Origin of the sequence: Corynebacterium kroppenstedtii, from assembly GCF_016894245.1 — a bacterium.
Taxonomy (GTDB): Bacteria; Actinomycetota; Actinomycetes; order Mycobacteriales; family Mycobacteriaceae; genus Corynebacterium.
Genome location: NZ_CP069792.1, coordinates 1,038,089 through 1,268,774, shown reverse-complemented (window position 1 = coordinate 1,268,774; position 230,686 = coordinate 1,038,089). Strand labels below are relative to the sequence as shown.

The following is a 230,686-nucleotide window of genomic DNA, read 5'->3' as shown; positions in this document are numbered from 1 at the left end:
TAGCCAAAACTGCCGACGAGCTGCATGTGACTGAAATCCCTGACAACGTGTACGAGGCGCTAAAGAAAAATAAGGCCACGGAAGTCCACATGTTTGGGCGTCGTGGGCCTGCGCAGGCAAAGTTCACGCCAATGGAGCTCAAGGAACTGGATAAGTCCCCCACCATCCAGGTCATTGTGGACCCCGAAGATATTCAATACGACGAGGCTTCCGAAGCTACTCGTCGGAGTTCCAAGATCCAGGACATGGTGTGCAGCATTCTGGAGCAGTACGCGATCCGTGAGATCGAAGACCGTCCCCATAAGCTGTATATCCATTTCTTCGAGTCGCCGGTTGAGATTTTGACTAAGGACGGCAAGGTCACCGGGTTGCGGACCGAGCGCACCGAACTCGATGGACATGGTGGAATCCGCGGCACCGGGAAATACAAGGATTGGGAGTTGGGGGCTGTCTATCACGCCGTCGGGTACCGGTCTGATCCCGCCAAGGAGATCCCCTTCGACGACAAGCACCACGTGATTCCCAACATCGCCGGACGCATTGTGCGTCAGGCCGGGTCGGAGGAAACACTCGACGGTTTGTACACCACGGGATGGGTTAAACGCGGACCTGTCGGCTTGATCGGAAACACCAAGGGCGACGCAAACGAAACCGTCGACTGCCTGCTGGAAGACCTTGATAATGGTTTGCTCACTGAACCAGAGACGGCGGATCCTGACGCCGTGCTGGAGTTGCTCCGCGATAAGGGTGTCGAGGTGACCTCCTGGGAGGGCTACCACGCGCTCGAGGCATATGAGCATGAGCTCGGCGAAAAAGAACACCGCGAGCGCAAGAAGGTTGTCGAGTGGGACGACATGGTGGTTCATTCACGCGTGAGCGCTAAATAATGACGGTGCCGGGGTGCGGATGAGGTGCAGGCCTCGGGGGCATACAACCCCGGTGACACACTACCCCGATGATGCACAACCCCGTTGACGCGCGATGCTATTAGCCACACCATTAGCCCCGAGCTTCGTCGACGATGAAGCGCCGGGGCACGTGGAGTTCGGGGGTTCTTTACACTGAACACGCCCGCTCTGCGATCATGGGTGCTAAATCGACGCCAAGGGGGGATCCGCATCGGAACCTGGCACCGGACAGGCCGAGTGTCGCATGAGAGTGACCCCGTGCCTGGGGAGTATCACCTCGGCTGTAGGTGACGCGCGTGTGTGGCCAATCTGGTCCCGGCGACTCAAATTTCCCCTGCCTATGGGCTATTTCTTTAGTCGCCATCGCCCACAGTTTTCCCGGTGCTACGAACAAGGGTTGAACGACGACCAGAGGATCGACGAATGATGCCCCCAGTTCAGTGACCGACCGATCTTTCTTTCGTGGCCCCTCGTCTGGGCCGCCGTGGTCAGTGCCGCCATGGTGGGGGTCTCCATTAATGGTCTCCCCGTGATGAGTAATGATGTGGTCAATAGCGGCGACGCCCTTCGGATGTTCCCCCGTTGCTGCAACAGAGGCGGCACCAATACTCGCAGCTAGACGGCTGACAGCATCATTAGCCACAGGATCAGAACTGCCCACAGAGTAAAGAACGCGAATCACCGGGGCGGGTGTGGTCGCTAACGAGTTCGCTTCCTCAGGGACCAGTTGGCTAAACCGCTGCTCCAACACGGCGGCCAGGTCGCCGCCCGTCCCCAAACCGCGCGCGATGGACATCGCCAGTCCGGATACATTCTGTGCCTCCTTCACCTGCGCGGGAACGTCGACACGCGAGTGGAAAGCGTCGGTAAAGAGAAGTGGCACGACAACAGCGCGGTCGTAACCCAGCTCGGCCAAACGTGCGCTCACCTGCACTAAATCGGGCTCGGCGTGATCCAAAAACGCCATGTGGACTCCGAAGCGTCCGGCAATGCGGGATTGGCGGGCGACGGCGTCGGTAATATCGCGAAGCGCATGCGTCACATGGTTATGCCGACTGCCGTGGGCTAACAAAATCAACGCAGAGCGCTGCGATCCCGGGCACTGCGATCCCGAGCGCTTCTGTCCCGGCCGCTTCGGTCCCGGGCGCTTCGATACAGAGTGCTTCACTGTGCGCCCTCCTTACTCACGATCGTGTCCGTCTAGCCCCGTTACCGCCACGTTCATGACCGTCACGCCTGTGATCTCTCCGTCTGCTCAGCTTTCGGCGGAAGGACCAAACCGGCGGCCACGGTGTCGCCCGTCTGATCGTCGATAAGAAGGAAAGACCCGATTTTGCCGCCAGGTTGGTAGGACTCGAATGGGATACGATCCCGCGTTTTGATCGTGACGCGGGCCAGTTCGTTGGATTCCAGCGTCGTCACGGGTTCATCATTGAATTCGGTAGGGCGCGTGGAGAGTAATTCGCCGGAATCGACGTCGATAATGCCTTGAATATCTGACAATTGGGCTTTCGTGGTGTGCGCACCGTAGCGCAACAATAACCGCCGACGGACAACGAGCGGCCGTTGGCTGGTGTGGACCACGGTGGCCTCGACGGTATTCGTGGTGTCTGGATGAGGTGTTCCTGCGATCAGCGCGCCACGTGACAAGTCGATATCGGTGTCCAGTTCGACGCTCACGGAACTGCCAGCAACCGCACGGGCCGGTTCTCCGACCGGATCACCAGCAATGCTGAGCGAAGTGATTCGAGCAGTGCGGCCGCCTGTTACCGTCACGTCATCACCGACGCCGACGGATCCTGCCGCGATTCGGCCGGCGAAGCCTCGGTATTCGGAGTCGTGATCGCGAATAACGTAGTCCACCGGCAGGCGAAGATCCTGGTCAGCCGTGTCTTCGACGCTGTTGATGTCGTCAATGTTTTCTAATATTTCGACGACGCTGGGGCCGGTGTACCACGGCGTTCGGGCGGACCGTTCCACCACATTGTCGCCCTTGAGCGAGGAGATCGGGACGACGCGGACATCGTTGAGGTGCGCGCGGTCGGCCAATGCTGCAACCTGGTCCTCGATGGTGCGGAAGGTGGCTTCGTCGTAGTCCACCAAATCGATTTTGTTGACGGCGACGACGACATGCGGGACGCCAAGGAGGCCCGCGACCGTCGCGTGTCGGTTAGTTTGACGGACTACTCCGTTGCGCACGTCGATAAGCAAAATGACAACATCTGCGGTGGACATTCCGGTGACAGTGTTGCGCGTGTACTGCTCGTGGCCGGGGCAGTCCGCCAAGATGAATTTACGCTGGTCCGTGGCGAAATAGCGGTAGGCGACGTCGATGGTGATGCCTTGCTCGCGCTCTGCGCGGAGACCGTCGACCAAAAGCGAGAGATCCGCCTCCGCTAGACCCCGGGCTTCTGACGAGCGTTGTACTGCTTCATACTGGTCGCTGAGGATCGATTTCGTGTCATGAAGCAGCCGGCCGACGAATGTGGATTTGCCATCATCGACGGAACCCGCGGTGCACAGCCGAACGGTGGGAAGCTCGTTGTTAGCCGTGGTGGGGGTCTCATTGGGGACGTTAGCCGTCTCGCGGGCGGCATCGAGTGCGGCGGTTGTGCTGTGAGACATTAGAAATACCCATCTTTCTTCCTGTCCTCCATAGAGGATTCGGATAATTTGTCATCTGCGCGGGTGGCACCGCGTTCGGTCGTGGTTGAGCGGCGGATTTCGTCGATAATGTCGGCATTGGTGCGGGCCTCGGACTCGACCGCTCCCGTACATGACATGTCACCGACGGTGCGGTACCGGACTGTCTTTGTGACAATTTTTTCGCCGTCGCGCGGGCCGCCCCACTCTCCGGGTGAGAGCCACATCCCGTTGCGTTTGAACACTTCGCGCTGGTGGGCGTAGTAGATGGGGGCGAGTTCGAGGTGCCGGGCGTCGATGTAGTCCCAGACGTCGGCTTCCGTCCAGTTAGAGATGGGGAAAACGCGAACATTCTCGCCGGGCTGCACTTTTGCGTTGTAGATGCCCCATAGTTCGGGGCGTTGCCGACGTGGATCCCACCCGCCGAATGAATCACGCACGGAAAACACGCGTTCCTTCGCGCGGGCTTTTTCTTCGTCGCGTCGTGCCCCGCCAAGGACGACGTTGTATCCCTGATTCTCAATAGTCTCGACGAGGGGGACGGTCTGCAACGGGTTGCGTGTGCCGTCGGGACGCTCGTGGAGTTCACCTCGGTCGATCCAGTCCTGAACCTTAGCGACGCGAAGGGTGACGCCGGGGCGGGCGGCAATCGCGTCACGAAACGCCAACACTTCCGGAAAATTATGCCCGGTATCGACGTGAAGGAGCTCAAAGGGTATCGACGCGGGAGCAAATGCGCGGCGTGCGAGTTCAAGGACGACAACAGAGTCCTTGCCGCCGGAGAACAAAATGGCACCGCGATCTGCTTGGCCAGCGGCTTGTCGGATAATATCGATGCCTTCTGCTTCGAGTAGCGCTAAATGTGCAGGTAAAGAGGATGCTACGCGCGTCGGAGCGGCTACGGTCATGGTTTTTCCTATCTTTAGGGTGGCGGTGGATAGCTAAAGGTGGGGGACGAACAGATGGTGGCGGGCGCCACTGGGGGTGACGCGCCGGCGCGGCCTACACGTGCAGACCGCACTCGGTTTTCTCCTTTCCTTGCCAGCGCCCGGAACGCGGGTCCTCCCCCGCTTGCACTCGCGCCGTGCACGTCGCGCATCCAATAGACGGGTATCCCTGCGTCGTTAGGGGGTGCCGGATCAACTCGTGCTCGACGATGTATTTTTCGACGTCGCCATCAGTCCAGGAAATGATGGGATTGATCTTCAGTCGCCCTGCCTTGTCGATTTCCAGGACAGGAGTGTGAGCGCGCGACGGGGCATCGACGCGCTTGAGCCCCGTCACCCACGCGGGATAGTCCGCCAGAGTTTCCTGAAGCGGTACGACTTTTCGCATGTGACAACAGAGTGTGGGATCAGTTGCGTAGAGGTCCTTGCCATAGCGTTGGTCCTGCTCATGGCGGGTGAGATGAGGGACAACACGAATAAGCTGGTTCGAATACCGCTTTTCCACGGCATCCGCGACATCAAGCGTTTCGGGAAAATGATAGCCGGTGTCTAAAAAGACAAGGTCGGCGGCGGGAGCATATTTCTCCGCGAGATCAGCTAAAACAGTGTCCTGCATAGATAACGTGACCGCCAGCCTCGGAATGTGGTCATTCGCCCATTGCATGATTTCTTCGGCGGTGGCGTTTTCCAGTTCTGCGGAATAATCAAGGGCCAAGTTCAGCATTTCAGCCCGATAATCATTGTCGACGCCACCGCCGCGATCCTAGTCGGCGCTCTCGTCATTGGCCTTTGTGTGGTTGACGCTGCCGCCGTTGACCTGTGAATCTCCGTCACATGCTTCGACGACAGGGTCTTCGATGCCACGAGTGTGCCGGACGATCGACGTCTGCGCGATGCTCTCTGGGCTCAGGGCGTCGGGCGCGGTGTCCGCTGCGCTGCGGGAATCAGGCGCATCCGTCGTCGATAAATGTTCGCCGTGATCCGTTGTCGGGGTAGACATGGAGAGTCACTCCTTAGTTTCACCGATATTCACTGTGGCGGGGCTCATGTCATTGGTGTGCTGATGAATTCCGCCGGTGAGTGGTGGTTACTGCTCGTTTTGTTTATTTACATTTCTGGGTAGGTATCCATGGAATTTCACGCTGAAAACATGGCAACATTCCCGACATTCCCAGGCGTATTCGGTTTGCGTATCAGGGAAGAGCAATTCCGAACCACAATAGGGACAGTTATTGACGACGGCCCGATTCGGATTCGAATGGCCTTTCTTTCCGGGAACATCACGATGAAGTTTCGGCGCCTTATCCTCCTCTGGAAAATCTGTGTGGGCAGTATAAGAATGCGTATTCGGTCCCATCTCAGAATGGTGGCGAACCTCGTTATTGATTGCTGCTGTGCTCATTGCAAGTCCTCGTCTGGAGCACGGAGTACCCATTCGCGAAACTGTTCACCTTTATTTCGATCGGCTTTATATTTGGTGACAAGCCTTTCGACGTAATCTGCGAGCCCTGCACTCGTCACTTTGTGGCCACGTAGTTTTCGTCCAAAATCAGGGTGAAATCCAAGGGCCCCTCCGAGGTGGACTTGGAACCCTTCAACGCGGTTGCCATCTTGGTCAGTCACAATTTGCCCTTTGAGGCCGATGTCCGCCAATTGCGTCCGGGCGCATGAGTTGGGGCAACCGTTAAGACTGATTTTTAGTGGAACGTCGAGATCACCTAAGCGCTCTTCAAGTTCGTCGGCTAACCGAATTGCGCGTTGTTTTGTCACAACGAGGGCAAGTTTGCAGAATTCCAAACCCGTGCATGAAATGATGTCGCGCCGGAAACTCGAAGGCTTCGCCGATAGGCCCTCGTTATCCAGGGCATGAAGTAGATGAGGTACGCGCCCCGGCTTGACGTCGAGAAACAGGAGTTCTTTATTCGGAGTAGTTCGAATTCGACCCGATCCGAATTTATCGGCGAGTTCAGCCAAGCGAATCAGCTGACGGCCCTCAGTGTGCCCCACCGTAGGTTTGACGCCAACGTACTTCAGCCCGTCCTGCTGGTCGTGAACACCGATATGATCCCGATAACCTGGGGCAACCGGCGGCTCCACACCGTCACGGAGCGGATGGCCTAAATAGTCGTTTTCCAGAACAGCACGTAGCTTTTCGACGCCCCAATCAGCGACCAGGAACTTCAAGCGCGCGCGGTTACGTAGCCGTCGATATCCGTAATCGCGGAAAATGGAGACAATCCCTTCCCACACGTCAGGAACCTCGTCGAGGGAAACGAAAACGCCGAGCCGCTGAGCGAGCATGGGGTTCGTCGACAAGCCTCCGCCTACCCAGACGTCGAAGCCGGGCCCGTGCTCAGGATGCTTAACCCCAATAAACGAAAGGTCTTGAATTTCGTGTGTAACATCTTGGCGAGAGTTTCCCGAAATTGCGGTTTTAAATTTCCTCGGGAGATTCGAATATTCCGGCTTAGGAAGGCGATTATTTTTAATTTCCTCAATCGCTGGTGTTGCATCAATAATTTCATCAGCAGCGACGCCGGCCACTGGCGATCCCAGAATGACGCGCGGGACATCGCCACACCCAAAATTCGTAGACAAACCCACACTGTTTAAGCGATCCCAAATCTCCGGAACATCTTCAATTCGAATCCAGTGCAGCTGCACATTCTGGCGATCCGTAAAATCGGCCGTCCCCCGGGCAAAGTCGCGAGAAATTTCGCCGATAACCGTTAGTTGTTCCGAATTAACAACGCCACCATCTAAACGGACTCTCATCATGAAGTAATGGTCCTGGAGCTCAGCATTGCTTTTGATGCTTGTTTGCTCTCCATCCATGTCCTGACGACGCTGAGTATAAAGGCCGATCCATTTAAAGCGTGGGGCAAGATCATTCGCCGGAATGGAATCGAATCCCTGAAGGGCGTAAATATCTCGGACGCGCTGGGCGACAGCGACACCGGCGTCTTCGGCCTTGATCTTTTCATCGTCATTGAGGGCTTCGTGGCCATCTACTGCCCACTGCCCTTGGGGCTTCGGCTTCCGGCGGGGCCGAGAGCGTCCACTAGCAGCGCGTCCGCCCGCGGTACGTCCGTCGGCAGTTTGTCCACCGGCAGCGCGTCCGCCGGCCCTCTGCCCCCGGGTAGCCCGCTCACCCGGTCTCTGGGCACGGGGTGAATCATTAACGCTGGTAACGGAAGAATCGTTCTGAGTTGTTTCATTACGGGTGGGAGTTGTCACTGGTTTGTCCTTCGTTGGGTTGTGGCGAGAAAGTGGATTAATTGGATTGCGTTAAGAATTCGGAATTTCACGTCGCGAGGGCTATCGGATCGAACACCGTTGGCTGTAGTCCTGGTTGGACAGCATTCTCGCTATCTGGCCATTACTACGTGATCTTCATACGGCAACAATTGTTAGGGACTCGCCGGCGACGGAGTGACGTGAGGCGTCAGCTACCCGTTGGTCGAGAAGGTGCGATTAGTAGTCCACCATCCCAAGCACGGTGATTGTTCTGGCTTCGCTACGGAAGGACCATCACAACGCTTCATTTGCGAAGCAGTTATTATGTGCCTCACCGGAGTCTGTTTCACCTGATAAACGGGGTTTAACGCAACCAGCGCACTGCATAACCTTCAAGTCCCAGTCGATCCCCTAGTGATAGACCAAGCTGTTTTTAATTGTGGCCAAATTCTAGACTGCTCTGTCTATTTCTTCAACTTTTTAAGGACATCGCGCCCCTGAAACTGCACTAGATGTCCGATCAGGTGTGACATCAGTTCCTGTCGTGATCACTTCTGCCCCATGTACATCCGTGTGCACGCCAGACTCGGGGTAACGCGAGGTAGATCCCCTACGTGAGCCAGCGCCATTATGGGTCGAAAACACTTCTGAACTGGACTTTTCCTCTCGAGATTGGGCGTATAGCCGGGCCCAGTTGCCTGCAATCATCCCAAAACCAGCAGCTAAGGCGACCGCCTCCCACTGAGACGCGTGGCCAACGCCGAAAGCATCAAATAAAACCTTGACATTCAGCCCGACAAGCAGCACACCGACCGCACCGCCGAGAACCGACGCATTGACTTTTCCAGCAAGCCACGCGGCGAACGGAGCGGTAACAATCCCGCCGATGAACAGGCCTAATGCCGGCGCGGCATGGTGCTCAACTTCTCTACTCAGCACGGGGATGAAGCCCAGCGTCGCCGCAGTTGCGACGAGGAATTGCGCGGCCAGGACCGTACCAACTATCCGCCTCGGCTCCCGTTTCCCGGCCGCCATCAGCGTCGACGTAGTCATCGTCCCCCAGCCACCGCCGCCCGTGGCATCCAGACCGCCGACCAGCAAACCAAGGACGCCGAGGCGTTTCGGTCCCCACACTGTCTTCGCTTGAATCGTGACGAGTCCGATGAATCGCAAAACGATGAACGTCCCCAAGGCGACGAGAATCGCGGCGGTCACCGGACGTGCTGCTGAGGCGCTTGCCTGGCCAAGGACACGTGCGCCAACAAATGCTCCGAACGCACCTGGTGCCCCCAGCGATAAGGCCAGTTTCCAGTCGACATTTCCCATTTTCCAATGGCTAAGCCCCAGCGCAAGGGTGGTGCCCACCTCAACGAGGTGAACAATTGCCGACGCCGTTGCCGCCTGCACACCGGTGAACACCAGCAGCGTTGTTGAGGTAACCCCATAAGCCATGCCCATGCTTCCCTTGACCAGCTGCGCACCGACGCCAATCAGGAGAAAAATAATGATTGCTTCCATGGGTTCGCCTTCGCACTACTTTGTCTGAGTTCCGTTCGCCTAAAGTAGACTGAGCGGTCTTTGTATTGACAGCAAACGTACCCCTCCCCATGAGTGTCGTCAACATTTCTGCGACACGGTGTCCCCGATTTGCTTACCTGGGCGCACAGAAGGATGGACCGAAGGACCTACCTGGGTGGGAGCATGACCTCACCCCTAGGTGGGAACGTGACCTCACCGTCGATTTTTAAACCGCCCGCGGTCATATTTCGCCGATGGACTCAAATTCGGATCGCGGACGCCTTCGACGTACTAAAACTGCGGGGGGAATATGCGGTTTTCTCGAGAAAAGCGGGGGTATATGCCTGGAAAATGGCCAAAAATCTGCAATATCCCCCCGCAGTTTTACCGCACCAGCCATATCCCCCCGCAAGATTGCTACACGAAGCGAAGCACCTAGGGGAACCTGACACCGGGCAGGAACTGTATCTCACGCATGATCACACGGAACACGACGTCGACAAATTTTCCCGGCACATCACACACGCCCACCACGCCGCTACCTGTGTACATCGGCAGGTTGCACAAACTCGGACGCGGCAAGGGCCACTACGCCACTACACCACTACGCCACATAACGGGCACGTCACTCCAGGTTAACAAGCGAAATTACCTAGTGACACCCCGCCATGGGCTTATATTTCGCCCACAACTTCCTCGTCGACACACAGGTCCACATAATCCCCGTGTTTTATTTCCGTTTCGTTACTCACACCTACTCCACCAGCAAAAATGCAAAGAAATATTAAATTATTGTTTCCGATACTAAGAATCATTCCGTAAAGGTCTAGCGTAACGAACAATTAATTGTTCAAGCGAAGGGAGACCGAGATGGCATCGCCTGAGGTCACACCAAAAATGGCGGGATTTGTTCGCAGCCGAACCACCGCCAAAGCAACGTCCGCACGAACACGCGGAAACCTAACCCACACCGGGACAGCCACGGACAGCACCACCAACCCACAAGCAGGCCATTCCTTGCACCGAGGGGTCGGCAGTATTGGCCTTTTGTTCGCTAGTGTTGGATCCATCATTGGTTCCGGATGGTTGTTTGGATCAATGGTGGCTGCTCAAGCGGCAGGTCCGTCGGCAATAATTTCTTGGGCACTCGGCGGGATCATGATCCTTTTTATTGCCCTGTGCTACGCAGAGCTCGGCACCATGTTTCCCCTTTCGGGAGGGGTTGTGCGCTACCCGCATGTCGTATTCGGTGGTTTCGCTTCATATATGACCGGCTGGATCAACTGGATTGCGGCGCTCGCACTTCCTCCGATCGAAGTCATGGGCGCGCTCACTTACGCCACGAAATACGGCCCGTTCACGCATGAGCATGTGGTCGGCGGGCAGACTGTGCACACGCTCACGCCGCTAGGAATCGTGCTTGCGATACTGCTCATGGCCGTATTCGTCGTCATCAATTACTTCGGAATCCGTTGGTTCAGTCGTATCAATAACGTATTAGTGTGGTGGACACTAGGGATTATCAGCCTGGTCATTGTTTCCTTTGTCGCACTCGGTTTTCACGGTGGCAATTTCACCGCGGGTGAGGGCTTTTTCTCCCACGGTTGGCACGGTGTTTTCACTGCCATTGCAACTTCCGGAATCGTCTTTTCTTTCTTGGGCTTTCGACAAGGCATCGAATTGGCCGGCGAAACGAGTAATCCGCGTCGAAACGTTCCTCTTGCTGTCGTCGGATCCGTTCTTATTTGCATTTTGATTTACGTTGGACTTCAGACAGCTTTTCTTGGTGTCCTTCCCCATCGTGTTATCGCTAATATGGGCGGACACTGGTCCAATCTCAACTTCAGCGACTCATTCGGCCCCCTCGCGGCAATTTCGACGATGCTAGGGGCGGGCTGGTTAGCCGTCCTCCTCTATATCGACGCCATCGTGTCACCTGCAGACACCGGACTGATCTACGTCACGACCACAGCCCGGATCTCACACGGCATGGCCCGCAACGGTAACGCCCCAGCTAAACTCGCCACAACGAACCGACACGGCACCCCCGTCTTCTCCATGGTCGTCGCTTTTGTCGTCGGACTTGTGCTCTTCCTGCCCTTCCCCTCATGGCAACAAATGGCCGGGTTTATCTCCTCAGCCACGGTCTTATCCTTTGCCTCAGGTCCACTAACAATGGCAGCGCTGCGCAGCCGACTACCCCACCATCAACGCACCTTCAAAGCACCGTTTGGACATCTCCTTCCCCTGCTGGGGTTCATGTCGTCGAACCTTCTGGTGTACTGGACAGGGTGGGCCACTGACCTCAAACTATTCATTGCTATGGGTCTGGGACTAGTTCTCCTGGGTGTCAACAAGGTGTTCAGCCATCACGAGGCAATGAACCGCTACAACATGGCTTTCCGCGCGGGCTTCTGGTACATCCCATGGCTCATCGGCCTAGCCGTTATTTCTTACCTAGGAGACTACGACGGCGGAATCGGCGTTCTTCGCTTCGACACTGCTGTGCCCGTCATCGTTATATTCTCACTGGCAATTTATTGGATGGCGATCCATTTTTCGTTCCCGGCCGAGCGAGTCGAATTCCTTGCCAACGCTATTACGCGCGAAGCCCGTGGCGAAACAACGACAAGGGTTTCGGCGGATACGGTGACGGATTCCGAAAAAGACACCGTGCTTGCGCCAATAGAAGCATAGTTTGCCTATGTGGCGAAGCACGGAAGTAAGGAGCTAATTACGCCTCCGAGGTTGGCGTGGTTAGGGCCTTATGGAGTGGGGGCCACGTGGGATGGGGGGTTTGGCGTGGTTGGGCGTTTGTGGAGTGGGGCGTGGTGCCAGAGAGCGTGAATTTTTAGGGAGGGTGGTGCCAAGCAGCTTGAGGCCAAGGGGCTAGCTACAACGGGGCCTAGCTAAAACTGCGGGGGCATACGTCGTTTCCGCGAGAAAAGCGGGGGTATTTGCAAGAAAAATCGCCGAAAATCTGCCATATCCCCCCGCAGTTTTTATCGCGGCGACATGTCCCCCCGCAAAACTGCAACAACGGGCGTTTTACCCGGCAAAATCGCACGATCACTGCACGAGAATCAATCCACTCCTTCGCACGGCTACAAATTAACTCGGGAAAACCTGCACACAGGATGCCAAGGGGCCACAGCATCCGGAAAAGTGACTAAACAAAGACTCACCCACATGACCATCGGGCCGCCCGCGTGACCGTTCCGCAGCCCACATACCCCTCGGGCAGCCAGCGTGACCATTAAACGGGAACGCTCTACTGTGATAGGTATGCATTCAACAAAACTTGTGGTGGTAGGCCTAGGCCATGTGGGGTCGTCCGTGGTCACATTCGCGATGGCGTCGGGTTTATATTCCGAGATCGCTGTTATTGATACGAAGGATGGGTTAGCTCTCGGCGAGGGGCTTGACCACTCTCAATCAACCGGCGTCCCCGGAACAACAAATACGTACATTCATGAAGGCACGTATGATGACGCCCGCGACGCTGACGTCATCATTTGTGCAGCGGGCGCGTCGATAATCCCGGATCCGGATCGGCCAGATTATGTGCCGCCACGTTCTCTTCTCGCGAAGGTCGGTGCTCAAGCGGCTCGCGACGTCATGAAAAATGTGTCCGAACGGACCAAGGAACCGGTCATCATTTTCATAACGAATCCGCTGGATGCTGTGGTGCATATTGCATCGACGGAATTTGATTACCCAGCGTCAAAAGTATTGGGAACTGGCACAATGCTGGATTCGGCTCGGTTGCGCTGGGCCGTTGCACAAGAGTTGGGGATTGATCCAAAGTCGGTCACTGGTTACATGATGGGGGAACACGGAACTACTGCTGTTCCGATTCTTTCTAACCTCAACGTGCAGGGCGTGTCGTGGTCTGAGCTTGAGCGTTGGAGTGGGAAGACTTTACCGTCTCGTGATGACATCAAGCAACGGGTTGTTGACTCCGCTTACGACGTTTTCTTCGCTAAGGGATGGACCGACGCGGGGGTCGCTCGTTCGGCTAATGTGCTGGCCAAATCCATTCTGCTTAATGAGCGCTCTGTCCATCCGGTCTGCTCACGCCTCGATGGCGAATATGGTTTGGGCGATATCTCCATGTCCGTCCCCGCGGTTCTGGGTGCCGAGGGTTTGATCCGCCGCCTTCCTCCGATTGTCGACGCGTGGGAGCAAGAGAAGTTAGAGGAATCGGCTGATTCAATTCGCGCTGTGTACGCTGAAGCGATCAAATGAGCGAGCAACCAAATAAGCGCGCCCGTAGGCGGCCGATCTACCACCTTCCCGGTGGCCGATCTACCACCCCCGGAGATCGAGCCATCCTGCAGATGACCAATCCGACACGTCATTGTGAATGATCACGACATGAACACGAAGGAGTCGACATGAGCGTCTACGTTACCGGTAAGCGCCTGATGGATATGACTGTCGCTCAGGTTCATGACCTATACAAATTGCGCGTTGATATCTTTGTTCATGAGCAAGAAAGCCCATATAAGGAAATCGACGACACCGATATTCACCCTGGTACACAACACTTATTGGCGTACGAGACCGACGGCGGGCTACGTCTCATCGGAACTGCTCGTGTCTACGGCAAGCCCGACGAAGGACAGCACATTGGGCGGGTGTGTGTGGCAGAAAACGCTCGTGGCCGTGGAATCGCCACGCAACTAGTGGAAAAGGCACTGGAGGTGTGCAAGGAGCGCGCGGCCGGCATCGATCCTCACAAAGGCGCGTTAGTTGAAGTCAATGCTCAATCACACCTGGTTGAGTGGTATGAACGCTTCGGCTTTGTCGTTGACGGTGAAGAGTTCGAAGAAGCCGGACGACCGCATAAACACATGAGCATGCGAATCTAAGTTGCCGTTAGACAACGGCTAATCGCATCGTCGTGTTGCCCTATCTAGGGTCAGCGTGTTTCTCCCCTCCCAGCACTCAGTAGCACTAAGCACTTTTACGCACTAGACAGTTTTGCTACCAGTGTTTGAGACGAGCGTTTGCGACAAGTGTTTGCTGGGGTATGTGCAACGAGTGGCGCGATGCACACACTCGGCTCCCACCCCACTTCGCCCTGTCCTGCAGCCACACCACGCCCCGTGTACAACGGAGGTATGGACGCTACAGAGATTTTCGTTGATTTTGCCTCCCGCCCCATCGATGCTGTTCACAACCTACCGGACCTCACCCCAGAGCAACTTAACGCCCACCCGGGTGGCCATGATAACTCCATCGCATGGCTGCTGTGGCATGCTGGCCGCGAGGTGGATATGCAATTGTCTCAGCTCAACGGCTCCGAGCAGTTGTGGACAGCGCAAGGGTTCAAAGACCGCTTCGCTCTAAGCCACGGCGATTCACTAGGCTACGGTCATTCCTCCGAGGAAGCGCGTTCCATCGTCGTTAATGACCAAAAGCTGCTGGTTGCTTATGTCACTGAAACGTTGACTTCCCTCATCGAGTACGCGAAATCGGGTCTTGACTGGGACGACGTTATTGACCGGAACTGGACACCGGCAGTGACTCGCGGTGTGCGTATGATTTCAATTGTCGACGACGCTGCCCAGCATGTCGGGCAGGCAGCATATATCGCTGGAATGCCTGAGCTCTAGGGCAAAAGATTCCGATCCCCCTCTTGCCTCCAGCGACCCACATACCTCAAAGCTCCGCATTACTCCGCCTGCACTCCCGTTCGTGGGAGCCCGGCCTTCCCACGCGCCGATCCGGGCGGATGCCCAGTCTTCCTGGGCAACCATTAAAGACAACCATCAGCGGCAACCATCAGCTATGACGCCTCAGCAACAATTGATCAGCCAGGATCAATCTGTTACGACGCCTCAACCACGACATTTGAGCGGGCCAGCTACCGCATTGCCCAAAAGTGATCTAGAGGCGCATTCCCTTTCACGTGGGCCGGCTGTGGCGTGCCACTAAGATCCCTATTTCGATGAAGACCAATGGCTAGATCAAGGTCATCCGCTGCAATCAGTGCCCGGCGCGTCCATGTTGCGGCATCCTGAACTGCACCTCGCCAATCACAATCCAGTGTGCCGCTACCTTTACCAGAAGCCACCACACCGTCCTTATTGGATTCATAGACTCGCAGGGCAGCGTACGTGGCTAAAGCCGAGCTGAATGTGCAACCAGTGCCATGCGTGTTAGTCGTGTCCACGCGATTATGACTTAGGAAAACCGTTTCGCCCTGTTCAGCTACGACCTCGGTGACCTTCGGCCCATTATCACCGAATCCGTTATCGGGACCACCCGTAACAACAATGACAGTTCCCAACGTCGCTGACAAAGCGGATGCCGCTTCTGCGATAGCAGATGATAGTGACGACGACTGATCAGCGGAGTCACCAGCGCCGCCCTCCGCTGCGGGCGTTTGGTTATCCTCCGCCGAGGCGTCCCCCACCGATGCTGCAAGGTGTTCTCTTAGCGTCGCAGGCACAGCAACTCCCACCATATCGCAGAGTCCTACAAGCTCTCGGCCATTGGGCGTTAAAGCGTCAGCACACCGGGCAAGTTTGATGAAACCATCCGTCGCTCCCGAATGTCCGTCCACTAACGAGCTTCCACTTGACGCCACCATAACGGGATCCCACACCACCGGTACCGGAAGCGATAACGCCTCCACCTTCCCGGCGATCGCGTCGGCAATCGAAGCGCTTCCCACCATGCCTATCTTGATCGCATCGATCGGATAGTCGTCGGCAACCGATTGGATTTGTTGGGCCACAAAGTCAGGTCTCATGTATTCGGCGCCATCGACACCCCGGGTGTTCTGGGCGGTAACAGCTGTAATGGCAACGCAGCCAAAGCCGCCGAGGGCATAAATCGTCTTTAGGTCTGCTTGTATCCCTGCACCACCGGACGAATCCGATCCAGCAATGGTCAAAACAACGGGGACGGGCGACAGCCGGTCAGATAGCGCACTGTCCGAGGAAGAAGGTGAAGAAGTCATGCCTACACAGTAAGCCTGATCACTGATGAAGAACAGGTTCCTTAAGGTCAATCGCGCCCGAGAACACCCGAGTCCGCGCCCATTTGCCAAGGGTGGAGGTACGCAGGTTTTGCCACGTCACTCCACGGTGAAAAGGCCGCTCCACATAGCCAAACCCTCGAATGCTCCCCGAAAAACAACGCTCAAAATCCTACGCCTGATAATTAGGTTGCCTAGGATAGTTACATAATCTCCGAAAAAGCCCACACTGCCAATTACTCCGCACGGCACCCTGAGCGGCGAGTACTTGTTACAGGGGCCACCGGATACGTCGGCGGCCGTGTCATCCCCGAACTACTACGCGCTGGTTCCACTGTTCGCGCATCGTCACGGAGCACAGACAGTCTACGTCGATTCGACTGGTTCGATGATATCGAGCCCGTCGAAGCTGACCTCATGAATCCCGACGATGTTCGGCACGCCATGGAAAACGTTGACGTCGTCCTCTACCTGGTACATTCCATGGGCAGCAGCGATCAAGACTTTGAGGAAGCAGAAAAACAAACTGCAACAGCTATCGCGTCCGCCGCCTCGGACGCGTCTGTTCGACAAATTATTTATCTCTCTGGCCTCCATCCCCGTGGGAAGAAACCACACGAACTGTCAAAGCATATGCGGTCGCGGGATAACGTTGCGACCATACTGCATGAATCCCCGGTGCCCACTCTCACGCTTCGCGCAGCCACTCTCATCGGATCAGGCTCCGCGTCTTTCGAAATCATCCGCCATCTAGTTGAGCGTCTTCCCATCATGGTGACTCCCAATTGGATCAATAACCGTATTGAGCCCTTAGCAATCCGGGACGCTTTGTATTACCTTGTCAGGGCGTCGGACTTGGACGACACAGTCAATGAAGGCTTTGACATCGGCAGTGGAGATGTCCTCCGCTTTAAAGATCTCATGAAAATCTACGCGCATGAGCGTGGCCTACGCAGGATAATTCTCCCGTCACCTCTATCGCTTCCCGTCGATCGGCTCTCCGGCATGTGGATTGGCTTCGTCACCCCTGTTCCCTCCTCTATCGCCAAGCCTCTGGCAGAATCCATGGCGGAAAACGCGGTTACCGACGAACATAACATCGCACATTACATTCCCGACCCCGACGAAGGCCTGACCTCATACACTGAGGCCGTGAGGTTAGCCATCACCCATGACCTCAACGGGGGCGTGCCAACGTCATGGGATTCTAGTTGGACTGTTCCCGACGAGGCCCAGCACACCACACCACCCCACTCTGCCACCACCGATAGCACTGCAGAAAACTCCGCAACAGGCGACGCTCTCCCCGCAGAGATCTCTCCGACGGATCCCTCGTGGGCAGGCAATAATGTCTATCAAGACGTCCGGTCTGTGGAATCAGACCTCTCACCCGAACAAATCTGGCCGGTTATTGAAGGCATTGGCGGAGATAACGGCTGGTACTCAGCGCCCTTATTGTGGCGAATTCGTGGAATCCTAGACAAACTTTTCGGTGGACCTGGGCTAGGTGGCCGTCGCGATCCAGTCGCTTTACGACGGGGTGACCGCGTGGACTGGTGGAGGGTTGAAAAAATTGTTCCCAACAGATGCTTAGGCCTTAAAGCTGAAATGAAGCTCCGCGGGGAGGCGTGGCTCGTACTAGAAGTCGAGCCTTGCAACGAAGGCACCACAAAGCCTCGCAGCCAATATCGTCAACGTGCAATTTACGAGCCCGATGGTTTGCTAGGGCGCTTGTACTGGTGGGGTGTCTATCCATTCCACGCTGTTATTTTCCCGGTCATGGCCAAAAATATTCTGAAGAGAGCACAAGAGGAAAGCGAGGGAACACGCTAAGAAGGGGCCTCACCACGGCCATAGAGCCCGCACGAGGATCACTATTCCACACCACGTCTCAAGCCACTAATACGCAACCGGGTTCCAAGAGCTGGATAATCCGCCCGAATCATGACAAATGGCACTGTTGCACGCCGCCGTCGTCGGTTGTACTTGATTTATGACCAGTTCAGCGGGCAATTCAACCATTGCCATCGATGTCCAGGAAGTCACTCATAAGTTTGGAAAACATACTGCGCTCGACGGTATCTCACTAGCAGTTGATACCGGCGAAGTTGTGGCTGTGCTCGGTCCCAACGGCGCAGGTAAGTCCACGCTTCTCGACGTCATCCTCGGGCTTTCCCCACCGAGCGCCGGCACGACCTCCGTGTGCGGTCTCACTCCTGCGAGTGCAGTGCACAGCGGGCTAATCGGAGCCGCACTCCAAGACGGTGGCCTGCCAAGAACGATGACCGTCGAGAGAATAGTACGAACCCTCACCTCCGTTCATCCCCAACGCCTTAGGCGTAGCACAGTCTTTAAAGATCCCACTCTCAACAGGCTGAAGAAACACAAAATCGGGGAACTTTCTGGAGGACAACGCCAACGACTTCGTCTCGCACTAGCCACCATGTCAAACCCTCATATCCTTGTTCTCGACGAGCCCAGTGCGGGATTAGATGTCACAACTCGTTCTGAACTGTGGAGCGCCATTCAGACCATGGCCGACGATGGCGTCACCGTACTTTTCGCCACGCATTACCTCACAGAAGCTGAGCGATATGCGGACCGGGTTATCGTCATGAATGCTGGGAGAATCGTCGCCAGCGGAACGCCCGAGCAGCTGACCTCGCGCTACCCCACAATCATCCGTGCTTCGCTGGCGACTCGCGACGGTTGGGGCTGCCAGAACAGTTTTGCGCCACAGTCCTCCCCCTTCACAGCCGAAGGGTCGGCGCCCGCCGGGGCACGCGAGTCCCCATCCAGCATGTCCCAGGACAGCGCTGCGTTAGACGTCGATGAGCGCATCAGAGCTTGTCTGTCTGCCAGCGACACATACGAGCGGTATGGCGACGACATCATCATCCACACGACCCAACCCGACCACGTGCTCCTCCACACCCTTCAGCACAAATTGCTTATTCACCCCACGGTGAATCGTGCTGCGCTCGAGGACGCGTTCAGCGAACTTACTCGGTGACGGCACAGCCCCTTCACTCGGCGTCGCCGCGGCCTCTCATATGCCAATCCCCCAGCCCTCGATACAGCCCACGGAGTTACAGATGAATTCCACGCACTCAATATCAGCCCCTCCCTTACAGAGCACGTGCGCTCACACAGACTCACCGCAGCACTGGCAGGACGCGACAGCACCCCGATCCCGATCAGGGTTCGCGTCGACAATGTCTTACAGTTGGCACTACTTTATGGGGCTCCTGAGCCGGCCAGAAACATTAATTTTCTGCCTGATCATTCCCGCGACCCTATATCTAATGTTCGGTGCGGCCACAACCAACTCAGACTCTGTGCTCAAAACAGGCAACGTGTCAGCTTTCCTCATGACAGGAATGGGACTCTACGGATCCTCCATCGCCATGACTTCAATTTCTGGTAGCGCCACACAGGCTCGACAGGAGGGGTGGAATCGGCAACTCCATCTCGCTGGGCTCACCACAACCCAATCTGTGATCGGGACAATTATCGCAATGGTTACATTCGCCGTCCTTCCCATCCTGGTGACGTTCACCGCGGCTGGTGCTACCGGTTCTCGGTTTGACCACGCATGGCAGTGGCTAGCAACAGCCGTTGTGAGCTGGGTTGTTACTCTCCCTTTCGCCGTTTACGGACTTGCTGCCACACTATGGCTTCGCACAGAAACCGCGACTGGTATCTCCTCCGGCTCGCTCGTCGTCTTGGCTTTTTTCGGTGGTGTATTTATGCCACTACAGGGAACTCTGTTCAACATTTCGCGTTTTACGCCGTTTTACGGTCCGATAACTATCGCGCACTGGCCACAAATGGAAGGCCAGAAGCTCGGCAGCAGCGGGAATGTCGTCATGAGCGAATCCCCGGTTTTTGCACTCGCCGTTACACTTTTGTGGACCGCAATCTTCGCCGCCTTGTGCATCGTAGGGGCGCGGCGCACCATCAAAAAATAACCGCCCAACATGTCACTTTGCCGCCATCAGCTTCATCACTTTATTAGCTACGGAGACAGCAATCATGGCCCAACCGCACACCCGCACCTGGAGGAATACAGAGCTCCTGTATCCGGCTGTATGGCTCCTGTACCTAGTTTTTCCGCTGGGGGCGTGCCTCACCGCAGACGCAAGCATATTCACTCGGGCCGTTACTTCTACACTCGTCATACTCTTCGGCGTGGTTTATCTCAGCGTTTATCCAAATGCACACGGCACCGAAAACAACATCGAGCTCAAGCTATGGGGTGTAACGGGAATACTCTTTGTCGCGGCTGCCGGAACATACCCCGTCACTGGCATATTTTCCGTCTGTTTTATTCCCTATTTCTGCGCCCTGTGGGTGTTCATCCGACGGGGACAACGGGGAACATTAATCGGAGTTTGCGTATCAACGGTTCTCGTCACCGGCGTCCTCCTCGCCTCACCGGAGCTTCGGCACCACGCAGGGCTTATCGTCCTCGCTGTCGGAAGTGGTATCGCAATCATTATTGGGTTAGGCGTCGCTACCACCGATACCGACCGACGAAGAGAACTCGAGCACCAGCTGGAGCGTGCACGCCAACGCGAAGCATATGCCACTGCAATGCATGATGTGCTGAGCCACAGTCTCACCGTCATCGCGGTCAAAGCGCAACTTGCTTCTCATCTGCTTGACTCCGACGGAGATCAAGCCTGTAGAGATAGAGCCCGTAGAGAAAACGATGATATTTACCGCCTTTCCCATTCCGCGCTCAACGACATGCGATCAGCACTCGACGAGTTATCCCCGCCGTCCTTGATGGAAACGGTCGAGGAAGCGCGAGCGGTGTGTACCTCTGCGGGGATTTCCCTCACCGTAAACGTGGACAACAACCTCCCGCCCGTCACCGACTCGCTCTACGCAGCACTAGTGAAAGAAGCAACAACCAACATTCTTCAGCATTCCGAGGCACAATCCGCCTCCATCACCGCGACGTCTACGAAACTCATCATTACCGACGACGGGCGCGGTTTCGCGCAGGAGAAACACAACAACATCTACGCTAACACTCTGGATCGACACAGCAACCAGGAGAAACCCCACCATGTCAATGGGGTCACCAGCGCAAAAGACAACGGCCGACAACACGGGCTGGACGGCATGAAACGCCGCGCGCACAATATCGGCGCGTCATTCTCTATTCACTCGACGCCGGGTGAGGGGACGACACTCACCGTCGAGACCACGCCAAAGAAGACAAAGACACGGTCGGCACTGTTACGGTCGCCAATGACTCAGAGGGGAAAGCCATGAGTACCCACCAGCCCGATGGAGATGTCATTCGGGTCTTCATTGTGGACGATCAATCACTCATTCTGAGTGCTCTCGAGTCACTTCTCACTCTGGAAGGCGACATCGACGTCGTAGGGACTGCAACGGACGCGCATGACCTCACACATCGCATTGCTGACAGCCAGGCCGACGTTGCGCTCATCGACATAGAAATGCCTGGTATCGACGGTATTCAAGCGACCGCGGACCTTACTGGGCACAGCCACTGCCATGTCATTATCGTCACGACCTTCGGCCGGCCCGGATACCTACAGCGGGCACTCGACGCGGGCGCGCGCGGTTTCGTCGTCAAGGACTCACCCGTCGAAACGCTAACCAGTGCGATCCGGGACGTTAATTCAGGAAAAACGGTCATTCCCCTACAGCTTCATGACAAGGCCCGCACTACAGGGGATAATCCGCTCACTGCACGCGAACGCGATGTGCTCCGCGAAGCGCTCACGGGAGCAACGATCGCGAGCATAGCGTCAACACTGTTCCTCTCCCCTGGCACCGTTCGCAATCACATATCCCGAGCCATCGCGAAAACTCGCACCACGACGCGCGCCGAAGCAGCTACCGTCGCTCGTGATGCTGGCTGGTTGTGATCGTCGAGAAGCACGCTCAGTTACCCCCGGTTGCAACATTTTGTCGCAAACGATCTGACTAGTCCATCCACCTGGCATACACTGAGCCACGACCCCACGGGAGCCCACGGCACGGGCTGAGAGGGAGCTGACGCCGCTCCGACCGTCCGAACCTGTCCGGATCATGCCGGCGAAGGAAGAGAGGACCTTAGGCATGTCTGCACCCACCGATTCATCACCACGCCCACACACCGTTCACGGCGAAAACCACCCCAAGCACCACGAAAAATTCGTGGAAAAAGATGGACTCCGCGTGCCCTACACCGAAGTCAGTCTCGACGATTCACCCACCGGCCCTAACGAACCGGCCCGCATCTACCGCACGATGGGACCCGAGGTCGACCCCACTCGTGGACTCCCCGACCTGCGAACACCCTGGATAACCGACCGAAACGACACCACCACCTACGAAGCACGCGGCAAGAAACTGGAGGATGACGGGCGCTCCGCCGTCAAACGTGGAGCATCGTCACAGGAATGGCACGGCACTACACGCCGGCCCGTTCGGGCGAAGAGCGGCCACCGCGTCACACAAATGCACTACGCCCGGCGCGGCATCATCACTCCCGAAATGAAGTACGTCGCGCTGCGCGAACAATGCTCCCCCGAGCTTGTTCGGGACGAGGTCGCAGCCGGACGTGCAATCATTCCCGCTAACGTCAACCACCCCGAGTCCGAGCCGATGATCATCGGGCGTCGGTTCCTCACCAAGGTCAACGCCAATATCGGGAACTCCGCGGTGACGTCGTCGATCAACGAAGAAGTCGAGAAGCTACGGTGGGCGACGAAGTGGGGCGCGGACACTGTCATGGACCTCTCAACTGGCGACGACATCCACACCACGCGCGAGTGGATTATCCGGAATTCGCCTGTGCCTATCGGTACCGTTCCTATTTATCAGGCGCTGGAGAAGGTCAATGGTGAAGCCAACGCTCTGACCTGGGAGATCTTCCGAGATACGGTGATTGAGCAGGCCGAGCAGGGCGTCGACTATATGACCATTCACGCCGGGGTACTGCTGCCCTATGTGCCACTCACGGCGGATCGCGTCACCGGCATCGTGTCCCGCGGCGGTTCCATCATGGCCGTGTGGTGCCTGGCACACCACAAGGAAAGTTTCCTCTACGAGCACTACGACGAGCTCTGCGAAATTTTCTCCCACTACGATGTTGCGTTTTCTCTTGGCGACGGGCTGCGTCCTGGGTCCATTGCCGACGCCAACGACAAGGCGCAGTTCGCTGAGCTGCGCACGCTCGCCGAGCTGACGCGGCGGGCCTGGGACTACGACGTTCAGGTCATGGTTGAGGGGCCGGGTCACATTCCGCTGAACCTCGTCGAGCAGAACATCCGCGTTGAGCAGGATTGGTGCCACGGGGCGCCGTTCTATACGTTGGGGCCACTGGTGACCGACATTGCCCCTGGGTATGACCACATCACGTCCGCTATCGGTGCGGCCACTATCGCGATGGGCGGGACGGCGATGCTGTGTTATGTCACGCCGAAAGAGCACCTGGGCTTGCCCAACCGTGACGACGTCAAAACGGGCGTGATTACGTATAAGATTGCGGCCCACTCGGCGGACGTGGCCAAGGGGCATCCGGGTGCGCAGGCATGGGACGATGCCATGAGTAAGGCACGGTTTGAGTTCCGGTGGAACGATCAGTTCGCGCTCTCGCTCGACCCCGATACCGCGCAGGCCTACCACGACGAAACATTGCCCGCCGAACCGGCGAAGACCGCCCATTTCTGTTCCATGTGCGGGCCGAAGTTCTGCTCCATGCGGATTAGCCAGGATATTCGCGACGCTTATGGCGAGACGATGCTCGGCATGCCTGAGGTTGGTGACCCGATGGGTGAGACGGCCGGTGACCGGGCGGATGTGGAAGCGGGCATGGCGAAAATGGCTGAAGAGTTCCGTGCCCACGGATCCGAGCTCTACATGCAAGAATCCAAAGCGAAAGACACCGCTGAGGACATCGACCATGATCTCGCGGACATGAGCGCACACCGCCAGTAGCATCGCGGATAGCAACCGCCCCGAAGCGTTGGCACCTTCGTCGGTCCACAGCACTGGCACACGACGAATAGGACGATAGGACACGAATGGCCTCCACTGACACGGATTTCCGCCTCTACCTGGTCACGTCTGGGACCGACCGGCACACTGTTGACACCGCGGCGAAGGTCGCGGCGGCTGGGGCCGGCGTCGTCCAAGTGCGCGCGAAGGACCTCTCCACGCGGGACTTGCTCAGTCTTGTGACGGAATGTGCCACCGCTGTTTACCGGGCAAATCCTCACACGAAAGTCGTCGTCGACGACCGAGCCGACGTGGCCTACGCTGCTCGACGCGCCGGGGTCCCTGTCAATGGCGTTCACCTGGGACAAAATGATCTTCCCCCGGATGCGGCCCGCGACATGCTCGGTCCGGATGCTCTCATTGGGTTAACGACCGGAACCCTGCCGCTTGTCGAGGCCGCGGAAGAGTTCCACAGCTCGCACCCAGGAGTTATTGACTACATCGGTGCGGGCCCTTTCCGGCCGACGCCAACGAAGGATTCGGGCCGCGCGCCCATCGGTGTTGACGGTTATCGGCCGCTCGTCGCGGCGACAACCTTGCCCATTGTCGCCATCGGGGACGTAACACCCGACGACGTTGCGGCGCTGAGCACTACCGGTATCGCCGGGTGCGCAATGGTGCGAGCGTTGATGCACTCTGATAACCCCGGCGAGTTAGCCCGACGTGCGTTGGACAGTTTCCGTAGCGAGTGAGCGCGGAAATGGGACGATTTAGCTGCTACCGAGGTGTTTTAGGCCCCTAGTTGCGCCCCTCGTCGGAACTGGTCATTGGCCGTCATTGTCCAGGCGTTGTTTCATCACATCTATTTGTGAAATGACTTCATTATCGGTGGGCCCGTTATTCGGGCGGAAAGCAGAAAGCACCTGATCAGTGTCAAAATTCGCTTGCTGCCCATTATGGGAAGCACTGCCCAAATAAATGTATGACAGCGACTGATTGATATCCCTGAATATTGTTTCCTTGTCAAGTGAACTAGGTGCTACTACATGACGTTGGTCCTGTAAGCCTACAGACAAAACATCATCGTGTTTCACATCGAACACCGAGTTCACCATTACAAATTTACGAGGAAGATCGTCCCGGTATGGCGTTTCTTGATATATATCATCCAGAGTTGCCGCCATGGGCTTGAGGTAACCGGAATTTGGTGCCGAACTGCACACTTTAATCGAGAATTTTTCGGATGTTGAACACGATGAGAAACCATATTCTTCATCCCAAGCACGATCGACGCTCGTGGAAGAGCCCACAGGAACTGATATAAAGAACACCACACCAAGGAATAAACACAGTGGTGCTATCCAGATGCCTCTGAACAGAGAGCCTAGAACGGTGCCAATCACGCACGACACCAGTAAGAACCCAACAATCATCAAGAAGGTCGGGGTCCCCGCCCAGAGTTGCCTGATAGTAACGCGATAAGAAACCCCGGATAGAATGGCTCCGACAAAAGAAATCGCTATTAACACTAATGCCAGAATGACGAGGGGGATAAACGTGCTTAACGCGGATATGCGAAAAGCGCTAACTAACCTCTCTATACGACTTCTGGGGGACGTATCCTCCCAATCAGCATTTCCACTCCGCCATCGTGACTGACTAGATATCACACTGGCGCATAGAGTCGCCGGAGAGAAAAAGAGTATTAAGACGGTCAGCGCTTGCACCATCAAGAGTTGTGGACTACCCAGCCATGACGATGCACTCGCCAGGGGAGCGACAACCGAAAAGATGATAAGAATCAGCGCAATCGGAATTGCGTATGACGCTCTCAGTTTTCCTTTCAGCACTATCGAGGAGTAATTCTTGGTGCTGCGGAAACCCGTTAGGGAACGAGATTCCTTGTCTTTTCGCCTCTTCGACCATCCTTGAACATAGATAACAGACCCCAGGGCCCATATCACGATAACAAGTAGCGCGCTGAGGTTCGGCTGTCCACCAGGCATAACAAAACTGCACGGTGCACGTAGAGCACCCCAGAGACCGTGCCCGATAGACGGCTCTAATGGCCAACTAAACGTGAGAGACCCAAGAACCGCGAATACTGGAAGTACCCAGATAAACGTCTTTTTCAGGACGTAGGTGGATACTAACCCCAGGCCAATAAGGCCGATGTCGTTCCTTATGACCGTAAGAGAGCCATAGTCTGAGAAATCTCCCCAAAAACACAGCAACCCTACTAGAGCAGCCCATACGGTTACTAGGGCCAGGAGTATTAGCCGTCTATTTCGAATGGGCCGCGGGGAGACACGATCAAAGTCATCCTCATGAGTGAATACAAAGAGGAGTGGAATCGATGTCAGAGCCGAAACCCACACAGTGTCGATATCGACAGAATTTCCGTTCTGCTCTAGCAATATCCACGTGGCAGTTTTTACAAGAAGCGAAAGTATAAGGGACGTCAGAAAGAAGTAATGAACTCTATTATGACGTAGCCACAGACCTGTTCCGGAATTCATGATTCCAGCAGATCTAGATACATCGTGTTGAGTTTGTTGATGTCTCTTCCTGCTCCGAATTTTTCCCATGGCCCCGAGTATTCTTTTACCCCGTTTTTCATAATCGTCAGGGTGTCTGCATTTTCAATGACATCTTCGACAATGTGTGTCGAAATAATTACCGTGGAGGATTTTGACGAATGATGAAGTATTCTCTTGCACGCTGCCCGCTGGGATAAATCGAGCCCTGCCGTTGGTTCGTCGAGCAGGATTACCGGTGGCGATGAAACGAGAGCGGATGATATTCCAACCCTTCGTCGCATACCACCAGACAAATGTTTGATGAGTGAATCGGCTTTATCCACCAGACCTGCGAGTTCTATCAGCCTATCGACCTCATGGGGGACCTTATGCTGTGGGACTTTCCTCAGCCAACACATGTATGCGAGGTGTTCCCACACGGTAAAGCGTGATTTTTCGAGATTGTCCTGAGGGAGGTAGCCGACCAAACCACTACGTGGATCATTAACCCGGCCATCTATATACACACTGCCACTGCTCGGCTGAGTAAGCCCGGCTATTGCCCTGAGCAGGGATGATTTCCCTGCACCATTGGGGCCGAGTAATGCATGAAATCCGGTATCGACATTTAAGCTGATGTGATCAACCGCGATATGCGAGCCGTATTTCACAGTTAATTGATCAGTTGACAGTTTCAACCAAATTTCCTCCTCAGCTTTTTAGCCAGGCTACCCTACAAAAGACGGTGACATTTAGCGTAGAGCTTTTTACTTCGCTTCGGAAGTCTAACCTCAGAGCCCGACTCCTACTGCTGCTCCCAATAGAAAACTTGCTCGTCATCGACGGTCACCACTGCACGATCCGGGGCCCGACTAATCATCGTCCGCAACGTCTGATTCTGCGGCGATGGGTTCTGCAGCTCTTGGCGCTCCGGCGTCTGGTCACCCTCCGGCTGCCCCGTCACAGCAAATGTGATCGTGTGATCTTCAACGTTTTCCACTTCAAGGTCGCCATGTGCAATCCACGGATGGTCCCGACGAATCCCAATTAACCGCTGATAAATCTCATGCAGCCATTCCCCCGTCGGCAATAAATCTGCTGGGGAAGCCGGCAGGGGCGGTCGAATGTCGGCGTCGGCATACAAGCCATCCTGCTTTTCACCCCGAAAGCCCTGCTCATCGCCGTAATAAATGCTTGGCATACCGGGCAGCGTCAACTGCGCGACGGCAGCGAGCACCGCGCCGTTATCCCCCACCACCGAAGCAATGCGCGATACATCGTGGTTGCCAATGAACGTCAACGGAAGGATCGGCCGCTTGTCGGGCTGATTATTAGCGACGGCTGCGCCCTGCTCCACAAAGGTCTGGTGGCGGCCGAGCGCGTGGTCCAGCTCCCACATGTTCGCGTTTTTAATGCTGCTCCAGATGGCCTGCCACACCTCATATTGTGTGATCGAGTCCATGTGGGACTGCGCAGCGAACTCGATGTACCCGCCCTGTTCCTCGCCGTGGATGATTTCACCGAGGAACACGGCATCGGGATAGTGGGCGCGCACGCGGTCGATAACGGTCCGCCAAAATTCGGTGGGCACGGAGTACGCGGCATCGAGCCGCCACCCGGTGATCCCGCGATCCAACCAATACTCCATGATCTCCACGACCATGTCGGCTACGCGCGAGTCCGAATGGTCCAGCTCAGCCAGGTCGAGGTTCCCCTCCCACGGGACCGACACGATCTCCCCGTCGTGCGTGTGCGTTTTCACCGGAGTCTGCTCGGCCCCCGCACGCGCGCGCTCAATCGACTCGGCCACCAGCGGATGCTGCGTCCCCACGTGGTTAAACACACCATCCAGCATCACCTTGAGGCCGCGCTTCGAGCACTCCCCCATCAGGTGATCAAAATCGTCCAGTGACCCTAACCGTGGGTCGATCCGCAGGTGATTCGTGGTGTCATATCCGTGCGCCGTCGACTCGAAAATAGGCCCGAGCAAGATCCCCGAACAGCCCAGCTCAATGGCATAATCCAGCCAGGCTTCCAGTCGCCGTAATTTTCCAGGCTTATCGACGTTGTGCTCGGAGTTGGCCGCGGATGGAGCGTGGTCGGGCGTCGGCGCGTCGGACCGTTCGTTGTCCGGTGTTTCTCCGTCGGATGGGTCGTCGGATTGGGGGCTGAACATGTCCGTTCCGCACGCTCCGAGGGGGTAGATCTGCCACCAAAGCGCGTAATCAAGCGTGTCCATCGAGCCCTGCCTGCCTATCCGACTGCATTACCAACGAGTGCGGACGGGGTGCCGACCCTACGTCCCACTACTCTTCGAGCTTACGTCAGATACCGGACATACTTCGGCGCTTATTGCTCACTTGTCGTCCCTTGGCTTATCACCACTTGTCATCCCCATCGACGACGATTGACGCAAGCTTTGACGACGATTGACGCGCGGTGTCGCAACCTATTTCGCTACCGCTTTCATTGCTGTGATACCTCCGGCCAGTGAGTACACCGGAATGCTCAGCGTTTTCCGCAGAATGTCGGCCGCTTGCTGACTTCGGGCTCCACGGGCGCAGTACACGGCCACCGCCGTCGCTGATTCGGGAATACGTACCGACGCTGCATCGGCTTTCACTACACCCAGGGGAACATGAATATCGCGTGGATTGGCATCAGCGGGCGCAGTACCACCCGATTCGACGTCGCCATCCAGCGTGATGCGCTCAATTAAACGCTCGTGGTCTTCGCGGACGTCCAGGAGCACGTGGGTGTCGTCGGCAAGAAAACCGGGGAGATCCGACGGTGCGATGTCCCCAGGGGCGTCGGGCTGATCCTGGGGTTGGTCACGACGGCTCCGACGCTCTCCTTCTACCGAGCCTTCTACCAAGGGATTTCGGGTTGCCACTTCACACGCCGCCCCTTGGTTAGATGACGCAGCCGAGCGACGAATCCTCGTCGCCGGTTCACGCGACGGATCACGACGCAACCGCAGCGTGCGCGTCGACGCTGACGTGGCGTTATACGTCAAAACTCTCCCCACGAGGGGCTCACCGATACCGCCCAGGACCTTCAGCGCCTCGGTGGCCATGAGGTTGCCGATTACGGCCGTCGTCGCACCCAAAACGCCTGCTTCCGCGCAGGTCAGAACCGGTTTCGTCGGCGGGCCGTCGAAAAGATCGCGAAGTCCGGGGCCGTGAGGAGCCCAGAACACCGAGACCTGCCCCTCGTAGCGCAGAACAGCACCCCAGACCAGCGGCGTTTCCGTCATTTCCGCCGCGTCGGCCGCCACGAACCGGGTGGCGAAGTTGTCGCTGCCGTCGATCAGAAGATCGTGCTCGCGGCACAACTGCTCCGCGTTACCGGGGCCGAACCGCCCTTCTGTACGAATGGTCATCGAGGGGTTGAGCGCGTGCATGCGTTCGCGGGCAACGTCGGCTTTCGGGCGTCCCACGTCGTCGACACCGAAAAGTGTTTGCCGCTGAAGGTTAGTGAGGTCAACGACGTCATCATCGCAGACGGTGATACGCCCATTCGTGCCGACACCCGCCGCGGCCAGCGCGTAGAGCAGCGGCGACCCCAATCCACCTGCGCCGATCACGCACACCCGCGCGGCGGCGAAGCGCTGCTGGACGGCTTCATCGAAGAGTGCCAGATGACGTGCGGTACGGACGCGTTCATTATGCGGGAGAGGCGTGAGTCGTTCGTCGGGAATTAGTCGGGGCAGCTCGGCACCGGAGCTAGACGGCCCATCGTGGGACGGACTGGAGCTAGCTGGGCCCGTACTAGATGACGACATCGGCCCATGCCCTCCCCTCCAGCGGCGAGGACGCCACAGCATGATGCCGCTTCGGAATCCTCCCCGCCTGATGCGCCCAATAACCAGCGCGAACACCACTGGCCATCGCCTTCGCCATCGCTTCCGGATCGTGGCTGCGCGTAACGGAACTGGCCACCAGCACGGCGGAGCATCCCAACTCCATGGCCAGCGCCGCCTCCGACGCCGTCCCCACACCCGCATCCAACACCACCGGGATATCGCCGGCTTCTTTCACAATCATTTCGATGTTGTGCGGGTTGAGAATCCCCAGGCCCGTACCAATCGGCGAGCCACCAGGCATCACGGCGTCCACCCCCGCGTTCACCAGCCGGCGCGCAACAATGGGGTCGTCGTTCGTGTACGACAGCACGTGGAATCCGTCGTTAACCAGCTGTTCTGCGGCGTCGACAAGTTCGACAGCATCAGGCAGAAGAGTGTCGTCATCGGCAACAACCTCGAGCTTGATCCAGTCCGTATCCAGCGCTTCCCGCGCCATTTTCGCGGTCAGCACGGCGTCTCGCGCCGTTTTGCAGCCGGCCGTGTTGGGCAGGATGTGGACATTGTGCCGGCGGAGCATCCCGAAAACGTCCGCTTTTCCTGCTTGGTGCCGACGCATCGCGACCGTCGCCACGTTGCTTTCCGACGCCACCAGCGCTTTTTCCATGATATCTAGCGACGTCATTCCGCCCGTGCCGAGGAACAGTCGCGAGGTGAGGTCCCGATCGGCCAGTGCCCAGTGATCGGGGTCGCCTACGTGGGCGTCGGGGGATGGGGCGTCGTCTACGTCCGTCGGTGTGATGTTCGTAGGATCATCGTCCCTGGTTGCGTTGTGTGTCATTGCCTAACCTCCTTGAACAGCGGTGAGAAGTTCGATGCGATCGCCGTCGCTAATGGTGACGGTCTGCCAAGTGGATTTCGGAACGATCTCGTCATTAATGGCGACGGCATAACCGTCGAAATCATCATCGCTAGCGGCGTCATTGCTGGTGGGCGAGTGCTTCGCGGTGTTGGCGAGAGCAGTGAGGTCGGCGTTATCGCCGTCCTGTGACACGGCTTTCACGAGCGACCGGACAGTGAGACCGCTTGTCGCCCGGTGCGATGTGCCGTTCAGTTCGATGGTGATCGTTGGACTGGAGGTGTTTGTCATTATTTCCTCTGGGGTTCCTCTGGTTTGTTCGACTTCGTTCATGACCTGTGGTGTCTGGTTGGCGGGCTGAGTTCACTGCGCTCAACGCTGGGTGACGTGCGCATTTTTCCTACGCATTGTTCCTACACATCACGGTGAATATCCGTAGCAGCAAGAATGTCGCTCAAGGTCAGTTCCGGAGTATCGTCATCATCCGCCCTGGTAAGGAGTTCGTCAGCGTCTGCTAAGCGCTTTTCTAAGGAGCCGTGTTCGTCCGTCATCGAATCCGCAGCTGCCACTAAGGCTTGCCCAACCACGGCACCGGACTCACTAGCAGCCGTTTCCCTGCCAGCAATAGCAAGCGCCGCCCCCACCCGGGCGCCCAGCGCAGTCAACAGAATGCCGTGGCGGAAATAGCCCGTGGAAACAACAGCGCCGGTACCGTCGTCGATGCCAATATAAGGCAGGTCATCCGGCGTGCCCGGCCGAGCACCCGCCGTGATCTCCTCGATCGTGCATTCGCGAATCCCCGGGCAGATAGTGTCAGCATCGCGCATGAGGTCCAGCGCGCCACCCACCAGCGGCTGACCGCGGCCGTCCTCCCGGCTCGTGGCCCCCAATACCAAACCGCCATCGATGCGCGGCACCACGTACACCGGACGATCCCGGACAAATCCCCGAATTACCGATGTGACCAGCGGGTCGAGTTCCGCCGGCACGCGCAAACGGAGAACGTCACCCCACACCGGACGCAGCTGCAGGTACGGGAAGAACTCGGACGCGCCGAGTCCATTGACGACGATGGTGACGTCGTCGGGATTCACGTCGAAAGGAGTGGCCGATCTCTTCACGATTTCCACGCCACGATTCTTCAGCGCGCCGATAATGAGGTCGCCGAAGACTCGGGGATCGATTTGGTGATCGCCCGGGATATGCACGGCACCGGACAGGTTCGGGCTGAGCGACGGCTCAGATTTCCGCAGCTGGCGAACCGTCACCTGGGTGGCCTTCATGCCGAACGATTCCTGGAAATCTCGCGTCTCGGCGAGGTGCACACGATCGGCAGAATCGGCGGCGACGACGTAGGTTCCGTCGCGGCGAAAACCAGTCATGTGAGGATCGTCGGGGTCGGAATGAGCTGCGAGGGCGACACGTCGGACGAGGCTCGGATACCACAGCGCGGATTGACGCATGAGGGGGACCAACGCATCCTGCTGATACTGCATCTCTGCGGCCGGGGCTAACATGCCCGCGGCGTGGTGGCTCGCCCCCGACAGCGGAGCAGGATCGAGAATCGATACCGAGCACTCCGGATCGAGTTCAGTCAGTTCAAACGCGGTGGCCAGCCCCACAAGACCAGCGCCGATAATAGTGATGTGCCGGGACATAGGCTCCTTCCCTCCGGCGGCATTATCCGCATCAGGTTTACGGTCGGCGGCGATGCCCGCCCTCTCAGCCCACATCACTGGGCTCCCGTAGGTCGACGATGTCGATGTTAAGTTTTCTATGGTTAGTGTCCATGTGTTTTCGGCGGATACTGCTTGAGCATCCACGTGACTCGATTATATTCCCCGGTGGGACATCGTGAGTTTGTAGATGAGAATCGCCGGTTCGGGGGTGGCGATCATAACCTGATTGGTGTTTTCCGGTCGGGAGTACATAACCTGCACAATGCTTATCAGAATAATGAAGCAAATCTGGGTAGTCTTGGATGTAGCCGAACCTACTCATTTCTTATCTTTCGATAACGCTCCGGTTTGATGGTGGAGCTTTTCGGCGGGGCTGAAGAAAACACGTCGCAATATCAGTCAACGTGAGCATGGTGATGAAATGATGTACGTAAAGGAACTTTCTTCGCGTCGACGTGGTGCAGTAACTTCTTTATTCATAGCTGTTGCCACTGCAACTATGCTCGCCGGATGCTCTTCGCCGTCAGATTCATCGAATACAGAGAATGCAGAAAGCGCTATTTCGACGACAGGCGCAGAGCAATCTTTGAGCGAAGAGTCACATTCCAATACCTCGAATTCGACGAAGCCCTCCACCGACCATTTCGTGAATAGTGATGGAACGTGCAACCCCGAAGTCATCGATATCAATCACGAGAAAAATACTGCGGAGACGCACTACCACGGCCTCCCCGGTGATCAGGTGGCGATGAAGTTTTACGACATTAATGGAAATAATATAAAACAGACTGAGAGTGGCTTTTCAACAGGAAAAACAGGTGAGGGGCCACTTTTCGTCACCGGAGTTGCCAATGCCGATATCAGCTATATCGGCATAAAAATTGAACACAAAGATGAGGAATCCCAGGAGTGCAAAATTCTGGTGGACTAACACGGGTGGGCTAGTCCTAGTGGGGCGAGAAGAGTTATCGTTACTCTCGATTTTTCTGGAAATAGCGAACTAGCGCACCCCCACCACGAATCACAAAGATAAGAGCCACAAAAACTAGCAATTGGAGAATAAAGCTCTTACCTTCCATGACTTTCGCCATGATTCCCACTGTAACCACTACACAAATGACAAGTGTAAAAAATACTCCTAAGCTAGGAACACCAAAGAACTGCCTAATTTTCTCTGCCACGAGTAATCTCTCCTTACTATTAGAGTTTGGCCCAGCTTATAGACATTGTTTTATCGCAGCAATAGGATCTGGAGTAGGAGAGCGCCGTACACACCACCTACACAACAACTGCGTAGCAACACGTCACGCCGACGAAGGAACACATCATGACATCCCCCTCATTCCCCAGCCGAACCAACCATCCCATCTCTGAGCAGGTCGTTTTGGTCACCGGCGGTGCCCGCGGACTCGGACGAGCAATTACCGAAGCATTCCTCCGCGAGGGTGCGCGCGTCGTCGTTAATTATTTTTCCAGCGAAACAGCTGCACATGGCATCAAAGCAGCTCATCCCCATCGCGCGCTAGCAGTACACGGCGATGTGCGTAAAAGAAGTGACATGGACAGCATTTTCACCGCAGCGCGCCAGACATTCGGAGAACCAATCACCACTGTGGTTAATAATGCGCTCACGAATTTTTCGTTCAATGGGGATGCCCGCCCACACGCCGACCATATTGATTACGAAGCATTCCAATCTCAATTTTCCAGTGCAGTTCAGGGAGCTCTCAACGCCATCCAAGCAGCGCTTCCCAGTTTCACAGAGGCCCGCTACGGGCGCGTCATCAACATAGGAACTAATCTATTTCAGGACCCCGTCGTGCCCTATCACGATTACACAGCCGCAAAGGCTGCTTTACTGTCACTCACTCGAACGTTCTCGACCGACCTCGGCCCCAAAGGCATCACGGTCAACATGGTTAGTGGCGGTCTTCTGAGAACCACCGACGCCAGCGCAGCCACCCCCGATGATGTCTTCGACGCTATCGCAGCAAACACCCCGCTACGCTCCGTCACCACACCCGAGGAACTTGCCGACGCCGTCCTCTTCTTCGCCTCACCGTGGGCGCGGGCCATCACGGGGCAAAACCTTGTCGTCGACGGCGGACTAGTCAAAAACTAGACCATCAATCGCGGGCATCTACGCCCAGCAGAGCCCTTTTACTCGATTGGTACTCGTTTACTCGATTGGCACTCGGACGCCGAACTCATCTTCGTGCCATCCGTCTCCCGTATCTGGAACGAAAGGATGCACCAAAGACGCCGCCTGCGTCGCCCGTGACCGTGCCGCTTCAATGTCCTCCGCCGTGGCTACAACAACCCCCATCCGACGATGAGGAAATGCCTCGGGCTTGCCAAAGAGGCGCAAATCAGTCTCCGGTACAGCCAGGGCCTCCTTCACACCCGAAAAGGCCACACCTTCACCCCTTACGCCACCATAAATCACGGCAGACGCCCCCGGCGATACCAGCGTCACATCCACAGGCAATCCCAAAATCGCCCGAGCATGCAGCTCGAACTCCGAAAGACGCTGAGTTCCCATCGTCACCATGCCCGTATCATGCGGACGCGGACTGACTTCGGAGAAATACACGTCATCGCCCTTGACAAACAGCTCAACGCCGAAAACGCCGCGTCCACCCAAGGCATTAGTCACACGCGCCGCTATTGATCGAGCATTTTCCGCCGCTGCGTCACTCATCGGCGCTGGCTGCCACGACTCCACATAATCACCCGAATGCTGACGATGCCCCACCGGCTCACAGAACCAGGTAGCGACCTTCCCTGTCGAAGGATCCACTGCGCGTACCGTCAACAACGTGATCTCATAATCGAAATCAACGAACTGCTCGACGATCACGCGAGCCTGGTTCACCCGGGCACCACTCATCGCGTAATCCCAGGCCTCGTCAAGGTCATCAGGCCCGTTGAGCACACTCTGCCCCTTGCCGGAGGAACTCATCACCGGCTTCACCACACACGGGAAACCCATGGCCTCCACAGCGTCATCGAATTCATCACGCGTCGACGCAAATGCATAACCACTCGTCGGCAAGCCGAGGTCTTCCCCAGCCACACGACGAACTTCCTCGCGATTCATCGTGACGCGTGTGGCCTCCGCGGTGGGAATCACCGTGTAATCCGACTCCAAATCACGCAACGCGCCGGTGGCGATAGCCTCAATCTCCGGCACAATAAAATCCGGCTGAACGTCGTCGACAAGGTTCTTAATCGCATCCGGATCCGTCATGTCAATGACATAATGAAACTGCGCCACGTGATGAGCAGGCGCCCCGTCATACCGATCGACCGCGTGAACTTCCACCCCCAAACGCTGGAAAGCTATTGCGACCTCTTTGCCCAGCTCCCCTGAACCAAGCAAAATAACCTTGGTTGCGCTAGGGGATAAGGGCGTTCCGATTGCATCTGGTGTGTACACGCTGGTCAGAGTACCAGCCGATAGTCCGAAAGCTCGGAATACGGCCCATTGTGGCACGTCCACACCACCGATTTGGGTTCGCCGAGCGTCTGCCCGCCGCGAGCATGGAGCAGATCATGGATTTCGCCGGCGACAAAACCTCGCATGATGCGCTCCACGGTGCGATACCCATAAACATCCAGGCCAACCGTGGGCTCGTCCAAGAAAAGGAACTCCGGGCCGCGAGCCAATGCGCAGGCCACCGACACAATCCTTCTTGCCGACGAGGCTACGTCTAAGGGGTGGACGCCCGAGACATCCTCCAGCCCGCAATACTCAATCAGCGCGTCCGCGTTGCGGAGAGTGGAGCCAATCGCGATCTCATCCCTCACCGTCTTCGCCGAAAACGACGTGTCCATTGACGTCGGGGCCCAACCGTAGCGGAGGGGTTGGATCGACCCAGCATCATCCGCCCCGATCACCTGCTGCGATCCGCCACTATGCTCAATCAAATCCGCCAAAGCAAGAAGGAGCGTGGTCTTTCCCGTGCCGTTCGGTCCCGCGATGTGGGTAATCCCCCGCGGAAAGCCCGCCGACAAAGGCCCCAACGTAAAAGCATGGCGTTCGACCACGAGGTCGTTGATCATCAGGGCAAGCGAGGAAGCAGGGAGAGCTTCGTCGTCGGAAGTTTGACCCAACTCGACCGGCGAGTCATAGTCCGCCCCCGCAACAGGATTCAGCCCAACGCCCTCGGGGTAACGCGATTCAACGTCGCACAGATCAGCTAAGTGGTTCCACGTCCGATCAAAAATCGTGACGTCGCCCGGAAAACTGTCCACGACCTGCACCAAAGCTCGCGTCGCATCCATGTCACACCCATCCAGCGGGCAGTCCAGCACCAGATTGTCAGGATTGCGTAGAAGGGCGGACGCGATCGCCACCCGGCGCGTCTGTCCCGTCGACAATTTCGACGGGTCGCGCTGAAGGAGCGTCGTCAAGCCCCATTGACCAGCAACATCCTGGATCCGCGCGCGCATGTCCGCCACGGGGACGCCCATCTGCTCCATGCCAAACGCAAGCTCTTGCTCCACCGTGCTCCGCAGCAACGTAATGTGGGCCGCCGCATCATTACCCACCCACGCGGCACCTGACTCCTCCGCGAGGGCCCACGCCTCTTCGCTCATTCCCGAACCGCTCGGGGCGCACACAAACTTCTTCATCTCTACCCTGCTCCCGCTCTACCCTGCTCTACCCCGCGACTCCCCACACACAGGCCGCGCACATCAACGCGACCATCCCGTAACGGACCACACGCTCCCACGCGCGATCTCGGACGGGGTACAGCACGGTCCTCTGCCCTGGCTGGGCAATTCCCGTTCGCGATAACGGCCGGGAGCGCTGCGCCGCATCCGTCACCAGGCCAACAACCAGCGGAATGACCAGCTTCCTCCGTTGCGGCTTCACGCCCCGCGAGCGCTGAATCTGTTGGATGGTTCTCATTCGCGACGTCGCCAACGGGATCAGCCGAACGACCGAGCCCACCACATACACGATCGGCGCCGGCAGCCACGTTTGCAGGGCGCGCATGAGCGCATCCGGATTGACTAGCGAACCGAACATCACGCCGCAGCCCACCACCGCGGCGAAGCGCAGGCTCAGCGCGGCGGCCGTCGACCATGAACCAAAAAGGCCGTACATCAGAGAAAATGACACACACGCTGGGATGATGATGGTTACGGCGGCTAAGGTCGCTGCCTTATTCCGAATAATTAGCGACGCCACCACGGCAACAGCTACGCCGATAGCCGACGCCCACGGCGCGTTGAGCACCGTGACGCTTACCATTAGGCACGCGGCAGTCACGAGCGGTGTGTACGGGTGGATGTTGGGCTCCTTAGGGTGTTGCGGTGATGGTCGGATTGGGGTTGACGTGGGGGTTTTGTTGGGCGCTGGGCCCCCTTTTCGCTGGCAAATGTTCGGGTGCTGGCCCCACGGCGTCGGCAATTACGAGGCTAGACGGCAACGCTAACCCGGGACCACCAAAACTGCGGGGGTATATGGGAGGCCAAAAAAATGCGCGGGTATATGGTCAAAAATTGGGCGAAAAAGCCCCATATTCCCCCGCAGTTTTGGTGGGAGGCGTCAATATACCCCGCAAAATTCCGGCACGAACCTCTGGCGCAGAATCGGCGCCCTGGCTCACTACCACACACGAGATTCACCAGGGCCTTTTCGCCGAGCTACCAAGCCAGGGTTTCCCGTCGGAGGGGCCACCAAACCCTACGACTTCTTAGTCGAAAATGAGCGAATGGTTCGAAGCGGAAGAGCCGCAATAATCGCCGCCACCAGCGTAAACACGATCACCTTGTCGATCGGATCCGACGTCAGTGACTGCAAATAAACTGCCGTCATCGGGCTGAAACCAAGCCCGCGATACGCCGTCACCAACAGGCCCGTGCCCGTGCCAGCCGTTCCGCCGAAAATGAACGACGCCACCGGCGCAGCCATAAATGCTGACAATAAACCAACGAACACACCAGCAATCGGCGGAACCCATCGTTTCGTCCACGGCACCAGCCCCGCGAGTAAACCGATCATGGCGTAATCCGCCGCGAATGGAACGACGGTCGGGTTGAACGTTCCCCAAATCAGGGCCGACAGCACCCCCGTCGCCATACCTGCCTGCGGACCGGCGAGAGCGGCGATCAGCACAGTCCCAATGGAATCCAGATATAGGGGAACCGGCAACGGCATCGTCCCGATCACCTGCCCGACCACAATGTTGATGACCAACGCCGCAGGCAGCAGGGCCAGCGACCGCGGCGGCAACTTGGGCACAATCCCGATCAGCGCGATCAGCGCACTCACACCGAAACCAGCCAGCGCGATGATCGACCCCTTACCATCAGCAAGCGACTCCCAGGGATCGTCCGGCTGCATCAGAACCAGCGTCAACCAGGTGCCCGCCATAATGAGAATCGCGATAGCGGTGCACACATTCGCGGAATTGACGATGCGTCGGTTGGGTGTATTCGACGCTGTTCGGTCTTTGTGGCCAGTGTGATCAGGTGATGTGGTGGGCTCGACGGGGCCGTTGGTGCTCATAGGTTCTCCGTATCCGGCACATTCTCGGACTGATTATGCACGTGCGGTACGCGACAACGCAGCGCAACTGTGCAGGCAAAACGCACTTCCATGTGTTAAGCACGTTTTCGGCAGTGTTCCACGCGTTTCCGCGCGATCTACTAATAAGACGCTCTATGTCACCTCGAGCTGTCAATACTCTAACCCATCGGAACGCCGACCCCGGAAGCCCGTGTTGACCTCGGGACTCGGCCATGGGCGACGAGTAGCCGACGGCCACACGCGGGGCGCACGATCATATCGCCCTGCGCCACCACCTACGGCACGTCATCCCACCGTTTACGATAGGTAATGCGATAAGTTTTCTGCCACGCGATTGGCCCGCCGGCCTTAGCCTTTGTCCTAGCCTTGGTCCTCTCGCGGAGCAGAAATACCAGGGAATCCGGTGAGAATCCGGAACTGTCCCGCAGCGGTATGTGAGAAAGCCAAACGACGCAATAATGCACTGGTGGCTCTCCCCCAACCCGGAGGAGCACTGGGAAGCAGTGTCAATCAGGTTTCGCCGCCGGATGATCACCCCCACGGTCATCCGGAACAGCGCACCAAATCACGCGCCAGCGGAGTGCTCACGAGTCCGAATACCTGCTTATCGTCGCGGAGCCCGCCGGGCCCGTGTGTCCACCACTGACGAGGATCAGAAATGACATTCACGACACTTGGCGTGCCACGTATCGGCCCACGCCGCGAACTCAAACGCGCTTGCGAAAAATACTGGAAATCAGGTTCTGCACCTAACGACCGCGGGGCCCAAGAACATGCTTCCCACCTAGCCCGTACCGCGTGGGAACTCACGACGACCTACACACAGAATCTCGCCTCAGCCGGCATGGAATCCGTCCCCACCCTGGGACGCAGCTACTACGACGCCGTGCTCGACATGAGCGCCTACCTCGGCGTCCTTCCTGCACGATTCAACACAATCCCGGATCACACAACCACCGACCACGAGCCAGCAACGTCAATACATGATCGACTACCACGCGATATCGATCGTCGCTTCGCCACCGCCCGCGGGACGTCGGATCTTGCTCCGTCGGCCATGACCAAGTGGTATGACACCAACTACCACTACATCGTCCCCGAGCTCACCGGCGACACACAGTTTGATCTGACTATCGACGACTTTCTTGCCGACATCACCGAACTACAGAGCATTGCAAATGTGCGGCCTGTATTAGTAGGTCCGTTCACTTACCTGACCTTGGCTGACCAAGCATCCGACGATGACCTCGATGACCTGTGGGAACCGCTGATCGATGCCTATGCAGAATTCATCACGCGCTTAGGTACCACCGGAGTGGAATGGGTGCAGCTGGACGAGCCTCAATTGACCTGCGACGTCACCGACACCGATATCAATCGCGTGCATTCCGCCTACACAAAGCTCGCCGAAGCAGCCGGAAAAGCCGACGTCAAACTACTAGCCGCCACGTACTTTGGCCCTGGCGATCATGCTCTTGCTGCACTGAACGGGACCGGCGTCAACGGCATCGCTGTCGACCTCATACCGAGTCAACAAACCACCACCCGAAGTGGCACCCACGGCACCACCCCCCACGACGACGTCGTTCCATCGTGGCTCGACGCATGGACGGGCGATGAGACACTCGTCGCGGGAATTGTCAACGGCCGCAACGTTTGGCGCACCGATATCGACCAATCATTGCGCGCGCTCAAAAAACTAGCCGAGCGTGGTCCGGTGGTGGCCTCAACATCGTGTTCCCTCCTCCATGTCCCGTATCGCTTGGGGCGCAACGCCGACGGCACCGACGACCACGAGGGCAGCTCCGAACCGGGACTGCCCGTCGATGTCCGCAATCGATTAGCGTTCGGCGAGGAGAAAATACAAGAACTAGCGGTCCTCCACCGCGCTCTAGCGTCGGCAAGTACCCCGGACGACGAGCACTACATTGCCGCCTCGAGCACAGCATTATCCGAGGGTCTGCCCACTAATGACAGTGTTCAACGGCGACTGAGCTCGATCACCGACGACGACCGACACCGCGTTCCGTTCAGCGACCGAACAGGCCCGTCGCTACCCATCCTTCCCACCACGACGATCGGCTCATTCCCGCAAACATCCACCATCCGGCGAGCGCGGAAAGATAAACGCGACGGCACCATTACCCAGGACGAATACACCGCACGGATGGAAGACGAAGTGCGGTCCACCATCAAGGCCCAGGAAGAACTCGGCCTCGATGTTCTCGTTCACGGCGAGCCTGAACGAAATGACATGGTGCAGTACTTCTCTGAACAACTGGAGGGCTACTGCTCCACGACGAATGGCTGGGTCCAGTCCTACGGATCGAGGTGCGTCCGCCCACCCATTGTGACCGGCGACGTGTCCCGGCCGTCACCACTAACGACGCATTGGTATCGCGTTGTCCAGGACGCCACCGACAAACCGGTGAAAGGCATGCTCACGGGGCCGGTAACGATGCTTGCGTGGTCGTTCGTTCGTGAAGATCAACCCATGTCGGTTACTGCCGACCAGGTGGCGTTAGCGCTGCGGGATGAGATCGATGATCTTATTCAGGCTGGAGCGCGCATTATTCAGGTCGACGAACCTGCCATTCGTGAACTCCTCCCCCTCCGCAAAGCTGACCATGAGGCCTATACGGCGTGGGCGACCCAGGCCTTCCGATTGGCTACGTCGAGTGCTGGCCCGGATATCCACATCCATACTCATATGTGTTACTCACAATTCAATGAGCTCATCGATACGATTATCGACTTGGATGCCGACGTCACCACCATCGAATCGGCCCGCAACGGCATGAAGGTACTCACAGCTCTCCGCGACGCCGGGTTCTCCCTCGGCATTGGCCCCGGCGTGTGGGATATTCACTCACCGCGGGTGCCGTCAGTCGAGGAAATCACGACACTTATTCGCGACGCTATCGATGCCGTCGGGGTCGAACCTTTGTGGGTCAATCCCGACTGTGGGCTGAAGACGCGGGCCTGGCCGGAGACGACTGCGTCGCTGCGCAACATGGTTGACGCTACCCGGAGTATTCGGGAGCAATTAGGTGACTGACCTGCAACTATGTAGCGATAAGTGCGTGATAAAGGTATAGTCCGACGGGTGCGCTATCAGGATCCGCTATCGAAAGCCACTAGCGCGATGGGGTGAGAATGGCGAACACGCGTTCCGTTTCGGCCCTCACGTCATCAGGATCGACGGAATCGAGAACGTGGACCATGGCGCACTTGTCCGGGGCCACATCTTCCCGAGTGGCCTGCCCCCGAGCATCACCGTCCGACCCCACCGTCGTTATCGCACCCCGGTCATCGGGCACGGCGACCAGCGCTTTATCAGCCGTCCCATAGTTGACCGCATCAAGGGCCACCATGACGGCGAGTAAGTCATGGACCTGGGCACAATAACCGATCCCCTCGTTGTCGTGGAACTCGAAGTAAAAACGCAGTGCATCCTTAACAAGCGTGCCCAACTCACCCGGCAGACCCCACCGCGCGACGTCGTCCGGCGTGACCATGATTGTTTCCGTCACACCCAAGTGACACAGCGTGACATCCCAACCGCGCTGCCGAGCTTCCCTCAACGTCATTGCCACCGCGTCGGGGTCAACCCAGAAATTCCACTCCGCCGTGGGGGTCGTATTTCCCCGATAATCGACGGCGCCGCCCATGATCGTCAGCGAATTAAACCGCGATACCAGCTCGGGATTCATCGCTACCGACGTCAGCGGACCCGTCGCGACGAGATCGGCTGAGCCGTCCTGAAGAGCGGCTTCCCACACGTCAGTCGTGCTCAAGATACGGGAGGTAGATCCGCCACCATCCACTGACAGCCGCTCGCTCACCTCACGAGGCGGACGGGCGTATCCGAGACCGTAGTCGCCGTGAGTTTCGGGAGTCGTGGTCAACGGGATCGAGACCGGCGCGGCTGGCCCCACCCCCACGGGAATGTCAGAGCATCCACACAGGTCAAGCACCCAACGCGTGTTCACCGCGACAGTATCGACAGTCGTGTTTCCCGCGACGGTGGTTACTCCCGCTAACTCAATTTCCCCCGCACGGTGCCGTGCCGCGAGGTAGATCAGAGCGAGCATGTCGTCGATACCCGTATCAACATCCGCTACAAGTCTGCGCATAATAACCCCTTTTTTAACTCACAACCCTTTTAGTCCGTGGCTAGAACCACCATGGCATATTCCGCTAAGCCCATGTCACCATGCGGGCCTACATACCTAGTTAAGCAACCAAAGAAAATGCCTATGCGCAGGGATGTCATAGCTCATTGCCCTCTTGCCATTTCGGAACCGCGTCCGCTACTTTTAACCGCAACAGTTCAGCCCGCCTTGTGAAGCTATCACGCTCACAGGAGTGGGCTGGATCTCTATTACAACGGGGGACATACGTAGGGCTACAAACACACTTTAAAGAGAGAATACGCACGCCATAGAGCGATAGAATGTGGCTAGGTTTTGCAATCCCAATCTTTTCATCAACCCAGTCTCTACACCTACGGAGTACCACCATGGCTCTCAAAGCTGCATTTATGTTCGTCGACACCGGCGCCGACCCGGACACAAACCGGTCGACCGTCACAACTCCGGGCGTCGAACTCCTCACGGTAGCGGTCAACGATTACACCCAAGCTGAGGACGTCGCATCGAAACTCGCCGACGAAGGGTACGTCGCTATCGAGTTATGTGGCGGATTCGGCATCGAAGGCGTCGCGCGCGTCAAGAAGGCCGTTCCCGACACGGTGGCCGTCGGGGTTGTACGCTTCGATCACCACCCCGGCCTCGGACACAAGAGCGGGGACGAGCTTTACTAACCTCGAAGCTCTAGAACTAGCTCTTTCCCTCGTACCATCTCCGGCTCTAGCTCCCGAGATAGCCCCCACTCTGCCCCTGTGATCACCTCATCATGTTCACAACGACCCTATGGCGCCTCACCAGCCACGATCCACTCCATAACCTCGCTTTCGAACGCTATCTGTTCAGCTCGCTAGGGAAGAAAGAAGCGGCCGTCGTCATATGGCGTAATAGTCCCGCCGTCATGGTCGGCCGGGCACAAAACCCCTGGTACGAAGCAAATACCGAGTTCCTTCACAGCCACCACATCCCACTATTCCGACGGATCAGTGGCGGCGGAACCGTCTACCACGACCTAGGAAACCTGAACTTCACGTTCATGGCATCCAAACCGTACTTCTCGCGGGACCTCCCCATCATGATCGCACGCGACGCCCTACGGTCACTGGGCTGCGATGTGTATGCCGATCCCCGTCGGTCACTTTTTCTCCGGCACAACGGCAGCGCGTACAAGATCACGGGATCCGCGATTCGTGAAACTCTCACCCACGGTCTTCTCCACGGGACAGTCCTTGTCCACGCTGACCTCGCCGTGCTTAATGAAGCCCTCCGGGCCCATGACCCGCATGTGCACGTCAATGGGATACCGTCGGTCCCCTCCCCCGTCACCAATCTGCCCAAGGTGACTATCGACGCCGTGCAGGCAACGGTTCACGAGCATTTTGCCGCACACATGAAGCGCGAGGGCGTTGTCATGTACCGAACCGCCCATGCTGACGATTACGCGCACCAACTACGCCCCCACCTTGACACGCAACGCAGCTGGGAATGGAATTACGGCCGAACACCGCATTTCAGCTACCGCGATGGCACCGTCAGCGCTGAAATTCGCCACGGAATAATCACGGACAGCAGCGTCGCCAGCATCGTCGGCAAGCGGTACAGTCCACGCCTCATGGCTGGCCCCTCCTAGCCCCCGATAAAAGGGCCAGCCATAACGCGACGTCTACAGCAGGACCCGATAGGGCTCCGCCAACACGTCGGCCAAGGTACTGAGGAATTCCGCACCGGTACGGCCGTCGACAGTTTGGTGGTCAATAGTCAAGCTCAAGGGCAACTCGACTACTTCCTCAATCTCACCCTCACTGTTTAAGGTCAGCCGTGTGCTCTGCGCGCCAACCCCCAGGATCGCGACCTCTGGGACGTTAAGCACCGGGGTGAAATACTCGATCCCGTCGGTCCCCAGGTTCGTAATGGTGAACGTTCCGGGGGCAAGGGTGTCAATATCGCCGTTCCGCGCGCGATCAACACGATCGTGAAACACGGTCTTCAACTGCGATAACGATTGGCCAATGACGTTGGGAACCGTCGGTACGGCCAAACCATCATCCAAAGCCACGGCCACACCGATGTTCACGTCGTCACACTGCTCGTACTCGTGGCCATCGTAGTGGGCATTCAGCGAAGGGTGCTCCTGCAAGGCGATAGCCACTGCCTTAATGAGCAGCACGTTCATGCTGAGTGCCTTGGCTTCATCGCCGGGGCCGAGGTTGCCCTTGATCTCAGACACCGTGGCAAGCAGATCGGTCACATTCACCTTCCGGTGCAATGTCAACTGCGCAGTGGAATGCAAACTATGCATCATATTCTGCGCAATAATCTTGCGCATACCGGTCAGGCCTTCACCAGCCGTCACCGGGGCAACTGCCTCACTTGCCGACGCAGCCGCCGAGGCGCCTGCTGAAGCCGCCCCATCGGAGGGTTCCTGCGAGTCCGCGTCGCCCGACGGGTGAGACTCTATATAGGCCTTCATATCACGCTTCGTGATCCGACCGTGACCACCCGTGCCCGTGACTTTCGAATAGTCAATGCCGTGCTTTTTGGCCATCTTTTCTGCGACTTTAGAGATAAAGATGCGCTTGCCATCGCCGCTCGTGTCGCGATTCGCCCGCCGAGCACCATCCTCAGAGTCATCCTCACCGGGGCTGTTAGCGTCACCAGCGCCAGAATCACCAGAATCACCAGAGGCGCGAGACCCTTCAACGCGATCGCCACGTTGAACATCTTCCGCACCAGCAGGGCCCGTCGCTGCTGCAGAAATGGTCTCATCAGCGGCGCCCACATAGGCAATAGGCGTTTTCACCGCTGTCGAATCCCCTGCCGCCACGACGATTTTCAGCAGCGTGCCGTCGTCGTCGGCTTCAACATCTCCAGACAGCTTCTCCGAGCTAATCGAGCACAGAGCTTCGCCCTTCTTGACGGCGTCACCTTCGTTTTTATACCACTCGTCAACTAGGCCTTCCGTCATGGTAAGGCCGAGCTTAGGCATCAATACTTCTGTTGCCATGATCGTTTCCTTACTTCTTGAGGTCGAAGATCAGCTCGTCGGCTTCCTCCATGATGCGCGCGGCATCGGGGATATAGAGCTGTTCCAAATTGGAGGCAAACGGCACCGGAGTATTGGGCGCGGTCACTCTCTTAACAGGACCATCCAAGTAGTCGTAGGCCTCGTCGGACACGACCGCAGCGATGTCAGTTGCCGTGTTGTTATGCGGATTCGCCTCATCGACGACGATCAACCGCCCAGTCTTCCGGACGGACTCCAGCACAGTTTCTTGGTCCCACGGTGCCACCGTCAGCAGGTCGATAAGCTCAACACTTATTCCCGACGACGCCAGCTGGTCGGCGACCTCGATGCCCTGGTACAGCATCTTCCCGATGGTGACAATGGTGAGGTCCTCGCCTTCGCGAACAATGTCGGCCTTGCCCAGCGGGATCGTGTAGTAGTCTTCCGGGACGTCGCCTTTCTGCGCATACAGCGTCTTGTCCTCGGAAAATACCACCACGTTGTCTTCCTCGATGCTCGACAGCAACAGCCCTTTGGCGTTGTACGGCGTCGACGGGACAACGACCTTGATACCGGGGATAGCGCCCAACAGGCCGTAGTACGAACCCGAGTGCTGAGCTGCGGCGGAGGCACCTGCACCATGCATCGTGCGCACCGTCAGTGGCAACTTTGCTTTGCCGCCGAACATGTATCGCATTTTCGACGCCTGCCCCAGCAGCGTGTCGAAGCAGAAGCCTAGGAAATCATTGAACATGAGCTCGGGGATGGGGCGAAGCCCTGTGGCCGCCGCACCGACCGCGATGCCCATATATCCCATCTCTGAGATAGGCGTATCCTTGACGCGTTTTTCACCGAACTCCTCAATGAGTCCTTTGGTGACGCCCATCACGCCACCCCACGCGCCATCACCATTCAAATGTTCCACACCGTGGCCACCTGCAAGGTCTTCGCCTAACAGCATCACACGATCGTCTGCGCGCATTGCCTGAGCGAGCGCTTCATTAATGGCCTTCATGAAGCTAATTTCACGTGCCATGACTATGTACTCCTCTCTTGATAATCCAGCTCTAGTGAGTTAGGCGAAGACGTTGCTTAACAGGTCTTCAGGGTCAGGAATGGGGCTCTTCTCTGCGAATTCGATCGCATCGTCGATGCGCTTTTCGCTGGCCTTTTCAATCTCGTCAGCCTTCTTCTTGCTGAGCCACCCCTTCTCAATCGCGTCCTCACGGAAGCGCGGGATCGGATCCAGATCGGCGAACTCCTTCTCAGCGCCTTCCGTGGCTTTATACGCTTGCTCGTCGCCTTCGAAGTGTCCGTACTTGCGGTAGGTGCGGCATTCGATCAGGCTAGGGCCGCCTCCCTTACGAGCGCGCTTGATAGCGTCCCCGACTTCGTCATAGACCTCGATGACGTTCTTACCGTCGACGACTTTGCCGGGCATGTCGTAGGCCGCCGCCCGCTGCGCAATCGTTTCACTAGCGCACGCGTAATTTTGCGGGGTGGCTTCGCCGAACATGTTGTTTTCACAGACGAAGACAACTGGAAGTTTCCATATTCCGGCCATATTCAACGCCTCGTGGAACACCCCTTCGTTTGATGCTCCGTCGCCGAAGAAGCACACGGCGACCGCGTCGGTACCCAGATATTGGTTCCGCAGGGCCGCGCCGGTGGCGAGTGCGAACCCACCACCGACCATGCCGTTCGCGCCGAGCATGCCGGTGTCGATGTCAGCGATGTGCATCGATCCGCCTTTGCCGCCGCATAGACCATCCTTGCGGCCGAAAATCTCGGCCATCATGCGGTTCAGGTCACACCCCTTGGCGACGCAATGCCCGTGTCCACGGTGCGTCGAGGTAATGGAATCCTCTTCCGTCAGGTGTGCGCACACACCCACCGCAACAGCTTCCTCACCTGCGTAAAGGTGAACAAAGCCAGGGATCTCCCCTTTTGCGAAAAGTCCGTGAACTCGATCCTCAAAATTGCGGATGTCGTTCATCTTGTTATAGATCCACTCTGCAGTCGATCTCTTCATTACGCCCTCCTCTAGGCCGGCCGGCATGATTCCTCACGCCACACCACGTAGTGCTCTGTATTGACTTATAACGACGTTCGTTTGTGGCGACGGTCGTGCGTGGTGACGTTGATATGGACGCCGCCTTACGACGACGCTGCTATGCATCGACGCTGCTCCGTGATGTCCTGTCTGAACGGTTCGGAACACCGCGTCGTAACAGTGATCGCTGCCGCACGGATCACACGTGATGACGTCGAAAAGCAGGCAACTTTCCTCGCTCCACGCGAAGAACACCAACTATGCGCTAGATCACATTCATAGGGTGAGTATGATCTATCTCTACGTGCGAGACTAGTGCGGATCGGCCCCCGTGCGCAGAAAAAATATTGGCTTCACTTCTGATAAAGGCACGTTTTGAACACTTTTCAACCCCTAAAGGGTGTGGTTTGTGGGCTGACTCATAATTAAAAGCTGAACAGTGTACGTCCATACCCCCGCACTTACACCACACACATAAACCACACTCAGCCAACCCACATTGCCCACGCACAGCCAACCCACCACGCAGGAAAACTGGAGCACGCGAAAGACGTCTGGCCCCACACGTACAAAAAGCGCCCGCGGAACAACATGGTCCACGGGCGCTTATCACCCCACGCAGCACGTCACCGCGCCACAACTCAGGGCACTAGCCGCCTTATTTCTCAGGCTTCAGAACGTCGTTAATAACGATGGTTTCGTCACGACCCGGGCCGACACCGATGTACGAGATTCGGCAGCCAGACAGTTCTTCCAACCGCTCTAAGTAATCCTGGGCCTTCTGCGGCAAATCAGACACTGACCGCGCACCACTGATGTCCTCTTCCCACGCGGGCATCGTTTCATAGATCGGGACGGCGTGGTGGAAGTCCGATTGCGTCAACGGCATTTCGTCGTGGCGGACACCGTCAACGTCGTAACCAACGCAGATCGGAATTTCGCCAATACCACCGAGAACATCCAACTTAGTAATGAACAAGTCCGTGAAGCCATTGACCCGAGCTGCATATCGCGCGACGACCGAGTCATACCACCCACACCGACGCGGACGGCCGGTGTTCACACCAAACTCGTGTCCCGTATCGCGCAGGTAATCGCCCCATTTATCGAACAGCTCCGTGGGGAAGGGGCCCGCACCGACGCGCGTCGTATAGGCCTTAGAAATTCCCAATACCGATGTAATTCTCGCCGGGCCAATACCCGATCCCACCGAAGCACCACCGGCCGTAGGGTTCGAACTGGTCACGAACGGATAGGTCCCGTGGTCAACGTCGAGCATCGTGGCCTGGCCACCCTCCATGAGGACCGATTTACCCTCATCGAGACCTTTATTCAGCACAGTCGCCGTGTCGATCAACATGGGCTTCAGCCGATCCGCGTACGACATGAAGTAATCGAAGACCTCGTCCGGATCAATCGCTTTCCGGTTGTAGATCTTGACCAGCACCTGGTTCTTAAAGTCCAAGGCGGACTCAATCTTTTGACGGAGGATCGACGGATCGAGAACATCCTGGGCGCGGATCCCCACTCGGGCAACCTTGTCGGAATAGGTAGGTCCAATACCGCGGCCCGTTGTGCCGATGGCTCGCTTGCCCAGGAACCGCTCGCCGACACGGTCAAGGGTTTGGTGATAAGGGGCAACGAGATGCGCGTTTGCCGAAATACGCAGACGCGACGCGTCAGCACCGCGGGCCTCAAGGCCGTCAATCTCAGAGAACAGTGCCTCCAGATTGATCACCACACCGTTGCCCAACACCGGAGTGGCGTTCGGGGACAGCACTCCCGCAGGGAGCAGCTTGAGTTCATATTTCTCGCCACCCACAACCACCGTGTGACCAGCGTTGTTACCACCATTGGGCTTGACGACGTAGTCAACTTTGCCGCCCAGAATGTCGGTAGCTTTACCTTTGCCTTCATCGCCCCACTGAGCACCCACGACAACGATCGCAGCAGCAGTCACGAAAACTCCCACGGTCCCATGGATTGCCGACGAGCCGGGACCACAAGCCTTACGTCGGAGTGCCAATCGGGGCACAAACCACGTCAAGTGTAACGGGTAAGAGTGCGCGCGCGTACAGAAGGGCCAAACAGCTAGGTAAATAAGCAAAACCCCGCGCACCGACGACGAAAACCCGCGCAGCTACGATGGGCTGTGACACCGTACACCGCTGGTTGGTGGCATAGGCTACCGGACTTTCGTTTAAGGTACGACGACGTGCCGCCACCAACTGCCGCCACCAGCGGTTTTTGCAGCGTTCATTGTCGAAGGATCACCGTACCTCATGCCCATTCACATCGTCCGTTGCGGTGATGCACCGCTTCCCCAGGACCTCCCCCTGCCCGTGCATACCGTCCCCACCTGCCCGGGCCGTAAGGATCTGCCCTTCATTGATGAGCTGGTGGCACGGTACCTTCCTCACGATCCGACGCCGAGCCTGGACGAGATCGCCGCACAGCCGGATGTTGACCATCTTGGGGCACCCGGCCCGGATCCGCGCACGCCCATCGACACCGTTCGGCTAGTTGTTGTCGGCACCGATGCCGATCTTGATGCTGTGGCCACGCGATTAATGCGCATCGACGCTACGTGGATGGAGCTCGCTTACGTCCCTGTTCTGGCCGGGGGTGGCGTTTTATCGAAAGCCTATGCTTCACCGGGCGAGTCGAGCGTCGAAGCGAAGTCGGTGATTGCGACAAGCTGGGGTGTGGCCGATAAACCCTGGTCAATAGCTTTGTCGGGATCGGTTCGTCCAGTGCCCCTTATCCGCGATGATTCCGGCAGGGTAACTCTGGGCGCCGCCGAAATTTGTTCAACGGATGGCTCGCCATTTGTCGGCGAAATCATTATCGACGACACCACCGTCGGAGCTCCTGAGGGGAGCGATTTTTATGGCACGCGGTTGGTATCCACCCTGGATGCGCCGGGAATTGCTGCCGTTGCCATGACTGGGCCGTCGGCCTACAGCGGTGACCGAACGAAATCCACACGATCCAATTCCACCAAACGGAGCGGATTTCTGGGGCGATTCTTCCACCATGGCCCTGAGGCCGGCGCTGTTGATAGCACAGTGCTCACCGGGCGTGCCGTTCAAGCTGGTGGGGAGCCCTTTATGGTGTATCGCGATGGTGCTGCTCACCCACGCGCGTTGACTCGTGTGACGTTCTACCGGCACTTGCGCGATATGCAGGTTGTTCGTCCTTAATTACGAATAACAAAACGGGGCCCACTCCGATAAGAGTGAGCCCCGTCGTTTCAGCTGTTATTTAGGACGCAGAGGTTGACGCAATGCACGATCGCGTTTCCGCGCACGCACCTAGCGACCACGCCTGGCCCGCGCGCTCGGCATCGACCTCACGCATGCTCGTCGCCACTTTTAGTGGTGGTGGTGATGGCCTTCTGCCTCAGGCTTTTCTTCCTCTGGCTTATCCACCACAGCGGTCTCGGTGGTCAGAACCATCCGCGCCACCGATGTGGCATTGTCCACAGCGGAGTGGGTGACCTTCACAGGGTCGATAATCCCCTGTTCGATCAGGTTGCCATACTCCAAGGTGTCAGCATTGAGGCCTTCACCGTTCGGCAGATCCTTGATCCGGTTAACCACAACAGCGCCATCAAGACCAGCGTTGTGAGCAATCCAGAACGCGGGCTTGGTCAACGCGTCAGCCATGGCCTTTACGCCGACTTTCTCGTCGCCCTCGAATTGGTCGGCAAATTCCTCGAGCTCCCGAGAAATCTGAACCAACACGGATCCGCCACCAGCAACAACGCCTTCTTGCGCGGCAGCACGGGCCGAGTTGATCGCGTCCTCAATGCGGAGCTTGCGCTCCGAGACCTCGGTCTCAGTGGCACCGCCGGCCTTCACCACGGCCACACCGCCGGAGAGCTTAGCCAAACGCTCTTCCAGCTTCTCACGATCCCACGTCGAATCCGTCTCATCAATCTGGCGACGGAGCAAGTCACGTCGGAACTGAAGATCTTCCTTGGTGCCGCCACCGTCGACAATGATGGTCTCATCCTTGGTCACGGTGATGCGGCGAGCGGAGCCGAAGTAGGACTCGTCGGCCTCGCTCAGGCTGAGCCCAACTTCCTTATCGATGACAGTTGCACCCGTCACCACAGCGAGGTCGTCCATGAAGGCCTTGCGACGGTCGCCGAAGTATGGCGACTTCACGGCGCACACGTTCAGGCTCTTGCGGATGGAGTTTACGACCAGCATCGAGAGCGGTTCGCCCTCAACATCTTCGGCAACGATCAGAACCTGCTTGCCGGAATTAGCGATTTTCTCCAACACCGGGAGGAAATCCGGCAGTGACGAGATCTTCTCACGAACCAACAGAACCAGGGCGTCATTCAGAACCGCTTCCCCGGTCTCCGTGTCGGTGACGAAGTACGGCGACAAGTAGCCCTTATCGAAGGACACGCCCTCGGTGACAGCCAACTCATCGTTGAGCGACTGCGATTCCTCAACGGACACAACGCCGTCCTTGCCGACCTTTTCCATAGCCGACGCAACCATCGCGCCAATTTCAGCGTCGCGGGAGGACACCGTACCGACGTTGGCGATCTCGTCGGTGCTGGATACCTCAGTGGCGCGGGCACGGAGCAGCTCGACGGCTTTCTCCGCTGCGGCCTTGATACCGACGTTGAGTGCGAGCGGGTTAGCGCCAGCGGCGACGTTGCGCAGGCCGGCGTCGACAAGAGCCTGAGCCAGCAACGTTGCTGTTGTGGTGCCGTCACCGGCGATATCGTTAGTTTTGACGGCGACGGACTTCACCAGCTGGGCGCCGAGGTTCTCGAAAGGATCCTCAACGTCGATATCGCGGGCGATCGTCACACCGTCGTTCGTGACGAGGGGGCTACCAAAAGCCTTGTCAAGCACCACATTGCGACCGCGTGGGCCGAGGGTGACTTTGACGGCGTCGGCAAGAGTGTCAACGCCTGATTGCAGGCCACGGCGGGCTTCCTCGTCGAATGCAATAAGCTTCGACATACTGTGCCTCTACCTCTCCTGAACGATTACTTTTCGACGACAGCGAGCACATCGCGCTGCGAGAGAATCAAGTATTCCTCACCAGCGTACTTAATCTCAGTTCCGCCGTACTTGGAGAAGATGACGACGTCGCCCTCGGCAACGTCCATGGGCACGCGCTTGCCGTTTTCATCGGTACGGCCGGGCCCAACAGCGACGACGGTAGCTTCCTGCGGCTTTTCTTTAGCGGTATCCGGGATAACCAGTCCGGATGCGGTGGTGGTCTCAGCTTCGACGATCTGAACGAGGAGCTTATCCTCAAGAGGCTTGATGTTGACCTTAGCCACGATTACTTCCTCCAGTGAATGGAAAGTGAATGGAAAATTGTGCTCTTGACAGGTTTTTCCACAGCCGTCGTCGCGGGTGAACAACTGTGATTCACAACCTGATTGGCACTCTACCCGTGTGAGTGCCAGCTCTCAACCACCGGGAGTGCTAAATATCCAAACGCGCTCGTGGAGGCCTATGTACGTGCACTTGGGCGAGGACTTTTGAGAACGCTCAGACGAGCATTAATGCACGCCCACACAGGTACTCATACGACTGCCTATACAACGGGAATAGCGACGTCAAGACCTGGATTTGTGGCAGCGCCGAGACCCGAGGGCCCCACACCACGTGCTATCGAATAGGCCGCGGCCGCGGCAATCATGAGGCCGTTGTCCGTGCACAACTTCATCTCTGGGACGCATAAGTTGATCCCCGCGCTCTGGCACCGCGCAGTGGCGAGGCGACGCAAACCAGAGTTCGCCGCGACCCCACCGCCGAGCAGTAGCGTCGTCGCTTCTGTATCGGTACAAGCCAACAACGCCTTCTTGGTCAGCACGTCCGCCACTGCTGCTTGGAACGAGGCACACACATCGGGCAACGACACCGTCTGGTGGTTCCGCTCGGCGGCCTCAATATAGCGGGCGACGGAGGTCTTTAGGCCAGAGAACGAAAAATCGTACCGGTGCGGGCCGCGGAGATCCTGCGGGCGCATCACGCCACGCGGGAAACGAATGGCCTTCGGGTGCCCCTCAGCAGCCAGCTTGTCGATAATCGGTCCACCCGGGTACCCCAACCCCAGGAGACGCGACACCTTGTCATAGGCCTCGCCGGCAGCGTCGTCAAGGGTTGATCCCAGTTCCTGCATGGGTTTGCCCAGGCCGTTCACCTTCAGGATCTGAGTGTGGCCGCCGGATACGAGTAGCGCGATGGCGTGGTCGAGGTCCAGGTCCGCGTCGGCCAGAGCCCCCACCGCGATGTGCCCGGCCAGGTGGTTCATCCCGTAGAACGGAACACCCCAGGCAGCGGCGTACGCCTTCGCCGCCGATGAACCGACGAGGAGCGCACCGGCCAAACCTGGGCCAACCGTCGCGGCCACATAATCTGGTTTATCGACGTCGGGACGCGTGGCTTTCAGGTCAGCGAGGGCTGCCCGCACGACCGGCCCCATGGCCTCCAAGTGGGCGCGGGAGGCGACCTCCGGGACGACGCCACCGAACCGGGCGTGCTGTTCCATCGAACTGGCGACGCGGTTGGCCAGGACGGTCACGGTGGGGTCGGCGTCGTCGTGCGTGGTGACTTCGACAATGCCCACGGCAGTTTCGTCACATGAACTCTCCACACCCATCACGATTGCGCGCATGGTGACAAGAGTAGACACCGGGGCGGGATGACTGAAAACACGTGGTGGAAGGGCTTGTGTGGGGCTAGTCCGGCCTGGGATCCCTTTTCATGATGAACGCGTCTGCACCCGACGGCTGGTAATAGTTCTTTCGAGTACCTAACACCGTAAAGCCTTCTGACTCGTACAACCCGATGGCTGGCTTATTGTCCGTACGCACTTCGAGGAATACCGGGCCGGGCCCGTGATCTGCCACATCGAGGATTGTCTTCAACAACATCCGTCCCAGGCCGTGACCACGCCATGCGGGATCTAGCCCGATGGTTCGGACTTCAAACTCTGGGTCATCCTCCGGGCCTAAGACTCCTAGTCCGGCATAGCCGACGAGGGCCATCGCGTCAGGTGATCCTTGCGTATTCCGACGCGAGTCCTCCCCTTGTTCATCGCTGTGCCCGGCGCGGGCAACTGCTGACGTGACAAGGCCGACGTACACCGATCTCGGGTCGCGGAGCTCTGCGAGGAATCCTTCGTAGGGCCATGGCGAGTCGTCCGGGAAAATTTCTGCTTCCAGTTCCGCGCAGGCAGCGGCGGCGGTGGCGTCTAGCTGGACGAGCCTCATTCCGTCAGGGAGATTCTCTGGCGGAGCACTAGCGTGCTGGCCGTCACTCATCGCGGCCTGCCGTCATCTGTTCACGGAGCTGACGCGCGCGAGTAATCGCTTCCTCGCTGATGGCGGGGCTCACCGGCTTTGCTTTCGGTGGCACGGCGTCGGGCCGTCGTAAATAAAGGGGGCGGAGGGGTTGAAGATCTGACTGTCGCGGGAAGAGCGCGTTGCGGTCATGATCAGATTCAGTGTCGTCAGAATCGTCGACGTTCGTCGCGCGGTCGAGATTCATGGGGTGGTCGAGGGCTGCGCGAACAAAGTTCACGATGTCCGGTTGCGCGTCCACCGACTGGTTAACACTGGTCACACTGGCCAGAAGAGCGTCGGCCACGGAATCGGACACCACCGCAAAACTCGGCTGCTGCGCAGGAACGTCTGCATCACCGGACACATGGACGTCCGTTGGACGCGTGACCTCGGGTTCCGTGACGCGCACGGGGTGCCCGTCGGATATGCGGTACGTAGCCCAATAAACTTCTCGACGGCGAGCATCCGTCGCAACGATAATCGTCTCACCCTCATGCTGTGGGGCGTCCGCGATGGCATTCCACGCCAGACCATCCAGCGAGCACACACCGATGACGGGAATATCTAACGCGTCCCCGAACGCCGCAGCAGTCGCCATACCGACACGCAAACCCGTAAACGGGCCGGGCCCCACGCCCACAACAACGGCGTCGAGGTCGCTCGGAGTGACTCCAACTTCGTCGCAGCACTCCATAATGAAGGGCGTCAACACCTCATTGTGCGCGCGGGAATCCCGAACACTCCTGTTAAACCGCGCGCGGATCGTGTCCCGCGAGGTGACGTCGACAAGCCCAGCGGTGACATACGGTGTCGCAGTATCAATAACCAGCACGAGCATGATGGATAGATTACCGCCGGACCCACGTCCACGAAATGACTCGTGGTTCGTCCTCATCGAAATCGACGGGATCTGCGGACGTGGACGGGTCGCCCCCAGCAGAGGCGTCGTTTCCAGGGGACGCATCGCTGCCACCCGTCGCGCGCTCAAGGCGGATCAACAGATAATCCTGCTCCAGCGCATCGGCCATATCGGCCGCCCATTCCGCCACGACGATGCTATCGGGAATGCGCGTATCCAAATCCAGCGAATCGAGGGCGCCGATCGGATCCGTCGTGGTATCGCCCAGAAGGCGATACGCGTCAACGTGGATGAGCGGCACCGGGCCGGGATGTTCGCGGGCGATAGTAAACGTCGGCGACGTTACACGGCCTGATACATGCAAACCTCTGGCCAGCCCCTGCGTAAACGTGGTTTTCCCCGCACCCAGTGGCCCGTCCAACACGACGACGTCTCCTGGCCGCAAAGCGTGAGCAATCGATTCTGCCAGAGTTTGCGTCGCCTCCGCATTACGGACGCGAACACGGCCGTCGACAAGACCGCGGCCAACATACCGTCGGTGGACGCGCGTATGCGGACTGGTCAGGATCTCGTAATGAATGGTGCCGAGGGTTTCGGCCAATTCCGTGGCCGTCGGCAATGAGGCAGGCTTGCCGTCTGAACCGGTACACTCGCCGGGTGGACCAAAAATAATTGCCTCGTCGCCCTGGTGAACTGCGCTGGCCTGCTCTGAGCCCGCTGGTCCCAGGGCGACAACAATCTGGTCCATGCACACGCGTCCGATTTGCGGATATCGACGGGAGTTGATCGCGACCTCCATACGGCCGGACAGCGCCCGTGGAATTCCGTCCGCATAACCAGCGGGAACAACGCCAGTCACTGTGTCGACGTCCGCTGTCCACGTCCCGCCATAACTCACCGATTCCCCAGCCTTGACCAACCGCTTCGCGACAATCGGCGCAGATAAAGTCATCGCCGGCTTGAGCTGTGAGACCAACGAAGAACCGGTGGACGCCGAGCGATCTGCCGGCTCCTCCAACGGATCCATCCCGTACAACGCAACGCCTGGGCGCACCATCTGATAAAACATATCCGGCCTGGTCACTGATGCCGGCGAATTACACATGTGGTTGATGCGAACGGGAATTCCGGCTGCCTGCAGCTCTTCAATCGCGGCGTCGAACTGAGCCTTTTGGCGATTGTTCGACGGGTTATCCGCGGCATCCGCGCTGGCCAGGTGGGTAAATGCGCCGGTGACGTCGATAATGGAATCACTACTTGCTGCGCTCAGTTCTCTCAGCGCTTCATCCCATTGATCGGGAGAGATCCCCGAACGGCTCAGACCCGAATCCACCATCACCGTCACGCGGGGAGGGACAAATTCCCAGTCTTCTTGGGATCGCTTGCGCTCGGTCGCTTCGTCGACAATGGCTCTGATATGCGCCAGCGTCGGAACGCCCAGGTCGATCCCGTAATCCAGGGCTGCTTTAACAGAGACGTGGCCGTCGGCGTTCCAAATCCAGGCCAGAATGGGTGCTGAAATCCCAGCACGGCGAAGCTCCACCCCCTCGGTAATCGTCGCCACACCCAGCTGAGTGGCGCCATTGGCCAAGAACACCCGAGCGGCTTCCACCGCCCCGTGGTTATACCCATTCGCTTTCACCACAGCCATCAACTCCGCTGGGTGGCCCGGATTCGCCAATTGCGCGTTTCGCGCCACGACCTGCACATTGTGCGCCAACGCGTCGCGGTCGATGGTCATGGTCAAAAGGCCGGGCAGGGCCGCGTCGCTACCGTCCGCGGATAAATGGTCACCAGATACAGCGTGGGATGAAGACTGGATGGGCATAGACATAATTGTGCCACCCACCTAGGACACGTCCGACGGAGATTCTCGAAAGGGTTTATAACCAGCGAAAACAGGGGTTTAGTGGCCTACATGTAGAGGCGCGCGCGTGCTCGCGGAATTGCCTCCGCAATAACCGACGCCGACGTCGGCGCATACCCGTCTTCGGTCTCTGCTGCGATATCAGCCGCCGATGCATGAATGACAGCAGCTCGGACAACAGTCTCCATGACGGCGGACAAAGGCAACTCAGCATCGGGACCGGCGTGACCAACGCCCTCTGCAACCAAAGCCCCAGCTAGGCCCGACAACACATCACCCGAGCCCGGCGTCGCCGCCCACGAGCAACCAGCGTCGACAACACACACTGTTACCTGCGACGATGCATCCGCCGAAGTGTCAGACGATGCATCTGCTGGGGCCGCGACCACCGTGGACCGACCTTTAAGCAACACCACACAATGCAACGCTCTCGCGACCGCCGATACCGCAGGGATACGCGGATAGTCGCTGTCTGGGTTGAGAACGTCCGTCAAGGCCTTGCGTTCCTCAGAGGACAATTCCACCAACGGTTCCGCCAGGACAGCCTTCACGACACGTCGGAATTCGCCCTGGTGAGGAGTCAAAATAACGGCACCGTCGTAGTTTTTTACCGCTCGGATCAGCGGAAACGCGTCGGACCCCGAGTCGTTTCCGTCCGATTGACACAGAGCGGTCAACCCGTCGGCGTCGATAAGAATGGGGCATCCCCGTGAGGTCTCTGAGCCACACAGGAGGTCGTGGAGGTCATCATAATTTCTCTCGACGCCACCGCCGGGGCCAACGACCCACGCCTGAACACGCCCTGACGAGGCAATATCGTCAGCCGCCACAATCTCAGGATGAGCGGCGACAACGGCGTCACGGCTCTTGCCAGCGAACCGAACCATCGCGCTCGTGGCGCGAACTGCAGCCGTCGTGCACAGCACGGCAGCGCCGGGGAACTCGAGGGATCCGGCCCGAATACCCACTACCCCACCGGTGTACTTGTCATCATGAGCCCCTGGTTCTAACGCCATCGCCGGCCACAGTGGTGACGACGCCATGTGAGGCTTCGCCACATCAGGCGCCAGCGTCACCATCCCATCGGGCAAAGCGATCTGCCGAATATCCGGCGGGGTCACCGCCCTCACGCCGGAGGCAACCAGCTCGCCATCCGCCTCGCGCTTCTCGCACTCGCTGCGGCAGGCATCGCGCAACCCACAATCCGCCTGAAGAACAACCCCACAATCGGAATTCATGGCATGGGCACGTCGAAACGCACCAAATGTCACGGTCGCTGCAGCCACTACATGCGGGGTGTGGGCAATCCCGGTATCCGCATCAATCCCGGACGGAATATCCACTGCCACCGCCGGAATCTCCGCGTCCGCGGCCGCAGCGATCCATCTGGCCGGCTCGTCGCGAAGAGGCCCATGTCCACCAATCCCCGTTACCCCGTCGATAAGAAAACACGAGGAAAAGCGGGCACGATACTGCGCCAAATCCTGAGGACCGAGATCAGCCTCCCGGGCCTCCCCGCTCTTTCCGACGACAACCCCACCCGACTTCTCGAACGCCCGGCACGCCCGTTCATGAACAGATGATCCCACGCACACAGCCACCGCGTGCCACCCACGCTGAACGAGCACAGCTCCAGCATAGAGCGCATCGCCCCCATTACCGCCGCTACCTGCGACAATAATCACCGCCGGGGAAGAAGGTTTCTCCTGGGGCAGCCCAGAAAGTCCATGTGCACCATTATCATCCGGACCCGCTGCCCGATCATTGCCGGGCACTCCCGGCACGGTCGAGAGCCACTGCACGGTATCTGCCACTGCCGTGGCCGCTTTCTGCATAGTTTCGTCGGGGAACGAATCGGACGCAATCACCCCCTCCTCCGCAGCTCGAATTGCTTCGACGGGGAGAAGGGGGTGGAACACGATGCACTCCTTATACGGCTTGCGCAGCCACTGGATCAACGGCGAATCAATCAATTATCAACGTCGTCCACCGTACTCCATATCCCGTGCTCACGGACGTATTTGGCCATCACTCACGCGCTCATCCGCGCTTCCGCCCGTCCACACCGTGCTTATTCGACGGTCACCGACTTCGCCAAGTTGCGGGGCTTGTCGATGTCCTCATTTCCGCACTCTCGGGCGATCTGGGCTGCCAAGAACTGCAGAGGAACCGTCGACAATAAAGGCTGCAAGAGTGTTGATGTCTGCGGAATCTCGATCAGGTAGTTCGCGAAAGGCTTGACAGCATCATCGCCTTCCTCCGCGATAACGATGGTTTTTGCGCCTCGCGCGCGGATCTCTTGAATGTTAGACACAATCTTCGAATGCAACACGGCCCTGCCGCGTGGGCTCGGCACTACCACTGTCACCGGAAGATTCTCTTCGATCAGCGCGATCGGCCCGTGTTTCAACTCCCCCGCGGGGAACCCTTCGGCATGAATATATGCCAGCTCCTTGAGCTTTAAGGCCCCCTCCAAAGAGACGGGGAAGCCAACATGCCGCCCTAAGAATAACATCGTCCGAATCGCACCCATCTCTCGGGCAATGTCCGTAATGTGTTCTTCTTGCTCTAAGACTTGCTGGATTTTCTCAGGAATTTGTTCCAACTCCTGGTAGATGGCGGTGACTTCATCGGGATACTTTGTCCCCCGAGCCTGTGCCAGGGCCAAGCCCACGATGTAGTTCGCCGCGATTTGCGCCAAGAAGGCCTTTGTCGACGCCACACCGATCTCGGGGCCGGCGTGGGTGTACAACACGGCGTCGGCTTCGCGCGGGATTTGCGCACCGTTGGTGTTACACACAGCCAACACCCGCGCATTCTGCATTTTCGCGTGGCGGACGGCCTCTAGGGTGTCCGCGGTTTCACCCGACTGGGATACCGCAACCACGAGCGTCCGAGAGTCGAGCACGGGGTCACGGTACCGGAACTCGCTAGCTACCTCGATCTCCACGGGGATGCGAACCCAGTGCTCAATGGCATATTTCGCCAACAATCCGGAGTGATAGGCGGACCCACAGGCGACGACGAACACTTTCTGCACTTCACGAAGCTCGTCTTCGGACAACCGCTGCTCGTCGAGGACAATTCGACCATCCTGCAGGTGCCCCGCGAGGGTGTCGCGGATAGCGGCGGGCTGCTCATTGATCTCCTTCTCCATGAAGGAGTCATAGCCACCCTTTTCCGCAGCAGCCAGATCCCAGTCAATGGTGAAGGGTTTGCCTTCTTGCTGATTACCATAAAAGTCCGTGAGCGTGTAGCCATCTTTCGTGATGGTCACTGCGGTGTCTTGGCCGATTTCTACCGCCTTGTTGGTGTGTTCAATAAAGGCGGCGACATCGGAACCCAAGAACATTTCGTCCTGGCCGATTCCGATAATCAACGGCGACGACCGTCGGGCGGCGATAATCCGGTCCGGGTAGTCAGCGTGTGTGAATAATAGGCTGAAAGCTCCCTCTAGCCGACGCAATACTGCCAGGACAGAGGCGTCGAAATCCCCCTTGTTTTGGCCTTGGTTGTACTCCAAGGCAACGAGGTGGGCTGCGACTTCCGAGTCGGTTTCGGACTTCAGTTCAATGCCGGTGTTTTCGACTTCTTCTCTGAGAGCGGCGAAGTTTTCAATGATGCCGTTGTGGACGATGGCCACTTTGCCGTCATAGGACAGGTGCGGGTGGGCATTAACATCGTTGGGCCGGCCGTGCGTTGCCCAGCGGGTGTGCCCAATTCCTGTGGTGCCGGTGAGGTGATCCGTACCGATGTGGTCGATAGCGTTTCGCAGGTTGCCCAGCTTTCCTGCTTTTTTCTCTATGTTGATGGTGCCCCGGCCGTCGAGGACGGCAATCCCTGCGGAGTCATACCCCCGGTATTCCATTCGCTCAAGAGCCGCGAGGGCGATGTTGAGGGCCTGCTTACGGCCAACGTAACCGACAATTCCACACATGGGCACGATGATACTAATTTTTGTCGATACCGGCTGCTTCATCCACCCCATTCCGGTCGATATGTGGTGTCATCTCGACGTTTACCCCGCTCGTCGGTTACTGTTTTTCTTGTGGCTGACAAACTTTCATCGCTCGTAGCTCATCTTGATAAACGTGGCCCACACCGGGTTCTCGTGGGAGACCTCGATTATGTCGGGATCCCTGGCAAGGTCTATCTTCCCGCGAACGGCAATAACGTTCCCGGTGTTGTCTTCGGTCACGACTGGATGACCGATATTTCCGCATACCACGGCACTCTTCGCCATTTGGCGAGTTGGGGCATCGCCGTCGCTGCACCGGATTCCGAAACTGGTTTCAAGCCGAACCCCGGTGCCTTTGCCAATGACCTAATGACCTGCATGTCTGTGATCTCGGGTGTCCAGATGGGACAAGGTTCTATTACTGTTCACCCGGAGAAACTTGTGCTGGCTGGGCATGGTTTCGGCGCTAGTGCGGCTGTTCTTGCCGCGGCCGGCGAATGGGGTTCCTCGGTGTCCTCGGATTCCGAGGTGTCCGCCCATTCGGTCTCGGTGGGGTCCGGATCTATTACTACATCTGATACTCCGGGGCCGAAGGGTTTAACCGGTGTAGCTGCCATTTTCCCGCGCAGTACGTCCCCGCGGGCGTCGGACGCTGCGGAGAACATCGAGGTCCCCGGCCTCATTTTGGCCCCTGGTCAAGATTCTATTCTTATTGGCGACGAGTCCCTCCGCATCGCTGCGAACTGGAAGGGCGATTCCTATTACCGACGCGTGAACAAGGCTTCGCAATCGGTGATGTCGGAAAAGGTTGTGAAGAATATGATGCTGGGGCTGGGTTCGCCCGGCTTTTCGCAGCGTGCTGCACTTCGCGGGCTGCTTGTCGCTTTCGTCCGTGCGACGGCGGAGGGCGACAAGAAGTACAGTGGCGTCTTGTCCGATGAGGACCTCAAGGGTACCGAGTTCTTGGAACGCGATGACATTGCGAATGAACTCCCTGAAAACGCTGATGTGATGGAGCGACTACGCGACGCACTGTAGCTGAGACACGCGGACCGGGCGATGCTAGCCGGGGGAAAGCGTCCTAATGCTGCGTCAGCCAGCGGCGATGTTAGCTACGTATTGCCCGAATACCTCCACCCCGAGGACTGCCCTGTGACCGTGGCGTATGAGAACCGCGGGGGTTCCCTGCCTGCGAGCCGCGAGAATTGTCAGCACTATCCTCGTTCGTCGTGGCACGCCCGAACGTGAAGGTCGAGTGGCCGTCAGACGCCTGATGACGGCCTTTGCGTGTGGTCGCAAACGTGGTTTCTTGGCCGATGGTGCTGCTGGCCCCTTCAGTCTTCTGGGCCTGCTGAATAATCTCTTCGAGTTTCTTGACTCGTTCACCGTATTGACGGTGAAATTCCGCGAGGTTCCTATCCATTTCTGCCCGGTGGGCGTCAACAATGGCTTGGTACGCCGCACGGTAATTATCAGTGTTACTCACCATGCCCCTGCTTTCTCTACGGTGATGCCTAAGTGTGATGTTGTGTCGTCTGCTGCGTGGATAGATATTGTTTCCTCTGGCCGATCCACGTGCGCTTCTTCCTCCACGACAGCTTCCAGTGGCTGTTGAACCGATACGTCCATTCGGATAGAAGAAGGGCCTCTCGTTTCTTCTAATGGGGCGGACTCTCCGCCACCCGAAAGGGCACACTCTTCAGGTGTTTTGTGAGTCCAGTCAGGTGCCCCTTGAGTGCTTTCAATCGTGAGACCACTAGCCATCTGCGTACACGTTCGTCCCGATGACGGTGGCGTCGATTTCCTTGGGGAGGACGGCGTCGCCGGTGAAGGACTATCACTCACCATTGGTGACGATTCGTTCCTCGCCACACCATCGCCGCCTCGCGACGTCACAGCATCACAATGCTGTAGCGCTATCGGTGGCTCTACCGGGCACGCTCCACACAGGCTGACCTGCTCTGTACAGTGTGTCGATAATGTCCCCAACGCCTCACCAATCGCACGATCACGCGCCTTCACCTGATTCAAGAGGAGCAATCCCGCTGCGTTTCCCACTTGTGTCAGAGCATGCATAGCTATCTTTTTCGCAGGTGGGGGCAAAGGCAGGATCAAGGGCAATCCCGTCTCCACCACCGTCGTGAATAAATCGACCACATCCTCCATTGCCGAATCGGTATGTTCCATCACGGATTGGAGCGCGTCCGCACACGCATCACTGGATTCGGCGGTGGCCGAGTGGCCGTCGGCAAGAGAAATGAGCCACTCGCCGACCTTGTCCACCGCCTCACTAATCAATCCCTCGGCTACGTCGACAAGCGAATCAGATGCCCGGCCGCCACTGCTACGCACCGCCATAAAATACGGGACCATGCGTCGTAACGTGTCGGCGCTTTCACGCAGCGGGTCCCACTCCACCCCCGAGGCGCGCATCACGTCAATCTTCAATTGATTCCCTGACACCACCGGGTGATACAGCACCCCTGAAAAAGCGGCACCCAGCATCAGAGCATGGCTTGCTGCCGAATACTCTGCCGCACTCTCAATTTGCTGGGACAGGGTGCTCATCGCTCCACCGCCGCTTCCACCGAGGGCTCCAAGTTCGCGAACGCAGCAGTATTGGCATCATCGGCACCGACAATCTGGGACACAACACTATCCGCTGACAGCCCCTGAGCAGCGGCAACCTCACACGCCCGACGGGACAACTCGTGGAGTGCGTCCAGCTCACCCGCAATAGCCAGCCCCTCCTGCACCCACGAAAAACCAGTATGCACGGGCATAAATGGCACTGGCGAGCCAACGATCACTGATTCGACATCCTGCCCCGCGCTCGCGTACAACGACGAACGCGCGGACGCCTCTGGTGCAGAGACAACAAGCTCCCCCATTACATCCCCCCTGAAATTCGTAGCGATTATCTCATGGCTGACGCCATGATCCCCACCGCAAAATTATGCCAGACTGCTACGACATCGCCCACCCCTCGCATCATCCGCACATAGTGCTATAGATCACACGTTCGCAGCTTGCGTACTAGTTACACACTCGCGACGACGGCAGCCAACCGACCGGCGATTTTCCGCGCCGTGGCACCGTCCCCAGCTTCCACCATCACGCGGAAAAGTTCCTCCGTGCCGGACGGACGCAAGAGCACGCGACCCGATTCGCCCAGTTCCTCTTCGGCCTCGGTGATCGCCGTCCGAACAGCCTCATCATTGGTAATGGCTGCTTTGTCAGTGACCGGCACGTTGATCAACGTCTGCGGGAGAACCCTCATCACCGACGCCAACTCGGATAGCGTCTTCCCCGTTTGAGCCATCCGGGCCATCACGCTCAGGCCGGTAAGCGTGCCGTCTCCCGTCGTCCCGTGCTCTGGGATAACGATGTGCCCGGACTGTTCGCCACCCAGGCTGTAATCACCAGCATTCAGGTCAGCCAGCACATAGCGGTCGCCGACCTTCGTCGTACGGACATCAATGCCCTGGTCTTTCATCGCAAGCTTCAGGCCGAGGTTCGACATCACCGTTGCGACGAGGGTCGACTTCTTCAGTTCCCCGCCCTCTTTCATTGCGATCGCGAGGATCGCCATGATCTGGTCACCGTCGACAACATTGCCCTCAGAATCGACGGCCAAGCAGCGGTCTGCGTCGCCGTCGTGCGCTAGGCCGAGGTCAGCGTGGTGTTCCAGCACAGCGCGTTGCAAAACATCGATATGCGTCGATCCACAGTTTTCGTTGATATTGAACGCGTTGGGTTTGTTAAAAATCGGGACGACATCGGCACCGGCAGCCTGATACGCCATGGGTGCGGCCGTCGAGGCAGCACCGTTAGCACAATCCACCACAACCCGAATTCCATCCAATGGCGTGGGCACAGCCCCTGCGAGGTGGAACAGATAGCGCTCCAGGGCGTCAGGGGATTCCTCGACAATACGACCAATTCCCGCACCCGTCGGGCCAGTCTCGGACAATTCCAACATGGTGGCTTCGATTTCCGCCTCGACCGCGTCGTCAAGTTTGAGGCCACCAGCCGCGAAGAACTTAATTCCATTATCGGGCATAGGGTTGTGGCTGGCGGAAATAACAACGCCCATGTCAGCGCCATAATCATCGGTCAAGAACGCCACAGCGGGGGTCGGAATGACGCCCACGCGAAGGACGTCGACACCCTGGCTAGCCATCCCTGCGGACAACGCGGCGGACAACATTTCCCCCGACACACGCGGGTCACGCCCCACAACAGCGACAGGCCGACGGCCACCCTTTCGGTTGGCGGTCAGCACCTTTGCCGCAGCAGACCCCAACTTCATTGCCAACGGCGCGGTTAACGTCTTATTCGCAAGACCACGAACACCATCAGTGCCGAAGTAACGTCGTCCCATCTGGTCTACCCTTTCCCACTGTCCAGCATTGGCTTTTCGGCGTGTGCACTTCACAAGCCTAGCTACCACAATCCGGCAGCCCGAGTCGAAGCGCTTACGCCCGGGATGCTTTATAACTGAGCCAACAGTCTAATAGGACGGGCCTCGTAACACCGCACTGCGCAGAAACAGACTGTGGATAAGTGATTGTGCAACGGTGGGCTGTGGATAAGTCGACTATTGATGAGCGGTGTGCCACACGCCCCATATCGATTCGGTGTCGATCTACTACCAATATGTAGCCGGTGACCCGATATACGTAACTAGATACGTAGCTAGTTCCCCGTTAGCACGCACCACGATATACGCTATGTCATCGGCGCCGCTGTACTGTTGCGGATCCGCCTTTGCTCCTGTTGTTCACTTCGACGTACCGGGAAGTTGTATGCCACGCCCCGTAGGAAAATCCACCTATCTCCCTGGATTAGACGGCCTCCGCGCCATCGCTGTCATCGCTGTTCTGCTCTACCACCTGTCAGTTCCTTACTCCGACGGCGGGCTACTCGGTGTCGGCGTCTTTTTCACCTTGTCGGGGTATCTGATCACGTCGATCCTGGTCAGGCAGTGGGACCGTGATGGTCACATCAAATTTGGCCAATTCTGGCTTCGACGTTTCCGCAGGCTACTCCCCGCGGTCATCACCGTTGTGATGACGGTAATGATGCTCACCGCCTTCCTCGACCACGGGAATTTAGCGAAGCGAGGTTGGGAAGCACTGTCCGCACTGTTCTATTACAACAACTGGTATGAAATCGCCGCCGGTGACTCGTACTTCGACATGTTTGGTGGGCCTCAACCACTGAGCCACATGTGGTCACTAGCGGTGGAAGAACAGTTCTACCTTGTGTGGCCTTTTGTGTTCACCGCAATCACATTCCTGTGGCAGCGTCGTAAACATTCGCACGGTTACGCTGCGATTACGTGCTTGATCCTCGCCGCCATATCGGGTGTGTGGATGGCATACTTGGTGGAGCCAGGCGTCGATCACACTCGCGTCTACGAAGGAACGGATACCCGCGCATTAGGGCTGCTCATCGGCGCGTCTCTGGCTTTCGTGTGGAAGCCCGGCGTCGCCCCCTCTAACGTCTCCGGATCCGCCAGCGGCACACAAGCTTCACGGTCCTGGCGTTCCAACGCTCTCGCCCGTCATCTTCTTGACCTCGTCGGGCTGGCCGGTTTGGCTGTCGTCATTTTCATGATGGTCCGTACCGACGATAACGCCATGTGGCTCTACCAGGGAGGATTCGCAGTTCTCGCCCTGGCCACCGCCGCGGCTCTGCTGCCCCTTGCCGACGAGCACTCGTGGATGACCCGCATCGTTGGCCTTCCGCCTTTGCGCTGGTTGGGCGAGCGCTCCTACGGCATCTACCTCTGGCACATGCCTGTGATTGCGTTCGCGCCCGATGGGTTCGTCGAGAATCACTTGATTATTGCAGGGCCTGTGCTGTCCGCGATATCTGTCATTCTGGCTGCCCTGTCCTGGACATTGATCGAGGACCCAGTCCGCCGGCATGGAGTTGTTGCACTGGCACGTAAGTGGTGGTCAGGCCACGTGTCGGAAAACGCGTCCGGCACCGCAGCGAGCCCAGCAGTCTCTCGCCGACGCGGGACGCCGCCGGTCCTCACCGGGGTTGCCTCGGTCATCCTTCTCGCGATTCTCGCCGCCGGATTGCCTAAAGCTCTTGCCGACGGGTCGAATGGCTCGTCGTCCAACGATCCGATGGCTGCAATCGGCGGCAGTGGAACCGACGGGGCGGTCAAAGTCGGTGGAGACAACGGTAACGGGCAGGGAAACGGTGCCGACAACCCCGACGCATCGTCGGCAAGCGGTAAGGATGGTAAAGCCACTGCTCAAGGGAGGAATGCTGGGATTGACTGCTCAACGGTGATCCATATTGGCGATTCCACCTCTATCGCGCTCAATTCACCCGACTACCTGCCGGATCCGGCGGACCGCGTGGGCGCGCAATACAAGCGTGTGGGCGCGAAGGATGTGTACCTGGACATCAAGGGAGCACGGGCCGTTATTGAGCGGTATAAAGATGATCCGAACGCTACGGAAGTCGTCACCAACATGGAGAGCCACCACTACAAAGACGCGTGCTGGGTGATGGCTATTGGAACCAACGACGCCGCTAATGTCACCGCTGGCAATCAGACGTCGGCGGAGGACCGTATCCGCACGATTATGGACATTGTCAAGGACGAGAAGCACGTGCTGTGGCCGACGGTGAAAACCGTGAATGCTGCCCAGTCCGCCTACGCTAACTCGGGTATGCAGCATTACGACGAGGCGCTGCGGAAGATGTACAAGGAGTACCCCAACCTGCGTCTTTACGATTGGGCCGGTGAAGTGCAAGATGGCTGGTTCATTGACGACGGGATCCATCCGAATACCGTGGGCGCCAAGGAAAAAGGTCGACGTTTTGCCGACGCGCTGACCCAGGCATTCCCGGCGGAAAAGAAGCCCGCCAGCCAGTGCACGGTCGGTAGCGGCGACTGAGAGGTGTGAAGGCGCTGGCTTCACACTGTCGCCGGCGCTGTCCCCTAGAAACCGAGCGGACTATTCACTCCGTTAGGCACATACACCGTCGGGTTCAGACGTCATATAGGAAAACCCCTTGCTCTGCCGAATTATATGGCAGGACAAGGGGGTTTTGCGCATATAACGCAGCCCGGCAAGCCGGGTAAAAGCGATATTTAACGCTTCGAGTACTGCGGAGCGCGACGAGCTTTGTGCAAACCAGCCTTCTTGCGCTCAACCTCGCGAGCATCGCGGGTGAGGAATCCGGCCTTCTTGAGGGCGCTGCGGTCAGCCGGGTTGTAGGCGTTCAGTGCCCTGGCGATCGCGAGGCGGAAAGCACCGGCCTGACCCGAAGGGCCGCCACCCTTGAGGTTCGCCTTGATATCGAACTGGCCTTCACGCTCAATGAGGGTGAGGGGAGCCTTAATGAGCTGCTGGTGCAGCTTGTTCGGGAAGTAATCTTCCAAGGCGCGGCCGTTACAGGTGAACTCGCCGGAGCCAGCGGTCATCACGACGCGAACAACGGCGCGCTTGCGACGGCCCACGGTCTGAATCGGGAAGTCGCGCTGCTCGGGCTCAGCAACAGCTTCTTCTTCGACCTCAGTGGCGACGGAATCGCCGATGGTGGAAACGAACTCTTCGCTCGCTGCCTGGGCGGCGATGAAGTCGGCCTCGTTAGCCTCGTCCTGAATCTGGTTTTCGGTGTTCTCGCTCACTACTGTGCCACCTGCTTGATCTCGTAGTTCTCGGGCTTCTGGGCAGCGTGACGGTGCTCGCTACCTGCGTACACGTGAAGCTTCTTGATAGATGCGCGGGAAAGCTTGTTGTGCGGCATCATACCGGCGATAGCTTCTTCGATGACGCGCTCCGGGTGCACCTCGAGCGAACGACCCAGGGTCATGGTGGTCAGACCACCCGGGTATCCGGAGTGACGGTAACGGAATTCACGCTCGCGCTTATTTGCGGAAACGCGAACCTTATCGGCGTTGATAATGATGACGTGATCGCCACAGTCAACGTTCGGTGCAAAAATCGGCTTACGCTTACCACGCAGCAGATCAGCAGCCTCAACGGCGAGGCGGCCGAGCACCACGTCGGTGGCGTCGATGACGTACCACTTACGGGTAATGTCACCGCTCTTCGGGTGGAAAGTAGACAACATGACTCCTTGAAAGTCTGTCTGAAACTGCCAGCCACAAAATTGAACAGGCTAACTACCGTCAGTCTGCTGCCGCGGCGGCCGGTGGAGACCCGCGACTCATGTCACATTGCCGATGTGGCGTTGTATCAGCATCACATCACTACTCACGCCGTGCCCCTTGGAGCGCCTCCGTCACCGCGGTTTTTCACGGTGATGTACGTTCTTGATGGAGGGCGTGAGGGGCGCGGAACGCGTAGTTTCTACCACAGCTTCAACGCTGCATCGACAACTCGACACACAGATAGTTGACAGTACCGGAATGGGTGCGAGCAGTTCAAGTAAGCGCGCGTTATCAGTGCCGGAGCATTACACAGAGGTCGGCGGCCACTCATCATCCACGGTCCCTACTCTCCTCTTCCCTACCGTTAACGCAGAGCATCCTGCAGAACTGTGGCAAACCGTTCCATCCCCGTCTTCATCACGGGAATGCTATTTCCCGCGAAGGAAAACCGTATGGAGAGCTGCCCTTTCAGCTTTGTGTCTGCGTTGATTGTCGTGCTGTTCTTTCTTTCGACGTTCCGATAGACCGAGGTTGGTTGAGAGTCATGCGGGAAAAATTCCGTGCCCGGAACGAAAGCGATTTCGTGGTCAATTGCTTCATCGATGAGCGACAGCGTATTCACCTGTGGACGTAGTTCGTCCGGGAAATCTATCCATACAAACATGCCGCCTTCGGGGTCGGTGATGTGAGTCCCGTCGGGAACGATGTCGAGTAATTCTGTACGCAGTGCATTGCATCGGGCCCGGTACGTTGATCGCATTGTTTCTAGGGCGCGGTCACGGGAGGAGACGCCGTCGGGTTCTACTCTGTTGAGCCACAGTGCAGCAGCACGCTGGTCGATCACGGATCCGTGGAGTGTCGATACTTGTTTGGCAACCACCATTGGTTGGAGTAGCCAATCTGGTAATAAGGCTGCCCCGATGCGGAACGCCGGTGACAAGAATTTCGACAGACTGGCCAGGTAGACTGCACCGGATTCGGACTCGTAGGTGTGACAGAGAGGTTCACGCACGTTCCCGTCGAAGGCTAAAGGTGAATATGCGTCGTCCTCAACTAATAAACTGCGGTGGCCTGCGAGAACACGCCGCACGGCATCTTTCCGACAATCGGTCATTGAGTGGCCGGTGGGGTTTTGGAAGACCGGGATGAGGTAGGTGATGACGGGGTCGTAGTCCCGTAGTGCGCGCTCGAGTTCCGAGGGGATGATGCCATTATCGTCGCACGGCACGGGGATGACCCGCGCTCCAGCCATGGTGAAGGCTTGAATCGCCGCGGGATAGGTGGGGGCTTCAACCAGAACGGTGTCCCCTGGATTAATGATGACGCGGGCGAGCAAAAACAGTATTTCCTGGCTGCCTGTGGAGATAAGGATGTTGTCCGCGCGGGCGGGCAGGTGCCGGCGTCGCATTTCCTGAGCCATAGCTTGCCGTAGTTCGGGTTCGCCTTCTGTCACGGAGTATTGGAAGATGTCGGGCCCGCCGTTGTCTAACACTGTTCGGACGCATTCTGCGATGCCCGATGTGTCCAGGAGCGTTGGGTCTGGGGCTCCACCGGCGAAGCTGATGAAGTCGTCGTGGCTGATGTATCCCAGGAGGTCTCGAGTCATAGAGCGGGCGACGTGGGAGAATTCGCGGTTGAGCGGTAGCAATGGGCTTCCTCAGTGTCGGTCGGTGTGTCGTCAAAAAGTGTCAGGAGGACACGCGCGGGTTTATTTGGGCTTCGGGGATTTCTGATCCTTTGTTGGCCCACGCTTCCATGATTGTTTTCATGGTGCCGTTATCAATGAGCTCTTGTGTGGCAGCTCGAATGGCTTCTGCCAGGGGCTGGTTGTTTTGAGCGACGATCGCTGACTTAGGAGCCCGGTTCACGATGGTCCCGACGGTGTCAAGGCGCCCCTGGGATTGATTGACTGCGTAAGAGACCACTGGCGAGTCTGCCACCATGACGTCGGCTTTTCTCCCCACGACTGCTGTGGACGCGTCGGTTTGGTTTTTATAGCTTTGGAGGGTCAGTTTTTCGTCGCTATCGCAGTGGGACGCTTCGTCGGTCATGACCTCTTCATGTAGTGATCCTGTTTGCACTGCTACTGACTGCCCGCACAGGTGCTGCGGGTCGACGTTTTTGGGGTTTCCTTTGGCGACGCCGAATGCTCGCCCAGAATCATACAAGCTAACCATATTGACTTGTTTCATTCGCTCTTCATTAATGGTGAATGCGGAGATTCCGACGTCGAATTTAGTGCCGACGGACGGGATGATGCTGTCGAACGTCGAGTTGCGAATGTCTGCTTGAAGTCCCATTACACGCGCTAGTGCCCGCGTGAGGTCTATTTCGAACCCTTCGAGGGTTTTACCGTCGGAGCCAACGAATTCTGCTGGTGCATAGTCGGCCGAGGTTCCAACAATGAGCGTTCTGCGGGGCTTGATTGGCTCAGGCACTGCCTTCGCGATGTCATCGTTGGTGGTGAGGGCATCGATGGTGGACGCTATTGCGTTATTTCCTGTTGGACTTTCCTCGGATTTATATGTGCAACCGGATAGCCCTCCTGTGAGGGCAAGCGCGAGTACTGCAACTAATGTGGCGCGGTGGCTAGCGTAGCGGCTCATAATCGCACGCGGGCGCGCGCTTCGACTGGCGCGATGAGGTTTATGCGTCATCATCTGGCTTGGGATTGAGCTGCGATTCGGAGATAAAGGAATCTTCGGTTCCCCATTTGGCCAGGATTTTCTTCATCGTTCCATCGTCGATGAGTTTTTGGATGGCGGCGTGGATAGCGTCGGCGAGTTGGGTGTCTTTCTTCGCGACGATGGCGGCTTTGGGGGTGGAGTCGACGACTTTGCCGATCGGCTGAACGCGCCCTTCGGATTGCTTCTCTGCATAGTCAACGACGGGTGAGTCAGAGAACCAGAGGTCGGCTTTACCTCCGGCGACAGCGGTGGCGACATCTGCAGAGTTTTTGTACGACTGGGTCGTGACTCCCTTTTTGCCGTTGTGCTTGCACTCGTCGTTCTTATCGTTGGCCATTTCTTCATAAACGGAGCCGGTCAGGACGGCGACGGAGTCGCCACAAATGTCGCTGGGGTCTATATTCCGTGGGTTGTCTTTGAGGACGGAGTATTTGGTCCCCGATGTATACAGCGTGACCATGTTGGTGTGTTCGAGCCGTTCGGGTTTGACATCGAACGATGAGAATCCTGCGTCATATTTGGTTCCGACGGATGCTACGAGACTGTCGAAGCTTGCGTTGGTGAATTGCGTGGTGAGCCCGAAGAGGTCTCCGACGGCTTTGGCCATGTCTATTTCGGCGCCTTCGATAGTTTTTCCATCGTTTCCGATAAATTCGAGTGGGGCGAAGTCCGCCGATGTTCCAACTGTGAAGGTGCCTTTTTGTTTCAGCGCTGCGGGTATGGAGTTGGCGATGGTGTCGTCTTTAGGAACTGAGATCGTTTCAGTGGGGTCGTCGGATTCTCCTGCTCCTTCAGAGTTGTAGGTGCATCCGGCAAGGCTGACGCCGACGAGAGTTGCGCACGTTCCTAGTGTGGCGACAGTGCGGGCCAGCGTGTGGGGCTGTTGTGCGCCCGTGGCTGTGTGCGCCCGTGACGTTGACCGATGGTGGGTCGCTGTGCGCGGGAAGATGGGCCGCACTGAACGCAGAAAATTCATTCCTTGAATTTTATTTACCGTTTTCGTGCAGTTCAACTGCGCAGATGAATAGTCACTGCATGAATCAGTGAATTTCTCCATTGGTGGCTTCCCCATTGCCCAGCGTTAACCCACCTGAGCGTACTTGGGATTTACGCTAACTCCAGGATGCCGCAGCCGAGCGGTTGATGTCACTCATGGAATCATTGCTGTCTGCCACTGCCCGCGCGATGGTGGCGAGGACTTGGTTGAGGTCGGCTGCGGCGGTGTCCCATTGTTGCTGGGCTGCCTGGTACGCGGAGGCAGATTCACCGGTCCAGGTGCTGACCATGGGCGCTAGTTGGCTTTTGAGCTCATCGAGTAAGGCATTGATACGTGCTGATGTTTGGGTGATATCTCCGCTGGCTGCCGCGATGTCACCAAAGCTGTAGTGGATCATGTCGGTGCTCATAGTGCTGTTCTCTTTCTTCCTTATGTTTTTGATGTTTATGGCAGTTGATCAGGGTGACGTCTCGAGGTTTTACAGAGACAAGCCGCCTAGCTGGGTGAATGATGCGGCGTTCTGTTCTTCGGTGGTGGCAAATGCCGAGGCGTTCGCGCGAATGTTGTCTGATATGGAGCTCAGCGCTTCACGGAGACGGAGCGCGGCGTCGTTCCATTGGGCCATGAGTTCTCCGAAGGCGACGCTGGCGTTTCCTTTCCACGCTCCCGCTACGCCGTCGACGGTGCCTTGTAGGCGTTGAAGTTCTGCTTGGACTTGGTCATTGACGGCATCCACTTTCCCAGCCGTCGTGGTCATCAGTTCGTGTTCGGTAGCAAAAAGCCCGCTCATTGGTTTTCCCGTCTTAGTGAAATGTGTTGATATCGAATCCCGCCCCACCACGGCCTCGTTACAATCCCGAGATTTTCCGTGGTGTTGTGGCGGTGTATGAGAACAGACTCGTGAGTCGTCAATCGGTTCCCGCCTATTTAATATTTTTTCTAGCGGGTGCCTATCCGCACTCACGATTGGTTGTCATAAACCCCTATGCTGGATATTTGCGCCTACCGTCATGGTTTTCCGCATCATGAGGGCATGACTTCTGCACTGCGCGCGGCGGTCGAGCATGCCGCTGTACGTTTCGCAGTGAGCTCCCCTTTCCACTGGCATCCGACGCTGACTTGTTTTCCTTCTTGCAAAAAGGTCGTCCACTGAACCACCGATCCGCCTTCTGGGCGTTCTTCGTAGCTCACGGCACCTTGCCGCCACGCCGATTCGGGCGCGTAGTTGGAAAACTCGGCTCGAGTTTGGACCATTGATTCCACGTGTTCACGGAGGTGTGCATCGGTCACGTCTGGTTGAACGGGATGACCTGAGACCAGGATCCGTATGTCTTCATCCGCAGGATCTTCCAAAATGAGGCGCTCCGGCGTCGACGAATGCGACCGTATCCATCCAGAGGTCAAGGCTGCCCGGACAATTCCGTTATCGACGATTCCGCCTGGCTGATCATGGTGGTCGCTACTTGCTGGTGCGGCGGATAGTGCTGCTTGTTCCCCGGTTGCGTCGCCCCCCTCTGCCCGGTCGTTGCCATCAGTGCGTTCAGGGTTGGCTTCTGCTTGATTCGTTTGCTCATGATTTCCCGCGCTGCGCAGCGTGACGGCGAGAGCTGTCCCGATGAGGACAAGGGTGCACATGGTGACCGCGAGCGCATTGCGGTGGCGGAGTAGGAATCCTCCACGACGATAATCGCGGCGCGGCGGACGAAGGTCGGTTTTCTTCCGTTTCGGGGGGTTTAGTGAAGCATCCTTATCCGTCCGCATCCTGTTGTGTGGATTCTGTTGGGTTCGTCCAGGCCGGGGCGGCGTGGCGTCCTCCCCACCGCGATGTGTTTCGTTCCCAGCGCGGTGCGCCTCGCTACTCATAGGGCGAATATCGTGCTGCGAATCGCGCGAGAGAACTCCGGCCATACGTGCCGAAATCTCTATCTCTTCGATGCCCACTCGCATGGCCGGGATGGATGCCTCATTCAGCTTTTTCAGGGCATATTCAACAAGTTCAGCACCTCGACCAGGCTTATTTGTAGTCTTGTCTGTAGCGACGACGAGAACTTCGACGCCCTCGGGCCCGATCAGGTCTCGTTCACGGGAACTCGGAACTCGGCCAGTCTCCACGGCAGATTCAATTTCTGCGCTCACGACGGCGATCAGGGGGTCCATGAAGGACTTTCCGTCACCGATGGGGACGAGGTCGGTCATTGCTTCGTCGGCAGGAAGGGTCAGTGCTGTCAACCCCGCGTATTGCCCTGCGATGTGGAGAACGAACGAAATAGGCCGAAGAGCAGGCTCAATGCGGCAGAGCGCGTCGGACATCGGAAGGATGGTGGGGGCGTTCTCTGTTAACGCTGAGCGCGCGAAGGAAGGATCAGTATCCGGGTGTTGATATCGCTGTGCATCATCGTCGATGTAGTTATCAGCCCACCGCTTCCGGCGGAGTAGCCCCCACCATGACGGGCACAAAATAATGCGTTGTTCAGTTCGGGTGTTACGCCCGATGGATACAACGTCCGGGACGCTCTGTGTCCGGCTGGACTCGGTATGTCTTTTTATACGGGCCTGATGATTGTCAGGAGGCATCGTCGGCGTCAAGCGTGGTGGCGCGTAGTTCGTTGTCGTCGTACTCACAGTCACGTAGTTCCCCCTTGTGTCTCAACCCCGTTTAGTTTTTCGGTGCTATTTCTGTTCGGTGCTATTTCTGTCTGCCGTGGTGCCATCGACTACGTCCGTGCCAACCGTGGTTGTGCCATCCGCGTCATTGCCAATGGGACTGTATTTTTTGTCCTCATCCTCGGTACTGTCCTCGGGTGAAAGCTGCGCACGCGCGAGATGAATTTCGCTGGTCGCTCCGTTGACAACGATGTGCGCACGGCCTGGAAGAGCTGGCCGCAATGGCACCCCGAATAATGGGCCATCGTCTTTATCCGCGGATAGCAGCGCGACCACCCCGTTGATGGCACGCATTCCTGCGAGCAGAGGATCGTGAGCTGCGCGCATCATTCCTGATGCTCGTCGCGCCACGACGATATGCACCCCGATGTCGCGGGCATGTGGAAGCACACTGATAAATCCACTCATGACGGACGGCGAGATCGTAAGAAGGTCGTAATCGTCGATAAGAAGAAAAATCTCTGGGCCGGACCACCAGGATCTGTCCTTCAGCTCCTGCGGGGTGATGGAATCACCAGGTAAGCGCATGTTCATGGTGGTGGTCAGCTGAGCAATCACAGTGTCTGCGGCGGAGGGTGTCGAGGCATATCCGGCGTCATACTCGCTCGGGACTTCTGCCAGCAGGGTCCGTCGTGGATCAATGACGACGATGGCCGCGGTAGGCGCATCAGCTGTACTTGTTGTATCAGCAGCGGTTGTTACATCAGCAGCGGTTGTGGCATCGGCTGTAGAGCCCTCGCCCTCCGCATCCTTATCCTCAGCCGGTTTCTTTCCGAAATTCTTGGGTTTATACGCGCTTGTAATGCCGTGAATGAGTGAGCGAAGCGTCGTTGTTCGTCCACTCTCCCCTTTGCCGACGATGAGCATGGCCGGGTTTGCCACCGTTGACCACGACCACGTTGATAGACGCACGCTCTCGCGGCCCATCGCGATCGCTGGAGGAAGAACGGGGTCGAGTTCCTCACGTGTGAGGACGTCGGGAAGAACCCGCAGCGGGGGAACTCGAGTGTCCCCTCGTTGCGCCGCTATGCGCGTCACCTCGGCAATATCTTGGTTGGTTGAGTGGACAACCAAAGCATGAAGGCTGGTCCCTTTCCATTTCACTATTGCCCGGCCTGGGCGGCTGGGTATCCGTTCAGATAGTTTCCTGTCAATCAACGATTCCAGGGGATCTCCCAGCGATAATTCAATTTTCGTTCCCAGTAAGTCACGGACCTGGGGCCGCACCGCGGACCATCTATTAGCCGTAATAATGACATGAATCCCTACCGAGAGACCATCCGCAATAAGGAGCGAGAGCGCATCGGCCACGTCGGGGAAATCTGTCGTTATGACGTGCCACCCGTCGATGACCACGAAGATGTCACTGAGCCCATGGCCGCGGGCAACATCAACACTGGCCCACCCCTGCCGGAGCCATTCCTCCCGACGGTCCTCGGCTAACACAGCGACTTCATTGACCAGACGAAGGATGCGGTCATGTTCATGACGATGAACCACGGCAACCGTGTGCGGCAATCGTTCCAGAGTTCCTAGGCCGGATCCGCCCATGTCCAGGACATAAAACTGCGCCTGATCACTGGTACGGGACAACGTCAACGTCGTGACCACACTTCGTGCCACGGTTGTTGTTCCTGACTGCGGTCCGCCAATAATGCCGACATGCCCGGCTGATCCCCGCAGGTCAATAGTCCATGGGATTTGACGTTGGGTCCGTGGTGCGTCGATCAGGCCGATCGTTATCTGAAGACCTTCGTTGGAACAGGTGTGGTCGCGTGTGAGACGACGAGTCCGAGTATTCAATTCGGACATGGTTAAGACGTCAGGTAAGGGCGGCAGCCATATCGTTCGGGCAGGTACAAAGCGTGCCACCTCCGATGCGCAGGGTCCGTCGATACTCAAACGGTCAATGGCAATGCGCAAAATTGTTGATGGTTGTGGCGACGCTGCCAACCCGGCGGAGGAACCAGCAGCCTCCGATGCAACCGAACCATTCCAGCGTCGGGAGACATAGGTTGCACGAAATGCGGTGATGGAATCCCCACCCACTCGCGCGAGGCCATAACCGGGTTCTTTGGGAAGAGTGTGAGCGTCGTTGACGCCAAGAACAATCCTCGACTCCCCTGCAGAAAATGTGCGAAGCCCGATGCGGTAACTCAGATGGGCATCGAGGCCCCGCAATCGTCCTTCTTCCAGGCGCTGCGTCGCTAAAAGAAGGTGGATCCCTAGAGAGCGACCCAACCGTCCAATCGCTACGAAGGTGTCAATAAACCCAGGATGTGCACTCAATAATTCCGAGAACTCATCAATAATGATGACGAGCGCCGGCAGAGGCAGATAATCACTGTCATTACCAGCGCCATGGGCAGGTTGTTGACGTCGCATCTCGGCGTATTCCACCGATGACGACACGCCGTGGGAACGAAGGAATTCTTGACGCCGAGTGAGCTCCCCTTGAAGAGCATCCTCCATACGATCAACGAGTGCGGATTCATCGTCCAAGTTCGTAATCACCGCTGCAACATGAGGCAGCTGTTCCATGCCTATGAAGGTTGCGCCACCTTTGAAATCAACAAGAACGAGATTGAGCTGTTCAGGTGAGTGCGACGCGACAAGCGAGAGCACCAAGGTTCGCAACAATTCACTCTTGCCTGAGCCGGTTGCACCGACGCATAAACCGTGCGGCCCCGATCCGCCCTCCGCGGATTCTTTGATATCCAAGCAGAAGGGGTCACCGTCATTGGTCACGCCCAAAGGGATGCGAAGACGCTCCGCTCCCCGCTTTTCAGTCCATGCAGACGACGGTGACACCAGAAGAGGCGTCGCTACACCTAGCACAAGTTCTACTTCGTCGATCCCGGCCGATGACTGCTCAGCACGCACGTCGGCCGTCGGCCGCGTGTACCGTGCCATCGAACGAGCAAGAACATCAAGTTCCTGCTCAAAAAGCGTATCAGCGTGGGCAAAAGTATCCAGACCCGACGTCGTTAATGCGGAAATCATTCCATGATCAGCCCGAAGCGCGATGCCTACTTCCGCCGCGTGAGCCTCCCACTCATCCATCACATACCGACGCTGCTGGCCCTGAATTTCCGACACCACATCCTCATCGGCAGTGCCGACGACAATCACGCTGGCCACCGCCGGATGATGGGCGACGGTGAGCGGCGCAGAACCGTCGATAATGAGAACAAGTTGAGGCCCGGAGTCATCACGAGAAATAAAGGCCCCAGACATATCTGACCAATAGTCATCCAAGACCGTCACCACTGCCTCAGAATCGGGAAACGCCTCCTGGCCATCCGAATGTGGAATCCATGGCAGCCACGGCCACGATCGCGGATGGCCACACACGATAATCCGAATAGCCTCCGGACCATGCAGCGTGATTAATTGGGCCAGCAGCGAACGAACAACTTTCCGCCCATCGGACCCACCGATGTACACCGTCGAAAAGTCACCCAGTGCCAGGCACACTGGGACATCCGAGAGAACCAATGATTCTCTGAGCGCGCGACGCAAGGCCAGGGCACAAATCGGATCAATATCCTCCACCGCATTGATTTCCCCAATACTCACATGGGTTCGCGCACGTTGGGACGCTGTTCCGATGCGCACATGGGCAAAATCGTCGTCGTACCGACCCCGCTCCCACATGCGGTCACTTCCCACAAAGAGCGTCAAGGTGTGGGGATCGGGATCCACAAACTCCATCATGGAGCGCTGCTGTTCAGCGTCTTCCCTGGATTCCCGCCGACATCGGTCAATGTGCCTCAGATACACACGGCGTCGTTCGTCGACAGACTGGGCCTGATTCCCCGTCACCATCCCCACCATGGACGCAACCATGATCAGCGGAAAAAGGTAGGTCATAGGGTTGGCAGCGTTTCCGGAAACAACCATGATAGCGACCATCCCGAGCACCGCGACCACCATCACTAAAGGCAAGAGCCGACGAAATAGCGGCTGCTGAGGGGAACGCGGAGCCTCTGGCGACTGATCAACAGGAATCTCACGAGGTTCTGGAAGCTCCGGGCACCACCTGTCGGCATAAGGAACGACTGTCTGCATCGACATCACCGTGGAAGATTCATCATTCCCGTCGGCACGCTCAGGTGAACGACGCACCACCGACTGCGCGGATGAACTACCCACTGATTGCCCCCTAGCCACCTGCGGCTGATAACGATAAACACAGCATGGATCCCCTCAGGCTATGCAATGTGAGTAGTATATGCGAAACTTGTGATCCGGCATAGCATTCGGGGGAAATGGGGGATACATGCCACACACGAACACACGCGATTTTCGCAGTTCAACCACATATCAGGTGGAGAAAGATGAAGAATTCACAACGAGCCCGCGACTAGATCTATCGAGAACACGAATACGTATCATTCTTGAACTGCCCGATGACTCATTCACCAGTTTGGGCTTCCAGCAGAACGAAAACGTTGAAAGAAATGAATCGGCAAGCAATGATCACCATGAATTATCTGTTTACCCTACCGACTTTTCTGCACATAACTCATTATTTAGTTATCTTTTATTCGACGACGATATCCAGGAACCCCTTTACCGGCAATGTCTCGATGTCACGGTACTCACCCACCAGCCGGCAACAGAATTGATTTGCGACCTCGTAGATTCTCTTCGCGAACGCCGTGTTCTTGACACCGCTGCACCACCATCACCGTGGCGGCTCATAACCAGTAGCGGCCGCACTATCCGGTACGACGCATCGTTGGCAGATTATGGTGTTCAACCTGGCGATATGCTCTTACTGACTACACGTCCGTGGTCCGGACACGATATTCACATCACCACAGCGGAAGCTCTATCCCAATCCCGCGATAATCGTTTTTTCGGCCACATTATTAACCGCGGAATCTTACCCATCACGATTATGACGTTGGTGGCATTGTCACTTATTCCCCAATTGGTCAATGTTATTTCTAAGAATTGGGGACTCTGGGACGAAATCACGTCGATCACCCGACATAATCCAGCCGTGGGCTCCCAGGATGGACATGGGTACTTCTTATCCCTCTTTGCTTATTCGTCACTATTTCCGTGGTGGTGCCTCGTCGCTGTTGCTTTACTCTCCTCTTCTTTCTGCGTATTTCTTGCTTATATTAAGACTCACCACATAATAAAGCCCGCGGATATCAATGGTAGCGGAGAAAAGGATACAAACTATCCATCACAACCGGATACGCACTACGCATCCCTGTGGAGTCGCAATTTTCCCCCTCATAGCTCCTATATCCTCGAATCGACAGCATTGTGGTGGGCTGCTGCATGGGTGCTGGGAACCCTGAGCTGGTCATCTCCCTGGATGGCAGTATCCCTCGGCTGTCTCTGTACAGCATTGGTATGCGGAGCAGTAGCTTTCTTTTATCTCACCGTTTTTAAGAAAAATTTCGCAATAGTTGCGAAAAATTCAGTTGCGAGAATTCCCGGCGCGATAAATAAATCATCGGACATCATTCCCGCCATCGCCCTCCTCATGTTTTCCGGGATCATGGTCCTCCCGTTGGAGTTAACTTTCTTCTCCTTCGTAACCCCTCAAGTTGTGTTTTGCGTCTGGCTGCTGCTCGCACTTTTCATCCATTCGTGGACCGGGATGCTCGCACTCCGTTGCGCTGGAGTTCATCCGGACCCTGTCCCGTCGACAGGGAGTGAACTTGACGAAGCCGACAGTCCGCCTCTGCCCGATCGTCCTCAACGCGTCCGCCTGGCGCATGACATTCATACGGGCATGTCCACGGGCTGCGCGGCCGTCATCATTCTTGCTGCTCTATGCCTCGCGTGGTCATCGCCATCGGCCGGAACGGCGTCGCTGATCCTGGTCATTGCCATCGCCGAGGGGCTTCGCGCACGCCTGCAAGCTCGGTATTCTGTTCAAGCGTTGGCCCGGGCAACGGCGCTCGCGTGCCTCGCTATCACGTCGCTGACTCTATTTCTGGCTGATTATCCCGTCGGGACAATGCATACGGTGGCTCTAGCAGCTGGAACGTCTGTTTTTGCCTTGCTGCTGATTATTCCTGTCCTTCCCCAGTGGAAGGTGTCGGACCCCACGATTCAGAAGGCGATTGAGATTACGGAAGCCATCATGACGGCGTCGGCGATCCCCCTCGCGTTGTGGGTGGCTGGGGTTTTCACTGTTATTCGGGGGCTGGGGTGACCAGCATGCCACACTCTTTGAAGGCCCCTACCGGGGCCCATTTCCCACATGTTTACTATCCATCGATCAGCCAGAAAGCTGGCTTTTCTCCACGACGTGCCCTCGCGTCTATATGCGTCACGATCGGGGTTTTATCGTCAACGATCATCGATTCTCCCTGGTCATACGGACCTCCCCGGTCATATGCTGCCGACGTCGACACTCGTGAAAACCAATGTTCACGCGGTTTGACGGAAATCGAGTTAGCCCGCCGCGGTTTCGCCACCGATATGCTCACTCCCGTGGATTCCTTACCTTCATTGGCCGAAGCTCAGCGTTTAGCAACGGGCCGGGGGATTACGGTGGCGGTCATTGATACTGGGGTGAATCGCCATGTTGATCTCCCGACGCTGGTCGGTGGAGGGGATCTCTTGGGCGACACCGATGGCACTGAGGATTGCGATCTGCACGGAACGATCGTCGGCACGATTATCGCTGGTCACGGGCATGCGCGTGGGGTAGCTCCAAACGTTGATTTGTTGTCGATACGACAAACGAGTGCACACGCCCAGCCACGTCCGCGCTCTAGCGATGATGGGAGCGGGCAGCCTGCGTCTCCTTCAACGGGGTCCCCGAAAATGGGCACTTTAACTGGTGTTGCGGACGCTATTAATAGGAGTGTCGACGCGCACGCACGCGTGATCAATATTTCGGTCGCTGCCTGCACAGATCCACGAATGGAGCCCGAGGGGATCGACCATCTTCGCGGGGCGCTGGATCGTGCCGAGAGCACCGGGGTGACGGTGGTCGCGGCGGCGGGGAATTCCACTGGTCCGTGTCATGACGGGATGAATGCCTACCCTGCCCATGAGCCAACAGTGATTTCGGTGGGGGCGGTGGGTGGCGATCGTCATCGTCGGGCGGATTATGCCCTCGCCGGCGGTGATATTACGGCCCCGGGTGGTCCTGTGATGGGCCCTCAGCTGGGGTCATCACCAATTATGGCGGCCACTGATCCTGCGGAAATTCAGCGGAATCCTGCCATGGCGGAGGAACCAACCCCTCAGCCCTTCGTCGGGACGAGTTTTTCCGCCCCGCTCGTGTCAGGCACAGTGGCCTTGATGTTGGAGGTTGCTCCGCATTTGAGTCCGTCTGATGTTCGCCAGATCCTTGCGGCGACGGCAACGCCAGGGGCTGGGTCTCAGGCGGGGATGGTCCATCCTGCTCGAGCGGTGGGAATGGCGCGTCGCCACGCGGAGGCTGGCGGTGTGATCCCCACGGAGTCTAGGGAAGCGTCCGATCCTGACATCACCGTGCCCACTGCGGCTACTCACCATTCCCCCCGTCGTATGGCGATGACCGTGATTTCCGTCCCGTTCACAATTTTGTGTGCGGTCGGGGTCGCGGTCATGGTTGCTCGGCGGCGACAATAATTTTTGATGCGCGATCGCGGGATAGGCTTTCTCCCTCAGCGAGATGCCGAACTACCGACCACGGTGCCACTGTAGGAGTACGAAATCCCAGGATCTGCAGTGTTTCCAACGAATCCACCGCGAAGCGTCGGCCGTCCGAGCTCACGATGGCGTACTCCGAGCCGGTGTCGACGGCCACCGCGTGAGCCGGCCCGGAATAATAATCGGCAGTTCGAGGGATGAGCCGTTCTTCCTCTCTCTTGCCAACGGCCACCGCGTGCTCTGTCTGAACAACAGGCACTGCCCCATGCGGGAAGCTTGTCGCTTCCGACCACGTCAGGATATCGGCGTCACCGGCCTCTGAAGGTTCAGCATCGGCGGTGGCGGTTCGCTGCTTCTTACGAGGGCTTGCTACAGTCCCCGCACAGAGTCGCCCATCGCGTGGTGCCCACTCCGGTTTCTCCCCCGGGATGGTTCCCCAGTTCAGTTCGTCGGCCGTCGGTATGTCTGATATATCTGCGGGGCTCACCCGCTCCACCACCACGCCTGGTCGTGAAAGCAGCAACCGTGCATGCACGGGAGCTAAAGGAGCAAGTCCGTGGTCACGCACGACGTAGACGTCACCCTCGTCAGCGGCTGCGTCGTCGCGTGCGGTTGCCCCGAATTCATGGGATGGGCGATTATCGACGGTCTGTCGGTGTGTCGATGGAGAGTCCGTCGAGCGCCCCACAGACGAACCGTGCTGGTCGGCGATGATGACAATACCTATCGTGTTGAACGGCTTTCGTAAGCCAGAATCTCCACCGGCCGGCATGGATGATCGAATAGTCCGAACGTCATCGACGCGGGGGATCGCTTCGACGAAGGAGTCCGGAACATCCCGAATAGTGGATGAAGAAATGCCTAGTGCCCGCGATACTGCCGGCTCAGGGATGGAACCGCGCTTGGCGAGAAGTGAGCGCCGATACGGGTGCCCGTCGGACGAATCCGGGCTGATCAACCACATCCCACTTTCTGCGCGGAGGATAGCCGAGCGAGCATCCCGTGGCATGGACTCGGCCACTGCAACCGATAACGTGCCGCGACTATTCTGACCAGGTTCTACGTCGTTCTCGACGTCGTCGACCCCCTCATCATCAGCACTTTCACCCTCGTTGTGGGTCGCTTTCGTCACCAATGACGATGCGCCAGGAGCTCGCGACGGCATCTTCTGCCCCCGAGAATTATCGCCGGACCGAAGGCCATCCTCCGACCGAGATTTATTCGATGACCGTGGGTTATCCGGCGAATGGCACACTACCCACGATCTCTCCGTCGATTCCGCATTGCCCTGCGGCGGCAAATCCGATGGCCCCCGGAGCCCGATAAACTCCCCGCGCGACAGAGACGCTAAATTTTTGCTCGAGACTCGGTGGGCTTCTTCTGCCTTGCCCACCACTAACCGCGCCGATGCCAGGTCCGTCACCGGGTGGAGTGTGTCGTTGACACGCACGAACATTTGCCCAGTATCTGTAGCAATGAGGATCGTGTGGTCTCCAATCGCGGGGTCGGGCCGCATCATCGCCATAATCCCAGCACCTGCGATACCGAGAACGCTCAGCACAACACCGATCGCCAAGGCTCGGCGTCGGCTCCCGGGAACGTCGTGGACCATGCGGGTATCCGCACAAACCAAGGCTTGTTCCAGCTGCTTACGAACAAATCGATATCCGGCTAACTGTGCACTGGACGTCGGCTGCTGATAGTCCTTACCGCCACCGGCAGATGCACGTACCCGCTGGTGGTCGTCGTGAGCCGACCCGTCGTGGTTCGAACTTGCCATGATTCCCCCGTAACCCCCATATTCTGCAGATCCTGCGTAGTCGGCAGGTTTCGCTGCGCACTCCATAACCTACATCATTGCCAGGACAGAACTTCATCTTCAGCTAATGTGGCTGGCATGGAGAATCTACCGGATAACGACACCGCTTCCGATACCCCTACCCCATCACCTCATGCACCCCATGTCGCACCGCTCGCCGATGATCCGACGTCGTGTGCTATGGCTTTTCGTAACCTCTACAAAGCTTTCCGTGGAAAACCAGCTGTTAATCAATTGAATTTGGACATTCCTCGCGGGAGTTTTTATGGCCTCGTCGGCCCCAATGGTGCGGGAAAGACGACGGCGATCACGATGTCCACCGGTCTCCTCCGCCCGGACCAGGGTTCCGTATGGGTTAATGGAATCAATGTGTGGGATAAACCCGCAGCGGCAAAAGCGACGTTCGGGCTCTTGGCTGATGGGTTACCCACTTTTGATCGTTTGTCAGGAAAAGAACTTCTCCAATTTTCTGGTGCCCTACGCGGTATGGATGAGGGAATCGTCGAAAAACGCGCTAATGAATTACTCGACGTTCTCGATCTCAAAGAATCCGCAAATAAAATTGTCGCTGATTATTCTGCCGGCATGACAAAGAAGATTCTTCTAGCTCAAGCCCTTATTCACCGCCCTGAACTTCTTATTCTCGACGAGCCACTAGAAGCTGTTGATCCCGTGTCGGCTCAAATTATCCGGTCAATTTTGACGACGTATGTCAAAGCCGGGGGAACTGTCATTATGAGTTCGCATGTAATGGAAGTTGTTGAGGGGCTCTGCGACCACGTAGCCATTATGCAAAATGGCAGGGTTTTGGCTAGCGGAACCACCGATGAGGTGCGAAATGGATCAAGTTTGACCGATACATTCCTCAACCTCGTCGGTGGCGGGCGACTCGCTGAGGGAAGTTTGGGGTGGTTAGCATCATGAGCCAGCCGATTAATCAGCCGAGCGATTCGAATCACTCTGATTCTCACGGTTCTCAGGGTCCCTCCGACGCAGCCCAATCGGTCATTTCGCCTAGTAACTCGGCGAATAGTGCGGAGTCCGTATCGGGTTCTCCCACGACACGTGCTCAATCCACGTTGCCGTCTCAACCATTTCACGCTAGCGATAAGGAAATCCGTTCTGCGGTTTTCCGCTTGCATATGCGCTTATGGAAAAAGTCCTGGTATGAGGGCGCTAGCCAATGGATTCTTGTCATTATGACGACGCTGTACGCGATAGGGGGAGTCGCGTTTACGGCTAGCTCTTGCGTCGATATTGCCCGTAAAACGGGCCGTTTTTCAGCGGCTGCGGTCGGTGCACACCCGGCGGGCGATATGAGTGGACCTATTGCCGACAATCCATGGACCGCTTTCGCAGCACTCGGAGCCACGACACTGCTTGTGTTGGCTTTCATATGGCCAGCTGGGGAAAATACGGTTCAGCCAGCTAAGTTAGCGCAATTCCCTCTTAAACCGTCGTCGCTGGTGAGAGCGTTACTGCCCACCATCGTTGTTCAAAGTCGTGCGATTATTGCTATCGGTGTCACTATAGTCACCATGGTCGCGGTCATTATGTCGGGTAATGCGACAGGACAATGGTTCACCGCGTCGGTCGGAATCGTCGGGTTGATTTTGGGAATTTCGTGTCTCCTCATTATTAATCAAGCACTGATTGTGACGTCGAGTTCTAGTGGAGGCAACCGTTCACGCCGAAACTGGCTGTATTTCATTGGCACATTTCTGTTCTTCTTTGTTTTCATTGTTATTCAGGTTTTCGCTTCTGGCTTCGCCTCCTCAATCACTGACACTATTCTGAAGTGGGTCATTCGTATTGCAGGATGGACACCTCTCGCATCAGGCCCTGCGATGATAGACGACGCCGCCCAGCATGCATGGATTAGCCTCGTTATCCGCGCCGTCATCACAGTTGTTTTCATTATTGCAGGCCTATATCTGTGGTCGCGGTCAGTTGATCGTGATTTCGCGTCCGCCGCCAATACGTCGGGAGAATCTGAAGATGTTTCGGCTCGAGACTCTTTTTACCTCCGTGGCGTTCCGCATACTGTCGTCGGCGCATTATTTTCACGTCAGTTGAAATATTGGGTAAGAGATATCCGATTCAAATATGCCATATTGAGTTTTCCGATCATGGCACTTATATTCTTGATTATGGGGATTGCCACCGGAAACAATAGTTTAATTATCGGTGCTCTCTATATTGCAATTATCGGTAGCTCTAACTTCGCGTCGAATGATTTCGGTATGGATGGGCCAGCTAACTGGGTTCATATGGCAGCTGGAACACGGGGTAAAGACATCGTTACGGCTCGCGCTATTGCGGTCATTATCTTCAATGTTCTGTTGCTGGTTCCCTGCCTGATCATCATGGTGCTTTTCGCGGACTTCACCACTAACCAAAAAGCGATTATGGCGGGCGCGTGCCTCGGTGGGGTTTTTGCTGGTCCAGCGGTCGGATTATTCCTCTCCGCCTATAACCCCTTTCCCGCTGTCAAACCCGGCGTTAACACAATGAGGAACAACGGACGACAATCCGGCCCAGCCTTCGTGGCCATGCTTATTGCCCTGGTCGCATTCACCATTATTCTTGGACCGGCCGTTGCTATTCCACTTATCGGCCTCACCGGTGCTTGGTTCGCCGCCGTGTACTCCCTGATTGTGGGCATGGCGATGCTAGCAGGGTCTTTTATTCTATCCTCAAAGCGAATCGATTCGCACTATCCCGAGATTTTCGCGAAAGTCCGAAAGTTCTTATAGTCTTTCCGCTTTCCACAATCTCTTATAAGATTGCTGTGGTCGCCCAGCGGCGGCCACCTTTCTTATTTTTAAGGGGTATCTATGGGGGATTTTTTCGTCGTCATCGCCTGCGTCGGCCCGATATTTATCGGATTGCTTTGGCGATGGCCATGGGGCTCAACCACCGGTTCAACGCGTGCAAGAGAAGGCACATCTAACACTCTCAGCCAGCGCTCAACGATCGTCGAGCTCTATCCCCTCACTCATGCGTATCCCGCTCCCATGATGCTCGCAGTCCTCCACCGTGTTATGCGGTGCCCGATCATGCTGACATCGACGGCCCATACTGGCGCCGACGTTATCGCTAGCTGGGACAATCACTCCTCCGCTAAGCCAACCATCACCACCAGGCGACTGTTTGTGGAGCTATCCACCGCAGATCCGTCCCAGGCCATCTCATATATTCGCAGTTGTGGATGGCAAGCCTGGGTTTCTCCCGACGCTGGTCAGGAACCTGGATGGGATGGCTACCTTCGTGACGTCCACTCACAAGCTGAGGATGGCTGGACCAGTCCAGACGACCAGCCTCTACAAAATCCGGCTAGGGTAGCGACTGGTTCTGTGGCCCTCCCGGATTCGTCGGGACGAATTGCCATCATCTCCAGCAGTGTCGAAGAGACTAATGATCGTTCGCTACAGTGTAGGGCTGCGCGGCGTTTGGCCGACTGCGTTCGAACAGCTGGCCGTCGCGTCACTGTCATCACTGATTCACCCGGCGAGTGGGTATCAACCGCATTCACGATCGTCGTTCCTCCTGAAGGTGAAGCAACGTCCGATAGTAACGATGGGAAACGTGGTCTCAATTCGATTGCCGACGCCACACAGCGTCAATCGTCGGCAGGAATGAGCGTTCTTAAATCACCAGGTGACGCTGACCTGGAGATTTGGGATTGCAGTGATGCCTCTATCACGTGGGCGATCACCCACGGTTCGGCGGAGACGATTATTGATATTGTTCGACGACGCGATTCGCGACGGTGGCGGGAAGCCCACACCGTTATGGACGCGTCCGACCTCCTGCGGTTAATCGAGCGATCGGATACCCCGAGTCTGCTCCGCACGGGCGGCTAACTCACCGTCGGCAGGGTAATCGACGCCCGTTAATGTCAGTCCGTGCGCCGGAGCGACAGGAACCATAGGGTGTCGCGAATCGTGGTTCAGCATGTCCTCCATGAATCCATCCGGCCGTTTCCCCTCCCCCACGGCTAACGACGCTCCGACGATAGAGCGCACCATGTTCCAGCAAAACGCGTCGGCCGTCACGTGTGCCTCATAGACATCCGGTTCAGCTGCCGTGGACACTTCATGCCATGAGAAATGCTGCAGGTCACGGATGGTTGTGGCATGGGGACGTGCACGGCAAAACGCAGCGAAATCGTGAAGGCCAACGAGGACCTCAGCCGCGTTGTTCATCGCATCTATATCCACTGGTCTGCCCCACACGGCGGTGTCACGGGCTCGCGTCGGCAAGGCCCCGGCGCGATTCGTCGTCACGCGATACACGTAGTGACGTCGGAGCGCGGAAAACCGCGCGTCAAATCCAACGGGCGCGAAAAAACACGCGCGGATGCGGACGTCCGGGCGCAGCAGTCGGGCGAAGCGTGAAACCAATGTCGACGGATCATTATGGATACTCCGTGTGTTCAGGATGTCGCGCGGAACATCGACATGTGCCACCTGGCCCGAGGCGTGAACCCCCGCATCGGTTCTACCAGCGACAACGAGCTGGACTGGCTGGCGCACCACCGTCTGGAAAGCCTGCTCAATGTCCCCCTGAACCGAGCGAACATCATTTTGACGGGCCCAACCATGAAAATCGGTGCCGTCATAGGCGATGTCGAGGCGTAAACGAACCAGGGCGTTCGTGGTGCCCTGGGGATGCTCCGGTCCCGGTTGTGCTGGGGCGTTGTCATTCGGAATCACGCTGACACTGTAGCTGTTAAAGGCTGCAATCTGTTAGATGCTTCATAAAGCAGCGCGGATGAGCCTTGACGATGAGTCTTCGTGCCCGAACTCATATCTTCTATTCCTTCACGTCTACTCACTAAGTGCGTCAAGATAAAACTATGAAGTTCCCCTCGTTGCTCCCCGAATCATTGCTTCCCACTCAACAAAAGTTCGGCATGCGTAAACAGGTCGCCACGCTCTGTTTGGGCGCTGCCCTGGGCACGGTACTCGTCGGCTGTAACTCGAATGGTGACGATAATAACAGCTCATCAACAACGTCGACAACCACGTCGACAAAGACAACTTCTGCTCCATCGAGTACCCGCAGCAGCGCCACTAGCAATTCGATGTCCCCAACTGCTGACAATTCTGGGAACAATCAGCCCAATCCCGATGTTGATAGCTCAGACGCTGACTCACAGGCAGAAGAAAACAAAGCGAACACTGAGAATGAAGCGGCCGTTGATGTCCCTTCATGGGTAGTTGGTCACTGGGAGGGACACCGACGACTCCTGGAAATAAATCCGGATGGCTCTGGAAAACTAGTAGCCGATCCCCCCACGGGAGTGGGAGCTACTAAGGAAACTCTTCAACTCATCGATTCCTCCGGAGATGGTGGAAAAGGGACCATAACTGTGAAGGTGGTTAGTAGCCAAAATGCCGGCGGGGATACTACCGGAAAGATCTACTCCTTCGAAGTAGAAAACGGTATAGCGAGTGAGCGAGGATCGGAGCCCTTCTGCAACTCGGAACTACCTGAATATAGGGCAGCGTACGGGACAGTGCCCGAGTGTGGTGCTTAACGGTCGAATTACCAGTGCACAAGGTGCGCTGTGGGTGGGCACTACACCACTCGACCCCTCCCCTGCTCCCCATTTGTGATCGGATTGTGACCTCGACAAAGCCCCCACGATGCCATAATTAACAGAACATAGTATTCAACGTGCCATGGACATCACCCAAACTAAACCAATGGCCGAGGCTATGTGGCTGTGTGGTGTCTTGTCCCATCTCTGCTAGGTCTTCCAAGGAGGACACAGGTTCATGCTCACCACTCGTCGCCACGTAACGGGGTTCAAACGTTTCGCCGTTATCGGCGTCATCGCTGCCGCTGGTTTTAGCCTGGCAGCATGTTCAGATGACGATTCTTCATCCACTGACTCCAGCTCTGTCTCATCATCGTCGAGTAGCTCGTCATCATCATCCTCATCGAGTTCGTCATCCAGCACTTCGTCGGCATCAACGACGGCGACGTCGACAAGTGCCGAACCCACTCCCGACGACCGGGCGAACAATCCACAGGCACAGCAACCTCCTGCTGCGAATGAGGCAGAAGGTGACGCTGGTGGAGCCGCTGCCGCTACTGGCGAAGGGATCGGATGGGCTGTTGGCAGTTGGGTTGGGCATGGTCGCAGCCTAAAGATTCAGCCGGATGGGACTGGCCGATTTATCGGTCGCGACGGGGCTGTCGCGAAGGATTTCGACGCAACAGTGACTGTGAATTCGGCGACAGGTGATCCGTCGAACGGCACCATCACTGCCACAGTGGATAGCAGTGAACCCCAAGGAACCCGATACGATGACATGCTCAAGCCGGGGACGCCGATCACGTTCACCGTGAAGGACGGCGTTGCGACAGACTCAGTCATCCAGACGACAGTCTGCAACTACGACTCACCCGCATACGCGTCGACACACAGTGATCAAAGTGAATGCGGAGTATAGACGAACGTACTTCTGACGACTGATGCGTGCGTTAACTCATGCGCCCGGCCCCGCCCCTGAGTTGATTGCACCCAAGCTCATTATGATTAATTGTGACCCTGTGGTCCCCTCCACGATGCCATAATTAACGCGGGCAGTACTGAACTCCAATGGAATCACCAAAAGGCTAGCCCGAAAGCCCTAGCTATCATGCCTATGTGATGCCGTGACCCATCACTGCTATTTTTCCAAGGGGGACACATCTTCATGCACAATACTCATCGCCGTTTTTCAGGTTTCACGCGTTGTGCCACAATCGGCGTCATCGCTGCCGCTAGTTTGAGCCTGGCAGCATGTTCGAGTGACGAGTCTTCGGCCGCTGACTCTAATTCAGCAACATCATCATCGACGACGTCGACCAGTGCCGAACCCACTTCCAACGACAAAGCCGCAACTCCGAGCGCACAGGATTCCCAGGCTGCGAAAGACGAAGGAGCCGGGGCGGCCGGCGGACCCGCCGGATGGGCTGTTGGCAGTTGGGTTGGGCATGGTCGCAGCCTAAAGATTCAGCCGGATGGGACTGGGAACTTCGTCGGCTACTATGGCGCGATGGGGAAGGATTACGATGCGACCGTCACAGTGGATTCGGCAACAGGCGACGCGTCAAACGGAACCATCACGGCGACTATTAAAGACGTCGAGCCCCAAGGGAATAAATACGATGACATGTTAAAGCCCGGGACGCCAATAACATTCACTGTGAAGGACGGCGTTGCGACAGATTCAGTAATCCAGACGACGGTTTGTGACTACAACTCACCCGCGTATACGTCGACGCACAGTGACCAAAATGAATGTGGAGCATAAACACGCGTAATTCCGCAGACCATAAATAAGGCGACCCTGGATCGCTGTAATAGTAGGTCATCAGTAAAGAATATAAAGGATAGGAGAATAAAACTCGCCGTTAAAAATCGACGACTGATGTGCGGAAATCCAGCACCGCCCGGAGTAAGGAGACTGGACAATGCCCCGGTATGTTCCAACAGAATCGATGTCCCGCGCGTCAACTCATACGAGGCATGTGTCTCGCGGGGCAAATCATGTGTCTCGCGGGGCAAATATTGATCACAGGGCGAACCAACAACACTCGGGACAGCCACGCCGTCCTCCACGCCATTCCAACTATGACTGGAAAACCGGGGCTCCACCTCACCGCCATCATTCACTTCAACGCGACCGGGGTCCGACAGTCGCGGCGTGGGCGTTTTGCTTGGTCACAGTACTGTGGCGGACTTTTATTAGGCCATTCAATACTCCCGACCGAGTGGACGACTTCTCTAACCTCCACCGAGCCTTAGTCAATTTCGTTCACGGTCACCCGGTTTTTATTGAAGATTTATCAACACGGGATCCTCATTATTTATATTCCCCCGGTGCCACAGTTCTTCTTTCGCCCGTGGGATGGATATCTAGTGATGTGGAAACCTCTCGATGGTGGTTTATCTTAGTAAATTCCATCGCCATCATCATCGGAATAGCTCTTCTATTCCGCGTCGCGGGGCACTCATTGGGTGGTTTTCTTTTTCCAGCAACAGTTACTGTTGCATACTTCACCGAAAACGTCACTAATACACTGACCTTTTCCAACGTTAACGGAATTTGTTTCTTTCTCCTCGCGGTAGCGATAAACGGCCTTATTAAACGTCAGTCAATTCGCACGGGAGCTGCTATCGGCTTCCTTGGGTTAATTAAACCATTTTTCTTTGTCCTCGTTCTACTTATTGGTATTCGACGAATGTGGAAGTCCCTCGGACTAGCGGCTGGGGTGCCTATTGTCTTCAATCTCCTAGGCTATCTCCTTGTCAAAGATGCTGACACATACCGCACAACATTGGTTCCGTACATAAGGACGCCCCGGGACTATGCGAACTTATCCATAGTCGGGGTGGGTTTAGCTCAGCACTGGCCAGGGTTCGTGGTCTTTGTGCTCCGGGTGATCGTTGTGGCCACCGCACTCCTGGCTGTTTTTCTAGCGTGGAAGTATTACGCTGCTAAGCCACAGGTCTTTATACCAACGGCGTCAACCGCGCTTTTACTCGCTGCAATCTTGGCAGGAAGTTTAGGGCAGCAGTACTACACGTTATTTTTTATTCCTGTTCTAACTACGATCAAATATTGGGGTAGGGCCGACGGAGTGGTTCTGGGCGCGGGATTCGCGTCTATTCTCCCAATGAATCCTTTTATTTTTTCACCTAATCACGTGCTGGGAGTAATTTTATTCTCCTGGACCATGTTGTCGTGGGTTATGTTGCTTATCGGCACCCTGTTAATTGGTGGGAAAAATTATTGGTCATCGACGCGTGACGGAAAAGATCGAGCGAGGCCCGCCCACGTTAGTAGACACGTGAGATCGAGACCACTCCGCAGGAATGAAAATAATTGGACGAGACCAACCCGCAAGAATGATCGAGAAAACTGACATAGTGTAGATATAACAAAGTGACCTGCGTGGAGTCGCATCCATGCAGGTCACTGCTGTATTAGGCGCTGTATCAGACTCACCGCGAAGACGCCACGGCAAGCCCTTGGCGTGTTTTACTCCGCCTCAGAAGCTGCGTCTTCTTCAGCTTTCTTGGAAGCTGCTGCGCGGGTGGCGCGGCTGGCTTCGCTGGAGACGAGTTCCTCAGTCACCAGGGAGATCTGCGACATGGGGGCGTTATCGCCCTTGCGGTTCTCCAGCTTGATGATGCGGGTGTAGCCACCATTGCGGTCGGCCACCTTCGGAGCGATGTCGTCGAAAAGCACGGAAATGATCTCTTTGTTCGGGATCAACTTCGCGACGTTGCGACGATCAGCGAGGGTGCCGGACTTCGCCTTCGTGATGAGTTTCTCGGCGTAGGGCCGCAGCAACTTAGCTTTGGCGTCTGTCGTGCGGATAGCGCCGTGTTCGAAAAGTTGGGCTGCCAGGTTAGAGAGGATCTTCCGCTGGTGGGATGGGGATCCTCCGAGCCGGGCTCCCTTCTTAGGGGTAGGCATGGAATATTCTCCTCGTGACGATAAATTGTGAGCGACTTTTCTACTCGTCCGCCTCAGGCATAAGCGCTACTCCAGGACGAACCCGGAACAACCGTTTGCCGACGCTGCGGAGGTCAGAGTAGGCGATACCGCTAGTTACTCGGCGATGTCTTCGCCTTCGGTGTCTATCCACTCGCCTGTTTCGGCGTCATAGCCTTCGATTTCCGATACATCGTAGCCTTCGGGCGCATCCTTCAACGCGAGCCCCAGGCCAGCAAGTTTGACCTTGACTTCATTGATGGATTTCTGTCCGAAGTTGCGGATGTCCAGAAGATCGGACTCGGTACGCGATGCCAATTCACCGACCGTGTGGATTTCTTCGCGCTTCAAGCAGTTGTAGCTGCGCACGGAGAAGTTCAAATCCTCAATAGGCATGCCGTAGGCCTGGATGTGCTCACTCTCCTGCGGGGAGGGGCCAATCTCGATACCTTCGGCGGCGGTGTTCAGTTCGCGGGCGAGTCCGAAAAGCTCGACCAGGGTTCCGCCAGCGGATGCCATCGCATCGCGGGCGGTGATGGAGTTCTTGGTCTCGACGTCGATGACCAGGCGGTCGAAGTCCGTACGCTGTTCAACACGCGTTGCTTCAACCTTGTAGCTCACCTTGAGAACAGGTGAGTAAATCTGGTCGACGGGAATACGCCCGATCTCACCGGTCGCCTGGGCAGCGGGAACGTATCCGCGCCCACGCTCAACGACGAGCTCGATGTCGAGTTTGCCCTGCTCATTCAGCGTGGCGATGTGCATGTCCGGGTTGTGGATTTCCACACCGGCCGGAGGCATGATGTCACCCGCGGTGACCTCGCCCGGTCCTTCTTTGCGAATGTACATGGTTACCGGGTCGTCGGAATCCGACGAGAGGACCAAACCTTTGATGTTCAGGATGATGTCGGAGACATCTTCAGTCACGCCGGGAACCGTCGTGAATTCGTGAAGGACGCCCTCGATGCGGACACTAGTGACCGCTGCACCCGGGATGGATGACAGCAGCGTACGACGCAACGAGTTGCCAAGGGTGTAACCAAAACCTGGCTCGAGCGGCTCGATGACGAACCGTGAGCGCGAGGAGTCAATGTATTCCTCGGTCAACTGTGGACGCTGTGAAATGAGCATGGATGTAATTCCTCCTGGTGGCGACCGCTATATGACGCCTGGAAGGGACAAGTGGAATAAACCGTGGCGACGATGAACGCTGTAACCGATAAAGGCCACAGCGACATGGCCGACAGCGGCGATGCTGTTACTTCGAGTAGAACTCGACGATCAGCTGTTCCTGGATCGGAACCTCGATCTGAGCGCGCTCGGGCAGCTGGTGCACGAGGATGCGCAAGGTTGACGGAACAACCTGAAGCCATGCGGGCACAACGGCGTCGGCAAGAGCTTCTTGTGCTTCGTCGAACCAGACCATCTTCCGAGACTTCTCACGCACGTCGATGATGTCGTACTGGGAAACCTGGAAGGACGGAACGTTGACCTTCTTACCATTGACGGTGAAGTGACCATGGGAAACCAACTGGCGTGCCTGGCGACGCGTGCGGGCAAGACCAGCACGGTACACGACGTTGTCCAGACGGGACTCCAGAAGGACCATCAGGTTGTCACCGGTTTTGCCGGGGCGACGGTGCGCTTCGGCGTAGTACCGGCGGAACTGCTTTTCCATGATGCCGTAGGTGAAGCGTGCCTTCTGCTTCTCCTGCAGCTGGAGCAGGTATTCGGATTCTTTAATCCGGGCGCGGCCAGCCTGTCCCGGAGGGTAGGGGCGGCGCTCAAAGTTGGCGTCTCCACCGACAAGATCGACGCGGAGACGGCGGGATTTACGTGTTGCGGGACCGGTATAACGGGCCATTGTTTATCTCTCCTCTTCCCTTAAACGCGGCGACGCTTCGGCGGACGGCAGCCATTGTGTGGCTGTGGCGTGACGTCGGAGATGGAATTGACTTCCAAGCCGGCTGCTTGCAGGGAACGGATGGCGGTCTCGCGACCTGACCCCGGGCCCTTGACGAAAACTTCAACCTTCTTCAGGCCATGCTCCTGAGCCTTACGAGCTGCGGATTCTGCGGCCATCTGTGCGGCGAAGGGGGTGGACTTACGGGATCCCTTGAACCCGACGTGTCCGGAGGAAGCCCAAGAGATAACAGCACCGTTGGGGTCCGTGATGGACACGATGGTGTTGTTGAAAGTGGACTTGATGTAGGCGTGGCCGTTGGCCACATTCTTCTTGACGACGCGACGGCCAGAACGGCGTGCGCCGGAACGAGTCTTCGGAGGCATATATTACTTCTTCTTTCCTGCGATCGTCTTCTTCGGGCCTTTACGGGTACGAGCGTTCGTCTTGGTGCGCTGACCACGGACGGGCAGGCCACGACGGTGGCGGAGACCCTGGTAGCTGCCGATTTCAATCTTCCGACGAATGTCGGCTTGAACCTGGCGGCGGAGGTCACCTTCGACGGTGTACTCGGCCTCGATAGCGTCACGAAGCTTCGCGACCTGATCGTCGGTCAGAGCGTCGGTACGCAGGTCAGGAGAGATTTCTGTCTTCTCAAGAAGCTGCTTAGCACTGGTTGGTCCAATGCCATAGATGTAAGTAAGAGCGACTTCCATGCGCTTGTTGCGCGGGAGGTCAACTCCTGCAAGGCGTGCCATATGGCAAAATCCTTCCGGTTGTCACGGTGGTTTTCTCCCCATTCGTCCTTGACGATTGGTCATCAATGGTGCTCGGTCGGCGCCGAGTAGCGCAATGAAGCTTGTGACAAGGCTCCGGCCACCGTGGCCAGAGGCTGTTTCGTGGGGCGGAAACAAGCCTGGTCAATCAAACTGTTAACCAGACAATTGTCTTTCAAACTGTGCGATGGCCGCTAAATGGTGGGCCATGGAAGCTCTACCGCCCTACGGAGATGAGGAGGCTGATAGGTCTAAATCTGCTTACTTGTAGCGGTAGACGATACGTCCACGGGACAGGTCATAGGGAGAGAGCTCCACCACGACACGGTCCTCGGGAAGAATACGGATGTAGTGTTGCCGCATTTTGCCGGAAATATGAGCGAGCACCTTGTGCCCGTTATCCAGCTCTACACGGAACATCGCGTTGGGCAAAGGCTCGACAATACGACCTTCGACCTCGATGGCGCCTTCCTTCTTGGCCATATCCTCCACGTTTCCCGATGCTTCGGCAAGCATCTGGTTGACTACGTTTATGCAGGTAAAACTGCCTTGTCTGGCCTTTTCTCACCGGCCGACGAGGCAGATTTCAATGTCTCTCATGTCGTTGAAAGACACCGTTCAGAAATAATACACATCACCTGCGAAAACGTCTAGTTCAACGACGCTCATGACGATGTCATCCCCAAGCCCACCGAATACCCTCCTTTTATCGGTTCCTTCGCGGCTCAGCTCATCGGTTCCGGAACGGCAATCGTGATTGCGTTCATCACCAGCTGGTTCCTTGTTCCTTACGCGGAGAAGAAAACCGATCAGGCCATCGCAATCCCAGGACATGAATCACAGTCGCCCGCCCAGGGATCTACTACGCACGCAGGTCACGAAGATAAGCGCGAAATAAAGCCGACGGAACACACAGGCTCCGAGACGTCTCCCATAGCTCCCGCGGAGTCCCCCACCACCGGCCGTGCAGCGTCGGCAATAGTGGTGTCTCCCATCGAAGGAACTGTCATAGACCTCAAGGATGTTCCGGACACAGTATTCGCCTCGGGCGCGATTGGAACGGGCGTTGGCATTAAGCCGTCTTCCGGCGTCATCACTTCTCCCGTGGAAGGCACCGTGATTGCGGCTCCGCGTTCAGGTCACGCGTACGGAATCCGGTCAGCATCGGGCGTCGAGGTTCTTATTCATGTCGGCGTCGATACGGTAAAAATGAACGGTGAAGCTTTCACAACATTTGTGTCAAGGGGGGACCATGTGACAACCGGGCAGCCTTTGGGAACGGCAGACCTTGGGGCCATCACTCAAGCCGGCTACGACGACAGGACTGTGGTTGTAGTCACCAATTCACGGAAGCTTGCCAATGTTTCACCGAACGTCTCTGCTGGTCGTTCCGTCAGCCATGACGTGTTATTTACCGTCACTCCATAAGCTAACGGCGGAACTGCCTCAGCTGTACAAACAGCTATACAACCAGCTGTCCAACCAGCTGTCCAAGCGGCAGTAAAAACAGCTTACCCACACCATTGGGACACACCATCGAAAGGAAAACACATGTCTCTATCCCACGAAAACCAATCCGCTTTTCCCAAAGGTTTCCTATGGGGAGGGGCCACAGCGGCTAACCAGATTGAAGGAGCGTATAACGAGGGTGGCAAGGGGCTTTCTATCCAAGATGTGCTCCCTCAGGGGCTGATGGCACCTCCCACCGAGGAACCCACCGACGATAATCTCAAACTCCACGCGATCGATTTTTATCATCGCTATGCCGACGATATTGCTCTGTTGGCTGAAATGGGATTTAAAGTATTCCGTTTCTCTATCGCGTGGTCTCGTATTTTCCCCAACGGCGATGACAATGCGCCAAACGAAGAAGGGCTTGCTTTCTATGACAAGGTTCTGGACGAATTAGAAAAGCACGGCATCGAGCCTTTAATCACTCTTTCCCATTACGAAACGCCCCTCAATCTGGCGCGCTCCTATGGTGGGTGGAAGAACCGCCAACTCATTGATTTCTACGAAAAATATGCGCGGACTATTTTTAACCGATACAAGGGTCGCGTGAAGTACTGGCTCACCTTCAATGAGGTCAATTCCATCCTGCACCAACCATTCATTGGTGGAGCCATCGAGGCCTCCCGTGAGGATGTCTCCGATACCGACATCTACCAGGCCGTTCACAACATTTTGGTCGCCTCCGCGCGAGCTACGAAAGTCGGACACGAGATCGATCCAAATAACCAAATCGGCTGCATGGTACTCAGCATTCCCCGCTATCCGCTGACACCCAAACCTGCCGACGCCTTACGAGCCCAATACGAAACACAACTCGACGCCTGCTTTGGCGATATCCATGTCTTCGGCGAATACCCACACACACTCAAACGGCTGTTCAGGGAAAACAACATCACGCTGACCACCACCGACGACGACTTCGACGTCATGAAGAACAACACGGTCGATTTCGTGTCCTTCTCTTATTACATGTCGGTGGCGGAAAGCGCTGATCCAGAAGCTGAGCGCGGCGAAGGCAACATCATGGGGGGCGTCGTCAATCCCGAGCTCGACGTCAGCGAGTGGGGCTGGGCTATCGATCCCGAAGGCCTGCGTTATGCCCTGAACTCAATGTGGGACCGGTGGCACAAACCGCTGTTCATCGTGGAAAACGGACTCGGTGCCGTCGATAAACTCGTCGACGACGCTTCCGCTCCTGAGGGTAAAGCGGTTCATGATCAATACCGTATTGACTACATGAACGACCATCTCGTGCAAGTCGAAGAAGCAATTAAAGATGATATCCCCGTCATGGGATACACATCATGGGGCTGTATTGACCTGATTTCTGCCTCCACTGCCGAAATTCGTAAACGGTATGGGTTTATTTACGTCGATCTCAATTCGGATGGCTCGGGTTCGTTACAGCGGTACCGCAAAGATTCCTTTGACTGGTACAAGAACGTCATCGCAACGAATGGTGAGAGCCTCAAACGATAAAACAACAGAGGCGCTAAGGAGATAAGGCCACTGAGGAAATAAAGCACGCCAGGTACAGGAGCTACCGTGAAAATCGTAAGGGTACTGAACAACAATGTCGTGCTGGCCACGCGCGACGATGGCGGGGAGGTTGTTCTCACCGGGGGGGGCGTGGGGTTCGGCATGAAAGCCGGGCAGCGCGTCGGCACCAGCCTCCACTCCCCCATGCCGAGGCCACAGCAATAACCCTGCATGTGGTTAACGCGGCTTTCCATACCGATGACCTCAGTGATACGTACACTATGACTGGGTTGTTCTCTCAGCTTTTCAACATCGTGGACTCCTCGCTGGGGATAGCGATGGATAGGACGTCCGTTAACGCCGCCCGGTTTATTACCCACATGCGATATTTCTTCGTCCGCGTGCGCAATGGCAATCAGCTGAACGAAGGAATGTCACTTCTTCGCGAAAGCCTTGAACAGTCACACCCCGACGCAGTATTGTGCGCTGACCGGCTGGCTAGTGTCCTGGAATTGCGGCTGGACACAGAGCTTACCGACGATGAACGAGCGTACCTCGCGCTCCACGTCACTCGGCTTAGTGCGGAAATTGGCCCCATTAACCCCTGAATTCTCCGTTACAGCGGAGCAACACTCAGCCGAATCCCCAGCTACACTGGCCTCCACTAGTGTGGAGCAGCTCCATTAGAAGCACCGCATGCTTAAATACACCATGCATGTAAGCAACCGTGCATCTCAGCACCAGAATCCGCGCACAACGACGAGGTGAGGACACGTGACTGCAAGCAACCATGACAAGATGATTGCCGGGCAGAACTATGACGCCAGCGACCCTGAACTCGTCCAGGCCCACCTGGACTGTTTGGGCACACTCGCCGAAATAAATGACCAAAGTCTTCTCGACATCACGCAGCGCCATGGCCTCTACAGCAACCTTTTTAAAAGCTTCGGAAAGTCCTTTATCCAACACCCGTTTTGGTGCGATTACGGTTTCAACATCACCATCGGCGACGGGTGCTTCATCAACTTTGACGCCATATTTCTTGACCCCGCCCCCATCACGCTGGGCGATCACGTTCAAATCGGGCCACGCTGCCAGTTACTCACCCCGCTTCACCCCATGGAGGATCACGACGCGCGGAAGGCCGGCGTCGAAAGTGCTGGGCCCATCACAATAGGGAATAACGTGTGGCTCGGCGGCGGCGTTATCATCTGCCCCAATGTCACGATCGGCGACAATGCTGTTATCGGCGCAGGTTCCGTCGTCACGCGAGACATCCCCTCGCACACGTTCGCCGCGGGGAATCCGGCTCGCATCAAACGCGAAATCTAAAAGTATCCGGGAACCCTCGCTAAGGCCTTCCCCGGCTAGGGCCTTAGTACTCCACGGGGTCGCGCAGAATCGGACACGTCATGCAATGTCCTCCGCCTCGCCCCCTACCAAGCTCCGCGGAATTGATGGTCAACACTTCCACGCCGGCTTCCCGCAGAAGCGCGTTGGTGTGCACGTTCCTGTCGTATCCCATAACAACACCCGGCTCCAGGGCCACCACGTTATTGCCGTCGTCCCACTGTTCGCGCTCGGCGGCGAAAGCCTCGCCACCCGTTGGCACGATGCGGAGCTCATCCAGCCCCAAAGCGCTGGTCACGGTGTCAATAAATGACCGCTCCTCGCGGTAAATCTGGAAGCCACGGGGCTTATCCGACGGCAGCAGGGTGAATGGCCGAATCGCCTCCACCACATTCATAAATGCTGTCGCGACGTCTCGGTCGCAAAACGTAAAGACTGTATCCAAGTGCATGCTGGCGCGGGCGGGAGCCATCTCCGCTACGATAATCCGCTTTGCGGCACCCTGGAGGAATAAACTGCGCGCGAGCTGCGAAATCGCTTGCCACGACGACCGCTCCCCCATGCCAATGAGAACTATGCCCGACCCTAGCGGCATAATGTCGCCACCTTCCAGGGTGGCCAATGCGTTTTTCTCGTCCGGATCGCCGTACCACACGGTGAAATCTCGTGACACGAAACGTGGATGGAAGCGATAAATTGCGGTCAATAGGATTGTTTCACGCTCGCGGACCGCCCAATGCATCGGGTTGATAGACACACCGCCGTATATCCATGCCGTGGTATCCCGTGTGAACTGGGTATTCGGCAGCGGTGGCAGAATAAATTCCAGCTCCCCACGATGCCCAAACAGCGCACTAGTCACTGACCGGTTAAATTCCTTCGGCAAGTCCGTGAACGCAAGCCCGCCAATTAATAGAGTGGCTAGCCTCTCTGCGGGGAGCGACGAAAACCACCCGCGTAGTTCTTCGGCCAGCCCCAGACCCACCGAGTTCGGTGTCAACCATCGCTCCAGAATCCACTCCCTGGCCTCATTGATCTCCACGGTTTCACGCAGCAAATCATGAAGCTCTAAGACGGTGACGCCACGGTCGCGCATTTGCTCCACAAAGTCGTGGTGGTCGTGGCGGGCACGATCTACCCACAGCATCTCGTCGAAAAGGAGGTCGTGGCAATTTCGTGGTGTCAGCCGTTGATGAGCAAGGCCGGGTGCGCATACGAGTACCTCACGGAGAGTACCGACCTCTGACCATGCACCGATTGTTGGTTTTCCGTCCGACGGGTCCTCTGCTGCGGGGATGCCCTTAGTCGTGGTTGCGGCCGTTCCGAGGGCATGATGAACGCTGCGGTTGGGCCCTTCACGGTTGGACTCTTCAGATGATGATAAATGCGAGGACATTAAGTTTTCCTCCTCCGCGGGCACGGACTATGTGAGGACAAAGGCTTTGTCAGGGGTGATCGGCCTTCGATTCTCTATCAGTGTGCCCACTTGTATGGGTGCGCCACGATCACTTCCGGGCGTTCTATTCCGGGTGCTCTACTCCGGCCGTGGTGTCAAGATCCGTGGTCCGCCCGCCGTGGCTGCCACTGTGTGTTCCCAGTGTGAGGACCATGTTCCGTCGGTGGTGATCACTGTCCAATCGTCGTCAAGGACGGCAGTGTCATAGGTCCCTAGTGTCAGCATCGGCTCGATCGCCAATACGGATCCCTCTTGGATTAGTGGGCCGCGGCCTGCTGGGCCCTCGTTCGCGAGATAAGGATCTTCATGCATTTCGTGGCCGATTCCGTGCCCGCCATAGCCATCGACAATCCCCAGTGAGACGCCGTATTTCTTTTCAGCCTCGCGTGTGGCCTTTTCCAGGGCGTGAGATACGTCTGTGAGATGGGCTCCCGGCACCATGGCGCGTATGCCGGCAGCAAGTACGTCCTGGGTGGCTTTATCCAAGGAGCGTAGCGAGCCACCGGCAGCGGATTCGGGGTCGTCCGGCAACTCGTCGCCCTGCAACGCACCATTTTCGCCGATACCGAATGACCAGGCACTGTCGCCGACCCAGCCGTTGAGGGTGGCGCCACAGTCGATAGAGATGTAATCCCCTGCTTCCACTATTTCCTCGGAAGTGGGGATTCCGTGGACAACGACGTCGTTGCGCGACGCGCAAATAGACGCGGGGAAGCCCCCGTATCCTAAGAAGGTGGGTGTGGCTCCTGCATTCCTGATAACCCGTTCGGCCACCGCATTAAGCTCGAGCAAGCTGACTCCCGGTTTAGCCGCCTCTTTCACGGCAACGAGAGCATTGCCGACGATCGCGCCGGCGCGTTCCATCTGGTCGAGTTCTTCCGGTGTTTTTGCAGCGATTTTCTTCTTCCGGCGACGAAAAGCCATGGTGATGCCTTTACGATGTGGGGACAGATATAACAAAACTCCCCGTGGTGTACTGCTCCAGGCAGTTAAACCGACGGGGAGGGAAGCAAATTAGGAATCCAAAGCCTTGAGGGCTTCCATGGTCCGCTGATTAATGTCTTCGACGGATCCTTCGGCCACGATGCGGATAATGGAGTCCTTGTAGTACTCCAGCAGCGGCGCGGTTTCATCGCGGTACACCTTGAGGCGCGTGCGAATCACTTCTTCGGTGTCATCTGCGCGTCCACGGGCCAACATGCGTTCCACAACGACGTCTTCGGAAACGTCGAACTGGACAACCGCATCTAGCTTGGTTCCAAGGCCGTCGAGGATGCCCTTGAGTTCATCGCCCTGTTCCACTGTTCGCGGAAATCCGTCGAGGAGGAATCCGTCGGCAGCGTCGTCCTGGCTGAGCCTGTCCTTGACCATTTTGACGGTGACAGACGTGGGCACAAGCTTACCTGCGTCGATGTAGCTTTTTGCTTCCTGGCCTAATTCGGTGTTGTTACCGATATTTTCCCGGAACAAGTCACCGGTGGACACGTGGGGAACGCCGAGCTTGTCGGAAAGAATGGCTGCCTGGGTGCCTTTACCAGCACCGGGAGGGCCAAGTAGAACGAGGCGCATATTACTTCAAGAACCCTTCGTAGTTGCTCTGCATCAATTGTGATTCGATCTGCTGAACTGTTGTCAGGCCCACGCTCACGAGAATCAGAATCGCAGTACCACCGAATGGGAGCGAACCGTGGGTTCCTCCTGACGAGGAAATACCCATATCGATCAAGATATTCGGCAACACAGCGATGACACCGAGGTAAAGCGAACCGACGAACAGCAGACGATTCATTACGTAACCAAGATACTCCGCTGTCGGCCGGCCCGGGCGAACGCCAGGAATGAAGCCACCATATTTCTTCATGTTGTCCGCTTGCTCATACGGGTCATACTGGATGGACACGTAGAAGAAGCTGAAGAAGATGATGAGGGCGAAATACAAGATGATGTACTGCCAGCTGGCCGGGTTCTGCAGATACTGAATGACATCTCGCTGCCACCAGTTGTTCTTGACGTTCGTCTGCGAAGAGTTGACGATCTGCGTAATCAACACCGGCACGTAGATCAGTGACGAAGCGAAGATGACCGGAATAACACCCGCCTGGTTTACCTTCAGCGGCAAATACGTAGATGTCTCTCCGTATTGACGACGCCCCACCATGCGCTTGGCGTACTGAACAGGGATACGCCGCTGCCCTTGCTCGATGAAGATAACCCCGATGACCAGGATGAGGACCCCGACGACAACGAGGGCGAAAGCCAGCCCGCCCGAGCCACGGAGGATGGCGGCACCGTCGGCAGGAAGCCTGGTGGCGATACCAGCGAAAATAAGCAGCGACATGCCGTTGCCGATGCCTTTGTCCGTGATGAGTTCGCCGAGCCACATGACGAGGACCGCACCCGCTGTCATAACGAGAACCATCATGGTGACACCGAAGGTGCCAACGTCGGAATCCAAAACTTGGACGCCTTCACCCAAGAGTTGCTGGCGATCGGCCAGTGCAACGATGCCCGCCGACTGGAGGAGGGCTAAGCCTACCGTCAGGTAACGGGTGTATTCGGTCATCTTGGCCTGGCCGGATTGGCCTTCCTTCTTCAACTGCTCAAATTTTGGAATGACCACTGTGAGCAGCTGAACGATAATCGAGGCCGTAATGTACGGCATGATGCCGATGGCGAAAATGGATAGTTGAAGGAGCGCCCCACCCGAGAACAGGTTGATCATCGAGTACACGGAGCTTTGATCTTGGTTCAGATCATGTAAGCGATCAGTAATACTCGAATAATCGACTCCTGGTGTGGGAATTTGGGAACCGATCCGGTACAAGATGATCATTGTTACGGTGAACAAGATCTTCTTGCGAAGGTCAGGGTCCCGGAATACCGAGAGGAAAGCGGACACATATCCTCCTGAGACAGTAAGGCATAAATTTTTAGGCGCAGGCCAACGACTAACACACTCTAGCAGCACCGGCGGTTGAAGACCTATCCGTTCAGACTAGGAAAAGGCCTGTTCGAGCAAAAAGGGGCGACCCTTTCACCTACTTAGGTGAAGGCCGCCCTCTTTTCCTATCAGTTCAGACTTGCCCGACCACGTTGGCTGTGATTTCCATTACGACGCTGCGTAAAGAGTCTCACGAACAGCCACGGGGTCGGGGCCCAGCGATGATGATCGCTTGATTACTTGGTTTCGGTGACGGATCCACCGGCAGCCTCGATCTTCTGCTTTGCAGAGGCCGAGAACTTTGTTGCGGTCACGTTGACCGACGCGGTGATCTCACCGTCGCCGAGAACCTTGACCGGCTGCTTTGCGCGGACCAGGCCGGCAGAGGCGAGGTCGGCGATGGTGACGTCGCCACCGTTTTCGAAGTGCTTCTGGAGGTCCGCAACGTTGACCACCTGGTAGGTGACCTTGTTGGGGTTCTTAAAGCCCTTCAACTTAGGCAGACGCATGTGGATCGGCATCTGGCCACCTTCGAACGCAGCAGAGACCTGCTTGCGTGCCTTGGTGCCCTTGGTACCGCGACCAGCGGTCTTACCTTTCGATGCCTCACCGCGGCCTACGCGGGTCTTGGGCTTGTTCGCGCCCTTCGCTGGGCGCAGGTCATGAAGCTTGATGGGTTCGCTCATATTTTCCTACTCCCCCGCCACTTCTTCGACCGTGACCAAGTGGCGAACCACGTTGATCATCCCGCGCACCTGAGGGGTGTCGGGCTGGACGACTGAGTGACGAATGCGCTTGAGGCCGAGGGACCGAAGATTGTCCTTCTGCTTCTTCCTGGTACCGACGGTGCCTTTAACCTGTGTGATTTTCAGTGCCATGGTTTACGCCCCCTGCCCTGCGCGAGCGCGCAGCATACGAGTCGGGGTGACCTCTTCGACAGACTTGCCACGACGGGCGGCGACCTCTTCGGGGCGCACGAGCTGCTTGAGGGCATCCACGGTTGCATGGACAACGTTGATGGCGTTGTCGGAGCCGAGGGACTTCGACAGAACGTCCTGGATTCCCGCGCATTCGAGAACCGGACGGGTGGCGCCACCAGCGATCACACCGGTACCGGGGGCAGCTGGGCGGAGCATCACGATGCCCGCGGCAGCCTCGCCCTGGACCGGGTGGGTGATGGTTCCGGCAATCATGGGCACGCGGAAGAAGTTCTTGCGAGCCTCTTCGGCACCCTTCTGGATTGCGGCGGGAACTTCTTTTGCTTTGCCGTAGCCGACGCCAACCATGCCCTGTCCGTCACCGACGATGACGAGGGCGGTGAAGCTGAAGCGACGACCACCTTTCACAACCTTGGAGACGCGGTTAATGGTGACGACGCGCTCGATGTACTGGTTGCGGTCGTCGTCACGGCCGCGTCCGCGGCGGTTGTTGCGATCATTGCGGCCGCGGTCGTTGCGGCCCTTGTTGTTGTCGTTCTTGTCGGCGGAGCGTCCGCCGTCACGCCGTTCACGTCCCGGCATTACGCGATCCTTCCGTTGTTGAGTGCGGTGCTATGCGTGGCCATTAGAATTTCAGACCACCTTCACGTGCGGCGTCGGCCAGTGCGGCGACGCGACCGTGGTACTTGTAGCCACCGCGGTCAAACTTGACAGTCTCAATGCCCTTCGCCTTGGCGCGCTCGGCGATCAACTCGCCAACCTTTGCACCACGAGCTTTCTTGTCGCCTTCCATGGCGCGGACTTCAGGCTCGATGGACGACGCAGCGGCCAGGGTGTGGCCAATGGTGTCGTCGATAACCTGGACGTGCATGTGCCGTGAGGTCCGGTGCACGACGAGGCGCGGGGTCTCAGCGGTGCCACGGAGGTTCTTGCGAATGCGGAAGTGGCGAGCCTTACGAGCCACGCGACGGCGAGTGGCAATGTCTTTACCGATAGGGAGACGCTTGTTGTCGTTGCTCATTACTTACCCGTCTTTCCGACCTTGCGGCGGATCTGCTCACCTTCGTAGCGGATACCCTTGCCCTTGTAGGGGTCGTCCTTGCGCAGACGACGGATATTCGCGGCGAGCTGCCCCACCTGCTGTTTGTCGATACCACTGATAGAGAACTTGGTCTGTCCGTCCACGGCGAAGGTGATGCCTTCCGGTGCCTTAATCAGGATCGGGTGGCTGTAGCCGAGGGAGAACTCCAAGTCGCTGCCCTTAGCCAGCACACGGTAGCCAACACCAAAGATTTCCATCTTGATGGTGTAGCCCTCAGTCACGCCGACAACCATGTTGTTGATCAGCGAGCGCGACAAGCCGTGCAGAGAGCGGCTCTTGCGGTGATCGTCGGGGCGGGAGACGACGATTTCGTCGCCTTCCTGAGCAATGGAGATGGGCTCCGGAACGTCGATAGCCAGGGTGCCCTTCGGACCCTTGACCTCAACGTTCTGCCCATTGATGGTGACGGTGACGTTGGATGGAACCGCCACTGGTGAGTTACCAATACGCGACATGTGTGTTCACTCCTCCCCTACCAGACGTAGGCGAGAACTTCTCCGCCTACGCCCTTCTCAGAAGCCTGACGGTCAGTGAGCAGACCCTGGGACGTGGAAATGATAGCCACGCCCAGGCCACCCAGGACCTGAGGCAGGTTGGTGGACTTTGCATAGACGCGCAGACCAGGGCTGGACACGCGGCGCACACCGGACAGCGAACGCTGGCGGGTGGAGCCGTACTTCAGCTCGATGGTCAGGGTCTTACCGACTTTGGCGTCCTCAACGGTGAAGTCAGCAATGTAGCCTTCTTGCTTCAAGATCTCTGCGATGTGGACCTTGAGGTTTGACGAAGGCATCGAGACAGTGTCGTGGTACGCATTACTTGCGTTGCGCACGCGCGACAGCATGTCGGCGATAGGATCTGTCATGGTCATGGATGTGACCTAGTGCCTTTCTCGCTGCGGTTCCCTTCCACCACGCGTTATCCCCGTTTCGGGCAAGCGACTGATGGGTTCCCGGTGCTGACCATAATGACTATGACCGCAGAAAATCCCCCGGCAATGTCACTATCGCTGTCTGCGCATTAGGTGCTACACGATTCCGCGCACGCAACTAATCCATCTAGCTGGGGTTTTATCCTTCTCCAGTTAGCCAGAGTGACAGGATTATTGCCGAGGGTTCAGGTGAACCACTCAGGGGCGCCGTACCAGCTCAGTAACTGATCGGCTCGCTGCTTGTCTTCGAGGGACGCTGTGAGGCGGGTGGGCCTACAACAAAGTAGATGTACAAAGACTCAAGCAGTCTAACAACCAGGGTATTTCTTTCAAAATCGCTTGCCGACGCCGGTGAATGCGATGAATCTTTCCGCGCAACGCGCTGTACTTATGCACCCCAAAGGGGGCTACACCCCGCGCACGCTCGGGGTTACGATGAGGTCACCAGATCATCCATCAGATATCGCAATCCGATATAGCCCGATATAGAAGGAAGAGCCACGCCATGCCCTTCGCACCGCATGCTCCATTTGTTCTCAATATTATTGACGAGGCCCCGGCCGCCAAGGAGGGCGATTTCCCCGCCGCGCAGCGCTTAGCCACAGCAGACGGGGCGACTATCGTCGCATTCCACTTTGCTCCAGGTCAGCGGCTTGATTCGCATCATGCCCCACATCCGATCTCCGTTCAGGTGATCGACGGCGAAGTCGAATTCGCTGTCGCTAGGAAAGCTTCCGATCCGTCAGACGTCGATGATAAGGAGTTCACAACGACCACGTTGACGCCGGGGATGGTGCACTATGTTCCAGCTTTTGTCGTTCACCATGTGACATCGAAGAATGGGGCGATCATGCAGCTCACACTGCACACTGGTGATCACGAGGGGTACCAAGGACACTCGGGGAGAGCCGAGAAACTTCCCTTCGAAAAGTAGCTCGGCCCCACTTCTCCGCTAAATAGCCTTGTCAAACTGCTTAATCGCCCACGGAATGGTCAGCGGGTTGGGAAGGCTCATGGCCGTTGCGGTGTCCTGAGAAATCTCCCGCATTTTCCCTTCTTTAACAGCTTTAACGTTCTGGAACAGTGGGTTTTTCTTCGCTTCCTCATTGCTCCCGGCGTAATCAAGCAGGAAGAGGTAGTCGAGTTCGTCGAGCTGTGAGAGGTTTTCGGCCGAGAGATATTTATAGAACTGGCCGTTATCTCCCTTATTAAGTTCGTCCGGAATGACGAATCCCAGGTCCTTAATAAACTGTCCGCGTCCATCGCCACTGATATACACAGCAAATTGACCTTGCATGGCAATAACTGTGGCGGCTTTCTTACCTTTTAGATCCGGGTGTGACGATGAGAAATCGTCAAATTTTTTCTTCGTGTCGCTGACGAGCTTGTCGCCGTCGGATTTCTTTCCTACGGCCTTGGCGATTTCTTTGACTTGAGCATCCCACGGCACCTGGTAGTCAGCGTACTGATCGGAATGAACAGTCGTCGGCGCAATATCGTTGAGCCGCTTCTTTTCATCATCTTTCAGCCCGGAATTAACGGCGATAATTTTCGACGGCTTTGCGGCGGCAATTTTTTCCAATACGTCGTTGCCAATTTCCTGGGAAGTCGCCGCCATGATAGTGATATCTTTCCCCTGGACTTTGTCGCTTGCCCAGGGGCCAACACCATTGTCTTTCTTCTCATCCATCCCCATAGGGGTCAAGATGAAGGTCGGCGTGATGTTCATCGCTAGGAGCGTGCAGTAATCCCCCCATCCGATAGCGGCGATGCGGTCGTTGTCGTTTGAATTATCGCTACTCTTATCATCATCGTCGTTGCTACATGCACTGACGACGCCGGCTGTGGTGGCCAATGCAGCAATAGCGAGGGAAGATTTCAAAAAGTTACGACGACTGGTTGGCACGAATACCCCTTTCACTGTGGGATGAGGCGATCGAAATCCCACGTGGGCCTCATTCACGCGATATGTTGACCGCATACGTAGGTCTCGGTCACGGAACACATATCACTTTAGCTAAGCCTTACAGTGGGAGTCTAGGGATATCGGCCTGTGGTTACACACACTCGTTATTTCATAACCTAGGCGTCAGTATGTACGCCGGGCTTACCTTTAAATGCCGTACATTTTCGAGCAGACATAAACGGAGTTTGCGGCGAGAGAACATTATCGACGTGCCACCACTCGCACGCCACAGCGTCGGGAGACACGCTAACTGCCATATATCCGTGATGAATAAAATCTATCCACTTGAACCATGCGTTGGTCTGACGTAATACGTCGGCGGTTGTGGTAGAGACCTGCCGCGCTGGCTGGTCCAATGCTCGCGATTTCGCAACGGTCTCAAAGAGCCCGTTGGCTGTGATGGATGGCGTCACAAACTCCGTGGCGACAACGTCCTTAGATGCTCCGGTACGATACTTTTGAATGTCTCGCGGAATGTCGTTGGCCCATGAAGAATGAATATCGCCAGTCAGGAACACAACGTTTTTCTTAGTGTCGGCGATGAGGTCAATAATCTTTTGCCGTTCGGCCATGTAGCCATCCCACTGGTCAGTGTTGAGGGGGATACCCTGGTCCGGCAGCCCAATTTGTGTGACTAACCAATCATGGGTGCGCTGGTCAAGGCCGTCGGGAAGAGTCATGGGCGCGAACATCACTTCATTGGCAACTATCTGCCACGTGGTCGGAGAACTGGACAGTACGTTCCCGAACCACTCAAACTGGGTCTGCCCCATCATGGAGCGATCATCCTTGCCGGCGGCGCGGATGAAATCCGGATCCGTCTTAAGGAACATCTTTTTATTGGTATAAACCAATTCATAATCGCGGTACGTGCGCAAATCCGGGATGATGAATTCCATCAGGTTTCCGTATTGCAGCTTCCGGTACAGATGTGAGCCTTGGTTCCCCGCGCTCACTCGCACTGGTAGCCATTCAAAATAGGCCTGCATCGCGGCGGCTTTAATGGCTTGATAGTTGTCATCGGGTTCAGCTGAGTTTCCCGCGGCCCCCTCACGCCAGTTGTTGTCGGCAAATTCGTGATCATCCCAAATGCAGATGAAGGGCTTGGCTGCATGGCAATCGGCCAGGTCAGGGTCTTCGTGGTAACAGCCCTGGCGGATGCGATAATCCTGCAAGGTTGTGGTGCGCTCCGGCGGTTGCACGACGCGAACTTGCGAATCGTAGGCACCGTTGTACCCGCCTGTTTCATATTCGTAGGTGTAGTCACCCAGGTGCAGAACGAATTCGAGGTCGTCACGTCCAGCGATGTCGCGGTAGGACCGAAAGTATCCGGCTTCGTAATTACTGCATGAGACCACACCGAAATGAACAGTTCGCTCCCCACCTCTACCGAGTGCGGTTCGGGTCCGGCCGACGCGGGAAAAGTGCGGCCTGCCGTCGCGCTCAACAGCAAAACGATAAAAGTATTGGGTGTCGGGCTGCAGGTCTTTGACATCGACTTTGATCGTGTGATCTTTCCTTGCCGAAGAGGTTTCGTAGCCACTTCGAACGATTTTTGTAAAATCTGGCGACGTAGATACCTCCCAGCTGACCCGGGTGTCGGCACCTTTTTCCGATCCCGGTGTGGCCTCAGGCGAGGGGGTCACACGTGTCCAGATGATGACGCTGTCCGGTTGTGGATCTCCCGACGCGACGGAGTGGCGGAAGAGATCAGTGTCGACGGATTCTTCCTGCGGGGCGGTATTTGGTCCCGGCGCGTCACCTGCGTAGGCACGAGGGTACCGTCCGGCGAGGGCACTACCAGCAGCGATGGTTCCGCCCGCTGCTAACGACGATCGCAAGAAACTGCGGCGCGTGTACGAGTGCCGGCCAGCGGGCCGTTCGGCTTCACGATAAGGGCCCTCCGGCTTCGTCGATTCGGACGACGTGGTTACTTGTCGCTGTGTGTTCTTACGTTCCTTGTTCGTCATAACAGTCCTCTCCTCTACCGTGCTTTTTCTGTTCTTCGGCCGTTGTGTTCTTCGGCCGTTTCATGAGGTGGTCATCCTCACTGGGCAACCAGGGGCACGCAGACTTAATTCACATGAACGCTGCCGTCGTCTTTGACGGTCACGTCGGCTTTCATGGCCGCCGCAAGGTTGATTCGCTCCCAGGATCCGCGTGGCGATTGGTCATCCAACGGCATTCCCGCAGGACCAGCGGTTTGTTGGATCACTTGGGCGCGCTGCTCATAGGTAAGGTTGGGGAAGGCGTTGGCCAAGAGGTCGGGAGCAGCCTGGGGCACGATCATGGCAGCATTAGGGTCGCTGACCGGTGCGAAGTCGTAATTCATCCGGTAGGCGTAGTTGTCGAGCGCGTTGTCGTCGTATTTACTGTCGGCAGCCACACAATTGGCCAAGGTGTCGCCGCATCGCCACTCCAGTTCAGCGCGGATTTCCTGCGCTGCCGCCATGAGGTTATTCCTCATGCGTGGGTCATTCCATCGGTCCGCCGCCGCGGCCAACCCTGTCATCCGGCCACCCATCACATCGAGGGGATAGTGAACACCGAGGACCACGCGGTTGTACCCGGCTTCTGATCCGCGGGCGAGTAGCTGATCTGAGAGTTCGGGAAGCATGGCCGCCAGCAGCGTCGTCGTCCATGTTGCTTGGTTCGTGTGACCGGACGGGAATGCTTTGGAATGCCCATACAGGTCTTCACCGGGGACTTCGTACTTGTTGATCTGGTCCGGGTGCTCGTCATAAGGGCGGGTCTCGTTAAATCCGATCTTTTCGACGATGGTGCTGCTCGCGAGGCCACCCGCCCGCGCGGTAATTCCGCCGAAGAGCATTACTGTCTTGGGGAGGCGATTCTCGTTGAGAGCCTGGCGGAATTCTTCGCCTAACCGGCCACCGAATGCATCGGAGAACAGCTGGAGGACGCCCTCTTTGTCGGCGCGTGCATCGTTTTGTGCCCGCGAGATCGCGGTCGGATTCGTCGCGGCGTCGTGATTAATGCGGGTGAGCGTCGCAAGGTTCGTGTCTTGAACCTCGGGATGGTGGGCTTTGAGGTCCGGGTACGAACCGATGACATCCGCGTAGATACCGAAGGGGTGAGAGCTGAGGTCAGAGAGGTACCAGTTGTATTCCTCGGGTGGGAATGCCTGGGGTGTGGGGGCTCCCTCGTGCTGAACAGGTGGGTGAAGGTACGGGATGGTGGCGGTGATGTCCGTGGCGGCTGCGGCCTGGGGAACTGTGTTCGACGGCGTAATTCCACCGGTGGAGACGGTGGCTCCGAGAACAAGCGAGGCGACGGCGACACGTGAGAATCGTCGCGCGGTTATTCCGCGGTCGCGTGGGGGTTTCTGCGGGGAGCGAACCGATTGTGGGCGGGAGGAAAACAATTCAGGCTGGGGCATCCAGGCGTACCTTTCAAAACGTGTGGTAAGAGCTCGCTGGTCCAATGACGCGGGTAGAGGTCACTGGTAGCTCCATTTATCGTGTGTGACCATAGCGACGTGGTGTCGACACTCAGGTGTCGCCCGCACCAACACTGTGTGAACTTTGGGTGAACGGACCCGCCACAGAAGCCCTGTCGTGGACACATCACAAGCCCGCAACCAGCACGTAATACGATGGAGTGCATTGTTGTCACACAGAAAGGTCACCCTGTAGGTACATCGAGTGAGCACTGATCCGAACTCATCATCCTCGAATCCTCCGTCATCCTCGTCCCCTGACCGGGGGCGTTCGTCGTCAGTGGGCAAGGTCGAACGTGTCGACGTCCACTCGGCGGATCCCAACGCCGCGTCCGCTACATCCTCTGCCACGGGTACGTCTTCCACCACGGTGCCGAAGAAAAACCAGCTCACCGCTGCGGTTCTCACGTCGCTCGCGCTACTTTCCGCGGCGGGGCCGCTGGGCACCGACATGTATTTGCCCACGTTTATCGACATCGCGAAGGATCTGTCAACGACGGCCTCGTCGGTGCAGCTCACGCTATCTGCGTTCATGATCGGCTTAGCCGTGGGCCAGTTGTTCGCGGGTCCTATTTCTGACGGGGTGGGGCGGCGTCGGCCCCTGGTGATCGGCTCGTTATTGTTCTTCGTTTTCTCCGCCGGGTGTGCCCTCACCCCGTCGATCGGTTTACTGATTGCCTTCCGATTGCTTCAAGGTATAGCGGGCGGGACTACCGTCGTCGTCGCTCGTTCCGTCATTCCTGACGTCGCGCATGGCAGGGCTGCGGCGTCTGCGTTCTCCGCGCTGATGGCGATCCAGGGGCTCGCGCCGGCGATTGCTCCGCTGCTGGGTGGTTTTCTTTCTCCTCTCATCGGGTGGCGTGGCATTTTCTGGGTGCTCGCCGCGTTTAACGTGATTATGGTCGTGGTGTCCCGCTTCGTGGTGCCCGAAAGCCTGCCGGCTGACCGTCGCACTCCGGGCGCCATCCGCAACCTCTTGCCCACCATTTTCCGTTGTTTCGGCCGCCCGGCTTTCATCGGCTACTGCTTCGCTTTCGCGGTCGGGTTCGGCACGTTCTTTTCCTACATCTCGGCCTCACCGTTTGTTCTCCAAGACCAACTTGGATTACCGACGCATGTCTACTCGATTACCTTCGCTATCAACTCGCTCGCGATCGCGGGAATGTCGGCCCTCAATGGCACACTCGTCGGACGGTTTGAGGTGCGCTCTGTACTGGTCTTTGGGCTCATCCTCTACGTCGCGACCTCCGCAATTTTGCTTATCGACGCTCTGCTGGGCCCGTGGCTCTGGCCGACGCTCATTTGTCTCTTTGTCATGACGTCAGCGACGGGGCTGTTGCTGGGTAATGCGACTGCCTTGGGTGTTGAGGCCGTCCGCGATATCGGCGCGGGTGCGGGCTCTGGTGCGATGGGTGCTCTGCAGTTTCTGGCGGCCGGGATTGTGTCTCCTCTCGTGGGGATCGGCTCTGACCCGTCGCTGTCCATGGCGTTGTGCATGCTGGTGTGTTCGATTATCGCCATCGTGGGGTGTGTCACGCTCACGCGCTCGTCGGATAGGGCTTAGCTCGGTCTACCATCCCGACGAAACCCAGGCTCACCAAAAACTCACGAAAGCACGGTTAGCTTTGTGTGGTTATACTTTTCAATATGCACGCGGGCGACCGCGATCTATATGATTCGGTCGGCCGACAAGGCCCACGACCTTTAGGCCCTTCGGTCGGCCCCGAGATCCAAAAAGGCCACAAGCCTTCCTTTGAGCGAGTATTGGAGTAAAACACGAGTGCTTTCTTCGAAGCGCACACCCCATCGCGCTACCACCGCCACACCGTCCAACGAATCACGACCCACATCGCGTGCCAGGGAAAACACACTTCCTCGGTCGCGACGGCTTGGCACGTGGGTTGCAATCACTATGTCCGGCGTCGTCTTCTTACAGGGCTGCACGATTTCTCATCATGATGAGAAGGAGTCGGAGTCCGAGAAGCAAATGTCAGAGTTCAAGGAGCGCAATGCCAAGTATTCTGCGCATAACAATGACGGCTCCGGGCCCAATGATTCGATTCGGTGGGTAGACCGCACAAAGACTTCTCCCCTAATCCTCGTGGCCCCGCACGCGACGAATCACCACCGCAGGGGTCAACCTAAGGTTGCTGATTTATACACCGGCGGGATCACTGAGATGGTGGCCGATAAACTCAACGTATCTGCGCTCACCACAACGGGGAAAGTGTCAGACTGGCACGATAATTGGAAAACGCGCGATGACAAGTTCACGCGCGTCCTCAAGGGTCTCCCAGACAACGCCATCGTCGTCGAGCTGCATGGTATGGATGATTCCTCATCCGAAGAGCCTGTTTCCGTCGGAACGGGTGATCGTCCATCGCCTATGACCGACGATATTGTCCGGCGTTTATCGGAAACTCTCCACGGACAGGTGGATATTGATGCGGGATTTAATGCCCAGGCTTCCTACACGGTGACCGATTTTATGCAGAAGCGGGGGCATTCCGCGATGCAGATTGAGATGAATCACGCGATTCGGGATCCTAAACAGGGGCAGACTCCGACCACCATTGCCCGATTATCAACGGCTTTCCGTGAGGCATTGACTGATTTGCCGACGTTGGATACGAAGCCGACTCGTGAACAGGACGCACCGGCGCCGAATATTGACAAGGTTCGTGAGTCCGAGAAGGAAAAGCCGTCGAGTAAGAAGAATTCGACGAGCCTGGAGCCTGAGCCAGAGAGCTCGTCGTCTCAGCGGTCGACGTCGAAGTCGTCACAACGATCGTCAACGTCGACGAAGAAGAAGTCTAAGAGTTCACGCGCGTCGAACCACGCGGACTCTGATCGGGAGCCTTCGCGGCGCTCATCCGATGAGGACTAGAGCGGGACTCTGAAGGGCCCACGCCTTACACGGCGGAGCCCCTCACGGTCGCCTCTGGCTAGGCGGCTCTTCTACAGGAAAGCCACGAGGGGTGCTGCCACCAGGCTAGTGCCGATAAGAGAAATCCCCATTCCTCCACCGGTACGTTTGAACCCGTACTGGATGAGGTCATTGGCGATAATCGCGGGGAGGACGCAGAGAACGATATTCTGTGGCCCCGCGAGTTTCGCGCCTTCAACCAGCGAGAATATGTATTCAATCATGATCGTGACCGCGAAGGACGTGAAGATCAACACCACGAACCGGTCTTTGCCGAAGAGTGGCACACGCGCTTCGTACGCGTGATAGATCAGGTACACGGCCGCCACGGACAAGCCGAGGATCAGGAGATACCAGGTGTTCGCCACTGCCGCCGCCCACAGGAAGCCGACGGTCACGTACCCGCCAGTGCGGAGTTTGAACGTACGAACAGTTTGTTCCTGAATGATCAGCGCCATCAGCACAGAGGTGGCCGATAGGGCGAACACGAGGGGAAGACGTTCGATGGACGCGTCGAAAAGCTGATCAGAAATCGAGATGTTTAGCCACTTGACGGTCACGTACGTCAGCGCCCACCCGACAGCGCCTGCGAGGGGCACCATCCACAGCATGGGCAAGAGGGTCTTCTTGAGCCCTTGTTTATTCAGCGAGTTGGTGATCATACCGGGGACGATCACGCCGACGAGGGCCAGGCCGTACTGTTCCTTGGTCCTGTAAAACAGGAACTCGGAAAGCCCCAGCCAGGCCAATCCGCAGATCACACCGATACCGAGACCGATGGCGAAAATTTGTCGCGGGCGGGGAAGGAAGATTTTGAGGACGACGAACCTGATGAGCACGAAGGCGAACATGGACACAAGGACTGTGACCAGGGAGTTCAATGGCGCATAAAGGGATGCTGCCAAATACCCAACGGCCAGCGTTCCGCCGATCGATACGCGATACGCGCGGAAGTACAGATAGCTGACCATCACCCCAATGAGGAAGGTGAGGTGAATGTAGTCGCAGAGGAAACTATATCCCTGAGATTCCAGCAGGTTCACTACGCCATGACCTCTACATGCTCGTCTTTACGTGATACTGCGCCGATTTCGTTATCGATATCGGCGTCTTTGTCATGCGCAGCTGCGTCCGAACCTTCAGCGATATCGGTATCCCCCGAAGCGCCCTCTGCGTCGTCAGCAGCCACGTCTTTGCCTCGCGCAGCCACGTCCGTGTTGGTGGTTGTCACGGCCTCTTCAGGGGCGGTAGCTTCCACCGAACCTGTCAGTTCCTCCATGGGAGCAAGCGCGTTCTCGGACTTCAACGTGGAGATGTACTTTTCCATGGACTGGACGTGCTGTGTGTGGATGTTGACCATCCCGTAGACGGCAACCTCGGCGTCATTGTCGAAGGACTCGCGGGCACGGGCCACCAGCGCTTTGCCGTCGGTTTCCTCGATGTCTGTCGTGGTCAAAATGTTGCTTTCGGGCACGCCGCCAGCAACCAGCTTCTGATACACGGCGTCTTGGATATCTCCGTAGAGCACGATCTTGTCGAACTGCCCTTTGAGGTCCTTTGTGATGACATCGACGAACATGGATGCGCGGTCGGTGCGGTCAGCGCGGTTGTTCATCGCGATGACATGCTTAGTTCCCTCTGGGAGGCGGCCATCGTGTACAGAGTTGTAGACCTTGGTGGTGGATTCCCAGTCGTTGACGGCGAACATGGGGACCCAGAAGAGGGAATTGTTTTCTTCCTCGACCTTGATGACCTTGGTTGTGCCCGGGTCAGGTTCGGCCTTGAGCATTCCTCGGACAGCGACGTCGGTGTCGATATCGAGAGCCTCAGCCAGGGTCAACACCACAGCGACATTTTCTTCGAACTGCTGGTACGCGAACTTGTCGACGAGGCTCCGGGAAAGCTCGCTCTCTTCGGCGACAATCAACCTGGAGTTCCGGGCCTCACAGTTCTTTCGGATAACGTTAAGAACGCTTTCGTTGCGCTCACCGGTGATAACCAGCCCGTGTTCGGGGACAGTGTTACACAGGGAGTCGGCGATTTCCTCGACCGTGTCCCCCATTTCTTCCTGGTGGTCCAGTCGGACGTTGGTGATCACGGAGATGGGGGAACGAAGGATGACGTTTTGGCACAGATTCTGGTATTTCGGCTTGACCGCCATGCATTCGACGACGAGGCCGTTGACGGAGCCGTCGAGCTATTCTTTCAAGAAATCGTACTGCTCGTTGATATTCGCCGGGCCGGTGCGCTGAATGGGGTGTTCGCCCGCTTGGGGGTCGATGACGCACGCGTAGGTACCCGTGGTTTTTGACACGGTGGATACCCCGGCTTCGCGGAGGACACTACCCAGCATGCGGGTGATGGTGGATTTACCGCGGATACCGTTGACATGGATGTTGTAATCAAGTTTTGACATGCGCGAACGGTGCGCATTTTCTTTACGACGGAACGCGTACATTCCGGCGATCCCAGCCGTTCCTGCGAGCGCGGCGAAGGTAATCATGAAAAAATCACTCCTGGCAGAGCGTGATGAGAGATGAAGGCACTGTTACGACACGTGAAAAGCGGCCCTAACCCAATAACACCCCCTCAACCGTGACAAACGGACACCGTTGACGCCATAAACCGACCACATACGAAGTGGGCACATGTATGTGATGGAGGGCCATCAGCGTTCCCCGGGCATTAACTTCGGGCACATCACCGGGAATGGCATGAAAACAACGTGTTACCGCTACGTTTGCATGTGCTATTCACGGGGGAAGTAGGAACCCAGCACGGGGGTGTGCTTGTTGCTAGAACTCGCAGTTCCAATGTCAAAATAACCAGTGGTGAAGCTTACAGAGAACTCTAAACTCTGGCTAATGGAAATCACACAATTATCAAACACATAGGGCTTCATTTGTGCGTTTTTATGGGTAGATGGCGAGTATTTTTGTTTCCATGTCCGCTTAGTACCCCCCGATGAACGCCATCACTCGCACACTGGAAACGCATCATCTTCACTGGACAACGAACTAGTTATGAGATCGCAAATGGATGTCAGACCAGCTCATTATTACCCTCTTGAGACATAAAGTTAAAAATTCCGTAATAATTAAGGTGATATCGATCACATTTATATCTGGGTAGTTGAATATGCCAGCAGGTATAAGAAAGTGCGGGTGCTTACACACCCGCACTTTCATCTCTCATCACACCGCGTCAAGTGGCCACGGAGCTGTGCCCTAGCTCGCCTTGCCGACTCCGCACGTTGTGACACCTATGTAATCGTTGGATAGCGACAAAGCGTTACACCATCAACGCCTACATCTTATATTTACTCAAAAACTAATAATGCGGAGGCTATACAGAATAATCGGGGAAGGACCGCGTGGTCGTTACCGCCGTGGTGTCGTTATCGTCTTGAAGAGCAGCCTGAATATCAGTGGCCTGAGGGGCTGTCGGCTGCTGATAATCCGATATTGCATGCATTAAGTCTCCAGGACACCCATGCTTTAGCCCCACCAGGTGGCCAAATTCATGAGCGATCGTTCCCTGGCGAGCACTTTGTGACATTCCATCCAAATAATCAGCATTCAGTAACACGCGGTACGGATCGTGTCGTGTCCAACCCACCCACGTAGCGTCATCACGCTTGACATCAAAAACGCGAACCGAATTCGTCGTTTCCTTATCCACGACGTCAAACGTGATTGCCCCATTTGTAGCTTTGGTCCACGAACTGGCTGCGGCCTTAATTTCATCCGAATACCGAGCACTATCGTCGAAAATAACGACTTTCCCATCGTGCACGGCCCCGTGGCCTTTACGGAAAAGCTCCAACTTCGGAAGGGGCCGGCCCTGTTCAACTGCCTGATGAGCTTCCTCGCATTGTTCGGCCGAATTATCCTGCCCATTCTGTTCATTAGCGTGAGCGGATGGGCTAGTACCAGGAGCAACAAGCAGAGCTGCCGACACCGCCATAGACATCACGGCCGTCGCAAATCGTCGATGGTTACGATGCAGGTCTGTTCGAGTCCCCGATACTTGAGTGTGCTGAGATACGTGGTCGTGAGGCATAAAGCGCATGATGGATCACTTTCTGTGGTCGAGTTTCACGTGGGCACGTGCACTTCATGCTCACCACGCACTACGCGGTGCGAGGGTGTGTGGTTGTCCTTTCACATAGTGACGTGCCCCGGGCACTGTGATAACTTGCACAGTTTTGTACATCAGTATAAAAGCACCCCGGCATACGATGACGGAAATCCACCAGATGTCGGGGTGATTGGATGGAATTGAAATTTTGCTCCACACTGCGAAGTTGTCCACGGATAGGCCAGTAGCCTTTCTCCGGCGATAACTCAACTGTCTAAAGCCGATTCCAACTCCTGTATTTGTCTAGCGCTAAAGCTGCTTAGCAATTAGCGCGACAGTACCATTCTTGAGGTCAAGAATGACTCCACTATTGAAGTCGCTCGACTGGTCCTTCAAATTTTGGGCGGTTAGAACCTTCTTATCCTTAACACCTTTAGCAACCTGGTCGGCGAACTTATCAATGCCAGGGATTGCTTTCACAATCTCTTTCTTGACGTCATCGCCCTTACCGAGATCGCTGATCAAGTTGGCTAGCTTCTCTGCATCGCAGCTACTGAGATAAACGAATTGCTGCACGTTGCGCTTATTCGAAATAGTTATCTCTTTACCATCGGCCGTGAAAATGCGATCGAGAGGCTCGGCCATCGAGGTCAACGCAGTTTGACCTTCACACGAAGGCTTTGCACTTGCTGCTGGCGCAACACCTGCCGATACAGTTGCTAAACCACACGCGATAGCTCCGCTAAGCGCTAGGGCACCAATTTTTTTGGTGAGTCCCATTGATTTGTCTCCTATTGGTAATGGCCATATGGGGAACGGTGACATTCACGCGACCTCATAGCACACTCTTTACTGTGTGCCACCAGGCTCGCGCGACGTTCACCACCCCTCGGAGCCTTCAAAGAAATGCTGTCGCTCACAAATGAGGACGAGGAAAAGGGTTCCCGACCACACGAAATTTGCTGAGAGCTTGGTCTCATAGCCCAGCTCTAGGCCATTTTTACGTCACTATGACGCCACGTCACTGTGACGCCGAATCACCGCCCTCGTGTTCCACATAGGGAACCATTGAGGACGAAAATTCGCGTTGGTGGTCAGGAAAGTCTGAGGGTTAGGTGTTCTGGGTTTGGACCTAGAACCGCGGGCTACGATGGCCCCCTAAAGGGGCCGACCGCTCATACCGCGTAATGCCTATCCTTCCTGGGAGCGGCGACGGTTCCAGAGAACAACGCCTGCGCCCGTGGCTATCAAGACCATAGCCAGCAGTGCCAACCAGATCACGTTTGCACCGGTGGAAGCTAGCGCTCCACCTACTCCGTGGCTGGAGCCGCTGCCAGATCCATTACCGGAACCATTGTCGGACCCGTTACCGGAGCCGTTATCGGAACCGCTGCCAGATCCGTTATCAGAGCCGTGGCCAGCACCATTGGAGCCATTATCTGATCCGTTTGAGCCGTTACCGGAACCATTGTCGGAACCTTCAGAGTCGCCAGGCTTGCCATTGTCCGTAGACGGGGCGGGGGACTCAGATGAGGTGGTACCGCTCTGACCAGGCTTGCCCGGGGTTTCACTCGAGTTGTCCGAACCAGGCTTACCGGGGGTCGGGTGGGTTCCGGATTCACCAGGCTGGCGAGAGTCAGACGGAACCGGCTTACCTTCTGGCGACGTTACGAACGTCTGCGCAGAGTCATTGGCGTCTTCGTGCTTGACGGTCTCGCGATCATCCTTGCTCGGATTCTTCGGCGTCCCATCATCCTTGACCGTCGGCTTTCCGTTGTCATCAACAGGAATAGCCTTCTCGACAACGACGTACTTGGTACCCGGCTTCATGCGGGTCAAGGTACCGAAATCGACGGTTGCTGTGCCCTTACCACTGCCATCAACGTTCTCAAGGACAGAAGCAGGTTCAACGCCAGAGACCGGGGTGGCCTTTCCGTTCTCCACCTTCATGAGCGTACCGGTGAAGCGGTACGTGGTGTTCGGCTCCAGGCCTTGGTAATCAATGTGATCCTTCACAGTGATGCCCTTAAGAGCCTTAGCGGAGTCAACCTGAACCGGGTTTCCTTCGGACGCGCGCTCCCCGTCAACATCCACTGTTGTCGAGATCTTCGGCGTGCCGTTTGGAGTTTCATCCGGCTTATCCGCCGACGTCGACGGCTTAGTCGGCTCGACTGGCGCAACCGGCTTCGGAGCCGAGGTCGACGACGGCGACGGCGTACTCGACGCATCCTCATCATCCGGCTCAGTCACAAACGTCTGCGCCATATCGTTAGAATCCTCGTGCTTGACGGTCTCGCGATCATCCTTGCTCGGATTCTTAGGCGTCCCATCATCCTTGACAGTCGGCTTTCCGTTGTCATCAACAGGAATAGCCTTCTCAAAGACAACGTACTGCGTATCAGCCTTCATGTTGGTCAACGTACCGAAGTCAACAACCGCAGTGCCCTTACCGCTATCACCAATGGTCTCAACAACCGAAGCAGGCTTCACGTTAGACACAGGAGCCGGCTGGCCATCCTCAATCTTCATCAAGGTACCAACGAACTTGTACTTCGTACCCGGCTTCATGCCCTGGTAGTCAATATTGTCCTTGACCGAGATACCATCCTTAGCCTTCTGAGCATCAACCATCAACGGATCAACATCATTCGACTTCTTACCGTCAACCTCAACCGTGGTCGAAATCTTCGGTTTGTCGTTTGGAGCTTCGGACGGCGACGTCGTGGATGTCGCGCTGTCCGGAACCCACGGCTGAACTGGCTTCGGCGTGGTCGACGACGTCGGTGACGAGGTTGACGGCTGCGGAGCAGTGCTCGAGGAGGTCGAGGTCACCGAAGAGGAAGTAGAGGAGGTAGAGGATTCTTCACCAGCAACGAAGGTCTGGGAATCATCATCCGCATCCTCGTGAGTCACGGTCTCCCGGTTGTCCTCATCGGGGTTCTTCGGGGTTCCGTCATCCTTGACTGTCGGGTTTTCGCTCTTGTCAACCGGGACAGCCTTCTCAAAGACGACGTACTGCATATCCGGCTTCAAGTCAGTAATCGTGCCGAAGTCAACGGTGGCAGTGCCCTTACCGCTGTCATCAACAGACTCGACGACTGAGGCAGGCTTGACACCGGAAACCGGCTTGGCCTTGCCATTTTCAACCTTCATCAAGGTACCGGTGAACTCGTACTTCGTTTTCGGAGCAAGGCCCTCGTAGTCGATGTGGTCCTTAACGTTAATGCCCTCATGGAGCTTGGACGCATCAACCTTGACCGGGTTACCCTCGGCAGATTTCTTGCCGTCAACATCGACAGTGGTCGAAATCTTCGGGTTGTGGTTCTCCGGGACCTTAGCGGTCGACGATGCCGACGTGCTCGACTCAGACGCCGAGGTGCTTGACGACGGCTTATCGCTCGAGGTCGACGAGCTAGTCGACGTTACACGTGAAGACGACGTCGTGGAGGACTCTGAACCAGACGAAGTCGGAACGACCGGCTTCGGAGCCGAGGTACTAGCAGAAGTCGAGGACGAAGCGGACGACGAAGAGGAAGAGGACGAAGACGACGGGGTCTCCTTATCCCACTTCACGTTAATGCCAGCAGTAGCGTTCGACGGAACGTCCTTGCTGGGCTTCAGAGTGATGATCCACTGGGAATCGTCATTTCCAACTGGTTTGAGCAAAGTACCTGCCGGGAGCTTTGACGTCTTCGTGGTAGTAGCGAAGACCTTAGCCTGGCCAGGGTCAGTTCCGCTCGGAACCGTCAGCTTCAGCTCAGACGGAACGGCGACTTCATCACCGTTATTCACGGTCTTGCCGTTAGCGTCAGTGAGCTTCGCTCCTGAGGGAAGACCGTCAACCTTGATGGCCGCCTTGTCGTTGTCAGAGTTACCAGATACCGAAATCGGGATAACAGTTCCGTCACCGTTTTCAGTACGGTTGCCCTGAGAGATCTTCACAGTTGCCGGCTCAGCTTCGTCTGAAGAAGCGGAGTAGTTTTCCGCTTGAGAGACCATTGCATGAGCGATCTTGCGAACTTTTTCAGTTCTGTCCTTATCGACGCCGTGGGCGCGAGCGTTGGCCAGGTGTCCACGGACCACCTGACGATCAATAGGACGTCCTTGCAGGCTCCATACCGCCATAGATGCAGCTAACTGGGCATTCGTAGCATTTGCATCCGAAACGCCAGACTGGCTAGCGATTGTTTGCCAGTCTTGGGAGCTAATAGCCTCGCCCCACTTTGCAGCAAACTTCCGAGCAAGATCGGTGTCTACAGTAAACGTCCGTCCGTCACGCTGGTGCGAAGGTGTCGTGTTACTATCCGCCACTACATAGGCGCTGGCATGTCTGGAATCATCGCCGGCAAGGCCTACACAGACCGCGGGAGTGTCCCCCGCCACGGCGAACGTCCCGTACACATTTTCGTCGACGTAATCGTCGGGGGAAGTTTCGGGAAGCTCGTCGGCTACGTAATACTGATAGAGCCCATTAACGATAGCGCTCTATTAGAGCCTCCGGGAGCAGCTAACTCGCCTGCTTCCTCGGGGTCGATCTTGCCAGTCGCACTTGCACTGGGATCGCCAATATCGGACGCTCCGTAAGCGGTTGGTGTCATGTCGGATGGTGCAAACCGTGCGACTCCCAACAGCAGGGCCATTGCGCCGATGATGGCGTAGACCACGCGTGCGCGCGACTCACCTCCCTGGCTATTACGGCGCTTGCGCGCCTGTGGTTATGCATCTCAAAACTCCATAGAGGTAAAACAACAGTACCTATGGCCCCTATGTTGCAGAGCAGCAATAACGTATCCACTGTCACCGAGCACCAATCAAAGTTTCCTGAAAATACAGGGACTTCTACAACGTAAGTGACATGGTCACAGGAAATAGTGGCTACTGGTCCGTAAACCAAATGCTGCACGCTGTACAAAATTGCCTCCGTATGAGGTATTAAATCAGGACTGCAGTCTTTTACGCTTGATCGCTACCACATCGAGCTACCCCCATTATCGAAGGTCAGACATCCTAGAATATGGCGCATACGCTGCACATGAAGTTTTCAGCTTACGTTAACGCCGCTTTATAGCTGTTTTTAAAAATACGAACCGCCCACCCCCAATTGGTTCTCAGTGTTAACGGATTGTTATACAAATAATTTTTATAGGGCACACGAAAAGGGGCGAGCAATGGTTATCAACCACTACTCGCCCCTATGCAGAGACAATAAGAGGTACTACTTAGAGTCCTCTATTTCTTGAATGGGAAGCCCAGCTCGCGCAGCAGCACGCGGCCCTCTTCGTTATTTGTTGCGGACGTCACCACAGTGATATTCATACCGCGGGGACGGTCAATCTTGTCTACGTCCAGCTCGTAGAACATGGACTGCTCGGCCAGACCGAAGGTGTAGTTACCGTGTCCATCGAACTGCTTATCCGACAGACCACGGAAGTCACGAATACGCGGGAGAGCAACCGTCAGAAGACGGTCGAGGAATTCCCACATACGGTCGCCACGTAGGGTGACGCGAGCACCAATCGGCATGCCCTCGCGCAGCTTGAAGTTAGCAATAGCCTTCTTCGCGCGGCGGATCTGTGGCTTCTGACCCGTGATCAAAGTGAGGTCGTTCAGTGCGCCGTTGATCAACTTGGAGTCACGAGCGGCGTCGCCAACACCCATGTTGACAACGACCTTGGTGATACCCGGGATCTGCATGACATTCTCGTACTCGAACTCTTTGTTCAGAGTCTCGCGAATCTCGCTGCGGTACCGAGTCTTCAAACGGGGGGTGTAGTTCTCGCTCATGGTTAAATGTCCTTCCCGGTACGTCGGGAGATACGGACCTTCTTGCCGTTCTCGTCGAAACGGTACCCAACACGCGTCGGGTTACCGTCAGCATCGATGATCATCACGTTAGAGACGTGGATGGGAGCTTCCTGGGTGACAATTCCACCCGACTCCGCGCCACGCTCCGGTGCTGAATTAGCGACATGCTTCTTGATGCGGTTAACACCCTCAACCAGGACTTTCTCACGCTTCGGATAAGCCTCAATGACCTTACCCTTCGCACCTTTGTCCGGGCCAGAGATGACGATGACGGTATCGCCCTTATGGATCTTCATTTAGAGCACCTCCGGGGCGAGCGAGACAATCTTCATGAACTTCTTGTCGCGCAACTCGCGGGCAACAGGCCCGAAAATACGCGTACCACGTGGCTCATTGTCGTTACGGATAAGAACGGCAGCGTTCTCGTCGAAACGAATGTACGAGCCATCCGGGCGGCGGGTTTCCTTCTTCGCGCGGACGATAACAGCCTTGACGATGTCGCCGGCCTTAACATTTCCGCCGGGGGTTGCTTCCTTCACGGTGGCAACGATGACATCACCAATACCAGCGAAGCGGCGTGTGGAACCACCGAGCACACGGATGCACAGGATTTCCCGCGCACCCGTGTTATCGGCGACTCGCAAACGCGATTCCTGCTGAATCACTAGAGTCTCCTAGACCTGGGGTTGTTGCTTCGTGCGCCGGATTTCCGACCCGAACGCACCTGGTCTTGTCTGTTTTGAGATGGTTAGCCCGATCCTTCAGCACTCATCCTCACCCAAAACCAGGGCGACATGAGCACTGAACAGCTGGTGGTAACTGCACCCTGCCACACGCAATTAACCCTGCCACACGCAATTAGTGCGCTGACCAGGTGAGAATCACGCCTTCCGCTTGCTATATCGCAGAAAAGGATAGCGACGTTACCACATTCGGGCAGGTTAACCACTTGCCTCAGACAACCCGGACAGTATTGCATACATCAGGGCAATCATCCAACCCTGCGAGCAACAAAACGGATAGGCCCCCATCCCACCGGCTGCCGGCTCTCCACTTCAAAGCCAGCATCGCGTAACGCAACCCGAACGTCCCGCTCAGTCGGAATCGACGCCCCCGAGACAAGCATGCGTTGGATGTCCGCCTCGTAGTCTTCTTCATCACCGGAGCCGTCGTCGGCCAGAACCTGGGTAACAATGACGATTAACGACACAGTGTCTGAAAGATGAGCTATAACACCAGCACCGCTGACTGAACCATCGGAACTGGAATCGGGACTTCCCGAACCCATATTCGAGTCCATTCCGGCCACGGCACCGCCCCACGGATCATGAACGACGGCAACATCGGCCCGAGGGATATCGAACTGATCCGACGGGACAGACGCAGGATCCGACGCGTGGACATGGGAGACCCGAGAGCGTCGAGAATCATTGACTTCCGCCATGTTGAGCTCTTCATGCTCCGGACGATCCACAATCGTAACCGACAAGGACGGATTGGTGCGGGTGAGCTCATCGGCGAGAACAGCGGCACCAGGGCCCAGCGTCAGCGCCGAGGAGGCACCACCTAGGTCCAAGCCCGCCACCACAGCGGGCGCAACCCAACTCATGCGGAGGTTCGCACCCACCGCCATATGGCTATCCAGCTCCGGCTTCGCGTCCTGCCACTCGGACATTGTGCGACCGGATGTGCCTAGCTGGACGGGATTCCCGGTACGCAAACCGCGGCCCACGTGGATAAAGGACATGGCGGGCATGGAACCGAAGCCCGATAGGTAGCCACCCGCTGGAGAGGTCGGGTCCGCCAACTCCATACCCACCGGAGTGAGCCCATACGTCACCGCGCCGTCAGAAGGCTGATCTGAGGACGGGCTTTCTTCATGCTCGATAGTCACCAGCTCCAAGGCGGCTAGATACCGCATAAACCTCACCAAGCGATCAGAGGCAATACCAGTCTTCTCGGCCAGGGGCTCCGGGGTGGTCAAGCCGGCGTCGATGGCTGCGAATATGCCGGCCTCGGCGCCAGCTCGGACGGCGAAGGCCGGGGCAATATCTGCCATCTCCGCCAAGCGGTTGTAGGCGGCGATGGTGCTGGTGGCCTTGCTGGTGGAGGCGTTGCCGTCACGCCAATAGCCCACGATCTGGGTGTTCTCCGGCTTCACGCCGCGTTCCTTAACCAGCTTGCGAATGCCGCGGAGCTGGCCGGCCTCCCCAGCGCACCAGACGTACGGCGTGCCCTCGGGCCAGTCCAGGGATTCGAGCGCGCTGCCAAGAGACTGACCCTGGGACCTCACCACCCAATGCAGTTCCACGTCGGGGGATGAAATATTCAACTTCTGAATACGGTCCGGCGTGGTGACCTCAATGACCGCGACCGCTTTTAATGAGGGGTAGCTCTCCACGCACCGGCCGATGGCCGGCAACGCGGTCTCGTCCCCCGCCAGGAGCAAACAATCCACCCCCTCGGGAAGAGCGCCACAATTCTTCGGACCGGCCATATAAATACTGTCACCAGGAGCCGCGGACTCCGACCACGATTCGGCCAAGCCAGACCCATGACGGGCGAAATCAATATCCACTTCACCGGTCCCGGCATCCCATCGGCGCACTGTGTACGTGCGGAACAACTCGTTGATTTCCGCAGTCCACTCCAAACGACCATCACCCAACGCCCTGGGGGCCGGCCGCTCCCCTGTCTCCGGGTGGGGGAAAATCAAACGCACGTCGTCGTCAAAACCTGTGCTTATCATCTCGGGGACCTGCACGTCGCCCTGTTGGTGGGCGTCAAATTCGTCACTGGTGAACGTAATGCGTCGCATTCCCGGGGTGATGTCTACAACACGACTCACCGTAATCTCGCGCAGAGAAATCGGGAAAATGTCGTGGTGACGGCTATTGCGTTTCATATGCTCAATCCTTTAAATATTTGGGTTTAACGTTCCACGGGCACCCATCCCGCCCGTACGGTACAAGAAAACCCGGGCATGCCACACAGCACACCCGGGAAACCATCATCCGATACGCCACCCCACAGCTACAGAGCAGCGTCGGCAATGAAGTAAGTAAACAGCCTTACTTATCGGAGTCATCCTTCGAATCAGACTTGTTATCCGACACCTTCTTCAACTCCGGCTTGATTTCCTTCAAAGCCCACTCACGGGACAATGAGGACGGAACATACAGCGCCGAGGACACAGCCTTATTATCCTCAACCGTGGCACCGCTCTTGACCTGCTTCAGATCGTTGTAACCCGGAACAGCGCGAACCGCGTCCATCCCGTCGGCAGCGAAAAGAACCATGAAGTCCGCAGTCAACTTGTCAATGTTCTCCGGAGAAATCATGGCCCGGCCCTGCTGAGTCGGAATCGAACCATCCGTGTACCCGGCAGGCAGCTTCATCCCCAGGTCGGTGAAGAACTGGTTGGCCGGGTTGGCCTCATCGGTAATCACACCGAAGTTCCCGCTGCGGTGCTGAACCACCAACGCCGACTTACCTTCCAGCCCCTTCAAGTCCTTCTTCGCGTTCTCGAAGGCTTCCGAGTCCTTCTTCTCGACGTCCTTGACCTTGTCCTCATCCTGGTAAATCTTGCCCAAGGCCTCCAGCTGTGGCTTCCAGCCGATCAGCTGCGGATCCTGGCCCATACCCGGAAGGGTCGGCGCAACGTCCTTCAGCTTGTTGTAAGCATCCTCATTAATGCGGTAGAAGTCACCAACGATAAAGTCGGGCTTCTCGGCCGCGATCTTCTCTACCGGCAGTTCGCGAGGATCGGCGTCAATCTTCTTGACGTCTTTCAGCTTGTCGTTCTTCCACGTGGCGTTTTGGGCATCATCCGGGCTCTGAACAACAACATCGGGGGTAATGCCCAAGGCAAGGAGGTTATCAACCGACGTACCCATCGCCACAACCTTCTTCGGCTTCACCGGGTACGTATCTTCACCCCACGCGTGCTTAATCGTGACTTCCTTGGCATCCGACGAATCCTTCGCACCCTCAGACGCGCTCTGGCTGGTTGAATCTGCGGCAGTGGAATCGCTGGAACTGTCGTCATCATTCGAGCACGCACCCAGAACCAACGAACCGGCTAACGTCAGAGCGATCAAGGGCATTGGGCGAACAAGTGAACGCTTCACGGAAACTCCAATACATAAGTATGAACAATGCAGGCCACGAGGCTGTGGCAGAGGCTGACAATCATCTGGTTGGGGGCCAGGATGACCACCAACCCGCGATCCGTCTACCATTCAGTATGGCTTGCCTAATTTACTGACACGATAGCGTGCGGAACTTCCCTAGACAACACCTATAAGGGAACGTCCCCCACAATTCACCCCCAAGGAGAACTTACCAGTGGCAATCCCACCCATCGCGCCGTACACCATCCCCACCCTCTCGGCGAAACCCGCTGTCAACTGGGCACTTCATGCCGATCGCGCGGCTCTCTTGGTTCACGACATGCAGAACTACTTCATCTCTGCGTATACCCCCGACAAAGAGCCAGCGTCCGCGATGGTGGCCAACATTCAACAACTCGTTGCTCGTGCCGACAAGGCCAACATCCCCGTCTTCTACACGGCCCAACCGCCGGAACAGAAGAAATACCGCCGAGGGCTGCTCCGCGAATTGTGGGGGCAAGGTATTCAAACCGACGCGGACGCGGACATTATCCCGGAGTTGACACCGCAGAAGCACCACCATGTGATCACCAAGTGGAGGTACTCGGCGTTCGCCCGAACAGACCTTCGAGAATCCTTAGCGTTTGCAAAGCGCGACCAACTGATCATCACCGGGGTTTACGGCCACATGGGATGCGGGGTGAGTGCGGTGGACGCATTCATGAACGACATCCAGCCGTTCCTTGTTCGCGATGCCATTGCCGACTTCACCCGCGACGACCACGCCGCGACCATTGATTGGGTGGCGCGACGGTGCGGACGCGTGGTTGATGCTGAGGAGGTGGTGGACGTGCTGGAGGGGTGAGGGGTGTTTGAGCTGGTCGAGCCCCCGGGCTAGCGCCCCGCAACCCCGGACGCGACAGGAGCGGGTTGCCCTATCGGTCGTTACATTTGTGGCGCTTCGGTGAGTGGCAGAACCAAGCTATCGACAGTAGGCAGGCCCTCTGGAGCAGGAATAGAACACTCCATCTTTAGGGGTCCTCTCTCGAGAACAAAGGCGACACACTGCCCGGGGCCGACATGCTGAGGTGACCGTTTGTCGCAACTTAATCTAGAGGGAGTCAGAATTTCCGGCTGATACGACATAAGGCGGTGTGGACGGAATCCTGGAGGATTTGATCCCGTGGCTAACCGTAAATACACCCCGGAAGAGAAAAAGGGCTGCTTTAAAGAAGTTTGACCAGATCCAGTCGGCGACGAAACGGTACGCACCCTCGGCTATCCCGGTAGCTGGACATTGCACACGTGGCTTCGGGAGCGGCACACCACAGAGCCGACACCGTTTCGCCATGAGAAGCTGACCGCTACCCGTTTTCCGCCAAGTTGGCTGCGGCAAAGATATATAAGGAAGGCTACAGCCCGCAATTCATTGCGGAGAAGTTCGGCCTGCGTCCGAAGGTGAGTGTTTGATCGTTGGGGCCCAGACCTACCGCGACAAACCAGAGTGGGCCTCAACGTGTAAACGCGAACGAGAGACCCGAGCCGGTTTCCCCACCCGGGCAAGCCTGGAAGTATCCTTTCCTGATGATGTCGACAAGCTTAAACGACAACTAGCCAAGCTCACCGTTGAGAAAGCTCTCGTCGGCAAGGAGCTGAAACTAGTAAAAAAGACGACAGCCTCACCCCCGGCGAGCTGAGTCATCGGCATACAACGCGAGACACCCGACGCGTTACGCACACAGTTACCACTAGCGATGCTGCTGGACGTCGCGGGTCTGGCGCCGTCGAGTTTCTACTATCAACTCCAGGCATCCCGCAGGCCGGATAAATATGCCGGGCTACGCCGGACTGTGGCTGAGCACGCCCTTACCTACGAGTACCGCAGGTTGAAGTACTCACTGGCCCGCGACGGTGTCGTCGTTAGCGAGAAAGTCATCCGCCGCATCACTAAAGAAGACGGCATCCTCGTGCGATACAAACGAACCAAGGCCCGCTACTCAAGCTACAAAGGAGAGATCGCACCGGCAGCCCACGACCTGGTTAAACGGATTTTTCACGCGGACTATCCGGGCCGATTGTGGCTAACGGATGTCACCGACATGGCTGCTGACGATGGGAAAGTCTATTTGTCGGCCCTGATTGACTGCTTTGATTCCTCAGTGGTGGGCTGGGCAGTCGGCTTCAACCCGAACCAGCAACTCGTGGATGCCAGCCTTCGACATGCGCTGACTACGAACCCGCCCGATGATCCCTCGCAACTGGTGATCCACTCTGATCCGGGCTGCCAATACCGCAGTCGGAACTGGTGTAACGCTGCCACCACAGTCGGTTTCCACAAGCCCATGTCACGGCGGGGGTGCAGCCCGGATAATGCTGCATGTGAAGCCTTTTTCGGCCGGATGACAGTTGAGATGTTCCACGACTACCACTGGCATCGTAAGACCGAGTTAGCGGCCACGGTCGAAGACTATCTGAAGTTCTACAACACCGAACACATCACCAACACGCTAGGCGGACTGACTACCGAAGAACACCACCGTATGATGACGGCATAACCTGTCCAAAAAAGAGTCCACACCGCCTAAAGTGTGTCCCAGACCGGTGATTTCTGACCCTTGATCTGGGAAAAGACGGAAAATATATGCTCGGCGGGCATATATCTGCCTCTTTAACTGGAAATACACGGTGTTGCACCTTACCTGTGGTATGGGGCAATGATCTCGTGGCCCCATGCCCAAAAACCGACCACGCTGTCACTGCAACGCCACCATGAAACGCAACGGGACCACCAAGGCAGGCACCACACGATGGCGATGCACCACCTGCGGAGCCTCCACAACCAACCGCCGCCCCGATATCACCAACGTTCAAGCATTTACCGCGTTTATTGAGCATGTCACCACCGAAGCCACACTGACCACACTCGCCGACCAGATGGGGTGCTCACCACGCACTCTGCAACGCCGGTTCACCCCCTTTTGGCTCATCGACATCCCGGAGCCCACCACCGGTCACACCGCGAGGGTCTCCGACCAAATCTTCCTTGACGGCACCTACACCGCCGGCGGGTGTTTAATCATCGCCGCCAGCATCGACCACGTCATCGCCTGGCGGTGGTGCACACGCGAAACCACCAACGACTACCGGCGACTGATCGAACCTATCCCCGCCCCGATAATTGCCGTCATCGACGGCGGACGAGGGGCCACCGCCGCGATCACAACGTGCTGGCCAGAAACAAAAATCCAGCGCTGCCTCGTCCACCCCCAACGGGTGGTCTGCCGCTACACCACCACCCGGCCCCGCACCGATGCCGGGCGTATCCTCTACCGGCTGGCGTTGACACTCACCCGGATAACCACCCTTGATCAGGCCGCCGACTGGGGTGTGAGGCTGCATGAATTCTCCACCGCCTAACCACGACTGGCTAGACGAAAAAACCTTTATCAAAGACCCCACAACCGGCAGCTGGACTCGCACATGGACACACGCGGCCATCCGCAAGGCCTACAACAGTCTGAACTACCTGTGGCGCCATGACCTGCTGTTTGTCTACCTGCCCCAGCCCGAAGGTGTGCTTGACCCTGAGCGGATTAAATCCGCAACCAACAGTCTGGAAGGAGGGATCAACTCCCAACTCAAACACTTAGCCCGCGCCCACCGCGGCCGATCGGTGAACACCAGCGCCACATGCTCAACTGGTGGTTGTATCTGAATACGCATCTGCCTGACGACCCTATACAGATCGCCAGGCATTGCAATTTCGGCCAGGATCAACTCACCAAAGTATCCGCCCGGACCTGCAACGAGAACCACGCCGACTACCACACAGGACGACCAGCCCTCTACGACAAGGGTATCGACATCGAGTACACCCACTCAATCGGCATCCAAAAAGGACAAATTTAACCCCCGGGGCGACACGCCGAGGAAACACACTTTTGTCGTATAACCCCGCTTTTGACCAAAGAAGCACCACGTCGTATAGGCCTAAAAGAAGAAGCCGCGCGGAGATGCACAGCTTCTTGTTTTGTTGTAGTGAGTGATCACTCGAAAAGCTGAGTCATGTAGAAAGAGTGGTTTTGCTCGCTGTAAGCAACGCCAACACCGATCTTAGTCTTGCCAGAGTCAAGAATGTTGGCACGGTGACCCGGGGAGTTCATCCATGACTGTTCTGCCTCAGCGATGGCCTCCTTAGAGTTGCTTGTGTAAATGTTTTCGGCATATGGCATATCAGAGTGGTTAAAATCTTGGTTATCCGCCATATGTTGGGACCATTCCTGCGCCTTCTGCGTCAGCGTTGCATCTTTCTCAAAGGCTGGAAGACCATTGGCTTCACGATCTTTATTCGCCTGGTCAATGATGTAGTCTGGCCCCTGGTCCATAGGAATCGTCGAAGCGTCGGCCGAAGGGGCGCTACCTTGGACAACTACAGGCTCCGGATTACCGGAGTTAAGAATGCTACCGAGGAAGTCGAATCCACTTGCCGGTTGAACAGCAACGCTATCTGAAGTGACTTCGTCAGCGTGGGCCTGCGTCTGTGTCGAGGATAGGAAAAGTCCCGCCCCCAACAACGCCGGTAGCGAAGAGTGTATAAGTGGTGAATCGTTGTAGCCCTGTGCGCAAGGATATGTCCTTTCTTACTAAAACTTAATGCTCCTACGGTAGGAAACCTGGCCAACGAAGTGTTTATCCAACCAGCTACCTCATGAGCATCCCATTCCGACAGTATAGCAATCAAAAAGAGAGCACAAGGATTGCTTTAAGAAGTGATGCATTTCACACATGTAGCGTCATTTAACGCGTTCTATAGATAGGCAACACCGAACACACAATTTGCCTATACCTTAGCACGCACCTCGCGGTTCTTTTCTACTCAATCGTTGGTTTTACTCAATCGCTGAGATTATCCCTCTAGTCAAAGTAATCCACACCAAGGCATCACACACCTGGCCATATGATCGCCGTGGCGTTCCGTATTTGGGCCTGCCCGAGATAGACGCACCCCTGTCTCATTATGGATATGAGCAGGTGAACACAACGTGAGCATGCATAGCATTTTAAAGCTGCACCACGGTAGAAGAGAAAGAATTAGTGATGGTGGCGAGGGCCCAAATAGCCGATGCGAATAGATCCGCGAAGCCGCAGGGTTGACTTTTAAATTTACTCTCCACCATCCTAGATTTTCACCACATTCCCGAAAATGATGCAGAGGATGGTAATCCCAGTTTCCTGGTTCACAATATTTGGAGGAAGTGTCAACCTGGTTTCTCGAGCGTTATCCCGATTGAACACTTACGACTAAAAAAGACGGAACAAACCTCACGGCTGGAACTACTTAGACTTATCTCCGTGGGATGTTTCCAGCTGGTGGGATCGGGGATCTTTGCCACCGAAATTATAACCAGCCCGCCCGCCCCTTCCTGTCTTGAGCAGGTTTGGTGTCCACCATTTCCGAGAGGCCGACAGTGGACTAACTTTTTTATGCCTAAAGGGATATTCAGTCAAACATGGCAGCCTGAAAGCTTCGCTTTCGGCATAAATACTATCATCCCAAATTGCCCCACGCCGACACGGGTTTTATATTAACGAACGCGCTAATGAGTTTTCGACCGATGCTAGGATTAGGGTTCTTTCTACTCTTGAAGGCAAACCACTGCAAAATAGATTGTCGAGTTCCCCCTCCAGCGTGAACTGGCCCCTGAAAGTTGGACTGGTTTAATTCTACGTGATGGGGGCTGCAAGGGCCTGACTCCTGTATTGCGTGGGGCCAGGCCCGCAATCCGCTCTTGGACTCGGTCGTTGTTGTACCAGGCGATGTACCTGTCAATAGCTAGGGAAAACTCGTCGAGGCTGGCGAAATGCTCGCCATAATACATTTCTGCTTTCAAGTGCCCGAAGAAATTCTCCATCACAGCATTGTCATAACAGTTGCCTTTACGCGACATGGACTGGACAGCACCAGACTGTTCGATGAGCCTGCGCCAGCTGAAATGGTGGTACTGGACTCCTCGATCGGTGTGCACCATCAGCCCTCGTCCCGGCTGGTGCCCCTCCAGGGCGGTACGCAGCGACGTCGCCGTCAACATCGTTGACGGCGACGTCGATAGTTCATAGGCCAGGATGGAGCGGTCATACAGATCCATCACCGGTGATAAATAGACCTTGCGGCCGGCTACACGGAATTCGGCCACATCGCTGACCCACACAGCGTTGGGGTGATCTGGCGCGAAGTGGCGATCCAGTATGTTGTCAGCGCTATGGGTGATGGCCCGTGTGTAGGACGTGTACTTCGTGCGCCGTCTGACCTTGGATTTTAGTCCCATCTGATCCATAAGTGTGAACACCAGCTTATGGTTGACCATCCAGCCCTGGTTGCGTAACACCGCGAGCATACGGCGGTAGCCGTAGCGCTGCTGGTTGGCCGTGAATATAGCCTGTATCGCCGCTTTAAGGTCGGCGTGTTTATCCGGGCGGTTCAGGCGTTGCAGGTGGTAGAAGTAGGTGGAGCGGGCAAGGCCGGCGGCTTTCAGGAGGTCGGCCAGGCGGTGGTCTGACTTGAGAATGGCGATGATCTGGGTTTTTATCCTCGCCGCCCGCTTCTCAAGTCCCGCAGTTTTTAGGTACGCGTTTTCCGCTTCCGACTGTTCAATCCTGCGGCGCAGCTGGGCTTCGGGGTCGTCGGGCCGTGTGGTCGGCCCGTCGTTTGGGGCGCAGGGCCGCATCTCCGCCGGTGCGCCATGCTCTCACCCAGGTTTTGACTGTTTGGTCGGAGGATAGACCGAATTCTTCGGCCAGTTCCATCTTGGACTGGCCTGCGTTGAACCGTGTGACGACTTCCTTTTTGAGCTCGAAGGAATAATGCTGCTTGGCGGGTGGTTCCATGAGGCATAGTCTGCCATGAAGGATGAACCGCCGCTGAAGTGTTTTTGCTGCGTTCAGGCCAACACCCAGGCGTCGTGCCGCTGCTGTGTAGCCTAGGCCGTGTTCAAATAGTTTAACAAGCTGCTCACGCTGGTCTTCACTTAAGGAACTTTGTCGTCTCATAGGGCTGCTCCCTGCTAGTCGGTGTCTCATTTCTCAGTCCAACTAACGGGGAGCAATTCAGCGAGTGTACCTATCGTTCGTTACATTTGCGGCGCTTCGGTGAGTGATGGAACCAAGCTATCGACAGTAGGCAAGCCCTCTGGAGCAGGAATGAAACATTCCATCTTCAGAGGCCCTCCCTCAAGGGCGGAAGCGACCAAGCTTTGAACCGAGGGCAGCAGCGTCATCCCAAGGTGAGGCACAACGTCATTGGGGCACAAATCCTGGGTGATGACGTTCTGATAATCACCAGGTCCATTTATGAGGTTGATCTGGTACGGCGCAGCATCATACTCCTGCCGCGTTGTGATGTTGACATAGCGGATACCCGGCAAAGCCTCAGTTGGCGTATTCAAGCGAGTAACTTCTTCCCCACCCTCAGCCATTTCGAGAGAGCATCGGTCGGATTCTTCTTAAACCCAGGTGGAACTAGCGCATCTGCACTAGCTGGCGGACACTGTCCCTTTTCCAAAGCCTGCGTCTGATACGGCGATCCCTTTATCAAAACAGACAAGGACACGACAGTGCGCACGTCTTTTGCGCCATCAAAGTCCTTCAGCCAATACCGAGTGACGAGGCCACCCTGCGAATAGGTGACTACGTCGACATTGTCTGAACCGGTCTCTTTCTTTACCTTCGCGATGAACTCAGGAATTCGTGCGGAATTTCCCTTCACCGTGACATAGGGGCTTGTTTCGGGACGAGTTGGCTCCCACACCATGAAGGGATGGACATCAAATCTTCGTTTGCTCATCATCGAGGCAAATAAGTCAGCAGTTGGCCGGAGTTCATTCGATCCCGAAATATAAACGACCGGTAGTTTTTCTTTGGGGTTGTTATCCTGCGGAGCCTGCGCTGGAGTATCTGACGCTACTGGAGGTTGGGCATCACCGGCGAAGGCTTGGCCCCCGAGCGGAGAAAGAAGTGTAGCCACGGTAACGCCACAAGCTAAAGCTACGCGGGCAGATAAACGGGAACCCTTTTTCCGAGAGATACCTGAAAGAAGCATAGACAAACTTTAACAAAGTTAAGTTAGCCACAGCTTCCTTATTTGCATAAATTCTATTTTACTACCCCAATTAAGGGTAAGGATCAAGTTCCGCGATGCCACAATATATAAGTGGTTTAGAAGCCGGCATGTTCTACCCGTTACTGAAGCACCGTCCCCTTCCCGGAATCCCCTCTTGAGCGCTCCATCCGAAGTCAATTCCCCCAGGTGAAATAGGTTGACACCATACATGTGTCACTGGCCTTTCTTACTCACCTTGCCGACGCCTGTCAGTGGAAATTCATCAACGAATTCGACGACATCAGGTACGGCGAAGCGTGATAATCCTGATTCGCGGACGAACTTCTTAATCTGCATCGCCGTCGTGGGTTGGTGGGAATCCTGTCTGCCCTGAAATTCCCCGGCATCCGTGGCAGCCGGCTTGTAATCGTCGCGAAGAATAATGAGCGCACGAATCTTCTCGCCCATCACATCGTCGGGAATACCTACCACCGAAACATCGTGAATAGCAGGGTGCTTCAGTAAGCAATTCTCCACCGACTCCGGGGCGATCTTCTCCCCACCGCGATTGATCTGGTCTTTAGCGCGGCCGGTCACCGTGATCGCACCGTCGGCAGATACCGTGACGATATCGCCCGTGATGTAGAAACCGTCATTCGTGAATGACGACGCGTTGGCCGTCGGGTTGCGGTGATAGCGGCGGATAGTGTACGGCCCGCGAGTATGCAGGTGGCCTGGGGTGCCACGATCAACCGGGGCGCCTTCGTCATTAACAACGTAGACCTCGTCGGCCGGGCTCATGGGCACACCCTGAGTATTCACGATCTCATCGATGTTGCCGCCCAATTCGGTGTAATTCACGAGCCCCTCGGCCATGCCAAAGACTTGCTGGAGGTTAATCCCTAGCTCCGGGGCGACGCGTTCCGCGGCGGAGGCGCTGAGTTTCGCGCCACCGACCCAAACCGTTTTCATCGTCTCCATTGTGGGATCGGGGGTCTGGGCCTCGTCGCGGCTGTTGAGCAGGCTAATGAGCAGCGGCGGGACCAGCGCCATGTGCGTGCCCCGGTGCGCGTGAATGTAGCGGCGGATGGTCGTGGGCGAAGGATCAGGAACGTACACCACCGTGGCGCCAATGTGGAGCGCTCCTAAGATGCCGGGCGAGCTCATCGTGAAATTGTGCGACGCCGGCATGACCACGAGCAACACATCGCCGCGCTGCATATCGCACACCTCATCGGAGCGGCGCACCGAATACAGATAGTCATCGTGACTGCGAGGGATCACCTTCGGGGTGCCCGTGGTTCCCCCGGAAAGCTGAAGAAAGGCAAGAGCTTGCGGGTCGCGTTCAGGGGATGGCCAGGGGGTGGGGTCTGTGTCGGCGTCTGGGTTGGCGTTGACTTCGGTGCCATTGATTACGGGGGCGCCCCACGGGTCGTCGGCACGAGGGTCGATCTGAATGGTCGTGAGCTCTGGGCACTCCTCCTGAAGGCCTTTCTCAACCCGCTTGGCGTGTTTATCGCGCGGAACTGCAGCGATCCGGACACCGGCAGGCGCGGTCCGAGCGAAATGGGCGACGTCGTCGGCACCGTGTGCGGGAAGGGCGAAGACGGGAACGGCGCCAATGCTCCAGATGCCAAAAATCGCTTCCATGTGGACAGCAGCATTGGGCAGTTGAACGATGACGGCGTCCCCCTCCGCGATACCTAAACCGCGCAGTAAGTTGCCGACTTTGCGGGCAGAGTGGCGAACATCACTCCAGGTCAGTGAGCGGTAGCGGTCCACCGCGACGGGAGCATTTCCATACAGATCCCGGGCGCGCTCAAGTAGCGCCCAGTGCGTATCACCCGTATAGATCCCCAGCTCCCGGTACCGCTGCACGTCCTCCCACGGGCAACCGTTGGCCGCACCCCCCTCACGCTGAGCGTATTCCTTCGCGTTCGGCGATGGAATTGTCGTATGTGTCATAACCCTCATCCTTCGTGCTGCTTTGTTGTGTGTGGTGCGTTCGTGCGGTGGTGTGGCGTTCGCGTGGTTTTTCCGTCGGCGGTTAATCCAGTTCCTCCCCAATAACAGGAGCGCTCAATTTCCACCCCGCCAATGAGGCCAGCCCGCCATGATCCAGGGGAACCGAGTGCGTGCGTAACTCCACCCCGGTGTTTTCCCAAGCCTCTGCCGGGTTCCACTGGGCTTGCTGATCAGGTTTCGGGCGCTCAACTACTCCCGACGTGTTCCGCCCAATCGGCGCCTTCTCTGCCGTGATAAGAACAACTTTCTTCACGATGCCACGCACAGGGGTGTCGCTAACCTCCCCCATCCATCGCGCGCACGCCTGAACGGAGCACTCCGACCGGTCGCGGAGGGTGTCGTCGGCACGCAGATCGTGGGCACTGAAACCGGTGATATCAGAAAGAAGGTCCACGTTGAGATCGTCCGGGATCGGGGGTGGCGTCAGCCCGGCGCGGGCTGGATAGGCATCCAGGACCACGAGGAGATCAACGACGGGACTGGTGGCAGTGGTGCGCTGTTGGTTTAGGCATGCGCTAACGGCATGGGCAATCGTCGCCCCGAAGGAAAACCCAACGAAGGTGTAGGACCCCTCGGGCTGGTAGTCATGGATTGCGGACGCGTAGAGGTCGACTGCCTTATTCCAGCTAAGGGGATCAGAGATGTCCGCCGGGAATTGAATGCCGATGATGGGGCGGCCAGTGGTGAGGTACTCGGCCAGCCCCTGGTAGGAGAACACCGAACCGTCAATTGCGTGGAAGCAGAAGACGGGGCGGCCTTTGCCTTCCTTCAAAGTAATCATCCAAGGAGGGCGGGAAGGGTTATCGCGCGAGTCGGTGGGGATGGTCGGCTGGGGTGAATCGCCCTCGATCGCTCGGACAATGCCGCGAGGAGAACCAGCCTCCACAATCGTCTGGATGTCCAGCTTGTGGCCACGTTTCCGGAGCTTCCCCATGAGACGGACAGCCATGAGCGAGTGAACCCCTAGATCCTCAAAGGCAACATCGGGATCCACCTCCGGGCGGTTAAGCAAACCAGCAATGTCTTCGCAAATATCGCGTAACAGCTGGCTATTCGGGTCAGGGCGCTCATTGTCCGCCTTGGGCTGGTTTGAGTTGGTGAGACCCAGGGTGGTGGGGTCCGCCACCGGCTCGTCCTCATGGTCTTGGGTGGCGTGGCCGTCCGCGTTCTGCCCCGGTTGGCGTCGAATATTGTCAAGCATCGGCGCAATCTCATCGCGAATCACACGCAACGAGTCAGACGATTCAGCGTCGGCAACAGTGCCACACCGCGACAAGGTGGCGCGAAGAACGTCGGCAAGAATAGTAGCCACCTGCTGCGGAACCACTCCACGCTGGTAGGCCAGTGCCAGATCGAATGGGCCGCCCGGCGGATGGATCACCGTCAACGGGTACTGGGTTTCGCCACGAGTAGTCAGTCCCGTGATGCGGATACCGCGGGACGCAGGGGCGTGATCGTCGGAGTCAGGCAGCGAGCCGGCCGGCGAATCTGTTTCCGAGAACTCGTCGGGGAAATTGTCGTACACCACCAAGGAGTCGAAGAGCGGCCCCGACAGCGGAGCCTCACCACGAGAATCGTCCACCCGGCGCTCGATATCGGCCAGGGAGGCAGAGGTGTGGTCCGCCAACTCGGCCTGGGCGCGCGCGTGGGTACGCAGGACCGAGGCCAGCGAGTCCCCGCGCAGGTCCACGCGTACTGGAAGCGTGTTAATAAAAAGGCCAATCGTGTTGTCGATACCGTCGAGCTCACTTGGCCGGCCCGAAGTGACCACACCAAACACGGCGTCGTCATGGCCGGTCAGGGCCGCAACGACACACGCCCACGCAGTCTGAATGAGCGTATTAGGGGTGACGCCGACAGTGCGGGCGCAGCGGGAAAGATCAGCTTTCTGCTGGTCGGAGAGCTGTACGACGCAGTGTTCTTCGCCGGAATCGTTATCAGCCGCGGAGGAGACGGGCTCGACGTGGGGCGTGAGGACATCCATTACTCGGCTTGCATGGTCAAGACCTGCCACGTGGTCGATCCACAGTTCAGTGTCAGCCTTCACTCGGGGCTGCATGTCCTCAACAAATTGGCCGTACGGGTACTTCGCCGGCAATTCAGCAACAGCAGCCACGACGGCGTGTGAGCGCGCGGACTCCGGGTCCTTCGAGTGGGGGACCTCCGAGCACGCGATTCCCTCGTCCGCATGACCGGCATTTCCGCCGTTCAGAAGCTCAACAGCGCGGTTATACACGTGCATCAGCTCACGCACAAGGATAGTCGTGGACCACCCATCGGTAAGAATATGATGATTCCCCAATACAAGCTGGCTGCGCCGATCGCCCAATCTCACTAGACTCGCCGCGACCATGTTCCCGCGCGTCACATCAAGCTGGCGGGAAGCCATCCGGTCCAGAACGTCGTCGATAAGTGGCGACTGCGCACGCGACGGAAGTCCGCGAGCATCGATCACCGACCACTGCCACCGGGGGGTGCGTGGAATGACGTGCACTGGGCGGTCGAGTGTTTCATAATCAAACGCCGCCTTGAGCACATCTTGACGGTTCATCATCGCCTCGAAGCTAGTACGCAGGAGTTCCGGGTCCACTAGGCCTTCGACGGTCATCGACGCCGCGATCACATAATGGTCGCGCTCGCGGGAATCCAGCGCCTGGTACAGCAGGCCCTCTTGCAGCGGTGAGAGCCCGTACACGTTTTGAAGCGGGCCGAACCGGCGCTGCCAGTGCTCGATATCCGCGCTGGTCACTGGCGCTAAACAATCCGAGGGCGACGCACTGCCCTCCGCACTCAACCCGAAAACGGCCAAATCTGTCAGAGCATTGACGACGCCATCCGCGAGCTGTTCCGCGCGGTCATCCGTTTCTGCATCAACGGTCATACTGATCGACGGTTCACCGGGTTCATTGCCGACGGGTCCAGTGCTGTGCTCAGCTGTGTCGGCTTCCGTGACCCACGCCGTGACATGCGGGGCATTAGGGAAGCCGGGGCGTAAGGTGTGGCGGCGTGGGATGAGAATGTGGCGTTGCAAATCGTGATCCGGGGTGGCGGAACCCGCAATGGTCGGGCCAGGAATGTGTCCGAGTTCCAGAGTGATGGCCGGAGTACCCGACGCATTGTCGGCGGGATCAGTGGGATTAGGGGGATTAGTGGGATCAGTCGCACACAGTTTTGCGCGTTGCTCTTTCACACTGAGCAGGAGCTTCTCCATCCCTGCCCGAGAATCCAAAGACGAACCCGACTGCGACACGGTGACATACCCCGGAGCAGCGAACCGACCAACCACCCCACGCGTAGCAACGTTTCCGAAGTTCAAAGGCTGGCCAGCGGAGCGAACAGAAGGTTGATATTCTGCACGGCCCACCACCATCGCGGTGAGAGGCGCGTCGTGGTCACCAGCCGAGGCGATCAGAGCAGCTGCGGTCAGAATGTCCTGGCCAGAGAGCCCAAATTTCTTTCCGAGGTTACTGAGTAGAGCCTTCGCGAGTGACGGTTCAATCGTCGCAGCGGCACTGGCGCGGCTGTGTGCCCACGGGAGTGCCGGGGCAGAGTGTCCCCGCCATGAGGCATAGCGATGCTGGCGGCCATCACTATGAAAATCACTGCGTCCGCCACCGTGGCCAGCCCGTTGCACGAGCGCCTCGACAATGCTAATGAGCTGCCCGAACCCGTCGGCATCAACAACCGCACTGTGTACGCTCAGGCGCACACCACCGTCGACAGGCTCGAGGGCGAATGGCCGTCCTGCGGCAAGATCAATGGGTGTACGAAAAACGTCATCGTCGGCGGGATGGCGTCGGATAATGACCTGCTCAGAGCCGGACGAATCAGCATCCCACGTCGCAATGCTACGAAGAGCCGGCACATCCTCAGCTAGCCTTATCGCGCATGCGCGGCACTCGTCGTCATCCATATTCACGACAGAGGGAATCACGGCCGACATCACCGGCTGCTCGGGACCAGTGAAAGCTGATCGCTCCATTCCCGACGGGGCGTCCACCACACCAAAGTCGGTCAGAATATCCCCGCGCGCCTCTGGGGCACTATGACCATTTGTGCTAGTCGGGGAGATATGAGACGTAGCTGGCGCGGCAGAACTGGTCGATACACCCGACGACGACCGATGTAATGAAGCAGCTATCTCGCCCAAGGGACGTCCGGAAAGAATATCTGCCGGGCGGATCTCAAAGCCTTCCTGCTGCACACGACCAGCAACCACGAGCGCGGTAATGGAATCCCCACCCTGATTGATGAAATCCACATCAAGGTCGGCCGGCTGCCCCATCACATCCCGGATCACGCGAGCAACAACAAGCTCACGCGGTGTTTCAGGTGCCCGAAGGTCTTTACCTAAAGTTTGGTGGCCCCCGCTACTCTGGCGCTCGCTCGTACGGCCGGTAGACAGAGCCGCCTGCTCAATCAGGTCGCGGAGCGCTCGTCGGTCAATTTTTTCGGTTGACGTTCGCGGAATCTGGGGCACTGCAACAAGGGTGGATGGGACCATATAGTCCGGAAGTTTTCGCGAGAGGTGCTCACGCAGTTCGGAAAGCCGCTGCCTGACGTCATCCACGTTCGGCTGAGGATCACCGGAATCACTATCGGGCGCGGTCACGTCCCCAACCACGCCCTCAAGAACAACTCCTGCTCGGATATGTAGAGGTACAGTGCCCACCTGCGTGCGGCCGTCCCCGGTTGATACAGAGTTTTCCTCATCCTGAAGGGGCGCATCGCCGGTGCCACCAACAACTGCGACCGTGCCAGCTGCGCGAACACCTGGAAGCGCGACGAGAGCACCGTCGATTTCTTCCAGTTCTACGCGATGCCCCCGCACCTCGATCTGATTATCCACGCGTCCGATGAACGCCACTCCACGGTCCGGCACCCACCGGACACGATCGCCGGTGCGATACGCGGGGACGAGCGCGTGGGCATCGGTTGTTGCGTCGGCACGAGGGCGGCTAGCGGTGACGTCGGCACGAAAAAATGCGTGGGCCGTCGCGTCCAGATTATTCCTATACCCCTGCGCGATCTGATTTCCCATCAGCCACAATTCGCCTTCTTCACCCGGGGGAACGACCTCGCCCGAAGCGTCGCAAATTCGGAGTGACATGCCCGGCACAGGCCAACCGACCGTCACCGTGCCCGGTGTGATTCGTGCGCACACAGCGTCGACGGTTGCTTCCGACGGGCCATACATGTTCCATCCGATGACGTGCGTCGCTGCGGCCACCTGGTCCCACAGCTGCTGCGGCATGGGTTCTCCGCCGAGCAACACGGCCCTGATCTGCGATTTCTTCGCGTCAAGCAGGGGAACGCCCGAGGCGAGCAGCGCACCAAACAGTGAAGGTGTGGCGTCGATCATCGTGATGTCGTCGCGGCGAAGGCTCTGATAAAAAGCCTCTCCATCGGCAACAGTGGAACGGTTATAAATCACGACGCGCACGCCGGCAAAGATCCATGAAAGCTGGTCGATGGCGGCATCGAACGCGAACGACGCCGTGTGGGCCAGCGAGGCGGACACCTGAGGCTGGCTATCCGCAACATGATCGAGCGTCTCTGGGAATAGCTGCATCCGGTGGCCCGCGATCAAGTGCTCCACGGCGCGCCTGCTGACGTTCACGCCCTTTGGCCGTCCCGTCGTGCCGGACGTGTAGATGATATACGCCAACTCGTCGGAATATACCGCCTCATCGGCTTCGTGCGCGGGGCTGTGTGGCGGCTGCTCATTATCGTGGTGTGCTACAGGCTGAACGTCATCAAGTCCCGTCACCACAGCCGCCACGGCACTATCTTTCATGATGAACGAACGCCGGTCCTGAGGGGCATCGTCGTCAATGACCACGAACGGGCGGTGCGCACGCAACGAAGCCAGAACCGCAATAGCTTGGGCTGCGCTCTTCGGCATATCAATGGCCACGACGCCACCAGTCGGGCACACCGCCACGATGGCATCCGCCAGCTGATCACACAGTTTTACCAGTTCAGAACCGTTGTAACTGGCACCCGTCTCACTGGCGGAGGTTTCCGACGATTCCGGCGAACCATCGGCCAGCACAACACGATTACTCCACCGCTGCGCAAGCGAGTCGATTAGACTATCCAGTGACTGCATTGAACCGTCGGATGAAGCATCAGTTGACGCGTCGAGTAATGATTCACCGTCCCACTCGTCACGAATCTCGGTCGGGATCCGTTCAGGGCGGATACTGATGTCGCACGAAGCGGGTAAGTCGCTCTCGGCGTCTTTATCCGGCAACACGGTGGGGCCATCGAGTGAATCGCCGGGGCCGCCATGACCGCTGACACTCGTGGCCTCCGGCCGCTGGTCCAACCCCAACCCCACATTCACCACAGCCCGAATATCGGATAACCGCTGGTGAACAACCTCCGGCGGGACATCGGCGACTGTCTCAAAACTCAGATCCACACCGCCAGACCGGCCCGGCGCGGCAACCAACACGAGGTTTTCCGGCGGGCCACCCGCTACGTTGCGGAGGTAGCCTCGCGTTGTCCCGAACTTGAGGGCGGCGTCAAAAACCTTCAGGTTGGCACCAATCCCGCGCAAGATCGAGGAATCGCCGTACGCCGTAGCCACCTCGGACCCCGGGAACCGCTGGTGCTGGCGCACGGTCCGCATTGTCTCTTCGATGGCGTGCGCGTTCTCCGGCAGGGTCATGGTGAGGTCGATAGGCAACCGCACGGGCAGCATATTGACCATCATCGCCGGAGTACGACGCTGAGCTGCGGTTTCTCGCGCCGCGAACGGCATGGCCACCACCAATTCGTCGGCGTCCACCCCCTGCACGCGCCGCAAGTACACGCCGTAGGCCGCCAATAAGGAATCGACCCACGTCGTTCCGTGGCGCTGGGAGGCGGCTTTCCACGAGTCCAGTTCGTCGGCGTCCACCGTGAGCACCGTTGTCCGGCTGGAGCTCTCCGACCCTCCGATGAGTTCGTCCCGCCACTGCGTGCTACCAACTCCCGCCAGCGACTCCTGCCACCACTGCGCATCGCGATCCCGGTTTTCTGAGTCGTGGTACTCGCGATCTTCCTTAACGACGTTGCGCACCGCGCTAAATTTCGCCGGACGTGCTTTTTTACCGCCCGCGAGCTCCGTGTAGTGAGCAGCCGTTCGGCGGGCCAGAATCATGGACGCATAGCCGTCGACTATGAGGTGGTGATACAGCTGGATGATCCACACACGGCGGTGATCCAGGCGAAGAACCTCAAAGTGACACAGCGGGCGATCGACAAGACCCGCCCACGCCTCCGCGCACCGTGCTTTCGCGGCGTCAACATAGGCGTTCGCGGCGGCCTCGGGAGCTGGATGAGCGCGCAGGTCATGAACGGGGATAGTGATGTACTGTCCCGGCGCGACGTCAATACCCCTTTGATGCGGAGAGTCGTCAGCATAAACATCCGGCACGCTCTCCCCCTGACGGAACTGCAAACGCAGCGTTTCAGCTTCCACGATCGTTTGATGCAACGCCCGAACAACGTCGGCAACCGAAATATCCGGCTGAGAATCCGTCGGATCGAGCTCCATCACCTCGCCCACGACGTAATACGGCGAACTCGGATCCAGTAACTGCGCGTTCCAAATACCCATCTGCGCTGCAGTCAAAGGGAACCACTCCGCGGAACTGTGGGTACCCGAAGAAGTGCGGTCATCAGAAAGCGCCGCATCGGGGTGCTGACCATCTCTCACCTCAGCCGAGGAGGTTGGATTATCAAGGTCACTCGCACGCGCCGAATCAAAGGTCATAGCGTTAGGCTACACTGCTCAAAAGACAAACAAACAAGCAGCTAGAGAGAAGAAATTAAGGAGCCAACCATGAGTGCAGCTAACCCACCCCTGAGCCCCCAAATCTTTGCCGACGAACTCCACACCCGCGTTGCATCGGCAGTCGGGGTGCCCGCAGACAGGCTCGAAACCGACGCGGACCTCACTGACCTAGGGCTGGATTCCGTGCGCATTATCGACATCGTCGAATGGGCGCGACGCCAAGGGTGGGATGCCGAGTTTGCCGACCTCATCGAGGATCCCACTCTTGACGCGTGGGTCGACATTTTCGAGGAAAGCGACGAGTGATGGCGACGATGAGTACGTCTAATCAGGACTACGCCCCCGAAACGGACACCTTTCAACAACACTGTGTGGTCACCGGTGCCCTCGGCGGTATCGGAGCTGCCGTCGTCACCGCAGCCAAAGGCGCGGGATATCGCGTAACCACTGTGGACACGGTACCTCAGGGGCACAGCGAGGGTGCGGACGGTGACGCAGCCAGCGTCGATAATATAACCGCTGACCTGCCCGTTGATTATGTCCTCGATGTCACGGACAAGGGGGCCTCGCACACGACGATCAACCGCATCGAGGCCGACCGGGGACCCATCGATGTGCTTATTCATACGGCCGGGATCCTGCGTGCCGACGCCGCGCTCGACGGCGACACCGACGCCATGCGCGCGAGCTTCGAGGTCAACATGTTCGGAGCTGTCCACGTTTGTGCGACCGTTGCCCAGCGCATGTGCGAGAGGAAACACGGCGCCATTGTTGTTGTTTCCTCCAACGCAGGGACGACCCCGCGCGCGGGCATGGGATCCTACGGAGCATCGAAAGCGGCGATCACCGCGTGGGCCCGCAACCTCGGTCTGGAGTGCGCGCCACATGGCGTGCGGGTGAATATCGTCTCCCCGGGTTCCACCGATACACCGATGCTTCGCGGAATGTGGCCGGCCGGGCAGGACCGCTCAGCTGACGTTATCGCTGGTACTCCCGACCATTATCGCCTCGGGATCCCCCTACAGCGACTGGCTCAACCGGAGGACATCGCCGGGGCCTGCCTCTACCTCGCGTCCGACAACGCCCGCCACATTGTCATGCATGATCTTCGTGTCGACGGCGGAGCAACGCTGGATAGCTAGGCGTTCGCTACGACGGACCCGAGCTCACCGCATTCACGTGGGCGATCAGCGCCCGCCTGTCGATCTTCCCGTGATCATTGTGCGGCAGTTCCGTCATGACAACGATGACGCTGGGCACCATGTACTCCGGAACCAACGCCGCCAATTCGGCTTTCGCCTGTTGCGGAATAGTAGGGTGACCAGCAATGTCACTCCCGTCACCGGTGGCCGCGCCCGCCGCAACAACGATTCCGCCGACAAGTGTCGCCTCTCCTCCAGCACGTTCCACAGCCACCGCGGCGTCGCTCACCACGTCGAGGCGTCGCAAATGAGTTTCCACATCGCCCAGCTCGACTCGGTTGCCGCGAATTTTTACCTGGTCGCCGATGCGGCCTTCAAAGCGAAGCATCCCCCGCGCATCACGCGACATGACGTCGCCCGTGCGATACATGATCCCACCGTCGCAATCCGGATGAAGGCTCGGCACGAACGCCTCCGCGGTGACCTCCGGATTATTGAAATACCCTGCGCCTACTTGGGCACCGGCGATGCAGAGTTCACCGGACTGGCCGTCGGGAACCTCATTCAAGTTCTCATCGACGACGTAAAACACAACGTTATCCTCCGGCCAACCGACCAAAGTTCCACCAGGGGTGGATTCTTCATTCGCCTGGTTATCCGGCGCGGGCTGGTCCATCCCGGCGGGGGAATCAGGGTGGCGCGTGTGTGGATCCGCCCATGCTTCAGCAGCCGAGAGAACTTGGCCGTGATCGCTACTGTCTGAGCTGGACGCGCTGGAGGTAATAGGCGCTGCGCCCGAATATGGACGAGAGAAATCCACCCACGCCACATCCATTGCTGTTTCCGAGGGGCCATACAGCCCCAGGAGCCGGCTCGGAAGTGCCGCCTGGGCGCGTTTGACCAGGTCGTTCGGCACGGCCTCGCCGCCTAACAACAGATGCCGCACACTAGCGAACTGTTCGTATCCCAGACCGACATCGTCAAGGACATCGAACATAACCCTGAGCATGCTCGGAACCATTGACAACGTTGTCACGGAATACGTTTCAATCATGTCACCCAGGGCGAAGGGATCGCCGGGGAACCAGTCCGGGCCGGGTATGACGATTCGGCCGGCACAGGCCAACGGGCACAGCAACTCTGCGACACCGACGTCGAAACCGATCGGCGCTTTGTGCAGCATCCGCAATTCGCCAGCACCGGCCGACGAATCTGCGTTCTTTTCCAGTTCAGCGTCATTCCCCAGCGTGCGAACCACCCACTGCAAGTGCGAGGCCACCGCGCGGTGGGGATTCACAGCTCCCTTCGGATTACCTGTTGTGCCCGACGTATAAATCACGTAACACGGATCCTCCGGCAGAAGTTCGCGTGTGCGATCAGTCACGCGAAACTCTTGACCGTGGCTAGCGCTGTCTGACGAAAAGTACTCATCCGGGTGGCGAAGTTCCCAGGTCAAAGCGTTACTCGCGGGCACGGACACATCACCGAGTCCGATAACGACGTCGGGCTGGCAGTCATTCACGATGTAGCTCGTGCGCTCCGCCGGGTAACTCGCATCTACCGGCACGTAGGCTGCCCCCACGCGGAGAACACCAACCATAACGCTCGGCAGCCAGGGGCTTCGGCCAGAGAGCACCACGACGCGATCGCCAGGCCCCACACCGCGGTGGCGAAGTTCCCACGCCACCGCATTCGAGTGGCTATCCACGTCGTCGTATGTGAAAGTCAGTTCACTGCCGTCGTCGCGGAAACCGTGAACGGCAGGCTGCTCACGGTGGTGGCGAATGGCCTGGTCAATCATCACATCGACCGTCGAGGGGTCGATCTCTACGGACGGGCCAAACGCCCAGGGGGAACTAGCCAACATGAATCTCATCCCTTACTTCTCCCCCGGTCTGCTGCGCATTTCCAGGCTTTTGACGCTTGTCCCCGAGCTCACTACCTGCAGAACCACTATCCGCAGAACCGTTATCCGTAGGCTCATTATCCGCAGGCCCGTTATCGACATAGCACCCGAGAATCCGGTCCGATACTTCACCCAAGCAGCTCAGATTTGCAAACCCTGGCCCCTGAGCCAAAGCCGACAGCGTCGGCAGAAATAGCCACGGCCCCTTATCGACCGCCACGGTCCACTCCGCGGGGATCCTTGCCGGTCGGTCAGGCGTCGGGAGATCCGGTTTCAGCTGCAAGGCAATACCAATACTGCGCGCGATATCCGCTTCAGAGCACGTCGTCACGATTCTTTCTGCATAAAAATCAGAATTCGTGTTCGGGAATAAATCCCTGAACCACAACGGATCGCCGCCACGGGCATCAACCACCACATCCGCTACCGACACGGCCTCCGGGACGCCTTTGTACGACACGTAGAGATTCAGCGCGCCATCGCGAGGAGCGATGTCGACGACGCGGCCTCGCTCATGAGTGATGTGCCCATAATTCTTCACAGTCTGCTGCACACGCTGGGAGAACACGCCGCGGTCTGTCCGGCGAATAAAGTCCTGCCGCTCCTCAAAGCTGAGCATGAACCATTTTTCTGGATCGGTGTAGAGGCTATTTTCAAAAACGCTCTCGCCACGCGAATACACCGTCGGAGACGGTGAGAAAATCGCAATGGACTCACACGGCATGTGCGCTAACTGATCCACAACGCTGGCCGCGGACTCCCCGCCGCCGATAACTGCAACACGCTTGTGCAGCGGGAACGTGCCATTTTCCACCTGATCCCACAGCTCGGCGATGGAGAGCACACCGGGGGCGTCGGCAAGTCGACGCGTCGAGGGGCCAGGGCCAGTAATCATGACCCCGTCGGAACTCAGAACCGTGGAACCGCCGTCGTTGAGGTCGACATCGCATTCCCACGCCCAGTCATAATCGCCATCGTGATTTCCGACACTCTTCTTGTCACCGTCGTCGCTGTCGACGTCGGTGTTATCGACCTCATTGCTGTCGACGTGGGTGTTATCGACCTCATTGCTGTCGGCGTCGGTGTGATCGACGTGGGCGTTATCAGTAGCATTCTTATCGACGGCACGAATCGCCGTGATCCGGCCAGCCATCACCCGCATATCCACCGCACGGGCAACCCAGCGCAAATACTCGGCCCACTCCTCATGCGTCGGGCACGGATGCCCGCGATCAATCCACTGAGCGTACTTGTCCCGGGAAACCAGGTAACTCATCCAGCTATATTTCATCAGCGCGGCGTCGACACGAGTGTTATCCTGCACTGACTGGTTGGCAATCCGGGTCCGATACGGGAATCCGACATCCTTATCCGGCGGAGTCCCCAGCAGGTGATGGCCATTCGTCCAGCCGCCACCGGAAACCCAGTTGCCTCCTACCCCCAACGGGTCCACCGCGACGATCGTGGGGACCTCATACCCCAACGATTTCAGCACGTATGCCTTCGCCGCCACGGCCACAGCTTTCGGACCTGCACCCAGGGTAACCAGCGTTTTCACTGTTGATGATGTTCTTCCTGCTCGAGTACATTGTGTTACGGTTAGCCTACCTTTTAGTAACCATCGTGCGAAAACACTGGAGAACCACCCGAGGATGACAGACACTCCCCAAAGCCAACCCAACAATCTCATTAACACTAACGACGACGCCGGTAATGGTGCTGCCGGACACGGACCATTCAATCTCTCCGAGCAGGAGATTTACGAGCGTTTACATCGGCTGCGTCGCGACGTACCTTCGTCAGCCATCCTTCCAGAACCGCCACATATTCCTGCCCTGGCGGGACGGTTAACCCTACGGACAGCTGACCCCACGGCCGAGGATCCGGAGACGGTTTCACAATGGATGAACCGGCCACACCTCATCGAAACATGGGAACAACCGTGGCCACCTGACCGGTGGAAACGGGATTGGGAAGCCAAGCTCACCGGCACGTATTCGGTGCCACTAATCATGCTCCTCGACGGGGAGGAGTGTGGCTATATGGAAATCTATCGACCACATCGGGATGAAATTGGCCGCGTGTACGATTCACAACCTCATGACCTGGGCTTTCATGTTGCGGTGGGCGATGCGGCCAAGATCGGACATGGAGTTTTCCCGCCTCTTCTGATTAATCTGTGCGATGAGCTTATTGCTGCTAACCCGCCGAGCGACCTTATTGTCGTAGAGCCCGATTACCGCAACACACGCCTGCCGCGGATCGCGCTCATGAATGGGTGGGTTGATGGTGGTGAGCGGCAACAGCGGACCGACCGTCGCGTTCATTTGCTGGGGTATGCGAAAACGGATGATGCCCAGGCGCGAGTGCTAGCGGGCGCGGAGTAAAGGGCACTGAGTAGGCCGGCGCGGCATTAGGCGGATCGGCGCGGCATTAGGCGGGCCGGCACAACCACCACCTGACACGGTGTTGTCCCCCGTTTCTACTCAATTTCTTAACAGGTTTAATTATTGGAACTTTTAAGCTAGGGTGAACTTAACCACTATTACTTCACCAGACAGGCCAGCCTATGTCACCGTCTCGTTCTCTCCGTTCCAGATCAGCCACACCGAAGGCCACCCCGCAAACAGACAGCGCCCCTTCAACACATCCCCACGCCAATGACCTTGCCTTAGACGTGCGGGATCTCCGCTGCCACCTCGGCAGTGGCAAAAACAAGAAAGAAATTCTCAAAGGCATCACGCTCTCTATCCCGCGTGGCAAGGTACTCGCTGTACTCGGAGCCAACGGTGCGGGGAAAACCACACTTATCAACGCGTTATCCACCCTCATCCCGATCAGCGGTGGCAGCGCCACAATCAACGGCCACGATGTCACCTCAGACCCCGCCGGGGTGCGGTCCTCCATCTCACTGACCGGCCAATACGCCGCCGTCGACAATATGCTCACCGGGCATGAAAACCTCACCTTCTTCGGAACACTCGCCGGCCTCTCCACACGCGAAGCCAAAGACAGAGCCACCGAGCTCCTCAGGCGGTTCGGTCTCGAACGAGCCGCCAACAGCCGCGTCGCCGACTACTCCGGCGGTATGCGTCGTCGATTAGATATTGCGTCGTCACTGACCGTCCAACCACCCCTACTCTTCCTCGACGAACCCACTACCGGACTCGACCCCGCCAGCCGCAATGACGTCTGGGACATGGTCCATCACCTCCAAGCCGACGGCACCTCCATCCTTCTGACCACCCAATACCTCGATGAGGCCGACCACCTTGCCGACCGTATCGTCGTGCTCGGGGGCGGACGAGTTCTGGATGAAGGAACCTCCGCCGAACTCAAGTCACGCTACGGGTCATCCGCCGTGACCGTGACATTCCGCGACACCCCGCTGGCCGAGCGCTTCGCCACGATCGCCACCGACCACGGTTTTACCGCCGCCCAAGAGAACACCATCGTCCGGCTTGACGCACCCGACGGCCACCGGTCGCTCGTGCGCGCACTATCCCTCTGGGACGGCTCCGAGGACGACATCACCGATGCCGCGCTCATTCCGCCAACGCTGGAGGACGTCTACATGGCCGTCGCGGACTCCGGCGACGTGGCACGCACCGATGCACGGGAGGACACTCCGGACCCGATGGACCGCCCGACACCAACCGAAACCCCCTCGGACGCCCACACACCGGAAGGTGGCCCCCAATGAGCAGCGGATACTCGACTCCCTCGATGAGCAGTTCGGCGGCCATCAAGTCAGTGTGGTCACGCGACTTTAAACGCGTCATCCGGAACAAATCAGTGCTCCCCTCCATTTTTGTTATTCCCGCGATATTCATCGCCATTTTTTACGGGGCATTCTCACGGGCCACCGACAACTTCGGAATTAGCTACGCGACATTCCTCCTCCCTGCCGGTGTTCTCCAAGGACTCATCTTCACCGCCGGAGGCTCCTCGCTGGCCGTCGCCCAAGACGCCGAAGACGGAATACACGCACGAATCCGTACCATGCCCGCACCCAACTGGTCGCTCGTTGCCGGGCGGTTGCTTGCTGACCTCACCCGCGGAGCTATCTCCATCGTGCCCGTCCTCGTACTCACCGTCCTTATCGGCGCACGATTCCACGGAAGTGCTATCGACCTCGTGCTTCTTATTCTCCTGACAATCGGTACTGCAGTATCCGTCAGTGCCATTGCCGACGGTCTCTGCCTTCTCGCACATCGACCGGTCAGCACATCGCTGATGTTCCAGGGGCTGACAATTCCCATCGTCATGCTATCCACTGCTTTTGTCCCGGCGGTGGCCCTCCCCAATGGTGTCCGCCCTGTCATTGAGCACTTACCGCTCTCCACCATGGTTGACGCAGCTCGGCTGCTGATCAACGGCCAATCACCCGGATCCACCGGTATCGAGGCACTTTGCTGGATCATCGTCTTCTTATTCGCGGGAATATACGGTTTTCTCGCAGCAATATCGAGGAAGTCCCATGTCTAACACACCCGCACCGTCTATCACGTCGTCGTCCTCCGCAGCCCCATCGTCGACGACGACACCTGCCACCACCCCCCAATCATCGGCCACAGAGTCATCTCCGCGACGAGCACACGCCAGCTGGGCCCACACCATCCGTCTCTTCCGACGTTTCGTCCGCACCCGCGCCTCCCTGCTGAGCACAATCTTCACCCCCATGTTGATGATTGTTTTCCAGTGGGCACTATTTGGCGACCTCATCGCCAAGGTCCAGGGGCTCGACAAAATTGACCTGCTGCCCCTGTGCCTCATGCTCATCCTGGGGTCGCAATGGCTCTACATCCCCGCGAATAGTGCGGAGATCGTGCGCGAACGCCAATCCGGAATCGTCGCACGGGTCTCCACCAGCGCCAGCGGGATCCGACCACTGATCGCCGGGGAGTGGTTATTCAGCTTCCTGCGCACAATTCTCGCCAGTATCCCCGCACTTGTGGCCTCCTTCGTGTTCGGGATGCGGATCCACACGTGGTCGGCGGCACTCTGGCTACTCATCGCCGTCATCGGCGGGGCACTCTTCACAGCCACACTGGTGCTCGCACTCGGATTCGGAGCAGCTAGCCCCGATGCCACCATGATTGTCACGCCCCTCTTCATGGTCGCGCTGTTTCTCTCTGCAGGGTTCGTCCCCGCAACCGCGTTTGTTTCAGGTCTTCAATGGTTTGCGCGAAACAACCCGGTGACCCACGTGATCGAGGCCGAAATAGCGCTCAATGGGGGCGCGCTAGCCAATAACCTGTCACTTACCGACGCCAGCTCCGCGATGGCAATGTCCGGAATATGGTTTATCGGTGTGATGGTGGTGGCTGGACTACTTGCCGTTGTCGCAACAACCCGTCACTCCCGGAATACCGCGTAAAAGGGACGCTACCGAGGGCGAGACAACACGGTTCTACGGTTTTGTAGTTCGACGCTCTAATTTCGCGGTCTAGTTCCGCGCCACGTTAACGAGCGCTTGGTAAGCGTCGGTAGCCGCAGCTTCCGGATCGTCATGATCGAGCGAGTCGTTGAAAATCTCCAGCGACACCGGCCCGCTGTACCCCACGTTGAGAGCCTTAGCCAGACATTCTTTCACGGGCAGCTCGCCGTGCCCTGGCCACAGGCGATGGTGGCGTGACAGCTCCTTGATGGGCATGTCCAGGCGTGGGGCGTCGGCAAGTTGAACAAAGAACAGTGTGGAGGGATCCACAGAATCAATCACCGACGGATCCTCGCCGAGGGCCAGCATGTGGAAACTATCCAGGCACACGCCGACATTAGGCAAATCCACTTGTCGAACGATGTCGTAGGCGTGGGCGAACGTGGACACGAACCGTCCCCACGCTAGAGCTTCGAACGCGACGCGCATGCTCTGCTTTGCCGCCAGTTTACCGATCTGGCGGAGCTGATCTACGCGGACCTCGTCACTATCGACCGAAGCCGAGTCGGTGTTGGAACAGACCAGGATCGTCGTGGTGCCAAGCTGCTTAGCGTGGGCGAGCGCTGTCTCGCAGCGTCGGAGCCCGTGCTGGAACTCCTTGTCCTTGACGCTCAAGAGGTTCTTGACCGGCTGGTAGAGGTCACATGTGAGGCCCAACTCGTCCATTAACGACGTGATGTCGTTCAAGGTCATTGGGCTTTCTTCAATGTCCGGGACGAAGAGTTCGACCCCATCAAAACCGGCTTTAGCAGCGGCGCGAAGTTTGGCGTCGAGGGTTCCGGGAAGGCTAACGGTTGCGATGCTGAAGTGCATGAGTTGTTGACTGCTTCTCCTTGTTGACGTGACAGCGTGGTTGAAGTAACGGTCTGTCTATATGCCCATGCTAGGCCGCTTTTTTCTCTTCCGAAGGTGTATTTACGGTTAGTCGTGGGATCAAATCCTCCAGGATTCTGTCCGCACCGCCTTCGGTCGTATAACCCCAGGAAGGACCCAATTCCTGGGGTGCGAAGCACCGACACACGGAAGAAGGAGCCGGTGGACACACTTTTTGTCGTAAAACCCTGCTAGGCCGGAATCGCAACCGGGTCGCCGAGGGAATTAAGGCCGCAAGCAGGGCGGCCATGGGAAACGCCGGGGGTAGAAATACGAAAACCGCGCCTGCATAACACAGACGCGGTGGTACCAAGGGCGATCTGCCCTTACGGGAAGACTACTTGGCCTTCTCCAGGATTTCGACGAGACGGAAGTGCTTGTTCGCCGACAGCGGGCGGCACTCCTCGATGCGGACGCGGTCGCCCACGCCAGCGGTCTCGTTTTCGTCGTGCACCTTCACCTTGGAGGTGGTGCGGATGGTCTTGCCGTAAAGGGCGTGCTGGTTGCGGTCTTCGAGCTCAACCACGATGGTCTTCTGCATTTTGTCAGAGACGACGTAGCCGATGCGGACCTTCTGGATGCCCTTTTTCTTCTTGTCGTTCACGGTTGCCTCACTCATTACGCCTCATCTCCCGGAGCGCTGGACAGGCCCAGTTCGCGTTCGCGGATGACGGTGTGGATGCGAGCGATGTCGCGCTTCACCGTTCCGAGGCGGCGGTTGTTGGTCAGCTGGCCAGTTGCGTTCTGGAAGCGAAGGTTGAACAGTTCTTCCTTCGCCTCGTGGAGGCGCGTGGTGAGTTCTTCAGCAGAGAGCTCACGGAGCTCATGGGCCGGTGTTCCGGTAGCCATTAGAACTGGTCCTCCTTCTTGACGATGCGTACCTTGCACGGGAGCTTCGCACCTGCGCGACGGAGTGCCTCCAGGGCGACCTCTTCGCTGGGGTAGCTCATTTCGAACAAGATGCGGCCTGGCTTGACGTTGGCAATCCACTTTTCGACGGGGCCTTTACCGGAACCCATGCGCACACCGAGTGGCTTCTGGGTCAGGGGGCGATCCGGGAAAATGTTGATCCATACCTTGCCGCCACGCTTGACGTGGCGGTTAATAGCGATACGGGCTGCCTCAATCTGGCGGTTGGTGATGTAGGCGGGCTCGAGGGCCTGAACACCGTAATCACCGAAGGTCACGCGGTTGCCGCCTTTCGACACACCACGTCGAGTGGGCCGGTGCTGGCGGCGGTACTTAACGCGCTTAGGGATAAGCATGTTTAGCCCTCCTGCTTCTGCTCTGCGGCGCGGCGACGACGTCCGCCACCACGGTGCGGGCGGTCGTTGCGGCCACGGCGGCTGCCACGACCGTCGCGAGCGTTGATCAAGCTTTCACGGCGCCCACCGACAACGTCGCCCTTGTAGATCCACACCTTGACGCCGATGCGTCCGAAGGTGGTGTGGGCTTCGAAGGTGCCGTAGTCGATTTCAGCGCGCAGGGTGTGCAGCGGAACGCGTCCCTCGTGGTAGCGCTCGGTGCGACCCATTTCGGCACCACCCAGGCGGCCGGAGCACACAACCTTGATGCCCTTGACCTGTGGCTGGCGCATAGCGCCCTGGATGGCTTTACGCATGGCGCGACGGAACGCGACACGGTTGGACAGCTGCTCAGCAATGGACTGCGCAACCAACTGGGCGGAGGCGTCCACATTCTTGACTTCAAGGATGTTCAGCTGAACCTGCTTGCCGGTGAGCTTTTCCAGCTTCCCGCGGATGCGGTCAGCTTCGGCTCCACGGCGGCCGATCACGATGCCGGGGCGCGCGGTGTGGATGTCTACACGGACGCGGTCACGGGTGCGCTCGATGACAACATCGGCGATACCGGCGCGCTCAAGTCCCTTGGAGAGGAAGTCGCGGATCTTGATGTCTTCAGCGAGGTAATCGGCGTACTGCTTGTCGGCGTACCAGCGTGAGCGCCACTCAGAGGTGATTCCCAGCCGGAGGCCGTAGGGGTGAATTTTCTGTCCCACTACTGAGCACTTCCCTTCTGGCTTTCGACGACCACGGTGATGTGGCTGGTGCGCTTGCGGACATGGAATGCGCGTCCTTGTGCGCGTGGGCGGAAACGCCGCATGGTCGGTCCTTCGTCGGCCCAAGCCTGTGCGATGACGAGGCTGTTGCGGTCCAGGCCGAAGTTGTTTTCCGCGTTCGCTGCGGCGGAGGCCACAACTTTGTACACCGGTTCGGAGGCCGACTGGGGAGCGTACTTGAGGATGTCAAGTGCTTCCTCGACGGACTTTCCGCGCACGGTGTCGATAACGCGGCGGGCCTTCATCGGGGTGACGCGGACGTAGCGGGCGGTGGCGCGTGCTGACGTTACGGTATCAGCCATTGCTTATCGACGTCCCTTCTTATCGTCCTTGACGTGACCCTTGAAGGTCTTGGTTGGGGCGAACTCGCCGAGCTTGTGGCCCACCATGGAGTCGTCGATGAACACCGGCACGTGCTTGCGGCCGTCGTGGACGGCGAAGGTGTGGCCGATGAAATCGGGAAGGATGGTGGAACGGCGAGACCATGTCTTGATGACTTGTTTGGTGCCCTTGTCGTTCTGTGCGTCCACCTTCGAAAGGAGGTGTTCGTCGACGAAGGGGCCTTTCTTGAGGCTACGTGGCATTCTCAACTACCTCCTTTTAGCGCTTCTTGTTCTTGTTGCTGCGGCGGCGGCGCACGATCAGGCCATCGCTCGGGCGGTTTGGCTTGCGGGTACGTCCCTCTGGCTGGCCCCACGGGGAAACCGGGTGGCGTCCACCGGAGGACTTGCCTTCGCCACCACCGTGTGGGTGGTCGACGGGGTTCATGACGACACCACGGACGGTTGGGCGGACGCCCTTCCAGCGCATACGGCCGGCTTTGCCCCATCGAATGTTGATCTGGTCAGCGTTTCCGACCTCACCGACGGTGGCGCGGCAACGCGCGTCAACACGACGAATTTCGGAGGACGGCATACGCAGGATGGCGTATTTGCCTTCCTTACCCAGCAGCTGAATGGAGGAACCAGCGGAGCGGGCGAGCTTGGCGCCGCCACCTGGCTTGAGCTCCACAGCGTGGATGGTTGTACCGGTCGGGATGTTGCGCAGCGGCAGGTTATTGCCCACCTTGATGTCAGCGTTGGCGCCGGATTCAACAACGGTGCCCTGCTTCAGATTGCGAGGCGCAATGATGTAGCGCTTTTCGCCATCGAAGTAGTGCAGGAGCGCGATGTTGGCCGTGCGGTTCGGGTCGTACTCGATGTGAGCGACCTTCGCTGGCACACCGTCTTTGTCGTTACGACGGAAGTCGATCAGACGGTACTGGCGTTTGTGTCCACCGCCCTTGTGGCGTGTGGTGATGTGGCCGTGTACGTTGCGGCCACCGGTCTTGTGCAGCGGGCGCAGCAGAGACTTCTCAGGGGTAGAGCGAGTGAGCTCATCGAACCCGGAGACAGAGCTCTGGCGGCGACCCGGCGTAGTCGGCTTGTATTTACGAATAGCCATGACTTAGTCCTAACTGTCCGCCTTAGGAGGCAGAACCGCCGAAGATGTCGATGGGATCACTACCGGCTGCCAGCGTCACCATTGCGCGCTTGGTTGACTTGCGACGGCCGTAGCCGAAGCGGGTGCGCTTGGTCTTGCCCTCACGGTTGAGGGTGTTGACGCTGGAAACCTTCACGCCGAAGATCTTTTCCACGGCGATCTTGATTTGTGTCTTGTTGGAGTCCGGGCGGACGAGGAAGGTGTAAGTGCCTTGCTCCATCAGACCGTAGGACTTCTCGGAGACAACCGGTGCGATGATGATGTCGCGGGGGTTATTTAAGTCGCTCACTTGCTCTCCTCCTTCGTCTCGGCGCCGGTAGCGCGCTCAATGAAGGCGTTGAGGGCCTCGACAGAGAACACGAGGTCGTCCGAGTTGAGGACGTCGTAGGTGTTCAACTGGTCGCTCGGCAGGATGTGAACGTTCGGGAGGTTACGCGCACTCTTGATGGAGTTGACGTCCTCGCGACCGAGCACAACGAGTACCGACTTCCGGTCTGTGAGGCGCTCGATGAACGTACGAGCGGCTTTCGTTGAGGGTGTCTGTCCTGGGACGAGGTCCTCAACCACGTGAATGCGGTCGTGACGAGCCCGGTCGGACAGAGCGCCGCGCAGTGCGGCTGCCTTCATTTTCTTAGGCGTGCGCTGGTCATAGTCACGCGGCTGCGGGCCATGAACAGTGCCACCGCCGGTGAACTGGGGCGCACGGATGGACCCTTGGCGGGCACGACCCGTTCCCTTCTGACGGTAAGGCTTTCGGCCACCACCGCGGACCTGGCCGCGGGTCTTGGTGGCGTGGGTGCCCTGCCGACGGGCTGCCAACTGTGCGGTGACAACTTGGTGCAGCAGCGGGGTGCTGACCTCGACGTCGAACACGGACGACGGCAGCTCAACGGTGCCGTTGGTGGATCCATCAGCGGTGTGGACATCTAGCGTTAAATTGCTCATGCGTGTGCACCGCCCTTCACTGCGGTTTTGACGGTAACGAGGCCACCACGGATGCCGGGAACTGCGCCCTTAATGAGGAGCAGGTTCGAGTCAGCATCCACCTTGAACAGCTTGAGGTTCTGTGTGGTGACGCGATTATTACCCATGCGGCCAGCCATGCGGGTGCCCTTGAAGACGCGGCCCGGGGTGGCGCAGGCGCCGATGCCGCCGACGCGGCGGTGGGCTGCCTGGTTACCGTGGGCAGCGCCCTGGCCGGCGAAGCCGTGGCGCTTCATTGCGCCGGCGAAGCCGTGGCCGCGGGTAGTGCCGGTGACGTCGACAAACTTGACATCGCCGAAAAGCTCGACGGTGACGTCCTGTCCGACTTCGTAGTCGGACAGGACGTCATCCATGCGGATTTCGGTGACGTAGCGACGTGGTGTCACTCCGGCTTTTGCGAAGTGGCCGCTTTGTGGCTTGTTTACTTTACGGGGGTCAATATCGCCATAGGCGATCTGGATGGCGCTGTAGCCATCCTTTTCTTCGGTGCGAATCTGGGTCACGACGCACGGCCCTGCTTCGACGACGGTGACCGGCACAACGCGGTTGTCTTCGTCGAAGACCTGGGTCATGCCGAGCTTGGTGCCCAGAATGCCCTTGATCTGATTTTCACTCATTGATTCTTCTCCGCTACGGTCCAGGCTCACTGAATGTTCACGTCGACGCTTGCCGGAAGGTCGATGCGCATAAGTGCGTCAACGGTCTTCGGGGTGGGGTCGATGATGTCGATCAGGCGCTTGTGCGTGCGCATCTCGAAGTGCTCACGCGAGTCCTTATATTTGTGCGGAGAACGAATAACACAGTAAACGTTCTTTTCTGTCGGCAGCGGTACCGGGCCAACTACAGTTGCGCCGGTACGAGTGACCGTCTCCACGATCTTGCGCGCCGAGGCATCAATTGCCTCGTGGTCGTAGGCCTTGAGCCTAATGCGGATTTTTTGTCCCGCCACGCTTGTCCTCATTCCTAGCATCAATCCTTCCTGGTGCAGCGTGTACTGCGTCATTCCGGATCTGCTTGTCTTTACTTACATTGTCCGTCAGCGCTGACGCCCGCTTGGAAGCCGGCACAGTGCCAGTATGTGCATGTGATGACGATCCCCCCACTGAGCGGTGCGAACGCACGGCTACACGTGGCTCGCTCCGTCGCTTTTCACGCTGACCGACATGTCTCTATGCCGTGACCGCGTGAGGATCAGGATCGGATCAATGCAGGGAAAGAGGCTCCGCTACCCGCTTTTCATCAATATTGTCGACGAATGGGCTGCGGTCTTTTTCCTACTGCCGCTGTGTATTTGCCATGCTCCCGGCTCGGTTCTGTGGAGGGCGTGTCGCCTTCTCATCTAGTCAGCACCGCGGTCTTATCCCGCCGGTTACGCTTCCTAAGATTCTCTGCGACATCACATGTTGTCGTAGTAGCGGGCCGTGGGCCCATACGAATCCGAGCGCACTACGGAGGAGTTTGACCACCGTGGATCATGCTCACTTCACCAGCGATGCCTTACCGGTCATCGGTAGTTTCCTCCGCTCTGCGCCGTAACACACGCTGGCTGACATACGTTGATAACGCGTATAAACAGGCCGTTGCGTGGTTGTCACTGCAGACGATGGACTTTCCGGTGTTGCGGGGTGCATCGTGTTAAAGCAACCCGAGTATTAAAACACGTTTACGGACCATGCGCAAACTCTCTTTCCCCAGGCGGAAAAACATAACCACAGGTAAAGCTCTATGCGGTTAGCTGACAATCAACGCCACGAACATGACGCTCGGTGGCATCGTATGCACGCACCATCGTCCAAGCCGTACTGCTTCCCTTGCCACCGCTCACCATCGGCACCACAAACACCGCTCACCATCGGCTACGTCCATTGGCAATAGTCTCGATATACCCTCCCCAGGGCATTATCAATAAGGGCAGCTATGTAGGTCGGGGAAGAAATTACATAACGTTCCGATTACAACTGCAGGTTCGCGGCCATTTTGTTGTTTTACGTGGCCAAACTTCGGTAGAAAATCTACGTTTTAGCTGGACAAGGCACAAAAACATATTTATACTAAACATGTTGGGATGATCTCAACAGGCAAAGTAAGGCTTAGTACTTTTCACCGATCACCCCATCATGTTAGAAGCTAACCATCCTTTAAGGAGATTTTCGTGAGCGACTCGTCCAACAAACAAAACAACGACCGCAAGGGCTCCAAGGATCTCGCTAAATCACAGTCCTCATCCGTGGCTCAAAGCGACAACTCCTCCGCCCTCCAGACCGAGCACGGTCAGACCGTCGTTGCAGACACAGTTGTCTCCAAGATCGCCGGCATGGCAGCCCGCGAAGTTTCCGGTGTTCACGACCTCGGTGGCGGCACCGCCCGCATGGTCGGCGCTTTGCGTGAGCGCATCCCGGGTGGCCGAGTCAACGTCCAGCAAGGTATTTCGGTAGAGGTAGGCGACCGCCAGGCAGCCGTCGACATCTCCATCGTTGCTGAGTACGGTGTTGCCATCCACGAGCTCGCTGAGGCCATCCGCAAGAACATCATCGTTTCCGTCGAAGCCATGACTGGCCTCGAGGTCACCGAAGTCAACGTCACCGTTCACGACGTCCACTTGGACATCGATGATGACGACGAAGACGACGACGAGCAAGAGCAGCCCCGCGTCCAGTAGGAATCGCTACTGACCTTTAATGGATGCTTCGGTATAAGTAGCCGTATCCGGTGGTAGCCGTCCACGCATAGACAACACAGTGCAGACATAGCAATGGAAAGGATCCTGTGAGTAATTCCAGCTCCTCACATCGAGGCCACCGTACGTCCGCTGGCTCACGCGAGGGCAACGATTACACCCAGGACCCGTCCTATATATCGCAACGTCGCACACTGATCCGTCGTTATCACCCCGATCGCGGCGGAGATGCACAGGTGTTCATCCGTAAACTCGACGAACTCGACCGGGAATGGGCAGATCGGTACGCTCCCACTCCTCGTCCTACGACGTCGATGGGAGCGAACTGGGATCGGGCACAAGATATCGCCCGTCGACACACTGATGCCGACGGTCACCTTGATGCTGGAGCTGCAGCCGCAGCGGCTGTAGCGGTCTCCGCACCCACCGCTCGACGCGTAGTCAAGCGTATACGTCGAGTGACCCGACGGACGACGCGCGCGGTGCGGACCCACTTACCGAAAGGTATGCCAGGCGCAGTGAGGTACGCCTCCACGAGCACCCGGCCCCGGTAACCAACCATCACGGCGTCCGGATAGCACTCCACAGAAGGCGCAGATTGCGAGTCCAACCAACCCTCCTATCCTTCACGGAAGGATCTTCACCAGGAAGGTGAAATCATGAAATACGCAACTCCCATTGGTGTCGTCGTCGGCTTCATGCTGGCGCTCGCCATCATGCTCCAGGGATTTTCCGGCTTCCTCCTTGTGCTCGTATTCTGCGCTATCGGAGGCCTAGCCGGAGCACAATATGACGGTCTCATAGACCTGCGTTCGCTGCTTCGTGGCGGCGGACGAGGCAGGGGCTAAATATGACTCAACCCTCCACAGTTATCTCCGAGAAAGCCGTGGGCCGGATTGTTGAGCAAGCACTAGCATCCGTTCCCGGGTGCATCCATCACGCAAGTGGACTGGACAAAGTTACGGGGCGCGAACTCCCCCGCTGGGAGGTCGACCTCGACTCCGAGAACCGCGCCATGTCCATCGTGGCGCAGATCGCCGTCCGGTGGCCATCGCCGGTCACGGAAGTTGCCGCCTCCGCGCGGCAAGCGCTGCACTCCTGGGTCGAGCGGTACACGGACATTCCCGTCATTAAAGCCGACGTCGCCGTCGCAGCTGTTGTTCCGGGTGACGTTGATAACGCCCAGCCGACGCGCGTGACCTCTGAGGACATTGCCGCACGCCAGCACGAGCCCAGCGTTGAGGCCGTGACGGCGTCGCCACTAGAGACACGGGACGTCACGACGAACAGGCAAGTGACGACACTCCTTCATCCGAAGCCGTTTGGGGATGTCACGCTCACGCCCGTGCATGTTAACCGGACTGCTACTGAGCTCATCCATCCGCAGCACACGCGGATCGAACCGTTCAAGGACGTCGTTGCGCATCGCACGACGGTGAGGCCGGTACCGCCGGTGCACACGCGGAAAGAACTCACTCCGATCTCGGTTAATCGAACCGATGTTCAGTCTCCGGTGACGCCTGAGCCGATTAGGCCCACTATTTATCCGTCGGTTGATCGCACGCCCGTTGTGCATGTGGATACCTCCGCTAAACCACGGAAGACCGAGCGGATTGTTACGCATTCGCGCCCGGTGGAGCCTCCGCTGACGCCGACACCGATCACGCCGAGCATCACCCCGACCGCGAAGCGCATTCCGGTCACCCACTTGGTGGGAGAGATCGGGCCTCGACGCACCGACCCCATCGTGGTGGAGTCCTTGCCCGTGGAATCGGTTCGCGCGTACCCGCTGAAGCCATCCCCGGTCACCGTCGATAAGACCGAGGTCACCCACCCGAAGGCCCCCGAAACACCTGTTGACCAGCACAAGGTCATGCAGGCTTTGGAGGACGACGAGAAGCAGGCTGTTGCCCATGCTCGGGCGGGCTGGCCGCAGCCCTTCGCTCAGTCCGATGCGACGAAGAAGCGGAAGGCTGAGGAAGCCGAGCGTGCGGTTAGGAGACAACGGCGTCGTGAGCGCGACGCGCGAAAGATCCGGACCGTTGTCTCCCCTGGGACGGTCTATCCGTCGACAATCAATACCCCAGGAGGCAAAGCCCCGAGCTCGGACCGCAGCATTCCCGCGTTACGACGGGACGCTGAAGGATACCGAAGCACAGCTCCCTCTAGCGTGAGCACGTTCGGGACAGGCGCACGTCCCGCTGGTCGCGGAGACCGCCAGAAGAACGGTAGTCAAAAGGACGGGCGTGGCGGCTCGAAGCAGGCACATGACGCTAAAAACGGTTCGAGGAAGGGACAGAAGTAATGGCTAAACACCAACTGAAACCCGAACACGAACCGACACCTGGTAACGCTCAAGCCGGGATTGGGCAATCTAGGGCCGACAACCCTGCCGGAAAAGCGACGAATGCCGCGAACGGGAAGGGTATCACACCCGGAAAGGCCGAAACGGAGGCTGACAGCAAAGTGCCTGAGTCGCCAGCTGATGCGAAGAACGCTGATGCGAAGGCCGACGCAACGTCAGCCAGCACGAAGACGGCGGACGCTAACAAGTCCACTCCAACGACCGACAACCCCACGCAGGGCGCAGCTCCCAGCTGGAAGAAGCTGAGCTTCCGTCCCGCTAAGGAGCCTCGAAAGTCGCCTAGAGCACGTGGCTGGATGTTCGTCCTTGGACTCGTTTTCCTCGCCGGTGGTGCCGTCGGAATCCGCGAACTCCTCCTGGAAACCGACACGATCAGCGGACCATCATGGCTGCACCCGATCATCGATTGGCTCAGCCATGCTCACTGGGTTCAGATGTTCCTGGCCATTGCCATTATTGCGCTGCTGCTGGGCCTCATCATTTTCATTGCTAGCCTTCGTCCTCGCACCAAGACCCACGTCTTGATCGACAACGAAGCCTCCTTGTGGATGCGTCCGGTGGACATTGCCCGTGCCTGCAGCGCTCGTGCGAAAGACCAACGTGGCGTCCTCAATGCCACCACCGTCGCAACTGCTAAACGCGTCACCGTCACTGTTACTGGCGACCCGGACGACCCTGGTCTGTCCGACCGCGTGCACAAGGCATGTCGCCCCGTCGTTCAAGCGGTGTCTACACAGCCGGACCTCAAGGTTCGGCTTGCCCGACCAAGGAGTGATCAATGAGCCACGGAAAGTCAATATTCCTCCGGATCATTATGGTCCTGGTCGCCGCCATCCTCATCGCAGGCGGTCTATGGGGCATCGGCCTAGCTCTGCACCTCACTCCAGCTGAAAAGCTCGGTGAGTACGCAGACACCAGCTTTTGGGGCACGTTGACCGATAAGTCCTGGTACCCGACGGCTCTTGGTATAGCCTCGGCTATCCTGATCCTCCTTGGCCTCTGGTTCTGGTGGTTGATTATCGATCGACGCCGCGTCACCAAGGTGGAAGCAAAAGAATCGGCCGACAACGGACGGGTCACCGTTCGGCTGGATGACATCGCGTCCGCCGTGTCGCAAGACCTCACCCGTTATAGCGGTATTGCAGACTGCAAATACCGCTCTGAGGTGGACCGTGGCCAGAAGGTCCTCACGATGACGCTGCGGTGCGACCCCCATGCCGATTTAGATTATGTGCGGAGCGAGTGCCGCCAAGCAGCGTCGGATGTCGTTTCTGCGCTCCCCCAGGAAGACGTGGATACGCGATTCCTCATCCATCTGGATAAAGCGAGCTAACGTCCCCTGAAGGGCCCTGAGGGCTTCATGCTGGGGCTTAGCCGGGCGCACAGGTTCCGACGCAAAGCCGGCTGGACCACTTATTTCATAGGTGGTCAGCCGGTTTTCTCGTGTGCGCGAATCCCGCATCCTGCACCGAATGTCTCAGGTAGCTAGACAGCCCTATCGGCGACTTCCACAGCCGTACGCGCGTCAGTAGTAAATGCGCATTTAATATGTGAGTTATTTCTCTTCCCGCCACCACGGGTTTTCCTCACCACCGTGGAACAATAAAGTCAAGGTCACCTTCCTTAGAGTGGCCCGGAAAGTGACCTGAGCGTACACAGATAAACCCCTACGGCCAGCACAAGGAGAAGAAATGCCACGGCTTCCTATGAGTGATCGTCCCGTCGAAAATCAGTCCGGACACTGGCTATTGGCGCAAGTGGGGAAAAAGGTCCTCCGCCCCGGCGGGCGGGAATTGACCGAAAAAATGCTCAGCGCGTTGCCTCTTCACGGCAATGACGTCGTGGAACTGGCCCCTGGTCTTGGGAAAACCGCGGAAAAGATCGTGGCGGAGGAGCCGTCCACCTACACGGGAGTTGACGAAGTCTCGGATGCGGCTCACCTGGCTGCGGCGGCTGCTCACCAGGCGGCGTCGGGACATATGCCGGCCAACGCTATTCGGGTTTTGCAGGGCCGGGCGAACAACACCACATTGGACGACGAGTCCGTCGACGTTGCCGTCGGCGAAGCGATGCTGACCATGCAGGGTGATAAGGGTAAAGCGGCCATCATCGAGGAGGTTCACCGTATTCTCCGGCCCGGCGGCCGGTACGCCATTCACGAGCTTGGCCTCCAGCCCAATACCCTCTCTGATGACACGAAAACCGATGTGCGAAAAGCCCTCGCCCGGTCAATCAAGGTCAACGCCCGTCCTCTTACCGAGCACGAGTGGCAGGACCTTCTGAGCTCGCACGGCTTCGAGGTTGAGACGACGCATTTCGCTCCCATGGCCTTGCTGGAGCCCAAACGGATAATTAGCGACGAAGGCATCCTGCGGGCCCTCACGATCGCGTTCAACATTGCGACGAAGCCTAAAGTGCGCAAGCGCGTGATGGGGATGCGGCAGACGTTCCAGAAATACGAGAACGAGTTGACCGCTATTGCCATCGTCGCCAAGAAGAAGTAACGGTTTTTACTGTTTTACGCGGGTACTCGGGTTTACGAGGCGGCAGGGGCCGGAGGAAGCAGTGGCACGACCGCGCTCAGAACCGGAACGCTTTCCGGTACGGCGTTAACGATCGGCTGGCCGATGTTTGCTAGGGCTTCGTCGCGAACGTGATTAACCATCGGCCAGAAGGGCGAACTATTACCTATAGGCCCGAATGTCGGCGGGGCATAACGGTCCTGGAAGTCCTTGAAAGCGCCCGCCCTAAACGTGTCGAACGCGGATTGTGCGACGGCACGGGCGGGATAAGAGGTCAACCCTCCGGGGGCGGATTCATTGGAGGTACCGGATGCGGGGGCCGGAGCTCCGGATGACGAGGCAGACTCGCCGTACAGCGCTAGGGGGTTCCACGGCTGCGACGTGAATGCACCCTGAACATCGTCCGTCAACTGCTGCGACGGGCCATATGTGCTAGCGGAAACGGAGAAGAACGGGCCAAACGACGCCGACGCATTCACGGAGCTACGATCATCTGACCATCCCCACTTGGTCCCCACAACGCCAGGCAGCGTTGCGGTGCCGTAGTCCTGCTTATAGCCGTCGGCAGCCACGGGGGATGCCGTCGCTAACGCCGTGAGCACAGGATCCAGCGGGTTTTCGCGCTTCTTCGCTTCCAGATAGGCCACCGAATCCGCCGTTGACGTCGTACTATCTCCCCAATGAGGGGCACCGTGAGTATCCGCTAGGTGGTACTTTCCCGCACGGTCGTTGATGCTATTCGGGTACTTCGCGTAGAGCTCACTGGCGATATTATCGTCCGAGAAGCGGAGCATCTGTGTAGCCTTGGCGCGGTCCTCGGGCGAACCATGCTCGAAAACATAGTCGGCAATATACATCTTTACCAGTGATAGACCCGGGCGCGATTCGTGCTCATTAAGGGTTCCCACGTGGTGACCGGTCAACGTGTTGTGGAAGGATATCTGGGTCCGCGCCGGTGCAGCAATATTTCCATCCTGGTCGACGTTGGGCACCGGTGCTGCGGAGGCACCACTTGGCGACGCAACCGTCGGTGCAAACAATGCCGCGGCTGCAATGACAGCGCCGGAGAGAACCCGGAGGCGGCGGGTTCTGGGCGTAGTAGCTCGGTGGCGGCCAGTATGCAGATCGTGTGAAACGGTAATCATGGGGATCCTTAAAGGGCGAAGGAACTGTCTAGGTCTACTCTATATATCCCCTATGTCCTACTGAACTGTTTCTGTTGTGTTCTGTGTGCACACGCGAATGGGGTGGAGTGGCTGCACGGTCGCGGTGTAGGCGTTTAGCTGCCCAGGGGCAGTGAAGTGTGTAGCGGCACAACTCTATTAGTTAGCCAGGCATAAAGAAAACCCCGCTGCGCGGAGCAGCGGGGTGACCTCTTAGCACCCGGCTACTAGCCGGGGACGCTTGTCAGAGGTTCTTACTTGTTGATCTTGGTCACACGACCAGCGCCAACGGTGCGGCCACCTTCACGGATAGCGAAGCGGAGGCCTTCGTCCATGGCGACCGGCTGAATCAAGGTAACGGACATGTCGACGTTGTCGCCAGGCATAACCATCTCGGTGCCCTCAGGGAGCTTCACAACACCGGTAACGTCGGTGGTGCGGAAGTAGAACTGCGGACGGTAGTTGTCGAAGAACGGGGTGTGACGGCCGCCCTCGTCCTTGGACAGGACGTAGACGGAGCCCTCGAACTCGGTGTGAGGGGTGTATGCGCCGGGCTTAGCCACAATCTGGCCACGCTCAACGTCCTCACGCTTGGTACCACGGAGAAGCAGACCACAGTTGTCGCCGGCTTCTGCGTAGTCGAGCTGCTTGCGGAACATCTCGATACCGGTGACGGTGGTGTTCTGGCTCTTTTCCTTGATGCCCAGAATCTCAACGTCATCGTTGATGTTCAGCTTGCCGCGCTCCACACGACCGGTGACGACGGTGCCGCGACCGGTAATGGTGAAGATGTCCTCAATCGGCATGAGGAAGGGCTTGTCGGTTTCACGAACCGGATCCGGGATGGACTCGTCGCAGGCGTCCATGAGGTCGAGGATGGACTGCTCCCACTTCTCGTCACCCTCAAGAGCCTTCAGAGCCGAGATGTGAACGATAGGTGCATCTTCGTCGAAGTCCTGCTCAGCGAGGAGTTCACGAACTTCCATTTCGACGAGCTCGATGAGGTCCTCATCATCAACCATGTCGCACTTGTTCAGAGCGACGAGGATGTAAGGAACGCCCACCTGGCGAGCAAGAAGAACGTGCTCGCGGGTCTGAGGCATCGGGCCGTCGGTAGCAGCGACAACGAGGATTGCGCCGTCCATCTGGGCAGCACCGGTGATCATATTCTTGATGTAGTCGGCGTGGCCCGGAGCATCCACGTGAGCGTAGTGACGCTTCGGGGTGGAGTACTCGACGTGAGCGATGTTAATGGTAATACCGCGCTCTTTCTCCTCCGGCGCCTTATCGATGGCGTCGAAAGCGAAAGCCTGGTTCTCTTCGGGGTACTTCTCCGACAGAACCTTGGTGATAGCAGCGGTAGTGGTGGTCTTACCGTGGTCAACGTGACCGATGGTACCGATGTTTACGTGCGGCTTGCTCCGATCGAACTTAGCCTTCGCCACTGTTTGTCCTCCTGGACTTCTCGGTGGCTACGACGTTCGCAGCCACGGGTGGTGTTACCTTTCGCAGAACCATGTTCACCTTGTCAACCCTGGTCATTACCGATCGTAAATTAGTGTCGACACTGGTCAGAGTCGATAGAGAGTGACTCTACGAGAGGTGATTTAAATATTGCCAGTTACAGCATAATAAAGGGGTAAGGCAACGTATTTCAAGCTGCCTTCGACCTTGATTCTATGGTAACGGCCACCACACACTATTCACATCAAACACTTCTGTGATGTGCTGCGAGTTAACAGCGCCTGCTTTGACAGCAATGTGCGGATAGTGCCTGGCTGGCCCTTACCATGCGGTGCCCTTCGCCAATCCTGTAACCCGATCGACGAAGGGCTGTAATGGTGAGGGTGCGCGGATTACTTGTTACCCGTGCGCTCCGCGATGATCTCCTGCGCGACGTTCGTCGGAACTTCTGCGTAGGAGTCGAAGATCATGGTGTAGTTTGCACGACCCTGCGTCTTCGAGCGGAGGTCACCGACGTAGCCGAACATGGACGACAGCGGAACCGTGGCCTTAACGACCTTGGCGCCGGAGCGGTCCTCCATGGAGTGAACCTGGCCACGACGTGCGTTGACGTCACCAATGACCTCGCCCATGTACTCCTCAGGAGTGATGACGTCCACAGCCATCATCGGCTCCAACAGAACCGGCTTCGCCTTCTGTACGGCTTCCTTGAGTGCCTGAGCGCCGGCGATCTTGAAGGCCATTTCAGAGGAGTCAACCTCGTGGTACTGGCCGTCGACAAGTGTGGCCTTGATGTTGACCAGCGGGAATCCGGCCAGCGTACCGTACTGCATGGCGTCCTGGATACCGGCGTCGACAGAAGGAATGTATTCCTTCGGCACGCGACCACCAGTAACGGCGTTCTCGAACTTGTAGGTCGGAGACTCGCCCTCTTCCAGCTCGTCCGGGTTGGGTGCGTAGGGCTCCAGAGAGATGATGACCTTCGCGAACTGACCCGAACCACCAGTCTGCTTCTTGTGGGTGTATTCGTACTTCTCGACGGGCTTGCGGATGGTCTCGCGGTACGCAACCTGCGGAGCACCCACGTTTGCCTCGACCTTGAATTCGCGCTTCATGCGGTCCACAAGGACATCGAGGTGGAGCTCGCCCATACCGCCGATGACGGTCTGGCCGGTCTCTTCGTCGAGTTTCACGGTGAAGGTCGGGTCTTCTTCAGCGAGACGCTGAATAGCGATGCCCAACTTCTCCTGGTCTGCCTTCGACTTCGGCTCGATGGCCACCTCGATAACCGGATCCGGGAAGTCCATGGACTCCAAGATGATCTGGTCATTGGAATCACACAGGGTGTCACCCGTGGTGGTGTCTTTCAGGCCGATGAAAGCGTAGATATTTCCGGCCTTAGCGACGTCCATCGGGTTCTCTTTGTTGGCGTGCATCTGGAACAGCTTGCCGATGCGCTCCTTGTGCCCCTTGGTCGAGTTCATGACCTGCTGGCCGGGCTCGACGGAACCGGAGTACACGCGAACGAACGTCAGTTTACCGAAGAACGGGTGGGCGGCGATCTTGAACGCCAGAGCCGAGAACGGCGCATCCACGGAGGGGTGGCGTGTCAGCTCGACGGACTCGTCGCCGACCTTGTGGCCGTGGACCTCTCCGACGTCGAGAGGCGTCGGCAAGTACCAGTTAATGGCGTCGAGGAGCGGCTGGACACCCTTGTTCTTGTAGGCGGAGCCACAGAACACGGGGAAGATTTCGGAGTTCACAACCATCTTGCGGATGGCCTCGTGGATCTCGTCGGTGGTGAGTTCCTCACCGGCGAAGTACTTCTCCATGAGCTCTTCATCGGACTCGGCGACGGCCTCGAGGAGCTTCTCGTGGTACTCGTCGGCCTTGTCTTTGAGGTCGGCCGGAATTTCCTCGATGGTGGGCTCTGCGCCGACGTCGACTTTGCCACGCCAGGTGATGGCGTTCATGTTGATGAGGTCAACGACACCGTCGAAGTCATCTTCAGCACCGATGGGGAGCTGCATGACCAGCGGCTTAGCGTGGAGGCGGTCGACGATGGTGTCGACAGTGTAGTAGAAGTCCGCGCCGAGCTTGTCCATCTTGTTGACGAAGCAAATGCGAGGGACGTCGTACTTGGCGGCCTGGCGCCACACCTGCTCGGACTGCGGCTCAACACCTTCCTTACCGTCAAATACGGCGACAGCTCCATCGAGGACGCGAAGTGAACGCTCAACCTCGACGGTGAAGTCGACGTGGCCGGGGGTGTCGATGATGTTGATCTGGTTGTCTTTCCAGAAGCAAGTGACCGCGGCGGAGGTAATCGTGATGCCGCGCTCTTTCTCCTGGTCCATCCAGTCGGTGGTGGAAGCACCATCGTGGGTTTCACCGACTTTGCGGTTGATACCCGTGTAGTAGAGGATTCGTTCGGTTACGGTGGTCTTTCCGGCATCGATGTGGGCCATGATGCCGATGTTGCGGACCTTATGAAGGTCAGAAAGCACTTTTTGTGCCACTGTGTACCCCAACTCGTAGTTTGGTGGCCCACTCACCGGAACCATTCGATCGTGGCGATCTTTGTGACGATTGTCGTGGTGATCCGATGGTGGCGGGCCTGCGTGTAATTCTTGGTCTGGCTACGCCGGAGAGGTGATTACCAGCGGTAGTGCGCGAATGCGCGGTTGGCTTCGGCCATCTTGTGAGTGTCTTCACGACGCTTTACGGATGCGCCGAGGCCGTTGGATGCGTCTAGGATCTCTGCGGCGAGACGCTCGGTCATGGTGTTTTCGCGGCGCTGGCGGGTGAACATAACCAGCCAACGTAATGCCAGGGTGGTTGCACGGCCAGGGCGAACCTCGACCGGGACCTGGTAGGTTGCGCCACCAACGCGACGCGAACGCACTTCGAGGGTGGGTTTGACGTTGTCAAGAGCCTTCTTCAGGGTGAGAACCGGGTCGGTGCCGGTCTTCTCACGGCAGGATTCGAGAGCTCCGTAGACGATGCGCTCGGCGGTGGACTTCTTGCCATCGACGAGGACCTTGTTGATCAGCTGTGAAACGATGGTATCGCCGTATACCGGGTCTTTCGGAAGCTGACGTGCGGGTGCTGGACCTTTACGTGGCATGAATTACTTCTCCTTCTTGGCGCCGTAGCGAGAACGTGCCTGCTTACGATCCTTCACTCCCTGGGTGTCGAGGGAGCCGCGGACGATGCGGTAGCGGACACCGGGGAGGTCCTTCACACGGCCACCGCGAACGAGCACCATGGAGTGCTCCTGCAGGTTGTGGCCTTCACCGGGGATGTAAGCGGAAACCTCAATACCAGAGGTCAGTCGAACACGCGCCACTTTACGGAGGGCGGAGTTCGGCTTCTTCGGGGTCGTGGTATAGACACGGGTGCAGACGCCGCGACGCTGCGGTGATCCCTTGAGGGCCGCGGTCTTCACCTTGGCCTTCTTGTCTTTGCGGCCCTTGCGGACCAGCTGCTGAATAGTAGGCATGTACCGACTTTCTATGTTTCTTTGACGCGTTTGCGGTTCATTCCCGGGCTGCTGCGTTCCGATCCTGGCGGATCTGATCACTCGCGCGGTTCCGCTTTGGGGCGGATTGGCTCCGCGGTGGTCCCATTCTGGGCTGTTTCGCCCTGAGATCATCCACCCCGACGTGTGATGGAAATTACAACATAACCGGGTTTTTCACTCGCTCACTGGCATAGTGCCCGTGCAGGCGGGGTGCTTACTTGCCGCTCGCACCTGCCTTTGCAAGCTCATTCCGTGGTGCTAAAAACTTCTTTCCGACGTCGCGCTGGGCAACCTCTCTGAAGAAATTTTTAACGCCGTGACCAGCATTTTTTGAGCGTACGTGAACGAGTCAGCCGCTCTCGCTGGCCTACGGTGGACGTTTGTCCCGCCCGCACGTGGCGGACACAGCGCTCCAGTTTAAGCGATAACCTGGATTTTTCCCAAACTTGTGGTGGAAAAATCCGGTGGGTCGTTCGCTTGAGTAGCGGGTTGTGCTGGCGGTGGGTGGGGATGCGCCCAGTTGGTGTCCGTAGTGGATAACCGGAGGCGTGTTCGTCGAGCGTCAGCTGTTCGGTGACCGGACGTTCGCGGACCGCGCTTAACCCCAATCCGGCTCGCGCGTGGCCACTCCGTCAAAGACGGTAGAAGATACTGTCTTACCGTTCTGCACAACGTTCAGGGTGGACCCATCAATGTTGATCACGGTTCCACCGCTTTTCATCGAATAAGTCCTCCCGCCAGAACCACGGCTCGTCACGTCGCGCTCTAGAGCACCTCCGTGATACCAACCGCGGTAGTAGAACCCGTCCGTGTCCCCTACCTGGCAGATGACAACCTTGTCACCGTCCTCATTGATCCCCGCGTATACCCATTCGTCGTCGGCATTACAGGTTGCTGCACTGTTATCCGTAAATCCTTGGCGGCCCAACCCTGGGATATCGGCCCCAGTGTCGTTCCTCGACGTTGTCGTCGTTGTCGTCGTCCGTTCAGTGGTGGTGTCTTCCGTGGTGGTCTCGGTGTCCTCGGGCTCCGTCGTCGTTTCTACCGTGGACTCGCTGCGCGGTTCTTGTGGGATTGCCGACGATTCATCGCCCGGGGCGACAGCGTCGTTACTGTTCTTTTCCCAGGGCTTCCAGATCAGCGCTCCGATCAGCGCTGCGACCACGACAAGGATAAGAATGATAGGAAGGAGAACCTTCCATATCGATGAGCCCGACTGGCCGGGATCGCCCTGCGACCCAGCGACACTCGAACCACCTGACCGGCCTTGACCATACTGAGCATTTTGGTTGTACTGCGGTTGCTGGGTGTACTGCCCCTGTCCGTACTGTGCCCCATCGTGGGCATTGTTCCATTGGTTGGCCCCACTCTGAGCAGCGCCATACTGGCCACCGTACTGGCTACCATACTGTCCACCGTACTGTTGGCCACCACCATATTGCCCCGGCCACTGTCCTTGGCCCTGTCCTTGGCCCGGCTGACCATTCCAACCGCCTGGGGCACCTCCATTCCACTGCTGGCCACCACCATTATTCCAGCCGGCACCGCCCCCGTTATTCCAGTCACCAGCGCTCCCACCATTGGTAGCGTCGTTCCATTGCTGAGAATGACCCCATTGGGCATCTGACTGGGGGGACACGCTCCCGTCGGGATTCCGTACTTCACTCCACGCTTGGACTGGCTGCCATTCGCGGGTTTCGAAATCTTCTTCCGACGAATGACTCCCCGCAGATTGAGCATCGGACGTTCCCGCTGGCGAATCACTACCGCCCGAGGAATGAGCCCCTTCACCAGCAACGTCGTCGCGTTGACTTCCATCATGCTGGCTTGGGTTGGCGGCGCCGTCGTCGCCACTTTGATTGAGGCGATTTGCGTCGTCGGCCGAATTATCGTGCGTCGTGTCGCCCGAGCTGTCACTGCCCCCACCGCCGTCAGAGCGGCCGTTGCTCGAACGCTTCCAGGAGTTGTCGTCGGGAGTCATGGTGAGCCTTACCTGTTAGGTTGATCGCATTCCGGATAATTATTCTAATCGACTCCTGCGCCCCTCAACGACTCGACGGATCCCCCGCCCGGCTGCTTCTCACGCACTCCGGGTAAAAAGCGTTCGCGTTCCGACTCCCCCGCCGTTCTCGTCAAAACTCTTCGTCGAATCCTTTTGTCAAAGCTCTTAGTCGAAAAGCTATCCAAGAAAGGTTTCGCCGGCACGCATTGTGGAATGCTGCATGGGAACGCTATTACCCGAACACCATTGCTAAGACGCTGACCCGGAGCATTTCCGTGTTAGCGCACAGGCACGCCATTAGCGTCGGTAGCGAACCGCGACGAACCAGCGAGGATCATGATGAACTCGACCAAAACCCAGATGGAAAGTGCCGCATCGGTAAGAAAACCAACAACGATAAACATCAAAGGAACGCTAATCAAAAGAATTGCGAGCTGAGCACAGGCAACACCGATATACCCGAGGTAGAAATTGTGAGCTCCAAAACCACCCAAGAAAAACGCGAGCACAGCGGCGACTACCTTGCTCTTCTGCCGACCCTGCGGGACCGACCCCATGCCATTCATGCCGTTCACACCATTGCCAAACTGCGCCGCCGAACCCTGATTCCACTGGTTAGGTTGCGCATACTGGCCCGCGGGATTGCCATACTGGCCGCCGCCAAACGCCGAGTCCACCTGCCCGCTTTCATAGGTCGCCGGCAACCGGCCGTCATCGGAACCGGGAGCCCCGAAACCAGTGGGCGATCCCCAAAAAGGATCACTCGATCCCTGATATGGGCTACTCGGATTGTTGTTGGGGTAAGTCATGATGATTCCTTCGGGGTTCTTCGGGACGGTTTTAGTGCGGCGGCCAAGCGCGGTGCCCGCGACGGATTGTTGCTACCGTTCTCACACGGATCGGCTACTGATCGACGTTGTACAGATCGTTCATGTACGGGCGTTCTTGCCGATCTTGCCGTTCTCACCGACGATCGCTCTCGGCCTCTATCTGATGTGTTCCGCTAAGCGACGAAATGTTCCCTCATCCGAGGAATTCCCGACGGAGATTTGGATGGGGTATTGCTGGAGTGGTGTAGGGCGGGAGACGGGGCCTGATACGGAAACGTCAGGCTCACCCATCGTTAGCCCTATCGATCACCTTCGTGTTTGCTAGTTCACTTATTGGCGTTTGAGCTGGTTTATGAGTTCGTCGGCCAAGAAATATGAACTTTGAGCTCCCTGTTTAGTCGCTGCACGAGATGCAACGAAGGTCGCCAACCTAGCGGAATCAACGAGCCCTCGCCCGGAGGCTATCGCTGCAGCCACCGTTCCCATAAAGCAATCGCCACACCCGGTTGAATCGACTGCATCTACTGGATATCCCTGTATGTAGACGCCATTAGCCGTGGGGGCGCCATCGGTGGGGTTGGCGTCACTCGGCGGGACAACGTCACCGCTTCCAGAGGGGTCCTCCGACTCCACGGCAAAACAACCCTCCGGGCCGAGCGTCACAATCAACCCCCTAAGCCCCAACACGGCAACTATTCGTTTCGCTATGGCGAATAGCTCATTTTTATCGATGCCATCTTCTTTGACCGTGCCATCGGTGGCGTTGGGTGCGGTAACGTCCGCGGGCTTTGCGTCGACACGATCGTCGGCCATGGAGTCGACTACGCTAGCCGATTCCCTGCGCCCCCGCATCGGCAATTGCGCGGATCCATACCGCTCCCCCAAAGCGCGCAGCTCAATCTCATTCACAACCACGATATCGACGCCGCGGATCAGCCCCGGGTCAACGTCGATAATTGGAGAATAATTCAAAATAATCTGCGGTGATCGGCGCATTTCCCAAGCATCTCCACCATGATTCCGCTGCTTAGGGGGCACATCGTATTCGTTGGCGTTCGCAATCAACTTGGCGCTCATGGGCACGCTTGTTCCAGTATTTGAGTGCCCACCCATTTCTGTATTTGAGTGCGCACCCATTTCTGTATTCGCATGCGCTACAAAACGAGCGACGTCGATCGCGGCCGCAACCACACTCGCGGGAGATTCAAACCCGAGCGCGACGACATCCGAAGATTGCACAATATCCGAAGCCGCTTGCAGGTCCGCGCGCGACACACTCTGATTCGCACCCGCCGAATACACGATCGTGTTCTCACCGCCCGCATTCACCGTGATCAGCGCAGTCCCGGTGGGTAGATCGCGGGCCACAACCCGCGACGTATCAACCCCCACATCCTCCAAACTTCGCTGCACGAAACTCCCGTAAGCGTCGTGGCCCACCGCGCCCACCATTGCGACGCTCGCACCAATTTTCGACGCCGCGACCGCCTGATTCGAGGACTTACCACCTGGCCCAAACGTGAGGTCAGAAGCCGGGACTGTCTCTCCGGGAGCCGGGAATTCCTCGACCCGCGCAGTTAAATCGACGTTGAGCGAGCCGACGACGGTGACTTTTCCCGGTGACGACATTACGGATGTGAGGGTTTCCGGGAGCTTCGAGAGGTCTGGATTGCTTTTCATAGATTGTTTAGAGATCTGGTGAGGTTAAGTGAGGTGTTCCCGTGCTATGGGGCATGCCATGTTGCCATGCGCCTGTCACGCATGATTGGTGGGGCCTCCCACGCACGATTGGTATAAGTAGCATACGGAACGAACCTTTCTCCCCTTCGGTGCACTAAAGGTTAGGTCTTTACTCTCTCCTACGGAGAAAAGTGCGGGGGTATATCGGGTGCTCAAATGCAATCTGCGGGCGTATATGGGCGAAAAATCGCCAAAAATTGACCATATACCCCCCCCTTTTCCCAGGGGCCAAACAAAGTGAGATATACCCCCGCAATTCTGGGTGGAGCGTCCACGTGGGCCCGCGCTTGCCCGCGGACACACGTGTTATCACTACGCGACTCGCATGAGAACCTAATCGACTCAGCTCACGTGACTCTCCACGACCCGAAAACCCCACAAGAGATGACAAAACCCGATTAAAAATAGAAAATCCCCAAGTGCGAAATAACTCGCACTTGGGGATTTGCCGATAACTCTTTTTCGAGGGCCGACGAGGCTAGCTAAGCTACCTCACCTAGCTAATATCGCCGAAACCTCCATCAAAGCCCTGGTCATCCAGGCGAACGGCTGCACCGGTGAATTCGCCGTATGCACCATCTTCGCCGTAGAAGCCGTCGCCATAGCTGGTGTTCATGGAGAACGCCTGCGCACGAGCTTCCTCGGTCGGCTCAACCGAGATGTTCCGGTAGCGGGAGATGCCCGTACCAGCCGGGATGAGCTTACCGATGATCACGTTCTCCTTCAGCCCGATGAGCTTATCGGACCGCTTGTTGATCGCCGCATCGGTCAGAACACGGGTGGTCTCCTGAAACGATGCTGCCGACAACCAGGATTCCGTGGCCAGCGACGCCTTGGTGATGCCCATGATTTCCTGGCGGTAGGAGGCGGGTTCTCCTCCATTAGCCGTCACGGCTTGATTAGCGGCTTTCGCTTCGTTCCGGTCAACCAGGGTGCCCGGCAGGAATTCGGTGGATCCCGACTCGATGACGGTCACGCGACGCAACATCTGACGGACGATGATCTCAATGTGCTTGTCGTGAATTGCCACGCCCTGGTCACGATAGACCTTCTGCACCTGTTCGATGAGGTGCTTTTGCACACCCTTTGGACCTTCGACGCGAAGAACTTCGTGCGGATCGGGGGCACCACGTAGCAGCGGTTGGCCGGTGACAACATGGTCGCCGGTCCGTAGCTGGTGTTCGAATCCGCCGGGTTCGTGCGTCACTGCCAACCCCTGACGCTTCGACAGCTTTTCGTACACGACTTCGTCATCGCCGGTGTCGGGAGTGATGGTCAGTGTGTAGAAGTTGCCGTCGTCCTCAAGCTTGATCGTGCCGTCGGTGGATGCGATCGGCGCCTGGTTCTTAGGCACACGGGCCTCGAAGAGTTCCTGAACACGCGGCAGACCACCGGTGATGTCGCCACCGACACCACCTTGGTGGAACGTACGCATGGTCAGCTGCGTGCCGGGCTCGCCGATGGATTGCGCGGCAACGATACCGACAGCTTCCCCAATGTCCACCTTTTGGCCGGTGGCCATGGAGCGTCCGTAGCAGGTCGCGCACACGCCGGTGGCGGTTTCGCACATCATGACAGTCCGGACTCGAGCGGTACGCACGCCCTCGGCAACCATCTTCTTGGCTTCAGCATCGCCGACGAAAGCGCCACGCTCATAGATGACGTCACCCTTGTCATTGACAGCATCTCGGGCCAGATAACGGCCGACCAACGCGGTCTCCAAGAAGTCAGCGCGCGTGAATTCTCCTGTTTCATTGCCTTCGGCGTCCAACACTGGTTTCGCGACATCGACGTCCAGGCCTTGTTTGGTGCCACAGTCGTCCTCGCGGACGATGACGTCCTGGGCAACGTCGACAAGACGACGAGTGAGGTAGCCGGAGTCGGCGGTACGCAGAGCGGTGTCGGCCAGGCCCTTACGGGAGCCGTGCGAGTTGTTGAAGTACTCCAACACGGACAGGCCTTCACGGAAGGAGGTCTTGATCGGGCGGGTGATGTAGTCACCACGCGAGTTCGTGACCATGCCTTTCATGCCGGCCAGGGTCCAGATCTGGCGCATGTTACCTGCGGCACCGGACTTCACGATCATCGGGATCGGGTTGTCGTCCGGGTAGATCTTTTCGACGGATTCGCCGACGAAGTCGGTGCATTCCTTCCACAGGTCAACCAGGGAACGGTAGCGCTCTTCGTTGTTGATCTTGCCTCGCGCGAGTTTCTTCTCGATGGTCGCGGCCTGCTTCTCGTAACGCTGCAGGATTTCTTCCTTATTGGGAAGAACGAGCACGTCGTCCATGGAGATGGTGACGCAGGACCGGGTTGCCCAGTAGAAGCCGGCGTCCTTCATCTTGTCGACGGTCTGCGCAACGGTGATCATGGGGTACCGCGCTGCGAGGTCGTTAATAATGACGGCCTGCGCCTTCTTCGCCATGACACCATTAACGAACGGGTAGTTCCACGGCAGCAGCTCGTTGAACATGATGCGTCCGAGGGTGGTGTGGGCGGTCCACTTCTGGCCGCGCTGCCATCCGTCGGGGAAGAGTTCTGCCTCGATGTCCTCCGGCGGGCGGAGGTGGCTGATACGCACCTCGATCGGCGCCTGGAGGCCAAGGACTCCGCGGTCGCGAGCCATGAGGGCCTCGGCGAAGGACGAGTAGGTGCCCCTCTTCGGACCGTTCTCGTCGGCTTCGTGGTAGGCGCCTTCGCCACCGAGCTGGTCCTCGCTCTTTTCCAGGGTGAGGAAGTACAGGCCGGTCACCATGTCCAAACGTGGCATGGCCAGTGGTTTACCGGATGCCGGGGACAGAATGTTGTTGGAGGCGAGCATGAGCACGCGGGCCTCAGCCTGAGCTTCTGCGGATAGCGGCAGGTGGACAGCCATCTGGTCACCGTCGAAGTCAGCGTTGAAGGCCTCACAGGCCAAGGGGTGCAGCTGGATAGCTTTACCCTCGACGAGAACTGGCTCGAACGCCTGAATACCCAAGCGGTGCAGCGTCGGTGCACGGTTGAGCATGACGGGGTGTTCCGCGATGGCTTCTTCGAGGACGTCCCACACCTCGGGCCGCTGACGCTCCACCATCCGCTTCGCGGAGCGAATGTTCTGAGCATAGGACTTCTCGACCAGGCGCTTCATGACGAATGGCTTGAACAGCTCCAACGCCATGAGCTTCGGCAGACCGCATTGGTGCAGTTTCAGCTGCGGGCCGACGATAATAACCGAACGGCCGGAGTAGTCCACACGCTTACCCAGCAGGTTCTGACGGAAGCGTCCTTGCTTACCTTTCAGCAGGTCAGAGAGGGACTTCAGTGGGCGGTTGCCGGGGCCCGTGACCGGGCGTCCGCGACGGCCGTTATCGAATAGCGCGTCGACGGATTCCTGAAGCATGCGTTTTTCGTTGTTCACGATGATCTCGGGCGCGCCGAGGTCAATCATGCGCTTCAAGCGGTTGTTGCGGTTGATGACGCGACGGTACAGGTCGTTGAGGTCCGACGTCGCGAAGCGCCCACCGTCGAGCTGAACCATTGGGCGGAGCTCGGGCGGGATCACCGGGATGGCGTCCAAGACCATCGCTGCCGGGTCATTACCGGAGCGCAAGAAGGCGGCGACAACGCGCAGGCGCTTGAGTGCGCGAACCTGCTTTTGTCCCTTGCCGTCACGGATAACCTCGCGGAGTTTCTCCGCTTCTTCTTCGAGGTCAAAGTTCTTAATCAGCGTCTGGATGGCTTCTGCACCCATGCCGCCGGTGAAGTAGTCCTCGTAGCGGTCGACGAGTTCGGAGTAGATGGTTTCGTCGACGATCATCTGCTTGGGGGCAAGCTTGATGAACGTGTTCCAGATCTCGTCGAGCCGGTCGATTTCACGCTCGGCACGCTCACGGATGTGGCGCATTTCACGCTCAGCGGCATTCTGAACCTTGCGCTTGGCATCGGCTTTCGCACCGTTGGATTCAAGCTCTTTGAGGTCTTCTTCCAGCTTTTGCTGGCGCTCCGCGAGCTCTTCGTCGCGGTCGGCTTCGACCTCTTTCTTCTCCATGAACATGTCGGCTTCGAGGGTTTCCTGGTCCGTGTGACGGGCCTCCTCATCCACCGAGGTGATGATGTTCGCGGCGAAGTAGATGATCTTTTCCAGATCTTTTGGCGCGAGGTCAAGCAGGTACCCCAAGCGTGAGGGCACGCCCTTGAAGTACCAGATGTGTGTGACGGGCGCGGCCAGCTCGATGTGGCCCATGCGTTCGCGGCGGACCTTGGATTTGGTCACTTCCACGCCGCAGCGTTCACAGACGATGCCCTTGTACCGGACACGCTTGTATTTACCGCAGGCACATTCCCAGTCGCGGGTTGGCCCGAAGATACGTTCGCAGAACAGGCCGTCCTTCTCGGGTTTGAGGGTGCGGTAGTTAATGGTCTCGGGCTTTTTGACCTCGCCGTGTGACCAGCGACGGATGTCATCGGCCGTGGCGAGACCGATGCGGAGCTCGTCGAAAAGATTGACGTCGAGCACGTAACGTCCTTTCCCCTCGTTCACGAGGGTTGTTCGGATGATTACTGGTTACTAGTTGGGAGGTCTCTACACCGCGTCGGCGTCGAAGCGTTCGTCGCGGGAGAGGTTGATACCCAGGGATGCGTTGGCTTGGTCGAGGTCGTCATCGTCGGCACCCAGGTCAACTGGGGTTCCGTCAGCGGAGAGGACCTCAACGTTGAGGCACAGAGACTGCAGCTCTTTGAGCAACACCTTGAAGGACTCCGGAATTCCCGGATCCGGAATGTTGTCGCCCTTCACGATGGCTTCGTACACCTTGACACGGCCGACGACGTCGTCCGATTTGATGGTCAGGAGTTCCTGCAGTGTGTAGGCGGCGCCGTAGGCCTGCATGGCCCACACTTCCATCTCACCGAAGCGCTGGCCACCGAACTGTGCCTTACCACCGAGCGGCTGCTGGGTGATCATGGAGTACGGGCCGGTGGACCGGGCGTGGATCTTCTCGTCGACCAGGTGGTGCAACTTCAACATGTACATGTAACCCACGGAGATCGGCTGCTGGAAGGGTTCGCCCGTCCGGCCGTCGATGAGGGTGGACTTGCCGAATTCGTTGACCATTTGGTCGCCGTCGCGGTTGGGCCGCGAGGACCGCATCAATCCGGACAGCTCTTCGTTGGTGGTGCCGTCGAACACCGGGGTGGCAACGCGGGAATCGGCGGGGACGTCGTAGAGGTCCTCGGGCAGCGTTTCCAGCATGGCTTTGACCGCGGGGTCCTGCGACTCGGGGTCAACCTTCCATCCGGATTTCGCGAGCATGCCGAGGTGAACTTCCAGCACCTGGCCGATGTTCATACGACGCGGCACACCGTGTGTGTTCAGGATGATGTCGACCGGCGTTCCGTCGGGCAGGAACGGCATGTCCTCGGCGGGCAAGATCTTGCCGACGACACCCTTGTTGCCGTGGCGGCCGGAGAGCTTATCGCCGTCCTGGATCTTGCGCTTCTGGGCGACGTACACGCGGACCATCTGGTTAACGCCAGGGGCGAGGTCGTCGTCGTCCTCACGGGAGAACACACGAACGCCGATGACTTTGCCTGTTTCGCCGTGGGGAACCTTCATCGAGGTGTCCCGCACCTCGCGCGCCTTTTCACCGAAGATGGCGCGGAGGAGGCGCTCTTCCGGTGTCAGCTCGGTTTCACCCTTAGGGGTGACCTTACCGACGAGGATATCGCCGTCGCGAACATCAGCGCCAATGCGAACAATTCCGCGTTCGTCGAGGTCAGCGAGGATGTCTTCGGAAGCGTTCGGGATATCGCGGGTGATTTCCTCTGGCCCTAGCTTGGTATCGCGAGCGTCGATTTCGTGTTCCTCAATGTGGATTGAGGTGAGGACATCTTCCTCGACAATCCGCTGGTTGAGGATGATGGCGTCCTCGTAGTTGTGGCCTTCCCATGGCATGAACGCCACGAGGAGGTTACGGCCGAGAGCCATTTCACCGTTCTCGGTGCCGGGTCCGTCGGCGAGAGCTTGTCCCTCTTCGACGCGGTCGCCAGCCTCAACAAGGGGCTTCTGGTTGTAGCAGGTTCCCTGGTTAGTGCGCTCGAACTTCCTCAGCAAGAAGGTGTCGCGTTGTCCGTCGTCACCAAGGGTGGTGATGAAGTCTGCACACACAGTTTCGACGACACCCGAGCGGCGGGCGATCACAACATCGCCGGCGTCGTGGGCAGCGCGCAGTTCCATACCGGTTCCAACGAAGGGCGCTTCGTTACGCAGCAACGGCACAGCCTGGCGCTGCATATTCGCACCCATGAGGGCACGGTTAGCGTCGTCATGCTCCAGGAATGGAATCATGGCGGTGGCCACCGACACCATCTGGCGCGGGGACACATCCATGTAATCCACTTCCGATGCGGGAACGACCTCGACGTTTCCGCCTTTCATTCGGACCGCGACGGTGTCCTCAACGAAGCGGCCTTCGGAGTCCATCTTTGTGTTGGCCTGAGCGACGATGTGCCGGTCTTCCTCATCAGCGGTGAGGTAGTCAACAACGTCAGTGGCCTGACCGTCTTTGACACGACGGTAGGGCGTCTCGATGAACCCGAACGGGTTAACGCGGGCGTAGGACGCGAGGGAGCCGATCAATCCAATGTTCGGGCCCTCAGGCGTCTCGATGGGGCACATACGGCCATAGTGGGAGGCGTGGACGTCACGGACATCCAAGCCGGCGCGTTCACGGGACAAACCGCCAGGTCCAAGGGCGGATAGACGACGCTTGTGTGTCAGGCCAGACAGAGAGTTGTTCTGGTCCATGAACTGCGACAGCTGCGACGTTCCGAAGAACTCGCGGATCGCGGCCGACACCGGGCGCACGTTGATTAGCGACGTCGGCGTGATGGATTCCGCGTCCTGCGTGGTCATGCGTTCACGCACGACACGCTCCATACGCGACAAGCCGACGCGAACCTGGTTCTGAACCAGCTCGCCGACAGTGCGCAGGCGGCGGTTACCGAAGTGATCGATATCGTCCGTGCTGATCATCAGCTCGGTGCCGTCAGGCGACTCCATCGTCCGCTCACCGGCGTGCAGACGCACCAAGTATTCAATGGTGGTCAGGATGTCTTCTTCAGTCAGGGTGTGCTCGCCAGTGGTGGAGCCGCCGCCTAAACCGAGCTTGCGGTTCACCTTGTAGCGGCCAACCTTCGCCAAGTCGTACCGCTTCGGGTTGAAGAAGCTATTGTCCAGCAAAGCCTGAGCGGAATCGCGCGTGGGGGATTCACCCGGACGCTGCTTGCGGTAAATCTCCAGGAGAGCTTCGTCGGTATTAGCAACGCCATCGTGCTCAAGCGTCGACATCATGATTTCGGAAAAACCGAACCGATCCGTGATGTCCTGCGTCGACAGGCCCAAAGCCTTCAGCAACACGGTGACGGGCTGGCGACGTTTACGATCGATGCGGACGCCGACGGTGTCTCGCTTATCGACGTCGAACTCCAACCATGCACCACGTGAAGGGATGACCTTGACGGAGTGCAGTGGACGCTCGGTCGACTTATCGATGGACTCGTCGAAGTACACGCCAGGGGAACGAACCAACTGGGAAACGATGACACGCTCGGTACCGTTGATGATGAACGTGCCTTTGTCCGTCATCATCGGGAAGTCGCCAATGAAGACGGTCTGGCTTTTGATTTCGCCAGACATAGCGTTGGTGAATTCCGCCGTCACATAAAGCGGGGCGGAGTAGTTAATGTCCTTATCCTTGGCTTCATCGATCGTGTTTTTGACGTCGTCGAAGCGGGGCTCGGATAGGGTGAGGGACATATTGCCGGAGTAGTCCTCAATGGGAGACAACTCCTCTAGAATGTCCTCCAGGCCGCTAGTTATATGCGCGCCTTCTTCGGACTCAGCCTGCTTCTTAGCGCGCCATTCGGGTGCGCCAATAAGCCACGCGAACGAGTCGCGCTGCAGATCGAGGAGGCCAGGGACCTCGATCGGCTCTTTAATCTTCGCGAACGAGTAGCGTTTCGTCGCGCCGGGGATTCCGGACGTTAAACTGGTCTGGCGGGAGACTGCCAAGATGGGTCCTTCCAGCACCTCACGCGGGGTGACCGTGCTCGCTGTGGTTTGCCTGCGTGAAAAGAGTGAGTGTCTTCTTCCAAAAAGCGGATCATCCGTGGTTGGATATCACTAAAGGACCTTGTCAAATCCTGTTTTTAAAGGAATTGGTACAAGGCCTAACGAGAAATCTTTGCACGGGGATCCAGCGCAACGGACTATCTTATACTACCTATGGCGTCATGTCTAATGGTTTTCCATCACTTCGCAGTGGCTCCGCTGGAGCTTAGCAGCGACTCCCACGGGACCCCCTCACGGAGGTAGAGCAATTATGCGCGCGACCCCGGCTCGCGCGGGCCTCGACAACACGAAACCCAAGCGGCTACATAGCGCACTAATACAGCTGCAACAACACACTAATGCATATGACAAAAACAGGGGCCTCCCACACTGGGAAGCCCCTGTTTTCTGTACTTACGCTGCGCACCATTTCTGGGCCGTACACCATTCCTGGACTGTACAGGCCGGAATCGGGGGCGCTGCGCATTGCGCTGTATTACTTGCGCACATCCCTGTCTTACTTGAGGGAAACCTTTGCGCCAGCCTCTTCGAGCTTGGTCTTGGCAGCCTCGGCGTCGTCCTTGGAGGCGCCTTCAAGGATAGCCTTCGGAGCGGACTCAACGAGGTCCTTAGCTTCCTTCAGACCCAGGCCGGAGACGACCTCGCGGACGACCTTAATAACGCCGATCTTCTTGGCGCCGGCGTCCTCGAGCACGACGTCGAACTCGTCCTTCTCTTCCTCAGCAGCAGCTTCGCCGCCAGCAGCGCCTGCAGCAGCAACAGCAACCGGAGCAGCAGCGGTAACGTCGAAGGTCTCTTCGAAGAGGTTCTTGAACTCAGTGAGCTCAACGAGGGTCATTTCCTTGAAAGCTTCGATGAGCTCTTCGTTGGTGTACTTAGCCATGATATGGCTTCCTTTCTACGCGTCTTCGTGTGGGAGGTTCCGTACCCGCCTGTCGGCGGCGAACCGACAGTGTTTACTTCTTCTCCTCGAGGGCCGCGGCCAGGCGTGCCATCTCGGAATGCGGTGCGCCCAGCAAGGACGCAACATTTGCCAGAACGCCGTTGAATCCACCGGCGATCTTGGACAGTGTGGTCTCGCGGTTGTCCATGTCCGCGAGCTGCTGGATCTGCTCGGCCGTCAGAGCCGAACCATCCATTGTTCCGCCTTTAACCACGAAAGCGTCATGGTCTGCGCCGAACTTCTTCATAGCTTTAGCAGCATCAACCGCTTCGCCATTGACAAATGCAATAGCAGTGGGGCCGTTAAGAAGTTCTTCGTCAAGACCTTCGACGCCAGCTTCGCGTGCGGCGAGCTTGATCATGGTGTTCTTGGCGACGGAGTATTCAACCTCAGCGCCAAGTTCCTTACGCAGCTCTGTCATCTCAGTAACGGACAGACCACGGTATTCCGTCAGGATTGCACTGCTTGCGTTCTGGAAACGCGCAGTGAGCTCCTTGACAGCTGCAGTGTTCTTCGGGTTGGCCATGTACTCTCGCCTCCTTCCTTCGGTAAGTTTCACCGTCGGGGAGGCCCAATGAGTAACGCCCCGCACAGGAGGCGGGGCGCGCAATTCGTTCATCACTCTCTACCGCGTCAGGGTTTTGCGACGTTTTCGTCGATACCACCCTGAACTTCACACTCCCCAGCAGCAACCTTGTACCCGGTTTGAACCTGGAGTGTGGTGATGAATACTTTGCGTTCGCGTTGTCTCCTGCGTGGGCCGTCACCCGGATGAGCGACACTTCGCTCAGATTTCTCTGAGGACCGACGGTCTGTGGTGAAACGTGAACTATCCTAAAGTTCCTCAGAGGAGGCTACACACCAAGCGCACATTTTCAAAGTCGACGACGCAGCTCCGACGCTTGACGTAGTTCCGACGCTTGAGACGACACGGTTCCCAAGCCTGGATGGAACCCGCGTTAGCAGCGCAGTCCTTTGGGCGTCACACACGTCGCGCCCCTCTTCGTCGGCAAGTAGGCCTGGTGTGGGGCACGGGCAAGTATGCCTGATGTCGGCTATAAAAACTCCCCGCCCCGGGCATGCTTTACCACCGGCATGCCCTACCGTCGTCCCGTTATCGACCTTCTGTTATCGACCTTGAACGCTTCGAATTACAAAAAGAAGTGTTGTCATACGTCAGTGTCTATAGTAGAAAAGCATAATCGGCACAATTTCCCGCGCACGTTCTCCCTGCACATGATTGCTGAGCGTTCTTCCTGCGCGGCCGTGCCTACAGCACATGAGCACATGTGATGCACATGTGACGTTTCACCGCCTTATTAAAGGAGTTATCAATGATCGTTCTTCCCCCACCCGCTGATATGTCCAATGTCGACACCGTCGGAGAGCACGTTCACAGTGGTTCCAGCACCAGCGAAGCCGCACTGAAGCAGTGGATTGAGGGCGGCGACTACGTCAAGCCGTCCTTTGAGACTCGCGACAATGTACAGTTCCAGCTTCCCGACGGCGAAACAGTGAGTGCGGGCGACACGGTCGCTAAGGCCACCGACGGGACCTTCTTTGTGAAGCCACAGCCGAAAGATTTCACCCAGAACCTGATTGAGCAGGTCAGCCGCGGGCTCTAGGCCTCAGCTATCGGGGTTCGTCCGGTGCCGGAGTGGAGAACGAGGTCATCAAGGCTTAGGTTTTCTGGAATTTCTCCACCAAAACTCTCCAGCACTGGATAAGAAGCTCTCCTACGGAGCTAGATCTAGTTCTGACTCATAACTGAGACGAACGAATTCGGGATCACTGTCACTATCCAACGGTGGTCCCGTCGTTTCATGGTTGTGTGATTTAGTGGACCGTGATATCGCAGGCCGCCGTCGTGGCTTCGTCGCTTCGTGACCCCATGAAACGGGCCTCGGGATCAGGCCCCCTATACCCCCGAATACGCAATTCCCATACATATTCTGTCTTCGTACAGGACAATAATTCTTGTACGAATAGTCCTCGTGCATGAACCTTCGTACACGACAATAATCCGGCAATGAAGGAGCGGTCAGCTTCACTGTGAGTGGCCAAGACAACACCAAATCGCACTCTGCTGCCACCGGCCGCAGCTATCGGAGCAGCAATACGGGACTCTTCGGCTCTGAGGCCCGTTCGGCAACTGATGTGGCCATGCAGTCGATTGTCGCCTACATCCGGGACAACCACCTTAAAGTCGGCGACCCCCTCCCCAGCGAGCTCACGATTGTAGAATCACTCAAGCTGTCACGGTCGTCGGTGAGGGAAGCGATCCGGACCCTCGTGAGCCTGGACATCCTTGAAGTCCGACGCGGATTCGGCACATTCGTCGCCGATATGTCTCTTGAACCCCTGGTCAATGGCCTTACCTTGCGCATTACTCTCGACGACGATCACGCGCGGTCACGGCTGATCGATGTGGTCGATACGCGGCAGGCGTTAGATCTACAGATCTCGCGCGACGTCATTGAGCATCGCGACGACATCGATGGCGTATTCCTAGGCCGTCTTATTAACCAAATGAAATCTGCGGTGATGCGGAACGAACCGTTCATGGAATCTGACTCCATGTTTCACGATCACATTCTGTCGGTGACCAGTAACGGGCTCATCCAGGAGCTATCCAAAGCGCTATGGCGGGTGCACATGGTGGCGGTACCAAAACTGCATCTGACCACGAAGGATAATCTGGAACAGACCGTGGATGCCCACCAAAAAATTGTCGACGCCATAGTTGCGGGGGACGAAGACGCCTACCGACAAGCCGTCGTTGACCATTACGACCCGCTCCGTGAAGCGCTTGGGGTTAAATAACTAGCCTTGGAATTAAATAGCTAGCTCTGCCCAGCTCTACTGAGGGAGCGCCACTCCCCTTGCTATAACCTGCTATTAGTCGGGCGCGTTTCGACGAACTACCTCCCAATTTCGGCGCGATAGAACCCCGTAATCCACCGCGGATCGGTAATGGCGGATCCAATAATGACGGCGTTGGCTCCACGCTGGAGCGCATCCTTCACCGCGTCAGGGGAATGATAATGCCCTTCCGCAATGAGCAGTGGCTCCTCCCCCACCTCGTCTCGAACAGCGGAAATAAAGTCCAGGTCAGGGCCTTTAAGGTCCTCCGTCGCCGGGGTGTATCCCGACAGCGTTGAGGACACGATGTCCGCACCCGCCTCGTACGCTGCTATTCCGTTGGCGGCAGTATCACAGTCCGCCATGAAGAGCGCTCCGGAACCGTGGGCGGCCTTCACCAGATCTTCAGTGGAAGACCCGTCGGGGCGTGGTCGACCGGTAGCGTCTGCACAAACCACCGCCGCACCTGCGTCGGCAACAGCCTTGACCGACGCGACTGTCGGCGTGATGTACACGCCTGAGTCACCTTCCTTTGTCAGGCCGAAAAGGGGGACATTGACGGCGTCACCAATGGAGGTGATGTCTGCGATTCCGCCGTAGCCGCCGCAGCGAATCGCAGGGGTGCCGGCGTCAACACAGGCCTTCGCGCTCAGTGTTAAGGCGTGAGTGTCGCGGAGTGGGTGGCCATCGGGGGCTTGGGCAGACACGATAATGTCACCCGCGATAATCGAGCGCAGTTCCTGGCGTTGTTCAGCGGTGGTTGAGGCAGAAAATGAGAAAGACATTGAGATCTCCTTTGATCGGTTGTTCTATGGGGAAGGTGGTTAGGCTGAACGGTGAACCAGAGCAATCACGGTGCATCACGCTGTTTAGAGTCCTTGCTCTACTCTGTAGCCGTCAGCGTTCATGCCGCGCTCGAGCGTAAACGGCGGCGGCGACGAGGGGGCCTTCTCGCAGGGCGCTATCGCGGATATCGCATGGGCGAACACCGTAGGCCAAGTGTTTCCGCACGCCATCGCGAATTCGCCGCGTGATGGCTTCGCCCAACCCCGCCACTCCTCCCCCGAGGATAATGGCGTCGAGGTCAAGCCCCATCACGAGCGTTCCCAGCATCTGGCCAAAACCGTGCAGATTGCGGTCGAGGACAGTGGTCGCTAATAAGTCCCCTTGTCGTTCCAGTTCCAATAGGTCGGTCACTGTTGACGGGAATGCGGTGTCGACGTCGCGATCTGTAGCGGTGCGGGCGCTACGGTCTGAAGCTGAGTGCCCTTCACGTCCCAACTTCGCTGCGTGATAGGTCGCAACGAGACCCGGGCCGGACGCCACGTCTTCACACCGAGCTACGCCGCTGCCGTAATGAGGGCAATAAAGTTCGGAAATCTCACCGGCCGTGCCACGGTTGCCGGCGACAAGATCGTCGTTGATGACGAACGCTCCCCCAACCCCCGTGCCCAGGCTGACGTAGAGCAGGCGGGAGTGCGGGTACTCGCGGCGCCAACACAGCGTGTGCTCACCAAAGGCCCACACGCGGACGTCGTTGTGCGCGAACACGGGGACGTCGATGTGGCGGACGATGCGGGCAGCAATATCGGTGCCCTCCCAGCCAGGCATCGTGGCCCCGGCGCGGGTGACCGTCGCGGTGTTGGGTTCGATAACCCCGGCGGCTGCCACTCCGACTCGCCCGATGACATTTTCACTTGTCGACGACGTTACTTGAGCTGGTGCGACTTTGCCGGCTGGCGCTGCTAACGCTTCGGTGACGGCGACCTCCAGTTGGTCCGCGGTATTCCCGCCAGCAGGTTGGCTAGGTACGCGCCCGTGGTCGATAACTGTGCGAGGCGCGTTATCGTTGATAAGCCCCCAGGCGATCTTGGTACCGCCAATGTCTAGTGCGAGTGTGAGTGCCACAGTGGTTCTACCCTTCTGCGCTGTCGCCGATAATTGTCATGAGCGTGGACGTCAGACGTCTTACAACCTATACTAGCAGTCATAATAGTTGTGGCGGGCGAACAGTCGCGTCGCGGCAACCTAAGTTGTGGCGGGCGATCGTATTCTTCATGGCAGCACAGTCACACGATCGTAGTTAGGAGCACGTAAGGCTATGAGCCATCCGGATTTCACGGTGGAGGGGCGAGTCATTGACGCTGCGGGCATCACAGAACATGCACGCATCGAGGTCACAGGGACACGCATTTCATCGGTTACTCCATTGGATAGCGGAACTACACACGCGTCGGATCAGGGCCCCTCGACAGTGTGGGGTGCATCCGAGATGCCAACAATCATCCCAGGGTTTGTCGATCTCCATAATCACGGTGGCAATGGCGGGGCGTTTCCCACCGGAGACGAGGACAGCTGTCGCCGGGCCGCCCTGTTCCATCGTCGGCACGGAACGACGACACTGTTGGCCAGCCTCGTTAGCGCCAATGAGCAGGAAATTGTTCGGCAGCTGGACGTGTTGAAGCCGCTGGCCGACGAGGGGCTGATCGCGGGGGTGCACCTGGAGGGGCCCTTTGTGAACGCGCACAAGTGCGGAGCGCAGAATCCTGACCGGATCGTACCTGCCGATGCCGACATGTTCGCGCGGGCGGCCTCCCGCCACCCCGGGTTGATCCGGCAGATCACGTTGGCCCCCGAAAGCCCGGGCGCCGAGGACTGTCTGGACGTGTGCGCGCGCGAGGGGATCATCTTGTCGCTCGGGCACACCAATGCGGACTACGACACCACAATCGATTTCGTCAGCAAAGCTGTGGACCAGGGCATCATGGTGACCGCGACACACCTTTTCAACGCGATGCCACCCTTGCATCATCGGGCGCCCGGCGCGGCAGCCGCCATGATCACATCCGCGAAAAAGTTTCCCGGGCAGGTGTTTGTCGAGCTCATTGCCGACGGCGTCCACCTCCACAACGGGACCGTCGACATGGTCACGGAGTCGCTCCCCAACTCGGCGTTCTTCATTACCGACGCGATGGAAGCCGCCGGGAAGGCCGACGGGTCCTACGTGCTGGGGGCGTTGGCCGTCACAGTGGCCGATGGTGTGGCTCGACTAACGACGACCGACGGGTCGGTGGGATCAATTGCCGGTGGGACGTCGACGCTGTTTGACCAATTCGTTCGGGCGGTTCAGCGCGGGTTCGACCCGGTGGATGCCGTGAGATTCACGAGTGCGACGGCTGGCCGGGTGCTCGGGTTTGGCGGTGAGGAATCGCACGACGCTGGCACTGGGACTTCCTTCCGGAGCGCTGGCACGTCGGTTGGCGCTACCCCCTCGGCGGGTCATTTATCAGTTGGAGCCCCCGCCGATTTTGTCGTCACGGATCCAAACTTCCAACTTCGAGAGGTCTACGCCGCTGGACAAGCGCTACATCCGCGAGAGGGTGAATCTGGGTCGGAAGGTTAGCTCTCCGGAGCTAGTTCTCCCAACGAGAGCGTTTCCGCACGGGAGAGTTTTCCGAGAGGAAAGCACCTCCGTTTGGCGTTGGGCGTCCCAACGTCAGCACGCAAAACCAAGTGCTGGCGTCGGCACGAAAACCCGGCGTCAGACGTCGGTAAGAAAATAAATCGAGAAAACCATTCACATCGGTAACAAAAATAACCAACGAGAAAGGGACATCTAGCCACCATGGAAATTGTTATTCGCAAAACACCCGAGCAAGTAAGTCTTCAAGCTGCCGATATCCTCGAACCATACGTCTCCGAAGGCGCCACACTCGGGTTGGCAACAGGATCAACGCCACTGGGCACCTACCAAGAATTGATTCGTCGGCATAACGAATCCGGGCTATCGTTTGCTAACAACCAAGCTTTTCTTCTCGACGAATACGTCGGCCTCCCCCGCGACCACGAACAGTCATACTACCGTACGATTCGTCGGGAGTTTACCGAGCATATCGACATCAAAGATGAAGCGGTGTCATCGCCCGACGGCCTCGCCGACAACATCGACGAAGCCGGCCGTGCGTACGACGAGCGCATTCGCAACGCGGGTGGCGTCGATATTCAAATTCTCGGGATCGGGACCGACGGGCACATCGGATTTAACGAACCCGGAAGTTCACTTAACTCACCAACGAGGTTGAAAACGCTGCACCCGCAAACCGTGAGCGACAACGCGCGATTCTTCGACAGCGAGGACGACGTCCCGCGGCATGTGCTCACCCAGGGCCTCGGAACGATCCAACACGCACGCCACCTGCTGCTTCTGGCCACGGGCAAAAACAAAGCCGCGGCAGTTCAAGCGCTTGCGGAAGGCCCAGTGAGCGCATCGTGCCCCGCGAGCGTTCTGCAACTCCACCCGCATGCGACCGTCATTATCGACGAAGCGGCCGCCACGTGCCTCGAGCACAAGGAGTATTACATCTTCGCGGAGAAGAATAAGCCTGAGTGGCAGCGTTACTAGGGCCAGGTGGGAGCACAGCGTGGGCTAAGTGAGGGGGTGTTAACACTCCTGACCTCGGGGGTGGTTAACGCTCCTGACCTCGGGGGCGATCTTCAAACCTGCGAAAAGCCCTCGCCTCAAGTGACCGTAAGTAGGTCGAACCAATGTGAATGGGGCCACTGATCCATGAAAGCCAGGTGCGCTGAGGAATTCGGGTGGGTTAGGGCCGATTCGGGGGGATCCGGATAACTTCGGGCGCCGACCAAAGGTAGGCGGGGCGCACGCGGAGCAGGATGGCCGATAACACGTGGCTATGTGTAGGTCCTTCCCCAAAAAACAGCGGGGGATATGGGTGCCGTCGAAAACTGCGGGGGGATATGGGCGAAAAATGGCCAAAAATTGACCATATCCCCCCACACTTTTGTTACAGGGCTGCGATATTCCCCCACACTTTTGTCAGGTCGCGGGGTTGGCCCCTCGAACCGGCCCCCGAGTGACCCTAACGTGGCACAACACCACGCCACGGTGGTACACCACCCCGCGCCAGTGACACGAGACAGGGCCTTAGGCCTCGCTCCGGCGCCGCATCCCCCGGGCACACCCCAAAAAAGCGCACCCACGGGCACGGGCCGCCACGCCTTATAACATCCCCACGTCTTTCAGCACTTTTTCGATGGCTTTCACGTTGTCACCCTCAAGCGCCGCGACGGGGTTCGGCATCTGATTGCTATCAAACACGCCGAGTAGCTTCATCGCCGTCTTGAAGGCGCCGACCCCCGCTCCGAATCCACTCACACCGTTGGTCACCATGACAATGCGCATCAAACGTGCGGCTTCTTCCTGCGCCTCGCGAACCCCCTTCCAATCATCGTTCTGGAACGCCTTCCATTGCCGCACGTAGACCTCGGGGTTGACGTTGGCCAATCCTGGAACTGAGCCGTCGGCACCCGCAAGATAGGCACCGTCAACAACTACTTCGTGCCCAGTGAGCAGCTGGAGGGGGTGTCCGGCGTCTTCGTTGTCTTGAATGAGGAACCGGAAGCTGACGTCGTCACCCGACGAGTCCTTCACCCCGGCCAGCACGCCGTCCTTGCCCAGGCGGACCAGCATGTCGACCGGGAGCTTGGTGTGGACGCACACCGGAATGTCGTAAGCGAATAGCGGCAGGTCAATGGCATCGTGGATGAGCCGGAAGTGCTGCTCAACTTCGGCCATCCCGCCCAGCGCGTAGAACGGCGCAGTGGCGACGATAGCATCCGCGCCGAGTTTTTGGGCGCGACGGGCGTGCTCAATGACGCGCTCGGTCTCGGTGTCGATGCAGCCAACGAGGACGGGGACACGGCCTGCGACCTGCTCAATCGCGGCTTTAACAATCTCGTCCCGACGTTCGTCTGTGGAGAAAGCGACCTCGCCGGAGGAGCCGAGGAAGAATAGGCCGTTGACACCGGCGTTGATGAGGCGCTCGATGTTGCGGTTGAAGCTGGGGCGATCGAATGTGCGGTCCTCGGTCAGGGGTGTAACGACCGGTGGGATAACTCCGCGAAATGTCGAACTCATGTGAAAACTCCTTATAAAGATTTTTAGATTTGTTGAATATTCAGTGACTGTGACGTAGAGAACGGTTGGGACCTACGACGCCCAAGCTACAAGCCCGCCCAACCTCCAAGCCCGCCGCCCGCCACGCGCGTACCTAGCTAATCGCCATGTGTACTACCACCGCGCTTCTGTAGCTCGGGCCCAAACCAACTGAGCGGTATCTGCGTCAGATACAACCCCTGCCACTCGTTTTCCCAAAGCAACCCGATTTTCCCGTTGGGGAGGTGCGTCATGGATTGGTACACGTAGTGGCCTGGGTTGAATGTGCGTGCTATCGGCCATGTCTCGCCCTCGTCCGTCGAGACGCGGAGCATTCCGTTCCCACGGTAAGGCATCAATTGGGAAGCGTTGGCAAACACATAAAGCGGTGCACCCCCACTTCCTGCAACCCCAGCAGGCCCATCAATCGCGATCGCGTTAGGCTGCGAGAAAATCTCCGAGATATCCGGGTGGTAGGTGACCTCTCCCCAGGTTTCCCCACCATCCTCGGATATCGCCGTGCCCACACGGCCGGACGGATGTTGGTTCCGCATGAGAACCATGAGCCTTCCGTCCTCGAGTTCCACCAATGTGGACTCGTGCGTGGACGCTTCGTCGTCGGCAAGTGTGCGCGAGTCGATAGTTGCACCTTTGAACAGCCGCCCATCATTCGGTGAAGCACCCCGGTGCCACGTCTTGCCGTGGTCATCGGAGTAGATCACCGCGCAGGAAAAGTGCTTCGGGTTGTCGCCGGAGTAGTACACCGGGATCACGAGCCTGCCGGCGCGCGCACCGTGATGGAGCTGCACGCCAGTACCGGGCGAGGTCCCGAGGAACGCCATCCATTCCTCTTTGACCTGGTGGTTGATCAACTCTGGCGCGGACCACGTTTCACCTTCATCATCGCTGGTCACATGCACGATGTACGAGGTTCGGAGAGTCAACAGCGTCTGATTCGGATCTTCGCCATCAGCCAGGTAAATATTTCCCGCTGGTTGTCCGGCGCGGGTTATCCACCCTTCCTTGTCGACGCTAAACTCGGTGGCCTTCCCCTCTTCAGTGATGACGGAACCGTCGGCGTTGAGCATGTATGTCGCGGGTGAGGGCGCTGCGTCGGTATCTTCTGCAGCATCGCTAGCTTCATCTGATCCGGCAACCTCAGCGCTGGCGTCGGTAAGAATCAGCCGACCTTGCGAATCCTGCCCGACACCGTGAACGTTGTTGGGCTGACCGATCCCGCCCGGGAAGTGGTCGATCAGCAGGTGGACTGTGCCGGTGTCCTCGTCATACACGGTGCATGAATCGATCACACTGGCCCCGGTGGCGCCCGACCCTGGGTATGCCAGGATAGTTTGCATATCTTCCCAGTGGTCGCCGCCGTCAAGGGATCGCCGAATGACAAAATTAATGTCATTGGGCGCATCATTCGCGATGGTCGTTCGCTGATCCGCGCCAGCAATCACTGTCCCACTCGGCAGCGTCAAGAGCGACGGGATCCGGTAGCTCACCGCCCCGTACATTCCACGGTCAAATAATGCCTGGGTATGGACGGGATCGACGTGCGACAGCCGCTTAATTGCCCCGTCGGTCAGCGGGGTGGGATAAATCGCGGCGCGCGCGACCTCACCGAATAGCCGACGACCATGGATATCCTGCCCGATCGTAATGGTGTTGACCGTGCTGGCGTCGGCGAAAAATGCCTGCCCGGGGATCCGAGCTTCACGGAACCCGTCGACGTAGAGGTCGACGGCGCCTTCTCCTGCGCGGATGACGACGTCATGCCATGTGCCGTCCGCCCAGTGCCCATCGACGGCGAAGGTGCGCCACTCGTCTTCGCTGGTCAAGACCTCATAGGTGAGCCCCGTGTCCGAGACCGACAGGCGCAGCCTTTCGACGTCCTCACCGTCCGCCTCAACATATCCGGCCGACAAGATCGTTCCGCCCTGGCCAACGCCACGAACACGGAATCGTGTCAGCGTTGTTCCTGCTCCGAGCCGCGCAACCCGACGCGTGTCATAGTCAGCCAAGTGATTGGCCGCGAACTGGACCATGGGCTGGGGTGGCATCGCATGCGCAAGGACGTCGTTATCGGACAACACACTCCCAGTACAAACGACGTCGGCAACGTCGACGGGGGCGTCGGCAATAGTGAGTTCCTCCACCTGAACGTCGGCAAGAACTGCTGTCGCCGTGCCGCAAAAGGCCTGGTACCCGTCGAGATAGAATTTGGTTCCTTCGGGGCCGACGGTCAGGGCGATGCTGTGCCATTGGCCGTCAGTGATGGTGGTGGCGTCTTCCACATCGAGATCCTGTACCCGTTCGGGGGTACGCGTTGTGATGTGAGGATGATCATCTTCAATCCTGATCGACAGTTCCCCCGCGGAGGTGTGGGCCTCGATGAGTGGGCCGTCGATGGTGGTTCGAACGCGGGCAAGTATCGAACCTGCAGGATATGAGGTAGTCCGTAGCGTAGACATATGCGCTCCTGTTTGCCATGCGAATTACCATTCGTCCGGAAGCTCGCACGATGCACATGAGATAACCGTCAGCCCGGGCTCATTACGTGCCGGACTGAGGGCAACTTTCGGTAACGGCCCCGATCGTACCACATGTCAGATGTCTGATGTCTGATACGCTGAGGGCAAAACGCGGTCCCAACTCCCCCACCCGCGCCCACACCCCAGGCACACGAGGAGGCCACTATGGTCACTAGCACTTCACCCACCAGTCACCCTCCCGCACAACGGTGGTGGACATACCTCACCAAAGAAGATTGGAAAGCTTTCTTCGCGGCGTGGATCGGCGTCCTCCTCGACGGCTACGATTTCGTCCTCATCGCCTTCGCCCTACCCCTGATAACCAAATCGTTCGACCTCACCTTGGTTGAATCCGCCGCCCTCATTTCCGCGGCCTTCGTCTCGCGGTGGCTCGGCGGATTGATCCTCGGCGCAGCCGGCGACAAATGGGGACGCAAACCCGCAATGGTCCTCTCGATCCTCATGTTCGCGTTCGGCTCCATCGCCTGCGCCTTCGCGCCGGGGTACTGGTTCCTCTTCCTCTTCCGCCTCATCATCGGCTTCGCCATGGCCGGCGAATACTCCGCCTCCGCGGCCTATGTCATTGAATCGTGGCCGGTCCACATGCGTAACAAAGCATCTGGTTTCCTCCTCTCCGGCTACGCCTTCGGCGTTCTCCTAGCTGCCCAGGTCGATAAATACTTGGTCAGCTGGGTGGAATCCTGGCACCCGGGGTGGGGTTGGCGCGCGCTGTTCCTCACTGGCATTATCCCCGTCTTCGTCGCCGTCTATATGCGACGCCGCCTCCCGGAAGCCAGCGACTGGAAAGAAACTCAAAAAGACGACCAGCGCGACGACGATATGCTGGACATTCTCTTCGGCAGCCAGCGTCGCGTTCCGAACATCCTTGCCGTCGTCGTCGCCTTCATCGCCCTGATGGTGATCTTCACCGAGGCGACGTCGAGCGCAGCGATCCTCATCCTCTGCGGTGTTGCAGCAGCCGCTGTGTTCATCACCTTCATCGTCCAGTTCGATCCGAGCCGGTGGGTGATCGGGATCCTCATCATGATCACGATCTTCGCGTCATTCATGTACACCTGGCCGATTCAAGGACTATTGCCGACGTACCTCCACGGCATTGGCATGGACCCCGGCGTGGTGGCCAACGTAGTTTCGTTCGCGGCGGTGGGGAACGCGTGTGGTTATATCCTCGCCGGCTTCGCTGGTGACGCGATGGGGATGCGTCGGTGGTATGCGATCAGCATTATCCTCTCGCAGATCATCGTTATCCCGTTGTTTGTGCAAACGAGCGGAATCGTGGTGCTGGTCGCCGCACTGTTGTTCTTCCAGCAAATGTTCGGCCAGGGCGTATCCGGACTGCTGCCCAAGTGGGTGTCGTCCTACTTCCCCGTCGAGAAACGAGCCGCTGGCCTGGGCTTTTGCTACAACGTCGGCGCGCTGGGCGGTGCCGTCGGCCCTGTGCTGGGTGCCTAGATCGCGGCAAAAACGTCGCTGGGTGTGGCTCTGGCGATCATGTCCGTGGGCTTCGCGCTCATCGTGGTGGTCTCGATTGGGCTGAACCTGCCGAAGGTGCTGCAAAAGGCGGTTAATCCCGACGCCGTTCGCCCCGAAGATGGTGACGACGAAACCATCGCGGCCATCGCAGCCGGTGACGAGCATCCCAACAGCGACGTGGCCGACGAGGCACCAGACAAAGGCGGCGTGGAAGTCACGCCCACCAACACCACCTCTCCCGCACCGAAACCACAAGGAATGTAAACATGAACACCCTGAAAACGACTTCACCTGACTTCATCGTCGGCGCCTACGCTAGCCTCCCCTTCGACCGCCGCGACCAGGAAACGTACTACTCACTCCTCGCCGAGCAGAACTGGATCAACGGGCTAGAGATCCCCTTCCCCGGCGACCTCAACGAAAGCCTCCCGTGGCTCAGCCGCCAGATCGCAGACCGCTGGAATTCCAACACCATCACCGCTATTCCGGGCACGATGGTCAACGTCGGCAAGAACCCTAAATTCGGCCTGGCTAGTGCGGATGAGGACGGCCGAGCTGCCGCCCTCGAATTCACCGATCGAATCTGCACAGCCGTCCAGGAACTGGCTAGTCGAACCGGGCGCAGCGTCATTAAATACGTCCAGCTCCATTCCGCCCCGACGCGAGGGGCCCACTCGGATGCCTTCGCACGTAGTCTCGACGAGATCGCCACGTGGGATTGGTCCGGCGCGCGCATCGTCATTGAGCATTGCGACGCACCTCGCGAGGATCATGAACCCGAAAAGGGTTTCCTCGAGCTAGCCGACGAATGCGCCATCGCCGCAGAACACGACGTGAAGCTGCACATCAATTGGGGCCGGAGCTGTCTCGAAAACCGCGACGCGACCACTCCCCTGCGGCACATCACGACGGCCCGCGACAAAGGCGTGCTGGCTGGAGTCATGTTTAGCGGTGCGGGCGATAAAGATACTCAGTACGGCTACCCGTGGGTCGACGGCCACCTACCTGCTTATCCCGACGAGCCGACGTCATGGATGACACCCGACCGGATCCGCGAGTGCGCCCACGCATCGCTTCACACGCCCGGCGTTTATCTAGGAGCCAAAGTGTGTGTACCGAGCGATTCGTCTCTCAACGACCGCGTCGCGATGCTCAAAAACATTTACGACACGGCGCTCGGGGAATAAGCAGTGTTCAACGAAGACGCAGTGCTCGAGGAACCTGGAGCACTAAAAAGCTAATCGCTGGGGGCTGGGGCCTCCTGGGGAGGCCCCGTCGGGGGATCATCTGGTGGTTTCATTGGGGGCGATCACACAAACGTAGCGTAGAAATTACGCCCCGCGGGGAAAGTGGCGGTCTGTTAAATCCCTGGACACAGGCCAAATTGGTGTCGCATTCAGCTATCTATCTCACTCAGCAGCCGCCAGTTCAATGTCGGTGACATTACCCACGTCGGTGCCCTCTTTCATCCCCTATGCAGAGAAGATCTTTCGCGCACTCCCCTCTCCGTTGAGACCGCACCGGCCCAGAGATCCTTATCCGCTATTCAAGAACCAACCGTCGGCTCAGACCGACTTCCCCGACTGCTATTGAGAGGCTCGTAGGCCCCCAGCCCAATCTCAATCCCCCACGCCGCATGATCGATTGGTGGTTGTGTCTGACAACGCACCTGCCTGACGACCCCATACAGATCGCCAAGCAGTGCAATTTCGGCCAGGATCAACTCGCCAAAGTATCCGCCCTGACCTGCAACGAGAACCAAGCCGACCACCAAATAGGACGACCAGCTCTCTACGCCAAGGCTATCGGCATCGAGTACACCCGCTCAACCGGCATCCAAAAAGGCCAGGTCTAACCACCAAGGCGACACGCCGTGGAGACACAGTTTTGTCGTATAACCCACAAAAATGAAGGGTCCTCGGGCCCTTGACGTTCTCAATTTTCATTCGTAGGTTTCCCACGTAGCTTGAGGCAGTGCCCCACGTACTCAGGGCACCCCTCGTCCAGCGTCGTTAAACCTGAGCCACAGACTTGGGTTCAGTGGGATCATCAGTATCGGGAATAACAGCGGCTGGTTCATTCAGAGCCTCACGACGAGCGGACTTCCGTTCGTAGCTCAAGTCTTTACCGTGGATCGTCAGCGGTAGAGTCTCGGTCCGGGTGGCCTTCGAAGCACCTGCGAGCGGGATAGACAGCAGGTACCCAGCCACGAGCGTAACGGCGAACGCAACGATGGAAATCATGAACGGCCCCAAATCAGTTTGGTTCATGAAGTAGCCAGACACCGCTCCCAGAAGGAGGCCAGCTAGCACGCCAAACCGGTTCGCCCGCACGGTGAAAATCCCCAGCGCAAAGACCGCGGCAATCGGGATACCAAACAGACCGGTAAGCGTCAGGAACAGATCCCACAGCTCACCCTTCTCCGAGGCGATGAGCCACAAGGCGATACCCGTCGAAAAGAGGCCCGTAATCACAATAATCATGCGGCTAAACAGGACTGATGCCTCACCACGGCCCGGCATAAGGCGGTTACGAATATCAACCGTGATGCACGCGGAGATGGAGTTCAACGACGACGAAATGGTCGATTGTGCTGCGGCCAAAATACCACCGATGATCAAACCGGCCACGCCACCCGGAAGCTCCGTCAAGATGTAGTAAGGGACAATCGCCGACGTGTTCACGTCATCCGGAAAACCACCATTACCCTGGTAATAGGTGTATAGCGCGGTGCCCATGCCGTAGAAAATCGGGATGGTAATAAGCGCGAGACACCCGTTCACATACAGGGAGCCCTTCGTCGCCTGAACGGATGGCGTGGTCTGATAGCGCTGAACAACATCCTGGCTGGCCGTGTAGGACTGCAAATTATTGAGCACACTACCCAAGAAAATAATCGGGATCGACAACGACAAATCACTGAAGGTGAAGTTTTGGCCAGAATAGAACTTCCCCTCCGACGCAGCTTCCGACAACGTATGGGAAATCGAACCGGGACTATTCACCAAAGCAACGACAATTACAATCACTGCACCCGAGAGAAGGATGATGCCCTGGATAACGTCGGACCAGATCACGCCCTCCATGCCACCGAGGAATGTGTAAATCACACACGCGACCCCCACCAACCCAGCGATTAGATAGGGGTTGATATCACTGACAGCGGTGAGAGCCAGCGTCGGCAAGTAAATGACAATAGCAATACGCCCGATGTGGAAAAGGACGAAGAATAGGGAGCCGAAGACGCGGAGGACAACGTCAAAGCGTTCTTCCAGGTATTCATAAGCCGTCGTTACGTCCAGTTTGCGGAAGAACGGGACGTAGTAATAAACGAGGATCGGGACGATGGCGAAAATCGCGATATTTCCCGCGGAGTATGCCCAGTCCGTCAAGTACGCCTTTTCCGGAATCGACATGAAGGTGATGGCGGAAAGTGTGGTGGCGTAAATGGAAAAGCCCGCGGCCCATGCGGGAATGCGCCCACCAGCTTTGAAGTAATCATCGCTGCTGGCACCGGCACGTTTCGAGAAATAGACGCCCACTGCCAACATGGCGAGGATATAGATCGCAATGGCTAGCCAGTTCAGTGTCCCAAATTGCTGATGCATGGAGGATCGCTCCTAACGTGTTGTCAACAACCCGCTCACTGTGACTCACCGCCGTGCGGGTCAGAACCCAACACTACCGACCTGTCCGATGTCCGACAAGTGCAGTAAGGGGTGGCTACTACCCCCGGCGACAACACTCACGACGAAAACCGTGTGTTGTTGACCCCCTGAGTGAGGTTCGTTACGTGTTGTTTGGGGCTTGGCTTGGTGGTTGCGTGGTTTTGTGTTTTCGCGGCTTCGTTGGTGCTGGCCGACGGTTATGGGCGGTGGCTGGCCGGCACTCATTGGTGCTAGCCACGGTGGCAATTGCGCCAAAAAATGATCGAGAAAAGGCCGCTGAAAAGCAGAAACACCTCAATCAACGCGTCGAAACGGAGCTAGAAATCAGCTTCAGCAACTCACCGAAAAAAGACAACGACTTCGAGATGGGCTTCTAAACAGCTCTCTAAGCCGTTAAAAGCCCCTCGGCTAGGCATACTCACCCTGTCTGTCAGCAGCTAAGACCAACCTTTTTTAAGGTTACGAGCGATCCGTCGGAGCGATCGCCAACCAGAAGGAGTCAAGACGGCTCCGGCAATAAGTCCACACATAACCCCAAGGTATATGGCAGAGGGCCAAGCCTCTTCAACGAAAAAGCGGAACACAAGTAAGGCCACCACAAAACCCAAGATCGTTACTAGTAAGCGCATGGTCTACCACCCCATATAGTCAGCGAGAGCGCCCCCCCCCCCCGCACCTGCAATACAGCTGATTGCAAGACCTGGACCGACATTTTTCCCTACGCTTTCAGCTTTATATTGGGATGTTCTTTTAGACAAAGAACTCCCCCTCCCTACCAACTCAATATTTTTATTATGTGGAGCAACCCCACCTTTCGAAACGGTTCGTCGCTCAGCAGTGGAGATAGAGGACCCCAGGTGAGCTGCTGCGCAACGTTGTTCTTGTGGAGTAGGAGAAGCGCTAGCCGAGGCACCTGGTATCGAGACTAAAGGCATCGAAGCAGCGAACGAAAGTGCCAATTTCTTCTCCCAGTGCATAAATATGTCCTTACGGACAGAAATAGATAGATTAACCTCTTAGAAAAGAACTATCTCAGACGAGACTAATATTCGCAAGGGTCTAGTCAATTAATCCAAATAATTAATCATTTTCCAATGAAAGATAGGGGTCAAAGGGCGCGTTTTTGAAGGCTTGGGGGCAAGTTCACCGGAGACGGTAAAAAAATTAGCGGGGAATTTCTAGAGTTTTTCTACGTCTGGGCTCGAAAGCTGCGAGGGATATGTACCCCGGAAAAACTGCGGGGGTATATGGGCGAAAAACCGTCAAAAATTGACCATATCCCCCCGCATTTTTCACAACCGACCCCGATATGCCCCCGCAGTTTTCCAGCACGCGGGCACAAACCCCGTACCCCCGGACAAAAGTTACGCAAGAAGATCAGAAGCGCCCGCGCATGGATAACACAAAAGCCACGCACGACCCAAACCTCCCCAAAAACCAACGCAAAACAGGGGGTAAGTCGCAAAGAGGCGGTGCGGACACTTTTCGCTACTTACCTCGCTACTTATCCAGGGAATGTGCCACACCATATGCAAAAAGGCAGATCCACAAAATGTGAATCTGCCTCTCATTTGACTAACCCAACCGGGCTACATGCAACCAACCGGGCTAGCCGACCTAATCGCTGTAATGCGGCTACAAAAACTACTCCGCCTCGCCGGTGTAGTTCTTGACGACGGTGTTGTCGACGGACACAGCCGGACCGTTGGTGCAGGACACGGTGACCTTCTTCAGGTAACGACCCTTAGCGGCGGACGGCTTCACGCGAAGCAGTTCGTCAATCAGCGCACCGTAGTTCTCAGCGAGCTGCTCGGCGGAGAACGACGCCTTGCCCAGCACAGCGTGCAGGTTGGCGGCCTTGTCCACGCGGAACGAGATCTTACCGCCCTTAATTTCCTTTACAGCCTTGGTGACGTCGGTGGTCACCGTGCCGGTCTTCGGGTTAGGCATCAGACCGCGGGGGCCCAACACGCGTGCAACACGACCAACCTTGGCCATCTGATCCGGCGTCGCGATCGCAGCGTCGAAGTCGGTCCAGCCACCCTGGATACGCTCAACCAGTTCCGCGGTACCAACGACGTCGGCGCCAGCTTCCTCAGCGGCGGTAGCGTTCGGGCCCTCAGCGAAGACCACCACGCGGACCTCTTTACCCGTGCCGTTCGGCAAGGACACAGTGCCACGAACCAGCTGGTCAGCCTTGCGCGGGTCAACACCCAGGCGGATAGCAACGTCCACCGTCGGGTCGTATGAGGAGTACGCGGTCTCCTTGACGGTCTTCATCGCGTCGATAGGAGCGTAAATACGACCAGCGTCGATCTTCTCTAACGCAGCCTTGTAAGCTTTCGAGTTCTTGCTCATAAAAATCCAATCCTTAAACGTTTGGAGTAGTGGTCACGGGCCAGCAAGAGGCCCTCCCACTGAAAAGTGAATTACGCGAAACGCGGGCACGAAACCCGCACTAAGTGGAGTTACGCGGTCGCGCCCTTAACCTCGATACCCATGGAACGTGCGGTGCCAGCGATGATGCGCGCGCCCATGTCCAGGTCATTCGCGTTCAGGTCTTCCATCTTGGTCTGTGCAATCTCCTTGCACTGATCCCACGTAACGGACCCGACCTTGTTGGTGTTCGGCTCACCCGAACCCTTCTGCAGGTTCGCAGCCTTCAGCAGCAGCTTCGCAGCCGGCGGGGTCTTCAGCTTGAACGTGAACGAGCGGTCCTCGTACACGGTGATCTCAACCGGAACGACGTTTCCGCGCTGGTCTTCCGTCGCAGCGTTGTAGGCCTTGCAGAACTCCATGATGTTGACACCATGAGCACCCAACGCAGGACCAACCGGCGGAGCCGGGTTAGCCTGACCAGCCTGAATCTGCAGCTTAATGAAGCCCGAAACCTTCTTCTTCGGAGCCATTGTTACAACCTCTTTCTGTTACCAAACAACGCGGCTCTGACCTCCACAGTGAACTTCCACCATGAGCATCAGAACCCGCATCATTCGACCGGATGCCTGAATTCCCAGGCCACCGGAAAGATGACAGTGACATTCGTGCGTCCAGCCAGCAGTGATCTGGAGTGATCTACGGTGATTTACCGTTGCGATATCCACCACCAAGGCTCAGACACACACGAAGAACCAAGATACCGGAGCGCAGCACCTTAGCCCAAATCCACCAAGGTGGCTTTAGTTGATCTTCTCCACCTGGTCAAAGTCCAATTCGACCGGGGTTTCACGCCCGAAGATGGACACCAGAGCTTTCAACTTGCTGTTCTCGGCATCGATCTCGGAAATCGTGGCAGACACCGACGCAAACGGGCCAGACAGAACCGTGACGGCCTCGCCGACCTCGTAGTCCACCTTGACCTTGTCCGCAGCAGGACGCGGCGGTGCAGCCACACCAGTGCTGGACACATCCACAGCAGCTGGTTCGTCGCCTTCCTGCTCGGCCTTCTGCGTTGCCGTCTCCGGCGGCAACAGGAACTTCGCTACCTCACGAATCTTCACCGGCGTGGGGTGCCCCTCATTCCCGACGAAGCTCGTGATCCCCGGCGTGTCACGAATGACCGACCAGGATGCGTCGTCAAGCTCAATACGCATCAACACGTAGCCCGGAAGCAGCTTATGCTTGACAACCTTCCGCTTCCCGTCCTTGACCTCGACTTCTTCCTCAATGGGGACGACCACTTCATGGATCTGTTCGTCGACACCCAAGGTCTGCGAGCGAACCTCGAGGTCCGTCTTCACTTTGTTTTCGTAACCTGAGTAACACTGAACGATGTACCACTCACCCGGCAGTTTCTTCAGCTCACGCATGAACTTGCGCAGACGCACCTTGTAGGCCTGCATCGCGGCCGCCTCGGGGTCCTGCTCCGCCTCGTCCACAGCAGAGGGCTGATCGGCGGCTCCTTCACTTGCCGACGCCGTACCCGCGCCGTCGCTGCCAGTGGTCGCAGATGGAGATGCCGCAGTGTTATCGCTTTCCGACGCCGTTTCCGTGGCGACGGCACCTTCGGCGTCCATATCACGAGCTTGATCGGCCTCATTGTCCTGTGAGCCAGCAGCGTCGGCCTTATTACCTGCGTCGGACGAGCTCTGTGCGGCACCCGCGGAGAACTGGGGCTGCTGAGCCTTGCGAGCAGCCTCTTGGACATCAGCGGCTGCCTGTGCTGCTAAATCCGCGGCACTCTGCGGCTTGTCGGGCTCGGTGGATGAATTCGTTGTGTCACTACTCATGAATAATGTCAGTCCTTCTCTGCGGCGTTTCCAAAGGAAAATCCCGCCTCCCCTGTCGGGTTGGCGGGACAATATGGAAGCGATTATACACAGCTAGCGGGCCTATTCCCAACTATACTTCTTGCTGCTCGGGACCGTGACCGGGCCATGTCCGAGGCGAACGTTTTTAATGGGTGAGGGTCCACTCGACGCCTTTACCGGCGAGGAAGTCAACGCCCGACACGATGCCGATCACGACGACCAGGAAAAGCAAGACAACACCGGTGTAGACGCCCATCTGACGCCACGTTGGCCAAATAACTTTTCGCATTTCAGCAATAACACCACGGAAATAATCAACGATCTGGGTGAAGATATTTCCCCGGCCACCCACTGTCTCTGGGCCCGACTGGGCACTACGAGCGCGGGATTTTGACACAGTGGAGGATCCTGTGATCTGGCGTTTACCGGACGGACGCAATGCTCCCGTAGAGCTTCGTTCCTCGCTCACGCGCACTCTCCTCGACTGAGATGAAAATGTACAAATGCCAGTTCCACGGAAAACCGGCTTAATACGTTTTTGCAGGGGCGACAGGACTTGAACCTGCAACCTGCGGTTTTGGAGACCGCTGCTCTGCCAATTGAGCCACGCCCCTATGTTTTCCTACCGCTACCGTACAGCAAAGGATCCACACCATCACTGATGCGAACTCACATCTCTGCACCTGCACCGGTCAGGCAACACACCAACCATAGCAGAGAAGCCTCACGCCTAAACCAGGCGATAGTGGGCTCCACTTTCGACGGCGGTGCGTAGTGGGAGAAAAAGGGCCACCCGTCAGGGCGACCCCTCATCTATCTCCCAGTAGCGATGGAGGGACTCGAACCCTCGACCTCACGATTATGAGTCGTGCGCTCTCACCATCTGAGCTACATCGCCACAGTTACAACACATAATCCCGGTGGACCTACCGGAGCACCGTCAGTCCACCGGGAATTGGTGTAACGGAGCCCCCTGACAGAATCGAACTGTCGACCTTTTCCTTACCATGGAAACGCTCTGCCGACTGAGCTAAGGGGGCAACAACTCGCTGAAATCACGCGTAACAACAATCACGTATAACAGCGCAACCGTGATCTTGCGAAGCCTCACACAATGTAACCGACCAGAATCGAACTCACAAATCACCAGTTCAGAGGGTGCGGCGGACCGCAACCGAACCGCTCGCGAGAGACAGCCCGCTCATAATCCCCGCTCAAGATCCCCACTACGGGAAGCACCAAGCAAAAAATCCATTTGAGAAAATGCACCAACGACGACAAAACCCGCCGGGCTGCAATGCGTGTGCAATCCTGGCGGGATCATGGGTGCCAGATGATGGATTCGAACCAACGTAGGCAAAGCCGACGGATTTACAATCCGCTCCCTTTGGCCGCTCGGGCAATCTGGCATGCGCTCAGTTGAACGCGCTGCATACTCTACTACGAATACAGCCCCGGACAGCAAATCATCCCTTCACGCAGGACTTTTGCGCGGGTCCAATGTCGAGCATGCGTGGTTTTACCACACGCACTACCCCACACGCGCCATCGTAAAACCCAACAATGCGCGCAGAGCATTCGTCGTCGAGTTATCCGGCAGCGCCTCAAGCGCCTTCAAGGCAGCGTCGGCGTGCTCCTCCACTTTCGCCACCGTCCGCGCTCGCGCGTCCGTCGCAGCGATCAAAGCGAGCGCTTCTTCAACGTCGGCATCCGTCGACAAGGGGGAACGCAGCATCTCTCGGAGTCGCTGGTTCTCTTTCCGGTCGCCTTCCATCGCGTAGAGCATCGGCAGGGTATGCACACCCTCGCGCAAGTCCGTACCCGGCGTCTTCCCCGATTCGCTCGTGTCGGAAAAGATGTCGATCATGTCGTCGACAATTTGGAAAACCATGCCCAGGTGCTCCCCAAATGTAGCGAGCGCCTGCTGAATTGGGGCCGGTGTTCCGGCATGCATGGCCCCTAAAAAGCCTGCAGAACGGATAAGAACAGCAGTCTTCTCGTGGATCACATTTAAGTAGTGTTCAATCTCATCGCCAGAGGTCGCGCCGATTGTTTCGCGCATTTGGCCAGTGACTAGATCCCCAAAGGCTTCCGAGAAGTGCTTCACCGTCTTCACACCCAGCGACGCCATCAACCGGGACGCGGCCGACAGGATGAAGTCCCCCGCCAAGATCGCTACCGAGTTATTCCACCGGAAATTAGCACTATCGGCGCCACGGCGTTTTTCGGCCTCGTCCATCACGTCGTCGTGATAGAGCGTTGCCAAGTGGGTCATCTCAACGACGATGGCGGCTTTAATCACGTCGTCACACCCCGGCCTCTCGCCATAACGGGACGCGAGCAGGGCGAACATAGGGCGAATGCGCTTACCTCCAGCCAATGCCAAGTGCTTGACTTTGTCAGTGACGAACGATGCGCCCTGATCCAACTCACGGATAAGCAGTTTCTCGCATTTCTCCATCCCGTCGGCCACAAAGGAATTTAATTCGTCGTCGCCGAGGTCAATACTGGACTCCACACTACGGGAATCCAGGCCGGTAAACGCGCCACTCACGGCGTCGACACTGGATTCCACAGCACTGCTCTGTCCGCTGGTCATCGCACGATCCTCGTTCGTTGGGCATGGGTAGATGGTCACGAGCACGCGTCGCATGCACAATCCCGCACGCGGGTACGACGCAGCACGCACGAGCATGATGGTGGCTCGCGGCCGTTTAAAACAACGTGCCTAGCCTATCGCACAAAAACAAACCCACAGATATGGGCCGTCGACACCTTACGGTTTCGTCGCGCTATGGAGCGCCACGATGCCGCCGGTCAAGTTCCTCCAACCAACATCTTTCCAGCCCGAAGACTGAATGATCCGAGCTAAAGTTTCCTGGTCAGGCCATGCTCGGATAGACTCCGCCAGGTACACGTAGGACTCCGGATCCGATGACACAATTTTCGCCACCGCAGGCAGCGCCCGCATCAGGTATTCCGTATAGATCGTCGAGAAGACGGGGATAACTGGCGTTGAAAACTCACACACCGTTAAACGGCCGCCTGACTTTACGACGCGGGCCATTTCGCGAAGCCCAGCGGTAGTGTCCCCGAAGTTCCTAAGCCCGAAAGAGATGGTGGCAGCGTCGAAGGTGTTATCGGCGAAAGGCAGATTAAGGCCATCACCGGCAACTAGGGGCACGTCCCGATGACGTCCGGCTTTCAGCATGCCTAGGGAGAAATCACAGCCCACCACGAGGGCGCCGGACTTGGATAGTTCCGCCGTGGAGACGCCCGTCCCGGCGGCGAGGTCCACGACTTTCTCGCCGGGCTTCGGGTCGAGCCGCTTGCGCGTTGCTTTTCGCCACAGCGTGTCGATCCCGCCGGTCAGCACGGTGTTAGTTAGGTCATATTTCTTGCCGACGGCATCGAACATGCGCGCCACTTCACGGGGTTTCTTTTCCAACGTCGCTCTAGCCACGAGGCCCCAGAGTACCCGGTGAGTCCGTCTACGCGTACCGGTGCTCGCGCTCTGCGCGCCACCTCTCCAGGAGTGTCGGCCGGATTTCTTGCCCCATCGGGGACTCAATCGCCGCCTCATAGTGGCTCATCAACTCGTCACCAAGGCACTCCCACGTGCGCTTTTTCACGGAGTTTCGAGCAGCGACACATCGATCGTGATAGCCATCCGGTTCGAGCAAGCGATCAACCGCCGCATTAAGGTCCTGTTCGAAGGACTCCACCGGCAATAATTCACCATCGACGCCGTCGTCAATGAGGTCAATGGGGCCACCGGCTCTCGGCCCGATGGTGGGCACGCCCGACGCTAACGACTCTTGAACAGCCTGGCAGAACGTCTCGTATTCGCCTGGGTGGACGAAGAGGTCCAGGGAGGCATACACCTCCGCCAGGTCCTCCCCGTATTTCGCGCCGGTGAAGATCGCGCGTGGTAGCAACTCGCGCAATTCTTGGCTGTCCGGCCCGTCCCCGGTGATCACGAGTTGGATGTCGTCGCGGTCCTGCAGGGCAGCCAATCGGTACACGGATTTTTCTGCCGCCAAGCGCCCGACGTAGCCGACGATTTTCTGCCCATTGGGGGCCCATTGCCGACGCAGCGCATCCGATCTCTTCGTCGGGGAGAAAAGCTCAATATCGACGCCACGCGCCCAGTGGTACACGTCTCTGATTTTGTGATGGCGGAGTTCCTCAATGGTTACCGACGACGGCGCAAGGGTCCGTGAGCAGGCGTTATGTATTGTCCGTGTCCACTGCCACGCGGCCGAGGCCAGTGGTTTCATGTGGTAATTATTCGCAAACCCGGCCACGTCCGTCTGATAGACGGCAACCGTCGGAATCCCTAGTTGAGCTGCACCGAACGCGCCCGCGGCACCGAGCACGAACGGGCTCGCTGCATGAACCACGTCTGGCTTGTATTTGCGTAGTGCCCGCTTCACGGTCGGCGTCGGGACGCCGATGGGGAGCGAGTCGATCAGTGGCACCTGAACGGTGGGAACGCGAGCGATGGGGAAACCTGCGTAGTCCGCGCATTCATCTTGAACCTCGCGAGCACCCGGTGCGATCACAAGTGCATCATGACCGTGGCGGTCGCAATATTCCAGGACTCGGAGAATTGAGTTAGTGACACCGTTGATGTTTGGAAGAAATGATTCTGCAACAATTGCAATGCGCATACGACTTCTTCTCTTCCTCAATTCCCCGCCATAATGCGGTTATTTTTGCCGATAAGAAATGCTGTTTTATGCTGCCGATCATCTATCTCGGTAGCCATTGTATAAATTTTTCTTACGTTCGGCGCGTCGGTTAATCAACACTATTGCTCCCAAAGACAGAGCGATCGTCACGATAAATGTTGAAATCGCAGGTAAAAGAGATAATGTCCAGGTTCTTCCTTGGACTCGAACAGTGTCGGGATGGCTGCGCGAATACTCCACCCACACCTTCTGGCCGTCATGCAATCCGCCGGGATATAAAACTCCCGTGTTGGGGGAATGAAATTCTCCGGAGCTATCCCGAAATGAAATGGCTGTGCGCAACAGGCCGACGTGGTTCACCGTCGCGATGGCGGTTTCTTTATCTTTGTGCAGCTTAAAGTCGTTATAAATCGGTCCAGCGACCAACGTGGTACAGACCAGCGTCATCAGTAATGCGAGTAATGCGATGACCTGGCGACAGCGGCGGGCCACGGTATCGATTCGCACCTCAGCATCACCGCGGGACAGTGCCCGACGAGAATTTCGTACCTTGCCACCCTGAGGTTTCTCATCTCCGCGGGGTGTGGGCTTTTTATCCGCGTTCATGCCACGGGTTGTCATCGCGTTCACTTCGGTGTTCACCTCCCCGACGTCGTGCCCTAATCATTATCCACTTTCGTGTGGTCATTTTTGTGCTGTTCTGCCACCGTGCTTGGCTTTACTGCTGTGCTTGGCTTCACTGCGCTTGACGCCTGCTCACAACAGCAACGCGTCCTTCCAGGGATTCTATGGTCTGACGTCGGTGTGCACGGTCGCAAGCAGCTTCGATCACTGTGATTCCCTCGTACGGCTGACTTCCTTCATACGTTTGATCGCCGTACGTTTGATCTCCGTACTTTTGATCGGCACTGTCTCCATAGTTGACCCCCGCATCACCGAGTGGCATCCCCTCGGCATGACGTTCCAGCAGGGTGACCAGCTCTTCTGCAGTGTCAGCTTTCCGGTACGTCATCCCAAAAGCGTCACATATCGACTTGATGTTCACCTCGTGGTGAGTAGCCATGACACGCTCAAAATGGCTGCGGAGTTCCGGCTTCCCTGGCTCCAAAGCCTCAAAAATACCGCCACCCTGGTCATTCGCCACGACGATCAGAAGGTTTGACGGGCGTGGTTCCGAGGCCGCCACGTTTAGGCCGGTCGCATCGTGAAGGAAGGTCAGGTCTCCGGCGAGCGCCACGGTTCGCGGTGCACGCACACTGTCGGGCTGGGCGGCTTGCCGTGCGAGCGCGACACCAATAGCCGTCGATAAGAAACCATCAATTCCCGACGCTCCACGGTTGGAATACATTTCAACCCCATCAAACGGAGCGCCGACGAACGACAGGTCACGCACCGGATTCGACGCTCCCACCACGAGCGCATCGCCGACGTGGACAGAATCTGCTACGGCTGCGGCAACCGTTAGCCCGGTCATCCGATGGAGGGTGGGGGGCTGCGTATCGGCATGCGGTTCGGTGGGGGACGGTGTGTCGGGTTGTGCGGAGGAATCGTCCACAGGTTCGGAAAGCTGAGACTTCACAGCAAGATCGTCCACGAGGATCACCTCGCGCACGGCATCAGCAGCGGCCTGATCCACCGACCGGCAATGATCCACCCATCGTCGGCTTTGTGGCGCAAGGTCGATCTTCGTTGCGACCTCCCCGGCCATGTGAGCGACATCCGAGTAATCGCCGGGGTTATCCGCAATGACCGTAATCGGAATATCCGGCCTGGCCAAGAGTTTCGAGACATCCCGGTGCAGGGTCGGACGGCCCGTCACCACCACGTGATCTGGCGATAAAAGCGACAATGCCAATGGATGAATAGGAACATCAGGCACTGCAGCGGTGGGCTCCGCGATCGTGGGTACACTGCGGAGCGCGTCGACCTGCGGAGCATTATGGCCCGCAATGTGTAGAACTCGTGGCGAGGACACCTTCGCCCGCCCCACGAAGCGCGTCCAACTCCCTCCATCCGGTCGGCCCAACCGGTGTGCGGACTGGGCAGCCTCGTGTAGCTGGTCATCATCCGTCGGCACTAATGGGTTATCGAATGGCACATCAATGTGCACCGGACCGCGGAAGGGCAGCTCCACAGCAGTTGTGGGTCGAGCATCCTCGGGGACGCCAGCCTGCACCTGCATACGCACACCTGCCGCCGTCGCCGCAACCACGGCCCTATCGACGGCAGCGCGGATCTCCCGGTGCATCACATGCCAGGCATCACTGCGTCGAGTAGCGGTGTCGATCCCCTCTGTGCGCACGGCGGTATCTCGGAAAGCCGACCGCTGATCCACCGTCTGGTTCGCCCCCGTTCCCCACAATGGCCAGGGACGATTCGCAGACAACACCATGAGTGGACGATGCGACATCTGTGCTTCCACCATCGCGGGTGCGCAATGGGCCACCGCACTTCCCGACGTCATCACCACCGGGACAACATGGTGGCCGCCTGGGATCCCCGGCCGATTACGTCGCGGACCGACACCGGCCTGCGCTAAGCCCAACGCCAAGAATGCTGCGGTTCGCTCGTCGGTACGCATGTGAAGGGTGATCTCCCCACGTGCCGCTGCTTCGGAGAAGGCCAACGCTAACGGTGCCGAACGCGATCCCGGGCACACAACCACGTCCTGTACCCCGCAACGGATCAGCTCATCGACAATAATCGCCGCTGTCATGATGGAGGCAGGAACACCACCGGAACTACTCATGGAGAACGATTTTTCCACTTTGTTACTCAGCCTTAACCATCAGTCTTCATCAGCCGCACTTCCCGGCGCGCCCGACACACCCGTCGCGCGAGATTCGCCCGCGATGCCCGGCACGTGTTTCCATGCCGCCGCCAGGCGCTCTTTCCACCACTGCACCCTATCCTCCGGGGCACGATACCTCGCCAGCGCATCCGGATCCGGAGTTCGCGGCTCCACAGCCATCATTCCGTCGACAATGGGTCGTGAATCACCCACATCACCAGCCATCAGCGCACCCGTCGCCAGGCCTGCCGGCTGACTATCCACCGCCGAGGCCGCACACAAACCCGCATACATGCCGACAACCGAATCAATTGCCGACGACACCGTCACATCCACACCATGTTTGCGCGCCTCCTCTGCCACCGCGATCAAGGCGCGCGGACCGCCGAGCGGCGCGGCTTTCACCACGGCCACATCGACAGCTCCCATGCGTATAGCACGGTATGGATCCGACGCTTTACGTATGGACTCATCCGCAGCGATGCGAGCACTCAGCCCATCATCAGCCAAAGTTTTCCGCAGTTCAGCGAGGCCCTCAAGCCGAGGACACGGCTGTTCGACGTAATCCAAGGGCCCATCGCGGAGGAATCGACGCACGGCCTCATGCGCCTCCGCTACGGTCCACCCACCATTCGCGTCGACGCGGATGGTGATGTCCGGGCGGGCCTCGCGAACAGCGCGGACTCGGGCGCAATCCTCGTCGAGAGTCTGTCCCTTTTCTGCCACCTTCACTTTGACCGTCGATATTCCCGAATATCGATTAAGGAGATCGGGAACGCGATCCGGCTCGCACGCGGGAATAGTCCCGTTGACCGGCACCCATCCTTGCAATGATCGAGGTGGGCCCACCCATCCCATTTCCAGCGCTGAGGCCAGCCACATCGCAGATTCCACCGGACCATATTCCAGAAAAGCTCCCCACTCTGACCAGCCTTGGGGGCCGTCGATAAGCATGACCTCGCGTTGCATAATCCCACGGAACCGAATGTTCATCGGCAACTGGACAACATGTGCACGCTCCCACACTTCGTTGAGCGACGGACATGTCACATCACCCGGCCAACGACCGAGCCCGTATTGGCGAGGGAGCCCAGGTGACAACGCAGGTCGAGGATCAGAATCCGGCAGGTCCATGTGAGACATGACTTCTACCCTAACCACCAACCGGACATAACCACGTCGCCATAGCGACGCGTGGGCCGCCATGGCCACGCGTGTGCTGATTGTCAGTATCCTCATCGGTATGTCAGATGAACACTCCGCCAACCGTTCCGATACTGGCCAGCCGTTCAACCCCGAGCTATGGAAGCCAGTTCCCGGATTCACCGATCTCACCGACATCACGTATCACCGCCACGTCGGAACCGAGCGCGCCGACGGTATCGTCCGGATCGCTTTCGATCGGCCAGAAGTACGCAATGCTTTCCGCCCCCATACCGTCGATGAGTTGTACCAAGCGCTCGACCATGCGCGCCGCAGTCCCGACGTCGGCACTGTTTTGTTAACGGGCAATGGTCCGTCGCCGAAGGACGGTGGGTGGGCGTTCTGCTCGGGCGGAGATCAGCGCATTCGCGGCCGCTCCGGGTACCAGTACGCCACCGAGCACAATTCTGATGTCGAGCACGCCGACGCGTCGGGCGTCGATACTGCTCGTGCCCAAGCAGAGGGCGGGCGGCTCCACATTCTTGAGGTCCAGCGGCTGATACGCACGATGCCGAAGGTTGTTATCGCGCTGGTCAATGGTTGGGCGGCCGGTGGCGGGCATTCCCTGCACGTAGTCTGTGATCTCACGTTAGCCTCGCGCGAGCACGGGTTATTCAAGCAGACCGACGCCGACGTGGGGTCGTTTGACGCGGGTTACGGCTCTGCGTACCTGGCCCAGCAGGTCGGGCAAAAGTTTGCGCGCGAGATCTTCTTCCTCGGCCGGACCTACGATGCCGAGACTATGCACCGGATGGGCGCCGTTAATGAGGTCGTCGACCACGCTGAGCTGGAGAATGTTGCCATCGAGTGGGCGCGCGCGATCAATTCCAAGTCTCCGACCGCACAGCGGATGCTGAAGTTTGCCTTCAATCTTGCCGACGATGGCCTCATGGGGCAGCAAGTGTTCGCCGGAGAGGCCACGCGATTGGCCTATATGACCGACGAAGCGCTGGAAGGGAGAAACTCCTTCCTTGAGAAGCGACCTCCGCGGTGGGACGAGTTCCCTTACTATTACTGACCGAACCTCCCCCATTAGCTACCCCCGGAAAGTTAACGGAATCTTAACGCTGCCGCCACAGTTTGGCTGCTACATAGTCCGGGGAGGATACTTTCGCTGTGACCGAACTGATCATCCTCGTCATAGTGATCGCTACCGCGCTCGCGTTCGACTTCACAAATGGTTTTCACGACACCGCAAATGCAATGGCGACGTCCATTGCCACCGGTGCTCTCACACCAAAAGTAGCAGTCACATTGTCAGCGATTCTCAACCTCATCGGCGCATTCCTCTCCGTCGAGGTGGCAAAAACAGTCGGTAAAGGGATCGTCAATCTCGATCAGTTCAACCTCGATAGCGATACCGACGCGCACAAACTTCTTCTTGTCGTCTTTGCAGGCCTTATCGGCGGAATCGTATGGAACCTGCTGACCTGGCTGCTCGGGATCCCCTCCAGCTCCTCTCACGCCCTTTTCGGCGGGCTGATCGGGGCCGCGTTTGTCTCCCTGGGAATCGGTGGCGTGGCCTGGGCAAACATCCTCGGCAAGATCATCATCCCCGCATTGGCCGCGCCCTTCGTCGCCGGCGTGGTGTCCGCGTGCGGCACCTGGCTGATTTACCGCATCACCGATAGCGTCGAGGAACACAACAAGAACAATCACTTCCGCATCGGACAGATCGCAACAGCCTCGCTCGTGTCGCTTGCTCACGGCACTGGTGACGCTCAGAAAACGATGGGTGTCATCTTCTTGGCCCTGGTCGCGTACGGCGAAATCGATGCCGACACCCACATGCCTCTATGGATCATCGCGGCATGTGCCTCCGCCATCGCCTTGGGCACCTACACCGGTGGCTGGCGAGTGATCCGTACCTTAGGCAAGGGGCTCGTCGAAATCGACTCTCCGCAGGGCATGGCGGCAGAAGCCTCTTCAGCTGCAATTATTCTTACTTCCTCACACGCCGGCATGGCCTTATCGACGACGCACGTCGCGACCGGATCAATCCTGGGTACAGGCCTAGGACGTCGTGGCGCTGAAGTCCGCTGGGGAGTGGCCGGCCGCATGGCGACCGCCTGGGTCATCACTCTCCCCTGTGCCGCTGTCGTCGGCGCCCTGACATGGTTGGTGGCACATCTTGTCGGCCTAGCCACCACCGACTTCATCGGCGTTATAGCAGCTTTCGCCATCCTGGTGACCTTGGCTGGCTACATCTATCAGCAGTCCCGAAAGAACAAAGTGTCATCCCACAATGTCAACGCAGAGTGGGATGAAGACTCCAACTCCGTTATCCCCGCTGAAGAGCGAAAGGTCGCTCGGTAATGTCTACCCTCCATTCACTCCTCACCGTTCTCGTTGTCGCACTGGTTTTAGGAGCCGGGCTCCCCACACTGTTCTCCCTCGGTGTTCGCCTCGATGCTGCCGGCTCTGCTGAAGGACAACACAGTAAGGGAATAAGCCACATTTTGGCTTGGGTGATCTACGCGCTATGCCTGGCAGTCATCATCGCTGGCGTCCTATGGATCACCAACGCAACGATCGCTCACTACACAGGTATCAACATTTACGGCACGTCCGGCGGACACTAAAGGACCCTAGAGATGAGCACTGGTTCACACCCCACCTCAGAATCCACCCCGAACCGAAGATCCACCACCAACAACGAACCGGCTGCGTCTGGGACGTTTTCAGAGGCAACCCAACGGGCCATCGACGAACAACGAGAGCTGGAACATAAAAACTGGTTACTACGTTTCATTGAATGGTTACGCATTGGATATCCAGCAGCTGTGCCCGACGGTGACGCCGGTGCAATCATGTATGTCCTCAAACAAGATCTGAGAGAAGAGGATATCGACCGAATAGCTGCGACCATCGTCGCTAAGCAGGATGTTCACCGTGACCAGGGAGAACCTATAACCGAGCAGGAAATTAATCGGTACATTGAGACGACGATGTCCCAAACGCCGACCGAGGATGATCTTGTTCGAGTAAGGACAAAACTTCGTGATGGAGGCTTTGACGTCGCTGGTGCTTAGGGGCAGATTCCCCAGACCCGGTGCCTGAGGCTCATTACCTACGACACGATGCCTACGAGACGGAAACTCGGCTCACCCCACAGGTGGAGGCGCTGGAAAGTCATTTTTGCCTATCACAGTGACAGGATTTTCCTAGGAAATTTGAGGGTGTAGTCAATGCTTGACTACCCCAACAATTTCAACTAGTGTGCATTTTATCTAATTTCAGACGTAGGGCACCTTCACCCGACAGTTCCAACCGGAAGTCTTAGCTGACAGCTTCACTTGATACCTTCAAGCGACGGTTTAAGCGGACGCCACCAAGAAGCATTTGGGCCGGTAACGCCGGATAAAGAGGCTCGCGTACCACACTTTGGGAACCCGCATACGACCCCATAAAGGAGGGGAAGAAAAATGGCAAGCAGCATCATGCGTTTCATCAACTGGCTTCGCATTAGCGACCAACAATTCACCCCTGTGGACGTCGTTGGCCGTGCACATTCGGAGCATAACGGCCGTTCAGCGGTTGCACTTGCTGAGCCCGTTACCAAGACGAAGACCGCCGACGTGGTCAATCTCCTCGTCACCGAAGGGCACATTCCATCAACGGCTGCAGATGCAGCGCAGGCTTTCTACGCTGTTCACCAGCGCAAAGCATCACGCGAAGAGATCCATACCATCTTCGTAACGCTTGATAGCCTCGGTTTCATCGCCGACTAACACTTCACCCAGCCACTGGCTCACCCCGGTGGCTGGGTCTTCTTATGCCCTTCACTACACTTCCTCACCGTGAACACTCGGCCACTGGTACCACTACCCATCCCAACAAACACCACAGTTGCCGAGCTATATCCCCAGCTAGAACAAGCTTTACGCGGTGAAGCTTCACTCCTTCCCCTCCCAGCGAATGACCCACATCGGGCCACGCTCCTCCACGACGTCATGCGAGCTGGCGCACCTATCGACGCCACCATCGCAGTCATCCTGTCCACATCAGGATCAACCGGGGTTCCCAAAGGAGCTCAGCTCAGCGCAGCCGCGCTCGCGGCGTCGGCGTCGGCAACCGAAAAAGTCCTCGGCGGCCCTGGACAATGGCTACTCGCCCTACCCCCCGACCACGTCGCCGGGCTACAAGTCCTCTTACGATCCTTAGCAGCGGGCTATGAACCAGTGCTCATGGACGTCGCCCAGCCGTTTACACCAGCGGCGTTTGTCGACGCGATACATCATATGACCGGGCCACGACGATACTGCTCCCTGGTTCCGACCCAGGTCAGACGGCTAATCCAGGCACTCAAACCTAAGCGGGACACAGGTAGCTACTCCCCGTCAACGATTAGTGAGGCGGTCGGGCGATTGGACGGCATCCTCGTCGGCGGCGCACCGCTAAGCCCTGCGCTGCGTCGAGCGTGCGCAAATGTGGGGTGGACGATAATCACCACCTACGGATCCTCAGAAACCGCCGGTGGGATGGTGTACGACGGAAAACCCCTGCCAGGTACGTCAGTAAAAATCCAGCCTCTCGGGCCTTCCGGCGAGGGCCGCGTACTTCTCGGCGGGCCGACCTTGGCTGCAGGATACCGCAACGCTGAAGACCTTTTCGGATCATCGACTCACGTTGCACCGTCGGGGGAGCACGTGGGGAACGCCAATCCTTTTGTCGATGGCTGGTTTGTGACGGATGACATCGGAACTATCCACAATGAAAAGCTAGAGATTCTGGGACGGTACGACCAGGCCATCAATACGGGAGGTCTGAAAGTCCTGCCGGAAATCGTCGAATCCGCAGCTCGGCGGGCGGGTTATAGCGATTGCGCTGTACTGGGAATCCCCTCGGCGGAATGGGGAGAAAGCGTGTGCCTAGTGATCGAACAACCGCACGCCACCTCTCCGTACTTCCTCGACCGCGAAGAAACGCGACAAATTAGAGGGCAGCTCAACCTTCCCTCATATGCCTTACCCACCTCAACTGCGGTAGTTAGGCAGATTCCACTGCGCGGACCAGGTAAAACCGACCGCCACGCACTGCGGCAGATACTCAGTGCCGCGCAACACTAACTCGTTAACATGCACTAGCTTGCTTCAGGGCCGCGATGTCGTCATCGGTGTACACGCGGCTGGCCTGCACATCATTGCCGCCCATCCACACATTGCGGACGACTAGAGCCGCGTTGAACTGCGTCGTCGGGACAACCGCGAAATTTCGCTGTTGACCGAAAACTTGCCTGACTTTTGTGCCCGACCGCACCGCGCACGCGTGGAGCCAAATATCGTCGGCCTTGGGAGCGAGGCGTCGGAAAGAATCGCCCTGATCCACCACGAACTCCATAAACGGCAACGGATACAAAACCCCCGACACGCCCGTCGCCATATTCGCAATCGATGCCCTGCACGTCTTCACCGCAGGCCAGCGCGCATAAGGTGCCAAAGCCCCCTTCTTCACACACACCCGGTGGGCCCGGTAGGCGATCACATCATGCGGGCTCACATCCGCGCACTCCAGCAGACGCTCCAGCCACCATTCCGGATAAATAATGTCATCATCGGCCGTGGCGACCCGCAACGACAGTAAATCCTGGCTGGCCGAATCCGACGCCGCCGAGTCGCGTGCCGACGTCACTCGCTCGCGGAACACCGGCCAATATTTCGTGTGAGGTCCAAAGCTGCCATCTGAACAGCGAATCTGCAGGCCGCGGTCCACCAGCCGCTGGAGCCGCTCCGGCAACGGCCGCTCGTAGTCTTCCTTATCAAGCCACAACACAATGGGGGCCGACACTGTCCCACGAGCCAGCGACTCCAGGGTGTACCACACTTTATTCAACCGCGGGCCGTGGGTGGTCACCGAAATGGTCACCGGGCCGGATTGCGGAATCAGCTTACCGTCGAACTCATTGTGAACGCGCAGCGGAATCAGCCGGGCGAGCGTCAGGAAAAAACTGACCACTTGGCCTAAAAAATAAATGACCTGCTGCACGCATAATCCTTCCATGGCGGTATGAAACGAAAAATTCCCGACACACGAGCCTACCCGGCTCTCCTCCTCAAGCCCGCGATGCGTCACAATAGAACCATGCCCCACACTCCTGACCAGCCCAGCACACCGGACTCATCGCCCTCCAATAACGGCCCCGAGTTCGACGGCCACTCATCGTCACGACGTACCCCTCCACGCACTGTGACCGCCCATGATTGGCTCGAGGCCGCTCGCCCGCACACCTGGGCCAACGGCTTTGCCCCCGTCATCGCAGGCACGGGGGCCGCAGCGCTCACGGGGCAAGCGTCGATAATACGAGCGATCCTTGCGGCGATCGTTGGCTGGTTCCTGGTTATTGGGGTGAATTATGCCAATGACTACTCGGACGGGATCCGGGGTACCGACGACGACCGCTCCGGGCCATTCCGGTTGACCGCATCGGGGCTGGTGCAGCCCTATGGCGTCAAGCACGCAGCTTTTGTGGCGTTCGGCATTGCGGGCCTGGCTGGCCTGGTGTTATGTGCAATCAGTGGGCACTGGTGGCTGATCCTGGTAGGCGCTGCCTGCGTCGTGGCCGCATGGTTCTACACCGGCGGCAAACACCCCTACGGCTACCGGGGATTGGGCGAAGTGGCCGTCTTCGTCTTCTTCGGGCTGGTCGCCGTATTAGGTACGCAATACACACAAGCCGATCACGTTACCTGGGCAGGACTAGCAATTGCGGTCGCCATCGGCTCGGTCTCTGCGGCGGTGAACCTGGCAAATAACCTACGCGACATACCCAGCGACGAGGCCACGGGCAAGATTACCCTCGCCGTGCGACTAGGAGACCGAGGGAGCCGAACCCTGTGGTGCATACTCGCGGCCATGCCTGTTGTGGCGTCGGTACTGCTGGCCTTTATTGCTACACCTTGGGCCCTGATTGGGCTGGTAGCAGCACCGATTCTAGGCCTGGCTGCGCGGCCGATTGTTTCTCACGCAGAGGGGAAAGGCCTCATTCCTGTGCTGGGAATGACCGGGCGCGCCATGGTGGTGTGGGCCCTTGCCACCACACTCGCGCTCTGGTTGGGGTAGATGCGTTAATTCCTATTCCCGGTCTTCTAACTGGCTCTTGATGTATTCCTTGTGGGCGCGGCGTTGTTCATTCCACGTGGCCATTTCTGTTGTCACACGCCTACGCAGCCCTTTGAACAAAAACATGGACAGCGGCAGCGCCACAATCAAAGCCAGAAGGGCGCTAATCATGAGAGGCATCGGCGCTCCCACCAGGTAAGCGCCGTACGCTATCACCACCGTTAAGACGAAGAACAATAACAGCCGGGCCAGCCCATACAGCAGAATATCCTTCCACGGGCGGGTCGGTTTCTCGGTTGGCTGCGTCGTGTCCTCATTCACGTATGCCAGACTAGCGGTTCAGCCCGGCGCGAGGTCAACTAGACTCGACTCGACGTTATTCATCGCGCGGTTACCGTCGGCAATTAAACGTCGTTTTACTCCGTGTCGACGCCGGCTTCGCTGTTCGCTAATGCCCACCCGTTACGTAATTCGTCCTCGAAATGTTTACAGTCCTCCCAGGTGGGAAGCCGGTCGTCAACGTCGGCAAGCAGAGGAGCGACGCGATCCTTCTCTGAAAAAATCGGGTCGACTGTGGCGGAGTTCTGCTCTGAGGACTCGTCGGAGTTGAGAAGCGACTGGCAATCAATGCCAAGGGCGGGATCCGTTATCCGCACCCCGAACTCGCGCGAGGGATCGTACGCGGTGCTAGTCAGATACGTGGCGACCGTATCGTCCTCGTGCGCGACAAACCCGTGCCCGATGCCTACGGGGAGATACACCACGGCGTGATTGTCCTGGTTGAGCGGGACGACGATGTGCTTGCCATAAGTGCTGGAACCCTTGCGCAGGTCCACAATGATGTCGCTGAGTGCCCCCGCGGGACAGGTCACCATCTTCGCCTGACCCGGTGGGACCTCGGCCAGGTGGATGCCGCGCACGACGCCGCGGGCCGACACACTCATATTCGCCTGCTCCGGGAAGAACGGGTAGCCGAGGGCCTCGGCGAAATCATCCGCCTTGTACCACTCGTGGAAACTACCCCTCTGATCAACGTGAACAGTGGGATAAAAGATGAACACTCCCGGGATCGGGGTGGCGACGTACGTTGCGTGCTGGTCGGGTTCCTGAACTTCGAGTCGGGACGTCATGCTCACCAGCCTAGTGGCGTGGCGACGTGAGCGCGGGCGGCATGGGTGCCGGGTGGTGGCTTGGCGGATTGGGTGCCGGTTTTATGTGCCCAGTGCAGATGGGTCATCCGTCACGTCCGCCACGCGCGGCGAGCGTGCTATCGGCAAGCAACTGACAATCGCCGCTGCTACCAAGAGGACAGACAGGATGAGCGCGGACATGTGTGGATGACCCGAGAGCGCGGCGAACAAGACCATGCCCAGCGGGGTCCCAGCAGTGAAAACCAGCTGGTCTTTCGTAGCAAACTGATGCACAAGTTCGTCTTTTCCTAGGGACTGCCCCAACGAGTCCCAAGACACGCCTGCAGAAGTCATGAGCAAAGATGCAACCGCACCGACCAGGGCGATCACAATAAACACTGGAGAGAAAGCCAGCGCCAATAACTGCCCGGCCAAAAACAGCAACATTAGGAATTGCAAAGTTGTGAAACGGACTCGATCCAGTTTCCTTAAAATCGTCGCGGCTGAACCTAGCAGGGAACCGATAGCCAGGGCAGTAGCCATGAAGCCCCACATCTTCTCGTCGAACGAGTTCATGATCCACGTCGGGCCAGCGCTGCCGAGGAAACCGTTGACAAGGGAGGCCACCAGCCATGTACCGAGCCCCACCTGCACCCAGCGGGGCAACACCGCGGTGGGCTTTTTTGCGCTGTTTACCTTGGTTTGAGCCGACGCTGCGTCGGTGCTTGCGGAGTCGGCATTGTTGGCAAGGTCAACGTTGTCAGCGGGGTCAGCATGGGAAGCCTGTGGAGCTTCCTCAGCTTCATCAGTTCCGGGAGCATCGTCGGTCGCCGAATTTCTGCGCACTTTAAAGAATGGCAATACGAACAGCATTGCTATCAGAAAC

At 57.6% G+C, this 230,686-nt stretch carries 202 protein-coding genes, 4 tRNA genes, 3 pseudogenes and 3 riboswitches (2 of these 212 cut by a window edge); of the genes and pseudogenes, 73 read left to right on the top strand and 136 right to left on the bottom strand.

The features are described 5' to 3' along the window. Positions 1–887 carry the 3' portion of an FAD-dependent oxidoreductase gene (locus I6J23_RS05580; protein WP_204581241.1) on the top strand. The gene continues 484 nt to the left of window position 1, outside the view, so only the last 887 of its 1,371 coding nucleotides appear in the window; its start codon lies beyond the left edge, outside the window; it ends in the stop codon at positions 885–887. A gap of 169 nt (positions 888–1,056) precedes the next feature. Here I6J23_RS05580 and I6J23_RS05575 read toward each other — a convergent pair whose 3' ends face one another. From I6J23_RS05575 to I6J23_RS05540, 8 genes are all read right to left on the bottom strand, one after another. Further along, positions 1,057–2,076, bottom strand: coding sequence for a sirohydrochlorin chelatase (locus I6J23_RS05575; RefSeq protein WP_204581240.1), 1,020 nt, complete (start codon positions 2,074–2,076; stop codon positions 1,057–1,059). A gap of 62 nt (positions 2,077–2,138) precedes the next feature. Then, a complete protein-coding gene (locus I6J23_RS05570) occupies positions 2,139–3,533 on the bottom strand; it encodes a sulfate adenylyltransferase subunit 1 (protein WP_239454827.1) in 1,395 nt (464 codons plus the stop codon). After that, positions 3,533–4,459: a sulfate adenylyltransferase subunit CysD gene (gene cysD, locus I6J23_RS05565; RefSeq protein WP_204581239.1), complete on the bottom strand. Its 927-nt coding sequence runs from the start codon at positions 4,457–4,459 to the stop codon at positions 3,533–3,535. The genes I6J23_RS05570 and cysD overlap by 1 nt, the downstream gene beginning before the upstream one ends. 94 nt (positions 4,460–4,553) lie before the next feature. Then, positions 4,554–5,222: a phosphoadenylyl-sulfate reductase gene (locus I6J23_RS05560; protein WP_204581238.1), complete on the bottom strand. Its 669-nt coding sequence runs from the start codon at positions 5,220–5,222 to the stop codon at positions 4,554–4,556. Between the two features lie 39 nt (positions 5,223–5,261). Continuing rightward, positions 5,262–5,498, bottom strand: coding sequence for a hypothetical protein (locus I6J23_RS05555; RefSeq protein WP_204581237.1), 237 nt, complete (start codon positions 5,496–5,498; stop codon positions 5,262–5,264). Positions 5,499–5,585: 87 nt separating this feature from the next. Next, on the bottom strand, positions 5,586–5,900 hold the full coding sequence (locus I6J23_RS05550; RefSeq protein WP_239454825.1) for a hypothetical protein: 315 nt from the start codon (positions 5,898–5,900) through the stop codon (positions 5,586–5,588). Next, positions 5,897–7,735 (bottom strand): nitrite/sulfite reductase, encoded by a 1,839-nt coding sequence (locus I6J23_RS05545; RefSeq protein ID WP_204581236.1) that lies wholly within the window; start codon positions 7,733–7,735, stop codon positions 5,897–5,899. Before I6J23_RS05545 ends, I6J23_RS05550 begins: the two co-directional genes overlap by 4 nt. Before the next feature lie 480 nt (positions 7,736–8,215). Then, entirely contained in the window at positions 8,216–9,253 is a 1,038-nt protein-coding gene (locus tag I6J23_RS05540; protein WP_204581235.1) for a sulfite exporter TauE/SafE family protein, read from the bottom strand. Positions 9,254–9,318: 65 nt separating this feature from the next. On the opposite strand from I6J23_RS05540, the gene I6J23_RS05535 reads away from it, so the two are divergent. The 5 genes from I6J23_RS05535 (at position 9,319) to I6J23_RS05515 (ending at position 14,874) form a co-directional block, all read left to right on the top strand. Continuing rightward, entirely contained in the window at positions 9,319–9,483 is a 165-nt protein-coding gene (locus I6J23_RS05535) for a hypothetical protein (RefSeq protein ID WP_204581234.1), read from the top strand. Between the two features lie 640 nt (positions 9,484–10,123). Further along, a complete protein-coding gene (locus I6J23_RS05530) occupies positions 10,124–11,950 on the top strand; it encodes an APC family permease (protein WP_239454823.1) in 1,827 nt (608 codons plus the stop codon). Between the two features lie 588 nt (positions 11,951–12,538). Then, complete coding sequence (locus tag I6J23_RS05525) at positions 12,539–13,501, top strand: lactate/malate family dehydrogenase (protein WP_204581233.1); 963 nt, start codon at positions 12,539–12,541, stop codon at positions 13,499–13,501. Between the two features lie 149 nt (positions 13,502–13,650). Then, positions 13,651–14,127 carry a GNAT family N-acetyltransferase gene (locus I6J23_RS05520; RefSeq protein WP_204581232.1) on the top strand — a complete coding sequence of 159 codons (477 nt, stop codon included), beginning with the start codon at positions 13,651–13,653 and terminating at the stop codon, positions 14,125–14,127. A 252-nt stretch (positions 14,128–14,379) separates the two neighbouring features. Next, complete coding sequence (locus I6J23_RS05515; RefSeq protein WP_204581231.1) at positions 14,380–14,874, top strand: mycothiol transferase; 495 nt, start codon at positions 14,380–14,382, stop codon at positions 14,872–14,874. Positions 14,875–15,125: 251 nt separating this feature from the next. Here the strand turns inward: I6J23_RS05515 and thiD are convergent, their stop codons facing one another. Further along, positions 15,126–16,226, bottom strand: a complete 1,101-nt coding sequence (thiD, locus tag I6J23_RS05510; RefSeq protein WP_204581230.1) for a bifunctional hydroxymethylpyrimidine kinase/phosphomethylpyrimidine kinase — start codon at positions 16,224–16,226, stop codon at positions 15,126–15,128. A gap of 225 nt (positions 16,227–16,451) precedes the next feature. Between thiD and I6J23_RS05505 the strand changes: the two genes are divergently transcribed. From I6J23_RS05505 to I6J23_RS05475, 7 genes are all read left to right on the top strand, one after another. Then, a complete protein-coding gene (locus I6J23_RS05505) occupies positions 16,452–18,077 on the top strand; it encodes an SDR family oxidoreductase (RefSeq protein WP_204582933.1) in 1,626 nt (541 codons plus the stop codon). 160 nt (positions 18,078–18,237) lie between these two features. Further along, positions 18,238–19,257: an ABC transporter ATP-binding protein gene (locus I6J23_RS05500; protein WP_204581229.1), complete on the top strand. Its 1,020-nt coding sequence runs from the start codon at positions 18,238–18,240 to the stop codon at positions 19,255–19,257. Positions 19,258–19,549: 292 nt separating this feature from the next. Next, positions 19,550–20,215, top strand: a complete 666-nt coding sequence (locus I6J23_RS05495; RefSeq protein WP_204581228.1) for a hypothetical protein — start codon at positions 19,550–19,552, stop codon at positions 20,213–20,215. Positions 20,216–20,279: 64 nt separating this feature from the next. Then, the gene (locus I6J23_RS05490; RefSeq protein WP_204581227.1) at positions 20,280–21,530 is read left to right on the top strand and encodes a sensor histidine kinase; all 1,251 of its coding nucleotides are present in this window, start codon (positions 20,280–20,282) and stop codon (positions 21,528–21,530) included. Then, positions 21,527–22,156: a response regulator transcription factor gene (locus tag I6J23_RS05485; protein ID WP_204581226.1), complete on the top strand. Its 630-nt coding sequence runs from the start codon at positions 21,527–21,529 to the stop codon at positions 22,154–22,156. Before I6J23_RS05490 ends, I6J23_RS05485 begins: the two co-directional genes overlap by 4 nt. An 86-nt stretch (positions 22,157–22,242) precedes the next feature. Beyond that, a riboswitch (TPP riboswitch) is annotated at positions 22,243–22,351 on the top strand. After that, positions 22,350–24,212, top strand: a complete 1,863-nt coding sequence (gene thiC / locus I6J23_RS05480) for a phosphomethylpyrimidine synthase ThiC (protein WP_204581225.1) — start codon at positions 22,350–22,352, stop codon at positions 24,210–24,212. Its footprint overlaps the riboswitch before it by 2 nt. An 86-nt stretch (positions 24,213–24,298) precedes the next feature. After that, entirely contained in the window at positions 24,299–24,964 is a 666-nt protein-coding gene (locus I6J23_RS05475) for a thiamine phosphate synthase (protein WP_204581224.1), read from the top strand. Between the two features lie 72 nt (positions 24,965–25,036). Here I6J23_RS05475 and I6J23_RS05470 read toward each other — a convergent pair whose 3' ends face one another. The 7 genes from I6J23_RS05470 to thiO all read right to left on the bottom strand — a co-directional run bounded on the left by I6J23_RS05470 (position 25,037) and on the right by thiO (position 33,050). Further along, positions 25,037–25,741, bottom strand: a complete 705-nt coding sequence (locus I6J23_RS05470) for a hypothetical protein (RefSeq protein ID WP_204581223.1) — start codon at positions 25,739–25,741, stop codon at positions 25,037–25,039. 986 nt (positions 25,742–26,727) lie between these two features. Continuing rightward, entirely contained in the window at positions 26,728–27,429 is a 702-nt protein-coding gene (locus tag I6J23_RS05465) for an ATP-binding cassette domain-containing protein (RefSeq protein WP_204582820.1), read from the bottom strand. 107 nt (positions 27,430–27,536) lie between these two features. Continuing rightward, entirely contained in the window at positions 27,537–28,907 is a 1,371-nt protein-coding gene (locus I6J23_RS05460) for an alpha-amylase family protein (protein ID WP_204582819.1), read from the bottom strand. 273 nt (positions 28,908–29,180) lie between these two features. Beyond that, positions 29,181–30,515, bottom strand: coding sequence for a HesA/MoeB/ThiF family protein (locus tag I6J23_RS05455; protein ID WP_204582818.1), 1,335 nt, complete (start codon positions 30,513–30,515; stop codon positions 29,181–29,183). Then, the gene (locus tag I6J23_RS05450) at positions 30,502–31,374 is read right to left on the bottom strand and encodes a thiazole synthase (protein ID WP_275431242.1); all 873 of its coding nucleotides are present in this window, start codon (positions 31,372–31,374) and stop codon (positions 30,502–30,504) included. The genes I6J23_RS05455 and I6J23_RS05450 overlap by 14 nt, the downstream gene beginning before the upstream one ends. Positions 31,375–31,377: 3 nt before the next feature. Further along, positions 31,378–31,683 carry a sulfur carrier protein ThiS gene (gene thiS, locus I6J23_RS05445; RefSeq protein ID WP_204582817.1) on the bottom strand — a complete coding sequence of 102 codons (306 nt, stop codon included), beginning with the start codon at positions 31,681–31,683 and terminating at the stop codon, positions 31,378–31,380. 122 nt (positions 31,684–31,805) lie between these two features. Then, positions 31,806–33,050 (bottom strand): glycine oxidase ThiO, encoded by a 1,245-nt coding sequence (gene thiO, locus I6J23_RS05440; protein WP_204582816.1) that lies wholly within the window; start codon positions 33,048–33,050, stop codon positions 31,806–31,808. After that, a riboswitch (TPP riboswitch) is annotated at positions 33,042–33,149 on the bottom strand. (Overlaps the previous gene by 9 nt.) Positions 33,150–33,492: 343 nt before the next feature. Here thiO and I6J23_RS05435 point away from each other — a divergent pair. Then, on the top strand, positions 33,493–34,002 hold the full coding sequence (locus tag I6J23_RS05435; RefSeq protein ID WP_204582815.1) for a hypothetical protein: 510 nt from the start codon (positions 33,493–33,495) through the stop codon (positions 34,000–34,002). Between the two features lie 40 nt (positions 34,003–34,042). On the opposite strand, the gene I6J23_RS05430 is transcribed toward I6J23_RS05435, so the two are convergent. Next, a complete protein-coding gene (locus tag I6J23_RS05430; RefSeq protein ID WP_204582814.1) occupies positions 34,043–34,252 on the bottom strand; it encodes a hypothetical protein in 210 nt (69 codons plus the stop codon). Between the two features lie 146 nt (positions 34,253–34,398). Here I6J23_RS05430 and I6J23_RS05425 point away from each other — a divergent pair, with 146 nt between their 5' ends. Further along, positions 34,399–35,193 carry a 3-oxoacyl-ACP reductase gene (locus I6J23_RS05425; protein ID WP_204582813.1) on the top strand — a complete coding sequence of 265 codons (795 nt, stop codon included), beginning with the start codon at positions 34,399–34,401 and terminating at the stop codon, positions 35,191–35,193. A gap of 57 nt (positions 35,194–35,250) precedes the next feature. On the opposite strand, the gene purT is transcribed toward I6J23_RS05425, so the two are convergent. The 4 genes from purT to I6J23_RS05405 all read right to left on the bottom strand — a co-directional run bounded on the left by purT (position 35,251) and on the right by I6J23_RS05405 (position 39,459). Beyond that, entirely contained in the window at positions 35,251–36,510 is a 1,260-nt protein-coding gene (gene purT / locus I6J23_RS05420) for a formate-dependent phosphoribosylglycinamide formyltransferase (RefSeq protein WP_204582812.1), read from the bottom strand. Between the two features lie 5 nt (positions 36,511–36,515). After that, positions 36,516–37,709 carry an ATP-binding cassette domain-containing protein gene (locus I6J23_RS05415; protein WP_204582811.1) on the bottom strand — a complete coding sequence of 398 codons (1,194 nt, stop codon included), beginning with the start codon at positions 37,707–37,709 and terminating at the stop codon, positions 36,516–36,518. 28 nt (positions 37,710–37,737) lie between these two features. After that, complete coding sequence (locus I6J23_RS05410; protein ID WP_239455010.1) at positions 37,738–38,352, bottom strand: energy-coupling factor transporter transmembrane component T family protein; 615 nt, start codon at positions 38,350–38,352, stop codon at positions 37,738–37,740. 417 nt (positions 38,353–38,769) lie between these two features. Next, positions 38,770–39,459, bottom strand: coding sequence for an ECF transporter S component (locus I6J23_RS05405; protein WP_204582930.1), 690 nt, complete (start codon positions 39,457–39,459; stop codon positions 38,770–38,772). Between the two features lie 506 nt (positions 39,460–39,965). After that, a riboswitch (cobalamin riboswitch) is annotated at positions 39,966–40,237 on the top strand. Between the two features lie 36 nt (positions 40,238–40,273). Between I6J23_RS05405 and metE the strand changes: the two genes are divergently transcribed. Continuing rightward, complete coding sequence (gene metE, locus I6J23_RS05400; RefSeq protein ID WP_204582810.1) at positions 40,274–42,673, top strand: 5-methyltetrahydropteroyltriglutamate--homocysteine S-methyltransferase; 2,400 nt, start codon at positions 40,274–40,276, stop codon at positions 42,671–42,673. Between the two features lie 79 nt (positions 42,674–42,752). On the opposite strand, the gene I6J23_RS05395 is transcribed toward metE, so the two are convergent. Further along, on the bottom strand, positions 42,753–43,751 hold the full coding sequence (locus tag I6J23_RS05395) for a nucleoside hydrolase (RefSeq protein WP_204582809.1): 999 nt from the start codon (positions 43,749–43,751) through the stop codon (positions 42,753–42,755). Between the two features lie 386 nt (positions 43,752–44,137). On the opposite strand from I6J23_RS05395, the gene I6J23_RS05390 reads away from it, so the two are divergent. After that, positions 44,138–44,440 (top strand): DUF6506 family protein, encoded by a 303-nt coding sequence (locus I6J23_RS05390; protein WP_046203551.1) that lies wholly within the window; start codon positions 44,138–44,140, stop codon positions 44,438–44,440. 92 nt (positions 44,441–44,532) lie between these two features. Further along, entirely contained in the window at positions 44,533–45,393 is an 861-nt protein-coding gene (locus I6J23_RS05385; RefSeq protein WP_204582808.1) for a lipoyl protein ligase domain-containing protein, read from the top strand. Positions 45,394–45,426: 33 nt separating this feature from the next. On the opposite strand, the gene I6J23_RS05380 is transcribed toward I6J23_RS05385, so the two are convergent. From I6J23_RS05380 to I6J23_RS05365, 4 genes are all read right to left on the bottom strand, one after another. Beyond that, positions 45,427–46,767, bottom strand: coding sequence for a dihydrolipoamide acetyltransferase family protein (locus I6J23_RS05380; RefSeq protein ID WP_204582807.1), 1,341 nt, complete (start codon positions 46,765–46,767; stop codon positions 45,427–45,429). 10 nt (positions 46,768–46,777) lie between these two features. Next, positions 46,778–47,803: an alpha-ketoacid dehydrogenase subunit beta gene (locus I6J23_RS05375; RefSeq protein WP_204582806.1), complete on the bottom strand. Its 1,026-nt coding sequence runs from the start codon at positions 47,801–47,803 to the stop codon at positions 46,778–46,780. A gap of 39 nt (positions 47,804–47,842) precedes the next feature. Further along, positions 47,843–48,799 (bottom strand): thiamine pyrophosphate-dependent dehydrogenase E1 component subunit alpha, encoded by a 957-nt coding sequence (locus I6J23_RS05370; protein ID WP_046203548.1) that lies wholly within the window; start codon positions 48,797–48,799, stop codon positions 47,843–47,845. Between the two features lie 679 nt (positions 48,800–49,478). Next, the gene (locus tag I6J23_RS05365; RefSeq protein WP_046203546.1) at positions 49,479–50,780 is read right to left on the bottom strand and encodes an adenylosuccinate synthase; all 1,302 of its coding nucleotides are present in this window, start codon (positions 50,778–50,780) and stop codon (positions 49,479–49,481) included. Positions 50,781–51,102: 322 nt separating this feature from the next. Here I6J23_RS05365 and I6J23_RS05360 point away from each other — a divergent pair, with 322 nt between their 5' ends. Next, positions 51,103–52,023, top strand: coding sequence for a hypothetical protein (locus I6J23_RS05360; protein WP_204582804.1), 921 nt, complete (start codon positions 51,103–51,105; stop codon positions 52,021–52,023). 171 nt (positions 52,024–52,194) lie between these two features. Here the strand turns inward: I6J23_RS05360 and groL are convergent, their stop codons facing one another. The 8 genes from groL to glmS form a co-directional block, all read right to left on the bottom strand. Beyond that, complete coding sequence (groL, locus tag I6J23_RS05355) at positions 52,195–53,811, bottom strand: chaperonin GroEL (RefSeq protein ID WP_204582803.1); 1,617 nt, start codon at positions 53,809–53,811, stop codon at positions 52,195–52,197. 26 nt (positions 53,812–53,837) lie between these two features. Further along, positions 53,838–54,137 carry a co-chaperone GroES gene (gene groES, locus I6J23_RS05350; protein WP_012732345.1) on the bottom strand — a complete coding sequence of 100 codons (300 nt, stop codon included), beginning with the start codon at positions 54,135–54,137 and terminating at the stop codon, positions 53,838–53,840. Between the two features lie 260 nt (positions 54,138–54,397). Next, on the bottom strand, positions 54,398–55,480 hold the full coding sequence (gene tsaD, locus I6J23_RS05345) for a tRNA (adenosine(37)-N6)-threonylcarbamoyltransferase complex transferase subunit TsaD (protein WP_204582802.1): 1,083 nt from the start codon (positions 55,478–55,480) through the stop codon (positions 54,398–54,400). Positions 55,481–55,544: 64 nt separating this feature from the next. Next, positions 55,545–56,078: a GNAT family N-acetyltransferase gene (locus tag I6J23_RS05340; RefSeq protein WP_204582929.1), complete on the bottom strand. Its 534-nt coding sequence runs from the start codon at positions 56,076–56,078 to the stop codon at positions 55,545–55,547. A 43-nt stretch (positions 56,079–56,121) separates the two neighbouring features. Further along, positions 56,122–56,988 carry a tRNA (adenosine(37)-N6)-threonylcarbamoyltransferase complex dimerization subunit type 1 TsaB gene (tsaB, locus tag I6J23_RS05335; protein WP_204582801.1) on the bottom strand — a complete coding sequence of 289 codons (867 nt, stop codon included), beginning with the start codon at positions 56,986–56,988 and terminating at the stop codon, positions 56,122–56,124. 10 nt (positions 56,989–56,998) lie between these two features. Continuing rightward, the gene (alr, locus tag I6J23_RS05330; RefSeq protein WP_204582800.1) at positions 56,999–58,837 is read right to left on the bottom strand and encodes an alanine racemase; all 1,839 of its coding nucleotides are present in this window, start codon (positions 58,835–58,837) and stop codon (positions 56,999–57,001) included. An 86-nt stretch (positions 58,838–58,923) separates the two neighbouring features. Then, positions 58,924–60,795 (bottom strand): bifunctional ADP-dependent NAD(P)H-hydrate dehydratase/NAD(P)H-hydrate epimerase, encoded by a 1,872-nt coding sequence (locus I6J23_RS05325; RefSeq protein ID WP_204582799.1) that lies wholly within the window; start codon positions 60,793–60,795, stop codon positions 58,924–58,926. 152 nt (positions 60,796–60,947) lie between these two features. After that, complete coding sequence (gene glmS, locus I6J23_RS05320; RefSeq protein ID WP_204582798.1) at positions 60,948–62,813, bottom strand: glutamine--fructose-6-phosphate transaminase (isomerizing); 1,866 nt, start codon at positions 62,811–62,813, stop codon at positions 60,948–60,950. A gap of 111 nt (positions 62,814–62,924) precedes the next feature. Between glmS and I6J23_RS05315 the strand changes: the two genes are divergently transcribed. Then, a complete protein-coding gene (locus I6J23_RS05315) occupies positions 62,925–63,872 on the top strand; it encodes an alpha/beta hydrolase (protein ID WP_204582797.1) in 948 nt (315 codons plus the stop codon). Between the two features lie 70 nt (positions 63,873–63,942). Here the strand turns inward: I6J23_RS05315 and I6J23_RS05310 are convergent, their stop codons facing one another. The 4 genes from I6J23_RS05310 to glmM form a co-directional block, all read right to left on the bottom strand. After that, entirely contained in the window at positions 63,943–64,323 is a 381-nt protein-coding gene (locus I6J23_RS05310) for a hypothetical protein (RefSeq protein WP_204582796.1), read from the bottom strand. After that, positions 64,317–65,402, bottom strand: a complete 1,086-nt coding sequence (locus tag I6J23_RS05305) for a hypothetical protein (protein WP_204582795.1) — start codon at positions 65,400–65,402, stop codon at positions 64,317–64,319. The genes I6J23_RS05310 and I6J23_RS05305 overlap by 7 nt, the downstream gene beginning before the upstream one ends. Further along, positions 65,399–65,725: a hypothetical protein gene (locus tag I6J23_RS05300; protein WP_204582794.1), complete on the bottom strand. Its 327-nt coding sequence runs from the start codon at positions 65,723–65,725 to the stop codon at positions 65,399–65,401. The genes I6J23_RS05305 and I6J23_RS05300 overlap by 4 nt, the downstream gene beginning before the upstream one ends. Before the next feature lie 149 nt (positions 65,726–65,874). Beyond that, complete coding sequence (gene glmM / locus I6J23_RS05295; protein WP_204582793.1) at positions 65,875–67,218, bottom strand: phosphoglucosamine mutase; 1,344 nt, start codon at positions 67,216–67,218, stop codon at positions 65,875–65,877. A 349-nt stretch (positions 67,219–67,567) separates the two neighbouring features. On the opposite strand from glmM, the gene I6J23_RS05290 reads away from it, so the two are divergent. After that, positions 67,568–69,760, top strand: a complete 2,193-nt coding sequence (locus I6J23_RS05290) for an acyltransferase family protein (RefSeq protein WP_204582792.1) — start codon at positions 67,568–67,570, stop codon at positions 69,758–69,760. Positions 69,761–69,957: 197 nt separating this feature from the next. Here I6J23_RS05290 and rpsI read toward each other — a convergent pair whose 3' ends face one another. The 9 genes from rpsI to eccCa form a co-directional block, all read right to left on the bottom strand. Continuing rightward, positions 69,958–70,497 carry a 30S ribosomal protein S9 gene (gene rpsI, locus I6J23_RS05285; RefSeq protein ID WP_012732358.1) on the bottom strand — a complete coding sequence of 180 codons (540 nt, stop codon included), beginning with the start codon at positions 70,495–70,497 and terminating at the stop codon, positions 69,958–69,960. Beyond that, the gene (gene rplM, locus I6J23_RS05280) at positions 70,497–70,940 is read right to left on the bottom strand and encodes a 50S ribosomal protein L13 (RefSeq protein ID WP_204582928.1); all 444 of its coding nucleotides are present in this window, start codon (positions 70,938–70,940) and stop codon (positions 70,497–70,499) included. The genes rpsI and rplM overlap by 1 nt, the downstream gene beginning before the upstream one ends. A 407-nt stretch (positions 70,941–71,347) precedes the next feature. Further along, positions 71,348–72,631, bottom strand: coding sequence for a PLP-dependent aminotransferase family protein (locus I6J23_RS05275; RefSeq protein ID WP_204582791.1), 1,284 nt, complete (start codon positions 72,629–72,631; stop codon positions 71,348–71,350). Positions 72,632–72,671: 40 nt separating this feature from the next. Beyond that, complete coding sequence (locus I6J23_RS05270; RefSeq protein WP_204582790.1) at positions 72,672–73,589, bottom strand: ABC transporter substrate-binding protein; 918 nt, start codon at positions 73,587–73,589, stop codon at positions 72,672–72,674. Positions 73,590–73,629: 40 nt separating this feature from the next. Then, positions 73,630–74,646: an ABC transporter substrate-binding protein gene (locus I6J23_RS05265; RefSeq protein WP_204582789.1), complete on the bottom strand. Its 1,017-nt coding sequence runs from the start codon at positions 74,644–74,646 to the stop codon at positions 73,630–73,632. A 136-nt stretch (positions 74,647–74,782) separates the two neighbouring features. Then, entirely contained in the window at positions 74,783–75,076 is a 294-nt protein-coding gene (locus tag I6J23_RS05260; RefSeq protein ID WP_204582788.1) for a WXG100 family type VII secretion target, read from the bottom strand. Positions 75,077–75,145: 69 nt separating this feature from the next. Beyond that, the gene (locus tag I6J23_RS05255) at positions 75,146–75,457 is read right to left on the bottom strand and encodes a WXG100 family type VII secretion target (protein WP_012732365.1); all 312 of its coding nucleotides are present in this window, start codon (positions 75,455–75,457) and stop codon (positions 75,146–75,148) included. A gap of 233 nt (positions 75,458–75,690) precedes the next feature. Then, on the bottom strand, positions 75,691–77,289 hold the full coding sequence (locus I6J23_RS05250; protein ID WP_204582787.1) for a type VII secretion-associated protein: 1,599 nt from the start codon (positions 77,287–77,289) through the stop codon (positions 75,691–75,693). 48 nt (positions 77,290–77,337) lie between these two features. Next, the gene (gene eccCa, locus I6J23_RS05245; RefSeq protein ID WP_204582786.1) at positions 77,338–81,486 is read right to left on the bottom strand and encodes a type VII secretion protein EccCa; all 4,149 of its coding nucleotides are present in this window, start codon (positions 81,484–81,486) and stop codon (positions 77,338–77,340) included. 127 nt (positions 81,487–81,613) lie between these two features. On the opposite strand from eccCa, the gene I6J23_RS05240 reads away from it, so the two are divergent. Further along, complete coding sequence (locus tag I6J23_RS05240; protein WP_204582785.1) at positions 81,614–83,518, top strand: EsaB/YukD family protein; 1,905 nt, start codon at positions 81,614–81,616, stop codon at positions 83,516–83,518. Positions 83,519–83,573: 55 nt separating this feature from the next. Here the strand turns inward: I6J23_RS05240 and I6J23_RS05235 are convergent, their stop codons facing one another. After that, the gene (locus I6J23_RS05235; protein ID WP_204582784.1) at positions 83,574–83,795 is read right to left on the bottom strand and encodes a hypothetical protein; all 222 of its coding nucleotides are present in this window, start codon (positions 83,793–83,795) and stop codon (positions 83,574–83,576) included. Positions 83,796–83,799: 4 nt separating this feature from the next. Here I6J23_RS05235 and I6J23_RS05230 point away from each other — a divergent pair, with 4 nt between their 5' ends. Continuing rightward, a complete protein-coding gene (locus I6J23_RS05230) occupies positions 83,800–84,930 on the top strand; it encodes a S8 family serine peptidase (RefSeq protein WP_204582783.1) in 1,131 nt (376 codons plus the stop codon). On the opposite strand, the gene eccB is transcribed toward I6J23_RS05230, so the two are convergent. Then, positions 84,905–86,731, bottom strand: a complete 1,827-nt coding sequence (gene eccB / locus I6J23_RS05225) for a type VII secretion protein EccB (protein ID WP_204582782.1) — start codon at positions 86,729–86,731, stop codon at positions 84,905–84,907. The genes I6J23_RS05230 and eccB overlap by 26 nt on opposite strands. A 117-nt stretch (positions 86,732–86,848) precedes the next feature. On the opposite strand from eccB, the gene I6J23_RS05220 reads away from it, so the two are divergent. The 3 genes from I6J23_RS05220 (at position 86,849) to I6J23_RS05210 (ending at position 90,636) form a co-directional block, all read left to right on the top strand. Further along, positions 86,849–87,694, top strand: a complete 846-nt coding sequence (locus I6J23_RS05220; protein WP_204582781.1) for an ABC transporter ATP-binding protein — start codon at positions 86,849–86,851, stop codon at positions 87,692–87,694. Continuing rightward, positions 87,691–89,526: a hypothetical protein gene (locus I6J23_RS05215; RefSeq protein ID WP_204582780.1), complete on the top strand. Its 1,836-nt coding sequence runs from the start codon at positions 87,691–87,693 to the stop codon at positions 89,524–89,526. Before I6J23_RS05220 ends, I6J23_RS05215 begins: the two co-directional genes overlap by 4 nt. A gap of 81 nt (positions 89,527–89,607) precedes the next feature. Then, positions 89,608–90,636 (top strand): hypothetical protein, encoded by a 1,029-nt coding sequence (locus I6J23_RS05210; RefSeq protein ID WP_204582779.1) that lies wholly within the window; start codon positions 89,608–89,610, stop codon positions 90,634–90,636. Here the strand turns inward: I6J23_RS05210 and truA are convergent. Continuing rightward, positions 90,589–91,488 carry a tRNA pseudouridine(38-40) synthase TruA gene (truA, locus tag I6J23_RS05205; protein ID WP_412844862.1) on the bottom strand — a complete coding sequence of 300 codons (900 nt, stop codon included), beginning with the start codon at positions 91,486–91,488 and terminating at the stop codon, positions 90,589–90,591. The two genes, I6J23_RS05210 and truA, sit on opposite strands and share 48 nt — an antisense overlap. A 143-nt stretch (positions 91,489–91,631) precedes the next feature. Here truA and I6J23_RS05200 point away from each other — a divergent pair, with 143 nt between their 5' ends. From I6J23_RS05200 to I6J23_RS05185, 4 genes are all read left to right on the top strand, one after another. Next, a complete protein-coding gene (locus I6J23_RS05200) occupies positions 91,632–92,315 on the top strand; it encodes a hypothetical protein (RefSeq protein ID WP_204582778.1) in 684 nt (227 codons plus the stop codon). Between the two features lie 241 nt (positions 92,316–92,556). After that, positions 92,557–93,237 (top strand): hypothetical protein, encoded by a 681-nt coding sequence (locus I6J23_RS05195; protein ID WP_204582777.1) that lies wholly within the window; start codon positions 92,557–92,559, stop codon positions 93,235–93,237. A gap of 246 nt (positions 93,238–93,483) precedes the next feature. Then, positions 93,484–94,083: a hypothetical protein gene (locus I6J23_RS05190; protein WP_204582776.1), complete on the top strand. Its 600-nt coding sequence runs from the start codon at positions 93,484–93,486 to the stop codon at positions 94,081–94,083. 460 nt (positions 94,084–94,543) lie between these two features. Further along, complete coding sequence (locus I6J23_RS05185) at positions 94,544–95,698, top strand: glycosyltransferase family 87 protein (protein WP_204582775.1); 1,155 nt, start codon at positions 94,544–94,546, stop codon at positions 95,696–95,698. 116 nt (positions 95,699–95,814) lie between these two features. Here I6J23_RS05185 and rplQ read toward each other — a convergent pair whose 3' ends face one another. From rplQ to infA, 6 genes are all read right to left on the bottom strand, one after another. Further along, on the bottom strand, positions 95,815–96,255 hold the full coding sequence (gene rplQ, locus I6J23_RS05180; protein ID WP_204582774.1) for a 50S ribosomal protein L17: 441 nt from the start codon (positions 96,253–96,255) through the stop codon (positions 95,815–95,817). A gap of 135 nt (positions 96,256–96,390) precedes the next feature. After that, positions 96,391–97,404, bottom strand: a complete 1,014-nt coding sequence (locus tag I6J23_RS05175; protein ID WP_012732383.1) for a DNA-directed RNA polymerase subunit alpha — start codon at positions 97,402–97,404, stop codon at positions 96,391–96,393. Positions 97,405–97,531: 127 nt separating this feature from the next. Next, complete coding sequence (gene rpsD / locus I6J23_RS05170; RefSeq protein ID WP_012732384.1) at positions 97,532–98,137, bottom strand: 30S ribosomal protein S4; 606 nt, start codon at positions 98,135–98,137, stop codon at positions 97,532–97,534. Between the two features lie 20 nt (positions 98,138–98,157). Further along, positions 98,158–98,562: a 30S ribosomal protein S11 gene (gene rpsK / locus I6J23_RS05165; RefSeq protein WP_012732385.1), complete on the bottom strand. Its 405-nt coding sequence runs from the start codon at positions 98,560–98,562 to the stop codon at positions 98,158–98,160. Positions 98,563–98,565: 3 nt separating this feature from the next. Beyond that, complete coding sequence (rpsM, locus tag I6J23_RS05160) at positions 98,566–98,934, bottom strand: 30S ribosomal protein S13 (protein WP_012732386.1); 369 nt, start codon at positions 98,932–98,934, stop codon at positions 98,566–98,568. Positions 98,935–99,213: 279 nt separating this feature from the next. After that, entirely contained in the window at positions 99,214–99,435 is a 222-nt protein-coding gene (gene infA, locus I6J23_RS05155) for a translation initiation factor IF-1 (protein ID WP_012732387.1), read from the bottom strand. Between the two features lie 270 nt (positions 99,436–99,705). Between infA and I6J23_RS05150 the strand changes: the two genes are divergently transcribed. From I6J23_RS05150 to I6J23_RS05135, 5 genes are all read left to right on the top strand, one after another. Beyond that, positions 99,706–100,380 (top strand): PTS sugar transporter subunit IIA, encoded by a 675-nt coding sequence (locus I6J23_RS05150; protein ID WP_239455009.1) that lies wholly within the window; start codon positions 99,706–99,708, stop codon positions 100,378–100,380. A gap of 123 nt (positions 100,381–100,503) precedes the next feature. After that, positions 100,504–101,943: a glycoside hydrolase family 1 protein gene (locus I6J23_RS05145; RefSeq protein WP_204582773.1), complete on the top strand. Its 1,440-nt coding sequence runs from the start codon at positions 100,504–100,506 to the stop codon at positions 101,941–101,943. A gap of 66 nt (positions 101,944–102,009) precedes the next feature. Further along, positions 102,010–102,168, top strand: a complete 159-nt coding sequence (locus I6J23_RS10700) for a CAT RNA binding domain-containing protein (protein WP_239455008.1) — start codon at positions 102,010–102,012, stop codon at positions 102,166–102,168. An 8-nt stretch (positions 102,169–102,176) separates the two neighbouring features. Next, complete coding sequence (locus tag I6J23_RS05140) at positions 102,177–102,551, top strand: PRD domain-containing protein (protein WP_239455007.1); 375 nt, start codon at positions 102,177–102,179, stop codon at positions 102,549–102,551. A gap of 190 nt (positions 102,552–102,741) precedes the next feature. Next, positions 102,742–103,275: a sugar O-acetyltransferase gene (locus I6J23_RS05135; RefSeq protein ID WP_204582926.1), complete on the top strand. Its 534-nt coding sequence runs from the start codon at positions 102,742–102,744 to the stop codon at positions 103,273–103,275. Positions 103,276–103,318: 43 nt separating this feature from the next. Here the strand turns inward: I6J23_RS05135 and arcA are convergent, their stop codons facing one another. The 10 genes from arcA to rpsH all read right to left on the bottom strand — a co-directional run bounded on the left by arcA (position 103,319) and on the right by rpsH (position 110,601). Next, on the bottom strand, positions 103,319–104,689 hold the full coding sequence (gene arcA / locus I6J23_RS05130) for an arginine deiminase (RefSeq protein WP_239455006.1): 1,371 nt from the start codon (positions 104,687–104,689) through the stop codon (positions 103,319–103,321). 138 nt (positions 104,690–104,827) lie between these two features. Then, positions 104,828–105,673 carry a type I methionyl aminopeptidase gene (gene map, locus I6J23_RS05125; protein ID WP_204582772.1) on the bottom strand — a complete coding sequence of 282 codons (846 nt, stop codon included), beginning with the start codon at positions 105,671–105,673 and terminating at the stop codon, positions 104,828–104,830. 90 nt (positions 105,674–105,763) lie between these two features. After that, complete coding sequence (locus I6J23_RS05120; RefSeq protein ID WP_204582771.1) at positions 105,764–106,318, bottom strand: adenylate kinase; 555 nt, start codon at positions 106,316–106,318, stop codon at positions 105,764–105,766. 1 nt (position 106,319) lies between these two features. Beyond that, positions 106,320–107,648 (bottom strand): preprotein translocase subunit SecY, encoded by a 1,329-nt coding sequence (secY, locus tag I6J23_RS05115; RefSeq protein WP_204582770.1) that lies wholly within the window; start codon positions 107,646–107,648, stop codon positions 106,320–106,322. Between the two features lie 278 nt (positions 107,649–107,926). Further along, the gene (gene rplO, locus I6J23_RS05110; protein WP_046202889.1) at positions 107,927–108,376 is read right to left on the bottom strand and encodes a 50S ribosomal protein L15; all 450 of its coding nucleotides are present in this window, start codon (positions 108,374–108,376) and stop codon (positions 107,927–107,929) included. Positions 108,377–108,382: 6 nt separating this feature from the next. Further along, complete coding sequence (rpmD, locus tag I6J23_RS05105; protein WP_012732400.1) at positions 108,383–108,568, bottom strand: 50S ribosomal protein L30; 186 nt, start codon at positions 108,566–108,568, stop codon at positions 108,383–108,385. A gap of 3 nt (positions 108,569–108,571) precedes the next feature. Continuing rightward, complete coding sequence (rpsE, locus tag I6J23_RS05100; protein WP_012732401.1) at positions 108,572–109,210, bottom strand: 30S ribosomal protein S5; 639 nt, start codon at positions 109,208–109,210, stop codon at positions 108,572–108,574. A 43-nt stretch (positions 109,211–109,253) separates the two neighbouring features. Then, on the bottom strand, positions 109,254–109,649 hold the full coding sequence (gene rplR, locus I6J23_RS05095) for a 50S ribosomal protein L18 (RefSeq protein WP_046202887.1): 396 nt from the start codon (positions 109,647–109,649) through the stop codon (positions 109,254–109,256). Then, positions 109,649–110,185, bottom strand: coding sequence for a 50S ribosomal protein L6 (rplF, locus tag I6J23_RS05090; protein WP_204582769.1), 537 nt, complete (start codon positions 110,183–110,185; stop codon positions 109,649–109,651). The genes rplR and rplF overlap by 1 nt, the downstream gene beginning before the upstream one ends. A gap of 17 nt (positions 110,186–110,202) precedes the next feature. Next, positions 110,203–110,601, bottom strand: a complete 399-nt coding sequence (gene rpsH / locus I6J23_RS05085; RefSeq protein WP_012732404.1) for a 30S ribosomal protein S8 — start codon at positions 110,599–110,601, stop codon at positions 110,203–110,205. Between the two features lie 565 nt (positions 110,602–111,166). On the opposite strand from rpsH, the gene I6J23_RS05080 reads away from it, so the two are divergent. Continuing rightward, the gene (locus tag I6J23_RS05080; RefSeq protein ID WP_204582768.1) at positions 111,167–111,595 is read left to right on the top strand and encodes a hypothetical protein; all 429 of its coding nucleotides are present in this window, start codon (positions 111,167–111,169) and stop codon (positions 111,593–111,595) included. Positions 111,596–111,613: 18 nt separating this feature from the next. On the opposite strand, the gene I6J23_RS05075 is transcribed toward I6J23_RS05080, so the two are convergent. The 3 genes from I6J23_RS05075 to I6J23_RS05065 form a co-directional block, all read right to left on the bottom strand. Then, a complete protein-coding gene (locus tag I6J23_RS05075) occupies positions 111,614–112,567 on the bottom strand; it encodes an ABC transporter substrate-binding protein (protein ID WP_239455005.1) in 954 nt (317 codons plus the stop codon). A 176-nt stretch (positions 112,568–112,743) separates the two neighbouring features. After that, positions 112,744–114,597, bottom strand: coding sequence for an alkaline phosphatase D family protein (locus I6J23_RS05070; protein WP_204582767.1), 1,854 nt, complete (start codon positions 114,595–114,597; stop codon positions 112,744–112,746). Positions 114,598–114,701: 104 nt separating this feature from the next. Beyond that, positions 114,702–116,024 carry an acid phosphatase gene (locus tag I6J23_RS05065; RefSeq protein ID WP_204582766.1) on the bottom strand — a complete coding sequence of 441 codons (1,323 nt, stop codon included), beginning with the start codon at positions 116,022–116,024 and terminating at the stop codon, positions 114,702–114,704. 265 nt (positions 116,025–116,289) lie between these two features. On the opposite strand from I6J23_RS05065, the gene I6J23_RS05060 reads away from it, so the two are divergent. Beyond that, positions 116,290–117,648, top strand: coding sequence for a multidrug effflux MFS transporter (locus tag I6J23_RS05060; protein WP_052722132.1), 1,359 nt, complete (start codon positions 116,290–116,292; stop codon positions 117,646–117,648). Between the two features lie 216 nt (positions 117,649–117,864). After that, a complete protein-coding gene (locus tag I6J23_RS05055) occupies positions 117,865–118,971 on the top strand; it encodes a hypothetical protein (RefSeq protein WP_204582765.1) in 1,107 nt (368 codons plus the stop codon). Between the two features lie 71 nt (positions 118,972–119,042). Here I6J23_RS05055 and I6J23_RS05050 read toward each other — a convergent pair whose 3' ends face one another. The 6 genes from I6J23_RS05050 to I6J23_RS05030 form a co-directional block, all read right to left on the bottom strand. Next, positions 119,043–120,053: a poly-gamma-glutamate biosynthesis protein PgsC/CapC gene (locus I6J23_RS05050; protein ID WP_204582764.1), complete on the bottom strand. Its 1,011-nt coding sequence runs from the start codon at positions 120,051–120,053 to the stop codon at positions 119,043–119,045. Next, a complete protein-coding gene (gene pgsB, locus I6J23_RS05045) occupies positions 120,053–121,171 on the bottom strand; it encodes a poly-gamma-glutamate synthase PgsB (protein WP_239455004.1) in 1,119 nt (372 codons plus the stop codon). The genes I6J23_RS05050 and pgsB overlap by 1 nt, the downstream gene beginning before the upstream one ends. A 36-nt stretch (positions 121,172–121,207) precedes the next feature. Beyond that, positions 121,208–121,513: a hypothetical protein gene (locus I6J23_RS10695; protein ID WP_239455003.1), complete on the bottom strand. Its 306-nt coding sequence runs from the start codon at positions 121,511–121,513 to the stop codon at positions 121,208–121,210. Between the two features lie 842 nt (positions 121,514–122,355). After that, the gene (locus I6J23_RS05040; RefSeq protein WP_204582763.1) at positions 122,356–123,072 is read right to left on the bottom strand and encodes a M43 family zinc metalloprotease; all 717 of its coding nucleotides are present in this window, start codon (positions 123,070–123,072) and stop codon (positions 122,356–122,358) included. Between the two features lie 327 nt (positions 123,073–123,399). Then, complete coding sequence (locus I6J23_RS05035; protein WP_204582762.1) at positions 123,400–123,870, bottom strand: hypothetical protein; 471 nt, start codon at positions 123,868–123,870, stop codon at positions 123,400–123,402. A gap of 411 nt (positions 123,871–124,281) precedes the next feature. After that, complete coding sequence (locus tag I6J23_RS05030) at positions 124,282–127,401, bottom strand: VaFE repeat-containing surface-anchored protein (RefSeq protein ID WP_204582761.1); 3,120 nt, start codon at positions 127,399–127,401, stop codon at positions 124,282–124,284. A gap of 15 nt (positions 127,402–127,416) precedes the next feature. Between I6J23_RS05030 and I6J23_RS05025 the strand changes: the two genes are divergently transcribed. Next, the gene (locus I6J23_RS05025; RefSeq protein ID WP_204582760.1) at positions 127,417–127,674 is read left to right on the top strand and encodes a hypothetical protein; all 258 of its coding nucleotides are present in this window, start codon (positions 127,417–127,419) and stop codon (positions 127,672–127,674) included. Between the two features lie 645 nt (positions 127,675–128,319). On the opposite strand, the gene rplE is transcribed toward I6J23_RS05025, so the two are convergent. The 5 genes from rplE to I6J23_RS05000 all read right to left on the bottom strand — a co-directional run bounded on the left by rplE (position 128,320) and on the right by I6J23_RS05000 (position 133,025). Continuing rightward, positions 128,320–128,874, bottom strand: a complete 555-nt coding sequence (rplE, locus tag I6J23_RS05020; protein WP_046202879.1) for a 50S ribosomal protein L5 — start codon at positions 128,872–128,874, stop codon at positions 128,320–128,322. Positions 128,875–128,876: 2 nt separating this feature from the next. Continuing rightward, positions 128,877–129,191: a 50S ribosomal protein L24 gene (gene rplX, locus I6J23_RS05015; protein ID WP_046202878.1), complete on the bottom strand. Its 315-nt coding sequence runs from the start codon at positions 129,189–129,191 to the stop codon at positions 128,877–128,879. Continuing rightward, entirely contained in the window at positions 129,192–129,560 is a 369-nt protein-coding gene (rplN, locus tag I6J23_RS05010) for a 50S ribosomal protein L14 (protein ID WP_012732418.1), read from the bottom strand. A gap of 326 nt (positions 129,561–129,886) precedes the next feature. Beyond that, positions 129,887–131,800 (bottom strand): siderophore-interacting protein, encoded by a 1,914-nt coding sequence (locus I6J23_RS05005; protein ID WP_204582759.1) that lies wholly within the window; start codon positions 131,798–131,800, stop codon positions 129,887–129,889. Between the two features lie 166 nt (positions 131,801–131,966). Further along, complete coding sequence (locus tag I6J23_RS05000) at positions 131,967–133,025, bottom strand: ABC transporter substrate-binding protein (protein ID WP_204582758.1); 1,059 nt, start codon at positions 133,023–133,025, stop codon at positions 131,967–131,969. Positions 133,026–133,242: 217 nt separating this feature from the next. Here I6J23_RS05000 and I6J23_RS04995 point away from each other — a divergent pair, with 217 nt between their 5' ends. The 4 genes and pseudogenes from I6J23_RS04995 to I6J23_RS04980 all read left to right on the top strand — a co-directional run bounded on the left by I6J23_RS04995 (position 133,243) and on the right by I6J23_RS04980 (position 136,916). Continuing rightward, complete coding sequence (locus tag I6J23_RS04995; protein ID WP_204582757.1) at positions 133,243–133,872, top strand: isochorismatase family protein; 630 nt, start codon at positions 133,243–133,245, stop codon at positions 133,870–133,872. A 601-nt stretch (positions 133,873–134,473) separates the two neighbouring features. After that, a complete protein-coding gene (locus tag I6J23_RS04990; protein WP_204582756.1) occupies positions 134,474–134,704 on the top strand; it encodes a hypothetical protein in 231 nt (76 codons plus the stop codon). Between the two features lie 3 nt (positions 134,705–134,707). Further along, a complete protein-coding gene (locus tag I6J23_RS04985; RefSeq protein WP_343287138.1) occupies positions 134,708–135,562 on the top strand; it encodes an IS3 family transposase in 855 nt (284 codons plus the stop codon). Between the two features lie 175 nt (positions 135,563–135,737). Next, a pseudogene (locus I6J23_RS04980) lies at positions 135,738–136,916 on the top strand (IS1249 family transposase). A gap of 137 nt (positions 136,917–137,053) precedes the next feature. Here I6J23_RS04980 and I6J23_RS04975 read toward each other — a convergent pair. The 6 genes and pseudogenes from I6J23_RS04975 to I6J23_RS04950 all read right to left on the bottom strand — a co-directional run bounded on the left by I6J23_RS04975 (position 137,054) and on the right by I6J23_RS04950 (position 150,892). Continuing rightward, a complete protein-coding gene (locus tag I6J23_RS04975) occupies positions 137,054–137,581 on the bottom strand; it encodes a CAP domain-containing protein (protein ID WP_204582754.1) in 528 nt (175 codons plus the stop codon). A 1,167-nt stretch (positions 137,582–138,748) separates the two neighbouring features. Then, a pseudogene (locus I6J23_RS04970) lies at positions 138,749–139,957 on the bottom strand (IS3 family transposase); the annotation flags it as partial. A 177-nt stretch (positions 139,958–140,134) separates the two neighbouring features. Continuing rightward, a complete protein-coding gene (locus I6J23_RS04965; protein WP_204582753.1) occupies positions 140,135–140,449 on the bottom strand; it encodes a hypothetical protein in 315 nt (104 codons plus the stop codon). After that, positions 140,446–141,102 (bottom strand): esterase/lipase family protein, encoded by a 657-nt coding sequence (locus tag I6J23_RS04960; protein WP_204582752.1) that lies wholly within the window; start codon positions 141,100–141,102, stop codon positions 140,446–140,448. Before I6J23_RS04960 ends, I6J23_RS04965 begins: the two co-directional genes overlap by 4 nt. 234 nt (positions 141,103–141,336) lie before the next feature. After that, a complete protein-coding gene (locus I6J23_RS04955) occupies positions 141,337–143,067 on the bottom strand; it encodes a (2,3-dihydroxybenzoyl)adenylate synthase (protein WP_204582751.1) in 1,731 nt (576 codons plus the stop codon). Positions 143,068–143,149: 82 nt separating this feature from the next. Further along, positions 143,150–150,892: a condensation domain-containing protein gene (locus I6J23_RS04950; protein WP_204582750.1), complete on the bottom strand. Its 7,743-nt coding sequence runs from the start codon at positions 150,890–150,892 to the stop codon at positions 143,150–143,152. A 69-nt stretch (positions 150,893–150,961) separates the two neighbouring features. Here I6J23_RS04950 and I6J23_RS04945 point away from each other — a divergent pair, with 69 nt between their 5' ends. Further along, positions 150,962–151,219, top strand: a complete 258-nt coding sequence (locus tag I6J23_RS04945) for a phosphopantetheine-binding protein (RefSeq protein ID WP_204582749.1) — start codon at positions 150,962–150,964, stop codon at positions 151,217–151,219. An 8-nt stretch (positions 151,220–151,227) separates the two neighbouring features. Next, positions 151,228–152,055, top strand: coding sequence for an SDR family oxidoreductase (locus tag I6J23_RS04940; protein ID WP_204582748.1), 828 nt, complete (start codon positions 151,228–151,230; stop codon positions 152,053–152,055). A gap of 7 nt (positions 152,056–152,062) precedes the next feature. On the opposite strand, the gene I6J23_RS04935 is transcribed toward I6J23_RS04940, so the two are convergent. Then, positions 152,063–153,922 carry an amino acid adenylation domain-containing protein gene (locus I6J23_RS04935; protein WP_204582747.1) on the bottom strand — a complete coding sequence of 620 codons (1,860 nt, stop codon included), beginning with the start codon at positions 153,920–153,922 and terminating at the stop codon, positions 152,063–152,065. Beyond that, positions 153,912–155,519 (bottom strand): SidA/IucD/PvdA family monooxygenase, encoded by a 1,608-nt coding sequence (locus tag I6J23_RS04930; RefSeq protein ID WP_204582746.1) that lies wholly within the window; start codon positions 155,517–155,519, stop codon positions 153,912–153,914. The genes I6J23_RS04935 and I6J23_RS04930 overlap by 11 nt, the downstream gene beginning before the upstream one ends. A gap of 94 nt (positions 155,520–155,613) precedes the next feature. Here I6J23_RS04930 and I6J23_RS04925 point away from each other — a divergent pair, with 94 nt between their 5' ends. The 4 genes from I6J23_RS04925 to I6J23_RS04910 all read left to right on the top strand — a co-directional run bounded on the left by I6J23_RS04925 (position 155,614) and on the right by I6J23_RS04910 (position 159,341). Continuing rightward, positions 155,614–156,348 carry a GNAT family N-acetyltransferase gene (locus tag I6J23_RS04925; protein ID WP_204582745.1) on the top strand — a complete coding sequence of 245 codons (735 nt, stop codon included), beginning with the start codon at positions 155,614–155,616 and terminating at the stop codon, positions 156,346–156,348. 182 nt (positions 156,349–156,530) lie between these two features. Then, positions 156,531–157,664 (top strand): ATP-binding cassette domain-containing protein, encoded by a 1,134-nt coding sequence (locus tag I6J23_RS04920; RefSeq protein WP_239455002.1) that lies wholly within the window; start codon positions 156,531–156,533, stop codon positions 157,662–157,664. Then, the gene (locus I6J23_RS04915) at positions 157,661–158,449 is read left to right on the top strand and encodes an ABC transporter permease (protein ID WP_204582744.1); all 789 of its coding nucleotides are present in this window, start codon (positions 157,661–157,663) and stop codon (positions 158,447–158,449) included. The genes I6J23_RS04920 and I6J23_RS04915 overlap by 4 nt, the downstream gene beginning before the upstream one ends. Then, complete coding sequence (locus I6J23_RS04910; RefSeq protein ID WP_204582743.1) at positions 158,442–159,341, top strand: ABC transporter permease; 900 nt, start codon at positions 158,442–158,444, stop codon at positions 159,339–159,341. Before I6J23_RS04915 ends, I6J23_RS04910 begins: the two co-directional genes overlap by 8 nt. Positions 159,342–159,410: 69 nt before the next feature. Here I6J23_RS04910 and I6J23_RS04905 read toward each other — a convergent pair whose 3' ends face one another. The 12 genes from I6J23_RS04905 to rpsJ all read right to left on the bottom strand — a co-directional run bounded on the left by I6J23_RS04905 (position 159,411) and on the right by rpsJ (position 165,766). After that, positions 159,411–160,214, bottom strand: a complete 804-nt coding sequence (locus I6J23_RS04905; RefSeq protein WP_204582742.1) for a sugar phosphate isomerase/epimerase family protein — start codon at positions 160,212–160,214, stop codon at positions 159,411–159,413. Between the two features lie 397 nt (positions 160,215–160,611). After that, the gene (rpsQ, locus tag I6J23_RS04900) at positions 160,612–160,893 is read right to left on the bottom strand and encodes a 30S ribosomal protein S17 (protein ID WP_012732435.1); all 282 of its coding nucleotides are present in this window, start codon (positions 160,891–160,893) and stop codon (positions 160,612–160,614) included. Beyond that, positions 160,893–161,123, bottom strand: coding sequence for a 50S ribosomal protein L29 (rpmC, locus tag I6J23_RS04895; RefSeq protein WP_012732436.1), 231 nt, complete (start codon positions 161,121–161,123; stop codon positions 160,893–160,895). Before rpmC ends, rpsQ begins: the two co-directional genes overlap by 1 nt. Continuing rightward, on the bottom strand, positions 161,123–161,539 hold the full coding sequence (gene rplP, locus I6J23_RS04890; protein WP_012732437.1) for a 50S ribosomal protein L16: 417 nt from the start codon (positions 161,537–161,539) through the stop codon (positions 161,123–161,125). The genes rpmC and rplP overlap by 1 nt, the downstream gene beginning before the upstream one ends. Before the next feature lie 2 nt (positions 161,540–161,541). Beyond that, positions 161,542–162,291: a 30S ribosomal protein S3 gene (rpsC, locus tag I6J23_RS04885; protein ID WP_204582741.1), complete on the bottom strand. Its 750-nt coding sequence runs from the start codon at positions 162,289–162,291 to the stop codon at positions 161,542–161,544. Next, positions 162,291–162,653 (bottom strand): 50S ribosomal protein L22, encoded by a 363-nt coding sequence (gene rplV, locus I6J23_RS04880; protein WP_012732439.1) that lies wholly within the window; start codon positions 162,651–162,653, stop codon positions 162,291–162,293. Before rplV ends, rpsC begins: the two co-directional genes overlap by 1 nt. Positions 162,654–162,656: 3 nt before the next feature. Then, positions 162,657–162,935: a 30S ribosomal protein S19 gene (rpsS, locus tag I6J23_RS04875; RefSeq protein WP_012732440.1), complete on the bottom strand. Its 279-nt coding sequence runs from the start codon at positions 162,933–162,935 to the stop codon at positions 162,657–162,659. 16 nt (positions 162,936–162,951) lie between these two features. Further along, on the bottom strand, positions 162,952–163,794 hold the full coding sequence (rplB, locus tag I6J23_RS04870; protein WP_204582740.1) for a 50S ribosomal protein L2: 843 nt from the start codon (positions 163,792–163,794) through the stop codon (positions 162,952–162,954). A 22-nt stretch (positions 163,795–163,816) separates the two neighbouring features. Continuing rightward, positions 163,817–164,122 carry a 50S ribosomal protein L23 gene (gene rplW, locus I6J23_RS04865; protein ID WP_012732442.1) on the bottom strand — a complete coding sequence of 102 codons (306 nt, stop codon included), beginning with the start codon at positions 164,120–164,122 and terminating at the stop codon, positions 163,817–163,819. Beyond that, a complete protein-coding gene (gene rplD, locus I6J23_RS04860) occupies positions 164,119–164,778 on the bottom strand; it encodes a 50S ribosomal protein L4 (protein ID WP_046202867.1) in 660 nt (219 codons plus the stop codon). The genes rplW and rplD overlap by 4 nt, the downstream gene beginning before the upstream one ends. After that, positions 164,775–165,434, bottom strand: coding sequence for a 50S ribosomal protein L3 (gene rplC / locus I6J23_RS04855; RefSeq protein WP_012732444.1), 660 nt, complete (start codon positions 165,432–165,434; stop codon positions 164,775–164,777). The genes rplD and rplC overlap by 4 nt, the downstream gene beginning before the upstream one ends. A 26-nt stretch (positions 165,435–165,460) precedes the next feature. Further along, positions 165,461–165,766, bottom strand: a complete 306-nt coding sequence (rpsJ, locus tag I6J23_RS04850; protein ID WP_046202865.1) for a 30S ribosomal protein S10 — start codon at positions 165,764–165,766, stop codon at positions 165,461–165,463. Positions 165,767–167,044: 1,278 nt separating this feature from the next. Here rpsJ and I6J23_RS04845 point away from each other — a divergent pair. The 7 genes from I6J23_RS04845 (at position 167,045) to I6J23_RS04815 (ending at position 172,363) form a co-directional block, all read left to right on the top strand. Then, positions 167,045–167,476 carry an Asp23/Gls24 family envelope stress response protein gene (locus I6J23_RS04845; RefSeq protein WP_041629601.1) on the top strand — a complete coding sequence of 144 codons (432 nt, stop codon included), beginning with the start codon at positions 167,045–167,047 and terminating at the stop codon, positions 167,474–167,476. A 107-nt stretch (positions 167,477–167,583) separates the two neighbouring features. After that, a complete protein-coding gene (locus I6J23_RS04840) occupies positions 167,584–168,048 on the top strand; it encodes a hypothetical protein (protein WP_204582738.1) in 465 nt (154 codons plus the stop codon). Between the two features lie 105 nt (positions 168,049–168,153). Then, a complete protein-coding gene (locus I6J23_RS04835) occupies positions 168,154–168,342 on the top strand; it encodes a DUF2273 domain-containing protein (RefSeq protein WP_204582737.1) in 189 nt (62 codons plus the stop codon). A gap of 2 nt (positions 168,343–168,344) precedes the next feature. Further along, the gene (locus I6J23_RS04830) at positions 168,345–169,799 is read left to right on the top strand and encodes an Asp23/Gls24 family envelope stress response protein (protein ID WP_204582736.1); all 1,455 of its coding nucleotides are present in this window, start codon (positions 168,345–168,347) and stop codon (positions 169,797–169,799) included. Further along, the gene (locus I6J23_RS04825; protein WP_204582735.1) at positions 169,799–170,641 is read left to right on the top strand and encodes a DUF6286 domain-containing protein; all 843 of its coding nucleotides are present in this window, start codon (positions 169,799–169,801) and stop codon (positions 170,639–170,641) included. The genes I6J23_RS04830 and I6J23_RS04825 overlap by 1 nt, the downstream gene beginning before the upstream one ends. Further along, complete coding sequence (locus tag I6J23_RS04820; protein ID WP_204582734.1) at positions 170,638–171,192, top strand: hypothetical protein; 555 nt, start codon at positions 170,638–170,640, stop codon at positions 171,190–171,192. Before I6J23_RS04825 ends, I6J23_RS04820 begins: the two co-directional genes overlap by 4 nt. A gap of 358 nt (positions 171,193–171,550) precedes the next feature. Then, the gene (locus I6J23_RS04815; protein WP_204582733.1) at positions 171,551–172,363 is read left to right on the top strand and encodes a class I SAM-dependent methyltransferase; all 813 of its coding nucleotides are present in this window, start codon (positions 171,551–171,553) and stop codon (positions 172,361–172,363) included. Positions 172,364–172,395: 32 nt separating this feature from the next. Here I6J23_RS04815 and I6J23_RS10690 read toward each other — a convergent pair whose 3' ends face one another. The 7 genes from I6J23_RS10690 to I6J23_RS04780 all read right to left on the bottom strand — a co-directional run bounded on the left by I6J23_RS10690 (position 172,396) and on the right by I6J23_RS04780 (position 181,342). Then, on the bottom strand, positions 172,396–173,526 hold the full coding sequence (locus I6J23_RS10690; RefSeq protein ID WP_239455001.1) for a hypothetical protein: 1,131 nt from the start codon (positions 173,524–173,526) through the stop codon (positions 172,396–172,398). A 272-nt stretch (positions 173,527–173,798) separates the two neighbouring features. Further along, positions 173,799–174,989: an elongation factor Tu gene (tuf, locus tag I6J23_RS04805; RefSeq protein WP_012732455.1), complete on the bottom strand. Its 1,191-nt coding sequence runs from the start codon at positions 174,987–174,989 to the stop codon at positions 173,799–173,801. Between the two features lie 411 nt (positions 174,990–175,400). After that, positions 175,401–177,527: an elongation factor G gene (gene fusA, locus I6J23_RS04800; protein ID WP_204582923.1), complete on the bottom strand. Its 2,127-nt coding sequence runs from the start codon at positions 177,525–177,527 to the stop codon at positions 175,401–175,403. A 137-nt stretch (positions 177,528–177,664) separates the two neighbouring features. After that, complete coding sequence (gene rpsG / locus I6J23_RS04795; RefSeq protein WP_012732457.1) at positions 177,665–178,135, bottom strand: 30S ribosomal protein S7; 471 nt, start codon at positions 178,133–178,135, stop codon at positions 177,665–177,667. Positions 178,136–178,138: 3 nt separating this feature from the next. Further along, positions 178,139–178,510, bottom strand: coding sequence for a 30S ribosomal protein S12 (gene rpsL, locus I6J23_RS04790; RefSeq protein WP_204582732.1), 372 nt, complete (start codon positions 178,508–178,510; stop codon positions 178,139–178,141). A 619-nt stretch (positions 178,511–179,129) separates the two neighbouring features. Beyond that, complete coding sequence (locus tag I6J23_RS04785) at positions 179,130–180,512, bottom strand: hypothetical protein (RefSeq protein ID WP_204582731.1); 1,383 nt, start codon at positions 180,510–180,512, stop codon at positions 179,130–179,132. Positions 180,513–180,811: 299 nt separating this feature from the next. Continuing rightward, complete coding sequence (locus I6J23_RS04780; protein ID WP_204582730.1) at positions 180,812–181,342, bottom strand: TM2 domain-containing protein; 531 nt, start codon at positions 181,340–181,342, stop codon at positions 180,812–180,814. On the opposite strand from I6J23_RS04780, the gene I6J23_RS04775 reads away from it, so the two are divergent. Next, complete coding sequence (locus tag I6J23_RS04775) at positions 181,341–181,688, top strand: hypothetical protein (RefSeq protein WP_204582729.1); 348 nt, start codon at positions 181,341–181,343, stop codon at positions 181,686–181,688. The two genes, I6J23_RS04780 and I6J23_RS04775, sit on opposite strands and share 2 nt — an antisense overlap. Positions 181,689–181,693: 5 nt before the next feature. Here I6J23_RS04775 and I6J23_RS04770 read toward each other — a convergent pair whose 3' ends face one another. The 5 genes from I6J23_RS04770 to rplJ all read right to left on the bottom strand — a co-directional run bounded on the left by I6J23_RS04770 (position 181,694) and on the right by rplJ (position 192,682). Further along, positions 181,694–183,043, bottom strand: coding sequence for a ribokinase (locus I6J23_RS04770; protein WP_204582728.1), 1,350 nt, complete (start codon positions 183,041–183,043; stop codon positions 181,694–181,696). A gap of 556 nt (positions 183,044–183,599) precedes the next feature. Further along, complete coding sequence (locus tag I6J23_RS04765) at positions 183,600–187,598, bottom strand: DNA-directed RNA polymerase subunit beta' (RefSeq protein WP_204582727.1); 3,999 nt, start codon at positions 187,596–187,598, stop codon at positions 183,600–183,602. A 66-nt stretch (positions 187,599–187,664) separates the two neighbouring features. Next, a complete protein-coding gene (locus I6J23_RS04760; RefSeq protein ID WP_204582726.1) occupies positions 187,665–191,171 on the bottom strand; it encodes a DNA-directed RNA polymerase subunit beta in 3,507 nt (1,168 codons plus the stop codon). A gap of 538 nt (positions 191,172–191,709) precedes the next feature. Beyond that, the gene (gene rplL, locus I6J23_RS04755) at positions 191,710–192,096 is read right to left on the bottom strand and encodes a 50S ribosomal protein L7/L12 (protein WP_012732464.1); all 387 of its coding nucleotides are present in this window, start codon (positions 192,094–192,096) and stop codon (positions 191,710–191,712) included. Positions 192,097–192,169: 73 nt separating this feature from the next. After that, positions 192,170–192,682 (bottom strand): 50S ribosomal protein L10, encoded by a 513-nt coding sequence (gene rplJ / locus I6J23_RS04750; RefSeq protein ID WP_204582725.1) that lies wholly within the window; start codon positions 192,680–192,682, stop codon positions 192,170–192,172. 808 nt (positions 192,683–193,490) lie between these two features. Between rplJ and I6J23_RS04745 the strand changes: the two genes are divergently transcribed. After that, positions 193,491–193,781 (top strand): hypothetical protein, encoded by a 291-nt coding sequence (locus I6J23_RS04745; RefSeq protein ID WP_204582724.1) that lies wholly within the window; start codon positions 193,491–193,493, stop codon positions 193,779–193,781. 211 nt (positions 193,782–193,992) lie between these two features. On the opposite strand, the gene I6J23_RS04740 is transcribed toward I6J23_RS04745, so the two are convergent. Next, on the bottom strand, positions 193,993–194,220 hold the full coding sequence (locus tag I6J23_RS04740; RefSeq protein WP_204582723.1) for a hypothetical protein: 228 nt from the start codon (positions 194,218–194,220) through the stop codon (positions 193,993–193,995). On the opposite strand from I6J23_RS04740, the gene I6J23_RS04735 reads away from it, so the two are divergent. Beyond that, positions 194,209–194,979 (top strand): FadR/GntR family transcriptional regulator, encoded by a 771-nt coding sequence (locus tag I6J23_RS04735; RefSeq protein ID WP_204582722.1) that lies wholly within the window; start codon positions 194,209–194,211, stop codon positions 194,977–194,979. The two genes, I6J23_RS04740 and I6J23_RS04735, sit on opposite strands and share 12 nt — an antisense overlap. Positions 194,980–195,077: 98 nt before the next feature. Here the strand turns inward: I6J23_RS04735 and I6J23_RS04730 are convergent, their stop codons facing one another. Both I6J23_RS04730 and I6J23_RS04725 read right to left on the bottom strand, forming a co-directional pair. Then, a complete protein-coding gene (locus tag I6J23_RS04730) occupies positions 195,078–195,803 on the bottom strand; it encodes a putative N-acetylmannosamine-6-phosphate 2-epimerase (RefSeq protein ID WP_204582721.1) in 726 nt (241 codons plus the stop codon). A 112-nt stretch (positions 195,804–195,915) separates the two neighbouring features. After that, positions 195,916–196,926, bottom strand: a complete 1,011-nt coding sequence (locus tag I6J23_RS04725) for an ROK family protein (RefSeq protein ID WP_204582720.1) — start codon at positions 196,924–196,926, stop codon at positions 195,916–195,918. A gap of 193 nt (positions 196,927–197,119) precedes the next feature. On the opposite strand from I6J23_RS04725, the gene I6J23_RS04720 reads away from it, so the two are divergent. Together I6J23_RS04720 and nagB are read left to right on the top strand one after the other, a co-directional pair. Next, complete coding sequence (locus tag I6J23_RS04720) at positions 197,120–198,421, top strand: N-acetylglucosamine-6-phosphate deacetylase (RefSeq protein WP_204582719.1); 1,302 nt, start codon at positions 197,120–197,122, stop codon at positions 198,419–198,421. Positions 198,422–198,643: 222 nt separating this feature from the next. Beyond that, positions 198,644–199,420, top strand: a complete 777-nt coding sequence (gene nagB, locus I6J23_RS04715) for a glucosamine-6-phosphate deaminase (RefSeq protein WP_012732472.1) — start codon at positions 198,644–198,646, stop codon at positions 199,418–199,420. A 618-nt stretch (positions 199,421–200,038) separates the two neighbouring features. On the opposite strand, the gene I6J23_RS04710 is transcribed toward nagB, so the two are convergent. Together I6J23_RS04710 and I6J23_RS04705 are read right to left on the bottom strand one after the other, a co-directional pair. Next, positions 200,039–200,956 (bottom strand): dihydrodipicolinate synthase family protein, encoded by a 918-nt coding sequence (locus I6J23_RS04710; RefSeq protein ID WP_204582718.1) that lies wholly within the window; start codon positions 200,954–200,956, stop codon positions 200,039–200,041. Between the two features lie 137 nt (positions 200,957–201,093). Continuing rightward, the gene (locus I6J23_RS04705; RefSeq protein WP_204582717.1) at positions 201,094–203,451 is read right to left on the bottom strand and encodes a sialidase family protein; all 2,358 of its coding nucleotides are present in this window, start codon (positions 203,449–203,451) and stop codon (positions 201,094–201,096) included. Positions 203,452–203,676: 225 nt separating this feature from the next. On the opposite strand from I6J23_RS04705, the gene I6J23_RS04700 reads away from it, so the two are divergent. The 4 genes and pseudogenes from I6J23_RS04700 to I6J23_RS04685 form a co-directional block, all read left to right on the top strand. Then, positions 203,677–204,984 carry an MFS transporter gene (locus I6J23_RS04700; protein ID WP_204582716.1) on the top strand — a complete coding sequence of 436 codons (1,308 nt, stop codon included), beginning with the start codon at positions 203,677–203,679 and terminating at the stop codon, positions 204,982–204,984. Positions 204,985–205,008: 24 nt separating this feature from the next. After that, positions 205,009–205,269, top strand: a complete 261-nt coding sequence (locus I6J23_RS04695) for a hypothetical protein (RefSeq protein WP_204582715.1) — start codon at positions 205,009–205,011, stop codon at positions 205,267–205,269. A gap of 2 nt (positions 205,270–205,271) precedes the next feature. After that, a complete protein-coding gene (locus I6J23_RS04690; protein ID WP_204582714.1) occupies positions 205,272–206,192 on the top strand; it encodes a DUF4862 family protein in 921 nt (306 codons plus the stop codon). A gap of 443 nt (positions 206,193–206,635) precedes the next feature. After that, positions 206,636–206,860 (top strand): annotated as a pseudogene (locus I6J23_RS04685) (IS1249 family transposase); the annotation flags it as partial. 157 nt (positions 206,861–207,017) lie between these two features. On the opposite strand, the gene I6J23_RS04680 reads toward I6J23_RS04685, so the two are convergent. Then, positions 207,018–208,613, bottom strand: a complete 1,596-nt coding sequence (locus I6J23_RS04680) for a sodium:solute symporter (protein ID WP_204582713.1) — start codon at positions 208,611–208,613, stop codon at positions 207,018–207,020. A gap of 299 nt (positions 208,614–208,912) precedes the next feature. Between I6J23_RS04680 and I6J23_RS04675 the strand changes: the two genes are divergently transcribed. Continuing rightward, positions 208,913–209,050, top strand: coding sequence for a hypothetical protein (locus I6J23_RS04675; protein WP_204582712.1), 138 nt, complete (start codon positions 208,913–208,915; stop codon positions 209,048–209,050). 1,267 nt (positions 209,051–210,317) lie between these two features. Here I6J23_RS04675 and rplA read toward each other — a convergent pair. From rplA to I6J23_RS04605, 14 genes are all read right to left on the bottom strand, one after another. Next, entirely contained in the window at positions 210,318–211,031 is a 714-nt protein-coding gene (rplA, locus tag I6J23_RS04670) for a 50S ribosomal protein L1 (protein ID WP_204582711.1), read from the bottom strand. A gap of 110 nt (positions 211,032–211,141) precedes the next feature. Beyond that, positions 211,142–211,582: a 50S ribosomal protein L11 gene (rplK, locus tag I6J23_RS04665; protein WP_012732481.1), complete on the bottom strand. Its 441-nt coding sequence runs from the start codon at positions 211,580–211,582 to the stop codon at positions 211,142–211,144. Between the two features lie 270 nt (positions 211,583–211,852). Continuing rightward, a complete protein-coding gene (gene nusG / locus I6J23_RS04660; protein WP_204582710.1) occupies positions 211,853–212,902 on the bottom strand; it encodes a transcription termination/antitermination protein NusG in 1,050 nt (349 codons plus the stop codon). A gap of 166 nt (positions 212,903–213,068) precedes the next feature. After that, positions 213,069–213,392: a preprotein translocase subunit SecE gene (gene secE / locus I6J23_RS04655; protein ID WP_046202847.1), complete on the bottom strand. Its 324-nt coding sequence runs from the start codon at positions 213,390–213,392 to the stop codon at positions 213,069–213,071. Between the two features lie 72 nt (positions 213,393–213,464). Then, positions 213,465–213,537 (bottom strand) — tRNA-Trp (locus I6J23_RS04650). A 210-nt stretch (positions 213,538–213,747) separates the two neighbouring features. Next, positions 213,748–213,821, bottom strand: a tRNA-Met gene (locus I6J23_RS04645). Between the two features lie 69 nt (positions 213,822–213,890). Further along, positions 213,891–213,963, bottom strand: a tRNA-Thr gene (locus tag I6J23_RS04640). A 287-nt stretch (positions 213,964–214,250) separates the two neighbouring features. Next, a tRNA-Tyr gene (locus tag I6J23_RS04635) sits at positions 214,251–214,332 on the bottom strand. A gap of 122 nt (positions 214,333–214,454) precedes the next feature. Then, complete coding sequence (locus tag I6J23_RS04630) at positions 214,455–215,477, bottom strand: polyprenyl synthetase family protein (RefSeq protein WP_204582922.1); 1,023 nt, start codon at positions 215,475–215,477, stop codon at positions 214,455–214,457. Positions 215,478–215,699: 222 nt separating this feature from the next. After that, positions 215,700–216,386: a demethylmenaquinone methyltransferase gene (locus I6J23_RS04625; protein ID WP_204582709.1), complete on the bottom strand. Its 687-nt coding sequence runs from the start codon at positions 216,384–216,386 to the stop codon at positions 215,700–215,702. Positions 216,387–216,414: 28 nt separating this feature from the next. Further along, entirely contained in the window at positions 216,415–217,596 is a 1,182-nt protein-coding gene (locus I6J23_RS04620; RefSeq protein ID WP_204582708.1) for a glycosyltransferase family 4 protein, read from the bottom strand. A 78-nt stretch (positions 217,597–217,674) separates the two neighbouring features. After that, on the bottom strand, positions 217,675–218,247 hold the full coding sequence (locus tag I6J23_RS04615) for a DUF3592 domain-containing protein (RefSeq protein WP_204582707.1): 573 nt from the start codon (positions 218,245–218,247) through the stop codon (positions 217,675–217,677). 106 nt (positions 218,248–218,353) lie between these two features. Beyond that, on the bottom strand, positions 218,354–220,366 hold the full coding sequence (menD, locus tag I6J23_RS04610) for a 2-succinyl-5-enolpyruvyl-6-hydroxy-3-cyclohexene-1-carboxylic-acid synthase (RefSeq protein ID WP_204582706.1): 2,013 nt from the start codon (positions 220,364–220,366) through the stop codon (positions 218,354–218,356). A 39-nt stretch (positions 220,367–220,405) separates the two neighbouring features. Next, positions 220,406–221,551 (bottom strand): o-succinylbenzoate synthase, encoded by a 1,146-nt coding sequence (locus I6J23_RS04605; protein ID WP_275431241.1) that lies wholly within the window; start codon positions 221,549–221,551, stop codon positions 220,406–220,408. 100 nt (positions 221,552–221,651) lie between these two features. Between I6J23_RS04605 and I6J23_RS04600 the strand changes: the two genes are divergently transcribed. The 6 genes from I6J23_RS04600 (at position 221,652) to menE (ending at position 226,680) form a co-directional block, all read left to right on the top strand. Continuing rightward, the gene (locus I6J23_RS04600; RefSeq protein WP_204582705.1) at positions 221,652–222,629 is read left to right on the top strand and encodes a 1,4-dihydroxy-2-naphthoyl-CoA synthase; all 978 of its coding nucleotides are present in this window, start codon (positions 221,652–221,654) and stop codon (positions 222,627–222,629) included. Between the two features lie 98 nt (positions 222,630–222,727). After that, positions 222,728–223,927: an inorganic phosphate transporter gene (locus I6J23_RS04595; RefSeq protein WP_046203206.1), complete on the top strand. Its 1,200-nt coding sequence runs from the start codon at positions 222,728–222,730 to the stop codon at positions 223,925–223,927. Beyond that, positions 223,927–224,193, top strand: a complete 267-nt coding sequence (locus I6J23_RS04590) for a hypothetical protein (protein WP_204582704.1) — start codon at positions 223,927–223,929, stop codon at positions 224,191–224,193. Before I6J23_RS04595 ends, I6J23_RS04590 begins: the two co-directional genes overlap by 1 nt. 12 nt (positions 224,194–224,205) lie before the next feature. Continuing rightward, complete coding sequence (locus I6J23_RS04585; RefSeq protein ID WP_204582703.1) at positions 224,206–224,643, top strand: DUF3349 domain-containing protein; 438 nt, start codon at positions 224,206–224,208, stop codon at positions 224,641–224,643. A gap of 393 nt (positions 224,644–225,036) precedes the next feature. Continuing rightward, positions 225,037–225,342 (top strand): hypothetical protein, encoded by a 306-nt coding sequence (locus I6J23_RS04580; protein ID WP_204582702.1) that lies wholly within the window; start codon positions 225,037–225,039, stop codon positions 225,340–225,342. Between the two features lie 69 nt (positions 225,343–225,411). Further along, positions 225,412–226,680 carry an o-succinylbenzoate--CoA ligase gene (gene menE, locus I6J23_RS04575; RefSeq protein ID WP_239454999.1) on the top strand — a complete coding sequence of 423 codons (1,269 nt, stop codon included), beginning with the start codon at positions 225,412–225,414 and terminating at the stop codon, positions 226,678–226,680. Between the two features lie 4 nt (positions 226,681–226,684). On the opposite strand, the gene I6J23_RS04570 is transcribed toward menE, so the two are convergent. Next, a complete protein-coding gene (locus I6J23_RS04570; protein WP_239454998.1) occupies positions 226,685–227,596 on the bottom strand; it encodes a glycosyltransferase in 912 nt (303 codons plus the stop codon). Positions 227,597–227,692: 96 nt separating this feature from the next. On the opposite strand from I6J23_RS04570, the gene I6J23_RS04565 reads away from it, so the two are divergent. Beyond that, positions 227,693–228,670 (top strand): 1,4-dihydroxy-2-naphthoate polyprenyltransferase, encoded by a 978-nt coding sequence (locus I6J23_RS04565; RefSeq protein WP_239454997.1) that lies wholly within the window; start codon positions 227,693–227,695, stop codon positions 228,668–228,670. Between the two features lie 12 nt (positions 228,671–228,682). On the opposite strand, the gene I6J23_RS04560 is transcribed toward I6J23_RS04565, so the two are convergent. The 3 genes from I6J23_RS04560 to I6J23_RS04550 form a co-directional block, all read right to left on the bottom strand. Next, a complete protein-coding gene (locus I6J23_RS04560) occupies positions 228,683–228,991 on the bottom strand; it encodes a DUF4229 domain-containing protein (RefSeq protein WP_204087591.1) in 309 nt (102 codons plus the stop codon). A gap of 95 nt (positions 228,992–229,086) precedes the next feature. Beyond that, positions 229,087–229,800 carry a dTDP-4-dehydrorhamnose 3,5-epimerase family protein gene (locus I6J23_RS04555; protein ID WP_204582700.1) on the bottom strand — a complete coding sequence of 238 codons (714 nt, stop codon included), beginning with the start codon at positions 229,798–229,800 and terminating at the stop codon, positions 229,087–229,089. A gap of 81 nt (positions 229,801–229,881) precedes the next feature. Beyond that, positions 229,882–230,686: the 3' portion of an MFS transporter gene (locus I6J23_RS04550; RefSeq protein WP_239455034.1), read on the bottom strand. 527 nt of this gene lie beyond the right edge of the window; 805 of the gene's 1,332 nt are visible here — the last part of the coding sequence; its start codon lies off the right edge, out of view; its stop codon occupies positions 229,882–229,884.

Coding starts and splice junctions, on each gene's coding strand:
- I6J23_RS05570 (WP_239454827.1), bottom strand. CDS start 3,533: ATGTCTCACAGCACAACCGCCGCACTCGATGCCGCCCGCGAGACGGCT.
- cysD (WP_204581239.1), bottom strand. CDS start 4,459: ATGACCGTAGCCGCTCCGACGCGCGTAGCATCCTCTTTACCTGCACAT.
- I6J23_RS05560 (WP_204581238.1), bottom strand. CDS start 5,222: ATGCTGAACTTGGCCCTTGATTATTCCGCAGAACTGGAAAACGCCACC.
- I6J23_RS05555 (WP_204581237.1), bottom strand. CDS start 5,498: ATGTCTACCCCGACAACGGATCACGGCGAACATTTATCGACGACGGAT.
- I6J23_RS05550 (WP_239454825.1), bottom strand. CDS start 5,900: ATGAGCACAGCAGCAATCAATAACGAGGTTCGCCACCATTCTGAGATG.
- I6J23_RS05540 (WP_204581235.1), bottom strand. CDS start 9,253: ATGGAAGCAATCATTATTTTTCTCCTGATTGGCGTCGGTGCGCAGCTG.
- I6J23_RS05530 (WP_239454823.1), top strand. CDS start 10,124: ATGGCATCGCCTGAGGTCACACCAAAAATGGCGGGATTTGTTCGCAGC.
- I6J23_RS05525 (WP_204581233.1), top strand. CDS start 12,539: ATGCATTCAACAAAACTTGTGGTGGTAGGCCTAGGCCATGTGGGGTCG.
- I6J23_RS05520 (WP_204581232.1), top strand. CDS start 13,651: ATGAGCGTCTACGTTACCGGTAAGCGCCTGATGGATATGACTGTCGCT.
- I6J23_RS05515 (WP_204581231.1), top strand. CDS start 14,380: ATGGACGCTACAGAGATTTTCGTTGATTTTGCCTCCCGCCCCATCGAT.
- thiD (WP_204581230.1), bottom strand. CDS start 16,226: ATGACTTCTTCACCTTCTTCCTCGGACAGTGCGCTATCTGACCGGCTG.
- I6J23_RS05500 (WP_204581229.1), top strand. CDS start 18,238: ATGACCAGTTCAGCGGGCAATTCAACCATTGCCATCGATGTCCAGGAA.
- I6J23_RS05495 (WP_204581228.1), top strand. CDS start 19,550: ATGTTCGGTGCGGCCACAACCAACTCAGACTCTGTGCTCAAAACAGGC.
- I6J23_RS05490 (WP_204581227.1), top strand. CDS start 20,280: ATGGCCCAACCGCACACCCGCACCTGGAGGAATACAGAGCTCCTGTAT.
- I6J23_RS05485 (WP_204581226.1), top strand. CDS start 21,527: ATGAGTACCCACCAGCCCGATGGAGATGTCATTCGGGTCTTCATTGTG.
- thiC (WP_204581225.1), top strand. CDS start 22,350: ATGTCTGCACCCACCGATTCATCACCACGCCCACACACCGTTCACGGC.
- I6J23_RS05475 (WP_204581224.1), top strand. CDS start 24,299: ATGGCCTCCACTGACACGGATTTCCGCCTCTACCTGGTCACGTCTGGG.
- I6J23_RS05460 (WP_204582819.1), bottom strand. CDS start 28,907: ATGTTCAGCCCCCAATCCGACGACCCATCCGACGGAGAAACACCGGAC.
- I6J23_RS05455 (WP_204582818.1), bottom strand. CDS start 30,515: ATGTCGTCATCTAGTACGGGCCCAGCTAGCTCCAGTCCGTCCCACGAT.
- I6J23_RS05450 (WP_275431242.1), bottom strand. CDS start 31,374: ATGACACACAACGCAACCAGGGACGATGATCCTACGAACATCACACCG.
- thiS (WP_204582817.1), bottom strand. CDS start 31,683: ATGACAAACACCTCCAGTCCAACGATCACCATCGAACTGAACGGCACA.
- thiO (WP_204582816.1), bottom strand. CDS start 33,050: ATGTCCCGGCACATCACTATTATCGGCGCTGGTCTTGTGGGGCTGGCC.
- I6J23_RS05435 (WP_204582815.1), top strand. CDS start 33,493: ATGATGTACGTAAAGGAACTTTCTTCGCGTCGACGTGGTGCAGTAACT.
- I6J23_RS05425 (WP_204582813.1), top strand. CDS start 34,399: ATGACATCCCCCTCATTCCCCAGCCGAACCAACCATCCCATCTCTGAG.
- I6J23_RS05415 (WP_204582811.1), bottom strand. CDS start 37,709: ATGAAGAAGTTTGTGTGCGCCCCGAGCGGTTCGGGAATGAGCGAAGAG.
- I6J23_RS05405 (WP_204582930.1), bottom strand. CDS start 39,459: ATGGCGGGCACCTGGTTGACGCTGGTTCTGATGCAGCCGGACGATCCC.
- metE (WP_204582810.1), top strand. CDS start 40,274: ATGACATTCACGACACTTGGCGTGCCACGTATCGGCCCACGCCGCGAA.
- I6J23_RS05395 (WP_204582809.1), bottom strand. CDS start 43,751: ATGCGCAGACTTGTAGCGGATGTTGATACGGGTATCGACGACATGCTC.
- I6J23_RS05390 (WP_046203551.1), top strand. CDS start 44,138: ATGGCTCTCAAAGCTGCATTTATGTTCGTCGACACCGGCGCCGACCCG.
- I6J23_RS05385 (WP_204582808.1), top strand. CDS start 44,533: ATGTTCACAACGACCCTATGGCGCCTCACCAGCCACGATCCACTCCAT.
- I6J23_RS05380 (WP_204582807.1), bottom strand. CDS start 46,767: ATGGCAACAGAAGTATTGATGCCTAAGCTCGGCCTTACCATGACGGAA.
- I6J23_RS05375 (WP_204582806.1), bottom strand. CDS start 47,803: ATGGCACGTGAAATTAGCTTCATGAAGGCCATTAATGAAGCGCTCGCT.
- I6J23_RS05370 (WP_046203548.1), bottom strand. CDS start 48,799: ATGAAGAGATCGACTGCAGAGTGGATCTATAACAAGATGAACGACATC.
- I6J23_RS05360 (WP_204582804.1), top strand. CDS start 51,103: ATGCCCATTCACATCGTCCGTTGCGGTGATGCACCGCTTCCCCAGGAC.
- groL (WP_204582803.1), bottom strand. CDS start 53,811: ATGTCGAAGCTTATTGCATTCGACGAGGAAGCCCGCCGTGGCCTGCAA.
- tsaD (WP_204582802.1), bottom strand. CDS start 55,480: ATGCGCGCAATCGTGATGGGTGTGGAGAGTTCATGTGACGAAACTGCC.
- I6J23_RS05340 (WP_204582929.1), bottom strand. CDS start 56,078: ATGAGGCTCGTCCAGCTAGACGCCACCGCCGCCGCTGCCTGCGCGGAA.
- tsaB (WP_204582801.1), bottom strand. CDS start 56,988: ATGCTCGTGCTGGTTATTGATACTGCGACACCGTATGTCACCGCTGGG.
- alr (WP_204582800.1), bottom strand. CDS start 58,837: ATGCCCATCCAGTCTTCATCCCACGCTGTATCTGGTGACCATTTATCC.
- glmS (WP_204582798.1), bottom strand. CDS start 62,813: ATGTGTGGAATTGTCGGTTACGTTGGCCGTAAGCAGGCCCTCAACATC.
- I6J23_RS05310 (WP_204582796.1), bottom strand. CDS start 64,323: ATGGTGAGTAACACTGATAATTACCGTGCGGCGTACCAAGCCATTGTT.
- I6J23_RS05305 (WP_204582795.1), bottom strand. CDS start 65,402: ATGAGCACCCTGTCCCAGCAAATTGAGAGTGCGGCAGAGTATTCGGCA.
- I6J23_RS05300 (WP_204582794.1), bottom strand. CDS start 65,725: ATGGGGGAGCTTGTTGTCTCTGCACCAGAGGCGTCCGCGCGTTCGTCG.
- glmM (WP_204582793.1), bottom strand. CDS start 67,218: ATGGGACGACGTTACTTCGGCACTGATGGTGTTCGTGGTCTTGCGAAT.
- I6J23_RS05290 (WP_204582792.1), top strand. CDS start 67,568: ATGTCATCGGCGCCGCTGTACTGTTGCGGATCCGCCTTTGCTCCTGTT.
- I6J23_RS05270 (WP_204582790.1), bottom strand. CDS start 73,589: ATGAGCCGCTACGCTAGCCACCGCGCCACATTAGTTGCAGTACTCGCG.
- I6J23_RS05265 (WP_204582789.1), bottom strand. CDS start 74,646: ATGAATTTTCTGCGTTCAGTGCGGCCCATCTTCCCGCGCACAGCGACC.
- I6J23_RS05260 (WP_204582788.1), bottom strand. CDS start 75,076: ATGAGCACCGACATGATCCACTACAGCTTTGGTGACATCGCGGCAGCC.
- I6J23_RS05255 (WP_012732365.1), bottom strand. CDS start 75,457: ATGAGCGGGCTTTTTGCTACCGAACACGAACTGATGACCACGACGGCT.
- I6J23_RS05240 (WP_204582785.1), top strand. CDS start 81,614: ATGCCACACACGAACACACGCGATTTTCGCAGTTCAACCACATATCAG.
- eccB (WP_204582782.1), bottom strand. CDS start 86,731: ATGGCAAGTTCGAACCACGACGGGTCGGCTCACGACGACCACCAGCGG.
- I6J23_RS05220 (WP_204582781.1), top strand. CDS start 86,849: ATGGAGAATCTACCGGATAACGACACCGCTTCCGATACCCCTACCCCA.
- I6J23_RS05215 (WP_204582780.1), top strand. CDS start 87,691: ATGAGCCAGCCGATTAATCAGCCGAGCGATTCGAATCACTCTGATTCT.
- I6J23_RS05210 (WP_204582779.1), top strand. CDS start 89,608: ATGGGGGATTTTTTCGTCGTCATCGCCTGCGTCGGCCCGATATTTATC.
- I6J23_RS05200 (WP_204582778.1), top strand. CDS start 91,632: ATGAAGTTCCCCTCGTTGCTCCCCGAATCATTGCTTCCCACTCAACAA.
- I6J23_RS05195 (WP_204582777.1), top strand. CDS start 92,557: ATGCTCACCACTCGTCGCCACGTAACGGGGTTCAAACGTTTCGCCGTT.
- I6J23_RS05190 (WP_204582776.1), top strand. CDS start 93,484: ATGCACAATACTCATCGCCGTTTTTCAGGTTTCACGCGTTGTGCCACA.
- rplQ (WP_204582774.1), bottom strand. CDS start 96,255: ATGCCTACCCCTAAGAAGGGAGCCCGGCTCGGAGGATCCCCATCCCAC.
- I6J23_RS05175 (WP_012732383.1), bottom strand. CDS start 97,404: ATGCTCATTTCACAGCGTCCACAGTTGACCGAGGAATACATTGACTCC.
- rpsD (WP_012732384.1), bottom strand. CDS start 98,137: ATGGCCCGTTATACCGGTCCCGCAACACGTAAATCCCGCCGTCTCCGC.
- rpsK (WP_012732385.1), bottom strand. CDS start 98,562: ATGCCTCCGAAGACTCGTTCCGGCGCACGCCGTTCTGGCCGTCGCGTC.
- rpsM (WP_012732386.1), bottom strand. CDS start 98,934: ATGGCACGCCTTGCAGGAGTTGACCTCCCGCGCAACAAGCGCATGGAA.
- infA (WP_012732387.1), bottom strand. CDS start 99,435: ATGGCCAAGAAGGAAGGCGCCATCGAGGTCGAAGGTCGTATTGTCGAG.
- I6J23_RS05145 (WP_204582773.1), top strand. CDS start 100,504: ATGTCTCTATCCCACGAAAACCAATCCGCTTTTCCCAAAGGTTTCCTA.
- I6J23_RS05135 (WP_204582926.1), top strand. CDS start 102,742: ATGATTGCCGGGCAGAACTATGACGCCAGCGACCCTGAACTCGTCCAG.
- arcA (WP_239455006.1), bottom strand. CDS start 104,689: ATGTCCTCGCATTTATCATCATCTGAAGAGTCCAACCGTGAAGGGCCC.
- map (WP_204582772.1), bottom strand. CDS start 105,673: ATGGCTTTTCGTCGCCGGAAGAAGAAAATCGCTGCAAAAACACCGGAA.
- I6J23_RS05120 (WP_204582771.1), bottom strand. CDS start 106,318: ATGCGCCTCGTTCTACTTGGCCCTCCCGGTGCTGGTAAAGGCACCCAG.
- rplO (WP_046202889.1), bottom strand. CDS start 108,376: ATGAGCGAACCCATCAAGCTTCATGACCTGCGCCCAGCGAAGGGCGCG.
- rpmD (WP_012732400.1), bottom strand. CDS start 108,568: ATGGCACTGAAAATCACACAGGTTAAAGGCACCGTCGGTACCAGGAAG.
- rpsE (WP_012732401.1), bottom strand. CDS start 109,210: ATGCCGGGACGTGAACGGCGTGACGGCGGACGCTCCGCCGACAAGAAC.
- rplR (WP_046202887.1), bottom strand. CDS start 109,649: ATGAGCAACGACAACAAGCGTCTCCCTATCGGTAAAGACATTGCCACT.
- rplF (WP_204582769.1), bottom strand. CDS start 110,185: ATGTCGCGTATTGGTAACTCACCAGTGGCGGTTCCATCCAACGTCACC.
- rpsH (WP_012732404.1), bottom strand. CDS start 110,601: ATGACCATGACAGATCCTATCGCCGACATGCTGTCGCGCGTGCGCAAC.
- I6J23_RS05080 (WP_204582768.1), top strand. CDS start 111,167: ATGCCCTTCGCACCGCATGCTCCATTTGTTCTCAATATTATTGACGAG.
- I6J23_RS05070 (WP_204582767.1), bottom strand. CDS start 114,597: ATGACGAACAAGGAACGTAAGAACACACAGCGACAAGTAACCACGTCG.
- I6J23_RS05065 (WP_204582766.1), bottom strand. CDS start 116,024: ATGCCCCAGCCTGAATTGTTTTCCTCCCGCCCACAATCGGTTCGCTCC.
- pgsB (WP_239455004.1), bottom strand. CDS start 121,171: ATGGCGGTCAAGCCGAAATACCAGAATCTGTGCCAAAACGTCATCCTT.
- I6J23_RS10695 (WP_239455003.1), bottom strand. CDS start 121,513: ATGATTACCTTCGCCGCGCTCGCAGGAACGGCTGGGATCGCCGGAATG.
- I6J23_RS05040 (WP_204582763.1), bottom strand. CDS start 123,072: ATGCCTCACGACCACGTATCTCAGCACACTCAAGTATCGGGGACTCGA.
- I6J23_RS05035 (WP_204582762.1), bottom strand. CDS start 123,870: ATGGGACTCACCAAAAAAATTGGTGCCCTAGCGCTTAGCGGAGCTATC.
- I6J23_RS05025 (WP_204582760.1), top strand. CDS start 127,417: ATGTCTGGAATCATCGCCGGCAAGGCCTACACAGACCGCGGGAGTGTC.
- rplE (WP_046202879.1), bottom strand. CDS start 128,874: ATGAGCGAGAACTACACCCCCCGTTTGAAGACTCGGTACCGCAGCGAG.
- rplX (WP_046202878.1), bottom strand. CDS start 129,191: ATGAAGATCCATAAGGGCGATACCGTCATCGTCATCTCTGGCCCGGAC.
- I6J23_RS05005 (WP_204582759.1), bottom strand. CDS start 131,800: ATGAAACGCAATAGCCGTCACCACGACATTTTCCCGATTTCTCTGCGC.
- I6J23_RS04960 (WP_204582752.1), bottom strand. CDS start 141,102: ATGCTTCTTTCAGGTATCTCTCGGAAAAAGGGTTCCCGTTTATCTGCC.
- I6J23_RS04955 (WP_204582751.1), bottom strand. CDS start 143,067: ATGACACATACGACAATTCCATCGCCGAACGCGAAGGAATACGCTCAG.
- I6J23_RS04950 (WP_204582750.1), bottom strand. CDS start 150,892: ATGACCTTTGATTCGGCGCGTGCGAGTGACCTTGATAATCCAACCTCC.
- I6J23_RS04945 (WP_204582749.1), top strand. CDS start 150,962: ATGAGTGCAGCTAACCCACCCCTGAGCCCCCAAATCTTTGCCGACGAA.
- I6J23_RS04940 (WP_204582748.1), top strand. CDS start 151,228: ATGAGTACGTCTAATCAGGACTACGCCCCCGAAACGGACACCTTTCAA.
- I6J23_RS04935 (WP_204582747.1), bottom strand. CDS start 153,922: ATGTTGGCTAGTTCCCCCTGGGCGTTTGGCCCGTCCGTAGAGATCGAC.
- I6J23_RS04925 (WP_204582745.1), top strand. CDS start 155,614: ATGACAGACACTCCCCAAAGCCAACCCAACAATCTCATTAACACTAAC.
- I6J23_RS04920 (WP_239455002.1), top strand. CDS start 156,531: ATGTCACCGTCTCGTTCTCTCCGTTCCAGATCAGCCACACCGAAGGCC.
- I6J23_RS04915 (WP_204582744.1), top strand. CDS start 157,661: ATGAGCAGCGGATACTCGACTCCCTCGATGAGCAGTTCGGCGGCCATC.
- I6J23_RS04910 (WP_204582743.1), top strand. CDS start 158,442: ATGTCTAACACACCCGCACCGTCTATCACGTCGTCGTCCTCCGCAGCC.
- I6J23_RS04905 (WP_204582742.1), bottom strand. CDS start 160,214: ATGCACTTCAGCATCGCAACCGTTAGCCTTCCCGGAACCCTCGACGCC.
- rpsQ (WP_012732435.1), bottom strand. CDS start 160,893: ATGAGTGAGGCAACCGTGAACGACAAGAAGAAAAAGGGCATCCAGAAG.
- rpmC (WP_012732436.1), bottom strand. CDS start 161,123: ATGGCTACCGGAACACCGGCCCATGAGCTCCGTGAGCTCTCTGCTGAA.
- rplP (WP_012732437.1), bottom strand. CDS start 161,539: ATGCTTATCCCTAAGCGCGTTAAGTACCGCCGCCAGCACCGGCCCACT.
- rplV (WP_012732439.1), bottom strand. CDS start 162,653: ATGGCTGATACCGTAACGTCAGCACGCGCCACCGCCCGCTACGTCCGC.
- rpsS (WP_012732440.1), bottom strand. CDS start 162,935: ATGCCACGTAGCCTCAAGAAAGGCCCCTTCGTCGACGAACACCTCCTT.
- rplB (WP_204582740.1), bottom strand. CDS start 163,794: ATGGCTATTCGTAAATACAAGCCGACTACGCCGGGTCGCCGCCAGAGC.
- rplD (WP_046202867.1), bottom strand. CDS start 164,778: ATGAGCAATTTAACGCTAGATGTCCACACCGCTGATGGATCCACCAAC.
- rplC (WP_012732444.1), bottom strand. CDS start 165,434: ATGAGTGAAAATCAGATCAAGGGCATTCTGGGCACCAAGCTCGGCATG.
- I6J23_RS04835 (WP_204582737.1), top strand. CDS start 168,154: ATGAAATACGCAACTCCCATTGGTGTCGTCGTCGGCTTCATGCTGGCG.
- I6J23_RS04830 (WP_204582736.1), top strand. CDS start 168,345: ATGACTCAACCCTCCACAGTTATCTCCGAGAAAGCCGTGGGCCGGATT.
- I6J23_RS04825 (WP_204582735.1), top strand. CDS start 169,799: ATGGCTAAACACCAACTGAAACCCGAACACGAACCGACACCTGGTAAC.
- I6J23_RS04820 (WP_204582734.1), top strand. CDS start 170,638: ATGAGCCACGGAAAGTCAATATTCCTCCGGATCATTATGGTCCTGGTC.
- I6J23_RS04815 (WP_204582733.1), top strand. CDS start 171,551: ATGCCACGGCTTCCTATGAGTGATCGTCCCGTCGAAAATCAGTCCGGA.
- I6J23_RS10690 (WP_239455001.1), bottom strand. CDS start 173,526: ATGATTACCGTTTCACACGATCTGCATACTGGCCGCCACCGAGCTACT.
- rpsG (WP_012732457.1), bottom strand. CDS start 178,135: ATGCCACGTAAAGGTCCAGCACCCGCACGTCAGCTTCCGAAAGACCCG.
- rpsL (WP_204582732.1), bottom strand. CDS start 178,510: ATGCCTACTATTCAGCAGCTGGTCCGCAAGGGCCGCAAAGACAAGAAG.
- I6J23_RS04785 (WP_204582731.1), bottom strand. CDS start 180,512: ATGACTCCCGACGACAACTCCTGGAAGCGTTCGAGCAACGGCCGCTCT.
- I6J23_RS04775 (WP_204582729.1), top strand. CDS start 181,341: ATGATGATTCCTTCGGGGTTCTTCGGGACGGTTTTAGTGCGGCGGCCA.
- I6J23_RS04780 (WP_204582730.1), bottom strand. CDS start 181,342: ATGACTTACCCCAACAACAATCCGAGTAGCCCATATCAGGGATCGAGT.
- I6J23_RS04770 (WP_204582728.1), bottom strand. CDS start 183,043: ATGAAAAGCAATCCAGACCTCTCGAAGCTCCCGGAAACCCTCACATCC.
- rplL (WP_012732464.1), bottom strand. CDS start 192,096: ATGGCTAAGTACACCAACGAAGAGCTCATCGAAGCTTTCAAGGAAATG.
- rplJ (WP_204582725.1), bottom strand. CDS start 192,682: ATGGCCAACCCGAAGAACACTGCAGCTGTCAAGGAGCTCACTGCGCGT.
- I6J23_RS04745 (WP_204582724.1), top strand. CDS start 193,491: ATGATCGTTCTTCCCCCACCCGCTGATATGTCCAATGTCGACACCGTC.
- I6J23_RS04730 (WP_204582721.1), bottom strand. CDS start 195,803: ATGTCTTTCTCATTTTCTGCCTCAACCACCGCTGAACAACGCCAGGAA.
- I6J23_RS04720 (WP_204582719.1), top strand. CDS start 197,120: ATGAGCCATCCGGATTTCACGGTGGAGGGGCGAGTCATTGACGCTGCG.
- nagB (WP_012732472.1), top strand. CDS start 198,644: ATGGAAATTGTTATTCGCAAAACACCCGAGCAAGTAAGTCTTCAAGCT.
- I6J23_RS04710 (WP_204582718.1), bottom strand. CDS start 200,956: ATGAGTTCGACATTTCGCGGAGTTATCCCACCGGTCGTTACACCCCTG.
- I6J23_RS04705 (WP_204582717.1), bottom strand. CDS start 203,451: ATGTCTACGCTACGGACTACCTCATATCCTGCAGGTTCGATACTTGCC.
- I6J23_RS04700 (WP_204582716.1), top strand. CDS start 203,677: ATGGTCACTAGCACTTCACCCACCAGTCACCCTCCCGCACAACGGTGG.
- I6J23_RS04690 (WP_204582714.1), top strand. CDS start 205,272: ATGAACACCCTGAAAACGACTTCACCTGACTTCATCGTCGGCGCCTAC.
- I6J23_RS04680 (WP_204582713.1), bottom strand. CDS start 208,613: ATGCATCAGCAATTTGGGACACTGAACTGGCTAGCCATTGCGATCTAT.
- rplA (WP_204582711.1), bottom strand. CDS start 211,031: ATGAGCAAGAACTCGAAAGCTTACAAGGCTGCGTTAGAGAAGATCGAC.
- rplK (WP_012732481.1), bottom strand. CDS start 211,582: ATGGCTCCGAAGAAGAAGGTTTCGGGCTTCATTAAGCTGCAGATTCAG.
- nusG (WP_204582710.1), bottom strand. CDS start 212,902: ATGAGTAGTGACACAACGAATTCATCCACCGAGCCCGACAAGCCGCAG.
- I6J23_RS04620 (WP_204582708.1), bottom strand. CDS start 217,596: ATGCGCATTGCAATTGTTGCAGAATCATTTCTTCCAAACATCAACGGT.
- menD (WP_204582706.1), bottom strand. CDS start 220,366: ATGAGTAGTTCCGGTGGTGTTCCTGCCTCCATCATGACAGCGGCGATT.
- I6J23_RS04605 (WP_275431241.1), bottom strand. CDS start 221,551: ATGTCTCACATGGACCTGCCGGATTCTGATCCTCGACCTGCGTTGTCA.
- I6J23_RS04600 (WP_204582705.1), top strand. CDS start 221,652: ATGTCAGATGAACACTCCGCCAACCGTTCCGATACTGGCCAGCCGTTC.
- I6J23_RS04590 (WP_204582704.1), top strand. CDS start 223,927: ATGTCTACCCTCCATTCACTCCTCACCGTTCTCGTTGTCGCACTGGTT.
- I6J23_RS04585 (WP_204582703.1), top strand. CDS start 224,206: ATGAGCACTGGTTCACACCCCACCTCAGAATCCACCCCGAACCGAAGA.
- I6J23_RS04580 (WP_204582702.1), top strand. CDS start 225,037: ATGGCAAGCAGCATCATGCGTTTCATCAACTGGCTTCGCATTAGCGAC.
- I6J23_RS04565 (WP_239454997.1), top strand. CDS start 227,693: ATGCCCCACACTCCTGACCAGCCCAGCACACCGGACTCATCGCCCTCC.
- I6J23_RS04555 (WP_204582700.1), bottom strand. CDS start 229,800: ATGACGTCCCGACTCGAAGTTCAGGAACCCGACCAGCACGCAACGTAC.